228 protein-coding genes, 1 pseudogene and 5 riboswitches (1 of these 234 cut by a window edge) are annotated in these 230,686 nt (G+C 38.3%); of the genes and pseudogenes, 168 read left to right on the top strand and 61 right to left on the bottom strand.

Annotated features, from left to right (window positions below; translation table 11 throughout):
* On the top strand, positions 1-419 hold the 3' portion of the coding sequence (locus ACNHOZ_RS13115) for a TerC family protein (protein WP_028412106.1). 247 nt of this gene lie to the left of the window's left edge; the window shows 419 of its 666 coding nt (coding positions 248-666); its start codon lies off the left edge, out of view; its stop codon occupies positions 417-419.
* Positions 420-550: 131 nt separating this feature from the next.
* Positions 551-688: a hypothetical protein gene (locus tag ACNHOZ_RS13120; protein WP_243495444.1), complete on the top strand. Its 138-nt coding sequence runs from the start codon at positions 551-553 to the stop codon at positions 686-688.
* A 74-nt stretch (positions 689-762) separates the two neighbouring features.
* Here the strand turns inward: ACNHOZ_RS13120 and ACNHOZ_RS13125 are convergent, their stop codons facing one another.
* Positions 763-2,031, bottom strand: coding sequence for a dicarboxylate/amino acid:cation symporter (locus ACNHOZ_RS13125; protein ID WP_447697163.1), 1,269 nt, complete (start codon positions 2,029-2,031; stop codon positions 763-765).
* A gap of 144 nt (positions 2,032-2,175) precedes the next feature.
* A complete protein-coding gene (locus ACNHOZ_RS13130; protein ID WP_033578117.1) occupies positions 2,176-3,234 on the bottom strand; it encodes a DctP family TRAP transporter solute-binding subunit in 1,059 nt (352 codons plus the stop codon).
* A gap of 108 nt (positions 3,235-3,342) precedes the next feature.
* Here ACNHOZ_RS13130 and ACNHOZ_RS13135 point away from each other — a divergent pair, with 108 nt between their 5' ends.
* From ACNHOZ_RS13135 to gdh (ACNHOZ_RS13150), 4 genes are all read left to right on the top strand, one after another.
* Complete coding sequence (locus tag ACNHOZ_RS13135; protein ID WP_048020072.1) at positions 3,343-4,911, top strand: ATP-binding protein; 1,569 nt, start codon at positions 3,343-3,345, stop codon at positions 4,909-4,911.
* A gap of 12 nt (positions 4,912-4,923) precedes the next feature.
* Positions 4,924-5,610, top strand: a complete 687-nt coding sequence (locus tag ACNHOZ_RS13140; protein WP_048020073.1) for a response regulator — start codon at positions 4,924-4,926, stop codon at positions 5,608-5,610.
* A 219-nt stretch (positions 5,611-5,829) separates the two neighbouring features.
* Positions 5,830-6,690, top strand: coding sequence for a RhaT/GlcU family sugar-proton symporter (locus tag ACNHOZ_RS13145; RefSeq protein ID WP_028407570.1), 861 nt, complete (start codon positions 5,830-5,832; stop codon positions 6,688-6,690).
* Positions 6,691-6,707: 17 nt separating this feature from the next.
* Positions 6,708-7,493, top strand: a complete 786-nt coding sequence (gene gdh / locus ACNHOZ_RS13150; protein WP_048020074.1) for a glucose 1-dehydrogenase — start codon at positions 6,708-6,710, stop codon at positions 7,491-7,493.
* Positions 7,494-7,525: 32 nt separating this feature from the next.
* Here gdh (ACNHOZ_RS13150) and ACNHOZ_RS13155 read toward each other — a convergent pair whose 3' ends face one another.
* The 6 genes from ACNHOZ_RS13155 to ACNHOZ_RS13180 all read right to left on the bottom strand — a co-directional run bounded on the left by ACNHOZ_RS13155 (position 7,526) and on the right by ACNHOZ_RS13180 (position 10,625).
* Positions 7,526-8,104, bottom strand: a complete 579-nt coding sequence (locus tag ACNHOZ_RS13155; protein ID WP_048020075.1) for a ferric reductase-like transmembrane domain-containing protein — start codon at positions 8,102-8,104, stop codon at positions 7,526-7,528.
* Positions 8,079-9,002 carry an FAD:protein FMN transferase gene (locus tag ACNHOZ_RS13160; protein ID WP_048020076.1) on the bottom strand — a complete coding sequence of 308 codons (924 nt, stop codon included), beginning with the start codon at positions 9,000-9,002 and terminating at the stop codon, positions 8,079-8,081. Before ACNHOZ_RS13160 ends, ACNHOZ_RS13155 begins: the two co-directional genes overlap by 26 nt.
* A 12-nt stretch (positions 9,003-9,014) precedes the next feature.
* Positions 9,015-9,401, bottom strand: a complete 387-nt coding sequence (locus ACNHOZ_RS13165) for a hypothetical protein (protein ID WP_048020077.1) — start codon at positions 9,399-9,401, stop codon at positions 9,015-9,017.
* A 214-nt stretch (positions 9,402-9,615) separates the two neighbouring features.
* The gene (locus ACNHOZ_RS13170; protein ID WP_033578130.1) at positions 9,616-10,086 is read right to left on the bottom strand and encodes a hypothetical protein; all 471 of its coding nucleotides are present in this window, start codon (positions 10,084-10,086) and stop codon (positions 9,616-9,618) included.
* On the bottom strand, positions 10,076-10,294 hold the full coding sequence (locus ACNHOZ_RS13175; RefSeq protein ID WP_048020078.1) for a helix-turn-helix transcriptional regulator: 219 nt from the start codon (positions 10,292-10,294) through the stop codon (positions 10,076-10,078). The genes ACNHOZ_RS13170 and ACNHOZ_RS13175 overlap by 11 nt, the downstream gene beginning before the upstream one ends.
* A 148-nt stretch (positions 10,295-10,442) precedes the next feature.
* Positions 10,443-10,625 carry a YolD-like family protein gene (locus ACNHOZ_RS13180; protein WP_013081871.1) on the bottom strand — a complete coding sequence of 61 codons (183 nt, stop codon included), beginning with the start codon at positions 10,623-10,625 and terminating at the stop codon, positions 10,443-10,445.
* A gap of 393 nt (positions 10,626-11,018) precedes the next feature.
* Here ACNHOZ_RS13180 and ACNHOZ_RS13185 point away from each other — a divergent pair, with 393 nt between their 5' ends.
* Positions 11,019-12,947: an LTA synthase family protein gene (locus ACNHOZ_RS13185; RefSeq protein ID WP_033578131.1), complete on the top strand. Its 1,929-nt coding sequence runs from the start codon at positions 11,019-11,021 to the stop codon at positions 12,945-12,947.
* Positions 12,948-13,023: 76 nt separating this feature from the next.
* Here the strand turns inward: ACNHOZ_RS13185 and ACNHOZ_RS13190 are convergent, their stop codons facing one another.
* Positions 13,024-13,224: a YolD-like family protein gene (locus tag ACNHOZ_RS13190; protein ID WP_074893948.1), complete on the bottom strand. Its 201-nt coding sequence runs from the start codon at positions 13,222-13,224 to the stop codon at positions 13,024-13,026.
* A 229-nt stretch (positions 13,225-13,453) separates the two neighbouring features.
* Entirely contained in the window at positions 13,454-13,924 is a 471-nt protein-coding gene (locus tag ACNHOZ_RS13195; protein WP_028412118.1) for a GNAT family N-acetyltransferase, read from the bottom strand.
* A gap of 111 nt (positions 13,925-14,035) precedes the next feature.
* Here ACNHOZ_RS13195 and pdxR point away from each other — a divergent pair, with 111 nt between their 5' ends.
* The 10 genes from pdxR (at position 14,036) to ACNHOZ_RS13245 (ending at position 24,238) form a co-directional block, all read left to right on the top strand.
* A complete protein-coding gene (gene pdxR, locus ACNHOZ_RS13200) occupies positions 14,036-15,433 on the top strand; it encodes a MocR-like pyridoxine biosynthesis transcription factor PdxR (RefSeq protein ID WP_048020079.1) in 1,398 nt (465 codons plus the stop codon).
* Positions 15,434-15,567: 134 nt separating this feature from the next.
* Positions 15,568-16,503: a homocysteine S-methyltransferase gene (gene mmuM, locus ACNHOZ_RS13205; RefSeq protein ID WP_033578133.1), complete on the top strand. Its 936-nt coding sequence runs from the start codon at positions 15,568-15,570 to the stop codon at positions 16,501-16,503.
* 338 nt (positions 16,504-16,841) lie between these two features.
* Entirely contained in the window at positions 16,842-17,474 is a 633-nt protein-coding gene (locus ACNHOZ_RS13210) for a fumarylacetoacetate hydrolase family protein (RefSeq protein ID WP_080968631.1), read from the top strand.
* A gap of 142 nt (positions 17,475-17,616) precedes the next feature.
* A complete protein-coding gene (locus tag ACNHOZ_RS13215) occupies positions 17,617-17,751 on the top strand; it encodes a hypothetical protein (RefSeq protein WP_255899338.1) in 135 nt (44 codons plus the stop codon).
* Between the two features lie 217 nt (positions 17,752-17,968).
* Positions 17,969-18,379 carry a CBO0543 family protein gene (locus ACNHOZ_RS13220; RefSeq protein ID WP_155404467.1) on the top strand — a complete coding sequence of 137 codons (411 nt, stop codon included), beginning with the start codon at positions 17,969-17,971 and terminating at the stop codon, positions 18,377-18,379.
* A gap of 228 nt (positions 18,380-18,607) precedes the next feature.
* Positions 18,608-19,171: an ImmA/IrrE family metallo-endopeptidase gene (locus ACNHOZ_RS13225; protein ID WP_028412123.1), complete on the top strand. Its 564-nt coding sequence runs from the start codon at positions 18,608-18,610 to the stop codon at positions 19,169-19,171.
* A gap of 327 nt (positions 19,172-19,498) precedes the next feature.
* Positions 19,499-20,803: a CitMHS family transporter gene (locus ACNHOZ_RS13230; protein ID WP_028412124.1), complete on the top strand. Its 1,305-nt coding sequence runs from the start codon at positions 19,499-19,501 to the stop codon at positions 20,801-20,803.
* Between the two features lie 153 nt (positions 20,804-20,956).
* Positions 20,957-22,546 (top strand): ATP-binding protein, encoded by a 1,590-nt coding sequence (locus ACNHOZ_RS13235; RefSeq protein ID WP_028412125.1) that lies wholly within the window; start codon positions 20,957-20,959, stop codon positions 22,544-22,546.
* A gap of 27 nt (positions 22,547-22,573) precedes the next feature.
* Positions 22,574-23,245: a response regulator gene (locus tag ACNHOZ_RS13240; protein WP_047751596.1), complete on the top strand. Its 672-nt coding sequence runs from the start codon at positions 22,574-22,576 to the stop codon at positions 23,243-23,245.
* A 24-nt stretch (positions 23,246-23,269) separates the two neighbouring features.
* The gene (locus ACNHOZ_RS13245) at positions 23,270-24,238 is read left to right on the top strand and encodes a tripartite tricarboxylate transporter substrate binding protein (RefSeq protein ID WP_028412127.1); all 969 of its coding nucleotides are present in this window, start codon (positions 23,270-23,272) and stop codon (positions 24,236-24,238) included.
* An 80-nt stretch (positions 24,239-24,318) separates the two neighbouring features.
* Here ACNHOZ_RS13245 and ACNHOZ_RS13250 read toward each other — a convergent pair whose 3' ends face one another.
* Both ACNHOZ_RS13250 and ACNHOZ_RS13255 read right to left on the bottom strand, forming a co-directional pair.
* Positions 24,319-24,456, bottom strand: coding sequence for a hypothetical protein (locus ACNHOZ_RS13250; protein WP_255906671.1), 138 nt, complete (start codon positions 24,454-24,456; stop codon positions 24,319-24,321).
* 129 nt (positions 24,457-24,585) lie between these two features.
* Positions 24,586-25,458, bottom strand: coding sequence for a LysR family transcriptional regulator (locus tag ACNHOZ_RS13255; RefSeq protein WP_028412128.1), 873 nt, complete (start codon positions 25,456-25,458; stop codon positions 24,586-24,588).
* Positions 25,459-25,598: 140 nt separating this feature from the next.
* On the opposite strand from ACNHOZ_RS13255, the gene ACNHOZ_RS13260 reads away from it, so the two are divergent.
* Positions 25,599-26,717 carry an AbrB family transcriptional regulator gene (locus tag ACNHOZ_RS13260; protein ID WP_028412129.1) on the top strand — a complete coding sequence of 373 codons (1,119 nt, stop codon included), beginning with the start codon at positions 25,599-25,601 and terminating at the stop codon, positions 26,715-26,717.
* 65 nt (positions 26,718-26,782) lie between these two features.
* A complete protein-coding gene (locus ACNHOZ_RS13265) occupies positions 26,783-27,556 on the top strand; it encodes a class I SAM-dependent methyltransferase (RefSeq protein ID WP_048020081.1) in 774 nt (257 codons plus the stop codon).
* A 38-nt stretch (positions 27,557-27,594) separates the two neighbouring features.
* Here ACNHOZ_RS13265 and ACNHOZ_RS13270 read toward each other — a convergent pair whose 3' ends face one another.
* Genes ACNHOZ_RS13270 through ACNHOZ_RS13280 form a run of 3 tightly spaced genes read right to left on the bottom strand, consistent with a single transcriptional unit; the run spans position 27,595 to position 30,537 of the window.
* Positions 27,595-28,440 carry an ABC transporter permease gene (locus ACNHOZ_RS13270; RefSeq protein ID WP_013081885.1) on the bottom strand — a complete coding sequence of 282 codons (846 nt, stop codon included), beginning with the start codon at positions 28,438-28,440 and terminating at the stop codon, positions 27,595-27,597.
* The gene (locus ACNHOZ_RS13275; protein ID WP_013081886.1) at positions 28,433-29,638 is read right to left on the bottom strand and encodes a quaternary amine ABC transporter ATP-binding protein; all 1,206 of its coding nucleotides are present in this window, start codon (positions 29,636-29,638) and stop codon (positions 28,433-28,435) included. Before ACNHOZ_RS13275 ends, ACNHOZ_RS13270 begins: the two co-directional genes overlap by 8 nt.
* A gap of 35 nt (positions 29,639-29,673) precedes the next feature.
* Entirely contained in the window at positions 29,674-30,537 is an 864-nt protein-coding gene (locus ACNHOZ_RS13280; RefSeq protein WP_028412131.1) for a glycine betaine ABC transporter substrate-binding protein, read from the bottom strand.
* Between the two features lie 595 nt (positions 30,538-31,132).
* Between ACNHOZ_RS13280 and ACNHOZ_RS13285 the strand changes: the two genes are divergently transcribed.
* The 13 genes from ACNHOZ_RS13285 to ACNHOZ_RS13345 all read left to right on the top strand — a co-directional run bounded on the left by ACNHOZ_RS13285 (position 31,133) and on the right by ACNHOZ_RS13345 (position 46,975).
* The gene (locus tag ACNHOZ_RS13285) at positions 31,133-31,720 is read left to right on the top strand and encodes a TetR family transcriptional regulator (protein WP_028412132.1); all 588 of its coding nucleotides are present in this window, start codon (positions 31,133-31,135) and stop codon (positions 31,718-31,720) included.
* 135 nt (positions 31,721-31,855) lie between these two features.
* Positions 31,856-33,343, top strand: a complete 1,488-nt coding sequence (locus tag ACNHOZ_RS13290) for an aldehyde dehydrogenase family protein (RefSeq protein ID WP_255899352.1) — start codon at positions 31,856-31,858, stop codon at positions 33,341-33,343.
* Positions 33,344-33,368: 25 nt separating this feature from the next.
* Entirely contained in the window at positions 33,369-34,745 is a 1,377-nt protein-coding gene (locus tag ACNHOZ_RS13295; protein ID WP_447697164.1) for a putrescine aminotransferase, read from the top strand.
* A gap of 122 nt (positions 34,746-34,867) precedes the next feature.
* Entirely contained in the window at positions 34,868-35,824 is a 957-nt protein-coding gene (gene speB / locus ACNHOZ_RS13300) for an agmatinase (RefSeq protein WP_168760375.1), read from the top strand.
* Positions 35,825-36,125: 301 nt separating this feature from the next.
* Positions 36,126-37,505, top strand: coding sequence for an APC family permease (locus ACNHOZ_RS13305; protein WP_168760376.1), 1,380 nt, complete (start codon positions 36,126-36,128; stop codon positions 37,503-37,505).
* Positions 37,506-37,618: 113 nt separating this feature from the next.
* Positions 37,619-38,278: an HAD family hydrolase gene (locus ACNHOZ_RS13310; protein ID WP_063248268.1), complete on the top strand. Its 660-nt coding sequence runs from the start codon at positions 37,619-37,621 to the stop codon at positions 38,276-38,278.
* A 306-nt stretch (positions 38,279-38,584) separates the two neighbouring features.
* Positions 38,585-39,970, top strand: a complete 1,386-nt coding sequence (locus tag ACNHOZ_RS13315; RefSeq protein WP_034269593.1) for an LLM class flavin-dependent oxidoreductase — start codon at positions 38,585-38,587, stop codon at positions 39,968-39,970.
* The gene (locus tag ACNHOZ_RS13320; RefSeq protein WP_447697165.1) at positions 39,967-41,148 is read left to right on the top strand and encodes an acyl-CoA dehydrogenase family protein; all 1,182 of its coding nucleotides are present in this window, start codon (positions 39,967-39,969) and stop codon (positions 41,146-41,148) included. Before ACNHOZ_RS13315 ends, ACNHOZ_RS13320 begins: the two co-directional genes overlap by 4 nt.
* A 106-nt stretch (positions 41,149-41,254) precedes the next feature.
* Positions 41,255-42,388 carry an FMNH2-dependent alkanesulfonate monooxygenase gene (gene ssuD, locus ACNHOZ_RS13325; protein ID WP_033578143.1) on the top strand — a complete coding sequence of 378 codons (1,134 nt, stop codon included), beginning with the start codon at positions 41,255-41,257 and terminating at the stop codon, positions 42,386-42,388.
* Between the two features lie 15 nt (positions 42,389-42,403).
* The gene (locus ACNHOZ_RS13330; RefSeq protein WP_447697166.1) at positions 42,404-43,591 is read left to right on the top strand and encodes an acyl-CoA dehydrogenase family protein; all 1,188 of its coding nucleotides are present in this window, start codon (positions 42,404-42,406) and stop codon (positions 43,589-43,591) included.
* A gap of 302 nt (positions 43,592-43,893) precedes the next feature.
* Positions 43,894-44,838 (top strand): ABC transporter substrate-binding protein, encoded by a 945-nt coding sequence (locus ACNHOZ_RS13335; protein WP_028412138.1) that lies wholly within the window; start codon positions 43,894-43,896, stop codon positions 44,836-44,838.
* Positions 44,839-44,917: 79 nt separating this feature from the next.
* Positions 44,918-45,952 carry a FecCD family ABC transporter permease gene (locus ACNHOZ_RS13340; protein ID WP_033578146.1) on the top strand — a complete coding sequence of 345 codons (1,035 nt, stop codon included), beginning with the start codon at positions 44,918-44,920 and terminating at the stop codon, positions 45,950-45,952.
* Positions 45,953-45,958: 6 nt separating this feature from the next.
* Positions 45,959-46,975: a FecCD family ABC transporter permease gene (locus tag ACNHOZ_RS13345; protein ID WP_221833170.1), complete on the top strand. Its 1,017-nt coding sequence runs from the start codon at positions 45,959-45,961 to the stop codon at positions 46,973-46,975.
* Positions 46,976-47,001: 26 nt separating this feature from the next.
* Here ACNHOZ_RS13345 and ACNHOZ_RS13350 read toward each other — a convergent pair whose 3' ends face one another.
* A complete protein-coding gene (locus tag ACNHOZ_RS13350) occupies positions 47,002-48,003 on the bottom strand; it encodes a DUF3231 family protein (RefSeq protein ID WP_033578148.1) in 1,002 nt (333 codons plus the stop codon).
* Positions 48,004-48,250: 247 nt separating this feature from the next.
* On the opposite strand from ACNHOZ_RS13350, the gene nei reads away from it, so the two are divergent.
* The 13 genes and pseudogenes from nei (at position 48,251) to ACNHOZ_RS13415 (ending at position 60,722) form a co-directional block, all read left to right on the top strand.
* Positions 48,251-49,069 (top strand): endonuclease VIII, encoded by an 819-nt coding sequence (gene nei / locus ACNHOZ_RS13355; protein ID WP_028412142.1) that lies wholly within the window; start codon positions 48,251-48,253, stop codon positions 49,067-49,069.
* Positions 49,070-49,173: 104 nt separating this feature from the next.
* The gene (locus tag ACNHOZ_RS13360) at positions 49,174-49,551 is read left to right on the top strand and encodes an FAS1-like dehydratase domain-containing protein (RefSeq protein ID WP_048020092.1); all 378 of its coding nucleotides are present in this window, start codon (positions 49,174-49,176) and stop codon (positions 49,549-49,551) included.
* A gap of 215 nt (positions 49,552-49,766) precedes the next feature.
* Positions 49,767-51,146 carry a DUF6612 family protein gene (locus ACNHOZ_RS13365; RefSeq protein WP_048020093.1) on the top strand — a complete coding sequence of 460 codons (1,380 nt, stop codon included), beginning with the start codon at positions 49,767-49,769 and terminating at the stop codon, positions 51,144-51,146.
* A 156-nt stretch (positions 51,147-51,302) separates the two neighbouring features.
* A pseudogene (gene murQ / locus ACNHOZ_RS13370) lies at positions 51,303-52,207 on the top strand (N-acetylmuramic acid 6-phosphate etherase).
* Positions 52,179-53,033, top strand: a complete 855-nt coding sequence (locus ACNHOZ_RS13375) for a MurR/RpiR family transcriptional regulator (protein ID WP_255899368.1) — start codon at positions 52,179-52,181, stop codon at positions 53,031-53,033. Before murQ (ACNHOZ_RS13370) ends, ACNHOZ_RS13375 begins: the two are co-directional and overlap by 29 nt.
* A gap of 90 nt (positions 53,034-53,123) precedes the next feature.
* Positions 53,124-54,485, top strand: a complete 1,362-nt coding sequence (locus ACNHOZ_RS13380; RefSeq protein WP_255899371.1) for a PTS transporter subunit EIIC — start codon at positions 53,124-53,126, stop codon at positions 54,483-54,485.
* Positions 54,482-55,492 carry a MupG family TIM beta-alpha barrel fold protein gene (locus ACNHOZ_RS13385; RefSeq protein ID WP_255899374.1) on the top strand — a complete coding sequence of 337 codons (1,011 nt, stop codon included), beginning with the start codon at positions 54,482-54,484 and terminating at the stop codon, positions 55,490-55,492. Before ACNHOZ_RS13380 ends, ACNHOZ_RS13385 begins: the two co-directional genes overlap by 4 nt.
* Before the next feature lie 222 nt (positions 55,493-55,714).
* A riboswitch (TPP riboswitch) is annotated at positions 55,715-55,817 on the top strand.
* A 114-nt stretch (positions 55,818-55,931) separates the two neighbouring features.
* Positions 55,932-57,209: an acetylornithine deacetylase gene (locus tag ACNHOZ_RS13390; RefSeq protein WP_028412152.1), complete on the top strand. Its 1,278-nt coding sequence runs from the start codon at positions 55,932-55,934 to the stop codon at positions 57,207-57,209.
* Positions 57,210-57,214: 5 nt separating this feature from the next.
* Positions 57,215-57,886: a thiaminase II gene (gene tenA / locus ACNHOZ_RS13395; protein ID WP_447697167.1), complete on the top strand. Its 672-nt coding sequence runs from the start codon at positions 57,215-57,217 to the stop codon at positions 57,884-57,886.
* On the top strand, positions 57,879-58,643 hold the full coding sequence (locus tag ACNHOZ_RS13400; protein ID WP_028412154.1) for an ABC transporter ATP-binding protein: 765 nt from the start codon (positions 57,879-57,881) through the stop codon (positions 58,641-58,643). The genes tenA and ACNHOZ_RS13400 overlap by 8 nt, the downstream gene beginning before the upstream one ends.
* Positions 58,640-59,383, top strand: coding sequence for an ABC transporter permease (locus ACNHOZ_RS13405; protein ID WP_255899378.1), 744 nt, complete (start codon positions 58,640-58,642; stop codon positions 59,381-59,383). The genes ACNHOZ_RS13400 and ACNHOZ_RS13405 overlap by 4 nt, the downstream gene beginning before the upstream one ends.
* Entirely contained in the window at positions 59,380-60,390 is a 1,011-nt protein-coding gene (locus ACNHOZ_RS13410) for an ABC transporter substrate-binding protein (RefSeq protein WP_028412156.1), read from the top strand. The genes ACNHOZ_RS13405 and ACNHOZ_RS13410 overlap by 4 nt, the downstream gene beginning before the upstream one ends.
* An 86-nt stretch (positions 60,391-60,476) precedes the next feature.
* Positions 60,477-60,722: a ferredoxin gene (locus tag ACNHOZ_RS13415; RefSeq protein ID WP_255899383.1), complete on the top strand. Its 246-nt coding sequence runs from the start codon at positions 60,477-60,479 to the stop codon at positions 60,720-60,722.
* Between the two features lie 113 nt (positions 60,723-60,835).
* On the opposite strand, the gene hxlB is transcribed toward ACNHOZ_RS13415, so the two are convergent.
* The 3 genes from hxlB to ACNHOZ_RS13430 form a co-directional block, all read right to left on the bottom strand.
* On the bottom strand, positions 60,836-61,393 hold the full coding sequence (gene hxlB / locus ACNHOZ_RS13420; protein ID WP_048020097.1) for a 6-phospho-3-hexuloisomerase: 558 nt from the start codon (positions 61,391-61,393) through the stop codon (positions 60,836-60,838).
* Positions 61,394-61,403: 10 nt separating this feature from the next.
* The gene (gene hxlA, locus ACNHOZ_RS13425; protein ID WP_013055599.1) at positions 61,404-62,033 is read right to left on the bottom strand and encodes a 3-hexulose-6-phosphate synthase; all 630 of its coding nucleotides are present in this window, start codon (positions 62,031-62,033) and stop codon (positions 61,404-61,406) included.
* A gap of 268 nt (positions 62,034-62,301) precedes the next feature.
* Positions 62,302-62,667, bottom strand: a complete 366-nt coding sequence (locus ACNHOZ_RS13430) for a winged helix-turn-helix transcriptional regulator (protein ID WP_028412158.1) — start codon at positions 62,665-62,667, stop codon at positions 62,302-62,304.
* A 261-nt stretch (positions 62,668-62,928) separates the two neighbouring features.
* Between ACNHOZ_RS13430 and ACNHOZ_RS13435 the strand changes: the two genes are divergently transcribed.
* Both ACNHOZ_RS13435 and ACNHOZ_RS13440 read left to right on the top strand, forming a co-directional pair.
* On the top strand, positions 62,929-63,513 hold the full coding sequence (locus ACNHOZ_RS13435) for a hypothetical protein (protein ID WP_033578155.1): 585 nt from the start codon (positions 62,929-62,931) through the stop codon (positions 63,511-63,513).
* Between the two features lie 16 nt (positions 63,514-63,529).
* Positions 63,530-63,853: a DUF3243 domain-containing protein gene (locus ACNHOZ_RS13440; RefSeq protein WP_013081917.1), complete on the top strand. Its 324-nt coding sequence runs from the start codon at positions 63,530-63,532 to the stop codon at positions 63,851-63,853.
* Positions 63,854-63,896: 43 nt separating this feature from the next.
* On the opposite strand, the gene ACNHOZ_RS13445 is transcribed toward ACNHOZ_RS13440, so the two are convergent.
* The 3 genes from ACNHOZ_RS13445 to ACNHOZ_RS13455 are packed head-to-tail and all read right to left on the bottom strand — an operon-like array spanning position 63,897 to position 66,292.
* Positions 63,897-64,082 (bottom strand): FeoB-associated Cys-rich membrane protein, encoded by a 186-nt coding sequence (locus ACNHOZ_RS13445; protein WP_013081918.1) that lies wholly within the window; start codon positions 64,080-64,082, stop codon positions 63,897-63,899.
* Between the two features lie 15 nt (positions 64,083-64,097).
* Positions 64,098-66,068, bottom strand: a complete 1,971-nt coding sequence (feoB, locus tag ACNHOZ_RS13450; protein ID WP_168760383.1) for a ferrous iron transport protein B — start codon at positions 66,066-66,068, stop codon at positions 64,098-64,100.
* Positions 66,065-66,292: a FeoA family protein gene (locus ACNHOZ_RS13455; protein WP_025749730.1), complete on the bottom strand. Its 228-nt coding sequence runs from the start codon at positions 66,290-66,292 to the stop codon at positions 66,065-66,067. The genes feoB and ACNHOZ_RS13455 overlap by 4 nt, the downstream gene beginning before the upstream one ends.
* A gap of 178 nt (positions 66,293-66,470) precedes the next feature.
* On the opposite strand from ACNHOZ_RS13455, the gene ACNHOZ_RS13460 reads away from it, so the two are divergent.
* The 3 genes from ACNHOZ_RS13460 (at position 66,471) to ACNHOZ_RS13470 (ending at position 70,514) form a co-directional block, all read left to right on the top strand.
* Positions 66,471-66,956 carry a GNAT family N-acetyltransferase gene (locus ACNHOZ_RS13460; protein ID WP_013081920.1) on the top strand — a complete coding sequence of 162 codons (486 nt, stop codon included), beginning with the start codon at positions 66,471-66,473 and terminating at the stop codon, positions 66,954-66,956.
* A 191-nt stretch (positions 66,957-67,147) separates the two neighbouring features.
* Positions 67,148-69,565, top strand: a complete 2,418-nt coding sequence (locus ACNHOZ_RS13465) for a YhgE/Pip domain-containing protein (RefSeq protein WP_255899392.1) — start codon at positions 67,148-67,150, stop codon at positions 69,563-69,565.
* Between the two features lie 97 nt (positions 69,566-69,662).
* Positions 69,663-70,514: a class I SAM-dependent methyltransferase gene (locus tag ACNHOZ_RS13470; RefSeq protein WP_048020099.1), complete on the top strand. Its 852-nt coding sequence runs from the start codon at positions 69,663-69,665 to the stop codon at positions 70,512-70,514.
* A gap of 58 nt (positions 70,515-70,572) precedes the next feature.
* On the opposite strand, the gene rpoN is transcribed toward ACNHOZ_RS13470, so the two are convergent.
* Both rpoN and ACNHOZ_RS13480 read right to left on the bottom strand, forming a co-directional pair.
* Complete coding sequence (rpoN, locus tag ACNHOZ_RS13475; protein ID WP_063248262.1) at positions 70,573-71,907, bottom strand: RNA polymerase factor sigma-54; 1,335 nt, start codon at positions 71,905-71,907, stop codon at positions 70,573-70,575.
* Between the two features lie 213 nt (positions 71,908-72,120).
* Positions 72,121-72,468, bottom strand: coding sequence for a winged helix-turn-helix transcriptional regulator (locus ACNHOZ_RS13480; protein WP_014461394.1), 348 nt, complete (start codon positions 72,466-72,468; stop codon positions 72,121-72,123).
* Positions 72,469-72,631: 163 nt separating this feature from the next.
* On the opposite strand from ACNHOZ_RS13480, the gene ACNHOZ_RS13485 reads away from it, so the two are divergent.
* Positions 72,632-73,615 carry a zinc-binding dehydrogenase gene (locus tag ACNHOZ_RS13485; RefSeq protein WP_108674402.1) on the top strand — a complete coding sequence of 328 codons (984 nt, stop codon included), beginning with the start codon at positions 72,632-72,634 and terminating at the stop codon, positions 73,613-73,615.
* A 119-nt stretch (positions 73,616-73,734) separates the two neighbouring features.
* On the opposite strand, the gene ACNHOZ_RS13490 is transcribed toward ACNHOZ_RS13485, so the two are convergent.
* Both ACNHOZ_RS13490 and ACNHOZ_RS13495 read right to left on the bottom strand, forming a co-directional pair.
* Positions 73,735-75,519 (bottom strand): ABC transporter ATP-binding protein, encoded by a 1,785-nt coding sequence (locus ACNHOZ_RS13490; RefSeq protein ID WP_255906605.1) that lies wholly within the window; start codon positions 75,517-75,519, stop codon positions 73,735-73,737.
* 16 nt (positions 75,520-75,535) lie between these two features.
* Positions 75,536-77,278, bottom strand: a complete 1,743-nt coding sequence (locus tag ACNHOZ_RS13495) for an ABC transporter ATP-binding protein (RefSeq protein WP_028412167.1) — start codon at positions 77,276-77,278, stop codon at positions 75,536-75,538.
* Between the two features lie 126 nt (positions 77,279-77,404).
* On the opposite strand from ACNHOZ_RS13495, the gene ACNHOZ_RS13500 reads away from it, so the two are divergent.
* On the top strand, positions 77,405-77,890 hold the full coding sequence (locus tag ACNHOZ_RS13500; RefSeq protein WP_255899398.1) for a DUF6985 domain-containing protein: 486 nt from the start codon (positions 77,405-77,407) through the stop codon (positions 77,888-77,890).
* 40 nt (positions 77,891-77,930) lie between these two features.
* Here the strand turns inward: ACNHOZ_RS13500 and ACNHOZ_RS13505 are convergent, their stop codons facing one another.
* The gene (locus ACNHOZ_RS13505; protein WP_028412169.1) at positions 77,931-79,481 is read right to left on the bottom strand and encodes a solute symporter family protein; all 1,551 of its coding nucleotides are present in this window, start codon (positions 79,479-79,481) and stop codon (positions 77,931-77,933) included.
* Between the two features lie 16 nt (positions 79,482-79,497).
* Positions 79,498-79,833: a DUF485 domain-containing protein gene (locus ACNHOZ_RS13510; protein ID WP_033579473.1), complete on the bottom strand. Its 336-nt coding sequence runs from the start codon at positions 79,831-79,833 to the stop codon at positions 79,498-79,500.
* A gap of 497 nt (positions 79,834-80,330) precedes the next feature.
* Between ACNHOZ_RS13510 and ACNHOZ_RS13515 the strand changes: the two genes are divergently transcribed.
* The 4 genes from ACNHOZ_RS13515 to ACNHOZ_RS13530 all read left to right on the top strand — a co-directional run bounded on the left by ACNHOZ_RS13515 (position 80,331) and on the right by ACNHOZ_RS13530 (position 83,354).
* The gene (locus ACNHOZ_RS13515) at positions 80,331-80,639 is read left to right on the top strand and encodes a hypothetical protein (protein ID WP_034269656.1); all 309 of its coding nucleotides are present in this window, start codon (positions 80,331-80,333) and stop codon (positions 80,637-80,639) included.
* A 217-nt stretch (positions 80,640-80,856) separates the two neighbouring features.
* A complete protein-coding gene (locus tag ACNHOZ_RS13520) occupies positions 80,857-81,612 on the top strand; it encodes an IclR family transcriptional regulator (protein ID WP_028412172.1) in 756 nt (251 codons plus the stop codon).
* A gap of 31 nt (positions 81,613-81,643) precedes the next feature.
* Positions 81,644-82,471, top strand: a complete 828-nt coding sequence (locus ACNHOZ_RS13525) for an aldo/keto reductase (protein ID WP_028412173.1) — start codon at positions 81,644-81,646, stop codon at positions 82,469-82,471.
* Positions 82,472-82,592: 121 nt separating this feature from the next.
* Positions 82,593-83,354, top strand: coding sequence for an SDR family oxidoreductase (locus ACNHOZ_RS13530; protein ID WP_255899403.1), 762 nt, complete (start codon positions 82,593-82,595; stop codon positions 83,352-83,354).
* A gap of 93 nt (positions 83,355-83,447) precedes the next feature.
* Here the strand turns inward: ACNHOZ_RS13530 and ACNHOZ_RS13535 are convergent, their stop codons facing one another.
* Positions 83,448-83,903 carry a MarR family winged helix-turn-helix transcriptional regulator gene (locus ACNHOZ_RS13535; RefSeq protein ID WP_025749716.1) on the bottom strand — a complete coding sequence of 152 codons (456 nt, stop codon included), beginning with the start codon at positions 83,901-83,903 and terminating at the stop codon, positions 83,448-83,450.
* 352 nt (positions 83,904-84,255) lie between these two features.
* Here ACNHOZ_RS13535 and ACNHOZ_RS13540 point away from each other — a divergent pair, with 352 nt between their 5' ends.
* From ACNHOZ_RS13540 to ACNHOZ_RS13625, 18 genes are all read left to right on the top strand, one after another.
* A complete protein-coding gene (locus tag ACNHOZ_RS13540) occupies positions 84,256-84,894 on the top strand; it encodes an HlyD family efflux transporter periplasmic adaptor subunit (protein ID WP_028412179.1) in 639 nt (212 codons plus the stop codon).
* 42 nt (positions 84,895-84,936) lie between these two features.
* Entirely contained in the window at positions 84,937-86,562 is a 1,626-nt protein-coding gene (locus ACNHOZ_RS13545; protein ID WP_048020104.1) for a DHA2 family efflux MFS transporter permease subunit, read from the top strand.
* An 18-nt stretch (positions 86,563-86,580) separates the two neighbouring features.
* Positions 86,581-87,111 carry an NAD(P)H-dependent oxidoreductase gene (locus tag ACNHOZ_RS13550; RefSeq protein WP_014461382.1) on the top strand — a complete coding sequence of 177 codons (531 nt, stop codon included), beginning with the start codon at positions 86,581-86,583 and terminating at the stop codon, positions 87,109-87,111.
* Between the two features lie 8 nt (positions 87,112-87,119).
* Positions 87,120-87,542, top strand: coding sequence for a hypothetical protein (locus ACNHOZ_RS13555; RefSeq protein WP_034269671.1), 423 nt, complete (start codon positions 87,120-87,122; stop codon positions 87,540-87,542).
* Positions 87,543-87,704: 162 nt separating this feature from the next.
* Positions 87,705-88,130, top strand: coding sequence for a MarR family winged helix-turn-helix transcriptional regulator (locus tag ACNHOZ_RS13560; RefSeq protein WP_028412182.1), 426 nt, complete (start codon positions 87,705-87,707; stop codon positions 88,128-88,130).
* Between the two features lie 118 nt (positions 88,131-88,248).
* Positions 88,249-89,238: a LacI family DNA-binding transcriptional regulator gene (locus ACNHOZ_RS13565; RefSeq protein WP_028412183.1), complete on the top strand. Its 990-nt coding sequence runs from the start codon at positions 88,249-88,251 to the stop codon at positions 89,236-89,238.
* Positions 89,231-90,109, top strand: a complete 879-nt coding sequence (rbsK, locus tag ACNHOZ_RS13570; protein WP_028412184.1) for a ribokinase — start codon at positions 89,231-89,233, stop codon at positions 90,107-90,109. The genes ACNHOZ_RS13565 and rbsK overlap by 8 nt, the downstream gene beginning before the upstream one ends.
* On the top strand, positions 90,110-90,499 hold the full coding sequence (gene rbsD / locus ACNHOZ_RS13575; RefSeq protein ID WP_048020105.1) for a D-ribose pyranase: 390 nt from the start codon (positions 90,110-90,112) through the stop codon (positions 90,497-90,499).
* Positions 90,500-90,513: 14 nt separating this feature from the next.
* Positions 90,514-91,995 (top strand): sugar ABC transporter ATP-binding protein, encoded by a 1,482-nt coding sequence (locus tag ACNHOZ_RS13580; protein ID WP_028412185.1) that lies wholly within the window; start codon positions 90,514-90,516, stop codon positions 91,993-91,995.
* A gap of 1 nt (position 91,996) precedes the next feature.
* A complete protein-coding gene (gene rbsC / locus ACNHOZ_RS13585) occupies positions 91,997-92,956 on the top strand; it encodes a ribose ABC transporter permease RbsC (RefSeq protein ID WP_033578167.1) in 960 nt (319 codons plus the stop codon).
* 11 nt (positions 92,957-92,967) lie between these two features.
* On the top strand, positions 92,968-93,888 hold the full coding sequence (gene rbsB, locus ACNHOZ_RS13590; RefSeq protein WP_014461376.1) for a ribose ABC transporter substrate-binding protein RbsB: 921 nt from the start codon (positions 92,968-92,970) through the stop codon (positions 93,886-93,888).
* A 439-nt stretch (positions 93,889-94,327) separates the two neighbouring features.
* Complete coding sequence (locus tag ACNHOZ_RS13595; protein ID WP_034269680.1) at positions 94,328-95,596, top strand: 3D domain-containing protein; 1,269 nt, start codon at positions 94,328-94,330, stop codon at positions 95,594-95,596.
* A gap of 176 nt (positions 95,597-95,772) precedes the next feature.
* Positions 95,773-96,384, top strand: a complete 612-nt coding sequence (locus ACNHOZ_RS13600; RefSeq protein WP_048020106.1) for a flavin reductase family protein — start codon at positions 95,773-95,775, stop codon at positions 96,382-96,384.
* A gap of 351 nt (positions 96,385-96,735) precedes the next feature.
* A complete protein-coding gene (locus ACNHOZ_RS13605) occupies positions 96,736-98,013 on the top strand; it encodes an ABC transporter substrate-binding protein (RefSeq protein WP_028412189.1) in 1,278 nt (425 codons plus the stop codon).
* A gap of 72 nt (positions 98,014-98,085) precedes the next feature.
* Complete coding sequence (locus ACNHOZ_RS13610) at positions 98,086-98,940, top strand: carbohydrate ABC transporter permease (protein WP_014461372.1); 855 nt, start codon at positions 98,086-98,088, stop codon at positions 98,938-98,940.
* Positions 98,941-99,008: 68 nt separating this feature from the next.
* Complete coding sequence (locus ACNHOZ_RS13615) at positions 99,009-99,815, top strand: carbohydrate ABC transporter permease (protein WP_013055640.1); 807 nt, start codon at positions 99,009-99,011, stop codon at positions 99,813-99,815.
* A 143-nt stretch (positions 99,816-99,958) separates the two neighbouring features.
* Positions 99,959-100,093, top strand: coding sequence for a hypothetical protein (locus tag ACNHOZ_RS13620; protein WP_255219835.1), 135 nt, complete (start codon positions 99,959-99,961; stop codon positions 100,091-100,093).
* Between the two features lie 93 nt (positions 100,094-100,186).
* The gene (locus ACNHOZ_RS13625; RefSeq protein ID WP_048020107.1) at positions 100,187-100,921 is read left to right on the top strand and encodes a sugar phosphate isomerase/epimerase family protein; all 735 of its coding nucleotides are present in this window, start codon (positions 100,187-100,189) and stop codon (positions 100,919-100,921) included.
* 31 nt (positions 100,922-100,952) lie between these two features.
* Here ACNHOZ_RS13625 and ACNHOZ_RS13630 read toward each other — a convergent pair whose 3' ends face one another.
* Positions 100,953-101,468 carry an N-acetyltransferase gene (locus ACNHOZ_RS13630; RefSeq protein ID WP_013055642.1) on the bottom strand — a complete coding sequence of 172 codons (516 nt, stop codon included), beginning with the start codon at positions 101,466-101,468 and terminating at the stop codon, positions 100,953-100,955.
* A gap of 486 nt (positions 101,469-101,954) precedes the next feature.
* On the opposite strand from ACNHOZ_RS13630, the gene ACNHOZ_RS13635 reads away from it, so the two are divergent.
* The 10 genes from ACNHOZ_RS13635 (at position 101,955) to ACNHOZ_RS13680 (ending at position 116,445) form a co-directional block, all read left to right on the top strand.
* The gene (locus ACNHOZ_RS13635; protein WP_048020108.1) at positions 101,955-103,562 is read left to right on the top strand and encodes a GGDEF domain-containing response regulator; all 1,608 of its coding nucleotides are present in this window, start codon (positions 101,955-101,957) and stop codon (positions 103,560-103,562) included.
* Positions 103,563-104,612, top strand: coding sequence for a HEAT repeat domain-containing protein (locus tag ACNHOZ_RS13640; protein WP_048020109.1), 1,050 nt, complete (start codon positions 103,563-103,565; stop codon positions 104,610-104,612). It abuts the gene before it with no gap.
* Entirely contained in the window at positions 104,602-106,011 is a 1,410-nt protein-coding gene (locus tag ACNHOZ_RS13645) for a glycosyltransferase family 2 protein (RefSeq protein WP_154989512.1), read from the top strand. Before ACNHOZ_RS13640 ends, ACNHOZ_RS13645 begins: the two co-directional genes overlap by 11 nt.
* On the top strand, positions 106,008-109,256 hold the full coding sequence (locus ACNHOZ_RS13650; RefSeq protein ID WP_048020110.1) for a hypothetical protein: 3,249 nt from the start codon (positions 106,008-106,010) through the stop codon (positions 109,254-109,256). Before ACNHOZ_RS13645 ends, ACNHOZ_RS13650 begins: the two co-directional genes overlap by 4 nt.
* Positions 109,257-109,258: 2 nt before the next feature.
* A complete protein-coding gene (locus ACNHOZ_RS13655; protein WP_028412195.1) occupies positions 109,259-109,627 on the top strand; it encodes a response regulator transcription factor in 369 nt (122 codons plus the stop codon).
* A complete protein-coding gene (locus tag ACNHOZ_RS13660; RefSeq protein ID WP_255899427.1) occupies positions 109,617-112,493 on the top strand; it encodes an ATP-binding protein in 2,877 nt (958 codons plus the stop codon). The genes ACNHOZ_RS13655 and ACNHOZ_RS13660 overlap by 11 nt, the downstream gene beginning before the upstream one ends.
* A 454-nt stretch (positions 112,494-112,947) precedes the next feature.
* Entirely contained in the window at positions 112,948-113,322 is a 375-nt protein-coding gene (locus tag ACNHOZ_RS13665) for a DnaJ family domain-containing protein (RefSeq protein ID WP_014461362.1), read from the top strand.
* Between the two features lie 36 nt (positions 113,323-113,358).
* Complete coding sequence (locus tag ACNHOZ_RS13670; protein ID WP_033578176.1) at positions 113,359-114,165, top strand: alpha/beta fold hydrolase; 807 nt, start codon at positions 113,359-113,361, stop codon at positions 114,163-114,165.
* Between the two features lie 12 nt (positions 114,166-114,177).
* Entirely contained in the window at positions 114,178-114,765 is a 588-nt protein-coding gene (locus tag ACNHOZ_RS13675) for a histidine phosphatase family protein (RefSeq protein WP_034269720.1), read from the top strand.
* Between the two features lie 360 nt (positions 114,766-115,125).
* Entirely contained in the window at positions 115,126-116,445 is a 1,320-nt protein-coding gene (locus ACNHOZ_RS13680) for an aspartate aminotransferase family protein (RefSeq protein ID WP_034269726.1), read from the top strand.
* A 169-nt stretch (positions 116,446-116,614) separates the two neighbouring features.
* Positions 116,615-116,714, top strand: a riboswitch (SAM riboswitch).
* Positions 116,715-116,957: 243 nt separating this feature from the next.
* Here ACNHOZ_RS13680 and ACNHOZ_RS13685 read toward each other — a convergent pair.
* Positions 116,958-117,587 carry a hypothetical protein gene (locus tag ACNHOZ_RS13685; protein WP_048020112.1) on the bottom strand — a complete coding sequence of 210 codons (630 nt, stop codon included), beginning with the start codon at positions 117,585-117,587 and terminating at the stop codon, positions 116,958-116,960.
* A 53-nt stretch (positions 117,588-117,640) separates the two neighbouring features.
* Entirely contained in the window at positions 117,641-118,210 is a 570-nt protein-coding gene (locus tag ACNHOZ_RS13690) for a YkoF family thiamine/hydroxymethylpyrimidine-binding protein (RefSeq protein WP_028412201.1), read from the bottom strand.
* Positions 118,211-118,732: 522 nt separating this feature from the next.
* Between ACNHOZ_RS13690 and ACNHOZ_RS13695 the strand changes: the two genes are divergently transcribed.
* From ACNHOZ_RS13695 to ACNHOZ_RS13705, 3 genes are all read left to right on the top strand, one after another.
* The gene (locus tag ACNHOZ_RS13695) at positions 118,733-120,076 is read left to right on the top strand and encodes a 5'-deoxyadenosine deaminase (RefSeq protein ID WP_048020113.1); all 1,344 of its coding nucleotides are present in this window, start codon (positions 118,733-118,735) and stop codon (positions 120,074-120,076) included.
* 491 nt (positions 120,077-120,567) lie between these two features.
* Positions 120,568-121,893, top strand: coding sequence for an NCS2 family permease (locus ACNHOZ_RS13700; RefSeq protein WP_016763224.1), 1,326 nt, complete (start codon positions 120,568-120,570; stop codon positions 121,891-121,893).
* 149 nt (positions 121,894-122,042) lie between these two features.
* A complete protein-coding gene (locus ACNHOZ_RS13705) occupies positions 122,043-123,074 on the top strand; it encodes a LacI family DNA-binding transcriptional regulator (protein ID WP_028412203.1) in 1,032 nt (343 codons plus the stop codon).
* A gap of 24 nt (positions 123,075-123,098) precedes the next feature.
* Here the strand turns inward: ACNHOZ_RS13705 and ACNHOZ_RS13710 are convergent, their stop codons facing one another.
* Positions 123,099-123,656 (bottom strand): shikimate kinase, encoded by a 558-nt coding sequence (locus tag ACNHOZ_RS13710; RefSeq protein WP_028412204.1) that lies wholly within the window; start codon positions 123,654-123,656, stop codon positions 123,099-123,101.
* A gap of 533 nt (positions 123,657-124,189) precedes the next feature.
* Between ACNHOZ_RS13710 and ACNHOZ_RS13715 the strand changes: the two genes are divergently transcribed.
* The 3 genes from ACNHOZ_RS13715 (at position 124,190) to aroD (ending at position 128,281) form a co-directional block, all read left to right on the top strand.
* Entirely contained in the window at positions 124,190-125,620 is a 1,431-nt protein-coding gene (locus ACNHOZ_RS13715; protein WP_048020114.1) for an aldehyde dehydrogenase family protein, read from the top strand.
* 51 nt (positions 125,621-125,671) lie between these two features.
* Positions 125,672-127,429 (top strand): thiamine pyrophosphate-binding protein, encoded by a 1,758-nt coding sequence (locus ACNHOZ_RS13720; protein WP_048020115.1) that lies wholly within the window; start codon positions 125,672-125,674, stop codon positions 127,427-127,429.
* A 66-nt stretch (positions 127,430-127,495) separates the two neighbouring features.
* A complete protein-coding gene (aroD, locus tag ACNHOZ_RS13725) occupies positions 127,496-128,281 on the top strand; it encodes a type I 3-dehydroquinate dehydratase (RefSeq protein ID WP_048020116.1) in 786 nt (261 codons plus the stop codon).
* A 38-nt stretch (positions 128,282-128,319) separates the two neighbouring features.
* Here the strand turns inward: aroD and ACNHOZ_RS13730 are convergent, their stop codons facing one another.
* Positions 128,320-128,496 carry a YvzF family protein gene (locus ACNHOZ_RS13730; protein WP_080968634.1) on the bottom strand — a complete coding sequence of 59 codons (177 nt, stop codon included), beginning with the start codon at positions 128,494-128,496 and terminating at the stop codon, positions 128,320-128,322.
* Positions 128,497-128,695: 199 nt separating this feature from the next.
* On the opposite strand from ACNHOZ_RS13730, the gene treP reads away from it, so the two are divergent.
* The 7 genes from treP (at position 128,696) to ACNHOZ_RS13765 (ending at position 136,694) form a co-directional block, all read left to right on the top strand.
* Positions 128,696-130,159: a PTS system trehalose-specific EIIBC component gene (treP, locus tag ACNHOZ_RS13735; RefSeq protein ID WP_034269744.1), complete on the top strand. Its 1,464-nt coding sequence runs from the start codon at positions 128,696-128,698 to the stop codon at positions 130,157-130,159.
* 15 nt (positions 130,160-130,174) lie between these two features.
* Positions 130,175-131,860, top strand: coding sequence for an alpha,alpha-phosphotrehalase (gene treC, locus ACNHOZ_RS13740; RefSeq protein WP_255899457.1), 1,686 nt, complete (start codon positions 130,175-130,177; stop codon positions 131,858-131,860).
* A gap of 87 nt (positions 131,861-131,947) precedes the next feature.
* Complete coding sequence (treR, locus tag ACNHOZ_RS13745; protein WP_028412210.1) at positions 131,948-132,664, top strand: trehalose operon repressor; 717 nt, start codon at positions 131,948-131,950, stop codon at positions 132,662-132,664.
* Positions 132,665-133,019: 355 nt separating this feature from the next.
* Complete coding sequence (pxpB, locus tag ACNHOZ_RS13750) at positions 133,020-133,742, top strand: 5-oxoprolinase subunit PxpB (protein WP_255899459.1); 723 nt, start codon at positions 133,020-133,022, stop codon at positions 133,740-133,742.
* Positions 133,732-134,730 carry a 5-oxoprolinase subunit C family protein gene (locus tag ACNHOZ_RS13755; RefSeq protein ID WP_048020119.1) on the top strand — a complete coding sequence of 333 codons (999 nt, stop codon included), beginning with the start codon at positions 133,732-133,734 and terminating at the stop codon, positions 134,728-134,730. The genes pxpB and ACNHOZ_RS13755 overlap by 11 nt, the downstream gene beginning before the upstream one ends.
* Before the next feature lie 11 nt (positions 134,731-134,741).
* The gene (locus ACNHOZ_RS13760; RefSeq protein WP_447697168.1) at positions 134,742-135,497 is read left to right on the top strand and encodes a LamB/YcsF family protein; all 756 of its coding nucleotides are present in this window, start codon (positions 134,742-134,744) and stop codon (positions 135,495-135,497) included.
* Between the two features lie 9 nt (positions 135,498-135,506).
* On the top strand, positions 135,507-136,694 hold the full coding sequence (locus ACNHOZ_RS13765) for an NRAMP family divalent metal transporter (protein ID WP_255899461.1): 1,188 nt from the start codon (positions 135,507-135,509) through the stop codon (positions 136,692-136,694).
* 42 nt (positions 136,695-136,736) lie between these two features.
* On the opposite strand, the gene trhA is transcribed toward ACNHOZ_RS13765, so the two are convergent.
* Entirely contained in the window at positions 136,737-137,387 is a 651-nt protein-coding gene (trhA, locus tag ACNHOZ_RS13770; protein ID WP_013055671.1) for a PAQR family membrane homeostasis protein TrhA, read from the bottom strand.
* Between the two features lie 382 nt (positions 137,388-137,769).
* Here trhA and ACNHOZ_RS13775 point away from each other — a divergent pair, with 382 nt between their 5' ends.
* The 4 genes from ACNHOZ_RS13775 to ACNHOZ_RS13790 all read left to right on the top strand — a co-directional run bounded on the left by ACNHOZ_RS13775 (position 137,770) and on the right by ACNHOZ_RS13790 (position 141,248).
* Complete coding sequence (locus ACNHOZ_RS13775) at positions 137,770-138,408, top strand: DUF1643 domain-containing protein (RefSeq protein ID WP_217916040.1); 639 nt, start codon at positions 137,770-137,772, stop codon at positions 138,406-138,408.
* A 100-nt stretch (positions 138,409-138,508) separates the two neighbouring features.
* Positions 138,509-138,928 (top strand): hypothetical protein, encoded by a 420-nt coding sequence (locus tag ACNHOZ_RS13780; protein ID WP_016763238.1) that lies wholly within the window; start codon positions 138,509-138,511, stop codon positions 138,926-138,928.
* 463 nt (positions 138,929-139,391) lie between these two features.
* Positions 139,392-140,045, top strand: a complete 654-nt coding sequence (bluB, locus tag ACNHOZ_RS13785; RefSeq protein WP_013055676.1) for a 5,6-dimethylbenzimidazole synthase — start codon at positions 139,392-139,394, stop codon at positions 140,043-140,045.
* Between the two features lie 168 nt (positions 140,046-140,213).
* Positions 140,214-141,248, top strand: a complete 1,035-nt coding sequence (locus ACNHOZ_RS13790; RefSeq protein WP_028412216.1) for an AI-2E family transporter — start codon at positions 140,214-140,216, stop codon at positions 141,246-141,248.
* A 43-nt stretch (positions 141,249-141,291) separates the two neighbouring features.
* Here ACNHOZ_RS13790 and ACNHOZ_RS13795 read toward each other — a convergent pair whose 3' ends face one another.
* Positions 141,292-142,167 (bottom strand): LysR family transcriptional regulator, encoded by an 876-nt coding sequence (locus ACNHOZ_RS13795; RefSeq protein WP_447697169.1) that lies wholly within the window; start codon positions 142,165-142,167, stop codon positions 141,292-141,294.
* A 161-nt stretch (positions 142,168-142,328) separates the two neighbouring features.
* On the opposite strand from ACNHOZ_RS13795, the gene ACNHOZ_RS13800 reads away from it, so the two are divergent.
* Together ACNHOZ_RS13800 and ACNHOZ_RS13805 are read left to right on the top strand one after the other, a co-directional pair.
* A complete protein-coding gene (locus ACNHOZ_RS13800; protein ID WP_034269761.1) occupies positions 142,329-143,309 on the top strand; it encodes a zinc-binding dehydrogenase in 981 nt (326 codons plus the stop codon).
* Between the two features lie 235 nt (positions 143,310-143,544).
* Positions 143,545-144,111 (top strand): DedA family protein, encoded by a 567-nt coding sequence (locus ACNHOZ_RS13805; RefSeq protein ID WP_447697170.1) that lies wholly within the window; start codon positions 143,545-143,547, stop codon positions 144,109-144,111.
* Positions 144,112-144,228: 117 nt separating this feature from the next.
* On the opposite strand, the gene atzF is transcribed toward ACNHOZ_RS13805, so the two are convergent.
* The 5 genes from atzF to ACNHOZ_RS13830 all read right to left on the bottom strand — a co-directional run bounded on the left by atzF (position 144,229) and on the right by ACNHOZ_RS13830 (position 152,657).
* Complete coding sequence (gene atzF / locus ACNHOZ_RS13810; protein ID WP_255899469.1) at positions 144,229-145,977, bottom strand: allophanate hydrolase; 1,749 nt, start codon at positions 145,975-145,977, stop codon at positions 144,229-144,231.
* Between the two features lie 14 nt (positions 145,978-145,991).
* Positions 145,992-149,603 (bottom strand): urea carboxylase, encoded by a 3,612-nt coding sequence (gene uca / locus ACNHOZ_RS13815; RefSeq protein ID WP_447697171.1) that lies wholly within the window; start codon positions 149,601-149,603, stop codon positions 145,992-145,994.
* Positions 149,604-149,619: 16 nt separating this feature from the next.
* Positions 149,620-150,273: an urea amidolyase associated protein UAAP2 gene (locus tag ACNHOZ_RS13820; RefSeq protein WP_047751562.1), complete on the bottom strand. Its 654-nt coding sequence runs from the start codon at positions 150,271-150,273 to the stop codon at positions 149,620-149,622.
* Positions 150,274-150,293: 20 nt separating this feature from the next.
* Positions 150,294-151,031 (bottom strand): urea amidolyase associated protein UAAP1, encoded by a 738-nt coding sequence (locus ACNHOZ_RS13825; RefSeq protein WP_255899473.1) that lies wholly within the window; start codon positions 151,029-151,031, stop codon positions 150,294-150,296.
* Between the two features lie 47 nt (positions 151,032-151,078).
* Positions 151,079-151,183, bottom strand: a riboswitch (guanidine-I (ykkC/yxkD leader).
* A gap of 124 nt (positions 151,184-151,307) precedes the next feature.
* On the bottom strand, positions 151,308-152,657 hold the full coding sequence (locus ACNHOZ_RS13830; RefSeq protein ID WP_255899475.1) for an APC family permease: 1,350 nt from the start codon (positions 152,655-152,657) through the stop codon (positions 151,308-151,310).
* A gap of 63 nt (positions 152,658-152,720) precedes the next feature.
* Positions 152,721-152,822: riboswitch (guanidine-I (ykkC/yxkD leader) on the bottom strand.
* A 211-nt stretch (positions 152,823-153,033) separates the two neighbouring features.
* Positions 153,034-153,135: riboswitch (purine riboswitch) on the top strand.
* A gap of 508 nt (positions 153,136-153,643) precedes the next feature.
* Between ACNHOZ_RS13830 and ACNHOZ_RS13835 the strand changes: the two genes are divergently transcribed.
* Positions 153,644-154,969, top strand: a complete 1,326-nt coding sequence (locus tag ACNHOZ_RS13835; RefSeq protein WP_255899478.1) for an amidohydrolase family protein — start codon at positions 153,644-153,646, stop codon at positions 154,967-154,969.
* A 47-nt stretch (positions 154,970-155,016) separates the two neighbouring features.
* Here ACNHOZ_RS13835 and ACNHOZ_RS13840 read toward each other — a convergent pair whose 3' ends face one another.
* The gene (locus tag ACNHOZ_RS13840) at positions 155,017-155,214 is read right to left on the bottom strand and encodes a cold-shock protein (protein WP_013055689.1); all 198 of its coding nucleotides are present in this window, start codon (positions 155,212-155,214) and stop codon (positions 155,017-155,019) included.
* 423 nt (positions 155,215-155,637) lie between these two features.
* Here ACNHOZ_RS13840 and ACNHOZ_RS13845 point away from each other — a divergent pair, with 423 nt between their 5' ends.
* The 4 genes from ACNHOZ_RS13845 (at position 155,638) to ACNHOZ_RS13860 (ending at position 159,111) form a co-directional block, all read left to right on the top strand.
* Positions 155,638-156,270, top strand: a complete 633-nt coding sequence (locus ACNHOZ_RS13845; RefSeq protein WP_447697172.1) for an NAD(P)-dependent oxidoreductase — start codon at positions 155,638-155,640, stop codon at positions 156,268-156,270.
* 174 nt (positions 156,271-156,444) lie between these two features.
* On the top strand, positions 156,445-157,431 hold the full coding sequence (locus ACNHOZ_RS13850; RefSeq protein WP_047751559.1) for a Gfo/Idh/MocA family protein: 987 nt from the start codon (positions 156,445-156,447) through the stop codon (positions 157,429-157,431).
* Between the two features lie 574 nt (positions 157,432-158,005).
* Positions 158,006-158,548: a peroxiredoxin gene (locus ACNHOZ_RS13855; protein ID WP_014461319.1), complete on the top strand. Its 543-nt coding sequence runs from the start codon at positions 158,006-158,008 to the stop codon at positions 158,546-158,548.
* Between the two features lie 119 nt (positions 158,549-158,667).
* Entirely contained in the window at positions 158,668-159,111 is a 444-nt protein-coding gene (locus ACNHOZ_RS13860; RefSeq protein WP_013055693.1) for a TlpA family protein disulfide reductase, read from the top strand.
* A 72-nt stretch (positions 159,112-159,183) separates the two neighbouring features.
* Here ACNHOZ_RS13860 and ACNHOZ_RS13865 read toward each other — a convergent pair whose 3' ends face one another.
* Positions 159,184-159,357, bottom strand: a complete 174-nt coding sequence (locus ACNHOZ_RS13865) for a hypothetical protein (RefSeq protein ID WP_176521450.1) — start codon at positions 159,355-159,357, stop codon at positions 159,184-159,186.
* A 227-nt stretch (positions 159,358-159,584) separates the two neighbouring features.
* On the opposite strand from ACNHOZ_RS13865, the gene ACNHOZ_RS13870 reads away from it, so the two are divergent.
* From ACNHOZ_RS13870 to ACNHOZ_RS13885, 4 genes are all read left to right on the top strand, one after another.
* The gene (locus tag ACNHOZ_RS13870) at positions 159,585-160,196 is read left to right on the top strand and encodes a sigma-70 family RNA polymerase sigma factor (RefSeq protein ID WP_033578199.1); all 612 of its coding nucleotides are present in this window, start codon (positions 159,585-159,587) and stop codon (positions 160,194-160,196) included.
* Positions 160,189-160,335, top strand: a complete 147-nt coding sequence (locus ACNHOZ_RS13875) for a YvrJ family protein (RefSeq protein ID WP_013055696.1) — start codon at positions 160,189-160,191, stop codon at positions 160,333-160,335. Before ACNHOZ_RS13870 ends, ACNHOZ_RS13875 begins: the two co-directional genes overlap by 8 nt.
* 4 nt (positions 160,336-160,339) lie before the next feature.
* Positions 160,340-160,567 (top strand): helix-turn-helix domain-containing protein, encoded by a 228-nt coding sequence (locus ACNHOZ_RS13880; RefSeq protein WP_013055697.1) that lies wholly within the window; start codon positions 160,340-160,342, stop codon positions 160,565-160,567.
* Positions 160,568-160,943: 376 nt separating this feature from the next.
* Positions 160,944-162,476, top strand: coding sequence for a diguanylate cyclase domain-containing protein (locus tag ACNHOZ_RS13885; protein WP_255899487.1), 1,533 nt, complete (start codon positions 160,944-160,946; stop codon positions 162,474-162,476).
* A 28-nt stretch (positions 162,477-162,504) separates the two neighbouring features.
* On the opposite strand, the gene ACNHOZ_RS13890 is transcribed toward ACNHOZ_RS13885, so the two are convergent.
* The 5 genes from ACNHOZ_RS13890 to ACNHOZ_RS13910 all read right to left on the bottom strand — a co-directional run bounded on the left by ACNHOZ_RS13890 (position 162,505) and on the right by ACNHOZ_RS13910 (position 164,779).
* Positions 162,505-162,678, bottom strand: coding sequence for a twin-arginine translocase TatA/TatE family subunit (locus ACNHOZ_RS13890; protein WP_013055701.1), 174 nt, complete (start codon positions 162,676-162,678; stop codon positions 162,505-162,507).
* A gap of 73 nt (positions 162,679-162,751) precedes the next feature.
* Complete coding sequence (locus tag ACNHOZ_RS13895; RefSeq protein ID WP_033578200.1) at positions 162,752-163,066, bottom strand: DMT family transporter; 315 nt, start codon at positions 163,064-163,066, stop codon at positions 162,752-162,754.
* Between the two features lies 1 nt (position 163,067).
* Positions 163,068-163,409, bottom strand: coding sequence for a quaternary ammonium compound efflux SMR transporter SugE (gene sugE / locus ACNHOZ_RS13900; RefSeq protein ID WP_028412237.1), 342 nt, complete (start codon positions 163,407-163,409; stop codon positions 163,068-163,070).
* A 42-nt stretch (positions 163,410-163,451) separates the two neighbouring features.
* Positions 163,452-164,042, bottom strand: a complete 591-nt coding sequence (locus ACNHOZ_RS13905) for a TetR/AcrR family transcriptional regulator (protein ID WP_014461312.1) — start codon at positions 164,040-164,042, stop codon at positions 163,452-163,454.
* Between the two features lie 83 nt (positions 164,043-164,125).
* On the bottom strand, positions 164,126-164,779 hold the full coding sequence (locus tag ACNHOZ_RS13910) for a hypothetical protein (protein WP_028407688.1): 654 nt from the start codon (positions 164,777-164,779) through the stop codon (positions 164,126-164,128).
* 908 nt (positions 164,780-165,687) lie between these two features.
* Between ACNHOZ_RS13910 and pgsB the strand changes: the two genes are divergently transcribed.
* The 6 genes from pgsB to ACNHOZ_RS13940 all read left to right on the top strand — a co-directional run bounded on the left by pgsB (position 165,688) and on the right by ACNHOZ_RS13940 (position 172,074).
* Complete coding sequence (gene pgsB / locus ACNHOZ_RS13915) at positions 165,688-166,869, top strand: poly-gamma-glutamate synthase PgsB (protein WP_014461310.1); 1,182 nt, start codon at positions 165,688-165,690, stop codon at positions 166,867-166,869.
* Between the two features lie 16 nt (positions 166,870-166,885).
* Entirely contained in the window at positions 166,886-167,335 is a 450-nt protein-coding gene (gene pgsC / locus ACNHOZ_RS13920) for a poly-gamma-glutamate biosynthesis protein PgsC (RefSeq protein ID WP_013055707.1), read from the top strand.
* Positions 167,336-167,375: 40 nt separating this feature from the next.
* On the top strand, positions 167,376-168,572 hold the full coding sequence (locus tag ACNHOZ_RS13925) for a CapA family protein (RefSeq protein ID WP_028412240.1): 1,197 nt from the start codon (positions 167,376-167,378) through the stop codon (positions 168,570-168,572).
* Positions 168,573-168,601: 29 nt separating this feature from the next.
* Complete coding sequence (locus ACNHOZ_RS13930; protein ID WP_028412241.1) at positions 168,602-170,164, top strand: gamma-glutamyltransferase family protein; 1,563 nt, start codon at positions 168,602-168,604, stop codon at positions 170,162-170,164.
* 20 nt (positions 170,165-170,184) lie between these two features.
* Positions 170,185-170,388, top strand: coding sequence for a CapE family protein (locus ACNHOZ_RS13935; protein ID WP_014461308.1), 204 nt, complete (start codon positions 170,185-170,187; stop codon positions 170,386-170,388).
* Positions 170,389-170,511: 123 nt separating this feature from the next.
* A complete protein-coding gene (locus tag ACNHOZ_RS13940) occupies positions 170,512-172,074 on the top strand; it encodes a gamma-glutamyltransferase family protein (RefSeq protein WP_034269815.1) in 1,563 nt (520 codons plus the stop codon).
* 26 nt (positions 172,075-172,100) lie between these two features.
* Here ACNHOZ_RS13940 and ACNHOZ_RS13945 read toward each other — a convergent pair whose 3' ends face one another.
* Complete coding sequence (locus tag ACNHOZ_RS13945) at positions 172,101-172,550, bottom strand: staygreen family protein (protein ID WP_028412243.1); 450 nt, start codon at positions 172,548-172,550, stop codon at positions 172,101-172,103.
* Between the two features lie 148 nt (positions 172,551-172,698).
* Between ACNHOZ_RS13945 and ACNHOZ_RS13950 the strand changes: the two genes are divergently transcribed.
* From ACNHOZ_RS13950 to ACNHOZ_RS13960, 3 genes are all read left to right on the top strand, one after another.
* Complete coding sequence (locus tag ACNHOZ_RS13950) at positions 172,699-172,866, top strand: hypothetical protein (RefSeq protein WP_014461305.1); 168 nt, start codon at positions 172,699-172,701, stop codon at positions 172,864-172,866.
* Between the two features lie 222 nt (positions 172,867-173,088).
* Complete coding sequence (locus ACNHOZ_RS13955; RefSeq protein ID WP_028412244.1) at positions 173,089-173,562, top strand: hypothetical protein; 474 nt, start codon at positions 173,089-173,091, stop codon at positions 173,560-173,562.
* 129 nt (positions 173,563-173,691) lie between these two features.
* Positions 173,692-174,351 (top strand): haloacid dehalogenase type II, encoded by a 660-nt coding sequence (locus tag ACNHOZ_RS13960; protein ID WP_028412245.1) that lies wholly within the window; start codon positions 173,692-173,694, stop codon positions 174,349-174,351.
* A gap of 30 nt (positions 174,352-174,381) precedes the next feature.
* Here ACNHOZ_RS13960 and ACNHOZ_RS13965 read toward each other — a convergent pair whose 3' ends face one another.
* The 3 genes from ACNHOZ_RS13965 to ACNHOZ_RS13975 all read right to left on the bottom strand — a co-directional run bounded on the left by ACNHOZ_RS13965 (position 174,382) and on the right by ACNHOZ_RS13975 (position 176,836).
* Positions 174,382-174,564 carry a CsbD family protein gene (locus ACNHOZ_RS13965; RefSeq protein WP_014461302.1) on the bottom strand — a complete coding sequence of 61 codons (183 nt, stop codon included), beginning with the start codon at positions 174,562-174,564 and terminating at the stop codon, positions 174,382-174,384.
* A gap of 140 nt (positions 174,565-174,704) precedes the next feature.
* Positions 174,705-175,196, bottom strand: coding sequence for an NUDIX hydrolase (locus tag ACNHOZ_RS13970; protein ID WP_028412246.1), 492 nt, complete (start codon positions 175,194-175,196; stop codon positions 174,705-174,707).
* Between the two features lie 89 nt (positions 175,197-175,285).
* The gene (locus ACNHOZ_RS13975; RefSeq protein WP_255899500.1) at positions 175,286-176,836 is read right to left on the bottom strand and encodes a glycoside hydrolase family 10 protein; all 1,551 of its coding nucleotides are present in this window, start codon (positions 176,834-176,836) and stop codon (positions 175,286-175,288) included.
* A 216-nt stretch (positions 176,837-177,052) separates the two neighbouring features.
* Here ACNHOZ_RS13975 and ACNHOZ_RS13980 point away from each other — a divergent pair, with 216 nt between their 5' ends.
* The 13 genes from ACNHOZ_RS13980 to rpiA all read left to right on the top strand — a co-directional run bounded on the left by ACNHOZ_RS13980 (position 177,053) and on the right by rpiA (position 188,025).
* Positions 177,053-177,907, top strand: coding sequence for a MurR/RpiR family transcriptional regulator (locus ACNHOZ_RS13980; RefSeq protein WP_033578206.1), 855 nt, complete (start codon positions 177,053-177,055; stop codon positions 177,905-177,907).
* Positions 177,908-177,921: 14 nt separating this feature from the next.
* Positions 177,922-178,227, top strand: a complete 306-nt coding sequence (locus tag ACNHOZ_RS13985; protein ID WP_028412249.1) for a PTS sugar transporter subunit IIB — start codon at positions 177,922-177,924, stop codon at positions 178,225-178,227.
* 80 nt (positions 178,228-178,307) lie between these two features.
* Positions 178,308-179,609 (top strand): PTS sugar transporter subunit IIC, encoded by a 1,302-nt coding sequence (locus ACNHOZ_RS13990; protein ID WP_033578207.1) that lies wholly within the window; start codon positions 178,308-178,310, stop codon positions 179,607-179,609.
* Between the two features lie 54 nt (positions 179,610-179,663).
* Positions 179,664-179,930 carry a hypothetical protein gene (locus ACNHOZ_RS13995; RefSeq protein ID WP_255899505.1) on the top strand — a complete coding sequence of 89 codons (267 nt, stop codon included), beginning with the start codon at positions 179,664-179,666 and terminating at the stop codon, positions 179,928-179,930.
* 16 nt (positions 179,931-179,946) lie between these two features.
* A complete protein-coding gene (locus ACNHOZ_RS14000) occupies positions 179,947-181,263 on the top strand; it encodes a 6-phospho-beta-glucosidase (protein ID WP_255899508.1) in 1,317 nt (438 codons plus the stop codon).
* Between the two features lies 1 nt (position 181,264).
* Positions 181,265-182,410 (top strand): anhydro-N-acetylmuramic acid kinase AnmK, encoded by a 1,146-nt coding sequence (anmK, locus tag ACNHOZ_RS14005; protein ID WP_255899511.1) that lies wholly within the window; start codon positions 181,265-181,267, stop codon positions 182,408-182,410.
* A 17-nt stretch (positions 182,411-182,427) separates the two neighbouring features.
* Positions 182,428-182,763, top strand: a complete 336-nt coding sequence (locus ACNHOZ_RS14010; RefSeq protein WP_013055725.1) for a PTS lactose/cellobiose transporter subunit IIA — start codon at positions 182,428-182,430, stop codon at positions 182,761-182,763.
* Positions 182,760-183,848, top strand: coding sequence for a DUF871 domain-containing protein (locus ACNHOZ_RS14015; protein ID WP_098626058.1), 1,089 nt, complete (start codon positions 182,760-182,762; stop codon positions 183,846-183,848). Before ACNHOZ_RS14010 ends, ACNHOZ_RS14015 begins: the two co-directional genes overlap by 4 nt.
* 4 nt (positions 183,849-183,852) lie before the next feature.
* The gene (locus tag ACNHOZ_RS14020; RefSeq protein ID WP_255899518.1) at positions 183,853-184,746 is read left to right on the top strand and encodes a BadF/BadG/BcrA/BcrD ATPase family protein; all 894 of its coding nucleotides are present in this window, start codon (positions 183,853-183,855) and stop codon (positions 184,744-184,746) included.
* Positions 184,747-184,781: 35 nt separating this feature from the next.
* Positions 184,782-185,696, top strand: a complete 915-nt coding sequence (gene murQ, locus ACNHOZ_RS14025) for an N-acetylmuramic acid 6-phosphate etherase (protein WP_098626060.1) — start codon at positions 184,782-184,784, stop codon at positions 185,694-185,696.
* Between the two features lie 96 nt (positions 185,697-185,792).
* On the top strand, positions 185,793-186,551 hold the full coding sequence (locus ACNHOZ_RS14030) for a carbon-nitrogen hydrolase family protein (RefSeq protein WP_255899523.1): 759 nt from the start codon (positions 185,793-185,795) through the stop codon (positions 186,549-186,551).
* A gap of 132 nt (positions 186,552-186,683) precedes the next feature.
* Positions 186,684-187,274: a hypothetical protein gene (locus ACNHOZ_RS14035; protein WP_048020142.1), complete on the top strand. Its 591-nt coding sequence runs from the start codon at positions 186,684-186,686 to the stop codon at positions 187,272-187,274.
* 82 nt (positions 187,275-187,356) lie between these two features.
* Positions 187,357-188,025, top strand: a complete 669-nt coding sequence (gene rpiA, locus ACNHOZ_RS14040; RefSeq protein WP_028412258.1) for a ribose-5-phosphate isomerase RpiA — start codon at positions 187,357-187,359, stop codon at positions 188,023-188,025.
* A 32-nt stretch (positions 188,026-188,057) separates the two neighbouring features.
* Here rpiA and ACNHOZ_RS14045 read toward each other — a convergent pair whose 3' ends face one another.
* Positions 188,058-188,651, bottom strand: a complete 594-nt coding sequence (locus tag ACNHOZ_RS14045) for a YdbC family protein (RefSeq protein ID WP_013055735.1) — start codon at positions 188,649-188,651, stop codon at positions 188,058-188,060.
* A gap of 136 nt (positions 188,652-188,787) precedes the next feature.
* On the opposite strand from ACNHOZ_RS14045, the gene ACNHOZ_RS14050 reads away from it, so the two are divergent.
* On the top strand, positions 188,788-190,719 hold the full coding sequence (locus tag ACNHOZ_RS14050) for a hypothetical protein (RefSeq protein ID WP_255899528.1): 1,932 nt from the start codon (positions 188,788-188,790) through the stop codon (positions 190,717-190,719).
* 59 nt (positions 190,720-190,778) lie between these two features.
* Here ACNHOZ_RS14050 and ACNHOZ_RS14055 read toward each other — a convergent pair whose 3' ends face one another.
* Together ACNHOZ_RS14055 and ACNHOZ_RS14060 are read right to left on the bottom strand one after the other, a co-directional pair.
* The gene (locus ACNHOZ_RS14055; protein WP_014461286.1) at positions 190,779-191,834 is read right to left on the bottom strand and encodes a L,D-transpeptidase family protein; all 1,056 of its coding nucleotides are present in this window, start codon (positions 191,832-191,834) and stop codon (positions 190,779-190,781) included.
* Positions 191,835-192,403: 569 nt separating this feature from the next.
* Entirely contained in the window at positions 192,404-193,078 is a 675-nt protein-coding gene (locus tag ACNHOZ_RS14060; protein WP_048020144.1) for a class I SAM-dependent methyltransferase, read from the bottom strand.
* Between the two features lie 131 nt (positions 193,079-193,209).
* Here ACNHOZ_RS14060 and ACNHOZ_RS14065 point away from each other — a divergent pair, with 131 nt between their 5' ends.
* Both ACNHOZ_RS14065 and ACNHOZ_RS14070 read left to right on the top strand, forming a co-directional pair.
* Positions 193,210-194,079 carry a LysR family transcriptional regulator gene (locus ACNHOZ_RS14065; RefSeq protein ID WP_098113753.1) on the top strand — a complete coding sequence of 290 codons (870 nt, stop codon included), beginning with the start codon at positions 193,210-193,212 and terminating at the stop codon, positions 194,077-194,079.
* A 32-nt stretch (positions 194,080-194,111) separates the two neighbouring features.
* Positions 194,112-194,465: a DUF4181 domain-containing protein gene (locus ACNHOZ_RS14070; RefSeq protein WP_063248229.1), complete on the top strand. Its 354-nt coding sequence runs from the start codon at positions 194,112-194,114 to the stop codon at positions 194,463-194,465.
* A 37-nt stretch (positions 194,466-194,502) separates the two neighbouring features.
* On the opposite strand, the gene ACNHOZ_RS14075 is transcribed toward ACNHOZ_RS14070, so the two are convergent.
* The 3 genes from ACNHOZ_RS14075 to ACNHOZ_RS14085 form a co-directional block, all read right to left on the bottom strand.
* Complete coding sequence (locus tag ACNHOZ_RS14075) at positions 194,503-195,435, bottom strand: aldo/keto reductase (protein WP_014461281.1); 933 nt, start codon at positions 195,433-195,435, stop codon at positions 194,503-194,505.
* Positions 195,436-195,619: 184 nt separating this feature from the next.
* A complete protein-coding gene (locus ACNHOZ_RS14080) occupies positions 195,620-196,333 on the bottom strand; it encodes a suppressor of fused domain protein (protein WP_255899540.1) in 714 nt (237 codons plus the stop codon).
* A gap of 148 nt (positions 196,334-196,481) precedes the next feature.
* Positions 196,482-197,192, bottom strand: coding sequence for a M50 family metallopeptidase (locus tag ACNHOZ_RS14085; protein ID WP_221833123.1), 711 nt, complete (start codon positions 197,190-197,192; stop codon positions 196,482-196,484).
* A 203-nt stretch (positions 197,193-197,395) separates the two neighbouring features.
* Here ACNHOZ_RS14085 and ACNHOZ_RS14090 point away from each other — a divergent pair, with 203 nt between their 5' ends.
* Both ACNHOZ_RS14090 and ACNHOZ_RS14095 read left to right on the top strand, forming a co-directional pair.
* The gene (locus tag ACNHOZ_RS14090) at positions 197,396-198,595 is read left to right on the top strand and encodes an amidase (protein ID WP_221833114.1); all 1,200 of its coding nucleotides are present in this window, start codon (positions 197,396-197,398) and stop codon (positions 198,593-198,595) included.
* On the top strand, positions 198,592-199,476 hold the full coding sequence (locus ACNHOZ_RS14095; RefSeq protein WP_221833112.1) for a fumarylacetoacetate hydrolase family protein: 885 nt from the start codon (positions 198,592-198,594) through the stop codon (positions 199,474-199,476). Before ACNHOZ_RS14090 ends, ACNHOZ_RS14095 begins: the two co-directional genes overlap by 4 nt.
* A gap of 38 nt (positions 199,477-199,514) precedes the next feature.
* Here ACNHOZ_RS14095 and ACNHOZ_RS14100 read toward each other — a convergent pair whose 3' ends face one another.
* Entirely contained in the window at positions 199,515-200,531 is a 1,017-nt protein-coding gene (locus tag ACNHOZ_RS14100; protein WP_255899544.1) for an acyltransferase family protein, read from the bottom strand.
* A gap of 239 nt (positions 200,532-200,770) precedes the next feature.
* Here ACNHOZ_RS14100 and galE point away from each other — a divergent pair, with 239 nt between their 5' ends.
* From galE to ACNHOZ_RS14165, 13 genes are all read left to right on the top strand, one after another.
* Positions 200,771-201,751: a UDP-glucose 4-epimerase GalE gene (gene galE / locus ACNHOZ_RS14105; protein WP_033578225.1), complete on the top strand. Its 981-nt coding sequence runs from the start codon at positions 200,771-200,773 to the stop codon at positions 201,749-201,751.
* Positions 201,752-201,981: 230 nt separating this feature from the next.
* Positions 201,982-202,164 (top strand): DUF3973 domain-containing protein, encoded by a 183-nt coding sequence (locus ACNHOZ_RS14110; protein WP_013055747.1) that lies wholly within the window; start codon positions 201,982-201,984, stop codon positions 202,162-202,164.
* Positions 202,165-202,369: 205 nt separating this feature from the next.
* A complete protein-coding gene (locus ACNHOZ_RS14115; RefSeq protein ID WP_255899548.1) occupies positions 202,370-202,759 on the top strand; it encodes a PepSY domain-containing protein in 390 nt (129 codons plus the stop codon).
* Between the two features lie 258 nt (positions 202,760-203,017).
* Positions 203,018-203,704 carry a hypothetical protein gene (locus ACNHOZ_RS14120; RefSeq protein ID WP_048020149.1) on the top strand — a complete coding sequence of 229 codons (687 nt, stop codon included), beginning with the start codon at positions 203,018-203,020 and terminating at the stop codon, positions 203,702-203,704.
* Positions 203,697-205,310 (top strand): DUF6792 domain-containing protein, encoded by a 1,614-nt coding sequence (locus tag ACNHOZ_RS14125; RefSeq protein ID WP_098248559.1) that lies wholly within the window; start codon positions 203,697-203,699, stop codon positions 205,308-205,310. The genes ACNHOZ_RS14120 and ACNHOZ_RS14125 overlap by 8 nt, the downstream gene beginning before the upstream one ends.
* Positions 205,311-205,667: a hypothetical protein gene (locus ACNHOZ_RS14130; RefSeq protein ID WP_155726339.1), complete on the top strand. Its 357-nt coding sequence runs from the start codon at positions 205,311-205,313 to the stop codon at positions 205,665-205,667.
* 304 nt (positions 205,668-205,971) lie between these two features.
* Positions 205,972-206,472: a hypothetical protein gene (locus ACNHOZ_RS14135; protein WP_308012840.1), complete on the top strand. Its 501-nt coding sequence runs from the start codon at positions 205,972-205,974 to the stop codon at positions 206,470-206,472.
* The gene (locus tag ACNHOZ_RS14140; protein WP_028412277.1) at positions 206,469-207,155 is read left to right on the top strand and encodes a hypothetical protein; all 687 of its coding nucleotides are present in this window, start codon (positions 206,469-206,471) and stop codon (positions 207,153-207,155) included. The genes ACNHOZ_RS14135 and ACNHOZ_RS14140 overlap by 4 nt, the downstream gene beginning before the upstream one ends.
* 91 nt (positions 207,156-207,246) lie before the next feature.
* Positions 207,247-207,924 carry a hypothetical protein gene (locus ACNHOZ_RS14145; RefSeq protein WP_255899559.1) on the top strand — a complete coding sequence of 226 codons (678 nt, stop codon included), beginning with the start codon at positions 207,247-207,249 and terminating at the stop codon, positions 207,922-207,924.
* Positions 207,925-208,034: 110 nt separating this feature from the next.
* Positions 208,035-208,712 (top strand): hypothetical protein, encoded by a 678-nt coding sequence (locus tag ACNHOZ_RS14150; RefSeq protein WP_063248222.1) that lies wholly within the window; start codon positions 208,035-208,037, stop codon positions 208,710-208,712.
* A gap of 236 nt (positions 208,713-208,948) precedes the next feature.
* Positions 208,949-209,083, top strand: coding sequence for a hypothetical protein (locus tag ACNHOZ_RS14155; RefSeq protein ID WP_447697249.1), 135 nt, complete (start codon positions 208,949-208,951; stop codon positions 209,081-209,083).
* A 241-nt stretch (positions 209,084-209,324) separates the two neighbouring features.
* Positions 209,325-210,098, top strand: a complete 774-nt coding sequence (locus tag ACNHOZ_RS14160; protein ID WP_255899564.1) for an EAL domain-containing protein — start codon at positions 209,325-209,327, stop codon at positions 210,096-210,098.
* A gap of 224 nt (positions 210,099-210,322) precedes the next feature.
* A complete protein-coding gene (locus tag ACNHOZ_RS14165; RefSeq protein ID WP_063248220.1) occupies positions 210,323-212,296 on the top strand; it encodes a sensor domain-containing diguanylate cyclase in 1,974 nt (657 codons plus the stop codon).
* A gap of 23 nt (positions 212,297-212,319) precedes the next feature.
* Here the strand turns inward: ACNHOZ_RS14165 and ACNHOZ_RS14170 are convergent, their stop codons facing one another.
* A complete protein-coding gene (locus ACNHOZ_RS14170) occupies positions 212,320-212,634 on the bottom strand; it encodes a winged helix-turn-helix transcriptional regulator (protein WP_013055757.1) in 315 nt (104 codons plus the stop codon).
* A 289-nt stretch (positions 212,635-212,923) separates the two neighbouring features.
* On the opposite strand from ACNHOZ_RS14170, the gene ACNHOZ_RS14175 reads away from it, so the two are divergent.
* Positions 212,924-213,775 carry a GRP family sugar transporter gene (locus tag ACNHOZ_RS14175; RefSeq protein WP_028412283.1) on the top strand — a complete coding sequence of 284 codons (852 nt, stop codon included), beginning with the start codon at positions 212,924-212,926 and terminating at the stop codon, positions 213,773-213,775.
* A gap of 62 nt (positions 213,776-213,837) precedes the next feature.
* A complete protein-coding gene (gdh, locus tag ACNHOZ_RS14180) occupies positions 213,838-214,623 on the top strand; it encodes a glucose 1-dehydrogenase (protein WP_014461262.1) in 786 nt (261 codons plus the stop codon).
* A gap of 195 nt (positions 214,624-214,818) precedes the next feature.
* On the opposite strand, the gene ACNHOZ_RS14185 is transcribed toward gdh (ACNHOZ_RS14180), so the two are convergent.
* The gene (locus ACNHOZ_RS14185; RefSeq protein ID WP_013055760.1) at positions 214,819-215,781 is read right to left on the bottom strand and encodes a bile acid:sodium symporter family protein; all 963 of its coding nucleotides are present in this window, start codon (positions 215,779-215,781) and stop codon (positions 214,819-214,821) included.
* Between the two features lie 201 nt (positions 215,782-215,982).
* On the opposite strand from ACNHOZ_RS14185, the gene ACNHOZ_RS14190 reads away from it, so the two are divergent.
* The 14 genes from ACNHOZ_RS14190 to ACNHOZ_RS14255 all read left to right on the top strand — a co-directional run bounded on the left by ACNHOZ_RS14190 (position 215,983) and on the right by ACNHOZ_RS14255 (position 230,307).
* On the top strand, positions 215,983-216,183 hold the full coding sequence (locus tag ACNHOZ_RS14190) for a DUF3311 domain-containing protein (RefSeq protein WP_034269918.1): 201 nt from the start codon (positions 215,983-215,985) through the stop codon (positions 216,181-216,183).
* Complete coding sequence (locus ACNHOZ_RS14195) at positions 216,180-217,643, top strand: sodium:solute symporter family protein (RefSeq protein ID WP_447697173.1); 1,464 nt, start codon at positions 216,180-216,182, stop codon at positions 217,641-217,643. Before ACNHOZ_RS14190 ends, ACNHOZ_RS14195 begins: the two co-directional genes overlap by 4 nt.
* Positions 217,644-217,728: 85 nt before the next feature.
* Positions 217,729-217,908: a hypothetical protein gene (locus ACNHOZ_RS14200; protein ID WP_243495527.1), complete on the top strand. Its 180-nt coding sequence runs from the start codon at positions 217,729-217,731 to the stop codon at positions 217,906-217,908.
* A gap of 594 nt (positions 217,909-218,502) precedes the next feature.
* The gene (locus tag ACNHOZ_RS14205; RefSeq protein ID WP_033578240.1) at positions 218,503-219,810 is read left to right on the top strand and encodes a sensor histidine kinase; all 1,308 of its coding nucleotides are present in this window, start codon (positions 218,503-218,505) and stop codon (positions 219,808-219,810) included.
* 1 nt (position 219,811) lies between these two features.
* Positions 219,812-220,735, top strand: a complete 924-nt coding sequence (locus ACNHOZ_RS14210) for a response regulator (protein ID WP_275211538.1) — start codon at positions 219,812-219,814, stop codon at positions 220,733-220,735.
* A 217-nt stretch (positions 220,736-220,952) separates the two neighbouring features.
* Positions 220,953-222,224 (top strand): cation:dicarboxylate symporter family transporter, encoded by a 1,272-nt coding sequence (locus ACNHOZ_RS14215; protein WP_028407730.1) that lies wholly within the window; start codon positions 220,953-220,955, stop codon positions 222,222-222,224.
* 133 nt (positions 222,225-222,357) lie between these two features.
* Positions 222,358-222,537 carry a YfhD family protein gene (locus ACNHOZ_RS14220; RefSeq protein ID WP_013055768.1) on the top strand — a complete coding sequence of 60 codons (180 nt, stop codon included), beginning with the start codon at positions 222,358-222,360 and terminating at the stop codon, positions 222,535-222,537.
* Positions 222,538-222,588: 51 nt separating this feature from the next.
* Positions 222,589-222,756 (top strand): hypothetical protein, encoded by a 168-nt coding sequence (locus ACNHOZ_RS14225; protein WP_275211536.1) that lies wholly within the window; start codon positions 222,589-222,591, stop codon positions 222,754-222,756.
* A 280-nt stretch (positions 222,757-223,036) separates the two neighbouring features.
* Positions 223,037-223,501 (top strand): C40 family peptidase, encoded by a 465-nt coding sequence (locus ACNHOZ_RS14230; RefSeq protein WP_013055770.1) that lies wholly within the window; start codon positions 223,037-223,039, stop codon positions 223,499-223,501.
* A gap of 195 nt (positions 223,502-223,696) precedes the next feature.
* Complete coding sequence (locus ACNHOZ_RS14235; protein ID WP_275211535.1) at positions 223,697-224,572, top strand: N-acetylmuramoyl-L-alanine amidase family protein; 876 nt, start codon at positions 223,697-223,699, stop codon at positions 224,570-224,572.
* Between the two features lie 217 nt (positions 224,573-224,789).
* Complete coding sequence (locus tag ACNHOZ_RS14240) at positions 224,790-228,602, top strand: Ig-like domain-containing protein (protein WP_275211533.1); 3,813 nt, start codon at positions 224,790-224,792, stop codon at positions 228,600-228,602.
* A 184-nt stretch (positions 228,603-228,786) separates the two neighbouring features.
* Positions 228,787-229,629, top strand: coding sequence for an aldo/keto reductase (locus ACNHOZ_RS14245; RefSeq protein WP_165635552.1), 843 nt, complete (start codon positions 228,787-228,789; stop codon positions 229,627-229,629).
* A 257-nt stretch (positions 229,630-229,886) separates the two neighbouring features.
* Complete coding sequence (locus ACNHOZ_RS14250) at positions 229,887-230,054, top strand: Fur-regulated basic protein FbpA (protein ID WP_080754385.1); 168 nt, start codon at positions 229,887-229,889, stop codon at positions 230,052-230,054.
* A 49-nt stretch (positions 230,055-230,103) separates the two neighbouring features.
* Complete coding sequence (locus ACNHOZ_RS14255; protein ID WP_016766443.1) at positions 230,104-230,307, top strand: IDEAL domain-containing protein; 204 nt, start codon at positions 230,104-230,106, stop codon at positions 230,305-230,307.
* Positions 230,308-230,686: the final 379 nt, after the last annotated feature.

Genomic DNA, 230,686 nt, shown 5'->3' on the forward strand with positions numbered 1-230,686 from the left:
TTAGTCTTTTAAAAGGGGAAGATGACGGAGATATTAAAGCGAATTCAACTCTAGCAGGTGCTATTAAAACAATTATTATAGCGGATCTTGTTATGAGTTTAGATAACGTAGTAGCGGTTGCGGGTGCGGCCAACGGCAGTATTCTACTCATTATCCTTGGTCTTGTTATCAGCATTCCGTTAATCATTTGGGGAAGTCAGCTTTTAATGAAAATCATGGAAAAATTCCCGATTATCATCATTGCCGGAGCAGCGCTTCTTGGCTATACTGCTGGTGAAATGATCTTTAAAGACAAAGCGGTAGGACATGTATTAGAAGGGTTAAATCCGCATTTGCATACAATTGTTCCTATTTTGTTAGCTATTTTAGTTGTTGTTGTTGGGAAACTTAGCGGACGTTCTAAAAAAGAAACGCATTAATCCTAAAAAAGAGGCTGGGACAAAAATATTTAAGATGAAATGAAAAACGAACCACTAATCAATTTTGATTGGTGGTTCGTTTTTTTTGTTGTGGTGAACGTAGGCTTCATTTGTTTAGATCCTTCTAGCAGTTGATTGGAGGACAAGTCGAAGACTCCTGCGGGAAAAGCGGAACAGATGAGACCCCGCAGGAGCGTACGCGACGAGGAAGCTCATCGGCCGCCCGCGGAAAGCGAAGTCTTGTACGGAAATCAACTGCGGTGTCATAAGCGGTTCAGCTCATGTATCCCATTTATTCGTCTTTAGATTGGATTCATTTGGCTATGTCTCAACTTCTTTTTTATTATTTAGCTAATGGAGGTGCGGAATTAACGTCTTGTATCGTCTCTACAGGAGGATGAAATTCATTTTCCATTTTCGATACAACTACAGTTGCTACACCATTTCCAATTAAGTTTGTAATGGCACGAGCTTCCGACATGAAGCGGTCTACCCCGATTAACAGCGCGATTCCTTCAACTGGAATCATTGGGAATGCAGCAAGCGTAGCTGCTAGTGTAATAAATCCAGAGCCAGTGACTCCGGCCGCTCCTTTAGACGTTAGCATTAAAATACCAAGTAGCGTAATCTCTTGCATTAACGACAGGTCGACTCCATACGCTTGAGCGATAAAGATAGCAGCCATGGATAAGTAGATTGCTGTTCCATCTAGGTTAAATGAGTAACCAGTTGGAATGACAAGTCCTACTACAGATTTTGAACATCCGTACTTCTCCATTTTGTCCATCATTTTTGGCAGTGCAGATTCCGAAGAAGATGTACCTAATACAAGAAGAATTTCTTCTTTAATAAAAGCAATGAATTTAAAAATATTAAATCCATAAATCTTAGCAATGGTTCCAAGTACAAATACAATAAATAAGAACATAGTAATGTAAACAGATCCCATTAAGAAACCGAGTTTTTGAAGAGAGCCTATTCCAAAGTTACCGATCGTATAAGCCATCGCTCCGAACGCCGCAATAGGTGAAAGTTTCATAATCATATTAACAATGCCAAAGAAAATATCTGTACAGCGTTCAAAGAATGTAATGACAGGAGCCGCTTTTTCGCCGAGTGTAGCTGTAGCCATCCCAAATAGTACGGCAAAGAATAAGATTGGCAATAATTCACCATTTGCCATTGCGCCAAATACGCTGTCTGGAATAATTCCCATGATAAACTCCATAAAGCCATGCTCCGCTTCAGCTGCTTGCTGCGTATATTGAGTAACATCAGCTCCGCTTGTGCCATTGATATTAAAGCCAGCCCCAGGTTTGATAAAGTTTACAACAATAATTCCAATTGCTAAGGCAAAAGTAGTGACAATCTCAAAGTATAAAAGAGCTTTACCTCCAATTCGTCCCACTTTCTTTAAATCTCCCATGCTTCCGATACCGATGACCACTGTTAAGAAAATAATTGGGGCAATCACCATCTTAATTAGTTTAATGAAGATATCAGCCAATACTTTTAATTTAGCTCCAAATTCAGGAAACATGAAGCCAATTGCAATACCAAGAAGGATACCAATGACAACTTGAACAGTTAGGTTTTTAAAACTTAATTTCATATGTAATGCTCCTTTCGAGAATTTTTTGTTAACGCTTACATTATTCTTATCCTTATATTAACTGATAATTTTAACTATTTATATTTCTGGTGATAATGTTCTTTTTGGTCATTTTGGTCAAAAAAAGTGATGAACATATAGTCATCACTTTTTGCTTTCGATATTTTTTATTTGCTGAATGATATCAAGCGTTTGTTTTGTTGCATTGGCTTCAAACGATTGATAAAGAGAGTTAAACTGCTTTTTCCATTCGGCTTTCTGTGTATCATTTAAGTAATAAACGCGCATGCCAGATTTATTTTTTATTTGCTGCAGCTGTTCATCGTTCATCATTTTTGATTGAGTCCAAATCCAGTTAGTTGTCTCTACCATTGCATCACTTAATAGCTGTTTTACATCTTCAGGGAGGCTGTCCCAATATTTTTGATCCATTAAAACAGCATAGCCCAAGTATCCATGGTTGCTGATGGTCATATATTTTTGCAGCTCGTACAAACGTTTTGAATAAATATTAGAAATCGTATTTTCCTGTCCATCAAATTCCTGTCGTTCAAGGGATTGATATACTTTATTAAACGAGACAGCCTGAGGCTTAGCGCCAAGAAGTTCGAATTGTTTTTTGATTACTTCACTTGGCATAATGCGAAATGTTTGACCTTGAAAATCTGCTGGATGGAGCAAAGGTTTTGTATTGCTGGTCATTTGTTTAAAGCCGTTGCTCCATAAAGCAAGCCCTTTAATGTTTTTCTCTTGCAGCGTACTCAACAAATCCTGTCCGATTTTCCCGGTAAACACTTGTTTTGCCTCGCTGTAATCATCGAAAATGAAGGGGAGATCAAAAAGTTGCCACGTAGGGGAAAGGTCGGTTAGCTTTGAAATAGAAGGCGCAATCATTTGTACATCGTTTCGGCGCAGAGCGGCAAGTTCTTCGTCGTCTGAATACAACACACCGTTTGAATATACTTCAATTTTAACTTTACCATCCGATTTTTGATTAACGATTTCAGCGAATTTTTGAGCGGCTAAGCCTTTTGGAGTGTTCTCAGCTACAACGTGGCTAAAATTAATCACAATTTGCTTATTTAATCCTTTTTGCTCATCGTCATGATACACATTATCCTGATTTATAACCGTATACTGCAAAAAAACATAGATCATCAAGAAAACGCTAACAATGATACTTGCCCCTATAAACATCTTCAAAATGTCCAACCCCGCGATTCAATAATTTTTCTCTACAAATATTCTAACACGCAATTTCTCAACGTGGTAAAATTAAAATAAACTTCAATCAGCAGTAGGTGTTCCGCTATGATGCGCTTATCGATGCAAACGAAAATGACGGGGTTAATCTTTTTTATCGTGGTCTTTTCGTTGTTTTTAGCAAGTATTGTCGTGATTAATAATTTTGTGCAGTCAAAAGAAAATGATTTAGAGCAAAGGGCTTTGATCACTTCGAGAACAGTTGCTGAAATGCCTGAAATTCGAGAAAAAATTGAAAAAGATAGCAAGAACATTAATCAAATTGTAGAGCCGATTCGCATTATTCACGGTGCTTATTATGTAGTGGTGATGAATATGAATCACGAACGTTTGTCTCATCCTTTGCAAAGCATGATTGGGAAAATTTCTAAAGGAGAGGACGAGGGCCAGGCGTTTGCAGAACATACTTATACTGATAAAGCAAAAGGAGAAGGCGGGATGGTCATTCGTTCTTTTGTTCCCGTTGTAAACGATCAGCATGAACAAGTAGGAGTCGTTGTCTCAGGCTACCTTCTTCCGAAATTTACAGAGGTTATTTTAAGTTTGAAAAAAGAAATTTTTCTCATCTCAGGTCTCGCTCTTTTTTTTGGAGGATGGGGAGCGTGGGCTCTTGCATCTCGTATTAAAAAAGAGATGTTTGAGCTTGAGCCTCATGAAATTGCTCGTTTGTTTGTAGAACGAACGGAGACTTTTAATGCCATGCATGAAGGAGTCATTGCCATTGATAAAGAGGAGAACATCACTATTTTTAATCATAAAGCGAAAATTATGATGGATGTACCCGATGAGGTAATTGGGAAAAAGATCTATGATGTGATTCCAGATACAAGACTGCCAGAAATTCTGCAGCTTAATCAGCCTGTTTATAATCGAGAGCTTCAAGTTCGCAATTTAAATATTTTAAGCAATCGTGTGCCGATTAAGGTTAATAATCACACAGTCGGTGCGGTCGCTATTTTTCAAGACAGAACAGAAGTTAAAAAATTAGCTGAAGAGTTAACAGGGGTTAAATCATTTGTAAGCGCTCTTAGAGTTCAAAACCATGAATACATGAATAAACTTCATACCATTGCAGGGCTTATCCAACTTGGAAATAAAGACAAGGCTCTTCAGTATGTTTTTCAAGTGTCTGAACAGCAAGAAGAGCTCACCCAATTTCTTCATAAGCATATTAAAGATGAAAGTATATCGGGATTGCTGTTGAGCAAAGTCAGCCGTGCCAAAGAACTTGGAATTGAGTTAGCTATCGATCGCCACAGCGAGCTTCACTCATTTCCTCCTTACTTAGATCATCATGATTTTGTGATTATTATTGGTAACTTAATTGAGAACGCTTTTGATTCGTATCAACATATGGAGCGTCGTGAACGGAAGATCTATATAAGTATGGAGCAAAATGACGGCATTCTTTCTATACTAGTTGAAGATAACGGGTGTGGCATGAATGAGGATCAAGTAGAGAGAATCTTTGATGAAGGTTTTTCAACCAAAGCAAAGGAAACTAGAGGAATTGGTTTGCATTTAGTAAAACAAATTGTTGAAAAAGGAAACGGTCAGATCGAAGTAGAGTCAGAATTAGATGTTGGAACGACTTTTATCATTACATTCTTTTTATAGGGGGAGTGGGAAATGAATAAAAAAGAATGGACGGTGCTTCTCATAGAAGACGATCCTATGGTACAAGAAGTGAACCGCCAATTTATTGAACAAGTTGAAGGATTCATCGTTATCGCTGCAGCTTCGAATGGTTTAGAGGGGGTACAGCTTATTAAACAGCATCAGCCTGATTTAACGATTATTGATATGTATATGCCTAGTCAAGATGGCTTAACTACCTTACAGCAAATTCGAGCAAATGGCTATAAAACAGACGTGATAGCAGTTACGGCTGCAAGTGATATTGAAACCGTACGGAAAGTTCTTCAATACGGCGCGGTAGATTATATTATGAAACCGTTCAAGTTTGAACGAATGAAGCAAGCGCTTGAGCAGTATCGTTCGTTTCAAGTTAAAATAAGTCAAAAAGAACATATTACTCAGTCTGAATTAGATTCTATGCTGTTTCAGCAATTTGAAGAAAAAGCCGATTTGCTTCCAAAAGGGCTAAATGCGGTTACGCTAAGGAGGATACAACAATATCTTTGCGAACAAAATCATCCGATTTCTGCTGAAGAAGTTGCGGACGGCGTAGGAATTGCGCGTGTTACAGCAAGAAGGTATTTAGAGTTTTTAGAACAGGAAAACGAGCTGAAATTATCAGTTGAATACGGCAGAGTAGGGAGACCTATTAATCGCTATATGTTAAAAATAAATTAAATGATACAAAACAGCTTTTATTTGGAAAAGCTGTTTTTTTGCGTTAGAAAGTATATCTTTTTCTCTCCTAGAACAAATTAAGGTATACAGTTTTCGATATCCAAAGAATATTTCGTGCGGTCATTAATTCATAAAATGTCCCTGAAAAAGGATTAATGGCGGAAAAATTGGGGAATATGCACTTTGACATTTAATTTTAGCACAGGAAGGTTTTGAAACATGGACATATTTTTAGCCGTCTTACCAGCCATATTTTGGGGAAGCATTGTGCTTTTCAATGTGAAACTAGGCGGAGGACCTTATAGTCAAACGCTTGGAACCACATTGGGAGCTTTGATTTTCTCAATCGGTATTTATATTTTTGTACACCCTACGCTTACACCTTTAATCTTTGGGGTTGGAGTTGTATCCGGGTTATTTTGGGCAGTTGGACAAAGTAATCAGCTGAAAAGTATTGATTTAATTGGAGTTTCTAAAACGATGCCTATTTCAACGGGGCTTCAGTTAGTTTCCACTTCATTATTTGGAGTAATTGTGTTTCACGAGTGGTCTACAAAAACTTCAATCATTCTTGGTGTGCTCGCTCTTATCTTTATTATTGTAGGGATTGTTTTAGCATCACTTCAAAGCAAAGAAGAGAAAGAGGCTGAAGAAGGAAAAGGAAACTTCAAAAAAGGAATTGTTATTTTATTAATTTCAACCGTTGGTTATTTAGTTTATGTTGTAGTAGCCCGTCTATTTAATGTAGACGGATGGTCCGCTTTATTACCTCAAGCGATTGGTATGGTTATTGGAGGAGTATTGCTGACGTTTAAGCATAAGCCATTTAATAAATATGCAATTCGCAACATTATCCCAGGTCTTATTTGGGCCGCTGGTAATATGTTTTTATTCATCTCACAACCTAAAGTAGGCGTAGCGACAAGCTTTTCGCTTTCCCAAATGGGAATCGTCATTTCAACATTAGGCGGGATCATTATTTTAGGTGAGAAGAAAACGAAGCGTCAGCTAGTTGGGATTATTATTGGAATTATACTGATCATCATAGCAGGAGTCATGTTAGGGCTCGCCAAAAGCTAACTAGGAGGGTATTAACAATGTATAAAGATTTAGAAGGAAAAGTAGTGGTCATAACAGGTTCATCTACAGGTTTGGGAAAATCAATGGCGATTCGTTTTGCGACAGAAAAAGCTAAAGTAGTTGTGAATTATCGTTCTAAGGAAGAAGAAGCTAACAGCGTTTTAGAAGAAATTAAAAAAGTCGGTGGAGAGGCAATTGCCGTTAAAGGTGACGTAACAGTTGAGTCTGATGTAATCAATTTAGTTCAATCTGCAATTAAAGAATTTGGAAAGTTAGACGTTATGATTAATAACGCAGGACTAGAAAATCCGGTTTCATCTCATGAAATGTCTTTAAGCGATTGGAATAAAGTAATTGATACGAACTTAACGGGAGCTTTCTTAGGTAGCCGTGAAGCGATTAAATATTTTGTTGAAAATGATATTAAGGGAACAGTTATTAACATGTCGAGTGTTCACGAGAAAATTCCTTGGCCATTATTTGTTCATTACGCGGCAAGTAAAGGCGGTATGAAGCTTATGACTGAAACACTGGCATTAGAATACGCTCCAAAAGGTATTCGTGTAAATAACATTGGACCGGGAGCGATTAATACACCGATTAACGCTGAGAAATTTGCTGATCCTGAGCAGCGTGCAGATGTAGAAAGCATGATTCCAATGGGATACATCGGAGAGCCGGAAGAAATTGCAGCAGTTGCTGCATGGCTAGCTTCTTCAGAGGCGAGTTATGTAACAGGAATTACGCTCTTTGCTGACGGCGGTATGACACAGTACCCATCATTCCAAGCAGGACGCGGATAAGAAAAAACGCGCTCTATGATAGAGTGCGTTTTTTAGTTTTCCTGAGCTTTTTTTTGGTTCTTAGGAGCTGACTGGTGTTGAATGCGTAAGAAAAGCAAGATTAAAACGATAACGCCAGTGATGCTGTACATCCCAAGAATAAGGGGCTGCTGTGTATCTGTTCCGGAAGTAATGCCGTGATACAGTGCTAGCAAATAGCCTGGAAAAGCAAGAAAATGAATGGCTTTCCAGGCTTTTCTCCCAAGTTGTTTTATAAAGTCGGATGTAATAATTAGTACCAATAAAATGTAGAGTGAAATAGTACCAAGACCTGTGCTAATCGGTTTGTAATCGGAAGTGAACGGAATTAAAATGTCAGGAAGTGAAAAATGAACAGATTGATCAAATGATAAAACAAGTCCGTGAATCATGCCAAACAATAACCCAAACCACCCTGATGATTGATGGACCAGCAAAAGCTGTTTTTTTCGTTTTGGTTTAAAAAACGAAAAGCTGTGAGAAATGCCAGCGGCAACCGATACAAACATTAGTAAATAAGAAGTTAAGCCGGCTGCCCGAATGGTGTTCCATACGGGAAAATGAGCACTAAATTGCGCGAGGAGAGTAGCCATAATGGTATACCTGACCTTTCACATGTTTTTCGATTAGTACGTTGCCTTCTTTTGTAACCGCAATTACTTCTAAAGAAGGGTGATGCATTTTAGCTAACCTTAATCCAGCGTCCCAGCCGAGAATAAGTATGCACTTTGCATAGACTTCAGAAATGTTTAAGTCTTCTGAAACGACCGTTACTTGCAGAAGCTCTGATGAACTAGGCTTGCTGATTCTGCCGTCAATAATATGATGGTGAGTGTGTCCGTTCACTTTCCACGAACGCTTGCCTACACTGCTTGTGGCAATACCGCTGTTGCTTTTTACTTTAATGGTCGTGAGATTTTTTGATGCATCAAATGGATGAGAGAGAGAAATGGACCAGTGCTTGCTAGCGGGCCCCCACGTTACAATATCTCCGCCTCCATCGATTGCTCCAAGTGAAGTTCCTTTTTTCTTTAATTGATTCGCCATTTGCTGAATGCTCCAACCTTTTGCGATTCCTCCTAAATCCAGACCGATATTAGAAGCCAGCTGAATACTTCTCATTCCTTTATGAATCATAATAGGGTTAACAGCATCAAAAGCTGCTACTTCTTGAGGTAGCTGACTGTTAGGCAGTTGTTCAAAGCTTTGGTCATATCCTAGAGTTTGAATAGAATGATACAGGAATGGGTTGAAAATTCCGTTTGTCTCATTGTAATAGTAATAGGCTGCTTTTACAGCTTCATACAGCATTTTTGACGGTAGAAATAATCTTCCGTTCAGCGAATTAAGCTGTGAAAGCTCGCTTGTTGGAAGAAAGCGGCTTAGGGTTTCTTCTACAAGATAACACCAGCTCTCTACTTTTTGGCTGACAGGTGTTTCAAGCTGATATACATTAAATGTGGTATTCATCGCTTTAAATGAGTAGCTCATTTCATCACATCCTTAAGAAGGTCTTGTTTGCATAGAAGAATCATTATTGTTGCCCCAATTATCCTGACCACTTGTGGAATCATCATTTGACCACTGATCTTGCTGATTACTCGAATCATCGTCTGACCATTGATCACTTTGTTTGCTAGAACTGTCATTTGACCATTGATCTTGCCCGTTAGTTCCATTGTCCGTATTGGAGTCAGATCCTGAATCTGGAAATAGATCCGTCTCATCTTCCGTTTGAGTTTGCGATGAATTATTGGCGGATGTATCGTTATTTAGTGCTGTAGATGTTGAATTTGTTTGATCATATTTTTGAGAAAGCCCTACAAATGTTGTAAATGCAGCAACGCTCGATAAACCAACCATCCATTTTGTCCATTTATTAGCTGCCATTGATATGCTCCTTTTATCTTTCCTATTTTGCAACTGAACACTGAAGAAAAACTGAAGTGGAAGGTAACATACATCGTTCAATTGTTATAGTTCAATATAGACAGAAAAAATGAAAAAATAGTGAAATAGATGTAGGTCGGATTATTTTTGTGGGGGAATTCAGTGAATTATTAGATTAAAAAAAGGGTTGTTCTTTTTAGAACAACCTTTTTAATCACCGATAAATCTTACTAATCGATACGTAATAAACCGTTAACTGTACAAGAGAAAGAAGCAAAAGAACGGCAATGGGATAGAAGCTAAAAGAATTAGGTAACAGCGGATAAAAAGCGATTAAGATAGCGCCTATAGGAATAGAAAATAGGAGAAAAACAAAGGCTTTTTTACAAGCTTCTGCTGTTATCATCTTTTCACGTTCATCTTCCTCTGCAAATTCAAAAGGAAATAATAAAGGCGAAACGTTCTTCGTCTTTTTACGCGCTCGGTAGTAAAAAAAGGACACGATTAAAAGCACAATTAAAGAAGCGAAAGAGCCTATAGACATGGTAATTTCCCACGGGGGTTCAGGGTGGTTCATAACTTCACTAAATTGAATATTTAGGCTTAAAAAATCATATAAAAACCAACCTACGCATAGCAGAGACACTACATTCAACAAATAAGATTTAATAACATTACTCAACATTTTTCTCCTCCTTTTGAAGTGTAAAAACATCTTCCATTTTTAATTGAAAGACATCACAAATTGTTAAACCAAGTAGTAGGGAAGGAACGTAATTTCCCTTTTCAATAGCTGCAATGGTTTGGCGAGTGGCTCCAACTTTTTCAGCTAAATCTCCTTGCGTATATCCATGTTTAGCTCTAAGCTCTTTTACGTGATTAATAAGAATCAATATGATCACCCGCTGCCTTTTTAATAAATTTGTTAAGTTGATTTAACATTATGTAAAGTTAATTTAACATCAATTGGATGATTTTTCAATATATAATGGATAAAAAATACAAAAAAGATCCTAGAAGAATTCTTCAGGATCTTTTTTGTTAATAAATTTCTTTAATGCCGGACAAACGAATGGAAAAAATGTTTTGTTTTTCATCTCGTAGGGAGAGGGTTTGGTCGGTTAGGTTTAAATTTTGGATTTTTCCTTTGAAGGTTTGAAGCAGGCCATTTTCGTAATAATTCACGGTTACATGTTTGTTTTTCTTTAACGCTTTTAAAATCATTTATTCATCTCCTTTCATGTGTGCATCTGTTATGAAAAGAAAGCTGTGGCTTAAGCATAAGAATTTGGAGAATGCTCAAGGCAGAATTATTATTATACAGCAAGATGAGAATAGTTTGTAGATAAATTGTGAAAAAATGCACAAGTTTGCAGTGCGGGTGTTGCAACAGAATACAGTATATGAGGAGAGGAGGGGTTTTATGATAAAAAAGGTGATTTTAGTTTATTTATTTGTGGGTATTAGGTAAACTAGTAGATGAATTTAAAGAATCTATCTATAGTTGTGAAGGCTAGGATTTCATTTAATTTTCATTTTCTATGAGTATAATGATAAAGGTTTTCTATATGTTCTTTGTGAATCTACTCATAAACTAATCGAGAAAGGAAAATCAAAATGAAGCGAATCGTTTCTAAGCCGCTGCACTATTTCATATTAGCCGCTGTTTTAATGTGGATAAAGTCGTATGTGGCTTATAAAACTGAATTTAACTTAGGCGTAAGCGGCGTAATGCAGCAAATGCTGCTGTTTATAAACCCTGTAAGTTCAGTGCTGATTTTTTTAGGAATCGGCTTATTTTTTAAAGGAAAGAAAGCAGGAGCTTGGATTCTTGCAGGCAGTTTCATTATGACGCTGCTGTTGTACAGCAACATTCTCTATTATCGTTTTTTTAACGATTTTGTAACTCTTCCCACACTGTTGCAGACAAGTAATGCAGGAAGTATGGGCGGAAGCATTATGGATTTATTAAAAGCACATGATGTTTTTTATTTTGTTGATTTTATTATTTATCTTTTCTTCTTTTTTAGTAAAAAAATTGACTGGCATAATGAAAAAGTATCGGTTAAGAATGCTGTAACCATTCTTTCTTTAGGATTCATGGTTTTTTCTGTCAACTTAACATTAGCAGAAATTGATCGCCCGCAGCTTCTATCTCGAACTTTTGACCGCAATTATCTAGTAAAGTATTTAGGCGCCTATAATTATACGATGTATGACGGTGTTCAGACTGCTCAAAACTCTAAACAGCGAGCTTTTGCAAGCAGCAATGACTTAACGAACGTCGTTAATTTTAAAAACAGTCACTATGCGGAGCCTAATTCCGTTTACTTCGGAAAAGCTAAAGGGAAAAATATTATTAAAATTCATTTGGAATCATTTCAGTCTTTTTTAATTGATTACAAATTAAATGGCCAGGAAGTGACACCGTTCTTAAATTCGTTGGCCCATGGAAATGACTTTACGTATTTTGATAACTTCTTTCATCAAACAGGACAAGGAAAAACATCAGATGCTGAGCTGATGATGGACAACTCTCTATACGGCCTTCCTCAAGGTTCTGCCTTTGTACTAAAAGGGAGCAATACGTATCAGGCAGCACCAGCTATTTTAGATCAAAAAGCTGGCTATACGAGCGCTGTACTGCACGGAGACTATAAGACGTTTTGGAACCGTAACGAAATTTACAAGCAGTTCGGTGTGGATAAGTTTTTTGATGCAAGTTATTACAATATGACGGGTGAAAATAAAATTAATTATGGCTTAAAAGACAAACCGTTCTTTAAAGAATCTGTTCCAATGCTGCAGTCTTTACCACAGCCGTTTTATGCGCATTTAATTACGTTAACAAACCATTTTCCATTTTTACTTGGAAACAATGAGGCAAGCATACAGCCAGCTAACACGGGCGATGCGACAGTTGACCGCTATTTCCAAACGGCTCGTTATTTAGACGAATCATTGCAATCTTTCTTCCAAGAACTGAAAGCTTCTGGGCTTTATGATAATTCTGTGATTATGATTTATGGAGATCACTACGGTATTTCTGAAAATCATAATGCGGCAATGGAAAAAGTAATGGGAAAAGAAATTACACCTTATGAAAATGCTCAGCTGCAGCGTGTACCTCTATTCATTCACGTTCCTGGAGTAAAAGGCGGAGTTAATCATACGTACGGTGGAGAAATTGATGTTGTGCCAACTCTTCTTCATTTAGTAGGGATTGACAGCAAAGAGTTTATCCAATTTGGTACAGATTTATTTTCTAAAGGTCATGATGATGTAGTAGCGTTCCGCAATGGCAACTATGTATCTCCGAAATATACACTAGTGGATGGAACGTATTATGATTCTAAGACAGGTCAAGCGCTTAAAGAAAATAATCAAATGAAAGCTTATAAACAGAAGGTAGCGAAAGAACTGGAGTTATCTGATCAAGTGCTTTATGGAGACTTACTTCGTTTCCACAAGCTAAAGGATTTCCAAACAGTCGACCCTTCGAAATATATGTACGGGAAAGAAGAAACAGAAACATCAGCTAAATAAAGCTAAAATCAAAAGAACATGATGACTTCTGCAAAGCAGAATGAGCATCATGTTCTTTTTTACTGTAAACTATTCATCAATAAATTTCTTTAATTCCCGATAAGCGAATAGAGAAAGTATTTTGCTGTTCATCTTTTAATGAAAGCGTTTGGTCTGTTAAATCTAGGCGCTGTACTTTTCCTTTAAACGTTTGAAGCAAACCGTTTTTATAATAGTTAATTGTAACGGCCCCGTTTTTTCTTAATGCTTTTAAAATCATTTTCAAAACTCCTTCCATATTTAAAATGTGTATGATTAACGAGCTGTAACATTCATTTTCATTTGCATATTTTTATTATACACAAAAATAGAAAGCGTTTTCACTGAAAGTTTGAACACTTTGTGAAAACTTTAACAGAGAATGTGACAAATAAATACAGAAACTGATTTATTTGTCGTATTCATCATAAAACACATTTATGAAAGGAGTGTTAAGAACGTGTTAAAACTTTATGGATGGAAAAATATTATAAGATGTCGTTTGAAATGTCGTAGTGAATCCATTCACCGTTCGTTACATTTCCTCCCATTTTTCTGTAAAGCGTTTGAGCTCTTGTATTATCGTAAGCCGTTTCCCAAGACATGGCTGCATACTGATGTTCTTTTGTATACTGGTGACTAATCGAAAATAACTTTTCCCCAATTTTTTGACCTCTTGCTTTTTCAGTAACGTACAAGTCATTTAAAATTGCTACAGGCTTTACACGCGTGGTGCTAAATGTAAAATAAAGCGTTGAAAAACCTACTGCCTCGTCATTTTGAGTCGCGATAAACTGAACGCCAGTATCGGGACGTTGAAACAAGTGATCAATTAAATTTCTCAGCTGTTTTTTGGCAGGCTGAGGGCGCTTGTAAAAATCAACAATGTATTCGTTCATTAATGAAATAAGTGCTTCCATGTCAGCAGCATTAGCTTGACGAATTGTAATAGTAGTCATTAAATCTTCTCCTTTTTAATTAGATGATCTACACTTATAGTAAAAGAAATGTATCCCCTCTAAAAGAGCCAGATTTGAAAAATAAAACAGGGACAGATGAAAGGAGCTAGCGTGAAGTTCACACCTTTATTAAACCGAAGGAATGATATGCCTTTATATCACCAGCTATATGAATATATAAAAAAAGAAATTGTATCCGGCAGGGTGAAAGTAAATGACAAACTGCCTTCTATCCGTTCTCTTGCTGATTACTTAAACGTAAGTCGAAATACTGTAGATATGGCCTATCAGCAGCTTTTAGCTGAAGGATATGTAGAAAGCAAGCCCAAAAGTGGACTGTACGTAACGAATACACAGTTTGATTTACTGCAAACAGATAAAAAGCCGACTGTATTTTTACACCCTCAGAGAGAAACAAAGTCGTGTACCTATGATTTTCGATATGGAAAAGTTGATAGCCGTTTGTTTCCCTTGAATGAGTGGAAAAAACGATACAATGAAAGTCTTCAAACTTATAAAGAAGCGCTGTTCACGTACCAAGAAACTCAAGGAGAAGAATCACTGCGAGAAGAAATTGCGACGTACCTTTATCAGTCAAGAGGAGTGGTTTGTTCGAAACATCAAATTATTATCGGAACGGGTACTCAGCAATCACTCAGTTTGCTAGCGCAGATGTTAAAGCCAAGCATCAGAGATATTGCCTTTGAAAATCCTTGCTATGACGGGGCTGGCTTTGTATTTAAGCAGCATGGATTCTCCTTAAAACCTGTGTCGCTTAATAACAGAGGCATAAACATCCAAGAGCTTTATGATAGCCAAGCACGCGCTGTTTATGTCACACCATCTCATCAGTTTCCATACGGAATGATCATGCCTGTTTCAAGAAGAATAGAGCTTCTTACATGGGCGAATGACTGCAATGGATTTGTTATTGAAGATGATTATGACGGAGAATTTCGTTATAAAGGAAGTCCCATTCCTTCATTGCAAAGCTTGGATACTAAAGGGCGCGTCATTTATACAGGGACATTTTCAAAATCTTTTATGCCTTCTTTAAGAATCAGCTACCTTGTATTACCGGAAGTGCTTCTAAAGGAATATCATGAACGTTTCTCTTTATACGAGCAAGCTGTTCCAGCCCTTCATCAGTGGACGCTCGGACTGATGATGAAAAACGGAGAGTGGAGTAAGCATTTAAGAAGAGTGAGAACTGCTTATCAAATCAAACACAGTACTCTTTTAGCAGCTTTACAGAAGGAGTTTAACGAAAACATCACGGTGTCAGGTGAATATGCAGGTTTGCATATACTTGTCCGCGTGCACAACGATATGAACGAACAGCAGTTAATTAACGCAGCTCGAAAGCAAGATGTCTCTGTCTACGGTACTTCTCGTTATTGGCTTACCGAATCACCTCAACAAAAGACTCATCTATTATTAGGTTTTGGAAGTTTGGAGAGAGAAGAAATAGAAGAAGGAATAAGGCGGTTGAAAAATGCTTGGTTATAAGCCTCTCCTCATTTCTTTGGTTTCTTGACAAAAGTTGCCTAGTCCTTTAGACTTTTTTGCATATATTTTAAATTATCTGAAAGGAGGATAGGGTAATCGAAGCTAACTGCTAGTGGACAACCCTAGATCAAACAATGAATCCTATCCAACAAATTTTACATACATTTCCTGTGATTGTACTAGATGGTGCAATGGCAACTGAACTGGAGAGATATGGCTGTGATTTGAACGACAGCTTATGGTCTGCAAAAGTGCTTATGGAGCAGCCGGAATTGATTAAGAGAGTGCATCAAGATTACTTTGCAGCAGGAGCTGACTGTGCAATTACTGCAAGCTATCAAAGCACGTTTGAAGGTTTTGCAAAACGTGGTTTAAGTGAAGCAGAGGCGCGCGAGTTAATTCAAGCATCTGTAAAAATTGCGGCTGAAGCAAGAGATGAATTTTGGCAGCAAGAAGAGAATTGTCTTAATCGCCCAAAACCAATTGTCGCCGCTTCGGTAGGTCCTTACGGAGCATTTTTAGCAAACGGGTCGGAATATACTGGACAGTATGACGTAACAGAAGAAGAGTTAATGGAATTTCATCGTCCTCGTATGAAAGCATTAATTGAAGCAGGAGCAGATGTGTTAGCTTGTGAAACCATTCCTAATCTAATGGAAGCAAGAGCCATTGCGAGGCTGCTAGAAGAATTTGAAGGAGCGTACGCATGGATTACGTTCAGCGCAAAAGATGACCTGCACATTAGCAGCGGAACATTAATCTCGGAGTGTGCACGCTATCTGGATTCCTATAAGCAAGTAGCAGCTATTGGAGTTAACTGTACGCCGCCTCAATATATTTCTTCACTTATTAAAGAAATTAAATCTCAAACGGATAAGCCAGTCATTGTGTATCCAAATTCAGGAGAGCATTATGATGCTGAATCTAAAACATGGAACGGGACATCTGCAGGCGAAACGTATGGCTGCAGCGCTCACAGCTGGTATGAAGCAGGTGCTCAGTTAATCGGAGGGTGCTGTCGCACAACTCCAGATGATATCAAAGGCATTACAAAATGGGCTAGAAAATAACGGATTGAAAAAAAGAGAATGTGAGAAAAGCTGTTTCGCTAACCTTAAACACGAACGATCTATCAAAAATAGATAGTTCGTGTTTTTTTATGGTCATGGTGAACGTAGGTTTCGTGTGCGCAGTTCCTTCTAGCTGTTGGCTGGAGGGCAAGGCGAAGACTCTCGCGGAAAGCGGAGCCTTGCACGGAAATCCACAGAGGTGTCATAAGCAGTCCAGCTCATTTATTCCCTTTTTCCATCTTTAGATTGAATTCATTTTGTTATGTCTCAATTTCTTTTTTCTTGTAAAATAAAAGAATACAAGTTGAAAAATCTTTATTTGAACGAAAGAAGGGATGATGAAAATGAAAGATATTAAAAATATTTATTGTGTGGGCCGAAACTACGCACTGCATGCAAAAGAATTACATAATGATATTCCAACATCACCTTTTTTATTTTCCAAACCTACTCACGCTCTTGTTGAAGCAGCTGGACAATCAATCACTCTTCCTCGCGACCAAGGAGAGGTGCACTTTGAAACCGAACTGATTCTTCATATTGGACAATCTTACAAAGAAGGCATAACAGTGGATGAACTTGTTGACGAGATGACGATTGGATTAGATTTGACGCTTCGGGATGTGCAGAGCGAATTAAAACAAAAAAAGCACCCTTGGCTGCTTGCAAAAGGATTCAAACATTCAGCGGTCGTGGGAAACTTTATTCCGTTTGAAGGAGTAGAAGCATCTAAGCAGAAAGACTTTTCGTTAGTGAAAAACAATGAACGCGTTCAGCTGGGAAATATCAAAGATTTGATTTTTGACTTACAAACGATTATTGATTTTACAGGAAAACATTTTGGTCTTGATAAAGGAGATCTTATTTTTACAGGTACACCTGAAGGAGTAGGTCCGCTTTCACATCAGGATCATCTTTCACTTAAATGGGGACAGCAAGAGCTTGGTTCTTGCATCGTTTCCCTTCGTTAACAAAAAGAGCTTGAAACAAAGGTAGTTTAGTTGAAGGAAGATCCGAACGGTGAATCGAGATTCTTGATAGAGAATCCAACTCGTTCGGATTTTTTATTGTGATGGCGAATGTAGGGTTCACGTATTTCGTTGTTTCTAGAGGTTGATTGGAGGGCGAGACGAAGACTCCTGCGGGAAAAGCGGAACAGGTAAGACCCCGCAGGAGCGGAAGCGACGAGGAGGCTCACCGGCCGCCCGCGGAAAGCGAAGTCTTGCACGGAAATCAACACAGGTGTAACAGGCGGTTCGCCTTATTTATCTCATTTGTTCGTATTTAGATTGGCTTGACTTCGTTATGTCTCCATCTCTTTTTTTATGAAGTCTTAATTTTTTAGCCTTCAGAATGAATTTAATATCCAATGGGAAAGCTGTTTCTATCTCCTTTAGAAAACGAGGTCCTCAGCATGGTGCTCTTAATCTTTACAACGGTGATTTCTATTTTGAGTGTACTAGTCATGCCAAAACGTATCAGCTGGATAGAAATGTACACAACTTCTTTGTTTGTTATGTTTTTAGGATCGGTAGCAGATATATATCTTGATGTTAAATATAATCTTTATGGCTTTTTTAAAACAGGAGTAGATTTTGAATATCTTTTAGTCTTTATTTTTATTTATCCTGCGACGAATAGTGTATTTTTAAATTTTTATCCTAGGAGCAAGAGTTTGGCTAAAAAAGCTTTATACATTACAGTGTGGGTAATTCTTACAACACTGTTTGAATACATTTCTGCCCAAACAGAAGTGTTTTATTATAACGAATGGAAGACGCTATACTCGTTTTTTTGCTATCCTTTTCTTTATATAGCAATGGCTTTAAATTTAAAAATGATACGCAGGCTCCAGGTTATCGATAAGCAAAAATAGAAATAAAAAAAAGTAATGATAAATCATAAAAAAATGATATTTTATTAATGGCTACATATGTAATATAGTAAAAATAGAAAATAAACGAGGCAGCATATAAGCAGGGTTAAAAAACATCAAAACGGGAATCTTGACATTAACTTCATGTTTTTAACCATGTATTGTGAATGAATATACTTAATGCTAAATAATATGTTGTAGAAGGAATTTAGTAAAGGAGGCAAGAAGATGTTTAAGCGTAGTGAAAAAATCCAAATTCATGGCGTAACGTTTCATGGAGTCATGAGTGCGAAGCAAAAAGCGGCCCTGCACGAAATTGCTAATGTAACAGACGAAAAAGACTGGGATGGGCTAAAAGGTGTGTACTGCTTAGGCAGTGTAAAGGTGCAAGGAAAAGATGTGTTAGGTGTGTACTATGGCCAATTTAATGATAACCTTCCAAAGGAGAAGCGCAAACTTCAGTTTGAAATTGACTATATTAAATATACAGTAACGGAATGTCCCATTGTCTTTATCGATACAACAAAAAACAAAAAGCCTCATCAATTTGCTTTTATCATTCTGCATGAATTAGGCCATCATGTGGATCGTATGACAAATGGAACGCTTTTAAAAGAAGGAAATAGAACGCAAGAAATGTTTGCTAATACGTATGCCTTAGAAAAATATTCAAAAATAGAAAAGTTCCAAACAAAGAAGTTAAAAAAGATTCCATTTTTAGAGGAATCTCTTACTCAGTGGAATAAAACTCCTCATCCTGGAGCGTATTCTCTTAGAGTTCAAATTGAATAATTCACGAGAATAGTTCCTCTCTCTCCGTTTTTTATTTTCCTACCTTTTTCCTCTTCCTGTCTTTTATCCTCCCAATGAACAAAAAGGATTTAATTACCCATAAAGTTTTAAAAGTTTTTATAGTACGAATTATTTACACTATACCCTCCTGTAAATTATGATTATTTTAAGAAAAAACAGAAAATTTTAAAGTTTTAAGGTACAACTTAATAGTGAACAAGCGATGTTGTAATCGTATAGACGAACTGGCATACATATGCGAGTCATACATACAAACGAATCGCTTCCACTGTTATGAAAGCGGATTCAAAAATAGGAGGGGTAATAATGTTAGCTATTCTTGGGTTTTTGATGGTTTGTACATTTATGTTTCTGATTATGACAAAACGATTAACGCCGCTTATTGCTTTAATGGTTATTCCAGTATTGTTTGCAATCATAGGGGGATTCACAAGCGGTATTGGAGAAATGGCTTTAAATGGTGTAAAAGAATTAGCACCTACAGGCGTTATGTTAATGTTTGCTATTTTATATTTTGGGATTATGATTGATGCTGGTTTGTTTGATCCAGTTGTAGGAAGAATTTTGAAAATCGTAAAAGGTGATCCACTAAAAATCACAATTGGTACAGCTATTTTAGTTCTTATTATCTCATTAGACGGAGACGGAACAACAACATATATGATTACGCTTTCAGCGATGCTTCCGCTTTATAAAAAGCTAAACATGAAGCCAATGATTTTAGCCTGTATCGCCATTATGGGTAGTGGAGTTATGAACTTAACACCTTGGGGTGGACCTACTGCTCGTGTGATGAGTGCATTGAAGTTAGATGCTTCACAGGTGTTTACACCACTGATTCCAGCCATGATTGGCGGAGCTGTTTGGTTGTTATTCACGGCTTACTATTTCGGGAAAAAAGAGCGCCAGCGCTTAGGTGTTATTGATATTCAAGACGTTACAAATGCTCAAGTAGCTTTTGCAGAAGCAGCAGCCGCTGAAGGAATCGAGTACAAGCGTCCGAAGCTTTTATGGGTAAACTTTGCTTTAACAGCTCTATTATTAGTAGGACTTATCACAGCAGTTATGCCGCTTCAAATTCTATTTATGATTGGATTTGCAATCGCTATCATGATTAACTATCCAAATTTAGAAGTTCAAAAAGAGCGTATTACTGCACATGCTGGTAATGTACTTGCTGTTGTGTCTCTTGTATTCGCAGCAGGCGTATTCACGGGTATTTTATCAGGTACCAAAATGGTAGATGCAATGGGTAATAGCTTAGTAGGATTAATTCCAGATGCGTTAGGGCCTTACATGTCTGTGATTACTGCCATCACAAGTATGCCATTTACATTCTTTATGTCAAATGATGCTTACTACTATGGGATTTTACCAATTATTGCTCAAGCAGCTTCAGCATACGGTATTGATGCTGCAGAAATTGGCCGTGCTTCATTGATTGGTCAACCTGTTCACTTACTAAGTCCTTTAGTTGCTTCTACGTATCTATTGGTCGGTATGGCAAAAGTCGAGCTTGGTGAATTTCAGCGCTTTACTTTAAAGTGGACGATTGGAACAGCTATGGTGATGCTTTTAGTAGCTATTATTACAGGAGTTATTACGCTGTAAAGATCAGGAAACTAAAAACTTATCAATTCCGCTTTTGGGATTGATAAGTTTTTTTGTCTAAAAAGCTTGTGGAATAAGGAGCGGATATACAAAAAATTTTGATAAAATAAAAGAAGAATAGAACTATAAGGTAAAGGCTAAAGGTGCGATGAAATGAAAAAATGGTTTCAAGTATCGCTGCAAACAAAAATCGTAGGTTTATCCGCAGCATTAATCATAACTGTTATTGTTCTTTTAGCGAGTATTTTCTCTTACATGCAGTTTGTAGAATCTAAAAGGCAAGCCGAGCAGCTGGCTCTTCAAGCAGCCAAATCAATATCATTTATGCCGGAAGTCAAAGCTGCTTTTCAAAAAAAACAGCCGAGTCGATATATTCAGCCGCTTGCCGAGCAAGTGAGGGAGCAAATCGGAGCAGCAAGTATTGTGGTTCAAAACCGTGAGCAAATCATCTATTCTCATTCTAATCAAAAATGGATAGGAAAGAAAAACAAAGAGGCGGTTAACGATAGAGCACTATTATTCGGCGGATATTATACGCTGGACGGAGAGGGAACCACAGGTCCTGCTATTATGGGAAAAGCGCCTATTGTCATCAGTCACGGAAAGTATACGGAAGTCGTGGGAGTGGTGACGGTTGAGTTTTTAAAATCTCATGTTCATGCTCAGCTCATTACGCGTATTCAGCAAATTATCCTATTTTCACTAGCTGTTTTATTGCTTGGTATGATCGGGGGTATTTTTTTAGCTAAAAGTATTAAAAAAGATACTCTTGGTCTTGAACCCCATGAAATCGCTTCTTTGTACCGTGAACGAAATGCAATTTTACTTTCGATAAAAGAAGGAATTATTGCTATTGATCATCAAGGCTTTATTACGATGATGAATACATCAGCTAAAAATATGCTTGGGTTACAGACGGAATATTTACATCATCATATCATTGAAGTATTTCCTTATACGAATATGATTGAAGTGCTAGATACGGGAATAGCCCGAAGCGACCAAGAAATTTTTTTGAATGAAAAAACGTTTATCTTAAACTTAACACCCATTATTGAACATCAGCGAATTGTAGGAGTGGTCGCTAGTTTTCGTGATAAGACAGAATTAAAAAGCTTAATCAATACGATTTCAGAAGTACGAAAGTATTCAGAGGATTTACGAGCTCAAACGCATGAGTTTACGAATAAGCTGTATGTTTTGTCGGGTTTGCTGCAGTTAGGGCAGTACAAAGATGCATTGGAGTTTATTCAAAAAGAATCAGCCGTACACCAAACGCAAAATCGTATTCTATTTGATCAGATATTAGATTCCAAAGTTCAAGCAATATTGCTTGGGAAGATTGGAAAAGCATCTGAAAAGAAAATTCATTTTTCGGTTGATTCGGAGAGTACACTCGATACGCTCCCAGAACATATTGAAATTTCTCATCTCATTATCATTATTGGGAACTTAATTGATAATGCATTTGAAGCCGTGAGTCAGCGGTCTAAAAAAGAAGTGTCGTTTTTTATTACCGATATTGGTCATGATTTAATTATTGAAGTGATGGATAACGGACCCGGTATATCAGAAGAAGTACTAAATCAAATTTTCACAAAAGGGTTTTCAACCAAAGGTACAGACAGAGGGTACGGACTGGCAAATATAAAGAAAATGGTAGATGAACTTGGAGGATCTATTGAAGTGTATAATCAGCCAGAAGGAGGAGCCATTTTTTCAGTTTACCTTCCAAAAAACTGAATCATGAGAAGTAAGGGGAGAGTCGAAATGTTACGAGTCGCAATTGCAGAAGACGATTTTCGAATTGCTCAAGTTCAAGAGCGATTTTTATTAGAAGTAGATGGTGTAGAAGTCGTAGGCAAAGCGTTGAATGCAAAAGAGACGCTTGAAATGCTAAAGGAGAAGAAAGTTGATTTACTTCTTTTAGACATCTATATGCCAGATGAAATGGGAACAGATTTACTCCCAAAAATCAGAGCCCAGTTTCCACAAGTTGACGTTATCGTGGTAACGGCTGCAACAGAAAAAAACATTGTAGAAATCTGTTTGAGAAACGGCGTCGTTAATTATTTGATTAAGCCGGTTATGATGGAATCCTTCATTAATGCTATTAAACAGTATCAAGAGAAAAAGGAACTGTTTAGTACGCATGAAGAAGTTGATCAATCATTTATTGATGCGTACTTTGGACATGTCAGAACAAAGCCAAAAGCGGATAAATCTCTTCCTTCAGGTATTGATGGTATCACATTACAAAAGTCAAAAGACATTTTGAAAAGCATCAAAGGAATTACGATCGAAGAGATGGGGCAACACATGGGAGTATCTAGAACGACAGCTAGACGATATTTAGAGTATCTAGTATCAGCCGGTGAATGTCACGTTGAATATGATTATGGGATTATTGGAAGACCGGAGCGCAAGTACTATTTAGCGTAGCATTAGCCTTGAAGGATGGTATATATGATCAAAAAGCTCATGATAGTGTTTATAAGTGCATTGCTTGTTAGCTGTTCTACTCCCTCTAAAAAAGACCGCATTAGTATGGAAAAAATTGAAATTGTGGCAGCCGGTGCAAAAGGCGGAGGAGCAGATGCAACAGTAAGAGCCATTCAACAAGTGCTAACGGAAAAGAAGATTGTGAAGGTACCCGTTTCTGTTAGTAATAAAATAGGTGGGCAAGGTGAAGAAGGATGGAAATATATTAAACAGAGAAAAGAAGGAAATATTGTTTCCGGGAATTCCAGTTTGCTGATTACAAATAATTTGCTAGGGCAAAGTCAATTAACCTATAAAGACTTTACTCCGCTCGCTATTTTAACATCCGAATGGGAGGTCATCGTAGTTCCTGTTAACTCTCCTATATACAATTTAAAACAGCTCATACGCACGTTAAATCAAAGTGAATCCAGTATGAAAGTGGGAATATCACCTCGATTAGGAAACGACGATCATTTATCGTTCATGCAGCTAAATAAAAAAGCAGGCGTAGACTCTTCCAAGCTTGAGTTCTTCGTTTATAACAGCAGTCATAAAGTAATTGATGCGCTCGTTCATCATCAGCTAGATGTAGCACCCATGTCATTATCAGAAGTAAAAAAGCAGTATGAACAAGGGCAGGTAAGGATACTCGCCGTTTCTTCTCCTAAAAGGCTAGAAGAGCTAAAAGAGATACCGACGTGGAAAGAAGCGGGAATTGACGTAACGTTTAGCCATTGGAGAGGTCTAATGGGACCGCCTAATATGACCAAAGAACAGGTAGCATATTGGAATAAGGCCGTGTATGAAATGGTTCATACAAAAGAATGGGAACAGCTTCTTAAAGATAATGATTTAACCTCTTTTTATAAAAATAGCAGCGGTGCTAAAGTCTTTCTTGAGCAGCAAAGCAAGCTGTATTCTGACTTAATGGGCGGAGCAAATGATGAATAGATATGATAAAGAAAAGGTTGAGATATAACGAAATGAATCTAATCTAAAGACGAACAAATGGGATATATGAGCGGAACTGCTTAAGACACCGCAGTTGATTTCCGTACAAGACTTCGCTTTCCGCGGGCGGCCGGTAAGCCTCCTCGTCGCCTACGCTCCTGTGGGGTCTCACCTGTTCCGCTTTTCCCGCAGGAGTCTTCGTCTTGTCCTCCAATCAACTGCTAGAAGAAACGAAACAAATGAAACCTTTGTTCACCACAATAAAAAAACGAACCACGAATCAAACATTCTGATCAATGGTTCGTTTTTCGTGTCGGCTAAACTATTTTTGTCTCAACCTTTTTCTGTCAGTGTACATCTTTTAAATCCAAGTTTTGAATGAACTCAATAAAAGCTTTTACAATGTTAATTTTTAAGGAGTCCTCATGATAAAACATCCATGTGCTGCGCGTTAAAGGTACTTGATCTTTAGTTTTTAACGTGTATCTGTAAATCTCTGCAGCGTCGTCAAGCAGCATACTCGGCAAAATCGCATAGCCCAGTCCGTTTACAACCATCTTTTTACATGTTTCTGCTTTATCTACTTCAATGCTGACAAGGGGAGGCTGAGAGTAATTTTCAGCCCACCAGTTATCAACGGATGTTTTTAAAAAACGATCTTGATGATAATCAATTCGAGGTAGATTGGGAAGATTGTTTATGTCGACAGGCTGTGCAGACGCAATGCAAATTGTTTCTTTAAAAAGCAGCTCTTTTTGATCTTGCCAGTTATAATCACCTTTTACAAACGCAATATGAACATCGTGCTTATAAAGCAGATGAGCCATGTCGCTGCTCCATCCGGTTGTGACTTTGAATTCAACATCAGGAAATCGCTCTTTAAATAAACGCAATAGCCCAGGGAGCTTGTAGTCAGTGAAAAAGTTAGACACGCCTAGACGTAAAGTTCCGGTTAATTGATCATCCATGTTTAACACATTTTCTTTTATTTTTTGAACCGTAAGCAGCATTTCTTCTGCGCACTTCACTAAATATTCTCCCTGCGGTGTAAACTGAACTCCGCGGCGCCCTCTATTTACAATCTGAACATGAAATTCCTTCTCCATCTGCTGCAGTCTATGCGTAAGCGCAGGCTGAGATATAAATAGCTCCTTGGCTGCTTTTGTAATATTTTTCTCACGGTACAATACTTGTAGAATAAGCCAATCTCGATCGTCCATACTATCCCTCCAGGAATAAAAAAAATGAATGGTTTATAATAAAATTTCGATATTTTAATTATTTCTAAAATTATACTATAGTTAAGAAGAGAAATGTTCGGTGTAAGAAAGAAAAGCCTTGTAGAAGGAAGGAAGTAGGTATGAACGCAAGAGTTGTTTTTTTACAATCTATATTTTTTATTCTATTAACAAGCGTGGGAGGATTTCTTTTATCGTTAACAGGCTTATCCATTGGCTGGATGCTCGGGACTCTCATTTTAGCTGCTATTCTAGCTTTTCGAAAGCCGCGTTTTTTATCTCAAACAAGCAAAAAAGGCATTCCAAAATATTGGCTGTACGCTGGACAGTGCATTTTAGGGATTGAATTAGGTCAAAAGATTAACTTATCTGTGGTGACTACGTTTCAATCTCACTGGTCCACCATTACGATTATGCTTTTGCTGTCCGTTGTTTTTTCTCTTTTATCCGGTTATTTGCTATGGAAGTTCAGTTCCACAGACTTATTAACAAGCTTTTTCGGTACGACTCCGGGTGGAATGAGCGCCATGCCAGGCATGGCTGAAGAAGTAGGAGCCAATACGGCAGTTGTAAGCATCATTCAAACGATGCGCGTGTTTTTAGTTGTGCTTGCTGTTCCTTTATTTGTAGTCTATTGGGGAAGTAATACAGGACGGCATGCAGTGTCCGTTACCCCGAGTGTTTTTGAGTGGGGATCACTGTTGTGGACAGGCGTTTTAATTGTTACAGCAGTAGTCGGCTATTATATAGGGAAAAAACTAAAATTTCCTGCTCCTTGGTTAGTAGGAGGAATGCTTACTGTTGCAATTGTTCAAACAGCTGCTTCATCGTACGTGGGGTATAATCTTCAAGCATACTGGCCTCATTCTGTGATGATTTTATCGCAAATTTTTATTGCTTCAAGCATTGGTTCTCGCTTTCATAAGGAAATGTTCATTGGAGTAAAAAAAATTATGGTTGTGGCGCTTATTAATACAATTGGTTTAATCGCCGCCATGTTTGTATGTGCACTATTCGTTTCCAAAATAACTGGAATTGAGCTTATCACGTCTATTTTAGCGTTTGCTCCTGGAGGCATTGCAGAAATGGCGACTACATCCATTGTACTGCAGGCTGATTCGACGTTAGTAGTAGCGGTCCAAGTGCTTCGTATTTTAACAATTTGGCTGCTTCTGCCTCCGCTGTTTCGCATGTTTCATCAGTGGGGAGAAAGAAAAAGAATACATTCACACGTTTCATAATAAATATGTGAATGCACTAGGTAGAGTAAGAGAGAGTTTTAAAGAGGGAAATGGGGGGAGAATAGATGAGTAATAAAGAAATGGTGGTCAGTCAGTTCGGGGGGAATGCCGGAAAGTATGTCAAAAGTAAAGGTCATGCAAAAGGCAAAGATTTAGCGGTTTTAGCGGAAATTGCTGAAGAAAATAGAGGAGGAAAGCTGCTTGATGTAGCGACAGGAGGAGGACACGTGGCAAATAAGCTAGCACCTGTCTTTCAAGAAGTAACGGCTTTTGACTTAACTCCTCAAATGTTGCAAAGTGCTGAAGGCTTCATTAAAGAAAATGGTCATGAAAATGTATCGTTTGTTCAAGGAGATGCTGAGGATATGCCATTTCAAGATGACAAGTTTGATACGGTAGCGTGCAGAATTGCACCGCACCATTTTCCTAATATTAAACAGTTCATCAAAGAGGTATACCGAGTGTTAAAGCCAGGAGGACAGTTCTTGCTCATTGATAATGTAGCACCGGAAGTGAATGCTTATGACGAGTTTTATAATCGAGTTGAAAAGACAAGAGATCCAAGCCATTATCGTGCTTATAAAAAAACAGAGTGGCTTTCTATGCTTGAAATGCAAGGATTCCGTACAGAAGTGCTGACAACTTTTCCAAAGCGCTTTTTATTTGATGACTGGTGTGCGATGATGAATGTTCCCCAAGAGACAAAGCGTGAGCTTACTCAATATATGCTGAATGTACCAAGCGGATTTAAAAAGTTTTTCGAAATCAAAACGAATCAACAGGGAATTGAATCGTTTCAAGGAGAAGCAATCTTTGTAGCGTGCTACAAACATAAATAAAAAGAAGCCAACTCCGGTGAGTTGGCTTCTTTTTTTACTTATGCTCGTTGGTTTGAACGATTTCCAAAATATTGGGTAATACGGTCTAAAATAATTGCTAAAATAACGATTGAAATTCCAGCTTCAAAGCCCGTGCCGACTTCAAGTCGAGAAACTGCACGATATACTTCTGCACCAAGTCCCGGAGCACCTACAAGAGAGGCAATAACGACCATTGAAAGAGATAGCATGATGCTTTGGTTAATTCCTGCCATAATTGTTTTTGTAGCTAATGGAAGCTGTACTTTAAATAATTTTTGTTTTGTTGTTGAACCGTAGGCATTTGCTGCTTCTACTAAGTCAGCGGGTACTTCACGAATACCTAGGTTCGTTAAGCGAATCGTTGGAGGCATTGCAAAGATAACAGATGAGATAACACCTGGCACCACACCAATTCCAAAGAAGAAAAGTGCTGGAATCAAATACACAAATGCCGGCATCGTTTGCATAAAGTCTAAGATTGGCGTAATAATCCGAGCTGTCTTTTCGCTTTGAGATGCCCAAATGCCTAGCGGGATTCCTACTATAATTGAAATTAATACGCTTGTTAAAACGAGGGCTAGTGTGTCCATTGTTTCTTGCCAGTAGCCAAGATTAAGAATAAATAATAGACCAATCATCGATAAAATAGTAAATGACCATTTTTTACTTGAAAACCAAGCAATGATTCCGACAATTAAGATTAAAATTAATGCTGGTGGAAAGGTTAGCACTAGTACAATAAAACTTACAATACCATCGACAATAGCTGAAATAACATCAAAAAACCCTTTGATATTATCATTTAAAAACGTGACAAAATGGTCAATCCAATTGCCAACGGGAATTTTAGGAATACTATTCATTTACGTTCACCTCATTACTATCAGTACCGGCAAGTGCTTCAATCACTCGCTCTTTTTTAATGATGCCGCGCAGACGATGGTTTTCATCTACAACCGGTAGCGGGAAACGGCTGATAACCATTTTGTCGTACAAGTTTTCTAGTAGCGTATCTGTCGTAACAGTCGGAATATCCGTATCTAATACGTCTGCTGTCAGTTTATCTTGTTTAATGGCGCGGCTGATATCATCTGCCGTTACAACTCCTAGAAGAGTTTTTTTCTTGTCTACGACGTAGATGCTTGAGTAACCAGCTTCTTGCATAATTTTAAGAGCCACGCGCGGACCACGGTCTACGGTAATGGATTCGGCACGATTCATCACGCTTTCAGCTGTGTATACTTTAGCTACATTAACGTCTTCGACAAAGCGCTCTACATAATCATTGGCAGGGTTTGTCATAATTTCTTCAGGTGTTCCTACTTGAACAACACTGCCGTCTTTCATTAAAACGATGCGATCTCCGATTCGAAGAGCTTCATCAAGATCATGGGTAATAAAAATGATTGTTCGCTCCATTTTTTCTTGAAGCTCCAGCAAAAAATCTTGCATGTCTTTACGAATAAGCGGATCTAGTGCACTGAATGCCTCATCCATTAATAAAATGTCAGGGTCATTGGCAAGTGCTCGAGCTAGTCCGACGCGCTGCTGCATACCGCCGCTCAGTTCACCGGGATATTGATTTTCGTATCCTTTTAAACCTACTAATTCAAGCGCTTCTTTTGCTTTCTTTTCGCGTTCGGCTTTTGGTGTACCTTGAACTTCTAATCCGTATTCTGTGTTATCAAGAACCGTACGGTGAGGGAATAAAGCAAAGTTTTGGAAAACCATGCTCATTTTTTTTCGGCGCATGTCGCGAAGTTCCTCTTTGTTCATTTTTACTACATCGTCACCGTCTAAAATAAGAGATCCAGATGTTGGTTCAACAAGGCGGTTAAACATGCGAACTAAAGTGGATTTACCGCTTCCAGACAGGCCCATAATGACGAAGATTTCACCGGATTTGATTTCGAAGTTTGCTTGATTAACTCCAATTGTCATTCCTGTTTCTTCTAGAATTTCTTTTTTTGTTTTTCCTTTTTGAAGTAAATCAATCGCTTTTGACGGATTCTTACCAAACACTTTGGTTATATTTTGTACTTTTAATTTTACGTGTTCCATATGTCCACCTCAATTGTTGTTTTCTTTTACGTTCATTACTTTTTCGTCCAACTATCGATTAACTTTTTATGTTTTTTTACCCATTTCTGTGCTGCTTCTTCAGGGTTTGAAGATTTTTCAACTTGTGACAGAAGAGGACTGATTAATTTATCGTTCATCTGTGCATTATTCATCCATTTTATGACTTGAGGATTTGTCTTTTTAAATTCCTTGCTTGTCATTGTGTAAATGTTGTCAGGGTCTCCAAACGAGTTTTTAGGATCTTCTAAATATTTGATGTCAAAGTCTGCAAAAGCCCAGTGAGGATTCCACATAGTAACAACAATTGGTTTTTTTGCCTCATAGGCTTTGCGCAGTTCACTGAGCATAGCGGCCTCAGACGATTTTACAAGCGTATAGCTTTTAAGGTTATAATCTTTTAACGCTTGTTCGGCTAATCCGTTAATGCTGGAGCCTGGGTCAATTCCAATAACTTTGTTATCGACATCAGAAGCAACCTTAGCAAGGTCTTCTGTTGTGTTCACGTCTTTCATATAGGCGGGAACCGCAAATCCTAAGCGCGCATTTTTAAGCCAAGGGTCTTCAATGTTTACTTGATCTTTATACTTTTTGTAAAAAGGCGCATCTGTTGTAGGAAGCCATGGTGCAAACGAAATGTCAATGTCGTTATTAGCTGTTCCTACCCAAACACCGGCTTTCTCTAAGAAAACAGTTCTAACCTTATAACCTCGATCTTCTAAAATCTGTTTCCATACGTACGTGTAGGCAATGTTTTCAGTATAGTTATTCATGCCGATGGTAATGGTTTTTTTATCTTTAAAGGCGCCATTACCGTTGCCGCAAGCTGAAGTAATAACTAGAAGAAAACAAATCATGCTGATTAAAAATAGTTTCTTCATGCAATGTAACTCCTTTATAAAGTTTTAAATCAATATGACTGATATGTAGAACGGATGCTAAACACAACGAAGTGTATACCCGGTTTTTTTAGGTGGTAAACATAAAAAATATAAAATGTGAAATAGAGTGGGTGATTTTTCGGCGTTATAAAGTTATTTTTAGCTAAAAATGTACATCGTAGTTAAGAGAAAATATGGGAAATAAATGGATAAAATAAGTGACTGTAGAATCAGTCTTACATGTTATCACTCTTTTTTTTACTCCGTCAACTTCAAGTCAAGAGTAATTCGGCAATTGAGCCGTATAAACCGATACGAAAAAATATCTTTTTAATAAAGTTATTTTTCAGGAAGAATAGGTGATTAAAGAGCTTTGCATCAGCTTTTACCTTGAATTGTAAAAGGAAGAAAGATAACAGTGAGACATATAAGAAACGTGAGAGGAAATTGATAAAATAAAAAAATATTTTTGAAGCCAGCATACGGATAAATTTTTGATTGAATTTAAAGATTCAGAAAATTTTATCTTGCATAATTTCAACTCCTTATAGTAAAATGAATGAAAGTCATTCATTTTATAGGTGGAGGGAAAAAGTTGGTTACAAGCACAAGTGAAAAATACGATAAGATTTTACAGGCAGCGATTGAAGTCATATCTGAAAAAGGACTTGATAAAACATCAATTTCAGACATTGTAAAGCGTGCAGGCGTAGCACAAGGGACTTTTTATCTTTATTTCAGATCTAAAAATGCTCTTGTTCCGGCTATTGCAGAAAACTTACTTTCTTTGTCACTTGAAAAAATCAAAGAACGAGCTAAAACAGCAACGGATTTTTTAAGTACATTAGAGGTAATGATTGACGAAACGTATAAAACAACAGATGAATATAGGGATGTTCTTGTTTTATGCTATTCAGGGCTCGCTTTTGACTATTCATTAGAAACATGGGAAGCTATTTATTTACCTTATTACAACTGGTTTGAAGAGGTATTAAATCAGGCTGTTAGAAAGGAAGAAGTCATCAAGCAGCTTAACGTTAAATGGACAGCTAAGACGATGATTAATTTGATTGAAAATGCTGCTGAACTTTTTTATATCGGGCGAGAGCAAGATGTCACACTTGAGCAATCAAAGGAAGAACTTTTTCAATTCTTAAAGCGTTCTCTTGTGCCATCCGTGTAATATTAGCACTGCTGATATTACATCTACTAAAATGACTGACATTCATTCAAAATATACAATTAATTATCAGAATTATAAGTTTTTTAAGGTTTAAAATGACTGACAATCAGTCGTTATTTGATAAGGAGGTATTTTATGGATCGTACAGCCGTTAAAACTTTAACCTTGAATATGTACATAAACGGAGAGTGGAGAAAAGCAGAGAAGCAGCGCTCTACTGTTAATCCAGCGACAGGTGAAGTGATTGGATATGCTGCAGAAGGCAGCGCAGAAGATATGAAAGCAGCAATTGAAGCAGCACGAGAAGCCTTTGACAACGGAATTTGGTCTGAGACTTCTGCATCTGACAGAGCAGCCATCTTATTCAAGATTGCCGATAAGCTTGAGGAAGCGAAAGAAGAACTAGCAGCATTAGAAACAATGGATAACGGAAAGCCCTATCGTGAAGCTGAGGCTGATGTGGAAGATGCAGCTGCTTGTTTTAGGTATTACGCTGGGTTAATTACAAAGCCAGACGGTCAAACGTACAGCGTTCCTGCACCTATGCAAGCCATGGTTATAAAAGAACCAATCGGCGTGTGCGGATTGATTGTACCTTGGAATTATCCGCTATTAATGAGCGTGTGGAAAATTGCACCTGCTTTAGCTGCAGGAAATACGATTGTATTTAAACCTTCTGAAGTGACACCAGTTACTCCTACAAAACTTTTTGAGATCTTAGAAAGCGTAGGATTGCCAAAAGGAGTGGCAAACCTTGTTACGGGAGCAGGAGATACTGTGGGAAATACGCTTATTCAAGATAAGCGTGTTGATAAGATTTCTTTTACAGGCGGAACGGTAACTGGAAAACACATTATGCGTCAAGCAGCAGAAAATGTAACGAAGGTATCTTTAGAACTTGGAGGAAAGTCACCGAACATTGTATTTGCTGACGCTGATTTTGAAACAGCTGTAGATTATGCCTTGTTTGGAATTTTTGCAGGGAGCGGCCAAATTTGCGCTGCAGGTTCTCGTATTTTAGTAGAAGAAAGCATTGCTGAGCGATTTATCGAACGTTTTGCAGAACGTGCTCAAAAAATTAAAGTAGGAAATGGAATGGACCAAGAGATTGAAATGGGTCCTCTTGTAAGTGAAGAACATATGAAAAAAGTATTAAAGTACATCGAAATTGGAAAGCAAGAAGGCGCCCGCCTTGTATGTGGAGGCAATCGAATCACCAGCAGTGGATTGGAAAAAGGATTCTTTGTAGAACCTACGGTTTTTAGTAGCGTTACGTCAAATATGAAAATTGTGCAAGATGAAATCTTTGGGCCCGTGGTTGTTATTCAAACGTTTAAAGATGAAAAAGAAGCTATTAAGCTTGCAAATGATACGGAATATGGTTTGGCAGGCAGCGTGTTTACAACTGACGGTGCAAAAGCTCTTCGGGTGATTAAAAAGCTGCGTGCGGGCATCACTTGGGTAAACACGTATCATTTTACGTTTAACGAAGCACCTTGGGGCGGATATAAGCAGAGCGGAATTGGCCGAGGACTGGGCACGTTTGGATTGGAAGAATTTCAAGAAGTAAAACAAATTAATATTAATTTACAAGTAGAGCCAATCGGCTGGTTTAAAAATTAAAAAGTAGAGAAGGAGCGATATTAAAATGAATACAGTGACGAAAAATCAAGAGGTAAACAAAGCATATGGTGAAGTAAACGAATACATCAAAAAAGTACTGGGACTTATTGAAAAAAGCGAAGTGTCAGCTGAAGAAGCACAGTGGATTACGAAAGAAACAGTAGACGGATTTCGCGAGCATGTCAACCCAGGCTTTTTAGAATATCGTAAAACAGTAACGGTGGATACGCAGTTTGCAGCTGTTGAATGGTCAGATGAAGGTTCTTGTTTTACGGATGTAAACGGTAAAAAATACATTGATTGTTTGGGCGGGTTTGGAATTTATAACGTGGGACACCGTCATCCTAAAGTAGTCAAAGCTGTTCAAGATCAGCTTCAGCGTCAAGCCCTTCATAGCCAAGACTTATTAGATCCACTTCGTGCGATGCTTGCTAAAATTTTAGCAGATATTACACCGGGGGATTTGAAGTATTCCTTTTTCACAAACAGCGGAACAGAAAGTGTAGAAGCCGCTTTAAAACTAGCGAAAATGTATAGTGATCGAACAACGTTTATTTCCACAACACGTTCTTTTCATGGAAAAAGTCTAGGTTCTTTATCAGGTACGGCAAAAGGAATGTTCCGTAAACCATTTCTGCCGTTAATTCCAGGTTTCCGTCATGTACCGTTTGGTGATATTGACATGATGCGCAAAACATTTGAAACGTGCGCGCTTGTAGGGGAAGATGTGGCAGCTGTTTTATTAGAACCAATTCAAGGAGAAGGGGGCATTATTCTTCCTCCTGAAAATTATTTAAAAGAAGTGCGTGCACTATGTGATGAGTACGACGCTATCTTAATTTTTGATGAAGTTCAAACAGGCATGGGACGTACCGGTGAAATGTTTGCATCAGAATTATACGATGTTGTACCCGATATTTTATGTCTTGCTAAAGCGTTTGGAGGAGGAGTTATGCCTGCTGGCGCGGTTGTAGCAAAAGAAAAAGTGTTTTCAAGCTTCTTTGATAATCCGTTTATGCACACAACAACGTTTGGAGGCAACCCGCTTGCCTGCACAGCGGCTATTGCAACTATTAACGTGTTGATTGAAGAACAGCTGCCAAACCGTGCAAAAGAGCTAGGAGAATATTTCCTTGCTGGTTTAAAGAAAGCTGCTGAAAACCATGGAGATAAAGTACTTGAAATCAGAGGGCAAGGCTTAATGATTGGAATTGAGTTCCACCAAGATGAAATTGGCTACGCGCTTTCTAAGGGAATGTTTGATGAAGGAATTCTAGTAGCTGGGACGCTTGTAAACTCTAAAACAATTCGTATTGAGCCACCGTTGACTATTGCAGCTGAAGAAGTAGATCAAGTCATTTCTACATTTGAAAAAGTATTAAATGAGCTGAACCACCAATAAATGTAACAAGGAGCAATGAATATGAGTCGTCAAACGTTTCTTATTCCTGTATTGCTTTCAATGATTTTAGTAGTGGAAATGCCTAGCGACTAACTGAAATCATTGAAACGGAGGAGTAAATTATGAAATATCCATTGTCCCCAGATGTCAAACCAGAGTTTTGTACAACGGGCTCATTTATGAGGCTGCCAGCGGAAAGAGAAAATGCAAAAGTAGGGCTAGTAGGAATGCCGTTTGATACGGCAGCATCTTTCAGAGTAGGTGCACGCTTTGCACCTCAAGCCATTCGTCAAGCTTCCATGACGCTGTTTCCTTATCACCCGGTACACGACGTATACCCATTTGATGATACAAATGCCATTGATATTGGTGATGTGCCGGTTATTCCGCACAATATTCACAGAAGCTATGAATTGATGGAAGAAGCGGTAGGAGCTCTTATGGATAGAGGAATCGTTCCAATTGGAATCGGAGGAGATCATTCTGTTACTTTAGCAAGCCTTCGTGCTTCTGCTAAAAGATATGGCCCAGTGGCTATGATTCATTTTGATTCTCATACAGATACGTGGGATACGTATTATGATGAAAAATATTGGCACGGATCTCCTTTTATACGCGCATATGAAGAAGGGCTAGTAGATCCGAAGAAAGTTTTTCAAATTGGTATTCGCGGAACATTAAATCATCCGGGAGATGTTCAAGAAAGCAAAGATCTCGGTTACCATGTAGTAACGGCAAGAGAGCTTGAACATCAAGGGTTTTCATTGATTTTGGAGCAAATGAAGACAGCGATTGGAGATACCCCGTGCTTTTTAACATTTGATATTGATTTTGTTGACCCTTCGTGTGCACCGGGAACGGGAACGCTTGAAGTAGGCGGATTCAGCAGCAGAGAAACGCTGCAAATGATCCGTTCTCTGACGGGATTTAACTATGTTGGATTCGACTTGGTAGAAGTGCTGCCCGCTTATGATCCAACGCAGATAACCTCTTTGCTTGCAGCTACGATCATTCATGATTTTGCTAGTTTAGTTGCAGTGAAAACGAAAAGAGAGTCATTGGATACGATGATTAAATAACAGTTTGTAAGCAGAAATCCCTCTTATTCAGAGGGTATTTCTGCGTGGATATAGCAGGAGATTAGGAATATATAGCTATTTAAAATAAAGCGCTTTCATAATATGATAAAAGAAAAAGATAGTTTGTTAGCAACCCTTACCAACTTAAAGAAATAAATCATATATTTGCTTATAGTAAATGTAACAACTCTTTATATAAAAATGAATGAAAGTCATTCATTTTTATATAAAGAAATTAAATCATATGCATTTATGGGTTAAATTGTCAGAATGTTCTTAATAAAGTGAAGGGGGAAGATAAATGAAACATGAAACACTAACATTAAAAAGGTCGTTGAAATTATGGCAGATTGTATTAATGGGGATCGGATATATGACTCCGATGGTAGTGTTTGATACGTTTGGGATTGCGTCTGATATGACGAATGGACACGTTCCCACATCTTATATCATAGCCCTTGTCGGGATGCTTCTCACGGCAGTAAGCTACAAAAAGATGATTCAAGTGTTTCCAAATGCAGGCTCAGCCTATACATATACGCAAAAGACAATCAATCCACATTTAGGGTTCCTAGTTGGCTGGTCTGCACTAATGGATTATCTCTTTTTACCGATGGTTAACGCACTTATTTTTCAAATTTATTTATCATCTATTTTTCCTTCGGTACCATCGTGGATTTGGGTTGTCAGTTTCGTCATTATCGTTACGCTGCTAAATTTACGAAGCGTTAATTTTACCGCCAATTTCAATACGTTTCTTGTTGTATTTCAAATGACGATTTTAGTATTGTTTGTTGCTGTTTCAGTCAAAGCGTTGCTAGGCGGAATGGGGGAAGGAACCCTTTTTTCTATGAAGCCTTTTTTTAATCAGAACATGACGTCATCAGGGCTAATAGCGGGAGCGACACTTATGTGTTTTTCCTATTTAGGGTTTGATGCAGTGGCCATGTTATCAGAAGAAACGCCCAATCCTAAAAAAACGATTCCGCGAGCTATTTTTTTAGTTGCGTTAATTGGAGGAGTCATGTTTACCGTGACATCTTATTTTATCCAAGCGGTTTTTCCAACGTTAGAAGGATTCAAGCATCCAGACGCTGCAGCTCCTGAAATTGCTATGTATGTGAGCGGCACGCTGTTTCAAATTGTCTTTTTAGCTGGAGGAATTGCAGGAACATTATCATCAGGCATGTCATCGCATGCAAGCGTTTCACGTTTATTATACGTAATGGGACGGGATCGAATTTTACCTCAGTCATTTTTTGGTTATGTTCATCCTAAGCTGCGCACTCCCTCGCGAAATATTGTATTGGTCGGAGTTGTATCAGCAACTGCCATTTTCTTCAGTCTGGCAACGGCTACTTCATTTATTAATTTTGGAGCACTCATTGCGTTTTCTTTTGTTAATATTTCGGTTATCGCGCACTATGCTGTTCATCAAAAGCAGCACCGGTCGGCTAAGGGATTTTGGTCATACATTGTTATGCCACTATTAGGAGCAGCAGCGATTGGCGTTTTATGGCTCAACTTGGAGCGCAATTCATTTTTACTTGGGATTGGCTGGGCAATTGCTGGTTTAGTTTATTTGGTGTATGCAACGAAAGGTTTTAGAAGGCAGCTGTCTTCCATTGAGTTTAAGGAAACAGAAGAAATGTCACCTTTGATGAAAGTCGGAGAAAAGTAAGGATAGAAACTACCTGTTTAAGCCTATCTTATTAAGGAAGCCACATTTATGGATTACGTATTTTGAACGTGTTACTATGTAAGAACGATAAGATAGAAAAAGGTAGGTAAATTATGATTAAAGCAGTTGTGTTTGATTTTGATGGATTAATTATTGATACAGAATCAGTGTGGTACGAGGTGTACCGCGAAATGTTAGAAGACAGGGGAGTAGATCTACCGATTGCAACGTTTGCTTCTTATGTGGGAACGGATGCTACGGCACTTTACGATTATTTGCTTCAGCAGTTTAACAATGAGTTCACGAAAGAGGAACTGGCTCAAGAATCGTTAAGACGTCATCAAGAAAAAATGAAATCATTAGTAGCCCGAGAAGGTGTAGCAGAGTACTTGGCAGAAGCAAAAGAACTTGGATTAAAAATTGGTTTAGCAAGCAGCTCATATCGCGACTGGGTAACAGCATTTTTAAAAGAGCTAGATTTGCTGCACTATTTTGAAGTCATTCAAACGCGCGATGATGTAGAAAAAGTGAAGCCAGATCCGACTCTTTACCGAAATGCAATTGAAAAGCTAGGAGTAGAACCCTCTGAAGCTTTAGCATTTGAAGATTCTTCTAATGGAGCAAAAGCTGCCATGGCAGCAGGCTTGCGCTGTGTGATTGTACCAAATCCGTTAACTAAACATCTGTCATTCGAAAGATATCACTTACATATCGAATCGATGAAAGAGAAAAGTTTAAAAGAAGTGATTCAGTATCTTTGTATTGAAGACTAAAGCGAAAAGCGGCACATTTTCCAAAAGAAAATGTGCCGCTTTTTTTATTGTTTTACTGCTTCTTCAGTCAAATCAAAAGGATTATCTACAGGGTTATAGACGCCGTCGTAATGTTTTTTAGTTGTTAGAATAATAAGTCAATCACCTTTAAAGAAATCCTAATTCAGTATTAGTAATAGCTTCATTTATGTTTCGTTATAAGGGAAGAAGTTTCATTGACACTCTGGAAGAATATGTTTTAAGATTACTTCCAAACAGTCTTAATTCTTAGTTAATTTATGTATTTAATTAGTTTTGGAGGTTTTTATGGGGAAACATATTTATTTAAATGCGTTTGATATGAATTGTGTTGTACATCAGACACCTGGTTTATGGACGTACCCGAGTGATCAGGCGTCCGAATATAAAACGTTAGATTACTGGGTAGAGTTAGCTAAGCTATTGGAAAAAGGAAAGTTTGACGGTTTGTTTTTAGCTGATGTATTAGGCATTTATGACGTTTATAGGCAAAGTAACGAAGGAGCTCTTAAACAAGCTGCTCAGCTTCCGGTGAATGAACCAACTGCACTTATTTCCGCTATGGCGTATGCTACAAAGCATTTAGGGTTTGGGGTAACGGTATCTACTACTTATGAGAAGCCTTATGCGTTTGCGCGAAAATTTTCGACATTGGATCATTTAACAAATGGCCGTATTGCATGGAATATTGTGACTTCATACCTTGAAAGTGGATCAATCAATCTAGGATTAGAAGAACACTTTACGCATGAAACCCGCTATGATATTGCCGATGAATTTTTAGAAGTCTGCTATAAGTTGTGGGAAGGAAGTTGGGAGGAAGGAGCTGTTGTAAAAGATAAAGAAAAAGGAATTTTTACACTTCCAGACCGGGTTCATCCGATTAATCATAAAGGGAAGTGGTTTAGTGTTCCAGGCGTACATTTATCAGAACCTTCACCGCAGCGGACTCCAGTTTTATTCCAAGCAGGAGCTTCTGCACCAGGAAGAGAATTTGCTGCCAAACACGCTGAATGCATCTTTACAAGTTTTCCTACTAAAAAAGTAGCCGCAGATTACGTGAAAAAAATGCGCGCTCAAATTGCTGCAGAAGGCAGAGACCCACAGAGCGTATTAATTTTCAATTTATTTACACCAATTGTTGGACGAACTGAAAAAGAGGCGGAGGAAAAGCTTGCCCAGTTTGAGAGCTATGTCAATTTCGAAGGAGCAGCCACGCTGTTTAGCGGCTGGACGGGAATTGATGTTTCTGCCTATGAGCCAGAACAGCTCATTGAATTTATTGCAACGAATTCGGTTCGTTCTGCTTTAGAGAAATTTACAATAAGTGATCCCGATAGAAAGTGGACGATAGAAGAAGTAGTGAAATTTGTCAGTATCGGAGGGATGGGCCCAGTTACTGTGGGTAGTCCAGAACAAGTAGCTGATTTTATGGAAGAATGGATAAACGATACGGGCATGGATGGGTTTAATATGGCTTATGTGACCACACCGGGAACGTTTGCTGATTTTATTGATTTAGTGATTCCTGTTTTGCAGGAAAGAGATTTATTCAAAATGGATTACAGTGAAGGAACTTATAGAGAAAAGCTATTTAAAAAATCACATTTCTTGCCTGATGAACACTATGGCGCTCGATATCGAAAGACGAGCCAAAAGGAGAGTTTAACATGACCGCGACCACTGTAAAGGAAGAAATTTATCTTGATCAAGCAAAAAAGCTGTCCGTTTCTTTTGCAAAGGATGCAGCGCAAAGAGATAAAAAAGGCGGAACACCCAAGCAGCAAAAAGATGCTATTCGCCAAAGCGGGCTGTTAAATTTATTAATTCCTCAAAAATATGGCGGAGAAGGCGGGAAATGGTCAACAGCTTTGGCTATTGTTCGAGAGTTGGCCAAAGGCGATGCAGCATTAGGCCACTTATACGGCTATCACTCCTTGTTTGTCTCAGATATTCGAATCAAAGGTACAGAAGAACAGCAGGCTTATTTTTATCCTTTATCTGTTCAGCAGCAAGCTTTTTGGGGAAATGCCTCTAATCCTTTAGTAGAAAGTCTAAAAGGCGATAAGCAATCAAAAGGTTATCTATTAAATGGAACAAAAGCTTTTGGTTCTGGTTCACCTGATTCTCAGTACTTATGGCTATCGTTTAATGATAGAGAAACGGGGCAATATTTAAACGGAGTCGTGCCTACTGCGAGAACAGGCATTACCGTCAAGGATGACTGGAATGCGATGGGACAAAGACAGACGGGAAGTGGAAATGTAGATTTTAAAAATGTACGAATAGAAGAATATGAAGTGGTTCAAGATTTTGTTAAAAATCCTACTCCTTTTTCAACTATTGGAGCCTCGCTGTCGCAAATTATTTTAACGAATGTCTTTATAGGAAGCGCTTTTGGAGCAATTGAAGAAGCACAAAACTACACGGCTTCTAAAACACGGCCTTGGTTAACATCAGGGGTAGAAAAAGCCTCGGATGATCCAGGTATACTGCGAAAATACGGTGAACTTTGGATTCAAGCGAAAGCAGCCAGTGCACTTGCAGATGAAGCAGCTCTCATATTGGATGAAGCGTGGGAAAAAGGCAGAAAATTAACGGAAGAAGAACGTGGAAATCTAGCAGTTCACGTAGCGGCTGCCAATGTTTTCGCTGGTAATGCTGCACTGGATATCACAAGTATGATATTCGAAGTTATGGGAGCGCGTTCGGTTCATGCTGAATACGGATACGACCGATTCTGGCGTAATGTAAGAACTCATACTCTTCATAATCCAGCTGAATACAAGCTTCGAACGGTTGGGAACTGGGTGTTGAATCATCAGTACCCTACACCTAATCCGTATGCTTGATTTAAAAATAGTAAAAAATGAAGCTATCAGACAACTGAGGCTCCTTATTGCAGCTTATTTGTAATAACGGAGTTTTTTTTGTAGCTTTCAAAAGGGGCGAATAGAAGTGGAGTTATTTTGGTTTATTCCAACGTACGGAGATGGACGTTATTTAGGAAGCCATGAAGGAGCCAGGGCTGCAAGCTATTCTTATTGCAAACAAGTTGCACAAGCTGCGGATGAGCTAGGATATAGCGGGGTTTTGCTTCCGACGGGAAAGTCATGCGAGGATGCGTGGATTGCTGCATCTACTTTAGTGCCAGTCACTGAAAATCTGAAGTTTTTAGTGGCGGTACGCCCCGGTTTAATGTCCCCTACACAAGCCGCAAGAATGGCGGCAACATTTGACCGCTTTTCTAAAGGAAGGCTTCTTATTAATGTCGTAGCAGGAGGAGATCCTGTGGAGCTAGAAGGAGACGGGGTGTTTTTGAACCATCACGACCGCTATGAGCTGACAGATGAATTTTTAACGATATGGAGAAGGGTATTAAATGAATCCGATGTTCACTTCGACGGAGACTACTTGAGTGTTAAAGGTGGAGACGTGCTTTATCCGCCGATCCAAAAACCGTATCCTCCGCTTTATTTTGGAGGTTCTTCTCCTGTAGCGATGGACGTTGCCTCAAGGCATATAGACGTCTATTTAACTTGGGGAGAGCCACCTGCGCAAGTAAAAGAAAAAATTGAACGAATGAAAGAAAAAGCTAGGCAGACAGGAAGAGAAATTCGATTTGGCATCAGGCTTCATGTCATTGTTCGTGAAACTGAAGAACAAGCCTGGAAAGCGGCAGATGAACTGATTCAACATGTAGATGAAGAAGCCGTTAAATCAGCCCAAAAAGTATTTTCTCGAATGGATTCAGAAGGTCAAAAACGTATGAGCGCCTTGCATCAAGGCGACCGTTCAAATTTAGAGGTAAGCCCTAATCTATGGGCTGGTGTAGGGTTAGTTCGAGGAGGCGCAGGGACTGCTTTAGTAGGGGATGCTGATACGGTGGCACAGCGAATCAAAGAATATGCTGAGTTAGGTATCGAAACATTTATTTTATCTGGATATCCTCATTTAGAAGAAGCATATCGAACAGCAGAGCTTTTGTTTCCAAGACTTCCAGTTCAGCGTAAGCAAGATGAGAACGAGCGCACATTTATCAGTCCATTTGGTGAAGTGAAAGTGAATGATAAAGCACCCGCTAAAAGGTGAGAAAGGAGGGGGATCATGAACAACACACAAACGGTTGCAGCGTCTCAAGAGAAAATCTTTGAATTGGCTAATCAGTTGGCTAAAGAGTTTTTCAAAACAGCCGCAAAAAGAGATAGAGAAGGTGGAACGCCTCTATATGAGCGTAATCTACTTAGAAAAAGCGGTCTTTTAGCACTCCCCATTCCTAAAGAATACGGAGGTTATGGAGCCGGCTGGCCGATTGTTTTTAAAGTCGTGAATATCATTGCGAAAGCAGATAGTTCACTTGCACACTTGTTGGGGTATCATTATTTGACGGTTTGTTCGACGTTTCTGTTCGGAAGTACTCAGCAGTACAAAACTTTTTACGAAGAAACAGCAGCTCAGCAGCTTTTTTGGGGCAATGCCTTTAATCCTAGAGATTCAGGGTTGAAAGCAGTTCGAGAAAACGGACGATTAATGCTCAGCGGAAGCAAAAGTTTTTGTTCGGGGGCAACGGATTCCGATCGTTTGTTAGTATCGGCTCAAGAAGAAAACGGTGAGGTATTGCTATGTGTACTTCCTACTCATAGAGCAGGAATCGTTACTGAAGATAATTGGGACGGATTTGGGCAGCGTCAAACGGACAGCGGAAGTGTAAAGTTTGAAGGTGTTATCGTTTATGAAGAAGAAATATTGCATAAAGCAGATGGAGAGCAAAAGGTTTTTCCTACGGTACGAACACATTTAGCTCAGCTTATGCTCACTCACTTATTGTACGGTATTGCTCAAGGCGCTTTGGAAGAATCAAAAGCTTATCTGAAGGCTCATACAAAACCGTGGCTAAGTTCAGGTGTTGAAGCAGCGGAGCAAGATCCTTATATTATTCAGGAATACGGTAAAATGAGTTTAAACCTTCATGCTTGTTCAGCACTTATAGAAAAAGCTGTTACAGAATTTGATCGTGCATGGGCAAAAGAAGATGCGCTAACGGAACAGCAGCGTGGCGAGTGTGGAGTCGCCATTGCGATGGCTAAAACGTTTACTGCCAAAACGGCCTTACATATTACTTCCACTATATTTGATGGGATGGGTGCTAGGGCCACGTCTGATCAGTACAAATTTGATCGCTACTGGCGCAACTCACGAACAATTAGCTTACACGATCCTGTTGCTTACAAGCTTCGTGACATAGGTAAATGGTATCTTAGCAGTGAACTGCCGCCGATTACCCCATATTCATAGAAGTCTACTAAAAAAAGAGGTTGGGACAAAAGTATTTTAATTGTAGGAAAATCCGAACGATGAATCGTTCGGATTTTTTATGGTTAAGGTGAACGTAGGTTTCATATGTTGAGTTGCTTCTAGCTGTTGATTGGATGGGTTTCATTATGTAGCAATTTCTTTTTTAATAGAATGGGTATAACTTTTTTAATTAAAAAATAACGAATCAGCTTGTTTAAATAGATAAAACTGATATAATGATAACGATTATCAGTTTCAAGAGTCAATTATCTACATAAAGATACAAGCAGGAGGAATGACATTTGAATAAGAAAAAAATAGGACTGCTGGCTTTTATTACAATGCTGGCAATCGGAATGCTTATCGGCTGCAGCAGTACGAACAAGGAAAATTCAGCCGATGAAAAAAATGAAAAAACAAGAGTGGTTAAACATGAGCTTGGAGAGACAAAAGTAAAAGAAAATCCAAAGCGAGTAGTTGTATTAGAGTTAGGTTTTATTGATGCATTGTTAGATGCTGGTATTAAACCTGTAGGAGTAGCTGATGATGATAAAGCAGAACAGCTTATTGATAAAGATGTACTAAAAGAAATCAAAGGATACAAATCAGTTGGCACGCGAGCACAGCCTAGCTTGGAGTCGATTAAACTGTTGAAGCCAGATTTGATTATCGCTGATTCAGAACGTCATAAAAATGTATATAAAGAATTATCGAAAATTGCGCCAACAATTGAATTAAAAAATTTAAATGCTAATTACGATGATTTACTAAATACGGAGTTAAAAGTAGGAGAAGCGGTTGGCAAGAAGGCAAAAGTTGAAAAAGTTGTAGAAGAGCATAAGCAAAAAATGAAAGATTTAAAAGCAAAAGCGCCAAAAAATCCGGGCAATGTACTTGTTATCGCTGATGCAAATGGTAATATTAATGCTAGAACTTCAAATTTCTTTACAACGGGTGTTCTTGAGCAATTAGGCTTCAAAAATGCATTAACAGATCCTACAAAAGAGTACAGTGTAAAAATGACAATGGAACAGCTCGTAAAAGCAGATCCAGACAAACTCATTGTTATGCGAAATGAAAAAGGTCATACGCCTTTAGCAAAACAGCCATTATGGAAAGAGCTAAAAGCGGTTAAAAATAATCAAGTGTATGAAGTTGATGTATTTAAATGGTCTCTTCGCCGAAGTGTACAAGGTGCAAATGGTATTGCAGATGAAGCAGAAAAGTTATTATTTGAAGGCAAATAATAACGAAGAAAAGAACAATCCAGCGGGGTTGTTTTTTTCTTTTTATTGAACTTTCAAATGGAAGGAGGCGCAGTCTACTATGAAAGCTGTTCACGGTTTATCCAAAAGAAACAAATCTCCACTTCGCATAATAGCTATTTTTCTTGCTGTTATCATTCTTTTACTGATTTCTATGTTTTTATCTATTTCCATCGGTTCTATACATATTTCTTTTGGGACGATTAAGCAAGCTTTACTAGATTTTGACGGATCAAAAGAACAATCGATTATTCAAACTGTCCGCCTGCCTCGCTTATTGGTCACGGCATTTGTTGGTGCTAATTTGGCTGTCGCCGGAGCGTTGATGCAAGCATTAACTAGAAACCCATTAGCTTCTCCTGGTATTTTTGGTATTAATGCCGGGGCATCAGCGGCAATGGTATTTTTAACGGTTTTAGTGCCAGGTGTAAGCATGATTGGCGGGGTGTTTGGAGCATTTTTAGGAGGCGCCTTTGCTGCTGTTATTGTCTACGTCATGAGTTCGTTGATTAAAGGAGGAGACAGCGATGTAAAGCTTGCTTTAACGGGTGTCGCTATACAAGGTATGCTTATGTCTCTTACACAAACGCTGCTAATTTTTAATGAAAGCAAAACAGAAGGCGTTATGTTCTGGCTCACCGGCTCAGTTATTGGGCGGGACTGGGGACATGTTCACGTGTTGCTTCCTTTTAGCATTGTAGGTCTGCTTGTTGCGTTTGGTCTGGGAAGAGCGTCTTCTTTGCTATCTTTAGGAGATGATGTAGCTAGAGGACTCGGGCAGCGAGTCTTTGCCATTAGAGCGTTCACTGCAGTTGTTGTGATTGTATTAGCTGGTGTTTCAGTGGCGATTGCGGGTCCTATTGGATTTGTAGGGCTTGTTGTTCCTCATATGGTGCGCTATTTAATAGGTGTAGATTACCGAGTTGTTTTGCCAATGAGCGCGCTGCTTGGAGCTTCTTTACTGCTATTAGCAGACGTATTGTCGCGATTTATTACATACCCGTATGAGACCCCTGTAGGTGCAGTGACAGCACTTCTTGGAACACCGTACTTTATTTACTTAGCGAGACGCAAAAAAACAGAAAGGAAGGCATGAGTATATATGCAGACTGTCAATAAAACAAAAAAGCAGCCATCTCGATTCAAGTCTGTCGGCCTGTTTATCATTCTTTCTGTCTTAATTATAGCGCTGAGCGTGATAAGCCTTAGCTTAGGAGACATTAACATACCTCCTTTAGATATTATTACGTCTTTTATTGGCATTGGCGATCCTGACTTGACGTCTATTTTGGTAGAATTTCGCCTGCCTCGTATTTTGCTGGCTATTTTAACCGGGATCGGCCTAGCTGTGTCCGGAGTCGTCGTACAGTCTATTATGAGAAATCCGCTCGCTAGTCCAGATACATTAGGTCTTTCAAGCGGATCAGGGTTAGCTGCTGTTGCAGTCACTATTTTACTGCCTTTAGCAAGTCCGTCTGTTTTATCAGTCGCTGCGTTTGCAGGAGGCTCCTTTGTCTTCGTAATCGTCTATTTGCTTGCTTATAAAAAAGGAGTAGAACCTATTCGATTTGCGTTATTAGGTGTAGCGGTCAGCGCTTTTTGTTCATCCGGTATTCACTTGTTAATTTCAAAAGCAAATCCAAACGTAAACGCAGCACTCATTTGGCTGAGCGGCAGCTTATGGGGAAGAACATGGGATCAATTGATTAGTTTACTTCCGTGGGTCGTTATACTAGTACCGCTGATTTGGCTGTTAGCTGCTCGGTTAGATTTAATTCACTTAGGTGATGAAGTGGCTCGAGGGCTAGGGGCTAGAGTAGAGCTAATTCGTCTAGTATTACTAGCAAGCGCAGTGGCAATGACGGCTGCCGTTGTATCGGTTGTTGGTACCATTGGCTTTGTCGGGCTTATTATTCCTCATGTGGCCAAACGGTTAGTGGGACCGAGACATAAACAACTGATTCCTACAGCCGCTTTACTTGGAGCTTTGTTTGTACTAGCGGCAGATTTGATTGGGCGAGGAATTGCTCCTCCGATTGAAATTCCGGCCGGATTAATCATTGGCATTATCGGCGCTCCGTATTTTCTTTATTTACTGTGGAGAGAATCTAAAAAATAAGCTCGCGCTTTAGCGCGAGCTTATTTTTATTCCAAGTGAATTTTGGGAAATGGAATATGCGGAGGCTCTTCTAGCCATCCTTGTTCAATACTTATTCTTGATACTTCTTTGGCATATTCCAAAATTTCAGTCGTGAAGTTTGTATAGTTTAAAGCGAGATCTAAACGGGGGCTTGTTGACATCGCAAGCCCGTAGCCACGTACATTTTCAGTAATCATCGCAGCTAGGTGAAACATCATGAGTTTTTCTGAAAATGGGGGAACAGAAGACTTTTCTACTCCGTAATCCCACTTCATTGTGACCGGTATGTTTTCTACCATTAGCGGTTGTGACAGGGATTCAATATGCTGCTGCACAAGCTCTCTACCCTTTAATAAAAAAGCCTGAATGTCCTGAGAAGGAGCTGTTTGAGCAAACCCTAAAATTAAATCCTTTGCAATTAAGTTCGTCTGTATGCTTGACACGATATGAGAAATTTCAATGACGGTTAACGGCCGCTTTTCATCAAAATAGCTTCCTAAGAAGAGTTCTTTATCGTTCATATCAGACGCATCTGCAATAGGAATAGGAGGCAGTTCTATAAAAATTTGTTTTTCTAACAACAAATCTGTAATCGTTTGGTTAAGCTTTTCTGCTTTTAACAGCAAGCTGCGAAAAAAAGATCGTACATCATTTCTTGCGGCAACATCGACGCCTGTAGTTGCTGACAGCAGAAGGACATTTGAAATATGCTTTAAATAAAGCAAATAAAAAGAATCCGAAAATAATTTTGGAGCTTCAGCGTCAAGGTCTTCTTCTCCGAAACCAAGCGGGATTGGCATATTTTCTTTTAAAAAGATAGCAGTGAGCGCATCACTGTTTTTTGTTGTGATATGCAGTGTACCTTGAATCGCTTTTTGAATCTCTAAATCGTCTACATGACAAAGAAATTGTTTGAGCATACAAGAAATCGCTTTATCGTTCATATATTGCTTCCAAATAACAGCCATCTCAGCGGCTGATAGTGGAGAAAATGATTGATTATTCATAATAAACTCCTCATGCTAAGTAATTAACAAGTTTCTAAAAGGTTACCAACTAGTATAAGTCAAAGGAAGTAAGATAAACACTATAGAAAGTAAAAAAGGTATCAACATTTTACTATAAGAGTAAACGTCATGCATAATTTAAAGGTTCTTTTAGCAAAAGAAGGGCGCAGCCGCTTCTTTCTTGCAAAGCAGAAATAAAACCGAAATAATAAATGAAGAAAGTTAGGCAAGAAAGGAGTTTCATTATATGCCAGAAGGTCCAGAAATTAGACGAGCAGCCGACGAAGTGGAAAAAGCGATTATCGGTCTTCCTGTTCGCGAGATATGGTTTGCTTTTCCATCTTTGCAACATTATGAAGAAGTATTAACAGGAGCTCGTATTGAGAGAGTAGATACAAAAGGAAAAGCTATGCTTATTCGTTTTGACAACGGCTATACCATTTACTCACATAATCAGCTTTATGGAAAATGGTATGTTCGTTCATCTTACAATTATCCATCTACAAACAGACAGCTGCGCCTTGCAATTCATAATGAAAAAAAATCAGCGCTGCTTTATAGCGCTTCTGATATTGAAGTATTGCGTGATGAAGAAGTTCCAGCTCATCCTTTTGTATCAAGGGTTGGTCCTGATATCTTAAGTGAAGAAGTAACGGCAGGTGAGCTTTTAGACCGTTTTTATTCTAAACCATTTTATCGTAGAAAGTGGGCATCGCTGCTGCTAGACCAAAGCTTTATAGCTGGGATTGGCAATTACTTGCGCAGTGAAATCCTATTTGTAGCGGGAATTAACCCTGCAGCTCGTCCCATAGACTGCACGGAAGAACAGCTTAAAAAGGCAGCTGAAGCAACCATTTCTCTTGTAAAACAGTCCTATAAAACAGGTGGCATTACAAATGATGTAAAGCTTGCTGAATCGTTAAAAAAGAAAGGGCAAAAGCGCTCTGCATACCGCCACTGGGTTTTTAACCGTGAAGGAGAAGCTTGTCGAATTGACGGCACGCCTATTCTAAAAGTCCAAGCTGCTTCTAGAAGGCTTTATTACTGTCCTACTTGTCAGAAATAGCAGGATATATTTATTCTGCTATTTTTTTGATGTAAAAATGAATGAACATTCATTTTTGTGATATAGTTAAAAAGTAAAGTCATAACCTTAAGGGGAGGGATAAGATGGAATGTAAAGCAGGAGATACATTTACGTGGCAAAGAACGTTTCAAGAGGAAGAAATCATGCAGTTTGCGGAGATGACTGGAGACCGGGGCAAACATCATATAGAACGTGACGAAAAAGGGCGGCTAATGGTACATGGGCTTATGACTGCTAGTATTGGGACAAAGATAGGGGGAGACTTAAACTACATTGCAAGAGAAATGGTGAGTGAATTTCTTCGTCCAGTTTTTGCAGGAGATACAGTTACCTGTGAATGTATATTAACTGAAGTAGAAAAAGCAGATGGTTTTCAAAAATTGAAAATCAAATCAGTGTATCGAAATCAACAAGGTAAAGAAGTACTGATAGGGACAAGTAATGGAATTATAAGAGATTGAAATGAAAGCGCTAATAAAAAATAAGTTATGAAGGTTGTTAAAAAAGTCACGGATTCGTGACTTTTTTATTGTGCAATTTCCTTCTTTTGTTGGTTACCATTTAAATGTAAATATGGTAATTTAGTAAAGTTGAGTTTCACAAATGGTAAAAATGTGTATTTACTAAGTACATAGATTCTTATTTTTGGAAAAATATTTAAAAAGGAGTTTCTTAGATGAAAAAAATAATTAATACCGGCTTAGCACTATCATTCGCTCTATTGCTTTCGGCATGTGGGATGCCGTCTTCAGAGGAATTAACGGGTGACGTGAAAGAAGCACAAGAAAAGGTGAAAAATGTTCAAGTGAAAGTCAATGGGAAAGAAGAAGGATCGTCTGATTACAAAGTCAACGGAGTACAAGAGTTTGATTTTAAAAGTAAAGCAGGTTACATTAACACAAAAATGAACGGCGAAGAATTGAAGATGTATCATGACGGTGATGAAACGTTAGCTGTGGCTGGAGAAGAAAGCACAAAAGTACAGGGAGAAGAAAAAAAGTACGTTAAGGCTTTAATCAATAACGCTAGGGAGCTTCAACAAAATCCAATACGCTACTACCAAAAGTATGATAAAAATCTTCCAAATGAATTTGACGTCACCGAAAAAGGCAAAGAGTATGTATTAACATTTAACGGAGACAAAGACAAAAAGCAAAAAATTGTAGCAGGTGATGCTAAAGCTTATTATAAAATAACAAATCAAGGCAGCGATACTGCTGTAGACCTTGACCAAATTAAAGGAAAAGATTTTTCGCTTATTGTGACAATTGATAAAGAAACGAAGCAAATAAAGAAAGTAGTAAAAAATCAGTCGTATTCAGTTAAAGTAGACGGAAAAACAGAAAACTCAAAGTCTAAGCAAACGTATACGTATACATATAACCAATTAGACAATGTAACAAAACCAAAAGTGGAAGCAAAAGCCGCTGCTGCTTCTAATGGTAGCAGCACCGAAACGCCAAATAAAGAAAAGCAGGCTGCCTATGCCAAGGAAGCGGGACAATACGTGGATGCTTTAATTCAAGCCACTGTTTATCAAAATACAGATCAATTTGTTGCTAAACATCCGAATCAGCAAGATAAGAAACAGGTAAAAGAAAAAGGGGAGTTCCAAAAGAGTTCGTTTGTAGAGTTTTTTGAAACGAATTTTAAAGGGGCTTTATCATCATTGAGCTCAAATATAACCGATGAGCAGTTAAACGAAGTAAGCAGCGCTTTTCTAAAAGCTCTTTCATCTACAAAATATACCATTAAAGATGCAGCGTATAGTGCTGAAGATGGTGCGTACGTCGTACAAGTCGAAATTCAAGGATTTAACGATGCAAGTGTATTAGCGGAAGTCATGACACCACTTGCAGAAAAATATCAGGCGGGTGAGATGAGTAACGAGCAGTTAGTAAACGAACTTATTGACGGAGTAGCAAAACGCTATCGTGAGCCAGTTGAATTACTTCCGGCAAAAACAGTCCCTGTACACGTCGTAAGAAATGGTGAAAAAGATTACGAAGTTTTAATGCAAGATGAGTATCTGTTAACATTTGCTCAACAATCATAAATAGATATAAAAAAGGATTTCAGCTATATGCCTGAAATCTTTTTTTATGTTGTTTTAAAATATAATTTCAGAAAATAAAATAAATTATTGAAATTATATTTTAAAAGAATTATAATAACCATAACTTCACTACATGATGAAAAAGGGGCCGAAAAGATGAATGAACAGCTTACGTTATTAACAACAGAGTCTCAAAACGAGCAGACCATGAAGATAGATACGGCTAGTACAAAAGAAATTTTAAACGTAATGAATAAAGAAGATCAAAAAGTGGCGCTGGCTGTGCAAGAGGTACTTCCAGACGTAGAGGTAGCAGTTGAGTTTGTAAGCGAATCGTTTCAAAAGGAAGGGCGGCTTATTTATGTCGGAGCAGGAACAAGCGGACGGCTGGGAGTATTGGATGCTGTTGAATGCCCGCCTACTTTCAGTACCAATCCCAATCAGGTACAGGGACTGATGGCTGGAGGAGAAAAAGCATTTGTGAAAGCAGTTGAAGGTGCAGAAGATAAAGAAGAATTGGGAGCAGCAGATTTACAAAAAATACATTTAAATGAACGAGACACAGTCATTGGAATTGCTGCAAGCGGACGTACGCCTTATGTGATTGGTGCATTGAAATATGCAAAATCTGTAAAAGCTAAAACAGTAGCGCTGTCTTGCAATGGTAATTCACTTATTGGAAAAGAAGCAGATCATAGCATCGAGGTAGTAGTAGTCCAGAAGTGCTAACAGGTTCCACAAGGTTAAAAGCAGCAAGCACTCACAAAATGATTCTCAACATGATTTCCACCGCGGCTATGATTAAAATAGGAAAAGTCTATGAAAACTTAATGATAGGTATTATTTGTGAAATTACTGGTGTTTTTTATGGCCAGGCAAGTCAAACGCTCGAAGAAGCAAATAATGAGATAAAAACAGCAGTGGTTATGTTCAAAACAAACGAAAATTATGACACCGCGAAGATATTACTGAATAATGCGGACGGTTATGTAAGAAGAGAGATTAAATATTACGTATGTAAGGAGAGAAACGATGTCAACAGGCGGATTAACAATGATTAAAAATACGGTGGCTAAGCTTCCAGATTCGGAGCGGAAAATTGCTGAATATATTTTAAACAACCCGCATACTGTGGTAAACAGTACGGCTGGGGAACTAGGAAGACTAGCGAATGCGAGCAGTGCTGCTGTTATTCGTTTGTGTAAATCTATCGGGGTTAGCGGCTTTCAAGAATTAAAGGTTAGAGTAGCCGGTGATTTAGCTAAAGATACAGAACAAGGATACCGTGATATTGAAACAAATGAAACAATTCAATCTATTGTCAAAAAAACGGCAAGCAACAGCATTCAAAGTCTAAGTGATACGGCTGAGCTTGTGAATTATAAAGAAGTAGAGCGGGCTGTTTTGGCGCTGATTGGAGCAAAAAACATTCATTTTTTCGGAATTGGTGCTTCACATATTATTGCTATAGATGCGCAGCAAAAATTTCTTCGAATTAATAAAAATGCGACGGCTTTTGCGGATAGCCATTTAGCAGCTACACTCATCGCAAATGCAAGTAAAGACGATGTAGTTGTGGGTATTTCTTTTTCAGGAGAGACTCCTGAAGTAAGCAACGTCTTATCTTTAGCTAAAAATCGCGGAGTAAAGACGATTAGCTTAACTAAGTACGGACAGTCTACCGTTTCGTCTTTAGCAGATATTTGTTTGTATACGTCTTATTCTCAAGAAGCGCCGTTTCGAAGCGCAGCAACATCGTCTCGTTTAGCCCAGCTTTATGTGATTGATGTTTTATTTTTAAGTATTGCAGCGCAGCAGTACGACCAGACGGTTGAGTATATTGACAAAACAAGAGATGCCATTCAGTTTTTGAAAGATAAGAAATAAAAAAAGAGAACGATTACAAAAAAGGGGATTTTGTGGTCTGTTTCCTCAGTGGCGTATCCATCTAAGAGGAAAATACAAAGGGGGATTAACATGTCTTTAGATAATCATCAATTAGCAAAGGCTGTTTTGGAGATGCTTGGGGGAGCATCCAATATTGAAGCGTATACGCATTGCATGACGCGGCTGCGTGTGACTATAAAAGATGATTCAATTGTTAAAAAGGCAGATATACGAAAACTTGAAGGCGTGCTCGGATTAGTGGAAGAAGAAACGCTGCAAATCATTATTGGGCCGGGCAAAGTGAACAAAGTAACAGAAGAATTTGGAAAGTTAATTGATGAATCCGGCGGTATTAACTTAGAAGATCGTGCAGCACAGCGGAAATCGGAGCTGAAAGAAAAAAATGCAACTCCGTTTAAGCTGTTGCTTCGCCGAATTGCAAGTATTTTTATTCCGTTGATACCTGCTCTTGTAGCATCTGGACTTATTACCGGAGTGACAAAAGCAGCTGTGCAGGCGAAGTGGCTTCCGGCAGATTCACAGATTGCTATTCTTTTAACCGTTATCGGAAGCGGTTTATTTGCCTATATGGGTATTTTAGTAGGTATTAATGCAGCAAAAGAATTTGGTGGTTCGCCAGCTCTAGGAGGCTTAGCGGGCATTTTAGTCATTAATCCTGCCGTAGCTGATATTAAACTTTTTGGTGAAGCACTTTTGCCGGGGCGTGGGGGCTTAATAGGAGTGCTGCTTGCAGCAATCTTTATGGCCGTGTTAGAAAAACGAGTACGTAAATTTGTCCCACAGTCACTGGATATTATTATTACACCAACCGTTACGGTGTTAATTACAGGAATTATTACGTATGTGGTATTCATGCCAATCGGCGGCTTCATTTCAGATGGAATCACAAAAGGTCTTTTAGGAGTTTTAGAGGTTGGAGGAGTTGTAGCAGGCTTTGTTTTAGGGGCAACGTTTTTGCCGCTCGTTATTACAGGACTGCATCAAGGTCTTACTCCGGTTCATTTAGAGCTTATTAATTCGATTGGAGATGATCCGCTTCTTCCTATACTAGCAATGGGCGGAGCCGGTCAGGTTGGTGCAGCTTTTGCTATTTATATCAAAACAAAGAAAAAACGCTTAAAGCGAGCAATTGGAGGCGCACTTCCTTCAGGGCTGCTGGGAATTGGAGAGCCGCTTATTTTTGGAGTCACACTTCCTTTAGGGCGTCCATTTTTAACCGCTTGTCTTGGAGCTGGAATCGGCGGAGCGTTTCAGGCGCACTTCCATATTGCAACTGTAGCAGTGGGAGTATCGGGTTTGCCGCTTACGTTTTTAGTTCATGCGCATCAAATTCTTCTTTATTTACTTGGATTAGTTATTGCTTACGCAGCAGGTTTTATTTGTACCTATTTCTTTGGATTTAACGACGAAATGGCGAGGGAGTTTGAATGATTGGCATTTCATTTTATTTGAACGATAGAGATGCCAAACAAAGATTAGTAGAAGCGAGTGAATGCGGCGTTACACGCGCATTCACTTCACTTCACATTCCAGAGGAAAAAGGAGATTTGGCTGAACGGGCAAAAGAATTGCTTCATGTGGCTAGAGATTGTGGAATAAGCGTGTATGCAGATGTATCTAAGCATACACCGGTTCATTTAGGTATCGAAAGCCTTATGACTCTATCTTCACTTGGCGTATCAGGTATTAGACTAGACGATGGCTTTAGCGTAGAAGAAACGATTTTACTTGCGGATGAGTTTTATATTGCCCTTAATGCAAGTACAGTGTCAAAACTAGAAATAGAAGCGCTATTATCTGCAGGTCTTCATCATCATCAGCTGCTTGCTTGGCATAATTTTTATCCGCGGCCTGAAACAGGGCTTGAAGAAACGTTTTTTCAACAGCAGACAGATTTATTTAATGAACTTTGTATTCCAGTTTGTGCTTATATTCCTGGAGAAGGCGAAAAGAGAGGACCTATTTATCAAGGACTTCCTACTAGAGAAAAAGACCGTAATAAATGTCCTTTTACCTCTGCAGTAGATTTATACGGATGCGGAGTAACGGAGGTTTATATTGGAGATCCATACGCCAGTTCAAATTTATTAAAACGTTTAGTTCAATATCAAGAAAACCGCATTATTCCGCTACGCATTCGTTCACCTCATATACAGGGAACGTACAGCGTGCGTCCGGATGTATCAAGAGACGTTCTGCGATTGGTTGATACACGATCTGTAAAACCAGTGCTGCCATTTCATACAGTAGAACGCAGAATCGGAGCAATTACAATGGACAATGATGGCTACGGACGTTACAGAGGAGAGGTTCAAATAGCTAAAAGGAATTTGTCTGCAAATGCTAATGTGAATGTGATTGGGTATGTAATAGAAGAAGATCACGAGCTGCTTTCATTAGTGAGACCGGGGCAAAAGCTTGAGCTTATTACTGTCTGAAGGAAAAAACGGTGTATTTTTAAAGAAGCCAATAGCTAACTAGTAATGTCACAAAAACAAAGAGCACACACTGCATGAAAAAGGTGTGTGCTTTTTCTTTTACTACTAAAAAGGAAACTATTTTCATTACCATATCATGAACCTTTCTATTGAATAAAACGCTTTACTATGATAAAACTATTACAGGTAAACATATGATAATAGATTAATTTCATAGAGATACAACACCACTAGGGGTGCTTTCGAAGCTGAGAGAGACGATAAGTCTTAACCCTTATAACCTGAACTAGGTAATACTAGCGTAGGAAAGAGGTATTGTAATGGATGTTTTGTATGGGATTTCCTTACGAACTCGTTATAATAATTTTGTGTACATAAACAAAAACACTTCTTTCCTGCGAAAGAAGTGTTTTTTTATGCGTAAAGGAAGGTGTCATACATGAAAGAAACAATTGATTTGCTTGTCAAACAGGTAGAGGAGCGCAAAGGAGAGTTAATCCAGTTATTAACAACGCTTGTTTCGTATAAAACGCCAGCGCCTCCTGCACGAAATTCTCATGAAGCGCAGCTGTACGTAGCGGATTTTCTTAAAAACTGCGGTTTTTCCATTGATATGTGGGACTTATATTCTAACGACCCTATCGTAGTGGGAACGTTAAAAGGACAAAAATCGGCTGACTATCAAAGCTTGATTATTAACGGCCATATGGATGTTGCTGAGGTACAAGAAAATGAAAATTGGGAAACCAATCCGTTTGAAGCTGTTGTGAAAGACAATATGATAATTGGACGCGGAGTTGCTGATATGAAAGGCGGTTTGGCGGGAGCATTATTTGCAGTTCAGCTTTTAACAGAAGCAGGAATCGAGCTGCCAGGAGACTTGATTTTTGAATCCGTTGTAGGAGAAGAAGTAGGAGAGGCAGGTACGCTGCAATGCTGTCAGAAAGGGTATACAGCTGATTTTGCGCTTGTAGTCGATACAAGTGATTTACATATTCAAGGTCAAGGCGGAGTGATCACGGGATGGATTACGATAAAAAGCAGTAAAACCTATCATGACGGTACACGCCGAAGTATGATTCATGCTGGAGGAGGCCTGTTAGCCGCAAGCGCTATTGAAAAGATGGCAAAAGTGATCGGAGGGCTACAAGAATTGGAGCGTCACTGGGCTGTTACAAAGAGCTATCCAGGATTTTTGCCAGGGACAAATACGATTAATCCAGCAGTAATCGAAGGCGGAAGACATGCTGCTTTTATTGCAGATGAATGCAGGCTGTGGATCACCGTTCACTATTATCCTAATGAATCGTACGACCAAGTATCAAAAGAAGTGGAAGAATATATTATAGCTATTGCAAAAGCAGATCCATGGTTAAAAGATAATCTGCCAACCTTTGAATGGGGAGGCACATCAATGATTGAAGACAGAGGAGAAATCTTTCCGTCATTAGAAATTGATGAAAATCATGCAGGAGTGCAGCTGCTTGCAAATACTCATGAACAAATGGAAGGGAAAAAGCCTCCAATTGATGTGTCAACTAGCGTAACAGACGGGGGATGGCTAGCTGATGCGGGAATTCCCGCCGCTATTTACGGTCCGGGAAATTTAGCAAATGCACATGCTGTGAACGAACAATTAGATATTAATCAGCTTGTTCAATATACAAAAGTGATAGTGCAGTTCATTTATACGTGGCTGCATACGCATAAGGAGTGATCATCATGAAATTTAGTGAACGATTATACGAAAAGCTGCAGCCTATTTGGCGTCAAAATCATAATCATCCCTTCGTACAGGGGATGGGAGATGGAACGCTTGAAAAGGAGAAGTTTCGCTTCTACATGATTCAAGATTACCTTTACCTAATTGATTATGCCAAATTATTTGCGATTGGAGCCATGAAAGCTACCGATCTTCAAACGATGGGGAAATTTGCAGCCCTTTTAGACTCTACATTAAACGAAGAAATGAGTCTGCACCGTGAGTATGCCAAGAAATTTGAAATCAGCGAAAAAGAATTAGAAAAAGCGCAGCCATCTCCTACAACGCTTGCATACACGTACTATATGCTGCACGTTGGTCAAAGTGGAACATTAGCTGAATTAGTAGCCGCTCTTTTGCCTTGTATGTGGAGCTACTGGGAAATAGGAAAAGAACTTAGTGAAAAGCCTGGAGCTAACAATGAGTTTTACCGTGAGTGGATTGAAATGTACAGCTCAGAAGAATTTGGAGAACTGGCGACATGGTGTATCAATTTATTTGACTCACTTACTGAAGATAAATCAGAAGTGGAATTAGAAAAGCTTGAAGAAATTTTCTTGAATACGACGCGTTTTGAGTATATGTTCTGGGATATGGCTTATAACGAAGCGATGTGGCCAATTCATGAATAGGTCTGTGTTATCTTTTCAAAACGTCAGTTTTACGTACAAGAACGGTGATCAAGCGATTTTAAAATCATTAAACTTAGACGTGAAAGAAGGCGAGTTTGTCAGTATCGTTGGAGCGAGCGGCTCTGGGAAAAGTACGTTGTTTCGTCTTATTACAGGTCTTGAACAGCAGAGTGAAGGCGATATCGTGATTAACGGAAAGTCTTATGAAAAGCGACTAGGAAAAGTAGGCTATATGCCGCAGCAAGATTTGCTGCTTCCGTGGCGTACGATTCTAGACAATGCAGCACTGCCTCTTGAGCTTCACAATGTATCAAAAGCAAGTGCTCATAAGCAAGTGTCTCAGCTGCTTGAAGAGTTTGGCCTAAAAGGGTATGAAAACCGTTTTCCAAGTGATTTATCCGGAGGGATGAAGCAGCGCGTTTCTTTTCTTCGGACGGTATTAAGCGGTTCTAACGTGCTGCTTTTAGATGAGCCTTTTAGTGCACTTGATGCAATCACACGTTTATCGATGCAGGAATGGCTGCTTGACCAATGGCAAAAGCGTAAGCATAGCATCTTATTTATCACTCATGACGTCAATGAAGCGCTTTTTTTATCAGATCGCATTTTTATCTTTTCAGACAAGCCAGTAAGTTGTCTTGAAGAAATTCAAGTGCCGCTTAGCAGACCTCGAACGCAAAAAGATCTGAATCAACAGCGAGTGCTTGATGTGAAAGATTATTTAATTGAACAGCTAAGATCGAAGGTGAACACATGAAAAAGTACGGGGCTTCAGTGATTTTAGTAGTCATTTTGCTGACTGCTTGGGAAATTGGAGCACGCATTGTAAACTATCCGTTTATTTTACCAACGCCCAGCGGTATTTTAACGAAGCTTTGGGAGCTGCGAATGGATTTATTGTTTAAGCATTTACCAGCTACGTTATCTATTGTCGTAATTGGGCTTGTAATATCCGTTGTGCTAGGGGTTCTGCTGGCTGTGTGGATGAATTGGAGTCCGCTTATTGAGCGTGCTTTTTATCCGCTTATTATTGCGTCACAAATGATTCCGACCATTGCCATTGCTCCTGTATTTGTGCTGTGGTTTGGCTACTCCATTTGGAGCAAAGTGATTGTGACCGTATTAATTACGTTTTTTCCCATTACCGTTAGCACATTTGACGGGCTTCGTTCTACAAACAAAGAGTTAAAAGAACTCATGTTAACGATGGGAGCAACAAAAAAAGATATTTTCTTTAAGTTGAACATTCCTTCTGCACTGCCTCATTTTTATTCGGGACTCAAAGTAGCGGTTACCTTTAGTATAATAGGTGCTGCCATTGGGGAATGGTTGGGTGCGCAAGCAGGCTTAGGATATTTCAGTCGTCGCATGATGACACAGTTTGATGCAGCTGGTGTATTTGCACCAATTGTGATTTTATCCGCGCTCGGTATTTTATTTTTTATTATTGTAGTAGGTTTCGAAAAACGTTCATTAAAGTGGAGGAAAACAGAATGAAAAAATGGTTTGCGATTAGCTTAAGCCTGCTGCTTGTTTTGATGCTCGCTGCTTGCGGTCAGGACAAGGAAAATAAAGCTGGTGACAGTAAAAAATTAAAAGACGTTACAATTATGCTTGATTGGTATCCAAATGCAGTGCACAGCTTCATTTACGCTGCACAAGAAAAAGGATATTTCAAAAAAGAAGGGCTGAATGTAAAAGTACAATTTCCTGCTAATCCAACAGACTCGCTTAATTTAGCAGCTGCAGGGAAAGTCACGCTCGGCCTTTACTATCAGCCTGATGTAGCAATGGCACGAGCAAATGAAGATGTGCCGGTAAAGTCGGTAGGAGCGATTGTAAGATCTCCGCTAAACCGGGTTGTGGCATTGAAAGATAGCGGTATTAAGCGTCCTAAAGATTTAGAAGGAAAAGTAGTAGGATACAGCGGAACACCATTAAGTGAATCTGTTCTAAAGAAAATGGTGAAAAGCGATGGAGGAGATCCGAATAAAGTAAAACTAGTAGACGTAGGGTTTGAGTTAAATTCATCGCTGATTAGCAAAAAAGTAGATGCTGTAATAGGTGCGTATATTAACCACGAAGTACCATTGCTTCACAAAAAAGGATACAAAACGGTTGACATTGATCCGTCAGATTACGGCGTGCCATCTTATTACGAGCTAGTGGCCGTTACAGGGGATCAAACGTGGGCAAAAGATTCTGATACGATTAAAGCGTTTTGGCGTGCCGCGACAAAAGGGTATGAATACACGGAGAAACATCCAAAAGAATCACTTCAAATTTTGTTAGATAATCAAGATAAATCAAACTTTCCGCTCGAAAAAGATGTGGAAACAAAAAGTTTGAATATCTTACTTCCAAAAATGAAGTCTGAACAAGGATTCGGCAGTCAAACGAAAGAATCATGGCAATCAAATGTTGACTGGTTAAAAGAGTCAGGGTTAATTAAGAAAAAGCCAAATGTAGATGAGATGTTTGAGAATATTGGGGAATCCCAGTAAATAATTTAAGACGAATTTAAAAAAACCTCCTTATACTGAACGTAACTTTCTGAAAGAGAAAGTGAAAAGGTCAAGGAGGTTTTTTTATGGCTTTTACGATAGTAGATAAGGAAACATGTATTGCTTGCGGAGCATGTGGAGGGAGTGCGCCAGATCTTTATGATTATGATTCAGAAGGTCTTGCTTATGCCGTATTAGATAACAACGAAGGAACAAAAGAAGTTCCTGAACATCAGCAAGGTGAGATGATGGAAGCGTACGAAGGGTGTCCAACAGACTCGATTAAAGTTGCAGAGCAGCCGTTTTATGGAGATGCAGCAAAATTCGAATAGGGCTTTTGAAAAAATAAATAATGATAAAGTACATTTAGTTATCTGATAAGTGAATATTTGGTTATATAGAAAGTTCCAAAACAAAAAAGGTCTTGCCTAGGCAAGACCTTTTTCTACTCTAAATTTGCATGCTTTCCGTACATCGTATGAGTATCAAGTTCTTTCTTCTCCATGAAGCGAAGAATCAGCGCATCGTAAAAAAGAAGAAGCGTTTGTTCAAACAGTGACGCCATAGGCTGTACGGTTTGATAACTGCTTTGTTCTTGATCCTTCGGAGCGCCGGGCAGCTTCACGATGAAGTCAGCCAGCTTGCCAAGCGTGGAATCGGGGGAAATCGTGACTACTCCAACTTTCCCTCCAAGTTCTTTTGCTTTTTGAGCAATAGGAATCAAGCTCTTCGTTTCGCCAGAACCTGATCCGATGATTAATAAATCATCCTGCGTGAAAGTGGACGTCACGGTTTCTCCAATGACATAAGCATCAATGCCCATATGCATCATACGCATAGCAAACGACTTGCCCATAAGACCTGAACGGCCTGCTCCTGTGACAAACACTTTTTTAGATGAGATGATGCCATTTACAAGCTGTTCAGCTTCATCGTCAGCGATTAGAGCTGTTGTTTGTAAAAGCTCATTCATAACCGTTTTTAAATGTTCGCTCGTATGCATAGAAAGCTCCTTAATTTGTAATAAGCTCTTTCATTTGAGAAGCAACTGATTTTTTATCATCTTGGCTCGTGATGCCTCCGCCAACGATAACAAGATCAGGCTGTGCTTTTACTACTTCAGGTAAAGATTCTAATTTAATGCCGCCAGCAACGGCTGTTTTTGCATTTTTTACAACGCTTTTGATTGTTACTAAATCTTCAAAAGAGTTTTGACCAACTGCTTGAAGATCGTATCCTGTGTGTACGCAGATATAGTCAACGCCAAATTCGTCTAGCTCTTTTGCGCGTCCTTTAATATCTTTTACACCAATCATATCGACTAGAATTTTTTTACCTTGTTTTTTCGCTTCTTCAACTGCACCTTTAATTGACATATCTTCAGCCACACCTAAGATGGTAATGATGTCTGCTCCAGCTTGAGAAGCTTGCTGTACTTCATAACCAGCTGCATCCATAATTTTTAGGTCAGCTAATACTTTTAAATTAGGAAATGCTTCTTTAATTTCTTTAACGGCGCGAAGCCCTTCATTGATTACAACAGGTGTACCGATTTCCACGATATCAATATGTTCTTCAACTTCTTTTACTACCTCTTTTGCTTGAGAAATATTAACAAGATCTAATGCTAATTGTAATTCCATTCTACTCCACTCCTTACAGAAATCTATAGATACCTTTTGTGCCTTTTTACATAAAAAGCAGCTGGTGTAGTTATTGTACCCGCAGTTTGAGGTTCTTAAAAGTACGCACTTTTCCCACAAATAGTGTGGGGAATGATAGTATACAGAAGTATACTAATGGACATATCAGGCTTGTAACCGCTTAATTTTCATTAAAAATGCGGATGATATTGAGTAATATCATCCGCATAAAAAAATAAAAACTATGGAATAGAAGGATTCGTTTCCATCATTTAATTAACGTTTCTGCCTTTTGTTCTTGATTGACCAGCACTGTATCACGGTAATTTTTACCCCAATCGTACATGGCTGTTAAAATAGGCATTAAACTTTCTCCTTCTTTTGTAAGTGAGTATTCGACTTTAGGTGGTACGACAGGATAAACTTTACGGTTAACAATTAGATCTTCTTCCAGTTCCCGCAGCTGGTTAACCAGCATGCGCGGCGTAATATCAGGAATAAGCGATTTTAGTTCCCCGAACCGTTTTGTTCCTTCACGTCCTAAGTGCCATAGTATCAGCATCTTCCATTTTCCGCCGATAATAGCAAGCGTTAATTCTTTTTCACAGTTAAATTCCTTATTAAGCTGGCTCAATTGTTTCACCCCTATGACCAATAGTATAAAATTTCTTTTACAGTACTTCTTATTATACCGGTGCTGACAATCCTTTTACAAAAATCCGGCTTGTATCTTTCCATTAAAAAATTTAGCTTTTTTTACTATATAGTTATTCTTGACTAGTGAGATATAAAAGGTGGCCTTTAGTCATGTTTTTTATTTTTAACGAATTCAATTGTTTAAATATAAAAAAAGATGGGAAATCACTCAATAACGATGCTAAAGGAGGCAGTAAAAATGGAAAGAAACCGATCTGAATTACAAAACCCTGCTTTAAGCAACAGCGCAGGCATCAACAACGATGTAGGAATTAATAACAATCCACAGACAGCTAATAGCACTGCAGCTGTTAGCACCACGGGGAAAAGCTACAGCAGCAAGCTAGTAAAAGGTGTTGTTGTCGGGGCAGTTGTAGGTGGATGTATAACATTACTTGATAATAAAACTCGCTCATCTGTTAAAAGAAGAGCCGTTACATTAAAGGACTCTTCTGCAAACATGATTAATCAAGTAAAAGAGAACCCTCAAGAAACAAAAGAAAAAATGGTGCAGCAAATGAAAAATGCATCGAATCTTTTAAAAGATGCAATTAATGATGCCAAACATTTGTACGAGCGTGTAAATGAAGATTTCTTTAAGCAAGCAGAAGATGTGAAAAGCGTTACGCATGATGCAAAATCAACGGTAGAAGATGCTAAAAGTGATTTACAGCAAATTGGTGAAAAAGTGAAAGATGCAACTTCTGAAATAAGTAAGGAAAAGATGACGCCGGACGAAAAACCAGAATCTGAGCGTGAAAGAACATATCAGTCTATTCACTAAGAAGGAGATGTTAACTGTGAGTCAAATGAATGAAGGAACTACAAAAGACATGAATAAAATTGAAGAAACGGTAGATAATTTAGGGACGGAGAAAAAAGAAGCAATTTTGCAGAATTTTGATACGTTTACTGATTATTTAACTCAAAAAGTTCATGTCGGTAAAAAGCTCGGGTTAAATGAGGAACAATTAGCAGCTGCTACAAAAAAAGTGGCTAGCTATTTAGCCAAAAATGAGGAGCCTCGAAACCGAGAAGAAAAAGTCCTTCATGAGTTATGGAAAGTCAGCAGTGAAGAGGAAAAGGAAGTCCTTTCTCATCTCATTTTAAAACTAGTTGCGTAACATTAAAAAAGCATCCCGTCTATCAGGATGCTTTTTTAATGTATTAAGATGATTGATTTTGAGCCTCTTGAATCGTTTTATCCCAGTCAATACCGCAATCATCCGTTGCACAAGAAGATTGCTGTGCGCAGCTTGCACATTTTCCCTGAGTACTCTTGCGGAAGAATTTTGTCATATGATAAAGGGCATACCCAAAAATCAAAACCCCAATTAAAATGTTAATAATCAATGTTATTCACTCCTTTTAAGAAAAACCAAGTACTTTTCCAATAGTGTGTACAAGCAAAGCTACGAGATAAGCGACAACCAAAGGGTAGGCCACAGCAAATGCTGTCCATTTTAATGAGCCGGTTTCTCGTCGAATAACAGCGACGGTTGCTAGACACGGAACGTAAAGAAGAACAAACACCATAAACGTATAGGCTGTTAGCGGTGTAAAGAATGTCTTCATTGTGTCGCCAAGCTGTCCTTCTTGTACTTTATAAATGATGCTCATAGTTGAAACAACCACTTCTTTCGCTAGGAAGCCTGTAATCAGTGATGCTACAGCTTGCCATGTCGCAAAGCCTAAAGGGATAAATAGAGGAGCGATAGCACCTCCAATAATAGCCATAAAGCTATTTTCCATATCTACTCCAAAACCGCCAGGGCCAGCGTAAGATGATAGCCAGATAAATACAGAGCCAGCTAAAATAACCGTACCTGCTTTTCGGACGAAATTTCGGCCTTTTTCCCACGTGCTTCTCCAAAGAGTCTTGGCTTGAGGTACGCGGTAAGGAGGAAGTTCAACAATAAAAGTTGATTGTTCGTCTTTAAGAAGCGTTACTGATAAAATTTTCGTTACAACAAGTGCTAAAATAATGCCAAGCAAGTACATAGAAAACACCACAGCTGCTCCGTTTTGCACAAAAAACGCACCTACAAACAAAGCGTATACAGGAAGACGTGCTGAGCAGCTCATAAATGGATTGACTAAAATGGTCATAAGGCGCTCTTTTCGCTGTTCAATTGTACGCGCGGCCATAATCCCCGGTACGTTACATCCAAAGCTAATAATCATCGGAATAAATGCTTTTCCGTTCAAACCGAAAAATTCCATTATACGATCCATTACTACAGCAATTCGAGCCATGTATCCTGAATCTTCAAGCAGTGAAATGAAAAAGAACAGGACAAAAATTTGTGGTACAAATACTAGTACGCCGCCTACTCCTGCAATAATGCCATCCACAATTAAATCATGAATAAATGGAGCGGCACCAGCTGCATTTAAAAGAGAATCAGCGCCTTCACTAAGTGTTCCGCCAAAGAAGCCGTCCAGTTTATCAGAAAGCGGAACGCCAATCCACGTAAACGTAATATTAAAAATCAAATACATTAAGCCAAGAAAAATAGGGAGACCAAGCCACTTATGCGTCACAATTCGATCGATTCGATCCGTGAAGGTTAAAGGTGTTTCGCTGCCCTTTATGATACACTCGCTCGAAATGCGTTCAATAAATGCTGTACGCACGTCGAAGAAATGCTCGCTAAGCGGCTTGTTTATTTTTTGTGCAGCGGCTTTTCGAAGCTCAAGCAGCTCTGAGTAACTCGCTTTTTCTTTTAATGTTGATTCGATTACGCTATTTTCCGCTAAAAATTGAATGGCAATCCATCTGCTGACGTCCGCTTTTGTTTGAATCATATGAATTGCTTGTTCAGCGGTTTCCCCATAATTTAATTGAAATGAAGGGGCTTTTAAATCTTGCTTCAAAGTGGTGAGAAGCTCATTAATTCCTTTTCCATTACGGGCAACAATCGCTGAAACCGGAATATGTAATGATTTGCTAAGCTTCTCCAAATTAAAAGTCAGTCCGCGTTTTTCCGCTACATCAATCATATTTAAGCCGATTACTAATGGCTTTCCATATTCCAATGCTTGAATAGTGAGATGCATGCTTCTTTCAAACTGAGAAGCGTCTACAATATTCAGCATACTGTTAAATTCTCCGGTTAACAAAAAGTTAGTTACCACTGCTTCATCTGAAGAAAGAGGAGTAAAGTCATACACACCCGGCAAATCAACCAGCTGGCTGTTTTGCTTTTTAATAGATCCAACTTTCTTTTCAACGGTTACACCGCTCCAGTTTCCTACGTATTCATAGGAATCTGTTAATATATTGAATAAAGAAGTTTTTCCTGTGTTTGGATTTCCTAAAAGTGCAATTGTACTCATGCTGTCTCAACCTCAATTTTGGCCGCATCGCGTTTTCGGATGCTAATCATTTGACCTTGACATTCAATAATACAAGGTCCTCCTAAGATGGTTTTTTGCTTCATGCACAGTTCGCAGCCTTTTTTTACTCCAAAAGAAAGAAGGCGGCGTTCTAATGATCTATCTAAAAATTCAATGTTTTTAACTTTTACTTTGTCGCCAATACTCACGGTAGTTAAATTCATCATTCAGCACTCCTGTTAATGATAATCATTTTCAATTTGTATCTATCTCGATTATACATAAGGTTCTAAAATCAATCAATGCTTCTAGAGCGTTACAATTAAAAATATATATTTATAACTATATTTTTCAGGTGAAATTATGTACGATTTTAGCAGTAAATTGTCAGGAGGAATGTGAGTGGAGGTAATCATTCGCAAAATGAGAAAAGAAGATATTACGTCTGTTCAATACGTCGCAAAGATGAGTTGGTATGATACATATGAAGGAATTATTCCTAGAAGCGTTCAGAATCGGTTTCTTTCAGAAGCATACTCCAATAAAAGGCTGCTGTGGCGCTTGCGTAATTCGTTCATTTATGTAGCAACTATTGATGAGAAAATCGTAGGATACGCTAACTTTTTCCGACTACAAAACAGAGGGGAAATAGAACTAGGATCTATCTATATACTGCCTGCTTATCAAGGAAAAGGAATCGGTTCGCAATTGTTAGAAAAAGGAATGAAGCGCTCGAAGGAATTAAAAATCGTTTACATTAACGTAGAAAGGGAAAACGGAATAGGCCGTGCATTTTATCAATCAAAAGGTTTCCAGCTTGTGGACGAATTTGATGATGAATTTGACGGGCATTTACTAAGAACGATGCGAATGAAACTCATGATTTAAGCCTGATATTTAGTGTGAACGTTATCTTAAAAAGCTGATTTTAAACTTTCTGCTAAAATCAGCTTTTAATTACAGAATAACGATTGACCTTATTCTTGTGAATATGGTAACATTAATCAGAACTTCATGACCGAAAATGTTTTTCGGTCAAACAGTCAGGCGGAAGTAAGGATTATTGGAGGCTAAAAAACATGAATATGATTAAAGGAGAATGGAAAAAAATCTTTTCCAAACCAATGACTATTGTTGTGATTTGCGGATTGTTATTTGTTCCATTACTTTATAATGTCATCTTTTTATCTGCTTACTGGGATCCATATGGAAAAACAGATCAAATTCCAGTTGCAGTGGTAAATGAAGATAAAGGTGCTACATTAGATGGAAAGAAATTGAATGTCGGTCGTGATTTTGTTGATGATTTAAAGAAAAACGATAAATTTGACTGGAAATTTACGAACAAAGAAAAAGCGTTAGAAGGCTTAAAGAACGAAGACTACTATCTAGTTTTAGAAATTCCAAAGAATTTCTCTAAAAATGCAACAACATTAATGGATGAGAATCCTAAAAAAATGAAATTTATCTACCATACAAATGCCGGAAAGAACTATTCAGGCGCTCAAATTAGCTCAAATGCAGTAGCTAAAATCAATGATCAGATTAAAGAAGCAGTCACAAAGCAGTATGCTGAAACGGTATTTGACAGCTTTAAGCAAGTAGCGGACGGTCTTCAAAAAGCAAGTGACGGTGCAGGAGAGCTAGAAGATGGCTCGAAAACGCTGCGAGATAACATGAAGAAACTAGCAGACAGCACGGTTACGTTTGAAGACGGTACAGCTAAATTGGCAAATGGATTAGCAGATGCACGAAAAGGAGCAACTGATCTAAATGCCGGTGCAGCTAAGCTACTAAACGGTGCGGACACAATTAATGAAAACTTAGGCAGCCTAAACAGCGGTTTAGGGAAGCTAGAAAGTGGAAGCGGACAGCTTTATGCGGCTTCTAAAGAACTTGAAACAGGTGCAGGAAAGCTTAGCACTGGGTTGGGGAAACTACAAGACGGAACTGAAAAACTGCAAGGTGGGACCAAAAAACTCCAAGATGCTACAAAGCAACTTAATGAAGGGACAAAAACACTTCAAGGGAAACTACCGCAGTTCACAAGCGGCTTAAATCAAGTAGATGCTGAAGTGAGCAATGTTACGCAGCAAATTAATCAAGCGGAACAGGAAATCACTCAGATTAAACAGCAGGTAGACTCAAAAAAAGCGGAGTTTGAACAACAGCAGCAAGCTCTCATTGACAGCATTAACAGCAACGAATCTATTCCCGATGAGCAAAAACAAACGCTGATTGCAGGAATTAAAAAGCTGACGTCTCAGCAGTTTATGGATGAACAGCAGCAAAAAGCAGAGCAGCTAAAAGCAAAAGTAGATAAAGTGCAAGAGTTATCAGCAGCGCTTCAAAAGCTGTCTAAAGGCGGAGAAGATATTCAAAGCGCCATTAATAAAATTGCTGACGGTCAAAATCAGTTGTACAATGGTCAAACTCAGTTATACAACGCACAGACTCAGTTATACAATGGTCAAACTCAATTATATAACGGTGCTGTTAAACTAGCAGACGGTGAAAAGCAGTTCAACAGCAAATTTGCAGAGCTAAACAGCGGTATAGCTGACGCTCATACAGGAGCTGGAAAGCTTGCTGACGGGCAGCAGCAACTTGTGGATGGACTTAAGAAGTCTGAACAAGGAAGCGCAGCGCTAGCAAATGGTTTAACGCAGCTAGAAAACGGGGCAACCAAATTAGCAAATGGTTCTAAAGAGTTAACAAATGGTTCATCCAAACTATATGACGGTTCATCTAAATTATCAGATGGAACAAGCGAGCTTCATTCTTCTTTAGCAGATGGTGCAAAAGATGCAAAAGATGTTAAAGCGGATGATAAAACATACAGCATGTTTTCAAATCCAACGGATTTAAAATCAGATAAACAAAACAACGTAGATAAGTACGGTGTCGGATTAGCTCCATACATCTTATGTATTGGCTTGTTTGCGGGAACATTAATGTTTTCAGCGGTGTACCCAATGAAAGAGCCATCAATTCGACCGACATCAGGTATTTCGTGGTTCTTAAGTAAGTTTAGTGTCATCACTATTGTAGGTATGCTGCAAGCAGCGATTGCTGTTACAGCTCTTCTTTGGGGCTTGCATTTAAACGTAACAAGCATTTGGCACTTCTATATCTTTACGATGATTACAGGTGTAACGTTCTTTACACTGATCTTGTTCTTAACAACAGGGTTAGGAAAAGTAGGGCAGTATCTAGCCTTTATTATTCTGCTGCTTCAAATTGGCGGCAGTGCAGGTACATTCCCTAAAGCACTTGTGCCGGAATTCTTCCAGGCAATCAATCCATACTTGCCTATGACCTATGCAATTCGCGGTTTCCGTGAAATTATTTCAATTGGTGATGATTTCGGCTATGTATGGCATCAGGCTGGCGTACTTGGAATCTTTGCAACAATCTTCATCACTCTTTCATTGATAATGTTTTATATCAATGCCAGAAAAGAGAAGCATCACACAGAGGAAGAGGCAGCAGCCTAATTTAACTAATAGAAAAAGAGAGTTCCAGTTTAAAAAGGAACTCTCTTTTTCTTTATGTTAGTATAGGTTTACGTGTAAAAGAGGGGAATGTGAATGCATGCAGCTTACAAAATTTGCGGTGTATGAAAGTGATCGTGTGAAAAAGTGGCAGGAAGGGCTGAAAGAATGGGACGGTTCAATATCGGAACGGATGATAAATGACAAAGCTGAAGATGAATTTTGGCAGCAATATCTAGAAAAAATGTCTTTTGTTTCAGAAAACGATCCTGTAGTGAAACAGCTTCAGCAAGAACTTCTTGCTTTTTTGAATCCAAGTGACTCTGTCATGGAAATTGGCCCTGGCTGGGGAAATTATACGTTTTCAATTGCGGATTATGTAAAAGAACTTACGTGTATGGATTGTTCGCCAAGCATCATCGGCTACTTACAAAAACAATCAAATGCCCGCTCTAATCTAAAGTTCATAGAAGGTAAATGGGAGCATGAGCGTCTAACAGATAACTATGACGTGGTAGTAGGAATAAACTGTTTTTACCGTATGCATAACATTGTCGATGGTCTCTTAAATATGAATGATTCGGCTAATCGTTTGGCGGTTATTGGCATGTCAGCGGGTCCAGAAAAGCCTCATTACGTAGAGTTACATAGAAAACTTGGGTACGAGATTAAATGGCGTCGTAAGGAATATATTGACTTACTAAATATTTTATATGAACTGGGCATTTACGCAGATTGTAAGCTGGTTCCTATAACCAAAACGATAACCTATGAGACGTACGAAGATCTCATCAAGAAGAACTCGACCAAGGTACTTTCTAAAGATATTGACAAATTAGAAACTGAGAAGATTATTTTACAGCATGTAAAGAAAATAAATGACACATATGAATATACGTATCAATATCATATGGCTTTTATTTATTGGAAACCGATAAAAAGAACCCGTTGATTTTTATTCAACGGGTTCTTTTTAGTAGTGATAAAGCTGTAATTTAGAATAAATAATATTAAAATCGTCGCCGCTTAGAAGAACTTTCAATTCCAGCTTCTTCACGGTATTTAGCTACTGTTCTCCTTGAAATTTGAATTCCTTCGCTGGAAAGAAGAGACATAAGCTTTTGGTCTGAAAGAGGTTTTAATTTATTTTCTTCGGCAATTAATGTTTTAATTTTCTCTTTTATAAAGGCGGTAGAATTGCTTTGTTCGCCGTCGGTTCTCTCTAAAGAATTAGTGAAAAAGTATTTTAGCTCAAACAGTCCGCGCGGCGTTTGAATATACTTTCCGTTCGTCGCACGGCTTACCGTTGATTCATGACAGTCTACTTTTTGAGCAATATCTTTTAAGGTAAGCGGCTTTAGCCCCGAAATACCCATTTCAAAAAAATCTTGCTGATGTTCCACAATGGCTTTAGACACGTTGTAAATCGTCACATTACGCTGCTCAATACTATTAATTAGCCAAGTAGCTTCATGGATTTTTTCCTGTACGTATCGATCGGTTGTTACGCATGCAGAGCGATGAACCAGTTTTTGGTAGGTGCTGTTAATCTCGATGGGCGGAAGCAGCTCGCTATGAAGAATAACATGATAGCGGCCGTCTATTTTTTGTACCGTTACATCAGGCGAAATGTACTTCGTAAGCGGAACATAGAAATCTCCTGCTGGACGAGGATTCAATGTCCGCAAGCAGTCAACAATTTCTTGTACTTCGCGCATTGAAATAGAGTATTTTTTTGAAATGTTCCGATATTTTTTGTTAGCAATATCTTCAATATCGTGTTTCACCACATCGTATAAAAGAGGAGGCTTTGACTTTTTGGCCTTAATTTGAATAAGCAGTGAATCGACAAAGTTTTGAGCGCCCACTCCGATTGGATCAAAGCTTTGTAAAACGTGAATCATATCGTTGACTTCGTCAATTGAAACGTTAAGCAGTTCGGCTGCCAATTTTGGTTCAATTGCTAAAAAGCCGTTTTTATTTAAGTTTCCAATTAGAAATTGAACGATGTGTTTTTGCTGTGAGTGTAAATGATTTAGCATAGACAGCTGCTCTAATAAATGGCTCTCTAATGTCACAGTTTGATCGGATATATAATTAAACGGATTATACTCGTCATCGGTGTGACCTTTTGAATATGAACGCTGTTCTCGAGTATTAAATGAATTTTTTTGCTGAGAATCGCCAGCAGACAGTTTAATTACAGGATTTTCATTGACTTGCTCATGAAGATAATGAACTAAATCGGCCGTAGAATAATTTAAAATGTTGATAGACTGACGTAATTCAGGTGTCATGGCCAATTTTAATAGTTGTTTTTGAGATAAATCTAAACCTAATTGCATCATTGAATCACCTATCATTCTTGAGTTTTATTTCGACAATTCTGGCTGCATCGTTCGACATCATCATATATGAAAATGCGAAAGAATTCTATAGTGTTGTCAGATGTTCTTACACAAGGGCGACTCATAAGAAAGAGTAGGGAAATAGATAAAACAACCGAATAGCTCTTCCCAGCAGCTATTCGGTTATTTTAACAAAACTGCTAGGAGAACTTAGCTGCAATTTGGGGTGTTTCCCATTCTTCTATCTCCCCATGCGCACATCATATTTAAAATTTCTCGTAAGGTTTCGCCTTCTTCACTGAGTGAGTACTCTACTTTAGGAGGAACTTCATTGTATACTTTTCTATTAACTACACCGTCTTTTTCTAATTCTTTTAGCTGTTGAGACAGCATTTTTTTAGTAATAGCAGGCATAGCTCGCTGAAGTTCGCTAAAACGTTTTTCGCCTTCTTTTAAGAGGCATAAAATAACGACTTTCCATTTCCCGCCGATTACTTCAAGTGTTGCTTCAACAGGTACATTATAGTGGGGTGCTTTCACCGCTAATCCTCCATTCATAAACAGATATGAAATATGGATATAATAATTTAATATCCATAGACCTAGGTTACCGGGAAGGTACCTGGTTACATGAAAGTGCCGTCTTTTGTAAACAACATGTATTTATTATACTGAAAAAGAACTTTTAATTGAAGGAAGAAATGTAAAAGGGGAGATCTTGATAAAAGCTTTACTGCTAGAAGGCAAAGGGAAAGTAAGTGAGATGAAAGTCGGAAATATCCAAAAGCCGCATCCAGCTAAAGGTGAAATTTTAGTTAAAATTAAAGCTACTGCCTTGAACCCTGTAGATTATAAAACAGGAAACGGCGGTAATCCCAGTTGGACATACCCTCACGTATTAGGACTTGATTCAGCTGGCGTTGTCGAGGAAGTGGGAGAAGAAGTCACAACTGTCAAAATCGGAGACCGTGTTGTATATCATAGCGATTTATCAAAAAAAGGCGGGTTTGCACAGTACGGAGTGACAACAGCTCATACGGTTTCCCTTATTCCACAAGGAGTTTCATTTGAAGACGCTGCAGCTATTCCATGTGCGGGGTATACAGCATATCAAGCATTGTTTCACAAAATGAACGCTTCAAAAGGACAAACGATTTTAATTCACGCAGGTGCTGGAGGGGTTGGAGGGTTTGCCATTCAGCTTGCTAAAAATGCAGGTCTTACAGTGCTTACAACCGCATCTTCTGCCAATCATGAGTTTGTAAAAAGTTTAGGTGCTGACTATGCAATCGACTACCGTAAAGAAGATTTTGTGAAAAAAGTGCTGGAGCTTACCGATGGACTCGGTGTAGATTTAGTCTTGGATACAGTTGGGCGTGACAATGCAGACGAGTCGGTAAAGGCTCTTGCTTTTAATGGTCAAATTGCATTTATCGCAGGACCTCCTAATGTAAATGATGCGATTTCGTTTGCGCATCCACTATCGTTTCATCAAGTTGCATTAGGAAGCGTACATCAGTCTAATAACGTAAAAGAACAGCAAAAACTTGCGGAGATGGGAAATAAAATGCTTTTGCTTTTACAAGAAAATAAGCTGAATGCTCTTGTGGAAAAAGTCATTTCACTAGACGAAGTGCCGGCAGCTTTAGATGAACTGGCGACTCGTCGAGTAAAAGGGAAAATTGTAGCTGTGATAGATAAATGATAGAGCGAAAAAGAGCTTGAGACAAAAGTATTTTAGTTGAAGTAAAAAACGAACTATTGATCAATAGTTCGTTTTCTCGTCTTTAGATTGGATTGGGTTAAGTTATGTTCCAGCCTCTTTTAAATCGTAAACTGCTGCGTATAGAGCTTGTGGTAAAAACCTTGTTTCTCTAATAGCTCGTGATGATTTCCTTTTTCAATAATCTGTCCGTCTTTTAAGACAAGAATTTGATTTGCATTTTCAATCGTTTTGAGGCGGTGGGCAATTACAAAGCTTGTTTTTCCTTTTAATAGATTACTCATTCCTTTTTGAATATCAATTTCTGTTTTTGTATCAATATTGGAAGTAGCTTCGTCTAAAATTAAAATATCACAGTCAGAGAGCATGGCTCGGGCAATCGATAAGAGTTGCTTTTGACCTTCACTTAAATTTCCTCCACCGGCTGAAATCACGGTATCGTATTGCTGCGGCAGGTGCTTGATAAAAGAATGAGCATTTGCCATTTTTGCTGCGCTTTTCACTTCTTCATCGCTGGCATCTAATCGGCCGAATCGAATGTTATCCGCAATCGTACCGGAAAATAAATAGGTATCCTGAAGAACAATGCCAATTCGGTTTCGTAAATCATGGATGTTATAGTCACTGATGGAACGGCCGTCAATTTTAATGTCTCCGTTTGCGATGTCATAAAATCGTGTGAGCAAGTTAATGATTGTTGTTTTACCAGAACCTGTAGGACCGACCAAAGCAACCATTTCACCTTTTTTTGCTGTAAGTGTAACATTTTTTAAAATCATTTTTTCGTCAGTATAGCCAAATGATACGTTCTCAAAAGCAACGTCTCCTGCAAATTTTGTAACAGAAAGAGCGTTTGGCTTGTTTGTGACGTCCGGCTGCTCATCCATAATCGCAAACACGCGCTCTGCGCCGGCAATAGCCGAAAGAATAGTGTTTACTAAGTTTGCCATTTGACTGATTGGGCGAGAGAACTGACGTGAGTAGTTAACAAATGAAGCGATCATCCCAACTGTAACGCTACCTTGAACAGCCATAAATGCTCCTGCTCCAATCACTAGTGCTAAGCCTAAGTTGTTAATAAAGTTTGTGACAGGACCTAAAAAGCCTGAAAATGTTTCTGCTTTTGTTGCTGAACTTCTCAGCTGTTCATTTCGTTCATTAAAAACAGTTAAAAAATCTTTTTCCTTACTAAAAAGCGTAACAACTTCTCCTCCAGAGATTGCTTCTTCTACAAAGCCGTTTAGCTCACCTAAGTCTTTTTGGCGTTTGACAAAATTTTCACTGCTTCGTTTTAATATTTGTCGAACGATTATAACCATTAATGGAATAACAATCAGTGTGATAATGGCAAGAATCCAGTTGAGCGAGAACATCGCAATGGTAATACCGACTAGAGATAAAATAGAGGACATAGCCTGAATAACGCTTTGACTCAGAGCGTTATTCAGGTTATCAATATCATTCGTAACCCGGCTCATTAACTCTCCGTGAGCTCGCTTATCAAAAAAGCGAAGAGAGAGAGTTTGAAGCTTTGCAAATAAATCTTGGCGGAGCATTCCGATGGTCGTAAACGAAACGTTTACCATTAAATAGGTTTGCAGCCATGTTAACAAAGATGTCGTAATGTAAATTCCTGCAAGAGTGAGTGACATTCGTATCGTTCCGCTGATATCTTTGGGAATAATATGCTCGTCAATAATAACCCCAATTAAATAAGGGCCTAATAAATTAAGCAGGGAAGTCACAATAACTAAGATGATCGCAGCCACAAGCGGAGGCTTTCGTTTTCCCATATATGACCAGATTCTATATAGTGTTTTTTTCGCATTCTTTGGCTTCACTACAGGACCCTTCATCATGCCTCTAGGGCCGCGAATAGAGCTCATTTGATTTTTACCTTGATTATTCACTAGGCAACACCTCTTTTCCGCCTTGTGCTAGATAAATGTCGTAATAAAGAGAGTGGTGACGAAGCAATTCTTCATGAGTCCCTTGTTCAGCAATTTTGCCTTCATCCATGACGATAATATGATCAGCGTGAAGAAGAGACGAAATTTTAGACGCAATAATAATGACGGTCGCATCGGAAAACTCTTCTTTTAAATGTGTTAGTACCTGCGCTTCTGAGACAGCATCCAACGCGGAAGTTGCATCATCAATGACCAATATAGCAGGCTTTCTAACAAATGCACGCGCGATTGAAAGACGCTGCTTTTGCCCTCCTGATAAGTTGGTTGCTCCTCGCGTTAAAGGATACTCATATTTTTCTGGGAGTTTTTCAATAAACTCCGTTGCGCATGCAAAAGCTGCAGCATCTTCAATTTCTGAGGAAGAAGCATGATCGTTTCCCATTCGAATATTCATATCAATCGTTCCGGTAAACAGTGTAGCTTTTTGAGGAATAAACCCAATGGATGAGCGAAGCTCTTTTACGTCATAGTTTGTCAGATTTTTTCCATCTACAAAAATTTCGCCGCCATCAGGATCATATAAGCGCGAAATAAGTTTTGCAAGCGTCGATTTTCCGCTTCCAGTAGAGCCGATAATGCCAATAGTTTCCCCGTGTTTAGCAGTAAATGAAATATCTTTTAATACGTTTTCTCCATTTTTACTGTAGCTGTATGTAACGTTTTGAAACGATAGATCACCTTTAAGCCTGTTGATTTGAGCAGCAGAGTTTGCTGGAGGAATGTCTATTTTTGTTTTTAAAACAGAATCGATTCGTTCAGCTGAAGGGAATGCACGTGTAATTTGCATCAGCACCATGCTGCTTGACATAAGTCCGTTTAAAATAATCGTTAAGTAATTAATAAAAGCTAAAATCACACCTGCTTCAATTTTTCCTGCTTCAACTTGAAGTCCACCCAGCCATAGAGTAGCTACCATGCCGATATTTACTACAAATAAAATAACGGGCATTAAAAGCGAAATAAGCTGAACAGCACTCATATTAGCTTGCGTCAAGGAGCTGTTTGCTTCTTTAAACTGATTGATTTCATATGATTCTCTTACATACGCTTTTACTACGCGCATCCCTGATAAATTTTCTTGGACTTTTGTGTTTACACGATCAACGCTTCGCTGAACTTTTTTGAAAAGTTTTCCGGCTTTCGTGATCACAAACCAAATGCATAAAAATAAAATAGGGACGACCACGACGATAATAGGAAACAAAGAACGAGCGGTTAATAACACGATCACAATACTTCCTGCAAAAAGTAAAGGTCCTCTAACTAATACTTTTAGCGTCATATTCAATGCGTTTTGAACACTCGTTACATCATTTGTCATGACGGTGATTAAGTGACCAGTCCCTAGTTTATCTCTGTTGCTGTTTGAGAGGTTTTCAATCTTTTCAAAAAGCGATTTTCGAATATCGGTAGAAAAATTTACTGCTGCTTTTGTGCTAAGGATGGCGCAGACGATACCAGCAGCTAAGCCAATGATTGCTAACATAAGCATAAGGATACTTCGGGTGATAACATATGTTTGATTGTTGTTTGCAATACCATAATCAATGATATGCTGCATAATAGTAGGCTGAAGAAGGTCAGCTAACACTTCAATGACCATCAATAGCGGGGCAAACAGCGCGAGCCATTTGTAAGGTTTTAAGTAAGGGTATAAAGATTTAATTGTATTCACACATTGTGGCACTCCTTTCTGTAAAAAATATGGTAACATAGAATAAGTTTAGAAGTTTGTTTCAAGCACCATTTATTATACGCCAATGCAAGCAGAAATCCACTTTTTGAGAGGGTCAGGTATGCAATGAATCAAACATTACGAGTACATCATCCACTTTTTGGATCTTTGTTATATGACTCGGCCTGGGTTGGAGAAAAACAGGTCACTTTCTTTGGACAACAACAACATGTGTTGCTGACAATTGATGGAGATAAAGAGAAGCCATTTCAAAAACGGCAAGAAGAGGCTTTTCAAGCATTTTGGCTTCAAAGCGAATTATTGTTAAAGAGGACGGAAAAAGCTCTTTTTGATTATTATCAACAGGTGCGAGATGAATACAGAACTCAAGTTGAAAAAGACGTGGTAGACTTATTAGTTCCGAATGTAAAAAAGCGAAAAGACATCGGTTTTTTAGTTGAGTGTATTCAAATCTTTGTTCCTGAAGCACCTCATGATACAAGAGAAGTTGGTTTGTTTTTTGAATGTACGTGGGAAGAAGAGCATATGTTAGCTGTAAAGTTTAGAAATGAACAAATTGCCGCTATTGGCTTACAAGAAGAGTTATTCTAGTAAAAAGCCTTGAAGCAACCTGCTTCAAGGCTTTTTGGCATTAATGTTTGACAGGCTCTTCGATTCCCATACCTGTATTTGCTTTTACTAAAATCTCATCAAATTTCTTTTCGTCTGCTTTTTTAGACGAAAGAAGTGTTCCTATAAAAGCAGCTAAGAAGCCTAGAGGAATGGAGATAATACCAGGGTTTGTTAATGTGATGAGCGGCTCACCTACAAAGATAGCAGCTCCAGGCTCAGGTGCCCACACGTTTGGACTAATGGCAACTAAAAACAGTGAGCTGAATAGTCCAACCAGCATGCCAGTGACTGCTCCTGCTGTATTAAAACGTTTCCAAAAAATAGTAAGAAGAATAATTGGCAAGTTAGCGCTCGCTGCTACGGCAAATGCAAGTGCAACTAAAAATGCTACGTTCATGTTTTGAGCAAATAATGCAAGAATAATAGATAGAATGGATACCCCAATAGAAGCCCATCGTGCAGCCACTACCTGTTCTTTTTCAGTTGCAGCCCCTTTACGGAGAATATGACTATAAAAGTCGTGAGCGAATGCTGAAGCTGCTGAGAGCACCAGCCCAGCTACAACAGCTAAAATCGTAGCAAAAGCTACAGCTGAGACAAACGCAAAGAGAAAGTCTCCGCCAAGAACTTGAGCGAGCAGGGGAGCTGCCATGTTTCCTGCTGCATTTGCTTTGATAATATCATCGTACCCTACGAATGCAGCAGCACCGAACCCTAAAAAGATTGTCATAATGTAAAAAACGCCAATGATCCACGTTGCATAAATAACAGACTTTCGTGCGGTGATGGCATCTTTTACTGTAAAGAAACGAATAAGGATATGAGGAAGGCCTGCTGTACCAAGAACAAGAGCTAAATTCAACGAAATCATGTCCAGCGGATTTTTGAATTTATTTCCTGGATTTAAAAATCCGTCGCCAAGAGGAGTTGCGGTTTTCATCTCAGAAAACATTTTAGCAAAGCTAAAATCAAATTTTGAAAATACAATAATGGAAATAATGAACGTACCAATCATGAGAAGCAAGGCTTTGACAATCTGCACCCAGCTGGTCGCCGTCATGCCTCCAAATACAACGTAAACCGTCATCAAAACGCCGACAATCAAGACAGAATACACGTAATCTAGACCAAGTAATAAATGAATTAATGCTCCTGCTCCAACAAGCTGCGCAATCATATAAAAAATGGAAATGGTGATCGTGTTTAATGCGGCAACTCCCCGCACTTTCTTTTCGTTAAAACGAGCTGCTATCATATCTGCCATCGTGTACTTTCCTAAGTTGCGAAGTGGTTCAGCTACAATGTATAACACAACGAGATAGGCAACTAAAAAGCCGATGCTGTAAAAAAAACCGTCAAATCCAGAAAGCGCTACCATTCCGGCTATGCCTAAAAATGACGCAGCAGACATATAATCTCCGGCAATCGCCATGCCGTTTTGCCAGCCGGTTAAACTTCCATCTGCTGTATAAAAGTCACTGGTCGTTTTTGTACGCTTGGATGCCGCATACGTAATGATTAGCGTAAGACCTACAATAGCTAAAAAAAGTGAGAAAGCTAGTACGTTCATTCATTTAACCCCCTATTCAATTTGCAGCTTCTTTTTTTATCGTGTCAACAAGTTCATCAAATTTCGAGGCTCTTTTTGTGTATAAAATGCATAGGGCCCAAGTCATCACAAACTGTGCAAAAGCAAATACCCACGCCCAAGTCATAGAAGCAAAAGCTGGTTTGTTTAAGACGGTTGTGTAAGCCGTTAAAATAGGCAAGGTAAAATAAAAAGCAAGAAAAAACAGAGAGAGCGGTAAAATAAAATTGCGTTTTTGTTTCAAAAGCTTTTGAAATGAAGCAGACTGTACAATTTCTGTGTAATCAGGAGAGGAAGAAGCATTGTTTACCTTCTTTAAAGAATTTTCATTCATCGCCAAGCGGAATTCCCCCTTTGATAATAAATAGATGAAGCAAAAAGCTCCATATCACTTGAATTATATTATTTTCGGAATAAAAAGTAAATTCTGTCTTTTTGTGAGAATGGTAACTTTGGAAGTTTTTTAATATACTAAAGCTTCAAACTAAATGCATACTGCCATAATAAAAAACGGACAACATTCAATATAAAGGAGACATCGTTCACAATAGAAATATTGAAATTAACCCTTAGTTTCTCTTACATATAAGGCTTTTCTTTATTATTTAAACGTTATTTTTTTGTTGGATCTTTTGAAAAATAAAAGAAGATGATGATAAAATCATAAGCACACAATAATGTTAGATAGGAAACAGGTGAAGAAAGTACGCTATTATTTAGAGATGGTTATAAATAGACAAGATATTATGAAAGATTTCTATATGAATGATATTTTTTCTTTATAGTTAACAAACAATGTGACTACTTGTATAAAAGAGAAAAGGTGAAATAATGGCATTTGGAATCAAACGCCCGGAACTAAACGCATGGAAAGCAGCTGTTAAGCGAGGAGAGATCGCATTTTTAACTCATTACTGGCTCGATGAGCGTTTTCCACACGCAACTACCGTAACAAAAGTAGGTTGCAGTGACTTAAATAAGCTGATTAAGTGGGGAGAAAAGTATGGTATTCCCGCTAAGTATATTGATAATCGATCCGGCTATCCTCATTTCGATTTACTAGGCGAGCGTCAGAAAGAAATTATGAAAAAGGAAAATCAGCTGGAGCAGCTGAAGCGATTTGAAGAAGTTAACGAATGAAAAGCAAAGTTAATTTTAAAAAACTGTAAAAAAATTCTATTGTTACGGCTTTTTTTATGTTTAAATAGAAAAAACAGTGGAATAGATTAAGAAGAACAATTACGTTATGTATTCTCTCATATAGGGAAAATAACTTAGTTTAGTTTCCTTATTTGATACGATAAAGAGCTTTGTTTTATAATAAAATTGTTGTTCGGATAAAAGGAGGAAGAAGGGCATGTCCGAGGTTGGAACTTTAAAAAAAGGATTAGATATCTTCTCTTTGCTTTTAAACCGTCCGAATATGACTATTCCGGAAATGATGGAAGCGCTCGGTTTTAATAAGAGTACGATGTATCGTCTTGTGAGCACACTTGAACAAAACGGATTTATTGTAAGAAACCCGTCTAACCGCTATACGGTTTCACCACAACTGGTGCTGGCACTCGTACAAAATACGATGCATACGAACTATGAAATGAATTGGCTCTCTGTTCCTGCTATGCAGAAGCTGAGTGAAGAGACCAATGAGACCATTTACGCGGGAATTCTCCATCATAAACAGATGGTTACAACTCAGGTGGTGAACGGGCAATATAGCACTCGTACGCATTCCGAAGTAGGAAATAAAAAGCCGCTTCATGCAAATGCTATTGGAAAGTGTATTCTCGCTTATCAAGAGGACAGCGTGCAAAAATCTATTCTTCACGAACTTTCGCTTGAAGCTTATACAGATCGAACGATCACCGAGCTGGACGAGCTGGAAGCTGACTTAGCTTTAAGTAAGGAAAGAGGATATGCTGTCGATGATGAAGAACGGGAGCCTGGCGTTCGCTGTATTGCAGCCCCTATTTTCAGAAAAGGAAAAATAATGGCAGCTATTGCTTTATCAGGTCCATCCGTTCGTATTTCAGAAGAGAAAGACGAAGAACATGCTGCACTTGTTAAACAGTGCGCAGAACAAATTTCACAAGCAATTACTCTTTACGAATAATTCAACAGTAAAAAAGGGGATGAACAGCAACATGGAAAACTTACAGTCAACAACGACCTTAGCAAACGGCGTTAAAATGCCGTGGTTAGGTTTAGGTGTTTATAAAGTAGAAGATGGTCAAGAAGTTGTAGATTCAGTTAAATATGCAATCAAAGCTGGATACAAAAGCATTGATACGGCTAAAATTTATGAAAATGAAGAAGGCGTGGGACAAGCGATCAAAGAATCAGGTGTTTCTCGCGAAGAACTATTTGTTACATCAAAAGTGTGGAATGCAGATCAAGGATATGACACAACTCTTCAAGCGTTTGAAACAAGCTTAAACAAGCTAGGTCTTGAATATTTAGATTTATACTTAATTCACTGGCCGGTTGAAGGTAAGTATAAAGATACGTGGAAAGCACTTGAAAAGCTTTATAAAGACGGGAAGATCCGTGCAATCGGCGTATCGAATTTCCAAGTGCATCATCTAGAAGACTTAATTGCAGATGCAGAAGTTAAGCCGATGGTAAACCAAATCGAATTTCATCCACTTTTAACACAAACAGAAGTGCGTGAATACTGCAAAAAACAAGGAATCCAAGTGGAAGCATGGTCACCGCTTGCACAAGGTGAGCTGCTTGATAACGAAGTGTTAACTCAAATTGCTGAAAAGCACGGAAAATCAACTGCTCAAGTTATCTTACGTTGGGACTTACAAAACGAAGTAGTAACGATTCCTAAGTCAACAAAAGAACATCGTATTATCCAAAATGCAGACGTATTTGATTTTGAATTAAATGCAGAAGAAGTTGAAAAAATTAACGCATTAAATCAAAATCATCGCGTAGGTCCAGATCCAGATAACTTTGACTTTTAATGTTAAATTAAGACTAAAACGTCTTGTAAGATAAATAATAAACAAAGCGCTATTGTCATTCATGCAGTAGCGCTTTGTTTATTAATTAGGAAATGTGATGGTTGAACGAGGAGGAAAAGTAATGAAAATGTCAGGAAACACTATTTTAATTACGGGCGGAGCGTCTGGAATTGGATTGGCGCTTGCAGAACGTTTTTTAAAGGAAGGAAATGAAGTTATTATTTGTGGAAGAAGGGAATCAAAGCTGCAAGAAGCAAAAGAAAGATTCCCTTCGTTACATACAAAAGTGTGCGACGTATCAATAGAAGAAAGCAGAGTAGAGCTGGTAAAATGGGCGACTGAAAGGTTCCCAAAATTAAATGTTATTGTGAATAATGCAGGCATTCAGCAGCGCGTAAATCTTTTACACATGCACGAAGAGTGGCAGTATTACGAAAAAGAACTAATGAGTAATGTAAGTGCTCCTATTCATTTAACTTCGCTATTGATTCCTCATTTCGTTCAACAAGAACGTGCTGCGGTTATTAACGTAACGTCGGGGCTGTCTTTAACACCTGGAGCATGGGTGCCAATTTACAGCGCAACAAAAGCGGCGTTAAGGTCGTTTACGATTAGTTTAAGACATCAAGTAGAAGAAACAAATACCGAAGTGATAGAAATTCTTCCTCCAGCCGTGAACACGGATTTAGGAGGACCGGGACTTCATACATTTGGAGCACCGCTTGATGACTTTGCTGATTCAATATTTGAAGAACTGAAAAAAGGCAAAATCGAAATTGGCTATGGAGACAGCGCTAAAAGGCTTCATGCTTCTAAAGAAGAAATTGAGAAAGCTACAGCAAAGGCTTGGAGGGGGTTTTTAAAGAACAATCCTGAATTTTAAAGGCAGAAAGCAAAAAGGTTTCTAAAGCCTTCAATGGTAGCGGGTCATAAAAAGCGTGTGTCCATAAAATAAATGGACACACGCTTTTTATCATTAACGATCTACCGTTTGTCTAATTCGTTTTTCCATTTTCTCAAGCATGCGGAGGTACTCATCCTGTTCTTCTGGAGTTAGAGCAAAAAGCATGTCTTGCCAAAATAAATTTCGCTGCTCAATTACATAGTTCACTAATGTTTCGCCAGCTTCTGTTAAGGATATCCATACAATTCGGCGGTCTTTTTGGTCACGTACGCGCTTAATGAGTGCATCATCTTCTAATTGATTTAATAAAATGGTAGTAGCCCCGGAGGTTAGCTTTAGATTTGAAGAAATTTCGGCTACCATACGTTTAGAGCTGATTCCAATGAATTTTAGAATTAAAAATTTTGTAATGGTCAAATTATAGGGCTGCTCACTGATTTTATCTTCCAAGAGCTTTCGCTTGAGTTCAAATAATGAGGTTTTAACTTGGTCAAGTTTTTCTAGTTTATCTATTAACTGCTGATCCATCATAATCACCTTTTCTTTATCATTATAGGTGTTAAACAATTGCTGCTAGTTACCTATTGTGGTTTATGTATATAGGGAGTTTGTTCCAAAAAAAGGAGCTGTTTTTGTGTATAACCCTATGCTTATATATCTAACTTTAAAGTAAAGTAAAGTACTTGTAAAGAAACCAAAACTTTTAAGTTGTATTTCAGTTAAAGATGTAGTAAAGTATTCAGTCGGGAAAACTTTATGAAACATAAATGTTTAGTTTTAAAAATAAATTAAAATCAAAGTTATTTACAACTAAATATCTTTGTGATAAAGTTATCTAGCGTAATACTTAACTGAATGAAATATTAAGGAGGTAAAATAAATGTCAAGAGGGCGTTTAATTTTAATGAACTTTATCGGAATTATTGTAGTATTAGCTTTAATTATTGGTGGAGGATACTATTATATTCAGAAATCTAATTATGTATCCACAGACAATGCAAAAGTGTCGGGCGATCTTTATACAGTAGTAGCGCCAGCGGCAGGTAAAGTAGCAAGCTGGAATATTGAAGAAGGTAAAGATGTTTCAAAAGACGATGAGGTAGCTAAAATCCAATCAGAAGATGGAGAAAAAACAGTTACAGTACCAGAGGATGGTAAAATCATCAAAACACAGGTAAAAGAAAATCAAATGGTTCAAGCTGGTCAACAAATTGCTAGCGAAGTAGATATGAATAACTTATTCATCATTGCAAACATTAAAGAAGACAAATTAAAAGATATTGAAGCTGGCGATGACGTTGATGTAACAGTTGACGGAGATACTAAAACAACAATCGATGGAAAAGTAGAAGAAATCGGTTATGCAACAAACTCAATTTTCTCATTAATGCCAAGCTCTAATTCAGACGGCAACTATACGAAAGTATCACAAACAGTTCCTGTTAAAATCTCTATTTCTAACTACTCTGAAAACGTACTGCCAGGTATGAACGCAGAAGTTAAAATCTCTAAAAACTAAGAACGTACATGATTAAGAAGAGAAGAAAGGAGGAAGGAACTGATGTCAGCAAACACGATACAACCAGAGGAAAACTCAGTTAAAAAGCATATCCCGCTACTAGTCGTACTTATGCTTGGATTGTTCTTAGCAATTTTAAACCAAACGCTGCTAAATGTTGCGATTCCGCATCTGATTACAGAGTTTGGCGTTACGGCTAATACCGCACAGTGGTTGCTTACAGGATATATGCTTGTAAATGGTGCACTTATTCCATTATCAGCCTATTTAATTGAACGTTTTGGCGTTCGTCGCTTATTCTTATTTGCGATGGCCTGCTTTACAATTGGAGCGCTTGTCTGCGGAATCGCGCCGACTTTCTCAATTATGCTAATTGGACGTCTGGTTCAAGCAGTCGGGGGCGGAGTGCTAGCACCTCTAGTTATGACCATTATCGTATTTATTTTCCCTCCTCATATGCGCGGAAAAGGAATGGGTATCTTTGGTTTAGCCATGATGTTCGCTCCGGCAATTGGACCGACGCTTTCAGGATGGGTTATTCAAAACTATGACTGGCACATTTTATTTACGGGAATGGTGCCACTAGGTGCACTCGTACTTATTATTGCAGCTTTTAAATTAAAAGATATTAAACCGCCTCAAAATGTAAAAGTAGATCTAATTTCTGTGTTTACATCTCTTGCAGGTATGGCTTTACTTCTATACGGCTTCAGTGAAGCTGGAAACGATGGCTGGACGGATTCAGTTGTATTATCAACGATGATCGGCGGTATTGTCTTATTAATCATCTTTGTTGTACAGCAGCTTCGACTTAAAAGTCCATTACTTGATGTGAGAGTATTTAAATACAATATTTTCTCATTATCTAATATCATCAGTATTGCCATTACAATCAGCATGTATGCTGGTATGTTCTTATTACCGATTTATTTGCAAAACATCCGTGGCTATTCAGCGTTTGACTCAGGCTTATTAATCTTGCCTGGTGCACTTGTTATGCTAGTCATGTCACCGATTTCTGGTACGCTGTTTGATAAATTAGGACCGCGTCCACTAGGGATTGTCGGGATGTTGATTACGGTTGTGACAACATTTGAATTTACAAAATTAACGCTTGAAACACCGTTTAGTCATATTGTTATTATTTATATGATTCGTGCATTCGGTATGTCATTATTAATGATGCCGATTATGACAGCTGGTTTAAATCAGCTGCCGGCAAAATTAAGCAGCCACGGTACATCTATGTCGAACACGCTTCGTCAGGTGAGTGGTTCAATCGGTATCAGTTTAATGACTACAATCTTTACAAATCGCACAACATATCATGTGAATGAAATGAGCAGTTCAATGACTACATCTGATCCATTCTTTATGAATAACTTCCAGGTATTTGTGCAAAAGATTGCTCAAACGCTTCACCTTTCTCAAACAGAAGCGCAAAAACAAGCTTTAACAACATTAGCTGGAAAAGTTCAAGCGCAAGCAACTGTACAAGGAATTAACGACGCGTTTTACTGGACAGTTATCATTGCCATTATTGGATTGATTTTAAGTTTCTTCCTACGTGATGTTCGTAAAGATCCAGTGGTAGAAGTAGAAGAGACAGAAAAAGAAACAACAGACGATATTCGTATGTTACCGGCACCAAAAGATATGAACTCATAAGCAACGGAGGGATAAAGGATGAAAATTTGTATCGTATATGATAGTGAAGGCGGACATACAGAGGCATTAGCAAAAGCGATTGCTTCTGGCGCTGAGCTGTCTGGAGAAGCAACTGTATATGTAAAGCATGTCGAAGAAGCAGATGTACGTGAACTGCCTGAAATGGATGCTATTATTTGGGGCTGCCCAGGGCATTTTGGAACAATCAGTTCAGGGTTAAAAACGTGGATTGATAAATTAGGTTATTTATGGGCAGAAGGTAAATTAATTGATAAAGTAGGTGCGGTGTTCTGTACAACAGCTACAACGCACGGTGGCTTAGAAGCAACGCTTTTAAATTTAATTACACCAATGCTTCACCAAGGAATGGTTATCGCTGGCTTACCAGGTAACATTCCAGAAAATGCGCTGTACGGTACTTATTACGGTGTGGGAATTACTTGTCCAATCGAAGGTGACGAATTATTAACAGAGAACGACCAAGCGCTAGGTAAAGCGTTAGGAGAACGTGTTGTTCAAGTGACTAAACGAATGACACAAGGACAGTAGGTGACGGTATGTTAGGTATTTTACTGATCGTTGTAGCTGTGATTCTGGTTGTCCTAATTATTACAATGAATGCTAAAGCATCATCTTCTAAGCGCCAGCGTACAGTTCCACCTAAAAAAGAAGCGGCTGCTTCAAATGCTCCTAAAGAGCCAAAAGTAGAAGAGAAAAAAGTGGCAGAAAAAAAACCTGCAGCACCAAAAGAAACACTAAAAGAAGAGCCAAAAGAACCGCAGGCGAAGACGGAAACAAGAACATCTAGACATAAGAAAGAAAAAGATGTCATGAACGATGATATGTATCGTCAAGTGCTGCAAAAGTTTAGAGAAGGCGAAAAAGACGACACGGTTTTTACAAAAGAAGAACGTGACGTTATGAATGATGACGCTTTTCGTAAGGCTTTAAGATCGTTTAAGAAAAACGATAATGAATGAGTTTCTTCTATTATAATAGTACGGAATAAAACAGATAGAAAATAGGTTATAAGCATTCCGCGAAACCAGCCGCTCTCCCCAGGTTAGGTTTCGCTTGGAGTGCAGCAGGGGGCTGACATGTTAACATCGACTCCCTGATTATAAGAAAGGGGACGTCAAAACATGGAACAGCTCACATTTATTGAAGAGGTCCAGAGAATTTCGATATCCCTTAACAAAAAGGTAATGACAGAGATAAAAGAAAGGTTACTTTCACAAGGGATTACGCCTTTTCAATATCATATCTTATTAATTATCGGTAAATGCAGTCATATTGGAGTAACCAAGCTGGCAGAGGAGATGCGTGTAAAGCCTAGTGCGATCACTCCTGTTATTACTCGTTTAATAGACTTAGAGTTAGTTTCACGCTATCACTCTAAAGAGGATCGCCGTAAGGTAAACATTGAGTTAACTGCTAAAGGTGAACAAGTGATTGAAGAAGCAAATGAAATTGTGCAAAAGATGATTGCTCATTTCTTTTCTTGCTATGAGCCGAAAGATCAAGAGCAATTTTTGAAATTATTTAAGAAACTAGACGCTAATATCTAATGAAAGAAACATCACTTCTTAATGGAGTGATTTTTTTTTTGATAAAAAGATTGTCAACTTCACTTTTCCATGATATCATTTGTGTAAACGGTTACATATATGGAGGGAGGGAAATAAAGTGGTAACAATTCGTGATGTAGCAAAAGAAGCAGGCGTGTCCGTTGCGACCGTTTCGCGTGTTTTAAACAGTACAGGGTATGTAAAAGAAGACACGCGTGTGCGAGTAATGAATACAATTCAAAGATTAAACTACAGCCCTAACGAAGTAGCCCGTTCGCTTTATACACGTGAATCACGTTTGATTGGTCTATTGCTTCCAGACATCACAAACCCTTTTTTCCCTCAGCTCGCACGAGGAATAGAAGATGAAGTACATAGCCATGGATTTCGTTTAATTCTTGGCAATAGTGATGAGCAGTTAGAGAAAGAATTAACATATCTCCAAACGTTTACGCAAAATCATGTAGTAGGAATGATTACGGCAACAACAAGTTTAGCTCAGAAACTATATGAAGGTCTTACATTTCCCGTCGTGTTTTTAGATAGAAGTTCTGATCAGTATCCATCCGTTTATGCTGATGGTTTTGAAGGCGGGAAAATCGCTGCAGAAGAAATAATCAAAAGAGGAAGTAAAAGAATTACTCTTATCAAAGGTCCAGTAAATGTAAAGCCTGCTCAGGAACGTTTTCAAGGCTCTCTTTCTGTCTTGAGTCAGTCTGATGCAGACTTTTACGTATTAAATACAAATTCTCTAGCATTTGACGATGCGCAGAAATGGGCAAAGGAAATCTTTCAAAAGTACCCTGAAACAGACGGGATTATCGCAAGTAATGACATTGTAGCCACAGCTGTTTTACATGAGGCGTTTCGATTAGAGAAAAGCGTGCCTGATGATCTTCAAGTGATTGGTTTTGATGATATTCCGCAAAGCCGCTTTTCGTTTCCAGCCCTGTCTACAATTCGTCAGCCTGCTTATGAAATGGGCAAGCAAGCAGCAGGTCTGTTAATGAAATGCATTAAGAAAGAACCTTTAATTCAAAAGCAAGTACAACTACCCGTTACGTTTATTGAACGAAATACGACACGAAAGGTTGAGGAACATGGCTAAAGTAACTGTGATTGGAAGTTCATCAATGGATTTAGTAGTAACATCAAATATTCGTCCTGGAGCTGGAGAAACAGTGTTAGGAGAATCATTTAAAACCGTTCCGGGAGGAAAAGGAGCGAACCAAGCTGTTGCAGCAGCCCGGCTTGGAGCGGATGTGAGTATGATTGGATGTGTGGGCGAAGATCATTACGGAAAAGCAATCCTGGAGAATTTCAAATCAAACGGTGTATCTGTGGAAAATGTGAAACCGGTTACAGATTCAGATAGCGGAACAGCTCACATTATACTCGCTGAAGGAGACAACAGCATTGTAGTTGTTAAAGGAGCAAACGATTATATTACTCCAGACTACGTAGAAAAAGCCAAAGAAAAAATTAAAGAAGCTGATATCGTACTTATTCAGCAAGAAATTCCAGAAGAAACGGTTGAATATGTTGCTCAGCTTTGTCAGGAACTTAAAGTACCGCTTTTATTAAATCCAGCGCCTGCAAGACCATTAAAAGCAGAAGTGATTGAACAAGTTTCTTACATCACTCCAAATGAACATGAAGCAGCGCTTTTATTTGAAGGAAAAGAAAAAGAAGAAGTATTAAAACAGTATCCAAATAAATTGTTTATTACAGAAGGAAAACAAGGTGTACGCTATTTTAACGGCGAGAAAGAAGTATTGGTTCCTTCTTATCAAGTAGAAACGATTGATACAACAGGAGCAGGAGATACGTTTAACGCAGCGCTTGCTGTGGCACTTGCCGAAGGAATGGGTTTTGAAAAAGGAATTCAGTTTGCTAATCGCGCAGCTTCGCTATCCGTCACTAAATTTGGTGCACAAGGCGGTATGCCGACTCGCAAAGAAGTGGAGGAGAGTCTGTAAATGAAACGTCACGGAATGATTAACAGTCATATTACGAAAACACTAACAGATCTAGGTCATACAGACACTATTGTCATTGCAGATGCAGGGTTACCTGTTCCGCGTGACGTGCCTAAAATTGATTTATCTTTAAAGCTAGGAGTGCCTAGCTTTGAAGATGTAGTAGTAGCTGTGTTAGAAGATATGGCTACAGAAAAAATAGTGATTGCTTCTGAAATGAAAGAAAGAAACCAAAAGGCTTACGAGTTGATGGAAAAGCAAAACATCTTAGTAGAAGAAGTATCGCATGAACAATTGAAAATGTTGACAAGTAAAGCGAAAGTTGTGATTCGTACAGGAGAAGCAACTCCTTATGCAAACTGTATTTTACAAGCGGGAGTTATTTTTTAAAAGAGGTGAACAGCATGCATATTGCAATGAGAGGGATTCATAAAGCCTTTGGAGCAAACCGTGTACTAAGAGGCGTGGATTTTGAATTACATGAAGGTGAAGTTCACGCACTAATGGGGGAAAATGGAGCGGGGAAATCTACGCTGATGAATATTTTAACCGGACTTCATAAAAAAGATGAAGGACAAATTCTGATTGATGGCAAAGAGACGTATTTTCAAAACCCAAAAGAAGCAGAACAAAACGGAATTACCTTTATTCATCAAGAGCTGAACGTTTGGCCTGAAATGACGGTGCTTGAAAACTTATTTATCGGCAAAGAATTAAAAACACCTTTAGGTTTTTTAAAAACAAAAGAAATGAAAGCGTTAGCAAAGAAGCAGTTTGAAAAATTAGCTGTCACCATTCCTCTTGATCAAGAAGCAGGACTTTGTTCTGTCGGACAGCAGCAAATGATTGAGATAGCCAAAGCGCTGATGACGAATGCAAAAGTGATTATCATGGATGAGCCGACCGCAGCGCTTACTGAAAGAGAAATTCAAAAGTTATTTGACGTAATTAATGCGCTGCGAAAACAAGGTGTATCGATTGTCTATATTTCACATCGTATGGAAGAGATTTTCGCTATTTGTGATTCCATTACGGTCATGCGTGACGGACAGACGGTAGACAAAAAGCCGATTCCAGAAACCAGCTTCGATGATGTTGTTCGCAAAATGGTAGGAAGAGAGCTAACGGATCGATTTCCTGCTAGGACATCTCCTAAGGGAGACGTTGTATTTGAAGCAAAAGGCTTGGAGAGAAAAGGTGTATTTCAAGACGTTCATTTTTCAGTGCGATCAGGAGAAATTGTCGGCGTTGCGGGGCTAATGGGAGCTGGCAGAACCGAAATTATGCGCGCTATCTTCGGGCTTGATCCGTTAGAAAAAGGCGAAATTATCTTAAATGGCAAACGGGTCAGTATCACAAAGCCAGACCAAGCCATTAAATTAGGTCTCGGGTTCATTACAGAAGATCGTAAAACAGAAGGGCTCGTTCTGGATTTTTCTATTCGAGAAAATATTGCACTTCCAAGTCTATTCAGCTTTTCGCCAAAAGGCTTTATTGAACAAAAAAGCGAGCAGCAATTTGTAGATTTGCTTATTAAACGTTTAACGATCAAAACCGAGTCGTCTGAGACGAGTGCGGCTAATTTATCGGGAGGAAATCAGCAAAAAGTAGTTATTGCCAAGTGGATTGGCATTGGACCAAAAGTGCTAATTTTAGATGAACCAACTCGAGGAGTTGACGTCGGGGCGAAGCGTGAAATTTATCAGCTTATGAATGAACTGACAGACAGAGGCGTGGCTATTATCATGGTGTCTTCAGAGCTTCCGGAAGTACTCGGCATGAGTGATCGCATTTTGGTTGTGCATGAAGGAAAGATAACAGGTGAACTGACAAGTGAAGAAGCAACTCAAGAAAAAATTATGACATTTGCAACAGGAGGTCAGTAAAATGAAAGCAAACACAGCGATAAAAGAAAATCGCGTTGATAACGTGATGCAAAAGCTAGGTCCGTTACTAGGTTTATTTATTCTTATTGTCATTGTATCGATTTTAAATCCAAGCTTTTTAGAACCTTTAAATATTTTAAACTTGCTGCGTCAAGTAGCCATTAATGCCTTAATTGCATTCGGTATGACATTTGTTATTTTAACAGGGGGAATTGATTTATCCGTGGGCTCTATACTTGCTCTATCAAGTGCGTTAATGGCAGGTATGATTGTGTCAGGTGTAGATCCTATTTTAGCTATTTTAATAGGATGTGTGTTAGGAGCTGTAATGGGTATGGTTAACGGCTTACTTATTACAAAAGGAAAAATGGCGCCGTTTATTGCGACGCTAGCGACGATGACAATTTTTAGAGGATTAACGCTTGTTTATACAGATGGAAATCCGATTACGGGCTTAGGCGAAAACTATTACTTCCAGTTATTTGGCCGAGGCTATTTCCTAGGTATTCCTGTTCCAGCGATTACGATGGTATTAGCGTTTGCTGTCCTATGGGTGATTTTGCATAAAACACCGTTTGGCCGTAGAACATATGCAATCGGTGGAAATGAAAAAGCAGCATTTATTTCAGGAATCAAAGTTCCGAAAGTTAAGGTTATGATTTACTCACTAGCAGGATTATTGGCAGCGCTATCAGGAGCGATTTTGACTTCTCGCTTGAATTCTGCTCAGCCAACGGCAGGTACGTCTTACGAGTTAGATGCTATCGCCGCAGTAGTACTGGGTGGCACAAGCCTTTCTGGAGGACGTGGACGCATTGTTGGAACGTTAATTGGTGCGCTGATTATCGGAACATTAAACAACGGTTTGAACTTACTCGGCGTTTCGTCGTTTTACCAAATGGTCGTAAAAGGAATTGTTATTTTAATTGCGGTATTAATTGATCGCAAAAAGTCAGCTTAGGAGGGAAAAACATGAAGAAAATTTGGCTCGTGCTATTATCATTTTCATTATTACTGTTAGGGGCTTGTTCACTTCAGCCTCCTGAGTGGGCGAAACCATCTGAAAGTAAAAATTTAAAAGATATTAAAATTGGTTTATCTGTTTCTACATTAAACAATCCGTTCTTTGTTTCCCTAAAAGAAGGAGTACAAAAAGAAGCAAAAAAACTGGGCATGGAAGTAGTTGTAGTAGATGCTCAAAATGATTCAGCAAAACAAATTAACGATGTAGAAGATTTAATGCAGCAAGGTGTTAACATTCTGCTTATTAACCCAACGGATTCAGCCGCTATTTCAACAGCTGTACAATCGGCTAATAATGTAGGGATTCCAGTTATTACGCTAGATCGTTCAGCAGAAAAAGGAAAAGTGGAAACACTGGTAGCTTCAGATAATGTAAAAGGTGGTCAAATGGCTGCTGATTACATTGTAAAAAAAGTAGGTGAAAAAGCTCAGGTAGCAGAACTTGAAGGCGTGCCCGGAGCTTCAGCAACTCGTGAACGAGGAAAAGGGTTCCACAACGTTGCAGATCAAAAGCTAGATATTACGGCTAAACAGTCAGCTGATTTTGACCGTACAAAAGGCTTAAACGTTATGGAGAACGTTCTTCAAGGAAACCCTGGTATCAAAGCCGTATTTGCTCACAATGATGAAATGGCATTAGGAGCTATTCAAGCGATTAACAGCTCAGGAAAAGATGTATTAGTAGTAGGGTTTGATGGAAACGACGATGCAATTAAAGCAGTAAAAGAAGGAAAACTAGGAGCAACTGTAGCCCAGCAGCCTGTTTTAATTGGTAAACTTGCCGTAAAGTCTGCTAAAAATGTTCTTCAAGGCAAAAAAGTAGATAAGCAAATTCCAGTGCCTTTAAAACTAGTAACCTCTGAAAAATAATGGCTTTATACGTGTGAAGAAAAAAGACGCTCATTTGATTTATGGGCGTCTTTTTATATATATAAAGTGTAAAAAAGAAGTGAAAAAGTCACAACTTTATAAATAGTGTAGGAATTATGTAGGTGGAATTTATGTAATAAAAAGTAAAAAACACAGAAAAAAGGCGGTAAAACACATAATTTTCTGTGAAAAATTTGTAATATAGCTGTAATAATAAGCGTTTATTTTGATTTTTAAAGAGTAATTTTGCCCCCTTTGTGACAAAAATATATCTTTTTTAATAAACAGTAAACCTCTCTATCAAGGGATTTTGGTGGTAAATTCCCAGAAAGAGATTCTTGGTTATACAGATTATGGGAAACTTTTAACTGTATTGTAACATAAACAGCTAGTTTTTTATGGTATAACTATGTCTATGAGGAAAGGGGACTATTACTTTATGAAAATTTTTAAGCGTATGACTCTTGCAGCAGTCACAGGAATTTTCTTCATGACCGGCATTACAGAGACTCACGCCCAATCGAATGAAGAAGCGCTCCAGACTACTGAAAATAAAATTAAAGAAACAGAAAAGGCTGTTCAACAAAAAGAGAAAGAGAAACAGTCTATCAATTCAGATGTTCAAAACATACAGTCACAATTAAATTCATTACATACAGTAATCTCTAGCAACAAAAAAGAGTTAGCATCGACTGAAAAGCAGATTTCAGAAGCGAACAAAATGATTGAGAAAAAGAAAAAAGAGATCGTTTTGCTTCAGGAAAAAGTGTTAAGTCGTAAAGATATTATTGAAAATCGATTAGTTGCTTTACAGCAGGACGATAAAACAAGCGTTGTTATTGATACATTAATGAATGCTGATAACTTTGGAGATTTTGTTGCACGTATGGGTGCGGTCACAACTTTATTGTCAGCAGATAATGATATTTTAAAGCAGCATCAAAATGACTTAGATCAAATTGAAAAAGATAAAAAAGAAATTGATAAGCAAGAAAAAGTATTAGAAGCAGCAAAAAGTAGCCTAGCGGCTAAACAAGCTGAATTAGATAAAAACGTTGCGAAACAAACAGCAACGTTAACAACTATGCAAGAAAAATACAGTACGGTCGTAAATGAAATTGATGCAGCTTCTTCAGAAAAAGCAAATCTTCAGTCTGAACTAACAGGCATTCAAGATAAGATTGCAAAAGAAAAAGAAGCAGCTCAAAAGCAAGCTGAGCAAGTGGCAAAACAGCAGGCGGCTGAAAAGGCTGAGGCTGATGCAGAAGCAAAGCGTCAAGCTGAATTAGCAACAGCTAAAAAAGAAGTAAAAACAGAGCCGAAACAAGAAGTAAAAACAGCTGCGGCTACAGAGAAGAAAGCAGCCGTTTCTTCAGAAGCAAAAGAAACGAAAAAAGAAGAAAGCACACAAAAGCATTCTGGAAAAGAAATGTATGTAGAAGCAACAGCTTATACAGCTAATTGTGCAGGCTGCAGCGGCGTAACAGCCACTGGACAAAATGTAAGTTCAGGCACTCATAAAATTATTGCGGTAGATCCATCCGTTATTCCATTAGGTTCAAAAGTATATGTAGAAGGATACGGAGTGGCAACAGCAGGTGATACGGGCGGTGCGATTAAAGGATATCGAATTGACGTATTAGTACCTTCTGAGTCAGCTGCAAAAGCATTTGGACGTCGTACAGTGAAAGTAACGGTGCTAAACTAAAGAGAAGATCCGAACGATTTATCGTTCGGATTTTTTCATTTTGTTGGTTTTCAGATGAGATGGATGGAGCTATGTCTCAGCCTCTTCTTTGCATGTTTGGTGAGCAAGTTGCTAGCTAATCTATGCTCTTTTCGTTACCATACAATAAAGTAAATGGAAGAAAAGGAGTGGGTAAAATGAAGGTAGTTGATCCAGCGGTACAAAGTGCAAAAGATAATTATCATTTGCTAACAGGTGTTGTCATTCCCCGGCCAATTGCGTTTATTACAAGTCAAAATGATGACGGTGTAGTGAATGCCGCTCCGTTTAGTTTTTTTAATGTAGTTGCGGCAGAGCCTCCGCTGATTGCCGTTTCGATTTCGAGAAGTGAAGGTCAAATGACGAAAGATACGGCCAAAAATATTAGTGCATCTAAAGAATTTGTAGTTCATCTTGTAGACGAAAACTTAGTGGAACAGGTGAATCAAGCGGCATCTTCTTACCCTTCTTCCGTGAGTGAAGTCGAGGAAACAGGGTTAACACTAGCACCGAGCAAAAAAGTGCAGGTTCCCGGAATTCAAGAAGCCAGCATTCGAATGGAATGTAAGCTTCACCAAATTGTTCCATTAGGAACGGATGAGGCATACAGCTCAGATTTGTTTATCGGTGAAGTTGTGATGTTTCATATTAGTGAAAAAGTGATAGAAAACGATCGCGTTTCTGCAGAACGTGCGAAGCCAGTCAGCCGGCTTGCGGGTTCTAACTATAGTAAATTGGGGCAATTATTTTCCTTAGAACGTCCTAAATAAGCAAGAAAGTGTTACTTATGTAGCAAAAAAATAGTATACATTGGATTTTTTTAAATAAGCGATTGTGTTCTGTTTCAACAATAACAGTACATTCGCTTTTTTTTATGAACGAAAAAGTTAATAGAAACCATAATAACAAAATCAATTTACAAAAAGGCAAAAATGTAAGGTTTTTGCCTTTTATATTTACCATTGAGGAAAAGGGTATTCATTCATATAATTTAGATTAAGTAAATTGTATACGCTTTCAATATACAGAATTATTTTTCAATAATTCTCTGGAGAAAGAGTCATGAGCGTTTACAAAAAAACTTGCCACACTAGGAGACGAGATTATAGGAGGGGTATTCATTGAAACGTTGGTTTAGTTTAATCAGTTTTGCACTCATTTTAACCCTAGTACTTGCAGGATGCGGAGGAAAGTCCGCTAATGAAACAAGTGGTAGCGGTGGAAAAGAAGTTGTTGCATGGGCTTGGAATATTAACGTACCGGTATTAAAGAAAGCAGCAGCAGAATATCAAAAAGAGAATCCAGGATTTAAATTAAAAGTAGTGGATATGGGACGTGAAGACGTTTATTCAAAACTAACAACAGGATTGCAGGCTGGCGGAAAAGGTCTTCCTGATATTGTATTAGTAGAAGACGATCGTTTCCAAGGATATTTGGATGCATTTCCAAAGGCATTTTTAAACCTATCTAAAAAAGGATTCGATAAGCAAGAAGATAAATTTCCAGAGTTTAAGAAAGCTCTTTTATCAAAGGATGGGGACATGTACGGCTTCCCGTTTGATGCAGGTCCGACAGGCGTTTTCTACCGCACAGATTACTTTGAAAAAGCAGGCGTAGATCCAAACAGTATCAAAACATGGGATGATTACATTGCGGCTGGTAAGAAAATTAAAGAAAAAGTTGGCGTTGATTTACTAGGTTTAGATTTTAATAATGACGATGGCTTATTCCGAATGGCACTAACGCAGCAAGGTACGTTCTATTTTAATAACAAAGGTAAGCTCAATTTAACTTCTAAAGAAGCGAAAAAAGCGATGGAGTTAAATAAGAAGTTAAAAGAAGCAGGCATTGTTAAAAATACAGTGGGCTGGGATGCTTCAATCAGTGCTTTAGCAGAAGGTAAAGTAGCAAGTTCACCATCTGGTGCTTGGCTATCTGGTTCTATTACGCAGCAGGCTCCAGATTTAAAAGGAAAATGGGGAGTATTTTTATTACCTTCGTTTGAAGAAGGAGGCAACCGTGCTTCTAACTTAGGCGGAAGCAACTATGTGATTTCAGCAAATAGCCAAAAAGCAGATGAAGCGTACAAATTTATGGAATATTTCTCAACAACAGATAAAGTTCAAGAAGAAGCGATGAAGGGCGGATTATTCCCATCATTAAATACCGTATATTCTTCAAAATTATTCACTGCACAAGATGAGTACTTTAACAATCAGACGATTTGGAAAACATTCGCAGATGAAATGAAAGATATTAAGCCGGTTAATTTTACAGGCAATTACTCAGTTGCAAACAGTGAAGCAGTCAAAGCTGTGTCAGAGGTAACAAATGGTAAGGGCGTTACAGACTCGCTTGAAGCAGCTCAAAAACGCTTAGAAAACCGAATTCAAAAATAATCAAGAAGCATAGAAGGTGATTTCTAGAAAATTGCCTTCTATCTCTTCTTCTTGCGGTACTAGGAGGTCATCATGAAGACAAATAAATCATTGCCTTACTTATTTATTGCTCCAGCACTTTTGCTGTTCGCGCTGTTTACCATCTATCCTATTTTTTCATCGTTTATTCTAAGCTTTCAGAGTATGGAAGGCGGAAAATATGTATTTACCGGTTTATCAAACTATACACGTTTGCTCGGAGATGATATTTTCTGGAAAGCGCTTGGAAATACGGGGATTATTTTAATCGTTCAAGTACCCGTCATGATTTTATTAGCGCTTGTACTAGCTAACGCGTTAAACAGTCAGCTTTTAAGACTAAAAGGTTTTTTCCGAGTTTCATTTTTCTTGCCCGCAGTAACGTCGCTAGTTGCCTATTCTATTTTGTTTTCAATCATTCTTCAAGATGAAGGAATTATGAATACTATTTTAGGGTTTTTCGGTATCGATGCCATTCAGTGGCTGGGAGATCCTTTCTGGGCTAAAGTCTCAATCATCGTGGCGATGACTTGGAGATGGACAGGTTATAATATGGTTATTTTTCTAGCAGCTCTTCAAAGTTTATCTCATGAAGTTTACGAAGCAGCTGATTTAGACGGGGCAAATCGTATTCAAAAGTTTTTCCACGTAACGGTTCCACAATTAAAACCCGTTATCTTGTTTGCTACTATTTTATCAACAATTGGCACGCTTCAATTGTTTGACGAACCTTTTAACTTAACAAAAGGCGGCCCTGCTGATTCCACGATGACGCTAGGCTTATATATTTATCAAAATGGCTTTAAATATTTTGATTTTGGATATGCTTCAGCCATTGCGTACGTTGTTGTATTATTAGTCGGTATTTTAACGTTCTTCCAATTTAAATTTACGGGTGATAAATCATGAGTGTATTAGAGAGAGTAGAAGCAACCGCAGTAGCTACCGTGCCTAAGGTTAAAAAGAAAAGCAACATCATGCGTAAAATAGGATTATACAGCATGCTTGGGCTGTTCACGATTATCTCTATTTTTCCGTTTTACTGGATGATTATCGGCGCTACGAATGAATCGGGAAAAATGTTTACAAACCCTCCAACGCTGAAGCCTGGCGATCAATTTATGACAAATCTACAAAATTTAAATGCTTCAATTGATTTAGGGCGGGTCTTTTTTAACTCAGTATTTGTTTCAGTCGTGTATGTGATTGTAGCTTTAATGGTCTGTTCTACAGCTGCATATGCGCTATCTAAATTTGAATTCAAAGGCCGAAACGCAATTTTCACTACGCTTTTATTGTCCATGATGATTCCATATCAAGCAACGCTCATTCCGCTTTTTCAGCTGATGTCGAATTTTAATTTGCTTGATACGTATTTTGCTCTTATTGTTCCGCAGCTGTGCTTTCCGTTCGCTATCTTTTTATTACGTCAGAACTTTTTAGCTTTTCCAACGGAACTGATTGAAGCAGCACGTTTGGACGGTGCTGGAGAGATGAGAATCTTTTTAACCATTGTGCTTCCTTCTATGAAGCCTGCGATGGCTGCAGCAGCTATTTTCTTATTTATGACACAGTGGAATAACTTTATGTGGCCTTTAGTTGCGACTACATCAAACGAAATGGCTACATTGCCAGTTGCTCTTTCAAGCTTAATTGGATTATCGATTATTGATTACGGTCAAGTAATGATGGGGGTAACGATTGCAACCATTCCAATCATTGTCTTCTTCCTAGCACTTCAGCGTCATTTTATTTCAGGAATGCTTGGAAGTGCAGTAAAATAAAAAGCAGCAGATGTTGAGAAAAAAGTATGTTAGTTAAAGAAGGATCCGAAAGAATCTGATTGTTGATCGAGAATCAAATTCGTTCGGATTTTTTCCTTTCTAGGATGAACGTAGATTTAATTGTAGTTAATTGCTTCTAGGTGTTGATTGGAGGGCAAGACGAAGACTCCTGCGGGAAAAGCGGAACAGGTGAGACCCTGCAGGAGCGTAAGCGACGAGGAGGCTCACCGGCCGCCCGCGGAAAGCGAAGTCTTGCACGGAAATCAACAGCTGTGTAACAAGTAATTCATACTAGTTCAATTTGTTCGTCTTTAGATTGGGTTGATTTAGCCATAGTTCAATCACTTTCTTAATGAACAGGGGGAGAGAAGATGGGAGAGATACCTGTAGGAGTACAGCTTTATACGCTGCGTGAAGAAACGAAAAAAGACTTTAAAGGAACTCTTCAAAAAGTAGCTGCTTTAGGATATCAAGGGGTAGAGTTTGCAGGGTACGAAGGATATACAGCGCAAGAAGTAAGAGCATGGTTAACGGATTTACAGCTGAAGGCAGCTTCTAGTCACGTGCCGCTTGAACAATTAGAAGCGAATTTAGAGCAAGTGATTCACTTTGAGCAGCAAGTTGGAAATTCACATATTGTTTGTCCTTATTTAATGCCTGAACGACAAACGGAAAAAGGGTATTACGAACTTATTGATTCTTTAAATGATATTGATGCTTATTGTAAAAAAGAAGGCATGTCGTTTAGCTATCACCATCATGATTTTGAGCTGAAAAAATTGTCAACCGGAAAGTCTGCTCTCCAAACGATTCTAGAAGAAACTGGGGTAAATGTAGAGCTGGACATTTATTGGCTGACTAAAGCAGGCGAAGATCCAGTGGAGTGGATGAAGCACTATCGAAATCGTACGCCTTTTATCCATTTAAAAGATATGACAACAGACGGCGAGCAATTTTTTGCTCCTCTTGGTACCGGAGGGGTAAATGTAAAGGCTGTCATGAAAGAAGGCAATAAAGCAGGCGTAAAATGGTGGATGGTTGAACAAGATCAGTGCATAGAAAGTCCTCTTAGCAGTATTAAAAAAAGCTTGGCATATATCAAATAAAAAAAACGAACAGACGCTGTCTGTTCGTTTTTTATTGATAAGCTGGAGTCCATTCAATTTCTCCGCACTTATTCGTATAATCAATATTTACTTCAAAGTTATGTTTTTCATAAAAATGAATTAATCTTTCGAGATGATCCCAGTCGCGCTCAGCGATATCTCCTTTAATGACATGAACATTTTGATCAACCGCTACTTCTTTTAAATAATTCATACATACAGAGCCATATCCCTTATTAGCGGGACCTTTAATATCACCAATAAAAATCGTGTGATTATCTTCATATACGCCATCGATGGCAAAATCCCAAGCCCCTCTATAGGCTTTTGTGCATTCATTTAGCATAATTTTACATGCGTTTCCGTCATTTTGTGCCGATACAATAACTAACTGATTATCTTCGGGCTGATCGACACCGATAACTTCGTACTTTTTAGCAATTTCTTTTAAATTATCCTGCATGCGAAATAGCTGAAACTCTAAATCATCAAGTGTTTCTTTTAGTTCTTCTGCATTCTGGTTTTTTTCTGTAAGCTGAGTAAACATTTTATACTCCTTTCCGTCTGTTTTCGGTCTAAGTGCGCCTATGACAAAGAGGACACGGTGTATAAAGCGAAACTTTATTTAGCAAAGTATCTGCCTTAGTAAAAATATAAAAAGGAAAGAACCTGATTTGATTGATCGTTCATCAAAACGGCTGCTTTCCTTAACATTCACTTTTAAATTTTTTACAACGTGTATAAGGGTAACAAAGACTCATTAATTTTGTCAATAAGGTTGCAGGTCTATTTGTAAAGAAGATAAAAGGACATTTTACTTATCTGGAAAGAAAAATAATGAGTGAAAAAAGAATCATTTTAAAGTAAAATCATTGGAGGAAAAGTATGGTTAAAAAGGAATTGCTTTTCATTTTGAAAAAACATACTTAAAATAAAAGTAAGAAAATATTTCATTTACTTACAAAATATTATAGAAAAATGGATGGAGTAATATGGGGTAAGTGTTAACTATATCGAACAAAGGGTGTATAAGATGGATAAATATCAAATTGCATTATTAGCTAATGTGCGTAAGCAGCTGCAAGAGTGGACTGATCAAAATAAAGAAATACCTCATGAAGAGGTGTACCGCTTTTTGCATTCAATTTCTGGAACGTCTGCGACTATTGGACTGCATTATTTAGGAGATCGTTCCCGCGCGTTAATGGAAGCTGTTGAAAAAAAACAGAAAAAAATCTGGGATTACAGGGAGTTGAATACTTTTTTATTAGATATTATTAAAATTTGTTATCAAGATGAAATTCAATCCGCAGAAGATATAAATAAACCGATAGAAATAAGTGAACAAACAGCTAATATTTTACTTGTTGATGACGATCTTTCAATGCTGATGTATTTAAAAGAACAGTTTGAAAAACAGGGATGGTACGTATTAGCAACTGCATCTAAAGAAAAAGCCATTACGGCTTTTTACGAATTAAAGCCGGATTGTTTTGTTGTTGATGTACATATGAAAGACTGTACAGGCTTTGACATTCTTTCATTTTTACGCGATAAAACAAAGCAACTGTTCGTTCCGATTGTCATGATGAGCGTTGATAATCAAAGAGATACGCGTTTGAAGGCTTTTAAATTAGGGGCCGATGACTTCCTTGTTAAACCTCTCGATATGGAAGAAAGTCTACTTCGAATTGGTCATCATATTGAACGAAAGCAAATGTTTAACTCCTATTTAATGTTTGATGAATTAACAGGAGCCTATAACCGAACGTATTTAAAAGAAATCTACAGTCAGCAGCTATCCAGCTACGACCGCTTAAAAGATCCTTTTTGTTTAGCGATTTTAGATTTAGATTTCTTTAAAAGAATAAATGATCAGTATGGACATCTTATGGGAGACCGCGTGCTGCAAGCATTTGTAGAGTATATGAAGCATGAAATTCGTCCAACAGATCACATTTTTAGATATGGAGGCGAAGAATTTATTCTTTTACTGCCAAAAACCAATATAAAAGAGGCAGAAACAGTATTAAATAGACTGTTGGATTCCTTTGTGAAAAAAGTGTTCACACATCAAAGCAATTCGTTTTATTGCAGCTTTTCCGGCGGAGTTGTAGAAGTTCATAACAATGAATGGCCGTTAGAAAAAGCGCTTCATCAAGCTGATGAAGCATTATATATAGCGAAGGAATCAGGACGTCAAAAAATTGTAGCTTCTTCTCAAAGCAAGCTGGTTAAAAAGCGAACGCTTCGTATGGCTATTATTGATGATGATTCTATCATTCGAACGATGCTGAAAGAGCTTTTAAGTAAGATTGATGTAGGAGATCGTTATGAAGTGAAAATAGAAGTGTTTAAAGACGGCATCGAGTTTTTTGAGTCCCAATGGATTCACTCTAGCGATCACTACTTTGTTATTTTAGATGGAATGATGCCTAAGATGGATGGCTTGGAAGTGCTGCAAAAATTAAGGCAGCAGAAACGTCACGATCAGTACACGGTTATTATGCTTACATCACGAAACAGCGAACAAGATATTCAAAGAGCGTTAGAACTTGGGGCAGACGATTACATGACAAAGCCATTTAAGTTAATGGAGCTTGAAGCGCGCGTACGTCATTTAATGAAGAAGGTGAAATAAATGGCGATGTCAATTCAAGTGGTATATATCTTATTTAGCGGATTGCTATTGCTGTTGGTTTGTTTTCTAAGTTATTTACTTATTCAAAAAGCGCGTTTAAACGCTTTCCGGGCAAAAGTAGAATCCTATAAAGATAGTATAAAAGAATCTCTTTTTATTTATTTATACAGAAAAGATGAAGAACATCGGATAGAGCCTAAAAATAAAATAGAGCTGGCGGGTGTAGAGGAACTATTGAGCGGTTTTTCTGCAGCTGTGCAAGGTGATGACATTCGAAATAACATCACGCTCTATGCGGAGAAGGTTTTTACACCCAAATATAAAAAAGAGCTGCATCATTCTAGGTGGAGTGTCAGAATGAATGCCCTTTATGCTATTGAAGATTTTGGTCTTGCTACGCTAACAGACCGATTAGTAGAAATGTATGAGAAAAAAAATAGTACAGCGGCTGAAAAAAATCAAATTTTAAAGATTTTAGTTAAGCTAAACCGTCCTGAGTTTGTTATATACATGACGAATGCCTCTAAACCGCTGTCTGAATTTATGTACCGCTCTTTGTTTGGAAATATGAACAGTGAGCAGTTTCAGCAATTTATTAATAAATTTGAAGACCTGCAAGAAGAAATTCAGCTGCCACTTATCGATATGATCGGTATCAATCATAAGTTAGAGTATATCGATTTCTTAAAAATGCACATGAAAAGTTCATCAGAAGAACTGCGAATTCGTTCGTTGAAATCACTTAACGCTTTATCTTTTCCATTAAAAGTAGAGGAGCTCACGAAACATCTTCAATCAGATATGTGGCAAGAGAGAATGATGGCTACCAAACTAGTAGGCAAAACGAGAGATGAGAAGGGATTGTTACTTCTCGAGCAGTCGCTGAAAGATTCTCATTTTCTTGTGCGTTCGAATGCTGCTCAGTCAATGATGAAAATCCCAACGGGTACAGAATACTTAGTTCATGTATATGAAACGACTGATGACAAGTTTTCGAAAGATATGGCAGCAGAATGGCTTGAAAAGGGAGGAATTACGGTTGTGGAATAGTGTTTGGCATCTTTTTTTGTCCATTTGCGGATGGGCTGTATTTGCTTATATGATTTTTGTGCTTTGTTTTTATTTTATGATGTTTATCATCTCTGCTTTTCAACTGCGAAAGCAATATCAATTAAATGATGAAGAACCTTATGAAGATTTGCTTGCGGTTAGCTATACAACGCCGTTATCTATATTAGTTCCCGCTTATAACGAATCTGTCGGAATTATTGGAAGCGTGCGTTCGCTGCTTGGAATTGAATATCCGGAATATGAAGTAATTGTAGTAAATGATGGATCTTCAGATGATACGTTAGAAAAGCTCATCGAAGAGTTTTCTCTTGTGAAAATGAATCGAGTTGTGAGAAAGCAAGTGGAGACGAAAGAAGTAAAAGCTGTATATCGTTCTAAATTATACGATTATTTATATGTAGTCGATAAACAAAATGGAGGAAAGTCAGATGCATTAAATGCAGGAATTAATTTATCCAACTATCCTTATTTTTGTTCGATCGATGGTGATTCAGTGTTGGAAAGAGACGCTTTTTTAAAAGTTATGAAGCCAATTATTGATTCAGACGGAGAAGTAATTGCTTCAGGAGGAAGTATTCGAATTGCAAACGGATGTAAAATCGAAAACGGTGCGGTCGTATCGATTGGACTTGATACGCAGCCGCTTGTTGTGATGCAGATTATTGAATATTTACGTGCCTTTCTTATGGGGCGCATTGGTCTCAGTCGCCATAATTTATTACTTATTGTGTCAGGAGCATTTGGCGTATTTTCTAAACGCTGGGTGATTGAAGCTGGGGGTTATTCTCATACAGTCGGCGAAGACATGGAGCTTGTTGTTCGCCTCCACCGACTGATTAAACAGAAAAAAGCCAACAATCAAATTGTTTATATTCCAGATCCTGTATGCTGGACAGAGGCACCTGATGAAATCAAATATTTGCGAAGACAGCGAAACCGCTGGCACCGCGGTTTATTTGATAGTCTTTGGAAGCATAAAGAGATGCTGTTTAATCCGAAATACGGAAGTATCGGAATGATTTCTATGCCTTATTTTGTGTTTATTGAACTAATCGGGCCGGTCATGGAAATGTTAGGCTATTTGTTTATTGTTATTTCTCTAGTTGTAGGCGGGATTTATGTAGAATTTGCGTATTTGCTTTTTCTCTTAATGGTTGTATATGGTTCTCTTTATTCAATGGCGGCTGTTTTGCTAGAAGAGTGGAGCCTTCGCAAATATCCAAAAGTATCTGATATCGCTAAGCTGTTTGTCTTTTCCCTGACTGAATCCTTTTGGTATCGCCCTCTAACTGTTATATGGCGCTGTCATGGATTGTTGGACGTTATTCGCAATAAAAAAGGCTGGGGAGATATGCAGCGAAAAGGAGTTTCACAATGAAAAAATGGTTATTAATCGGCGGCATTATTTTGGTTATGGCAGTAACGGCTTCGCCATTTCTTATTTGGCAGCTAAAGAAACCAACTGATTTGAATATGCTTGTCATTGATAAAACAGTGCCAGATCAAACGTTTCGAGAGCATCAGGGCTTAATGTGGATGCTGAATCAAGCGAAAGTACGCAAAGACGGGAAGCCTTATGAAATCTCAAAAGATTATGCAGGGTTTTATCCGAATGGAGATAAAACATACAGCATTAAATCTCTGCCAAAAACAAACTCTGCAGATATGATTTATATCACGGACACGTATGGCGTATACAAAGAAGATTTAGGCGTAAAAGCTAAAAGAGGAGATCGTTCTCAGCTGGTGTATGGCGGCATGACTTCTGAAGACGTGAGCTACGTTAAGAAAGCACTGAATGGACGTACAAAAACGCTGATTGGAGAGTTTAATACATTTGGAAGTCCTACTTCTCTAGACGTTCGCAAAGAACTGTATGAATTGTACAATGTTACGTGGTCCGGCTGGATTGGTCGCTATTTTGATGAATTCGGCAGTGAAGAAGTTCCTGCTTGGGTGAAAAGTGCTTACAAAAAGCAGTACAACAAAGAGTGGAACCTTACGGGCAAAGGCTTACTGTTTGTTAATGAATCCAATAAGCTCGTTATTATAACAGAAAAAGAATTAAAAGAAAATCCAGTATGGTTTGAATATACAAAGCAAGGAAAAAAAACATTGAATTTACAGGATGAATCTGCTTATCAATATTGGTTTGACGTCATTACGCCCCAGCAAAAAAGTGATGTGCAGGCTCAGTTTGTCTTTCACTTGGATTCTGAAGGAAAAAACAAGCTAAAGGAAAATGGTATTCCTTTGTCCATACCAGCAGTCGTTCATCATAATAAAGAGCGATATGATACTTATTACTTTGCAGGAGATTTTGCAGATCAAGGAGAAGTACCTTCCATTTATCAAACCTCTTTTTACCCGGTGTGGAAGAAATGGACAGAGAAAATCGGAAAAGAAGATGAGTCTTCTTTTTACTGGACTGTTTATCTGTCTCTTATGAATAAGATTATAGATCAACAGCAACATGCATCGCAGCCTGCTTCTGTTACTTTTAATGAAAATATGGAAATCTATGAAGATACTGACCGTAAAGTAGCAGGGAAAGTAGGAAAAGATTATTTGCAAGTTTATCAAAACGGCAAGTGGAAAGATTTGCTGATTAAAGGAGTAAATATGGGCATTAGTAAGCCAGGCCATTTCCCTGGTGAGACCGCTATTTCAAAAGAAGAATATTTGCGCTGGTTTGAAGAAATTGGCAAGATGAATGCAAACTCAATCCGCGTATACACCATTCACCCTCCCGGCTTTTATGAAGCGCTTGCTGAGTATAACCAAAAAGCCAAAGAACCCATTTATCTTTTTCATGGAGTATGGGTGAATGAAGAAGTTTTCTATGATTCACAAGATGCTTTTGCAAAGGAAAACACAAAAGAATTTGAAGCTGAAATGAAAAGGATAGTAAACGTTATTCATGGAAATGCAACACTGCCAAAACGGACGGGACATGCAAGCGGAACGTATACAGCAGACGTGTCTCCTTATGTTTTAGGCTGGATTATAGGAGTTGAATGGGATCCCACGGTAGCCCTTTCGACAAATGAAAAACATAAAGGAATGAAAGATTTTAAAGGGAAGTACATCTATACGGAAAAAGGCAATCCCTTTGAAATTTGGCTTGCGCAGCTTATGGAAAAAACAATTTCCTATGAGCAGAATAAATATGATTGGCAGCGGCCTATGAGCTTTACGAACTGGGTGACGACGGATTTATTGACTCATCCATATGAGCCTTCTGAAGACGAAGATAAAGTGTCTGTTAATCCTAATTTAATTCACACAACTAAAAAATTTGAGCCGGGATTATTTGCTTCTTATCATATTTATCCTTACTATCCTGATTTCTTAAACTACGAACCTCGTTATCTCGCTTATCGCGATCATCGAGGAGAGAAAAATAACTACGCAGGTTATTTGCAAAATATGAAAGAAGTTCATCATATGCCCGTGCTTGTTGCTGAATTTGGCATTCCGGCTTCGCGAGGACTCACCCATAGAAACGTATACGGATGGGATCAAGGCTTTCATACGGAACAAGAACAAGGAAAGATTCTGTCACGCTTGTACGAAGATATTGTTGAAGAAAAAATGGCTGGCGGTATGGTCTTTACATGGCAAGATGAATGGTTTAAGCGAACGTGGAATACGATGGAGTACGACAATCCGAACCGCAGGCCATTTTGGACGAATTTGCAAACGGGAGAACAGCATTTTGGCCTGTTGAGTTTTGATCCAGGAACAAAGCTGAAAGTCAAAGTAGACGGCAAGTCAGATGATTGGAAAAAGCTGAACAGCAAGTCGGTATATAAGCCGTCTAAGAAGTTAAAAGCATTGAACATTACAAGTGATGAAGGTTATCTATATCTACACGTGAGTGCAAAAGAGCTGGAAGATCAAAAGCTTTATTTCTTGTTTAACACAATTAACAATCAGGGACAGTCAAAGATTCCTCAAATTCCTTCTTTAAAAACAAAAGGAATTGATTTTGTAGCAGAATTAAACGGGAAAGAAGACAGTCACTTGTGGATAGACAGCTATTACGATACGTATTATTTTTCGTATGCCCATCAGCTTCAAATGATTCCATCTGTAAAAGGAACCGATACAAAAGATAACGGCATGTTTAATCCAATCAGGCTCGCCCTTAACAAAGAGTTAGCGATTGGAGAGGGGAAAAACAAGAGAACCATTCCTTTTGACGCCTATGAAACTGGGAAGCTCCAAGAAGGAAACAGCGATCCTAACTCTTCTTCATTTGATTCGCTGGCAGATTTTAAAGTGAATGAATCAAATGGAATTGCTGAACTTCGCATTCCTTGGGCGCTTTTAAATGTAAAAGACCCGAGTCAAAAAGAAATAATGGGAGATATTTGGTCCAAAAAAGGATTAGAATCCAGCGAGAAAATGAAAGGAATTCAAGTGGGAGTCGTAGCTGTTAATAAGAAGAGCAATGACGTGGAAGATACGTTTCCGACTCAGAAAAAAAGAGAACTTTTATTAAAAGATTTTTACTTATACAAGTGGAAAAATTGGGAGTATCCAACTTTTCACGAACGAATAAAGCCGTCCTACTTCATATTGCAAAAAACGTATGGACGACTACAAGCGGAGGAATAACAATGGCAAAAATTTTATTAGCGGAAGATGAAGAAGTGCTTCGTATGTTAGTGGTAGATACGCTTGAAGATGAAGGACATGAAGTGACGGAAGCAGAAAACGGCGAAGAAGCGTTGGAGTTTATTAAAGAACGTGATTTTGACTTAATTATTTTGGATTATATGATGCCCGTGTTCACCGGGCTTGAAGTCATTCAGCAGCTAAAAGAAATGAAAGATAAGCGCCATACAAAAGTATTGATGCTTTCAGCTAAGAATCAAGCTGCTGATCAAAGCCGAGTGTTAGAAGCAGGGGCTGCGTATTTTATGTCTAAACCGTTTAGTCCCCTATTGCTAGCCGAACGTGTTGAGGAAATTTTAGATGAACAATAAACTAAAACGAAAAAGTATCTCAACCCAGTTCATCTTCTTAGCAAGTATCCTTTTACTTGCTTTTGCGGCGGGTTCAACTGTACTTGTTGTACGGCAAAAAGAAATTACAGCTGATTATGCCCAGTACAGGGCACAAGTACGGGAAAAGGCACAGCTGCTATCTACAATTGATAAATCAATGAACAGAGCTTTTTTGCAGGCTCGTGGGTTTATTGCATTTGATTCAGAGGATATGTATAACGAGGCTGCAAGTCAGCAAAAAAGTATCGAAGAAAATCTTGATCGACTTTCAGGTCTAGCGGCAGATAGACGTGAACGTACGTTTGTAAATGAAGCCACGGTGATGCTAAACACGTATTTTAATCAAACGCTTCCTTATTTTAAAGATATTTACGACAAAAAAGGCATTGAAGGAGTCCGCTCTAGTCCTGAGCGGAAGGCTGCTTCTAAATCAATAGAACAAATGCAAAAAGAACTTGATGACTACCAAAATGAATTAACTAAAGACTTAAATACACAGTACGATGACACGTCGAGTGACATGCAGAAAAGTCAAACGTTCTTTATTTTATTTTTAGCGTTTACAGTGGTCATTTTATTATTGCTTACACGGGTATTGCTAAATAAGTTTGTAAAGCCGCTGAGTCAGCTAGCATATACGGCAAGCGAAATTGCTGCGGGAAAAGAAATGCCTATGACATTTGATGAACATAGAAGAGATGAAATCGGTATGCTATCTCAGGCCTTTTACAAAATGGTATCGACTTTGCAAAATAACGAACAGGAGTTAACGGCTCAAAATGAAGAGCTGATTGCACAGCAAGATGAGTTGCACAGTCAGCAAGATGAACTTCAGCACGCATTGGAATTGACAAAGGAACGAGAAGGAGAGTTAGAATTGCGCAATTTATTTGTGCATGGACTAACAAATTCTCTTCACAAGCAAGAAGTTCTCACGAGTGCTGTCACAAACATGAGCCGGGTGATGAAAGCTGATCACGGTTTTATTATGCTAACCGATGAAAAGACACATGCTTCATTTGGTCTATCTTCATCAAGTATTAAACAGATGATGGAAAACCTTCATAATAATTACATTAATCATGTGCAAAAGACGAAAAAATGTATGGTAGTAAAAAGAGAGTGTATAGAACATGAGCGCCTGTATCACCGGCAAACGTTTTATTTGTATGATGTTATCGTACCGGTGCTGTCTTCACAGGGAGATATGCTAGCCTATATGTTTTACAGCCGCTACGCGGATGAATACACAGAACATGAATTACAGACATTTGAAATATTGGCCAAACAAATTACGATTGCTCTTGAAAAAATTTATATTTACGAAGAGTCTGAGCATGACAGACTGCTATCTCAAGATATTTTAAATTCGATTCAAGAAGGAATGCAGCTTGTAGATACAAGCGGTACGATTCTACAAGTGAATACGAAGACTAGCGAATTGTTTCAATATGAGCATCAAAGCGGGCTTCTTCAGCTTTCTCGTGATCAATGGCTAGATGCTCTCTCTCAAAAAGTCGAAAATATAGAGGAGCTAAGACAATACGTTAAAGCCATTTGTAAGGGAGAGCAAGTAGAAAAGTCTTTTGTTTATTATCTGCATACGGAAGGTAAGCGAAAAGTTATAAAGGTTTATAGCGAATACGTATATCGAAACCGTCAGATGTTTGGCGTATTGTTCGTTCATCGTGATATTACGAAAGAATTTGAAGTTGATCAGATGAAGTCGGAATTTGTAAGCACTGTGAGTCACGAGCTGCGCACACCTTTAGCAAGTGTATTAGGGTTCACTGAGCTTATGCTAAACAAAACATTGAAAGAAGAAAGACAGAAGAAGTATTTAACTACTATTTATCAGGAAGCACAGCGGTTAACTTCTTTAATCAACGATTTTTTGGATGTCCAAAGAATGGAAGCGGGGAAACAAACCTACGATAAAAAGTATCAAGACATTCTGCCACTTATTAAGCAGGTGATTGAGGTCCAGAACATACAAACAAGTAAGCATGAATTTGATATGATTTCCGATCAAGAGCATTTTACAGTAATGGGAGATAAAGATAAGCTTCTGCAATTGTTTAATAATGTAATTAGCAATGCAGTAAAATATTCGCCTGATGGAGGGAACGTTACAGTTAAAGTGTATCAAAAGGAACACGCTGTTTATATTGATATTCAAGATGAAGGAATTGGTATACCAAGTGAAGCGCTAGGACATTTGTTTACCAAATTCTACAGAGTAGATAACTCCGATATGCGCAAAATTGGCGGAACGGGTCTAGGGTTAGCAATTGTAAAAGAAATTGTAAAAGCTCATGGTGGAGACATTACTGTACAATCAGAATGGAAAAAAGGAACAACATTCACGGTTGTTCTCCCGCTTCTACATGAAGTTCAGTACGATGAAGAAATGATGATAAGTGCGAATGATAACCGTAAAAGCGTAGTGATTGTAGAAGATGATAAAAGTTTAGCGACGCTTTTACAGGTAGAGTTAAAAGAAAGCGGCTTTCACGTTCGGTATTTTAATAACGGAGAAGACGCATTAAACTCTATTCATCAGCAAAAGCCTGAAGTGGTTGTTCTAGATATCATGCTAGGAGAAAATAAGTTAGACGGCTGGGATGTTTTAAGGCATCTCAAAGAAAATACAGAGACAGAAAAAATTCCTATCTTAATCTCATCTGCTTTAGACGAAAGAAGCAAAGGATTAGAGCTTGGAGTGTGTGAGTTTCTGATTAAACCCTATCAGCCTAGTAAATTATCTAAAACGATTCTCCAGCTGCTTTTGAAAAAACAAGAGCATGAAGGAGAAATTATGATTCCATCAGATAAAGAAGAGTAGAAATTTGGTGAGGCTTCGTTATATGTACGGAGTCTCATTAAACGAAAAGAAAATTAGTAAAGTAATAAAAAAACATTGAAAACGCTATCAAAATGTGGTTTTATAGAAAGTAGGCATAACATGATGACCTTAGAATTACCTTTTTCCACCTCCTTACATGCGTAAGGAGGCTTTTTTGTATAAATATAGTAAGATAAGATAACAAAACCTCATGCAGAATCGTTTATTGAATTTCAGCTCGTTAACAAACTGCTCAAGAAAGTTTGATAGTGAAAGGAGTGAAGCTCTAGAAACGATTTCACAAAGGGAGGATAGTCTCTCCAAGAAGTGAAGGTAGTTCAATTTTTATAATCATAGTATAATAAAAAATACGGTTATAAAAGCTGTGTTTTTTATACATCTTTTATATAGAAGGTAAGATTGAATTTTATATTTTCTTAAAGGAGGTCTTTCCTTGGATATTGCGTATATAATTGCTGAAGAAAGAATTAGACAAGCAATAAAAGACGGTGACTTTGATAAGCTGCCTGGGGAAGGAAAACCATTAAAGTTAGAAGATTTATCACATATACCTGAAGAACTGCGCCAAGCGTATAGGATGTTAAAAAATGCAAATATGATAAGTGATGAACAAGAGCTAAAACGAGATATGGCTACAATAGAAGAATTGATTTCTATATGCACGGATGCTAATGAAGAACAAAGGCTAACAGAGATGCTTACGGAAAAGCGTTTGCGCTTTGAGCAGCTCGTTGACAAGAAAAAGATGACAAGTTCTGCAGCTTACAGGACGTATCAGAATAAAATTTACTCCAAATTTTTTTATTAATGAGTGTAATAGACGAGACGATCGGAGGGTGAGAACTTGCGGCTGTTAATTTTATTGATTAGTATCATATTATTTATTTCGCTTTGTTTTTATATTTTTGCCCCACAAATAAAACGAGGCGCCCAATCGAAAAATGTGCCGGTTTTATTTATTCATGGCTATTTAGGCAGTCAAAAAAGCTTAGGGAAAATGATTAAACGATTTGAACAAAACGGATGGGGAACTAAAGTAGCTTACTGCGTCGTTCAAAAAGATGGAGCTATTCAGTGGAAGCACATTATGAAAGCAAAAGAGGGAAAACTTCCGCTTATTCATATCGTCTTTAAAAAGCCAGATGCCAGTATTGCACAGCAGCAAAAATGGATTGAAGCTATTATGCAAGATGTACGTGATACATATAAAGCATCTTCTGTGGATTTAGTTGGACATAGTATGGGAGGAGTAACAGCAGCAGCAGTTAGTTTGGCTAACCCTCAATATATTCAAAAGTTAGTTACGTTAGGATCGCCGATTCAAGGATTAGATTATCAGGAATTAATGGAGATGTATCCTCATGCACGCAATCATATCGAATCTATGGGGGCTCGTGATTTAGCTTTTCACTCTATAGCGTTAAACAAGCTATACGAAAGTCGTCAAGATTTCTCAAAAGAGATCGACGTTTTTTCAGGAGCAGGAGATGTGGGAGATAAGACAGATGGAGTGGTAACAGTAGAAAGTGCATACGGACTGCAAGAGTTTACCGAACACATTCATCTCCAAACGTTTCATGAAGCACATTCGGATTTACATGAAAGCTCAGAGGTTGATAAAGCTGTTTATCAATTTTTAAAACGAGATTAAAGGGGGATTACGATGCTTTACTTAATTAGACACGGCCAAACAGATTGGAATAAAAACAAACTTATTCAAGGGCATGCTGATATTCCGCTCAACGAAACAGGAAAGCAACAAGCCAAACGCGTAGCGGAACGTTTTAAAGATATCCATATTGATGTAGTCTACACAAGCGATTTGCTTCGTGCGCAGGAGACGGCTAGGAAAATTGCCGCAGTCGCTAAAGTAGAGAAAGTCGAGGTTTGTGAGCAGCTGCGCGAGCGCTCTTTTGGAGAATTAGAATCAAAGAACGTAGAAGTTCTGCATGATCTTGTGCCAAACTATGCGACAAATTGGGGAGAAGAACCTTTATATAATATTGAAACACTCGAAGCCGCTCAAGAACGGATGGTTCGGCGTTTAACGGAAATTATGAAGGAGTCTATTGGAAAGAAAGTAGCAGTTGTTAGTCACGGGGCGGCAATTAATACATTCATTCATCATGTAACAAGCGGAGAACAAGGAACAGGGACTACTATTTTACAAAATACATCGATTACAACTTTTGCTTATGAAAGTGGAAAATGGCGTCTTGAAACAATCAATGATGCCAAACATCTTGAATAAATATACTTAAAGAGGCTGTGACAGTAGTATTTTAGTTGAGGGAGGATCCGAACGATTAATCGTTCGGATTTTTTTATGGTTATGGTGAACGCAGGTTTCATATATGTAAGTACTTCTGGCTGTTGATTGGAGGGAAAGGCGAAGACTCCTATGGGAAAAGCGGAAGGGATGAGACCCCGCATATTAATTTTATATATAAATATTTATACAATTGATTTTAATAAAAATGCATAGTAAAATAAGTTTTATTACTATTCTATTAAAGCGTTTAGTATAACTGGATTTCCTAATATTGTTTAATAAGTAGCTATATTTCGGAATAAGATTAATTGATTTGTATAATTTCAAGGAGGATGTAGTATGTCTAAAGATTGGAGTCACTTATTTGAAAGAATGCCTGAATTGTTAGCACCGACAATGGCTAAAGATCATCCGAATTTGCCCGTTGTGAAAGAAGAAGGATGCTATTATTATGGATTGGATGGTAAAGAATATCTCGATTTTACTTCCGGAATCGCTACGACAAATGTAGGACACAGACATCCGAAAGTAGTAAAAGCAATCAAAGACGGAGCAGATCAATTATTGCACGGTCCCTCAGGTGTCATTATGTACGAATCGATATTAAAGTTAGCCGATGAGTTAGGAAAAGTAACGCCGGGCAATTTAGACTGCTTTTTCTTTGGAAATAGTGGCACAGAAGCAATTGAAGGAGCCTTAAAATTAGCGAGACATGTTACAAAGCGTCCGTATGTTATTTCTTTTTTAGGGTGTTTTCATGGCCGCTCGATGGGAGCTTTAAGTGTTACAACATCGAAAAGCAAATATAGACAATTTCAGCAGCCTTCGGGACTGACGTATCAACTTCCATATGCCAATCCAAAAGAGTGCTCTGCGGAGCTAGACAGCGATGTATACTTTACTGAAAAGCTTGAAAAAGATTTTGAAATACTCTTTAAGCACCAAGTCACGCCTGAAGAAGTGGCTGCCGTTATTTTGGAACCAGTATTAGGCGAAGGCGGCTATATTATCCCTCCGAAAAGTTGGATGAAGAAGTTAAGAGAGATTTGTGATCGTCACGGAATATTACTTATTTTCGATGAAGTGCAAACAGGGTTTGGCCGTACCGGCGAATGGTTTGCTGGCCAAACGTTTGATGTTGTACCAGATATTATGGCTATAGCAAAAGGAATTGCTTCTGGAATTCCGCTGAGCGCAACGGTAGCTTCTCAAGAATTAATGAAGCAGTGGCCTCTTGGCACACATAGTACAACATTTGGTGGGAATCCTATCGGATGTTCAGCAGCTCTTGCAACTCTTGAAGTGATGAAAGAAGAACAGCTGCTGGATAACACGAAAAAAATGGGCGCTTATGCATTAGAAAAGCTGCATCTTTTAAAGGAAAAACATTCAGTTATTGGAGATATCCGTGGTTTAGGACTTATGATTGGAATTGAAATTGTTAATCCGCATACGGGAGAAGGAGATGGAGACGCTTTATTCGAGATTTTGGACTTAGCTTTAGAAAAAGGCGTGTTATTTTATTTTTGCGGAAATGCAAGTGAAGTTATTCGCATGGTACCTCCGCTTACTGTGACAAAAGAACAGATAGATGACGGCATTCGTATGCTAGATGAGGCTATTACTTCTTTTGAGAAAAAGTCAGCTGTAAAAGCGTAATAAAAAAATATAAAAAATTTATATATTTGTAACCTAGTTGTCATAGTAATGGTAGCGATATCATAGTTTTAGAGGGAAAACAATTTTCTGAAAAGTAGTTGACATCTGTTTGTGCAGCATGTAACATAATATTTATCTTATCAACAATTATCAACAAAATTCGACAAACTTCTTATCAAGAGAGGCGGAGGGATAGGCCCTGTGAAACCTCGGCAACGGACTTTATAGAACCGTGCCAACTCCCACAAGCAGTGCTTGAAAGATGAGAAGAGACCAGGCTTACTAACAATTGTGATCCCAACCTCTTCTTACAGGCACTTAGACACTGTAAGTGGAGGTTTTAATTTTATGACAAGAATATAACATTTAGATAAAAAACAGCAGGTGAAATTACCTGCTGTTTTTATATGCTGTAAAATGATAAATAACCTACCAGAATTCCTAGTAAAAGCATCCCGGCCGTAATACCAATAATCCACCACATCATTTTTTTCATTGTTTATTCCTCATTATCAATTGACTGTAGCTGTAGATCCGCCAGAAGCGCCGGAAGCCGTACCATAAGCGGTTTGTCTTTTGATTCCAGCATTTTTAGCTGCAACTTTCCACTGCCAGTCAATTCGCCCGTAGGCTCGATTATTTTGTGCCCAAGATTTTGAGCTCTTTTTTGAAATAGACACAAGGGGGTTTACGTTTTTTGTGACCACACCTCGTACACTTTTGACTGAAGTTACTGAGGAGCTTTTTGTGTAATAATCTACATACACCGTTAGTTTTGTTGTTGTAAATCCAGCCGCTTTATAAGAAGCCGTATAAGCTGCTGTTTTGAATAAAGGTGAAGCCGTTTTTGCTCCGTATGCTGCTGTACTTGCAGCTTCGACCGTGCCGCTGCTCTCTTCAATATCCATTTTGAACAGAGATGGATCCCTTAGTGATTGTACAACTTTTTGTTTTTGTTGACGCGACAGTTTTGAAAATTCATACAGTGAACTTTTATCACCTTGCCCTTTCAAGAACTGCGTGTAAGAAGCAACCGTTAAATGAGCAGGTTTTTCACTAGCCTGAACAGAGTTTGGTACGACTAATAGACATAATAATGCACCTATCAGGGAAAAAGCAAAAAACGTTCTTTTTGTAGCCATATTCATATAAATCCTTTCTAGTACTCTATCTTTATAAATAGATAAGAAGTAATTTATCGTTTTGAAGAAGGGCTGTGTGCTGACATATTAACTGTCATCACGACACGAGCTTGCTGTACAGATTTCATAAAGCATTCGTATAGAGAAGCGAATACTTTGTCCACATCTCCTTCTAAAGCTGTTGCAAAAGGCACGGTTTCGGCAAATACTCCCTGTTGTTTAACTGCGCCAATTCCGCTTTTGATGATGTCTACATAATGCGGCGTATCTAATGGATACAAAGAAAATTGAGTGGATACAGGGAACGAAGCACAAAGCTGTTGGTTTAAAGGCATGTTTTCTTTTGAGTTTATTTTTCTTTCTTCGAAATATTCTTCGTGACGCCCTGTTGAAAACGTGGCATTCAGCACAATATGCTTTTCTGATTTTCCAGCACTTTTATAAATGGCCTGTACAACTTCAAATACGTCTTTGGCAGTTCCTTCAATAAACGTACTAACACGGTCCGTTTTTCGCTGAACTTTAGACATATCCACTTCGTTTAGTGCGCTTAAAATAATATCGATGAAGTTATCGCTCATAACGGAAAGCGTAAAACGACAGCCAACATTTATTTTTTCCAAGTTAATCACCCCTAAAATATAGATTTGTAGTTTTTTAATCATACAAATCATAAAATAACTTTTCTGTTTTGTATAGAAACAGAAGATAGATTCTTTATTTTTAGTAAATATTACATAGAAGAAACGAGAATAAATTGCATAACATGAAAATTAAGGGTGTCAAGAAAAGTCACATAGTGAAAAAGAATAAAAAAACAATGTTAGAACTTCTGACAAAAAGCTGGTATATAGACTGAAAACACCATATTATAAATACAAGATCACATTATTCTCCTGCGATTTCGTATAACCTCTTGAAAAAGGGACTTGGGATTTTATCATAAATCCAACCTCCTAGCTGTATAATCAGCTAGGAATTTTTTTTACCCAAAGTCTCTATCGCCCATGAGGTTACCTGCACTTATTCAACTCAGAGCATGCACCATATATATTTAAGACCAGTGTAAGAAAGATTGCTTGAAGATGTTAGTGTTCGGTTTGAGCTAGAAATAGATAGATGTTACGAAAGAGGGGAAAGAAGGTATGACGCACACATTAATTAAAAATGCAGAGATTATTACGATGAATGAGAAGAATGATATTATTTACGGTGACCTTTATATTGTTGGAAATCGTATTGCAGCCATCGGGAAAAATCTGCATCCGGAAAAGGTAGATAAAGTCATTGACGCAGCAAATAAAACGATTGTGCCGGGCTTTATACATACTCATATTCATTTATGTCAAACGCTTTTTAGAGGGCAAGCAGATGATTTAGAGCTGCTAGACTGGCTAAAGAAGAAAATATGGCCGCTTGAAGCTTCGCATGATGAAGAATCTATCTATTATTCAGCACTGTTAGGGATCGGTGAACTCATTCAAAGCGGGACTACAACAATTGTCGATATGGAAACTGTTCATCATACAGACTCTGCTTTTCAAGCTATATCTAAGAGTGGAATCCGAGCTCTTGCAGGAAAAGTAATGATGGATAAAAGAGGCGACGATCTGCCAAAAGCTCTGCAGGAGACAACGGCTGACTCGATTAAAGAAAGCGTAGAGCTGCTTGAAAAATGGCATAATTCAAATAACGGTCGTATTCGATACGCATTCTCCCCAAGATTTGTGCTGTCGTGTACGGAAGATTTGCTGCGTGAAGTGAGCCATTTATCAGCTGCCTATAATGTTCATGTCCATACTCATGCTTCTGAGAATCAAGAAGAAATTCGCATTGTAGAAGCTGAAACGGGTATGAGAAATATCATGTACTTAGACCATTTAGGATTAGCCAATGAGCGCCTTATTTTAGCGCACTGTGTGTGGCTAAACGATCAAGAAAAGCAGATTATTAAGAATCAAGGAGTAAAAGTCAGTCATTGCCCAGGCTCAAACTTAAAACTTGCATCGGGAATCGCAGATGTGCCCAGTTTATTAGAGCAAGGTGTATTTTTAAGCCTTGGCGCTGATGGTGCTCCTTGTAATAATAATTTGGATATGTTCAACGAAATGAGGCTGGCCGCTACGATTCATAAACCCTCTTACGGACCAACAGCCATGAATGCAAAACACGTGCTCGAAATGGCTACAATCGGCGGAGCGAAAGCAGTTGGGCTTGAAAAAGAAATTGGAAGTTTAGAGGTTGGGAAAAAAGCGGATCTTGCCATTTTAAATTTAAATCAGCTTCATACTTTTCCATCTTACGGCGTAGACCCTATTTCCAGAGTTGTGTATTCAGCAACGCGAGGAGATGTAGAACTAACAATGGTTGACGGTGAAATTGTGATGGAGAATCGCGTGCTAAAAACAATTGACCAGGGAATTGTGCTGAAAGAGGCAAATCATTCGATAGATCGTCTTTTAAAAAGAATTCCACTTTTAATTTCGTAAGATGTAAAACGAAGAAGAGGCTGGGATAAAAGTATTTTAACAAAAGTAAAACTCGAATTATTAATCGGAGTTATTGATTAATAATTTGAGTTTTTTGTTGTCAAGGTGAACGTAGGTTTCATCTGTTTAGTTGCTTCTAGCTGTTGATTGAAGGACAAGGCGTAGATTCCTGCGATTATTCCATTTATTTGTCTTTAGAATGGATTTATTTAGTTATGTCTCAATCTCTTTTTTGTATAAATGAGTAAAAAGAGTACTCTTGCAACAGACTAAAAAGATAAGAGAAATAAATTTTCAAAATTCCAAACTAACGGAAGATAAAAATTTTTATAATGATAGCGTTTTCCACCTTTGCATATCTACAAATTAAGACTATAATAGGACAAAAGATTTTACTTTGAAACGTAAAATCCTCCTAAATCGTGTCCTTTTTAGGACATTTGAATAGGTAGGATTTTTTATTTTTTTTTAGAAGTAGGGAGGCGCGCGTGTTGGAGCGTAACGGAATATTAGAGCGCTTGTTTAAACTATCAGAGCGCAACACAACACCAAAACAAGAAATACTAGCAGGACTTACAACTTTTATGACGGTCAGTTATATGGTAATCGTCAATCCCATTATCATGTCTGACGCGGGTATCCCTCGAGAAGCGGCTCTTGCAGCTACCATTTATGCCATTGTATTTAGTACGTTACTGATGGCTCTATGGGCAAACTTCCCGATTGTAACCGGTCCAGGGATGGGTTTAAATGCGTTTTTTACGTATTCAGTAGTATTAGGACAAGGATTGTCATGGCAAACGGCACTTGGAGCAGTTTTTATATCCGGGGTCTTATTTTTTGTTTTAACGGTAACAGGAATACGCGGAAAGATTATTGATGCCATTCCGAACGTATTAAAGTCTTCAATAGCAGTTGGAATTGGTCTTTTTGTTGCGTTTATCGGTTTGAAAAACGCTGGATTAGTTGTGGCAAACGAGTCTACTTTTGTAGGGCTTGGAAATGTCATGGATAAAGGCCCGTTACTTGCTATTTTTGGGCTGATATTAGCAGCTGTACTGATGGCTAAAAATGTAAAAGGTGCTCTTATTATAAGTATTTTTGCTACGACAATATTAGCAATGATTGTAGGAGTACAAGCAGTTCCCCATTCTCTGAAAGACGTCTTTTCAGCTACGCCGCCAAGCGTTGGAGAAACATTCTTTCAAATGGATTTAAAGGGTGCAGTTGCCTACGGCATTTTTTCAGTTGTATTTTCTTTCACCATCGTAGAATTATTTGATACGCTAGCGACATTGATTGGACTATCTAAAAAAGCAAACTTAGTAGATAAAAACGGTAAAATTCCAGGTTTAAATCGCGCGCTTGCAGCAGATTCAATTGGTACAATGGCGAGTGCTATTTTTGGAAGCACTGCGCTAAATACGTATATTGAAAATGCAACAGGTATTGCAGAAGGAGGGCGTACCGGCTTAAAGGCATTAACGGTTGCCATCTTATTTATATTTACCTTGTTTTTTGCACCGCTTATTCAATTTATCCCAAGCGTTGCTACTGCTCCAGCACTCATTATTATTGGTTCGCTTATGCTAAGTGACATTCGAAACGTTAACTTCGACGATTTCACTGAAGTTGTTCCCGCTTTCTTAACAATTGTCATGATGCCGTTAACCTACAGCATTGCAGAAGGGTTAGCATTCGGCTTCATTTCATACACAGCGATTAAACTGTTTACAGGACGCCATCGCGAAATTCATTGGATGATGTATGTAATCACCATTGCCTTTTTTATCAATTTTTATATGAGTTCCCATTAGGGATGAAAAAAGACGTAGCATTAAGCTACGTCTTTTTTTGTTACTGAGTCCTTGTCAGAGAACATCGTGAAAGAATGAAGCTTTTCTTTTATTTTAGATAATTGTAAAATAATTATAAAAGGTGCGTTATAAAGGGTTGGTGGAATAAATTGAAACAAAGTAAACGCAAACGTGTAACCTTACAACAAGTGGCAGAACACGCGGGAGTATCTCGAGCTACTGCTTCGCTTATTGTGCGAAATAGTCCAAGTGTTTCTGAAAAAACAAGGGAAAAAGTTCTAGCTTCGATGAAAGAGTTAGGATACGTGTATGACCGAATTGCGGCAAATTTAAGATCTCAAACTTCATCAACAATCGGAGTTATTATTACGGATATATCTAATACGTTTTTTACAGAATTGTTAATTGGAGTACACGAGGAGCTCGAGAAAGACGGATATACGGTGTTTTTAGGTACGACGTTTGATTCGGATAATCGACAGGATCAGCTGCTTTCTACAATGCTGGAGCACCGGGTAGGAGGCATTATTTTATGTCCTGTTGCGGGTACATCGGAAGATACGATAAGAAAAATTCAGCATCTAGATGTTCCTTCAGTACTAGCAGTAAGGGAATTGCCTGAGGTGGAGTCAGATTATGTAGGGGTAGATTATAGCTTAGGCGTTCAAAAAGCGGTTCAACACTTACTTGAACAGGGACACAAAAGAATTGCATTTTTAGGAGGAACAACCGGTTCTACAACGTGGAAAGAAAGAATGGAAGGTTACCGTTCGGCACTAAAGAACGCAGGAATTTCTATTGATGAAGAGCTTGTTATTCCGAGCGGTCCGACAAGAAGCGGCGGTGTAGAAGCTGCACATCAAGTACTGAACATTTCTGAGCCTCCAACAGCAGTTTTTTGTTTTAGCGACTTAGTTGCATTTGGTGTTATGCAAGGTTTAAAAGAGAAAGGGATTGTTCCCGGAGAAGATATAGCGGTAGTAGGATTTGATAATGTCATGGAATCATCTGTATGTCACCCTACTCTAACAACCGTCTCTTCTTTTGCAAGACAAATAGGAAAAGATGCTGCACGGTGTCTTCATAACCAAATTGTTGATAAAAAAGAACATCATCATCGCATTATTTTAACACCTCAGTTAGTTGTTCGAGAATCGTCATCAAAAAAAAGAAGCAGTTAATGAACTGCTTCTTTTCCTTGTGAATTATTTAGACGGTTCGTAAATATCCCAAGCCATTTTCAAGGAATCAACGATATAATTTGCTACTTCTTCAATATCCAAATTGTCAGTTTCTACTTTGGAGTGGTGGTTGGAATAAATTGCTTGTCGCGTATAAAATAATTTTTCAATATCCTCTAGACTTCTTCCTTGTAAAACAGGGCGACTGTCAATAATGAGGCTGATGCGCTCTTTCCATGAATCCCATGAAAGGTCTAAAAAGAATACAATACAATTTGATAAGCATATTTTTTGAATTTCTTCTTGAAGAAATGCGCCTCCGCCAACGGATATAATTTTTAAACGCTGCTGAGATAACTGGCTAATTACTTCTTTTTCTTTATTTCGGAAAAACTCTTCACCAAACTCTTTAAAGATTTGTGAGGTAGGCATTTGAAACATTTTTTCGATTTCTTGGTCTATATCGACAAAATCTCTGTATAATTTCTTAGCGACTAGTTCGCCGATTGTTGTTTTACCTACGCCCATAAAGCCAATAAATACAATGCTTTTTTCTCTAAGAGACATCTCGCTGTAAGTCATTTTTCAAAGCCTCTTTCTGTTTTTAACAATAAAAAACTTATTATTTTGTATTTGAGTTATTAGAATTATAATACAAATTTTACTGTTTGTAAAAACAGTGAAAGGATATTATGTCCTAAGAAACAAGTATCAGCTTACATTTATAAAATTTCTGTTAGTCAACAGATGGGATTAGCTGTGAGTAAAACAAAAAAGCAATAGTTCAGCTCAATCATGATCATAAACCTTTATTATATTGATAACACTGCTATCTTTGATATTTCTAGAGTGTATGTTAGAAAAAAAGGGAAGTGAATGTGACGCTGCTTAAGAGACTATAATCAATATTAATAAATATTTTTAGAAAATTCTTTAATTTTCTATTGCTAGATTAAAATTTCTGTTGTAGGATTATGATAACGTTTACAAAACGAGTTATTACTTTAAATCAGTAGAATTTATAGAAAACTGCGTCAAATTTTAGATCGATCTAAAATAAAAATTAGATCGATCTAAAAAGGCAGTCAGGTCAATTGTTAAAAGGAGAGATCTCAATGAGCTTTAGACGAGCAAGGCCTTATGTAAATACAGAATGGCTTGAAGGTAATCGATTAGCAGTAAGTATTAAAAGTCCGTATTCGCAGGAAGTAATTGGTGAACAAATTATAGCAACGCCAGAAGATGTGGAACAAGCGCTATCAGCTGCCTATGAAGCCAAAAAAACAATTGCGAGTCTGTCTTCTTATGAAAGGGCCAAAATTTTAAAAGAAGCAGCATGGCTTTTGGAAAAGCAAAAAGAAAAATTTGCTTCTCTCATCTCAAATGAGTTAGGAAAACCGATGAAGAATACGTTGGACGAAGTATCTCGATCTGTAGAAACATTAGAGCAATCTGCGGAAGAAGCAAAAAGGCTTATCGGTGAGACGATACCAGGAGATGCTTCCGAACGAGGAGGAAAAGCGATAGCTTCCACATTTCGTGTACCAGTCGGAGTTGTTGCCGCTATTACTCCTTTTAATGCACCTTTGAATTTAGTATGCCACAAAATTGGACCAGCTTTTGCTGCTGGCAACAGTGTTATTTTAAAACCAGCTCCGCAAACAACTTTAGTTGCTTCAGAGTTTATAGCTCTATTATTAGAAGCTGGAATGCCTGAATGCGCTATTAACATGGTTTTAGGGGGAGTAGAAACAGGGCAGCAAATCGTAAAAGATGACCGTGTAAATATAATTTCTTTTACTGGTGGAACAGTGGCAAGCAGAAATATATGTGAACTGGCTGGAATGAAAAAAGTCCTTCTAGAGTTAGGAGGAAATGCTTCAACAATTGTTCATGAAGATGCTGATATTAAAAAAGCTGCTGAAATGTGTGGGAGAACAGGGTTTAGCAACTCCGGTCAAAGCTGTATTTCAGTTCAGCGTATTTATGTACATGACTCAGTTGTTTCTGAATTTACAGAGCTTCTGAAGAATGAGGTAACGTCTTTAAAAGTTGGTGATCCTCTGCTGCCGCAGACGGATGTTGGATGTTTAGTAGATGAAAAAGCAGCAAACCGAGTTTTGGCTTGGATTGAAGAAGCAGTCGATTTAGGTGCAAAACTGATATGCGGCGGCAAAAAGACAGGGGCTTCTATAGAACCTACTGTTCTATTAAATCCTCCTAAACAAAGCAAAGTAGTATGTCAAGAAGTGTTTGGACCTGTGGTGAGCATCATTCCTTATCAAAATATTGAAGAAGCTATTCGGGAAACAAATGATTCATCATTCGGTTTGCAAGCAGGGCTGTTTACAAATCAAATGGATTTAGCTTACCGTGTGGCTGAATCTCTAGAAGTAGGAGGAGTTGTGATTAATGGAACCTCTAATTTTCGACTCGACCATTGGCCGTACGGTGGAATAAAAGACAGCGGCGTTGGTAGAGAAGGACCTCGATTTGCGATTGAAGATATGACAGAAACAAAAATGATTGTCCTGCAGCTATCGTAGCTGAGTTTATTACCTGACAAAATATACAGTGAATTTAAAGGAGGATATACAATGGAAAAATTAATATCACATCAATTAGTAAATTATCTTGAGGAACGAGGCATCGAGCATATTTTTGGTTTGTGTGGTCATACAAACATAGCGGTATTAACAGCCTTAGAAGAAAGCAAAATTAAATTTATCAACGTTCGACATGAACAAATTGCAGCGCACGCAGCTGATGGCTATGCGCGTGTGACGAAAAAAGCAGCAGTAGTATTAAGTCACTTAGGTCCTGGATTAACAAATGCTGCTACAGGTGTAGCCAATGCAGCGTTAGATTCAATTCCAATGGTTGTCATCGCTGGTGATGTTCCTACTCATTATTATGGAAAGCATCCGCATCAAGAGGTAAATTTACATGCTGATGCTTCGCAATATGAAATTTATCGTCCATTCGTTAAGCGTGCATGGAGAGTTGACCGTCCAGATTTATTTCCGGAAATATTAGAGAAAGCATTTTTACTAGCGGAAAGTGGAAATCCTGGCCCCGTATTAGTATCTGTACCAATGGATATCTTTTCAAAAAAGATCGATGTTTCTTTATTTGATCGACTGCATCGTCAAACGAAATCTTTGCAAAAACCTTCTATCGATGATGAAACGGCAAAGAGTATTGTACAAAAATTAGTTAATGCCAAAAATCCAGTGTTATATGTAGGCGGAGGTATCCTATTAGCAGATGCAGCAAATGAATTAAAAGAGCTTGTGGATCACTTGAACATTCCGGTAGCCCACTCCTTAATGGGCAAAGGAGCACTTTCAGATGATCATGACTTGACTCTAGGGATGACTGGTTTTTGGGGTACGAAGTTTATTAATGAAAAGTGTCGGACTGCGGATTATATTTTAGCATTAGGAACACGATTTGCAGAAGCAGATTCTAGCTCCTGGGAGCCGGAATATACGTTTGATTTTTTACAAACAAAATTAATTCATATTGATATTGATCCTAGTGAGATAGGGCGTAATTATCCTGCCGAAATTGGTGTAGTGGCGGATTTAAAACAAGCCCTTAAAGTCTTGAATCGCGTGGCTAAACAGCTTATTCCGGAAGGAGTAAAAAACGAAGCATTAATAAAAGAGATTGCTTCTTATCGTGAAGAGTTTAAAGCTAGCAATGAAGAGTATATTCACGACAATTCATTTCCAATGCAGCCGCAGCGAATTTTAAATGAAGTTCGTGAAGTCCTGCCGAAAGATGCCTATATTACTACTGATGTAGGCTGGAATAAGAACGGGGTAGGACAACAGTTTCCAATCTATGAAGCTGGAAGTATATTAACTCCAGGAGGTTTTGCTACAATGGGATTTGGAGCGCCGGCAGCTTTAGGAGCAAAGGTAGCTCAGCCTGATAAAGTAGTTGTTTCTCTAGTAGGAGACGGGGGATTCGGCCAAAATCCAGCTGTGCTTGCTACGGCAGCTGAAGAGAATATTCCTGTGGTTTGGATCGTTATGAATAACTTTGCGTTTGGTACGATCGCTGGACTGCAAAAAGCACATTTTGGAACCACTCTAGGCACGGTATTTGAAAAAGATGGAGAGGTTTATTCTCCTGACTTTGCAAGTATCGCTAAAGCTTATGGAGTAGAAGGTATAAAAATTCAATCAGCCGAAGAGTTCAAACCTGCACTGCAAAGAGCTATTGCTTCTAATAAACCAGTTGTAATTGATGTAGCGATGTTAAACAATCCTGTACCAACATCAGGACATTGGAACATCATGGATATTTACTCACCGGATAAGAAAGTACACCATATATCTGTTTAACAAGTATGGAGCAAATGCTGAAATGAAAACGGAAACATTTAACTTTGATAAAAAGGAGCTGTTTCTATGTTAGAGAGTGTGGAAGGAACTCATTCTCCATCTATTTGTACGCCTCTAGTAGGCAAAAATCACAAAGAGCTTTTAACAGAGCTGGCGGACATTCTATTAAAAAAGCCGGATATAATTGAATGGCGCCTAGATTTTTATGAAGAAATTCAAGATATGAACAGCGTCCTTTCTGCAGCTAAAGATATATATGAAAATAGTGAGCGCACTCCTATTTTGCTTACTGTACGTTCTCAAAAAGAAGGAGGGCAGCCTATTTCTTTATCAGAAAAGGAAGTAGTAGCCATACTTGCAGAGGTATGTAAACACCCGTATGTAGCAATTATTGATTTTGAAGTATCAAATCAACCGGATCACATCCGCTATTTGCGTGAAGTGTCCAAGGAAAATAACAAGAAACTTGTGCTTTCTTATCATAATTTTTCTTTTACGCCTCCTAAAGCGGAAATTTTTAAAAGCTTATTTCTAGCTGAATTTTACGGAGCAGATGCAGCAAAAGCAGCTGTCATGCCTCAGAACAATCAAGATGTTTTAACTTTATTGGAAGCTACAAGAGAGGCTGAAAAAGAGCTTAGCATTCCTCTCATTACCATGTCGATGGGAGGGTTAGGAGCTATTAGCCGAATTGTCGGATGGATGTACGGCTCGTCTGTTACTTTCGCTGTAGGGAAAAGCAGCTCAGCTCCTGGGCAAGTTCCAATTGATGAATTACGAAAAATAATTCAGTTAACAAAAAAAGTTACGGATCCTGAGAGCAACCATTTCCATCAAATTGGTTCGATATAAAATAAAAAGAACAAGAGCATGCTATGCTCTTGTTCTTTTTATTTATCCTTTAAATGCATTGAAAGATAAACGCGAGTATCTTTTTTGTGCTCATATTTTGGATTAGCGCTTCGCGTATATTCTTTTGACTGATGTTCTATATGGTAGTTCTGTTCAAATTGTTTGATTGCTTCATTAATTTCTTCTTGTGTTCTCATTAATCTTACTTGCAGCATTGTAATGTCTCCTTCCATACACCTTGCTTTTTGACTATATCATGAAATGAAAAAGAAGTAATTTTATTTTTGTTGACGAACTTGTATATACAGGTTAGAATAAAAACATAAAACTTGTATATACAGGTTTGTGATGAGATTTATATGGGGGATAGGAGATATAGGAGTGAAATGAAAGCGGAAACAAGGGGGAAAAGACATGAATCGAGAATCTGTTGAACGCATTGTAGAAGCCGTTGGCGGAAAAGAAAATATCTCTGCTGCAACGCACTGTGTAACGCGCCTTCGACTTGTTTTAAAAGATGAAGGTAAAGTCAATCAACGTATGCTAGATGAGCACGAATTAGTAAAAGGATCTTTTTCTACAAACGGCCAGTTTCAAGTTGTCATTGGTCAAGGCACGGTGGATAAAGTATATAAAGAAATGGTGGCGCTTACAGGTATAGGCGAGCTATCAAAAGAAGAAGTGAAAAACGAAGCGGCTAAAAACTTAAATCCGCTGCAGCGCGCAATAAAAACATTAGCTGACATTTTTATTCCTATTTTACCGGCCATCGTAACCGCGGGTTTATTGATGGGAATCAATAATGTACTAACAGGAGCCGGAATTTTTTACGATGATAAATCAATCGTAGATGTTCATACACAGTGGAAAGACTTCGCAAGCATGATTAATTTAATTGCGAATACGGCTTTTGCCTTTTTGCCAGCTCTTATTGGGTGGTCAGCTGTTACGCGTTTTGGAGGAAGTCCTTTATTTGGAATTGTCCTTGGGCTCATGCTTGTACATCCTGACTTGCTAAATGCTTGGTCTTACGGAGAAGCATTAAAAAAAGGAAGTATCGATACGTGGAATTTATTTGGCCTGCATGTTGAGAAAGTAGGCTATCAAGGACAGGTTTTACCCGTATTAGTCGCTTCATTCGTCTTGGCAAAAATCGAATTATTCTTACGAAAACGCATACCGGATGGATTTCAACTTTTGATTGTAGCACCTGTAGCTCTTTTAGTAACAGGGTTTCTCGCTTTTATTGTAATTGGTCCAATTACATTTGCAATAGGAAATGTTATTACAGATGCAGTTGTATGGCTGTTTAAAACGGCTCCATTTATTGGAGGGCTTGTATATGGAGGTTTATACGCTCCTCTTGTTATTACGGGCATGCACCATACATTTTTAGCCGTAGATTTACAGCTGATTGGAAGCGTGGGAAGTACGTTTTTATGGCCAATGGTAGCATTATCGAATATTGCACAGGGCTCTGCGGCTTTCGCGATAATGGTTCTTTCAAAAGATGATGAGAAATTAAAAGGATTATCTTTAACGTCAGGGGTTTCAGCGTGGCTTGGCATTACGGAACCTGCAATGTTTGGTGTGAATTTGCGTTTTAGATTTGCTTTTATTTCTGCAGTGATTGGTTCAGCTATTGCCGGTGTTGTCATATCTGTAGCCGGAGTGAAAGCAGCGTCGGTAGGAATTGGGGGTATACCAGCTCCGTTATCAATTGTTCCACAGAGCTGGCCGCCTTTTATTATTGGAATGGTCATCGTAATCGTTGTGCCGTTTCTTTTAACGTTAACGCTCGGAAAGCTTCAGAAAAAATCAACCGTTACATCAACGGTCGCGGGTACAGACTCATTTCAACATAATTCTAAGAATTAAATGGTGGTGTTAAAGATGCAAGAACCTTGGTGGAAAAAATCGGTTGTTTATCAAATTTATCCAAAAAGTTTTTATGATACGACTGGAAACGGCGTGGGTGATATAGCTGGCATTATTGAAAAGCTAGATTATTTGAAAAAGCTCGGGGTAGATGTTCTGTGGCTAACGCCAATTTATAAATCACCGCAGCGGGATAATGGATATGATATAAGTGATTATTTTGTTATTCAAGAAGAATACGGAACAATGGAGGATTTTGATCTTTTAGTAACAGAAGCGCATAAGCGGGGTCTTAAAGTCATCATGGATATTGTCGTTAATCATACGTCAACTGAACATGAATGGTTTCAAGAAGCTAAAAAATCGAAAGATAACCCGTACAGAGATTTTTATATTTGGAAAGATCAAAAAGAAGATGGAAGTGCTCCGACGAATTGGGTTTCAAAATTTGGAGGATCCGCATGGGAGCATGATAACCTCACAGAACAATCGTATCTGCATTTGTTTGATGTTACGCAAGCGGATTTGAACTGGGAAAACGAGCGTGTGCGCCGCAGCGTGTATGATATGATGACGTTTTGGTTTGAAAAAGGAGTAGATGGATTTCGTCTGGACGTTATTAATTTAATTTCAAAAGATCAGCGTTTTTTAGATGATGACGGTTCCGTTGCACCAGGAGATGGCCGGAAATTCTACACCGACGGTCCTCGCGTGCACGAATATATGCGGGAAATGAATCAAGAAGTTTTTTCAAAATATGATAGTATGACCGTTGGGGAAATGTCATCGACAACCGTTGACCACTGTATTCAGTACTCTCATCCGGACCGACGCGAGCTTAGTATGACGTTTAATTTTCATCATTTGAAAGTCGATTACCCAAACGGAGAAAAGTGGGCCCTAGCAGATTTTGATTTTATTAAATTAAAAGAGATTTTATCAACTTGGCAAACCGAAATGAATAAAGGAGGGGGCTGGAATGCACTATTTTGGTGCAACCATGATCAGCCTCGCGTTGTTTCACGCTATGGAAACGATGAACTCTATCATAATAAATCTGCTAAAATGCTCGCTGCAACAATTCATCTGATGCAGGGAACACCTTATATTTATCAAGGGGAAGAAATAGGTATGACAAACCCGAAGTTTTCCTCTATTGATGAATATAGAGATGTGGAGTCATTAAATGTGTATGAAATAAAACGTGCACAAGGAATGGACGAAAATGAAATTTTGGAAATTTTAAAACATAAATCAAGAGATAATTCCCGTACACCGGTGCAATGGAACGATAAGCCGAATGCAGGTTTTACAAAAGGAAAGCCATGGATTCATCCGGCCGATAACTACCGTAAAATTAATGTGGAAAAAGCACTAGATGATAAAGATTCAATTTTTTACTTTTATCAAAAGCTTATTGCACTGCGCAAGCAGTACGAGATTATCACCTATGGAAACTATGAATTGATTCTTGGAGAAGACGAGCAGATTTTCGCTTATATCCGAAATGGAGCAGACGAAAAGCTGCTCGTGATAAACAATTTCTACGGCAGAGAAACAGCCTTTGAACTGCCAGAAAATCTAACTTTTGAAGGATATCATAGTGAAATATTGCTGTCTAACTACGAAGATTCACCAAAGGAATTCAAGCGAGTCTTACTTCGGCCGTATGAATCAATCGTGTATCATTTAAAAAAATAGAGAAAAAGTGAAAAGAACGATGGGTGACAATCTATCGTTCTTTTTATACAATTGGGTATATATAGAAAGTAAAATAGGTGATGGCAATTGAAAGAAAATAAATTTATCAGCATTTACGAACAGTTAGTCGATAAAATTAAACGCGGTGACTGGCGTCCTAATACAAAACTTCCTTCCGAAAATGAGCTTGTTGAACAGTATCAAACGTCTCGTGAAACGATACGGAAAGCGTTAAATTTACTCTCGCAAAATGGGTACATTCAAAAAATGAAAGGAAAAGGTTCTTTTGTATTAGACGTATCACGCTTTGATTTTCCAGTATCAGGACTTGTTAGCTTCAAAGAAGTCGCGGAAAAGCTAGGACATACGTCCACTACTATTGTAAAAGAGTTTGAATTAATCAAGGCTGATCAAGATTTGTGCACACAGCTTGGCGCAACGAAAAAAGATCTCATATGGAAAGTAGTTCGAGCACGTGAAATCGATGGAGAAAAAATTATTTTAGATAAAGATTTTTTTCATAAAAAATATGTTCCTCACCTCACAAAAGACATATGCAAAGGCTCTATTTATGAATACTTAGAAAAAGATCTTGGGCTGAAAATCAGCTTTGCTAAAAAAGAAATTTCCGTTGACGAGCTGACGGACGAAGATAAATGTTACTTAGATTTGAAAGACTATGAACATATTGTGGTAGTAAGAAACTATGTGTATCTAGAAGATGCAAGCCTTTTTCAGTATACGGAATCACGTCATCGTCTTGATAAGTTTCGTTTTGTGGATTTTGCTCGCAGAGGTATATAATGGTTCACTGCCCATGAGTTTTTCCTTTTTTTAGATGTTTACAAAAAACTGCTTTGGTATAAAAAACAAAGCAGTTTTCTTATGGGGAAAACTGAAAAAACGTGATCCTTTTGACGATAAAATTCTAAAAAGGTTGAATTTTTATTTAGAGTTTGTTTTAGTAGACCATAAGATTATTTTATATTTGTATAATGTTATTCATACGGTATACAGATTTATTGATCTTTTTTTTATTAGATATATAAGAAAATGTTATTTGAAAATGATAACTTCATTAGTAATTCTAATAAAACTGTCTAACTACAGCATTAAAGGGAGCTGCTCAAACAATACTAAGTAAAAAGGAGGAGACGGAATGAGTAACGATTATCGACTTTATCCTCTTGGTGACAGCGGCATTATCGTTTCATTTGGAGACGAAATTAATTTCGGTATACATAAACGTATTCAGCAATTTACTGAGGTGCTAGAGCAATCATTATGTAAGGGAATGATTGAATATGTGCCGGCTTTTACGACGGTTACAATCTATTATGATCCTTGGATAATGAGTGAAAAAGGAAGAAGAAATCCTTACACAGCAATATCTACATATATTGAAGAACTGCTTTTCCACCAGGAAGAAAAATCTGAAGCGGTCGCTAGACAAATTGATATTCCGGTGTGTTACGGAGGAAAGTACGGCCCGGACTTAGAGAGAGTAGCTGCTTTTCATTCATTAACGCCTGATGAAGTTATCTCCATTCATACAAACGGAGAATATTTGGTGTATATGATAGGCTTTGCTCCTGGTTTTCCTTACTTAGGAGGGATGAGTGAAAAAATTGCGACTCCAAGGAAAGAATCACCGAGAAACAGCATCCCAAAAGGGTCAGTTGGCATCGCAGGAATGCAAACCGGCGTGTACCCAATTGAAACACCTGGAGGATGGCAGTTAATCGGGCGTACTCCTCTTACACTATTTAACCCAGAAAAAGACTCGCCAAGCTTACTTCAAGCAGGTGATCGTATCCGATTTGTTTCCATTTCTGAAACGGAATATGAAGCACAAAAGGAGGTGGATGAAGATGAGTATTAAAGTGATGCGTCCTGGTTTATTAACAACGATTCAAGATATCGGCAGACATGGATATCAAAAGGACGGCATGATTGTCAGCGGGGCAATGGACAAAGTTGCTTTAAGGATTGCCAACTTATTAGTAGGAAATCAAGAAAATCAGCCGGTTATTGAAATTACGTTAATGGGACCAAAAATTGAATTTCAGCAAGATGCTTTAATTGCCCTGACAGGAGGGGATTTATCGCCAACTGTTAATGATGAAGCCGTAAAGATGTGGCGGCCTTTATATGTGAAAAAAGGGAGCGTGCTGCAGTTTGGTGTTCCGACTTTAGGTTGCCGTTCTTATTTATCGGTTTCCGGTGCCTTTAACGTTCCTGCAGTTATGGGAAGTACATCTACTTCGCTTCGCGCTCGGATAGGAGGGCTGCACGGTAAAGCATTACAGTCAGGAGACGAAGTATTAAGCCATCCTCCTACAGAAATAGGGGAAGCAATTATAAAGAAACTGGTGAAAAAGCAAACGGACCGCTCTTTTCAGCAGGCTTTTTGGACCATTCATCCTAAACTTCTTCCTTCATACGAGACGTCTATTATCCGCACAATGAAAGGTGCGGAATTTGATTGGTTTACGAAAGAAAGTCAACAACATTTCTTTAATCAAGAATTTGACGTTACGCCGCAATCTGATCGAATGGGCTATAGGCTAAAAGGAAAGAAATTAATCCTTCAGCAGGAAAAGGAGCTGCTTTCTAGCGCTGTGACGTTTGGTACAATTCAAGTACCAAAAGAAGGACAGCCCATTGTTTTATTAGCAGATCATCAAACGACAGGAGGATACCCTAGAATCGGGCAGGTAGCAACTGCCGATTTTTCGGCGCTGGCACAAGTTTCTCCAGGGCAAAAGGTTTCTTTTCAATTCGTTTCACTGGATGAAGCGCAGCATTTATATATGGAGCAGGAAAAGAAAATCAATCATATTAAAAGAGCACTTCGAATGAAAATATAAGGGGGAAGAAAATGGCTACCGTTGATTTGAACTGTGACTTAGGGGAGAGCTTTGGGAACTATAGATTAGGGAATGATAAAGAAATTTTACGCTATGTAACGTCAGCAAACATTGCTTGTGGCTTTCATGCCGGAGATCCTTCGGTTATGAGAGAAACAGTAAAGCTGGCTTTGAGTGAAAATGTGGCGATCGGCGCGCACCCCGGATTGCAAGATTTAGCTGGATTTGGACGTAGATATATGAAAATTACGCCTCGAGAAGCTTATGATTTGATGGTGTATCAAATGGGGGCTCTTTCAGCTTTTATACGTGCAGAAGGAGGAACCCTTCATCATGTGAAACCTCATGGCGCTTTATATAATATGGCTGCAGGGAATCGAGATATAGCTAAAGCTATTGCTGAAGCTGTTTATAATGTTAGTGAGGAAGCTATTCTATATGGTCTTGCTGGAAGTGAATCGATTAAAGCTGGAAACGAAATCGGCTTGCGTACGTCTCAGGAAGTATTTGCAGATCGAACCTATCAACAGAACGGCATGCTGACGCCGAGAAACGTTGAAAACGCCGTGATTCAAGATGAGAAAGCAGCTATTTCTCAAGTAATTAAAATGGTCAAAGAAAAGAAAGTATTCACTGTGCAAAATGAAGAGATTCCGATTCAGGCAGATACCGTCTGTATTCATGGAGACGGTGCACATGCTGTTGAATTTGCCAAAGCTATTTGTGACAAGCTAAAAGAAGAACAAATCATCATTCAACCACAATGAGGTGACATCATGAAAAAAGAACGCAACTGGAGCGTGCTCCTCGGAGCAGCATTTTTAATGGCTACTTCAGCAGTGGGTCCAGGTTTTTTAACTCAAACAACGGTCTTTACACAAGCTCTCGCCGCAAGTTTTGGTTTTGTCATTTTACTGTCGATTTTATTAGACATTGGCGTTCAGCTAAACGTATGGCGTATTATTGCCGTCTCAGAAAAAAGAGCACAGGATATTGCTAACAGTGTTTTCCCAGGTCTCGGTTTATTTATTGCTATTTTAATTGTAATCGGAGGCTTAGCATTTAATATTGGAAATGTAGGAGGAGCGGGTCTTGGCTTCAATGCGCTATTTGGTATTTCTCCTAAAGTTGGTGCAGTCATTACAGCCATTATTTCTATTGCCATCTTTTTAGTCAAAGAAGCCGGAAAATTAATGGATCGTTTTGCTCAATTAATGGGCGGAATATTAATTATTTTAATGGTGTATGTTGCGGTTTCTTCCGCTCCGCCAGTAGGAGAAGCGGTATCTAAAACATTTTGGCCGGATCACATTGACGTAATGGCGATTGTTACTCTTGTAGGAGGAACTGTAGGAGGATATATTACATTTGCAGGAGGTCACCGTTTATTAGATGCAGGAATCAAAGGAAAAGCCGCGATTCCGGAAGTAACAAGAGGAGCAGTATCCGGCATTACGATCGCTTCGATCATTCGGATTTTTCTATTTTTGGCGACATTAGGTGTGTTGAGTCAAGGGTTAAAACTGAATCCCGATAATCCACCAGCCTCTGTTTTTCAGTTAGCCGCAGGGGATATTGGCTATAAATTATTCGGTGTCGTCATGGCAGCAGCGGCTATCACTTCAGTTATTGGTTCGGCATATACATCGGTTTCCTTTATTAAATCCTTCAGCAAAAGGATTGAGAAATATGAAAACTGGATTAGCATTGCATTTATTACGATTTCAACCCTGGTTTTCTTAACGATTGGTCAGCCGGTCACGCTGCTCATTTTAGCTGGAGCATTAAATGGGTTAATCTTACCTATTACACTCGGTACAATGCTTATAGCGGCGTATAAAAAGAAGATAGTAGGGGATTACAAGCATCCGACTTGGCTTACCGTTTTTGGCGGTTTTGTGGTCGTTATTATGGCTGTGCTAGGAGTCTATACGCTTGTGACTCAAATGGCAAAACTGTGGTAAGAAATTCTATAACCAATTAAAAAAGGGCCTTCTGGCCCTTTTTTAATTGGTTATAGGCAATACATATAAAATGATTGCTAAAAAGTGAAGTACGGTTCCGCCAAGAACAAACATATGCCAAATCATATGGTGAAAACGAAATCCTCGCCATACGTAAAAAACGGCTCCGATTGTATACAACACGCCTCCAACTACAAGAAGGACAATTCCTTGATGGGCAATGTTTTGAGTTAACGAATCCCACGCAAACACAATCATCCATCCCATAAATACGTAAAGAATGGTGGAAATAAAAAGGAATTTCTTCACAAAAAAAGCTTTGAATACAATTCCTGCAAGAGCGATGCCCCATACAATTCCAAAAAGTGTCCAGCCGGTGGTTCCTTTTACTGCGATAAATAAAAATGGAGTGTACGTACCGGCAATAAACAAGTAAATAGAAGAGTGGTCAAATATCTCAAAAAGATCTTTTACCTTACCTTCCGGAAAGCTATGGACAAGCGTAGAGGAGACATAGAGAAGCAGCATGGTTACTCCGTAAATAGTAAAACTGATAACATGCCAAGGCGTTCCTTCTAACGAAGAAAGTACGATTAAAAGCGTTAATCCCACAATGCTGAGTACGGCTCCAACGCCGTGTGTAATCGCATTTGCAATTTCTTCTCCTCTTGTAAATGTGTGTGTAGTAGCCATTTACAAAATCCTTTCTTTACACAAATTTATCTTCTATTTTCTCAGAGGATCAGTTTTGAACATACCTGCTGAGAAAAAATCCGTAACGGTCAAAAACATGAGTGAAAAGTTCATTGGTTATTTCTTTATTATAGACCATTCTTTTGATTTTATCTATTCTGACTGGAGGTCCGAAAAGAGGAAAGATGTATATGTGAATGTTCACTAGCTGTAAAAAGCATGTATAGAAGAAAAAAATGCTTTTTGAAAAAATGGCAGAAAAGTTGTCATGAAGGCATGATTTTGAAATACATATAAAATAAAACTTTTAACAGTCAAGGTTACGATTACTGCTTAGCTCATTTGCAATAGATAAGTAACAAGATTGTAAGAAGGCAGGGGGATGGAAGCAGTGAAAAAAGAAGTTATTTTTGATGAAACAGGCACATACAAATATTCTCTATTATGCAAATGGAGTGAAGTAAACGAACGTAAACTTACGTTTATCTTGTCCTTTCCAGAAAATACGTATGAATACAGCGATGATACAGCTGTATCCAAATGCATAGAACTGGCGCAAAAGTGGGGATTTGGAGTTTTAGAAATCGTTTATTTATTCAGCTATCAAACCGATCATGTTTCGTTTTTACGCATGCTTTCAAAAGAAGAAGCTGTTGGAACAAGAACAGGTGAATATATTCAAAAGGCTGTGGAAGATGCTGAACTAGTTGTGGTAGCTTGGGGTGATCATGGAAGCATTTATAACCGGCAAGAGGAAGTAGAACGCTTTTTAAAACACAAGCCGGTATACTGTTTTGGAAAAACGAAGCAGCAATTTCCTCGCCATATTTTATCCGTCGTGCACCGTACAGAATTACAGAAATACGAAGTGCCGGCTAATCGTGAAGAGTCAGAAGAAGTTTCTTCGTTTATTGAAGACATAGATCAAAGTTTTGGTGGAGAGGATTATTCTCCAATTAAACAACTAACAGAAGAAGAACCGCTTATGTTTATTGAAGACATTGCCAGTATGTATCGATAAAGAGAAAAGCGAGGTTTATATTCCTCGCTTTTTCGTTAGTATAAAACACCAAGTTTTGTCATATGGTTGTATCAAGAAGCGTGTGTGAAGGGGGAACTTTATGAAGTTGAATGAAGTACTGCACCGCATCACAACTATTTACAATGAGTTAGAAGAAGAGTGCTTTCAATATATAGGGACTGTGATCAATGAAAATGCAGAGCTGGATATTTCTCGTCTAGAAGAATTAAGTACGCTGTTAAACTTCGTATATGAATGCTCGCAGGATGTATTAGTAGGTTCTATTTTAACAAAATTGGATTATGGACAACCCATTTATCAATTTGCTATGTTAAAGCCTATTTCCCTTGAAGGAAATGAAGATAAGTTAGATATTTTATATGAAGAAAAGGTAAAAGTAGAAAGAGCGATTCTAGATGTGTATACAGCTCAGCGAAAGAAGTTATTGACTCAAGCAGCCGAAGACTTAAAAGAACTGCACTACGAGCTGCAGACCTACGTGTATGCTTGCAACATATAAGTGAATCTGTTGAAATAGCAAGGCATATATACAAATAAAAAGGAACATGTTAGGATAAGTAAAAAGAACTCCTAATCAAAGAGTTCTTTTTATTGTGAAATATATGATTTTGAACTAGTCAAGCATAAAGACGGTGGTAATGGCAGTTACCCTTTTCTTTGTGCTTTTTTTATCCGATTGTGTTGATGATGCTGCTTACTGCGTTAAAAAAGTTCATAAGTACCTCGTTTAGCATGTAATATGCCTCCTCTCTTACTCAATATGTACAATCAAATTATCCAATTGTGTTAATGATGCTGCTTACCGCGTTAAATAAGTTCATTAAAACGTCGTTGAACATGTTTGCAACCTCCTTTATGATAGATTCATATAGTAATACGAGAAAACATAAAGTTTGGATCACATTTTTTTAATGTTTTTTTAGAAAAATAGTTAAAAAAAGAGTTTAATGGAGTTGAAAAAGATGAATTCGTTTACAAACGACGAAAAGCAAGCGGTATACAAAGCGATTTACGGCAGAAGAGATGTACGCACATTTTTGTCTGATGAGATTCCGAATGAAACGGTTTATAACATTCTACAGGCTGCTCACAGCGGACCTTCCGTCGGGTTTATGCAGCCTTGGAATTTTATATTAGTATCTGATACAGAAGTGAAAAATAAACTTGCCTGGGCAGCAGATAAAGAGAGAAGAGCACTGGCTATTCATTATGAAGGTGAAAAGAAAGAAGATTTTTTAGAGCTAAAGATTCAAGGATTAAAAGAAGCGCCGTTAACTATTTGCGTAACGTGTGATCCAACAAGAGGGGGCTCTCATGTTCTCGGAAGAAACTCAATTCCAGAAACTGATATGATGTCAACTGCGTGTGCGATTCAAAATATGTGGCTTGCTTCATATGCAGAAGGACTGGCAATGGGATGGGTAAGTTTTTATAAAAAAAATGATGTACGTGACATTTTACATATTCCTCCTCATATTGATCCTGTAGCGCTCATGTCAATTGGCTATACAGATAAATACCCTGAGAAACCAATCTTAGAACAAGCTAACTGGGAAAAAAGAAGGGATTTAGACAAGCTAATTTATCATAATGTATGGGAAAATGAAAAAGAATAGCGGAGAGAAAATAAAGACATACTAAAAAGCGCCGAAATATAGTAAAATTTGAATATTAAATGATACACTATATATAGCGAAAGCGGATATGAGCGTCTAGCGTATCCGTTTTATTTATATGTATACAAATGACTTGGGAAAAAGAGAGATAGGAGAATTGAAGGTTTCATGAATATTGCAAGAAGTTGGCTTCACAACAAACTTACTGTTCGCATCATTACGCTTATTATTATTACAGTTTTACTTGTCAGCATTAGAAGTATGCTTCAGCTGCTGTTATTTACGTTTATTTTTACCTTTTTAATTGGTCGTCTTCAACAAACGTTAAGAAGAAAGCTTCCGCTTAATTCAACGCTTATACTCATCGTCATCTATATCGCACTGATTGGTGCTCTCGGTATTGTAGGATATGTATATATCCCGGTTATTATGACGCAAGTTACTGAGCTTGTACAGAAGCTGATGTATTTTTACAAGCACCCCCCTGATAATACATTCGTCACCTATATTATCGATAATCTAAAGAGATTTAAATCACCAGAAAATATTCAGCAGAATATTGATTTAGTATACAGCTATTTATCTAATATTGGAAAAGTAAGTGCACAAGTTTTCTTAGCACTCTTGTTAAGCCTATTCTTTTTACTTGAAAAGTCGCGGATTCACCGATTATTTGTCCAACTGGAACAATCTAGGCTGGGCTGGTTTTTCAAAGAAGCTGGCTATTTGGGGAGAAAATTTGTTAATTCCTTCGGCAAGGTAATAGAAGTTCAGTTTATTATCGCTTTTGTGAACAGCATTTTATCCGTTATTGCCCTGTGGGTGTTAGGGTTTCCTAATTTGCTTGCGCTTGGCGTTATGGTCTTTCTACTAGGGCTAGTGCCGGTTCTTGGGGTATTTGTTTCACTCATTCCGCTTTGTACAATCGCTTACAGTTTAGGAGGCGGTGTAAAAGTACTATCTGTGTTAATTATGGTGGTAGTACTTCACGCACTTGAAAGCTATGTATTAAATCCAAAGCTTATGTCATCTAAAACAAACTTGCCAACATTCATTACGTTTATCATTTTAGTATTTGGTGAACATTTCTTGGGCGTATGGGGGCTGATTCTTGGTATTCCTATTTTTATTTTCTTTTTAGATCTCGTAGGAGTAGATTCAGCACAGCAGCTGTCAAAAAAAGAAGAGACTGGGACAAAATGATTTTAGACGAGGTGAAAAACGAACCATTAATCAAGATGTTTGATTAGTGGTTCGTTTCTTTTTTTAACGAGCGTATCGTTTTTTGAATGACTGGATGATCTCGATGCTTAAGTTTATAAGCAAGAAAGATCTGATTTTTTACCGCTAAATGTTCAAGTTCGATTTTCACCTTTTTTTCTTGGAGCGCTTCTTGAATCAAATAGCGGGGAAGCAGGCTGATTCCCATGTGATGCTGAATGGCTTTTAACACTGTTTGAAGATTTGGAATCACATGATGAGGCTGAATTTCAGGCCGTTTTTTAAAATGCTGTCGCCAAAAACGCCTGATAATAGGAAGTTCAAGGCCATAGCTAATCCACCGCTGATTGTATAAAAAATCCTCTATGTCTTCATTGGGTGTCATTTCAAAAGAAGGAGGGACGGTTAAGACAAACTCTTCTTCTTCAATGACCGTATATTCGACTCCTGGTATTTGCAATCTTTGGGTTGTAATCGCAATATCAATTTCGTCGCTTTGTATCTTTTCAAGTAAAACAGAAGCAATACCAAACTGGCTGTAGCAGCGGATACCTGCATCTTTTATTCTTTCTAAAGCTTGTTCGGTAAAATACTCTACGGGAGAACCAATTTTTACGACCGGCAGCGCGTTGGGAGATGAAGCGGTCATTTTTAATTCAATTGAAGCAGCTTCTAGACTTTCAATTAACGGGACAATACGCGTGTACAGTTCTTTACCTTTTTCTGTTGGAATCATCTTTCTTGGTGCACGGATAAATAAACCTTCGCCTATTTCAGCTTCTAAAGCAGCTAAGTGCTGACTCATGGCCGGCTGCGTTAAGATCCTCGCTCTGGCTGCTTCAGAAACGGATCGATATTTGTAAATGCTAATAAAGCTGCGATACCATTCAAAATCAATCATTTATTCTATCCTTTCTTATAAATTTATTTATGGATATCTATTTATTTTCTAATTTGTATTATAGACAAGCTCTCTTTAAAATAAAAATAGTAAGCAAATCATTTTTAGATAAAATAATAAAAGTAACGCTAAGCAAATGATTTAAAAAGGAGAGTTAGACTGTGAAAGCATTATTATTGCAAGATAAAAATAAATGGACAGAAATGAAAGTAGAAGAAGTGGAAAAACCTCTTCCAAATAAAGGAGAAGTAGTAGTTGAAGTTCACGCAGTGGGACTTAATCCAGTGGATTATAAGACGGCTACTAATGGAAACCCTCATTGGACATATCCTCACATTCTAGGTTTAGATGTAGCTGGGACAATTGATGAAGTTGGAGAAGGAGTAGTTGACTGGAAAAAAGGAGACCGCGTCGTCTATCACGGGGACTTTATGAAAAAGGGCGGATATGCTGAATATGCGGTTACAACTGCTCATTCAATTTCGCGCATTCCTGATGCCGTTACATTTGAAGAAGCTGCTGCATTGCCTACTGCAGGTTACACGGCGTATGAAGCACTATTTCGTAAACTTCCAATGAACCATATTCAAACCATCTTAATTCACGGAGGAGCTGGAGGCGTAGGGGGCTTTGGCGTGCAGCTTGCTAAAAACGCTGGAAAAACCGTTTTCTCAACAGCTTCAGCACATAATCATGAGTATGTGAAGTCGTTAGGCGCTGATTATGTAATTGATTATCGCGAGGAAAATGTCGTGGAAAAAGTATTGGAGCTGACAAATGGCCGCGGCGTAGATGCTGTGCTTGACACGGTGAGCGCAAAGAACGCAACGGATTCTTTAGATATGATTGCCTATAGAGGACATTTAGCACATATTGCTGGTGCACCTGACTATACAAAAGTAAAGCCTTTTACAAAAGTGATTTCTTATCATGAAGTAGCTTTAAATGCTGCACACCACATTGATGACATGATGGCGCAAGCGGATTTAGCAAAAATGGGCGATGAGCTTTTAGCATTAGTAGCAGAGAAGAAAGTAGCTCCGATGATTGAGCGCATCATCTCGTTAAAAGAAGTGCCAAGTGCATTAGAAGAGCTTTCAAAACGCCATGTGAAAGGGAAAATCATTGCTAAAATTAAATAATAGCAGGACAGAAAAGACTCTTTTATTACAACTAATAAAAGAGTTTTTTTCTGCTATTTTCTTTTTTTGCGTTACTTCACTTATGAACTGCATATGATAGAAGATAATCAAATATAGCAAACGGGTGCGTATAAGCTTTTTTTACTAGTAAAATTGCTTTGAAATCGTGAAATTTTGAATAGTTTGAGTTATGATGAAAGAACGTGAAATTTGTATGATTGAAAGGAGAAAAAAGGTGCAAGGGTTTATTGATTTTGTACAAAACTTAGGCATAGTGGGCATCTTTATTGCTACAGCAATCGAAGCTGCGGCAATTCCTTTTCCGTGTACGTTATTGATTTTGCTCATTGGCTCGGTGCTGCAGCTTTCAATATGGAAAATCCTTATTGTTTCAGCTGTCAATACCGTTATTTATATCGCATTCAACTATATTCCGTTCGTGATGGGATACAGGTTTGAATCTATTACCAAGCGCTGGTTTGGTGAAAAAAATATAAAGCGTGCTCAAAAATGGTTTCATAAATACGGAAAATGGAGTATTACGATTTCTCGTCCCATCAGTATCGCAAACTATATAACCTATTTGGCAGGCCTTAGCAAAATTAAATCTAAGGACTTTGTTTTATACAGCACCTTAGGCATTTTTCCGTGGTTTGTTTTTTTGCTCTATGTAGGAGGACTTGGAGATATTGAAAAAATCCAAAAATATTTGCATGATGTAGATCGTTTAATATTTGTTATTCTTATAATCGGAGTGATAGTTGGTGCAGGCTGGTGGATGAAAAAGAGAAAAAGTACATAAAAAAGACGGGACCAAATAAGTGATTCCTTAAAATAAGAGCGCTTTTATAGTAAGGTTTTTATAACTCAAAAGAGCCGCCTCTAAGTCGAAACCCTGACTTAGAGGCGGCTCTTTTATTCAACTATAAACAGCCCGCCAGCTTCTATAAGACGTAATATCCTCCGCATCTTCTGTCGCGTGAGCTTCACAAAGAAAACCCGCTACTTCACTGCCGTCTTCGAGAGTGATTTTGCCTAGTCCAAGAGGAGAAGGGATAGAATCGGCAAAAGAGCCGAACAGTGATAAAGGCATTTCCCAAAGTTCAACTTCAATTTTTTCTCCTTGTTGATGCGTTCGCAACAGCCCCGGTTTTGCTGGAGAAGTAGGCAGTTTAAAAAGCTGGTAATAAGGAGCGGTTTGGTCTTTTCGTACGAATGAAGCTCCATGTTCACGCATTTGAAATTCAAGTGGAAACCCGCGCATATGCAAACCGCAAACAGCTACTAAGGTTGTATCTTTTCTTGAATCAACCGTTCGTTCACCATTTAAAAACACTTCGCTAAGCCCGCAAATGAATTGTTCCCCGTCAAATGTAGAGAAAAATGAAATGCCAAACGGTAAATCAAGATCTGCATCTTGAGATGGAAGAGAGACAGCGCATAAGTCGAGCAAGTTACAATGGTTTGTAAAACGCCCCATGTCACTGTTTGTTTCAATTGGATTTTCTCTTACTTGTTCCCGCGTCCACGTTCCGCCTGCTGTCGGCATAACAAGAACAGCATTTTTAAGCTGATGATATGCTTGGTGTTTAAAGGATTGAAGCTTATGTGAAGCTTGAAATAAAGCAGCAGCATCATATTCTGGTTTAGCACCTGAACGAAGGACTTGCTCGGTTACAGGAAATGCTGTTTCTTCATGAGAAGTAATAAATTCTCCTAAGTCAGCCCAGCGCTCCGCTACGTATGGGCCGTCATACAATAAAGCAGCTGCTTCGCTTAAATACGAGCCGTCAATGTATTCAATGGGAATAGATAAATCTTCAATCTTTTTCACTGCTTGCTTCCAAGCTTCCTCGTACTGCTCAGCAAACGGTCCGTAAAATGAGAGCGGTTCTTTTACCATACAAATTTTTTCAGGGAGAGCCGAAGAAGCCCGAACAACAGAGCGTGACCATGGATCTTGATCGTCTACTCCTCTAATAATAGAATCTACAAGTACTACATCATTCCATTCATGAGCAAAAGCAGTGACGCAGTCTAAGCTTTTACACGCCGGAACTACACCTGCAGATGGCCACGCTCCGAGAGAAGGTTTATAGCCAATTAAACGGTTTAAACCGGCTGGAACGCGCCCTGAACCTGCTGTATCGGTACCTAAAGAAAAAGCAGCGTGCCCGCGAGCTACGGATACAGCTGACCCTGAGCTCGATCCGCCGCTAATGAGCTCGGACTTTAACGCATTGTGCGTTTCGCCGTAAGGGCTTCGTGTACCGACCAGCCCTGTAGCAAATTGGTCCAAGTTGGTCTTTCCAAGAGGAATAGCACCTGCATCAATAAGACGTTGAACAACCGTAGCATGTGCAGAAGGGATATACGTATATTCTTTACATCCGGCTGTCGTCGGTACATGGGCTACATCGATATTATCTTTAACGGCGAATGGAATTCCCCATAAAGGTAACGCTTCAGGGCTTAGGGCAGCTAAGCGATCGAGATAAGGTTTTAACTCACCGAGTGTAGGAGGGGTAATCCAAATATTCATGTCTTTATCAGCTTCTACACGCGTAAGAATTTGATGTACTACATCTTCCGGAGTTAATTCTTTTTTGATATACATTTCACGTAACCATTGAACCGAAAATGTTTTAGGCAAGCTCACTGTTTTCATTGTATCCACCGTCCTTAATGAGTAATTGGAGCAAAGGCTTTTATACCGGCAATCAGCTGTCCAGCTTGTACTTCATCGCCGGGTTTTACATGAATAGAACTGATATATCCATCCATAGGTGCTAGCTGTGGAAACTCCATTTTCATACTTTCTTCGATAATTAACGTATCGCCTTTTTCAACTTTTTGTCCTTCTTCAACAAGAACTTTCCATACGCTTCCCGGCATTGTACAGCGCGCGGCTTCCGTACCTTCGGGCAGTTCTTGTTCCGTAATTTCAGCCGTTTCATGTTCAGAGACGTACTCAGCTAAGCCGAGTGCTTTCCAATCTTCTCGCTCTGTTTGAAAAGCAGCCTGCTGGTTGTGACGAAAAGCAGCCGTGCTTTCTTCAATAGATGAAAGAAAATCTAAATATTCTCCAAGTTTAAACGTTGTCTCCGTAATATCTGCTTCAAATCTCCCGCGAAGAAAATCTTCGCGCAGTTTTAAAAGCTCATCTGCTTCTACTTGGTAAAATTGAATTTGATCAAAGAAACGAAGAAGCCACGGTTTTCCTGCTTCAAAACTTTCCGTTTGACGAAGTCGGTTCCACATTTGAATCGTGCGTCCCACAAATTGATAGCCCCCAGGACCTTCCATTCCGTATACGCACATATACGCACCGCCAATACCAACTGCATTTTCAGGTGTCCATGTACGAGCGGGATTATATTTCGTTGTCACTAAACGGTGACGAGGGTCTAGAGGCGTAGCAACAGGTGCGCCTAAATATACATCTCCAAGCCCCATTACAAGATAATTAGCGTCAAATACAACTCGTTTCACATCTTCAATGTGATCCAGACCGTTTACCCGGCGAATAAACTCTAGATTGCTTGGACACCAGGGGGCATCTGGGCGAACGTTTTGCTGATAGCGTTCAATAGCCAATTGAGTCGCAGGATCATCCCATGAAAGCGGAAGTTTTACAATACGAGAGGGAACTTCCATTTCTTCAAGTGGAGGAAGTGCGCGATCTATAGCTGAAATGTGCTGGCAAAGTTCAAGAATAGACATCTTTGTTGCATCAATATGAATTTGAAGAGAACGGATACCAGGCGTTAAATCTAGAACTGGTAAATCCTTATGCTTTTGAATAGCTTCCATTAAAGCATGCACTTGGAAGCGAAGCAGCAGATCAAGCTCCATTTCTCCGTACTCCACAAGTATATTCGCATCGCCTGAGCAGCGGACGGAAAAAGGGAATCGTCTATTTTCCGTTTCGTTGATCAGAAGCGGATAATCGCTTTTGAGCGGCTGTGCTACTAGATTTGTAAGCACAGGAAGTGATGTAGATGTTCCGATACGCTGTAAAAAGTCTTCCTGCGTACATTTGAGTTTTTCAGCTTGTTCAAGATCAATTAATTTAAACGAAATTTTATCTCCGGGGTGAAGCTGTCCTATTTTCCAAAACTCTGCTGAAGCAGTCGTAACAGGGCAAACAAAGCCCCCAAGGCTCGGGCCGTCTGGGCCAAGTAAAATAGGCATATCTCCAGTTAAGTCTAAGGTGCCGATGGCATAGGCATTATCATGAATATTTGATGGGTGCAAACCGGCTTCTCCTCCATCTTCACGCGTCCAAAAAGGAGCGGGACCTATTAACCTAACGCCTGTTCTAGAGCTGTTAAAATGAACTTCCCATTTTGTATCTGTTAGCTGCTGCAGGTACTCTGGCTGCAAAAACTCTTCTGTACAATGAGGGCCGGGAATCACTCCGATTGTCCATTCTTTAGACATGGTTGGCTGGTAGGAAAGAGCAAGTTCATTTTCAACGTGAGCGTAGTCAGAAACACGCAGTACATCTCCCGTGCGAAGTGCTCTTCCGCCGTGTCCTCCGAAACTTCCTAGTGTAAAAGTAGAAGAACTGCCTAGTATTTTAGGCATATCAAGTCCGCCGCCAATCAGTAAATACGTGCGCATTCCTTCGGTTGCTTCACCAAATGAAAGAATTTGTTCCGGCTTTGCTTGAATGGTTTTATACATGGGAATTTCAGCGCCGTCTAATGTAGCCTGCATGTTGGCACCGGTAATACAAAAAGATACATTGTCTCTAAATTTATAAGAGCCGCCTCGGAGAGTCATTTCAATTCCCGGGGCATCCGGTGAATTTCCGAGAAGTTTGTTTCCTATGCGAAAAGCAAAAGGATCCATTGGGCCGCACGGAGGAACTCCTACATTCCAGTGCCCGGTGCGTCCCGGGTAATCTTGAACAGTAGACTGAACGCCGCCGTCTAAAACTTCAATTGCTTGTTCGCTCGGAGTATATGAGTTAAGCATTTGAGTATACACATCGCCTGTTTTACACGCTTTTTCTTCTAACAGTCCCTGCAAGTATTGAAGATTAGTAGTAACGCCGTATAATCTTGTCTCTTTTAAAGCAGCGCTCAATTTTAGAAGAGCTTCTTCTCGTGTTTTTCCATGAACGATAATTTTAGCTAGCATAGGATCATAAAGTGATGTTACAGCAATGCCGTCTCGCACCCATGTTTCAACTCGAGCACTTTTAGAGAAAATGGCTTGGTCGATTTGCCCGCCGCTTGGACGAAAATCATTTAAGCAATCTTCGGCATAAATACGCGCTTGGATACTGTGACCTGAAGGAACAGGAAGCAAAGAAGGAAGGTTTACCAGCTCATCGCATGCTTCTTTAAGCATCCATTCTACTAAATCGATGTTTAACACTTCTTCTGTAACGCCGTGTTCTACTTGAAGACGAGTATTTACTTCTAAAAAATAAAACTTCTCCGCTTCGGCGTCATATAAAAATTCTACTGTTCCTGCACTTCGGTATCCGACTTCTTTAGCTAGTCGAGTAGCTGCTTGCAACATATTTTCCCGTATATATGAAGGGAAGTTTGGAGCTGGGCTTTCTTCAATTACTTTTTGATTTCTTCGCTGAATAGAGCAGTCGCGTTCCCCTAAAGCTACTACTTCTCCAAAAGAATTCCCGAAGATTTGAACTTCCACATGGCGAGCTTTTTGAATGTATTTCTCTAAAAAAACACCGCTGTTTTTAAAGTTTGTTTGTGCTAAATGGCAAACAGAGTCAAAAGCGGCTTGAAGCGCTTTTTCATCCTGGCAAACACGCATTCCAATTCCGCCGCCGCCAGCTGTACTTTTTAACATAACGGGATAGCCAATCTCTTCAGCAGCACGTACAGCTTCTGATACATCTGTAATAAGAGGTGTACCAGGAAGCAAAGGCACGTCCGCTTTTTGCGCAATTTCCCGAGCTGAATGTTTCAATCCGAATATTTCCATTTGCTGAGGTGTAGGACCAATAAATACAATTCCTTCAGCTCGACAGCGACGAGCAAATTCCGCGTTTTCGCTTAAAAAACCGTAGCCTGGATGAATAGCTTCCGCTCCTGTTTTCTTTGCGATATCTAGAATAAGGTCTTCGTTTAAATAACTTTCTTTGATCGGGCCGCTGCCAATTAAAATGGCTTCATCTGCTTCATCAACGTGCAGGCTGTCTTGATCAGCTTCTGTATAAACAGCCACAGATTTCACTCCGAAATGTCGTAATGTTCGCTCAATTCTAACGGCAATTGCTCCTCGGTTCGCAATTAATACTTTTGTAAACATAGATGAACACTCCTTTTTATAATGAATCCCAAATAACTAAGCGAATAGGGGTAGGGTTATAATCGTTGCACGGATTATTAAGCTGAGGGCAGTTACTGATCAATACAAGTGTAGGATTGATCGCTTCCATTTCTACATAGTATCCAGGTGCAGACACTCCGTCATTAAACGTTAATCCGCCGCTTGGCGTCACAGGTACATTCATAAAAAAGTTTACGTTTGGTGCTAAATCTCTTTTAGTGTAGCGGCTATCATATTTTGATAGCTGCAGCATAAATGTATCTCGGCAGTTATGCATCGGAAGCGTGTCATGTGCATAACGTACGGTGTTGCTTTGTGCGGAACAAGCTCCACCTAGGGTATCGTGGCGTCCGCACGTGTCAGCTACAATTTTGACTAGTTCTTTGCCAGATTGAGAAAGCAGCACTGTGCCGGTGGATAAATAAATATTTCCTTGATTAGCAATCGTCGATACTGCACTGTAATGATCTTCTGGATTTTCTGCATCAAAGAATAAAGTATCCGCTGCTTGATTTCCTTTTACATCTATTATTCTAAGCGTTTGTCCTGGTTTAAGTTCGTGCATCCAGCCGTCCCCAGCCAGTACCGTTTCATCATAAATTGCGTTCTCTATTTTTCTGCTACTTTCCACTCGGTTAAATACAGCCATTATAGAAGCCTCCTTCATTTTTAAATCGTTGATAATGTTTTATTTCCAAGCAATAGGTCATAAGACCATGTGTTTTCAAACGCTCGTTTATTTTCAGGTCTAAAATTTAAACAGTAGTCGTCTGAGCTTACAGGAGCTGCTTCATCTACGGTTATTTCAATCGGAACAGAAGGATACGTTTCGCTCGGGTCTAGGGGGTTAGGTGTATTAGACAGTAGAAAAAGCAAATCCATCTCTGTTCTAAGCGTAATAAAATCTCCTTTTTTACAATGAGAAGAAACAAAATTCATATTGCCTTCTTCGTCGCAGTATACTTTTGAAAATAAGTTAAGATTAGGGACTAAATCCCGTGTTGTTAAACCGTTGCGCAGAAGCTCCATTGAGAAGTTTTCTTCGCCATTCCTTCGCCATTCGTTTCGGGATTCTTGATAAGTAGATGCACCGTATTTTTGATGAGTTAAGCTGCGCGTAGTATAGCCTGAAATGGTATCATGCCAGCCGGTGGAGTCAGCAGTAATGCTTGCAAATGCTCTGCCGTTGTCACTCATCAGAACGTGTCCTTTTGTTAAATGAGCAGTATGCTGAGCTTTTAAGGTATCAGGCATGTTGTATCGTTCCGTTAAATCATAAGCGTTGTACAATAGTAGGGATGCGTTTGCACCGGATTCTTGTGCGGTAAACGTCACTGATTTTCCTCTCCCAATTCGTCCTGACCATTTTCCGCCCGCTGGGATGGTTTGCTTCCAGATATAACTCATAAAATAACCTCCTTAGAATAAAAAAAGGATAAAAGCTTGGGAGAGTAGTCTCCCAGGCTTTTATCCTTCCGTGTTATACAGCATAGCGCCATATCGCTCTCTCTCGGACCAGTCTTTAACGTATGTTAAACGGAACCCTAGACAGCTTTTTTGTTCTTAACATCTGTAAGAACCTTTATCCATTTGTGGCTTTCGATTAATCGTAGTATAGTATGTTTGAAAATAAGTTGACAAGCAGTTTGTTAGAATACCTGACACAAAAACTGATTTTTCAGTTTATTTTTCAGGGACCGTCACTTTTGAATGATCTCTCTTTACAAAAGGAGCCGATAGTCGAGATTTTACAAATAAATAGAGAAACCCAACCGTAAGCCAGGCGACACCAATCAAAAGAGTGTCTTTGTTTAACAGTGTGAGCAGCCATCCGATAAATGCCGCTCCTATCAAAGGGAAGATTAAATAAAGTATTGTTTCAGTAAACGACCGTTTCTTTAACTTAATATAAAAATGGGCAATGACTGATAGATTAACAAATGTAAAAGCGGTTAAGGCACCGAAACTGACAAAAGTAACGGCTGTGTTTAAATCAATAAACATTCCCAAAAACGAAAAAGCGGTAACAAGCAAGATATTCACCACGGGCGTTTTAAACGTTGGATGAATATATGAAAATACCTTCTGAGGCAGCACGGATTCACGGCCTAAAGCATATAAAAAGCGAGTTACGCTTGTGACTGAAGAAACTCCTTGAGTAAAGGTTGCGATAATTAAGACCGTAATAAATAGACTGCTTAAAAGATTTCCGCCCACTAATTTTACGAGGGTGTAGGCAGCATTATCAGGATTAGTAAATGTGAATCCCGGATAGGCAATCTGTGTAAAATACGAAATAGCGATGTACATAACAGCTGCAATACAAACAATAAGAAAAATGGCTTTTGGAATGGTCCTTTCCGGTTGAATCGTTTCTTCCGCCATTGTTGTAACGGCATCAAATCCTAAAAAGCAAAAGCAAATGAGCGCAGCTCCAGAAAAGATAGTCGTAAACGGTACATCTGAAGCCAAAAAAGGATGAAGTGAAAAAAGAGTAGAAGAACTAGCTTGACCTGTTGCAATATCTTTGATGATAAATAAACAAAACAAACTTATAAATAGAATCTGAACTACAACAGAGATGCCGCTTATACGAGCGACAGATTTAATACCAACAATATTGACTAAAGCTAAGATAATGTTCATGACAATGACCCATACGTATACAGGAATAGAAGGAAATTCTGTATGCATAAAAATACCAAATGTTAAAATAGCGATAATAGGGGAGAAAATATAGTCTAAAAGAAGTGCCCAGCCTACTAAAAAGCCAAGGCGAGGATGTATAGCTTTTTTCGTATACGTATAAGCAGATCCTGCTATTGGATATGCTTTTACCATTCGGCTATAGCTATATGCGGTAAAAAAGATAGCTAAAAAAGCAGTTAAATAAGCAAGGACCATTTGCCCTCCAGCCGCATCGTAGGCTACTCCGTAAACTGTAAAGAAAATCATCGGAGTCATCCAGGCAAGACCCAAAAATACAATTTGATATACCTTTAGCGATTCACTTAACGCTGGTTGGTTGTTCATATAAATCCCTTCTTTCTTCTATTTTATACTAGTAAAAAAGAAAAGCCTGGGAGAATGATGTCATTCTCCCAGGCTTTTATCCTTCCGTGTATACGGACCGTTCCGTACGCTCTCTCTCGGACCAGCCTTTAACATGTGTTAAACGGAACCCTAGATCGCTTTTTGTCTTCAACAGAGTGAAGACCTTTATAGATAATGTAAGTAGTTCGAAGTATAAGCAGGATTATAAGAAGATGCAACTACTGTGTTAGATAGTTTAACAAACTTTTTAAAAAAGTAAACTTTTGTAAAAGGCGAACTATATATAATTTTATTAAAAAGATTATTCGTTTATATTTGACTTATAGAGAGACCTATAGTATATTTGTAGACAAGAAAAAGCTAAATACGGTTCACTCATATATGTTTGAGAATATGGCTCAGACGTTTCTACCTTATCACCGTAAATGATAGGACTATGAGTAAAAAGTGAATCTAGGTTCCCATTTTTACGTTAGTAGAAAGTTTGGTCCAAGCGATTCACATATTCATTTTTGAAAAGAAGTGGATATGACACCGAAGGGATAAAAGCCCAGGCGGGTAGGTTTTTGCTCATTGTATTTGAGAGACCTGCCTTTGTTTGGGCTTTTTCTTATGTGTCTATTTACAGTGTGAGCGAGTGGTGGAAATTTTTTGCTTGTATCTGCATTGCTTTCTGGGGAGAATAGCGATGCAAAGCATGAAATCACTCACTGAAGCTTTATCTGTAAGCCCTCATTTAACCATGGGAAGTACATTCTATCTATTTTCTAGCATTTTTTCTTTGATGAGCAGCGTGGGGACGCTGCTCCTTTTTTTGTTCTTGCTTTTTTCTCTGTAAATAAAGGCCTTTAGAGAGAAGGTGATTCGCGAAATTTGGCGAATTAATGCTTTAAACAATAAATGATAAATAAGATAAAGCGGTCTATGAAAAATGAAGAAGTTGAAAAATTGAGGAGGGAATTATATTGCTTCACTTAATTAATGTTCGCTTGCCAATTATGCACGATCACGCTCTTTTTGAAGTGAAAATTTCAAATGGAATGTATACTTCTATCGTTTTACAAAACGGTTATCTTGAAGGTGACGAGTTTTTTCCGCTACACGCGGCCGTGTTAGGAAAAGAAACGTCACTTGATGCACAGGGGCGTGTACTATTACCAGGATTTGTAGATATGCATATGCATTTAGACAAAGCTCATTCGCTTCCTCAGGTATCCAATCTATCTGGAACTCTTCAAGAAGCCATTAAAAATTACAGCAGCAGCCTGCCGGCATTTCCAGAAGAAGAAATTAAGCAGCGAATGTTAAAAACTGCTTTGCAGGCATTAGCTAACGGTACGACTACGATTCGAACGCATATTGATTTTGACTGCAGCATGGAAGAAGATAGCTTATTTCGAAGTTTACAAGCGGCTGTCGAAGTGAGAGATGAATTAGGCCCGTATATGGATGTGCAGGTTGTTCCGCTATTCTCTAACTTAGACATTGATGATATGCATAAGATGACTAAAATTGAACGAGCATTCGACCTTGAAATTGATGCGATTGGAGGCTGTCCTCATTTAGCTGGAAATCCAGAAAAAGAGATTGATGCTCTGTTTTCGCTGGCTCAAGCCTATAATAAACCTCTTGACTTACATGTGGATGAAAGCGATGATCCATCTGTTGATACGATAATTAATATTGCTCATAGAACAATTGAATTGAATATGGAAGGAAAAGTGGTAGTGGGGCATCTTTGTTCGCTTGCAGGAATGACTGATGCAAAAGTGAAAGAAATCTTAAACCTTTTGAAACAGGCGAAAATTGGAGTTGTCACATTACCTGCTTCTAATTTATATTTACAGGGAAGAGAAGATAAAGGAATTGTAAGACGAGGCGTAACGCGTATTCGCGACATACAAAAAGCAGCGATTCCGATTGCTACTGCATCTGATAACGTGAACGACCCCTTTCATCCGTTTGGAAAAGCAGACTTGCTGCAAGTAGGGTTACTAACTGCCTATGCTGCACATATGGGAAGTCCAGATGATCAGCGGCAGTTGCTCCGAATGATTACAAGTATACCAGCCCGGCTGATTGGAAAAGAAAAGTATGGAGTGGAAGAAGGAAACGAAGCAAACTTTGTTCTGTTAAATGTCCAGTCTGTACAGGAAATATGGACTGAACTTCCTGAAACTCGCTTTGTTTTCAACAAGCACCGCTGGCTTAGCGTAAAAGAGACGCATCAGCGGCTCGCGGATACGAACTTGACTAATCTTTGGCAGGAAAATCAAATTTTAATTGGTTAAATAGACATAAAAAGAAGCTGTCACTAAAGTGACAGCTTCTTAATCAATTACTTTTGAACGTTAGCAGCTTGTGGTCCACGAGCTCCATCTTCGATTTCAAATGTAACTTCTTGACCTTCTTCAAGTGATTTGAAACCTTCGCCTTGGATAGCTGAGAAGTGTACGAATACGTCGTCTTGTCCTTCTACTTCGATGAATCCAAAACCTTTTTCTGCATTAAACCATTTTACTTTACCTTGTACCATTGTAGTACCTCCTGTGTGGAAAATCCACGAATATATTACTATCTCTGCTCAATTTCAATAAGAATCACTTTAAAGAAAGTCTTTCTATTTGTTAACACCGAACAAGAAATAATATACCTAGTATAACACTTTTTTATAAAAAAGAAACCTTTTTTCATAAAAAAGTACTCTGAGATAAAAATAAGTTGAAAATATGGGAATATTTTGAAATAGTAAATAAGCTATTGTTTTGTGGATTTTTTAGCGATCCCTAAAATCTTTTATCTCGTAAAAAAATGAATAGTGAGGTTGACAAATTGAATAACGTGTAACTATAATGGTTACAACGAGCTGAAAAGAAATAGCAGTGTTATAAAAGCTCAAATTTTTTTGTGTAATGTGTAACTATTGTGGTTACAACAAAAATAAAAGGAGAGAATAAAAATGAAAATTGGCGTTATTGGAGCAACAGGAAAAGCAGGTCAATTAATTATGGAAGAAGCAAAACAGAGAGGACATGAAGTAACAGCCATTGTTCGAAATGCTTCTAAACTAAAAAATCAAACAAACGTAATTGAAAAAGATATTTTTGTCATTACTTCAAAAGACATTGAACAGTTCGATGCTGTGGTAGACGCATTTAATGCACCTCCCGGAAGTGAACAGATGCACGTTGAGTCTATACAATCTCTTATTAAAGCATTTCAAGGTGTTCAAACGCGACTCGCAGTAGTGGGCGGAGCAGGAAGTTTATTTGTAGATGAAGAAAAAACAATGCCTTTAATGAGCACAGAAGGTTTTCCAGCAGCTTATTATCCAACGGCTTCAAATATGGGCAAAGGTTTAAAAGAACTAGAAAAATCAACTATAGATTGGACTTATTTAAGCCTAGCCGCTTTTTTTGACCCAGAAGGTGCTCGCACTGGAGCCTATCAATTAGGAAAAGACCACGTGATCACAAATAGTCAAAATGAAAGCTATATTAGCTATGCTGATTATGCGATTGCTTTAATAGATGAGTTAGAGAATAAAAACTATGTAAGTGAACGTTTTGCTGTAGTGGGTGAGAAAGCATAAGCTTACGTTTGAGTCATATAAAAAAACAGCTTACATTTGTTGTGAGCTGTTTTTTTTATATAGAACAAAATAGATATAAAGCAACGGAAAATGGTATAGATTTTTTATTATTTCTTCGTTTTTCTTTTTAAAAACGATACAATACAACATAGATGATAAAAAGGAGATGAAAAGATGATTCGTTTTGGTGTAATAGGAACAAACTGGATAACAGATCGACTGTTAGAATCAGCTCAGTATGTAGACGACTTTCAGCTTGCAGCTGTTTATTCTCGAACCATTGAAAAAGCAGAAGAATTTGCAGGTAAATATGATATTCCTCATATATTTACTGATTTAGAGGAAATGGCAGCAAGTGCTGAAATTGATGCCGTGTATATTGCTACTCCAAATGCTTATCATGCGGAACAAGCTATCTTATTTTTGAAAAATAACAAGCATGTACTGTGTGAAAAACCGCTCGCAGCCAATGCAGCAGAAGTAACTCGCATGATTCAAGCAGCCAAGAATCACAATGTGTTACTAATGGAAGCGATGAAATCAACCCTTCTTCCTAACTTCAACGTGATTCAAGAGAACTTACATAAAATTGGTCCAATTCGAAAATACGTGGCATCTTACTGTCAGTATTCTTCTCGTTACGATAAATACAAAGAAGGTATCGTGCTTAATGCCTTTAAGCCAGAGCTTGCCAACGGTTCACTGATGGATTTAGGTGTATATTGTCTGTATCCTCTGATTACGTTGTTTGGAGGGCCTCATAAAATAAAGGCAACGGCGTTTATGCTAGAATCTGGAGTAGATGGAGAAGGGTCAGTTGCTTTAGAGTACGAAGATCGCGACGCGGTCATCATGTATTCTAAGATTACAAATTCGCATTTACCAAGTGAAATTCAAGGAGAAAAAGGCAGTATGATTATTGACAAAATACATACTGCTGAAAAGGTAGAAATTCGATACAATGATGGACGGGTAGAAGAGTTAACGGTCGATCAGCCTTACCCTGCTATGTACTACGAAATAAATGAATTCGTAGAGCTGTTAAAGCAAGGAAAGATGGAATCGGACACAAATTCTTATGAAAATTCGTATCTAACAATGCATGTGATGGATAAAGTGCGAGAGCAAATCGGTCTTGTATATCCAAATGATAAGAAATAAATAAAAGAGGCTGGACAAAAGTAGTTTAGTTGAAGGAAGATCCGAACGAGTTTGATTCTTGATGGAGAATCAAACTCGTTCGGATTTTTTAATGGGTAGGGTAAAAGCAGGTTTTAAGTAACAAGTAGTGACCCTTATTAGATGATTTATACCATTTGTTCGTCTCTAAATTGGATTTAGATCGTTATGTCTCATTCTCTTTTATTGTAGTTATAAAGAGCATAATTGAGATTCGACATCTTGCTGCAGCATACTTTAAAAGCAAATATGTTGAAATACGGTAAATTTTTTAGTATCTTCTATCTTTATTCATCCCTGCATACATAGGATTAATCAAGGAAATGAATAAAAAAGAGTGGAAAATATTCGATAATTAATCCTAGATTAAAATGATTATAAAAAAGTATTGACTATAATAATAGCTCGTGTATAATAAAGAATGTAATCAATAGTTATTACTAGTTTATAATGATACTAATAATCGTTATCAAATAGTAAATAGTGCTGATTGCATTAAAAATAATACATACAAGCATAGGCTTGTTAAATACATTGTACAAGGAGAGGTTTTGACATGGCAGAACGTATGGTAGGAAAACAAGCACCACGCTTCGAAATGGAAGCTGTACTTGCAAATAAGGAATTTGGAAAAGTAAGTTTAGAAGAAAATATGAAAAACGGTAAATGGACAGTATTGTTCTTCTATCCAATGGACTTTACATTCGTATGTCCAACAGAAATTACAGCCCTATCAGATCACTACGAAGAGTTTGAGGATCTAGATGCTGAAGTGGTAGGTGTTTCTACAGATACAATTCATACTCACTTAGCTTGGATTAACACAGATCGTAAAGATAATGGGCTTGGAGATTTAAATTATCCATTAGCTGCAGATCCAACTCATGCAGTAGCACGTGATTACGGCGTATTAATTGAAGAAGAAGGCGTAGCGCTTCGCGGATTATTCATTATTAATCCAGAAGGTGAATTACAATATGCAGTTGTAAACCATAACAACATCGGCCGCAGTGTAGAAGAAACATTACGTGTACTTCAAGCACTTCAAACTGGCGGACTTTGCCCAGCTAACTGGAAACCAGGTCAAAAAACACTTTAATAAATAACGGTAGAGTAGAGGAGAACTTCCTCTACTGCTGCCATTAAAATAGAAAAGATAGTTTTCTAACTGTAAAATACAGAATATTCAGTTTAATTAATGTAGAGGAGGATTTTAACATGAAATTACGTGAACAAATGCCTGAATTAACTGGAGCAACATCTTGGATTAACGACGAAGTAACAAAGGAAGATTTAGTAGGTGATAAAGCAACGCTTATCCACTTTTGGTCAGTAAGCTGCCATTTATGTAAAGAAGCAATGCCTGAAGTTAATGATCTTCGTGATGAGTATGATGATCAATTGAATGTTGTAGCGGTTCATATGCCTCGTTCGGAAGATGACTTAGATATGGGTGTTATTGAGGCAATGGCAATGGGACACGATATTACTCAGCCAATTTATGTAGACAGTGAGCATAAGTTAACAGACGCTTTTGAAAATAAATATGTACCAGCATATTATGTATTTGATAAAGAAGGTCAGCTTCGTCATTTCCAAGCGGGTGGAAATGGAATGCCAATGCTTCGCAAACGTATCAACCGCGTTTTAGGAGAAGAATAATCTATACATGAAGAAGAAATAAAAAGGGCCGGGATAAAAATATTTTAGCCGAAGTGAAAAACGAAACACTGATCAACATGTTTGATTAGTGTTTCGTTTTTTTGTTATGCAGAACGTAGATTTCATCTGTTTCGTTCCTTCTAGCAGTTGATTGGAGGGCAAGCGACGAGGAGGCTCAGCGGCCGCCCGCGGAAAGCGAAGTCTTGCACGGAAATCAACTGCGGTGTAATAAGCAGTCCAGCTCATGTATCCTATTTGTTCGTCTTTAGATTGGATCCATTTCGTTATATCTCAATCTCTTTTTTTTATTTTTACTGAGTCGTTTTGATTATTAATGAGCATTTCATCATATTGACATAAAAAACCTAATATAGTTAAATTTATATAAGAACAAACGTTCGTTTTTGGTGTTGTTATTTTACTCTTTTCTCCCTTTTTAATAAGTATAAGAAAAAAAGGAGGAGATTTGCACAATGACTCAGCTCTATTCGCAGCAAGAAAAGCGGCACGACAAAGAATGTACCTTTCATACATTTCTTACAAACCACAGCGCAACTCTTCAGACTCATATAATGAATACATTTTTGACACCAGAACGCTATGAGCGATTACAAAAAGCGGTTGTTAAAAATGATACAAAAGAACAAAGACTTCTAAACAAAGAATTTCATCAGTTTTATAGTGAAGTTAGATTGCTTCATTATATTAACAAGCTTTGCAGACATTATTCCAGAGATGTTATGCGTGTAAAAGAAAAAGAGCGTTCATATATTCCTCTTCGCCTGCAGCAGCCGGCTGCGCTAGATGGAAATCGAACAGTTGAAGATATGCTAGGAGTACAGGACGGGGCTGTATGGGAGCATGAATTTTTAGGAAATCAACTTGAAAATCGTATTCTTCATCATGCATTTCGCCAATTAACGGCCAAGCAGCAGTGTATGCTGCACTTGATTATTGTTGAACGCTGGACTCATAAAGAAATCGCTGCTTATTTTTCTATTTCTCAGCAAGCGGTTTCTAACCATTACCAACGTGCGCTAGGCAAGTTGAAAAAAATTATGAAGGTGAGTGATAGATATGTTTGATCCTCAGTGGCTTCAACTTGTTGGAAACGTAGGGTTTCCCGCTGTCCTTTCTTTTTATTTATTACTGCGTGTAGAAAACAATATAAAGCGACTCGAAGAAAAAGTGGAAGAATTAACAACTGACTTAAGAAAGAAGTGAAGAAATGGAAACTCTATATGAGCTTGTAAATAAAGTGAAAGCTGGAGATGAAGAAGCGTCAAGGCGTTTATTAAAAAAGCTGGAACCAAAACTAAATAAAGCTGTCCAAAGTTTTTCGCTGCATGAGAGAGAAGACGTAAAGCAAGATTTAAAGATTAAAATTCTTTCCGCTGTTAAGACGTTTGATTTTTCCAAAACGCCAGGGCTTTGGGAATTTTTACGCCATAAATAAAAAAGAGCGCTCGTTGTATCGACGCTCTTTTTTTATTTTTGCTGCATTTCGACTACGTACCTTTCAGTGAAAAATACAAAAAATAGAAAATGGATAAATATTTTAAAAAAGGTAAAAGGTGATGTGTACACATAGAGTTTAGTAGTATACTAACAAGTAGAATTTCTTGTAGAAAAGGAAGATAAACACTCTTTATATAGTGAGGATGGTCGGCAACAAATAGAGTGTAGAACAGTTTTATTTAATGAAGGAAAAAAATGATAGTACTGTTCGATAAATCAAACAGTACTAGTTATAAAAAAGCAGCTGTAAACAATATGTAAGCTAAGAAGCCTATTGTTTTTGTTTTAGCTTTTGGAAAGAGGTGAAGAATAGAGTGAGTCAACTTCTCTTTAATATCACGTTAATTATTTCTTTCTTGTTTGCTGCGAGTATAGTTCGAGAGCAAATCATTTATAGAGTAGAAGGAATAAAACGGTATAAAATGTATCGCTTAATTTATTACGGATGTTCTTATGGACTATTAGGCAGCATTTTAATGATATATACAATTAAAATAGATTCTACTATTATTCTTGACCTTCGCTTTTTAGCGGTGACAATTGTTTGTCTTTATGCAGGAATGATACCGGCTATCATTGCAGCTTGTATTATAGGAGTAATGCGTTTGCTTTTATTTGGAATTACGGAAAGCGGAATAATAGGCGCTGCTACAATTATCGTAATGGCTTTACTGTCTGGGTGGACGGTTCGCTTACCTTATCGTCCATTTATTCGTTTTCAATTAATGAATTCTATTAGCTTGCTTTGCATATTTTTCTCATTGTCCTTTCTTTTTAAAGATATGAAGCACGCCGCTGCGACTATCGTCTATTTACTCCCTGCTTCCTTTATAGGCGGGTGTTTAGTGTATCTAGCAGGTAGATATATATATGTATCTCGCGTAACGACAAGTCAGCATAAAAAACTGTCTAAAATGTTTTCGATTATGGTTCAAAATGCAAAGACAGGTACCATGATTGAAACGCCGGAGCGCGAGGTAGCCGTTATTAATCAAACTTTTTGTGACATGTTTGATATACCCGGGCCTCCTAATCAATACGTTGGACTGGAAAGTAATCAGCTGTTTTTATCTCACGCTCCTATGTTGAAAGATCCCGCTAGATTTTTAAAAACGGTAGAAAGCACCGTCTATTCAAAAGAGTCAATAGTAGATGAAGAAATTACATTTATTAACGGTAAAATTTATGCGCGTGACTACATTCCAATCTATGAAGGTCATGTGTATATTGGCCACTATTGGGAATATCGAGATATTACGGAGAAAAAGAAGGCTGAGTGTGATCTTCGCAAAGCTAATAAAAAGCTTGAAATGCTGTCCATGAAAGATGGCTTAACGGGTCTGAACAACCGCCGATCTCTTGATAAACAGCTGGAAATCGAGTGGGAATACGCGCGGAAAGAAAAAGAGGCGCTTTCTTTTCTTCTATTTGATATTGATTATTTTAAAGCGTATAACGATACCTATGGCCATATTCAAGGAGACGAATGCTTAAAAGAAGTAGCGAAGATCGCTAAAAGCGTTGTCTTTGACGAATCGGTTTTTGTCGCAAGATACGGAGGAGAAGAGTTTGGTATATTGCTTCCTCGAGCTAATCAATATGAAGCGATCAGAATGGCAGAAGCTATTAGACAGCAAGTGGAGGACCGTGGAATTGTCCATCAAGCTTCTGAAGTGTTTAAGTGTGTCACAATCAGCGTTGGAATAATGACAGTCGTTCCATCCGAAAACATACGACCCATTTCAATTGTTCATCAAGCAGATCAGGCTTTATACGAAGCAAAGCGTACGGGTCGAAATCGAATTTCAGTATATTCTCACCACAAAGAAGCTGACTCAAACGTTTGAGTCAGCTTTTAAAAGAGATATAAGCCTCTTATTTAGGAGGGGCTTTTTCTTTTTCGTCTTCTTCCATAATTCCTTTTGTAGCGTTTTTAAACTCTTTTAACGTTTTTCCAGCAGCTTTTCCTAATTCCGGCAGTTTTTTAGGGCCAAAAAGCAATAGAGCGACAAATACAATTAAGGCAATTTCTCCAAACCCAAGGTTCATTGTCATCGTCTCCTATTTTTTGAAAGTGTTTACAAGTTTAGTATAGCACGAAAAGAGGGGAAGTAGTACACCCTTATCCAGTGATTTTAAGGCCAATTACACCTGCTACAATACAAAAAATAAATAGAATTCGACGCATATCTTTTGCTTCGCGAAAGAAAAGCATGCCGAGAAGTACACTTCCGGCAGCGCCTACTCCCGTCCATATACCGTAAGCTGTTCCAAGAGGTATTTCCTTTAACGCTAAGGAGAGAAGATAAAAACTTCCTGCACCAAAAAGGATAAATCCAATTGAAGGAAGCAATCGCTTAAATCCATCCGAAAGTTTTAAGAAAATCACAAATCCCACTTCGCAGAAACCGGCAGCTATTAATGCAATCCAGGCCATGTTAAGATTCCTCTCTTTCTGTTTCTTCAGTAGAAATTAACTTTAAACCGATAATTCCAAAAATCATTAATCCTAAAAATAAAATCTTTCCAATATTTACGCCTTCGTCTAAAACGGTCATACCGAGTATCGCTGTACCAGCAGCTCCTATACCAGTAAACACTGCATAAGCTGTTCCCACAGCAATTTTTTTTAAGGCATTTGAAAAGAAATAAAAGCTGATGACAATTGTGACGATCGTAATGATTGTTGGAGTTAATTCAGTAAATCCGTGTGAATATTTTAAGCCGATTGCCCATACAATCTCGAGCAAACCAGCGATAATAAGGTAAATCCAAGCCATTTTAATTCCTCCTTACATAATAATAAGCCCTTTTTACAGGGCCTATTTAGCGCGTATGCCTTCCCAAAATATTGTCCAAGCATCGTGGATTTTTTGATCATAATACTCTGGTTCATAGTAAAAGCGCTGAATGAACAGTCCGTCGGTTAAACAATAAAAGCTATTGATATACAAATCAATCGGACGTTCAATTATTTCGCCTTCAGCCATTCCCTGTGTAAAAATAGCATGCAGAATTTGATCAGACAATCGTTCGCTTCTTAAGAAAATAGCTTTTACTTCCGACTGCAAATGCTCAGGTGGAAACAAAATAAGACGACGGTACATCTGGCCAAAAGAATCTTTTTCAATCATCGTGCAGAAATCTACAACAAAGCAGTGAAGCTGTTCTTTAGCAGACTTTGTTTTATGCTGTTCGTATATAACAGATAACTTTGTTAAAAATAAATTCATTAAATCATGCACGGTTAGTAAAAATAAGTCGTCTTTGTTCTTAAAATGAGCGTACAGGGAAGGTTTTTTTATGCCTACTTTTGATGAGATATCAGCAAGCGATGTTTCTGTATAGCCTTTTTCTCCAAAGAGCTCCATTGCGGCAGCTCTAATTTTTTCTACAGTTGATAATTCACTCAAAAAAGCTCCTCCTCAATCTAACTAACGGTCGTTAGGTAAAAGATATCAAATATAAAAAAAAGAAGCAAGGGAATCGCTTCTTTTTAATGTATTTTTACTAAATGACGCTGAGTTAAAAATAAAGAAAAGATAAAAATAAGCTCAAACGTATTTGTTACGGCTGTGCTTGGTATAGGAATTGACACGGCACTTCCTACAATCATCACGGCTACTCCAATCATCATGCTGCTCCACCTGGTCTTGCGAAATAAAGAAATTCCAACGAAAAGCAAAATAATCGCCACAATAAGAACCATAAGAGGGGGACCGGACGATCCCACTAATGTATAGCGAACAATGCCATATTCACGTACAACTTCCATACGCTGACTAATCGTCTCGATTATTTCATAGCTAATTAAGGCAAACGTAGTCAGCAAAAAAAGAATGCCGGCAACAGGTTTTTTGGCCCATGTGATCGTCGAATATTTCGCTACGCCATACGCAAAGAGCACCAAAGTAGGGGTAAATAAAGCGTGAAACCAAAAGCGAAGCATGCTGAGTGAACGTAAAGTATCGCCTTCACCGATAAATGAACCAATCCCAATCATTACATTATCGTAAATTAGTCCAGCTATTACTAAAGGAAGAAAGAGCATGTAAAACGGCGAAGTGTTTTTTCGTACTACATATATGCTAAAGAAAAACAGGACAATGTAGCAAAAAGAAAATAGAAAATAAAGGATTGTATCAACCATTGTTTTCCTCCTTTTGATGATACTTCTTTTTTTTATGATAACATCATATGCCAAAAAAGTGAGAAATCATGCATTTTTCTAGGCAATCTTAACGGACAAAAGATGCCTTTATCGGTAGAAAGATTCAGAAAATATTGAAATAAAAATAGGAAAAGAGGCCATAGTCAAGAGATTTAGATTTACTGAATTGATTATTAAATAAAGGAAATCTATAAAATAACAACAAAAGCACTAGGTGCATATTGAGTCTAAATGCTTATAAAATTAGAAAAAAATATTTAATGTCCTTTCTATTTAAGTAAGTTAAATGTAAGCAGAAAATGATAAATAAATGTATTTTTTTTACTTTTATATCTATCTATCATCCTCACAAGTACGGTTGTTAGACAAATTCAATTGGTATATCCATAAAAAGGAATTAATGGGATAAACTATTTTTTATTCCACCTTTATATTACAAAACGTTTTCTAAAGTTAAGAAATTTTTAATTACGTAATATTTCCGTGTGTTAATTGTAAGAGTGATGTATAAAATATTCCTGTTGTTATGGTAAAAAAAGGTATCGATGGGATTTTTCTAGGTAAATAAACTTTAGACCTATTCTGTAAATTTTAAATAAAACGATGAGTTTTTAATTCTGTAAATAGACAATCGGAATTGTAAGAATATATAACATTTGAGCTATTGACCACTAATGAGCGCAGATGATAGTTTTAGAGCTGTTGAAATTGGTACTCGAGTCCATTTTTCAAAGCAGGTGTTTTAGCAGCATGCTAGCGCTGTTAATTGATTAGCTCCCATACATATATAAAGGGAGTGAAACTATGAAATCGTATATCTATCATTATGAATCAAAAGCATTCATAACGTATCCAACAGGAGAAGTTTGGAAGGAGAAGAATGAAACATGATCTTAATTATCCTATGCTGCCTATTTTTAGTAGGGTATGGCGTTTGGGAGTATCGCAGACATTTACGCAAGCTGCATTCAATTCCTGTACGAGTGAATGTTAATGGTATTCGCGGAAAATCCACCGTTACACGATTGATTACAGGTATTGTAAAAGAAGCAGGTTACAAAACAGTAGGGAAAACGACAGGAACACAAGCGCGTATGATCTACTGGCATACAAGTGAAGAAGAACCAATTATTCGTCGTAAAGAAGGTCCGAACATTGGAGAACAGCGACGAGTGGTAAATGAAGTTGCCGATATTGGCGCGGAAGCTCTTATTTGTGAATGTATGGCGGTACAGCCTGATTATCAAATCACATTCCAAAATCAGCTGATTCAAGCCAAGGTAGGCGTTATTGTAAACGTACTAGAAGATCACATGGATGTAATGGGTCCAACTCTAGATGAAGTTGCTCAAGCGTTCACTGCTACTATTCCTTATGATGGCCACCTTGTTACAATTGAAGGTCCATATTTGGAATACTATAAAAAAATAGCCGCAGAGCGCAACACAAAGGTTATTGTAGCTGACAATGATAAAGTATCTGAAGCGTATTTACGTGAATTTGATTATATGGTTTTCCCTGATAATGCTTCCATCGGTTTAGCAGTAGCAGAAGCACTTGGCATCGATGCTGAAACAGCGATGAGAGGAATGTTAAATGCCCAGCCTGACCCAGGAGCTATGAGAATTACAACATTTGGCGATGAAAAAAATCCAGCATTTTTAGTGAATGGATTTGCTGCCAACGACGCTTCTTCCACGCTTCGTATTTGGGAACGTGTAGATTCAATGAACTATAGTGAAAAGCTTCCTATTGTCATTATGAACTGCCGTCCGGACCGTGTAGATCGCACCGAGCAATTTGCTGAAGATGTAATGCCATACATTGAAGCGGATGTAATGATTGCAATTGGTCAGACGACCTCACCAATCGCTGCTGCACACCAAAGAGGCGAATTGCCAACAAAAGAATTCTGGGATATGGAAGGCGCTTCTACAGAAGAAATTTTAGAGCGCATGAAGCCTTATTTAAAAGATCGTATCGTATACGGTGTCGGAAATATCCACGGTTCAGCCGAGCCGCTTGTTGAAGCTATTATTGAAATGAAAAAGATGAGAAAAGCAGTTTAATCTAGGAGGCCATTTCATGTTCGGATCAGATTTATATATTGCCCTTGTGTTAGGGGTTACATTAAGCTTAATTTTTACAGAAAAAACGGGCGTATTGCCAGCCGGTCTTATCGTACCGGGGTATTTAGCTCTTGTATTTGATCAGCCAATTACCATTTTAATGATTTTCTTAATTAGTATTTTAACGTATGTTATCGTCGTGTACGGAATCTCAAAAGTAGTTATTTTATATGGACGTCGCAAATTTACAGCGATGTTAATTACGGGTATTGTGATTAAAGTTGCATTTGATTATTTCTTCCCGATCTTGCCGTTTGAAGTGTTTGAATTACGCGGAATTGGTATCATTGTACCGGGCTTAATTGCAAATACAATGCAAAAGCAAGGTCTTCCTTTAACAGTTGGAACAACGGTTTTATTAAGTGGTGTAACATTTGGAATTATGCAAGTTTATTATTTATTTTAATACACAAACAAACCGCAGCTGGTAAAGGAAGGTGAAAGCGTTGAAAGAGAAAAAATTAAACTTTCAAGAAAAAGTATTGATGTTTATAAAGAAAACAAAGCCTACAACGGGCAAGCAAGCTCTTATCTTAACGCCAATTTTAATCGTAATTTTAGCTCTTTCAGGATGGATGGAGCGTTCGGACGCTCTTGAAAACCCTGAGACGGCTAATCCAGAGGCCAATAATGATTTAACGATGACTATGGTCGGAGACATTATGATGGGTCGCCATGTAAGAGAAGTAACTGAACGCTACGGAGAAGATTTTGTATTCCGCAACGTGGAGCCGTTCTTTAAAAATTCGGATTACGTAAGCGGGAACTACGAAACGCCGATTTTAACAAACGACGTAGATTCATATAAAGCAATGGAAAAAGGTATTCATTTATATAGTAAGCCTGCTGATCTAGCGACCGTTAAAAATGCGGGTTTCGACGTATTAAACTTAGCGAACAACCATTCAATGGACTACAGTGCAAAAGGGTTAGAAGATACGATCTCTACTTTTGAAGCAAACAAATTAGATTTTGTTGGTGCTGGCCGTAACTCTGAAGAAGCAAAGCATATTTCATATAAAGATGCTGACGGCATCCGCATTGCAACCGTAGGGTTTACGGATGTACATTCAGACGGAATGTCCGCTGGAAAAAACAACCCAGGTATTTTAAAAGCAGATCCGGATCTTATTTTCAGCACGATCCAGCAAGCGAAAGCAAATGCTGATTTAGTTGTAGTAAATGCCCACTGGGGTGAAGAATACGATGCACAGCCAAGTCCTCGTCAAGAAGGACTAGCAAAAGCGATGGTAGACGCTGGTGCGGACATTATCATCGGTCACCATCCGCACGTTCTACAGTCATATGACGTATATAAAGGTTCGGTTATTTTCTATAGCCTAGGAAACTTTATCTTTGACCAAGGGTGGTCAAGTACGAAAAATACAGCGATGGTTCAGTATCATTTAAACAAGCAGGGCCAAGCTAAAATTGATGTTATTCCAATGGTTATTAAAGCAGGTACACCAACTCCAACAGATAACCCTTGGCGCATGAAGCGTATTTATAACGATTTAAACAAGTTTTCTTCAAACCCTGAACTGTTAGAAAAAGAACGAAACAAGTTTGAATTAAACTTAGATCATTCTCGCATTATAAAACATGCAGAGGAGCGCAAAAAGAAAGAAGCACAAGCTAACTAATAGCCCGTCATACACAGAGGAGGTAAAAGATGATAAATAAACGTAATACGATTATTGTTTCCATTGTCATCTTTTCACTCATAGTAGGTGTATGTGTTTATCAATTTATGTTTCCAAAACAAGAATATGCAGTAAGTACTTCAGATCCTCGCGCCACAAAAGTAGGTATGGAAATTCTTAAACAAGGCGGTACAGCAGTTGATGCAGCTATTGCCATTTCCTACACGCTTGGTGTTGTGGAACCGTACGGATCAGGACTTGGGGGAGGCGGCGGAATGCTGATTGATCCAGCAGATGCCTCTCCAACATTTATTGACTACCGAGAAATTGCACCTAAGAATGATAAAGAAGATGAGATTGGCGTACCAGGGTTCGTCGCTGGTATGGATTATATTCAGCACCACTACGGATCTCTGTCGATGAGCAAACTAATCGACCCGGCCATTAACTATGCCGAGAAGGGGTACAAAGTGGACAAAGATTTGCACGATAGGCTGGTTTCATACAAAGGTAATGTGAATGAAGATGAAATTCCTAGCTTTTACCCAGATAAAGACGCCATTAACACAGGTGAAATTGTCAAACAGCATGAATTAGCGAACACGCTGCAAAAGATTAAGGAAGAAGGGCCAAATGCTTTTTATAGAGGGAAAATTGCAGACGATATTACAGAAGAAACGAAAGTAAGTCACAAAGACTTGCGAAAGTATGCGCCTGTTGAGCGCAAACCTCTATCAACTAATTATAAAGGTCATCAAATTATTTCAGCACCTCCTCCTTTTGCTGGTGCTACGCTCATTCAAATGTTAAAAATGACGGATCAAGAAGATATTTGGAAGCTGAAGGAATCGCATCCTAGTCTTTATTATCATTTTCTTGGTCAAATTTCAAAAGTAGCTTATCAAGACCGCTTGAAGAAAATTGCCGATCCGGCTTTTATAAAAGAAACGCCAAATGATTGGATCGACGATCATTACGTGCATTTACTTCGTAATAAATTAAATAATACTGAAACAGATCACACCAAAGTAAGCGACGTCGAAGAACATGAAAGTACCACTCATTTTGTTGTGATGGACGGTGACGGAACCGTTGTATCGACAACGAATACGCTGAGTAATTTCTTCGGCAGCGGTGAATATGTAGATGGATTCTTTTTGAATAATACGCTCAATACGTTTGGACAAGGAATTAACAAGCGTGAACCTGGTAAGCGTCCAAGAACATTTACAGCCCCTACCATTATTCGTGAAGGTGATGAATGGGTAATGTCGATTGGCACACCGGGAGGAAATCGTATTCCGCAAGTGTTAACGCAAGTAATTGGGGATTATTTTGAGGACAAAGATTCCATTAAAAAGGCAGTAGAAAACAAGCGTGTGATTTTTGATTCTCATAAGTTTTATTCAGAAGCTAAGCTTAAACAGTCAACTAAAGATGGTTTAAAAACGTACGGCTATGACTTAAAAAACAATGATAACGCGATGTTTTACGGAGGCGTTCAAGCTCTTGTGAAAGACTTAAAGAAAAATAAAATTCAAGGTGACGCTGATCCGCGCCGCCACGGTTTATGGGAAAAAAGTACAGACTAATTTAATTGGAGGAATAGAAAATGATCGCAAAACGTATCGTAGGGATTGTAGGACCAATTGCTATTGTAGCAGGAGTAGTAGCAGGACTTGGAGCTTTAAAACATCCGGCTACTCTTTCAACAGATGAACAGCAAAAAATCGAAAATAACGTAAAAATGATTGAACAAACAAAATCTGCTGCTACAGATGCAGTAAATGATGCTGCAGCAGCTTCTGGGAAATAAAACATATATAGTAATAAAAAGGCATCGTCCGGGGCGATGTCTTTTTTGTGTGCAATTTAATTTATGGATAAAAATGAAAGCGCTTCACAAAATATACATATAAGTAAAAATGGAGGGGAATGTGTGAATAAAAAATTACTGTTATTTAATATTGTTGCTGTTTTGTTGTTAATCGGGGTTATAGCCGCTTTTTTTATGACTCAATCGAGTACAGATCTTAGTCCTAAAAAGCTGCTTAAAAAAAATAATGATCATTCTTATGGTGTGAGTTCATCGAATTCTCTGGCAGCAAATGTAGGGATGGACGTATTAAAAGAAGGCGGGAATGCAGTAGATGCGGCCATTGCTATTTCGTATGCCCTCAACGTAGTCGAACCTTTTGGATCCGGAATTGGCGGAGGTGGAGGTATGCTGATTGCCAAAAAAGATCAGCCTGCTACCTTTATCGATTACCGGGAAACCGCTCCAACTTCTATGAGCGGTAAAAACGGCGTGCCGGGATTTGTGGCTGGCATGGAATATATTCAGCAGAAGTATGGCACAAAATCAATGAGTGATTTAATTCAGCCGGCCGTTGAATACGCTGAAAAAGGGTTTGAAGTAGACTCTCTTTTATCTTCGCGATTGTATTATTCTAGAGGAAGGATGGATGTGGATGATCTATCTGCTTTTTATCCGAAGGGAGAAGCAATCGAAGAAGGAGAAACGCTGTCCCAGCCAGTGTTGGCTAAAACGTTAATTAAGATTCAGCGAGAAGGTGCATCTGCATTTTATAAAGGAGATTTGGCACAAGATCTTGCTGATGCAACGCCTATTTCTAAAAAAGACCTATCTTCCTATCAAGTGACAGAAACCAAGCCTGTCGTTTCTGCTTACAATGGAACGGAAGTGATTTCAGCGCCTCCGCCTTTTTCCGGGATTACACTGATTCAAATGTTAAAAATGGCAGAGAAAGAAAATCTTGAAACAATGCCTGACAAAGACTATTACGAAACGATGAACAGAATTAAAAAAGCAGCTTACTCCGACCGGTTAAAACAAATCGGCGATCCTGACTTTCATAATCAAAACTCAAGTGAGTTAGTTAGTGATGATTATATAACAAACCTGGTCAATCACCCGACAAGTTCTTCAGGTGAAGGGGATGAAGAACACGAAAGTACAACACATTTTGTAGTTATTGATTCAGAAGGAACCGTCGTATCAACAACCAATACGTTAAGTAACTTCTTTGGTACAGGCGAACAAGTTGACGGTTTTTTTCTTAATAACAATGCTGATACGTTTGGAAGCAAAGAACCGAATAATCGTGAGCCAGGAAAAAGAGCAAGAACCTTTACAGCTCCAACTATTATAAGAGAAAAAGGCGAGTGGGCGATGGGAATAGGTTCTCCTGGCGGAACGCGGATTCCTCAAATTTTAACTCAGGTACTTTCTAAAAATCTTGAAGGAAATGAACCGCTTCAAGAAGCTGTAAATGAACCGCGATTTATTTTTGACGATTCGACTATTTATATAGAGCCTGATTTAGATACAAAAAATATCCCTTCTGCGTTTCGGATAGAAACAAAGGAAAGCGACGTCTTTTATGGAGGTATCCAAGCGTTAACCATTAATTTTCAAGATAAACAAATGGAAGGGGCGGGAGACCCTAGAAGAAATGGAGTTTGGAAAACAGGAGATTAACGAAGTAAAGATCCCTTCTCATATGCTTAGGCATAGTGAGAAGGCGTTTGAAAATATCGAATGGAATGAAATTCTTTGTCACTGGAATGAAAATGTACGTAAATGGGGGAACGATCTAAAGCAGGGTGAGCGTTGAAAAACGTGGCATCACCGTAACGCAATGCTTTTAGTAAGTAAGGCATTTCTTGTTTGAAAATAGCATACCGTATGGCTTGAACAGACTTTTCCGTGTGTTCATTTCCAATAAATACGTATACATACAGCGTATCAACACCGTCTTTGTGGAGCCATTCGGCAAAAAGCTCATTTCGCTGCTCATTTAATTGATCAACAGCAAACTTTTCGTCGATCCAAAGAAATAAATCGTCTGTTTGTTCAGAATGGGTGAGCGTATAGCGGCGCCCAATAAAAGGAAAGGTGGGCGTGCTTCCTTGCCGGTATGTGACGCTAAATTGCTGAGGATTAAAAGCAGACAAAGGGCATCTTCCTTTCACGCTTTTAAGTAGTTTATGCATAAAAAAGAGAAATTTCACACATTCGTCAAGAATTTTAAGCTGCTTTTTTTACATGCATACTTATGAAAAAGTTGTTACACTGAAGAAAAGAAATAGTGGGTGATAGAAGATGGAGCCGCTGTATATTGTTTTAACGATTTTTTTAGCAGCCATGCTATCGTATGATATTGCTAAATTTGTTCGAGGAGACCGGCCAGATTGGAAAGAGGGTCTCGTGACGGGCCTTGTGTTCGTGGGCTTTTTAGCAGCCATGCAAATGGCTTTTCACATTGTATAGCGCAGAAAGAGGCTGGGACAAACGTAGTTTAGTTGAAGGAAGATCCGAACGATGAATTGTTCGGATCTTTTATGGTTAAGGTGAACGTAGATTTCATGTGCGTAGTTATGTCTCAATCTCTTTTTTGAGGATATGTCCGATAAGTTTAGTTCGGCAATACTAAAAAGCCCTGATATCGAATAAGCTGTTGTATACTGCATTTTTGATAAAGGGGCTTTTTACTTGTATCGAAAAAAAACACTGCTTTTGAAGCGAAGTTTAGGAGTAGCTGTGTTTCTTGCTTTGATTGCGCTGGGAATTTGGATGTTTCAATTTACATTCTTTTCTCCGAGTCATCAAGCCAAATCTGCTGTAAAAGAATTTTATACGCTAGAACAGGAAGGGAACTTTTCGGAATCATGGAACCTTTTTCATTCGTCCATGAAAAAGAAGTGGACAAAAGGTGCATACATACAAGATCGAGCACACGTATTTCTCAATCATTTCGGAGTAGACACTTTTACGTATTCCATTGAAGATGTTGAAAAAAGAAAGAGCTGGAAGATGGAAAATGATCGTAAAGCGTTTCCTGTTGTTTACGAAATGACCGTTATCCAAACGTATAAAGGGAAATATGGAAACTTTGATTTGGTGCAGAAAGTGTATGCTGTTCGTGAAAAAGGAGAATGGAAAGTCGTGTGGGATTATAAACAGTAGGAGAGCCTGCTGTTTTTTTATCTTCATAAGAAATGAGCATACTTCAGCTGGTAATATGCCTCTTTTTTAACAGAAAAAACGTTATGTTTTTTTACGAGTGGGTAAAATGAAAGAAGGAGGCGAACACAGATGAAATTTAAAACGATTTTATTTGATGCATATGGAACACTGTTTGATGTACATACCGTTATTGAAACGTGTGATAAGCTGTATCCGGAACGAGGAGAAAGTATTAGCCATTTATGGCGTTTGAAGCAAATTGAATATGCAATGCAATATCAGCTGATGGGACGATACGTTGACTTTTATACATTAACAAATCAATCCCTGAAATATGCAGCAGAAGCAAATGATATTGATTTAACGGAACATGAAGAAAAAATGCTGATGAGTGCTTACATGAAGCTGAATGTCTACGATGAGGTCAAAGAGGTGCTCGCCTATTTAAAAGAAAAAGGATATCGTCTGGCTATTTTTACGAATGGTCCTAAGCATATGATTGATCCGCTTGTTTCTTATCACAATATGAATCATTTATTTGAAGACGTTATTTCCATAGACGAAATCAAACAGTACAAGCCTACAATGGCAAGCTATCATTATGCAAAAAATAAAATGAATGCAAAAAGAGAAGAAGTATTGTTTCTGTCATCGAATACATGGGATATTGCCGGTGCTAAAAACTACGGGTTCGCAACGGCTTGGGTTAACCGAAAAGGAAATGTAGCTGAGCATAAAGAGTTGCAGCCAAACGTAATCATTAAAAGCTTAAATCAGCTTATTAAATAAAAAAAGAACGAGCATTAAGCTCGTCCTTTTTTATTTATTGCTAAATGTATCTTTTGTTTCGCCTACTGCTTTTTGAGCATTTCCTTTTGCTTTCTCAGCTTTTCCTTCACGCTGAAGATCGCGGTTATTCGTTGCATTTCCGACTTGATCTTTTACTTCACCTTTAGCTTTTGATACATTTCCTTTAACTTTATCTCCTAAACCTTTACTCATTTTAATCTTCCTTTCTATTAGTGATTAAGTAGTGTTACTTGTCTATTCCACCGTTAGAAAGAAATTAAACATATTTTCTGATTTTGGCCTAAACAGAAGCTAAGCCTGCGATATTTAGAAGTACTGTTTAGTCACTATCATCATTCGGAGGTTTTAAGTTCCCACTCATCATAAATCTGAGATTCATAAGGCCATGATAATAAGCTTAAAGATTCCACTGCTTTTAGAACAAGAGGAGAAGCATTATCGATGTTAAGATCTTGCGGTGCAATCCACAATGCTTCCAAAGAATCTTGTCCTTCAAACTGGACGGGGTTGGAAAGAAGCTCACCGCCGGCAATGTCTACGTAATAAAAAACAGCAATGTGATGTACATGAGTAAATTCTTTCCACTTACAGGGATACTGAAAATCCGTTGTACCTGCTTGAGAAATAATAGTAATTTCAAAGCCAGTTTCTTCACTAAATTCTCTTTTCATCGCATCTGTTAATGTTTCACCGTGTTCTAGCTGTCCGCCTGGCAAATCAAAGCGATGAATATACGGCCCTCTATTTTTTCGAATAACAAGCAGCTTGTCATCTCGCATACAAATTCCATATACGCCAAAGGCGCGATCATAGTTTGGTTCCATCTTTTTTCACTACTTTCTATAACAGAATGGCTTGGTAAAGCATCATTTGATTTCTTTATCCTACCATACATTTTGTTATAGAACCTTTTTTAATGAGGTGCTTTTACAGTAAGCGTACGGGAAACAGCACTTTCGTTATGCAAACGGTCAACAGAGGTTACAACATATGTGTATGTTTGATTTTTGAGTGCGCTTTGATCTACAAATAATTGTGTTTCTCCTGTTTTCCGAACGGTTGTCAGTAAGTTTTCTGCGTTGTTGATGTCACCTCGTTTATTGCCTTGGAAGCGATAAATGGCATAATAGGCGGAATCATTCTGTTGATGATCTCGAATTTCAAACGCCGCTTCTTTCGTATGAGGGCCCGCGTTTTTTAATTTTGGTGCTTTTGGAGCCGTATCATCAAGCCAAGGCATTGCCGGAATAAGAGCAGGATGTTTATAAATATTGTTTTGCAGCTTATCTTTTATTCCTAGCGGGTTTCGGTTCAAATCTTTCAGGCTAAAATGCATGCTCCCGTGTACTTCTGGAAATTGATGATTCAGAGCAATTTGCCTTGGATACTCATCGGGATCAGACCATGCTTCCACCGCGTTGTTATTAATTTTATAAGCAGCTTGTCCAATATAAAGGTGAACTGGCTTTCCGCGAACTTCATCTCTCCACCAGTTGAGCAGCGTATCGTAAGCAGCGGGTTCAAATCCAATATTCCAATAAATTTGCGGAGTGATGTAATCAATATATCCATTTTGAATCCACGTACGCGTATCAGCATACAAATCATCGTAGTTTGTTTGTCCAGCAGTCGTCTCAGAGCCAGTTGGATCATTAGCGATGTTTCTCCACACGCCGAACGGACTGATGCCAAACTTCACGTATGATTTTGTTTTTTTAATAGCCGTATTTAAATCTCGAACAAGCTGATTAACATTGTCTCGGCGCCAGTCTTCAATATTCGAAAACGTTTGAGCACCGTAGGTTTCATATGTTTTTTGATCCGGAAACATTTGACCTGCAATTTTGTAAGGATAAAAATAGTCATCCATATGAACAGCATCAATATCATAGTTTCTTACGACTTCGAGCACTTCTTCAATAATAAAGTTTTTTACTTCGGGAATACCTGGGTTGTAGTAGAGTTGTTTTCCATAGGAGACGACCCAATCAGGATGTTGTTTGGCAGGATGATTATCGGCAAGTTTGTTTAAATCAGTATGATTCATGGTAATGCGGTAAGGGTTAAACCATGCGTGGAATTCTAAGTTGCGCTTATGTGCTTCCTCCACCATAAAAGCTAGAGGATCGTAGCCGGGATCTTTACCTTGTGTACCCGTTAAATATTCTGACCACGGGCCATATTTCGACGGATAAAAGGAATCAGCGGTAGGTTTAATTTGAACGACCACAGCATTCATTCCCATCTTTTGTACTTCATCTAGCAAATAGGTAAACTCTTTTTTTTGCTGCTCAACCGGAAGACCAGGCTGAGAAGGCCAGTCAATATTGTATACGCTTGCAATCCAAGCCGCTCGAAGCTCCCGTTTTTGATACGTAGTAGGTACGTCTGCTTTAGCAGGTAATGTGCTCGAACAAAACAGCAGCAAAAACAAGATGCCTCCAATCCATTTTTTTATATGCATGTTCGTTCCTCCTTCTTTTTTTGGTTGAGATAAAATTTCTTTCATAATATAGCATGCGGTCGTTATATTCACAATAGGTTTTGATAAAATATTCTGAAAAATAAAATAAAGTTTTAAAAATATCAGAAAAATATTGAAATTAAACTTCAGAAAAAATATAATAATGGTAATTTAAAGAATATTTTAGAAATACGTTACTTAACGATGGAGGAATTCATGCGCCAATTTTCCGTACTTACTTTAATCGATGCACAAATGAATCATTACAGTCCTGCTGAAGGAAGAGTAGCTGATTACGTGTTAGAAAATCCTACGACCACGTTGAACTTAACGACCAAACAGCTAGCTAAGCAGTGTCAGTGCAGCGAAGCTACGATTATCCGCTTTTGTCAGCGTGTAGGGATTAATAGTTTTAAAGAATTAAAGATTGAATTAGCAAAAGATGCCCATAAGGTGAATAACGAGCAGCTGCCGAATCTTCCAGTTAATTTTGAAGATGAGACCGAAGCCGTGCTTGAAAAAGTCATGAGCAAAAGTATGAGCGCACTTATGAACACGAGTCGTTTAGTGAGCTCTTCTGCAATTGATGCAGCTGCGGAAGCTATTCATAGAGCGAAACGAGTGTTTTTATACGGAGCAGGGGGATCATCTGTAGTTGCGCTCGATGCGCAGTATAAACTGCTTCGAATTGATATTTCAGCGCTGTTTTCATTAGATAGTCATGTTCAAATGGTGATGGCTACGAATATGACAAAAGATGACGTGCTGTTTGTAGTATCGACTTCCGGTCAAACAAAAGAAGTGGTGGAGCTGATGCAAATAGCCAAAGATAAAGGGGCAGCGGTTATTTTGCTAACGCAGCACGGATCATCTCCAGCTTCTAGATTAGCTGATATTCTGCTGACTATTTCAGTAGAAGAGCAGCATATTCGAATTGGAACGATGAGCGCTCGTATTGCTCAGCTAGCCATTGTAGATGCGATGTTTATACGGTTATGTATTCAAAAAGGCAATCAAGTGTTTGAACGCATAATCGATACACATAATGTAATTCAAAAAATTAAGAGGTAGGGGGAAATGAGAAAATGAAGGTATTGTTTGTATGTTCTGGAGGAATGTCAAGTGCGATTGTGGTGAAAGCATTAAAAACAGAAGCACAAAAGCACGGAACGGATATGGAAGTGCTGGCAATTGGGACAAATGAAGTGGCAGAGGAAATTCAAAAGGGCTGGGACGTTGTAATGGTTGCACCGCAGATTCGTCACCGGTTTAACGCAGTGAAAGCGGAAGCGGATAAAGCTTCTGTTCCATGCGGGCCCATTCCGCCGCAGGCTTATACGCCGCTTGGAGGTCCGACGCTTTATAAAACGGTTCAACAGCTCGTTAGCTAAGGAAAGCAGGTTTCTTCCTGCTTTTTAAATAAATAAGGGGTTTATTACACAAGGGGAGAATATAGAGGGGGAAAGGGTATATGAGCAAATTTGTGTCGTTTTTAGAGAACAATTTATCGGGACCTATGGCCAGGTTATCAGAACAGCGGCATCTTCAAGCCATTCGTGATGGTGTTATTTCCGCTTTGCCATTTATCATTATCGGAAGTTTTTTCTTAATTTTAGCATTTCCGCCTGTGCCGCAAGATAGCACAATTGCGAAATGGGCAGCTGATAACAGCGCCAACATTTTAATACCGTATCGCGTAACGATGTTTATTATGTCTTTATATATAGCCTTTGGGATAGGGTATAACTTGTCCAAAAGCTATAATCTCGATCCGCTGTCAGGAGCACAAATTGCAGTTGCTGCACTACTTCTTACGGTGACTCCAAAGCTGATTGAAGAAGAAGGGTTTATGCTTCCAATGACCAACCTTGGAGGACATGGTTTATTTGTGACGATGATTGTATCGATTTTATCAGTCGAGATTCTCAGGTTTTGTAAAGCGAAAAATGTCACCATTAAAATGCCGGAGCAAGTGCCACCTTCGGTATCGAGGTCTTTTGAAGCGCTAATTCCAGTTGCGATTGTTGTTGTACTTATGACCATTATTACAATTGTTTTAGGTATCGATCTTCATCATTTAGTTGATAAACTAGTTGCTCCGCTTGTAGAGGCAGGAGATAGTTTAGCAGGAGTATTAATACCGGTTTTCTTAATTACGTTTTTCTGGTCATTTGGTATTCACGGCGTCTCAGTTGTTGGGACAGTGGCACGGCCTGTATGGGAAGTATATTTAGCGAAAAATGCTGAAGCGGTAGCAGACGGAGCTTCAACGCTCCCGTATATTGCACCCGAAACGTTCTTTCAATGGTTTGTTTGGATCGGAGGATCTGGAGCCACGCTAGGCCTTGCTTTAGCAATGCTGTTTTTCTCAAAATCTAAATATTCGAAAGCGCTTTCTAGAACATCTTTTATTCCAGCGGTTTTTAATATTAACGAACCAATTATTTTCGGTTTGCCAATTGTCTTAAATCCTATTTTAATTATTCCTTTTATTATCATCCCGATTATTACAACGATCATTTCATACGCAGCAACGGCGACAGGCCTTATTACTCCAACATACGTAATGGTTCCTTGGACGCTCCCGGCGCCGATTGGGGCATATCTATCGACCGGAGGAGACTGGCGGGCGGTTGTACTGGTCGTTGTCAATATTGCTATTTCTGTTGTGATTTATCTTCCGTTCTTTAAAATGTACGACCGAAAGATGGTTGAAATGGAAAGAAGCGATGAAGCAACGGTTACACCATCCGATAGCTCAGTTCAAATGTAAAGAAAGAGAAGCCAACTTGTTTGGCTTCTATCTCTTTAATAGGAGTGAAGATCAATGTTTGTTCGATTTCGATATAAAACCGTGTTTTTATTTCTGTTGACCATGGTTCTTTGTAACGTTATTTTTACACCTTTGCTGCAGTATGCTGGTTTGTCAGCGCAGCATAGTTTATTTGCCATTACAAGTCTGTCAGCAGCTTTGCTTACAACATTTATTTCTATTCGGCTTTCGACAGCAGCTTTATCTAAAACCGCTGTTTGTATACGCTTTATTTTGCTCGGGGCAGGGTGCACAGCCGTTACATATTTAGCCGTTTTTTAACAAGGAGGGTCAAAAAATGAAAGTAGTGACAATAGGGGGAGGATCAAGCTATACACCGGAATTGGTCGAAGGGTTTATTAAACGATATAATGAGCTTCCAATTCGAGAGCTATGGCTTGTAGATGTTGAAGAAGGAAAAGAGAAGCTTGAAATTGTAGGAGCACTTGCTAGAAGAATGGTCAAAAAAGCAGGTGTTGATATGGAAATTCATTTAACGCTTGATCGAAAAAAAGCGTTAATGAATGCTGATTTTGTAACGACACAGCTTAGAGTAGGCCAGCTTGATGCGCGTATTCAAGATGAACGCATCCCTCTTAAGTACGGAATGGTTGGTCAAGAGACAAACGGGGCGGGAGGATTATTTAAGGGCTTGCGAACAATCCCGGTTTTGTTGAAGATTGCCGAGGAAATACACGAAATTTGTCCAAACGCCTGGCTTATTAATTTTACAAACCCTGCCGGTATGGTAACGGAGGCGCTGCTTCGCTACGGAAAGCATTCTAAAGTAGTAGGAGTTTGTAACCTGCCTGTACATATGACAAACTCAATCGCCAGCTTGCTTCAAATCGAAAAAGAAGATGTGCACATTGAATTTGCAGGGTTAAATCACTTGGTATATGGGCTGCATGTGTATGCAAAAGGAAAGGAAGTAACGCAAGAAGTCATTCAACTTTTAAGTGATCCAAAGTCTCAAGTAACAATGAGAAACATAGCTCCTATTCCGTGGCAACCGGATTTTTTGGAAGCTCTTGGCGTGATTTTATGTCCTTATCACCGCTACTACTATAAAACAAAAGAAATAGTAGCAGAAGAGCTTCTGGCCTTTCAGTCAGGTACTACGCGCGCTGAAGTGGTCAAAGCATTAGAAGCCGAGCTTTTTGAACTCTACAAAAACCCAAATCTAGAAAGTAAGCCTCCGCAGCTGGAAAAACGAGGAGGCGCTTACTACAGCGATGCCGCATGTAATTTAATTTCATCCATTTATAACGATAAAGGTGATATTCAAACATTAAATGTAAGAAATAATGGCGCCATTTCTTCACTGCCAAACGAATCTGCGGTTGAAGTAAACTGTGTGGTAACAAAGCAAGGACCAGTACCACTCGCTGTCGGTGAACTTCCGGTAGAAGTGAATGGACTCGTACAGCAAATTAAATCGTTTGAACGAGTAGGAGCAGAAGCCGCGGTTACAGGATCTTACGAAAAAGCGCTGGTTGCCCTGACCATTAATCCGCTTGTTCCAAGTGACGAACTGGCTAAGTCAGTGTTAGACGAACTGCTTCAAGCTCATCGCAAGTATTTACCCGCTTTTTTTAAGGAAGTGAATGCGTAGTATGTATGCTGTTGGACTTATGTCAGGAACGTCACTGGACGGAATTGATGCAGCTCTTGTGGAGATTGAAGGAAGCGGCTATGGAAGTAAAGTTAAACTTCTTCAGTTCATTACCATGCCGTTTTCACCGCCGTTAAAAAAAGAAATTGAACAGGCGCTTTCTCTCGAACATTCAAATGTACAGCTGATCTGCAGCTTGAATTTTAAACTTGGCTACGCGTTTGCAGATGCAGTGAAAAGAGTGTGCCAAGAAGCCGGGTTTTCTCTTGAACAAGTAGATGTCATCGGATCGCATGGTCAAACCATTTACCATCAGCCGTATGCTTCAGGAAATACAGCGATGTCTACACTCCAAATTGGAGAGCCCGCTGTTATTGCCTATGAAACTAAAACGAAGGTAGTGGCAAACTTCAGAGTGATGGACATGGCAGCGGGCGGGCAAGGTGCTCCGTTAGTTCCTCACACCGAACGAATTTTGTACAGCCACGCTGACCGTACAAGGCTGCTTCAAAACATTGGAGGTATTGGGAATGTAACGTTGATTCCGCCAAAACACTCTCCTATACCCGTAGTAGCTTTTGATACGGGGCCGGGAAATATGATGATAGATGAAGCGTGTCAGCAGCTTTTTCATGTTTCATTTGATGAAAATGGACGTTTAGCAGCTGGAGGAACTATTATTTCAGAGCTTTTAGAAGACTGTATGAACCATGATTACATGAATCTTTCTCCTCCTAAATCGACGGGAAGAGAGCTGTTCGGTATACAGTACACAAGGAGACTGCTAGAGAAATATAGCAACCATAAAAAAGAAGATTTGCTAGCTACGATTACCATGTTCACGGCATCATCCATTGTACATCACTATGAAACATTTATTTTTCCCGCCTATTCTATTGACGAAGTGATTATTGGAGGAGGCGGAAGTTATAACAATACGCTGATGAATATGATTAAAGCCAAGCTAGGGAAGCGCTGCAGCGTGTATACACAAGAAGAAATAGGGATGTCTTCAGAAGCAAAAGAAGCCGTAGCTTTTGCGGTGCTCGCAAATGAAACACTTGCAGGTTATCCAAGCAATGTACCAAGTGCAACCGGTGCTTTGTCTCCTGTAATATTAGGAAACATTACGCCTGCACCACTATAAAAAAGGGGATGGAAGAAATGACAGAAGCAGCAAATATGGAAAATGAAATTTTTGAACTTATTGCATACGGAGGAAATGCTAGGTCACTGGCATATGAAGCGTTAGAAGCAGCTGAAGATTATGATTTTAATAAAGCTGACGAACTTTTAAAGCAGTCTCAAGAAGAGCTCAGTCATGCTCATAAAACGCAAACTGCGCTTATTCAACGTGAATTGAACGGAAAAACAATTGAAAAGTCGCTGCTTTTAATTCACGCACAAGATCATTTAATGACGGCTATTTCAGAGCAAAAATTAATTGAACATATGATTAAGCTTATTAAAAAATTTAAAAAAGAAGGCGAAAATCAATGAAAAAGCTAGGTATTGCGATTTATCCGGAACATTCGACTGTGGAAAAAGATAAAGCGTATATAGCACTTGCGCATCAATACGGATTTACCCGCATTTTTACGTGCTTGCTTTCTGTTGAAGGCGATCAGAAAAAAGTAATGGCAAATTTTAAAGAAATCATTGAGTTTGCCAATGAGCTAGAGATGGAAGTAGTAGTGGATATCGCTCCTCGCGTATTTGGAGCGCTTGGCATTTCTTATGATGATCTATCTTTTTTTCAAGAATTAGGGGCTTATGCTATTCGTCTTGATCTAGGCTATACGGGAAATGAAGAGTCCATTATGACCTTTAATCCATACGGCTTAAAAATTGAAATTAATATGAGTAATGCAACAAAGTATGTTGATAATATTTTAAGTTACCAGCCGAATCGAAAACAGCTATTGGGGTCGCACAACTTCTATCCTCATCGATATGCGGGATTGTCGTATGATCACTTTATGAAGTGTTCAGCGTTGTTTAAAGAACATAACCTTGAAACAGCAGCGTTTATTAATTCACCAAGCGCTACTTTTGGACCGTGGCCTGTTACTGAAGGGCTTTGTACGCTTGAAATGCATCGCACGCTTCCGATCGACGTGCAGGCTAAGCATCTTTTTAAAACGGGATTAATTGATTGTGCAATCATTGCGAATGCTTATGCATCGGAAGAAGAAATGAAGGCGCTGCGTGATGTTGTTCAGCAAGAGCGCTTTACCTTTAATGTGAACCTGTATGATACGATTACCGAGCTTGAGAAAAAAATTGTGCTAGAAGAGTTTCATTTTTACCGCGGAGACGTATCGGATTATTTAATTCGCTCTACGCAAAGCCGAGTAAAATATAAAAAAGAAGAATTCAAGCCTACGCATACTCCTTCCATTCGAAGAGGCGATATTTTAATAGAAAATGAACTCTACGGTCAGTACAAAGGAGAGCTGCAAATTGCGCTGTTAGACATGGAGAACTCAGGTAAAACAAACGTAGTAGGCCGCATTGCGGAAGAGGAAATTTTCTTATTAAATGAACTGCAGCCATGGGATAAATTTGCTTTTTGTGAGCGGTGATGAAATGGACTATATTATTGGTATTGACGGCGGGGGAACAAAAACAGAAGCCGTTGCGTACAGCTTAGACGGCCAACAGCTCGCTGCTTCAAAAAGCGGTTACGGCAATTTACTCATTAATTACAATACGGCTATTACTCATATTGATGAATGTATTATGGCGTGCAAAACTGAGCTTGCTGGTCATACATGCAAAGGCATTTCACTAGGACTTGCTGGAAGTAAAGCATTATCCAAAGAAGAAATAAAAAGATATTTTTATAATCGTTATCACGTAGAAGTAGGTTTATATGATGACGCCATGATTGCACATGAAGCACTACTGCATGGAAAAGAAGGGATTTTAACCATTGCAGGAACTGGAGCCGTCAGCATTGGTAAAAAAGATGGAGTGTATGAATACGGTGGAGGGTGGGGACACCTTCTTGGAGATGAAGGAAGCGGATATTGGATTGGTCTTCAAGCACTGATATTGCTGACGAAAGAGCATGATCAAAACCGTCCGTACGGCAGCCTTAGTCAGACAATCTTGCAACATGTAAAAGCAGATACCATACACGATATAAAAAAGCTTGTCTATTCATCTCCTAAATCAGAAGTTGCTTCACTCACTCCGGTTGTTGTACAGCAAGCAAGAAATCATAAACAAGAAGCAAGTGACATTCTTCAACGGGCTGGAAAGAACCTTGCAAACATGACGCTTCATTTGTATAAGAAACAGCGGTTTGAAGGGAGCTGCTTGCTGGCATGCAAAGGCAGCATTTTAACGGAAGTTCCAGAAGTGTTTAATGTTTATAAAAAAACATGTGAAAAAGAAATAAACTATATCCAGTGGGCAACACAGCGAGTATCATCTGCTAAAGGAGCTTATCAGCTGTTCATGAAAGAGTATCAATAGAGAAAAAATGATCGTGGAAAAGGCAGGGGATCACAGTGAACTTAAATCATATCTTAACAGAAAAACGCAATCCGCAAACGTTAAACATTGATGAATTATCAAGCCTGGAAATTGTAAAAAAAATTAATGAAGAAGATCACCAAGTGCCTCAGGCAATCAATAAGGTGCTGCCTGTTATTGCTCTGTTAGTAGATGAAATTGTCAGTGCTTTTAAACAAGGAGGACGTCTGATTTATATCGGAGCAGGTACAAGCGGGCGGCTAGGCGTGTTAGATGCATCTGAATGTGTACCAACATTCGGTACACCTGCCGAACAAGTAATTGGGATCATAGCCGGGGGAGACAAGGCGCTCCGGCATGCGTTAGAAGGAGCAGAAGATAATAAGAAACAAGCGATAGAAGATTTGAAAGCGATTAATTTATCAAATAAAGATATTCTTGTAGGGATAGCTGCAAGTGGAAGAACTCCTTATACACTCTCAGCGCTTGCGTATGCAAACAGCCTGGGGGCAGTAACGGGCTGCGTTGTAAATTCTCCTCAATCAGCTATGGAACAAGAAGCAAAATATGCAATAGTAGCAGAATCAGGGCCGGAAGTTGTAACAGGTTCTACAAGAATGAAAGCCGGAACTGCTCAAAAGCTTGTTCTTAATATGCTGACGACCGCTTCTATGATTCAAATCGGTAAAGTCTACAGCAATCTAATGGTAGACGTACAGCCGACTAATGATAAACTCGTACAGCGTGCTAAAAATATTATTGCAGAACTAACAGGCGTCTCATCAGAAGAGGCAGCGGAAAGTTTACAAACATACAAAACGCCAAAAGCCGCTATCCTTGCGCTTCTTACTTCTATAGAAGGTGATGAAGTGCACCGGCTGCTTGATAAACATGACGGACATTTAAAAAAAGCGATTGGAGAAGCAAAGGAACAGCAGATTAAAGATTAAGCCGCCAGCAAATTAAATTATTTACGTAAAGATAAAAAACTCATGTTACGCTAGTAGCATGAGTTTTTTATGATGTTGGAAGTGGAGGAGCAATGAATGAAAATTGGGTTAGCGCAAGTGAGATTTCCAAAGTCAGCCGCAGAGGGTGTAGCAACGGTAGAAAATTGTATGAAACAAGCAGCAGAAGAAGGATGTAACCTTGTATGTTTTCCAGAATCAATTGTGCCGGGACTTAGAGGAGTTGGTTTTGAAGTTGAGACATACAATCACGAAATTCAACAAAATGCGCTTTATAAAGTTAAGTTTCTTGCCAAACAGTTAAAGCTCAACGTAATTTTACCACTGGAATGGCGCGACGAACTTGGAATGCATTTAACTGCTTTTGTAATTGATGAAAATGGAAAAGAATTAGGGTATCAAACTAAAAATCAAATCGATCCAGCAGAAGATCAATTTGGTTATAAGCCTGGAAATGGCCGCCAGTTGTTTGAAATAAACGGCGTGAAATTCGGTATTGTTATTTGCCACGAGGGATGGCGCTATCCTGAAACTGTTCGATGGGCTGCTGTAAGAGGAGCAAGCATTGTGTTTCATCCACAGTTTACTGGTGAAGTACCAGATCCGAAGTTTTATGATTATGCAATGATTGCAAGAAGTACGGAGAATGGTATTTACTTTGCAAGCGTGAATTATGCCTTAGAGAGCCAAAAAAGCACGACTTCTCTTCTTTCTCCAACGGGTGAATGTTTGATAAAAGCGAAAGCTGAAAAACAGGAACTACTAACGTATACGATAGAGCCCGGCAAAGCTAACCGGCTGTTAGCTCAGCGTCTGTTATCAAATTTACTATTGTAAAAAAGTTTATTTTCTCTAGTTAAATTAGCATGTGCGCTTTGATAATCCTTTGGTTATTTCTCCTTATGACGATGTAAACATGAATATGGTATTATCGAAAGTTAAAGGGGTATTAAAAGGTGTGTGGAAACAATGGATCGAAAAAAAGCCGCATCAGTAGCTGGAGCATTGGTCATTGCCGTAGGAATTTGGCTGTTTCAAAGCGGGAAATTTAAAAGTGAAGCCCAGGCAGATAAGTTTACGAGTACGTTTTTGGTCGATCATGAACAAACAGACAATGGATTTGAATTATTTACTTCGGATACCAATCAATATAGCATGTGGTTTCCGCTTCAGTATGTTATTCATAAATCTTCTTATAAAAGCAGTGAAGATGAAAGTGAAGTATGGACAGCATCAACGAAGGAAAATGATTCATACAATGCTGGGAAAATAACGGCTTTATTTTCTAAGAAAAAAAGCAAAGCAGCTCAAAAAAAAATGGATGCGTTTCAGCCTGATTACATGTTAAAAGGTAAAAATGCAACGATTTATGTGAAAAAACAAACAAGAGATGGAAAGCATAGCATTTATCATGCTTATGTGAATGATGATTATTCAAGCAAGTATATTTACTATACGTTTGAACTCAGAAGCAGCGAACAGACAAACAGTACAAAACAGCAGTATTGGGTAGAAAAAATTCTTCTAAATACACAGTTTCAAAAAAACTCAGCTGAATAGTCAGCTGAGTTTTTTTGAAAGGATTCATAATGCTTTTGCTTTTTTATGTAAACGGGTACAATATGAGTAAGGAGGCCTTCGTATGATTGAAAAACAAGCAGTTGGTGAAAAAGCAGCACAATTTGTTGAAGATGGAATGATTGTAGGGCTAGGAACAGGTTCAACAGCTTATTATACAATTGTCAAACTAGGTGAACGAGTAAAAAATGGATTAAACATCAAAGCGGTTCCTACTTCTCAAAAAACAGAAGAACTGGCAAGGAAACTAGGTATTCCTATTGTTACCTTAGCGGATGTTGAATATATTGATATAGCAATTGACGGAGCGGATGAAGTGGATAGCGAACTTTCTTTAATTAAAGGAGGAGGCGGCGCGCTGCTTCGAGAAAAAATGATTGCGTACGCAGCGAAGCGGTTTATCGTGATTGCGGATTCTAAGAAAATAGTGAAGACGCTAGGAGCTTTTCCTCTTCCTGTTGAAGTTATACGTTTTGGCTGGGAAATGACGGCGAAGCATATTCGCAGTGCAGGTTGTGTACCGCAGCTTAGGCTTTTAGATGATCATACGCCGTTTATCACTGATAACGGAAATTATATTCTAGACTGCCATTTTTCAGAAATTGAAAATCCTGCTGTGCTGGAAAAACAGCTTACAATGATTCCAGGCGTAGTAGAAAGCGGTTTGTTTGTAGGAATGACGGAGGAAGTCATTACCGTACAAAATCAAGAGGTTCATATCATAAAAAAATAGAAGCTTTGGCGTCGGGCCTAGGCTTCTATTTTTTAATTGGAAAGAACGTTCCAATTTTTCTCTAATTGGTATATGTATTGAGACGCGTTCAGTACATTTGGATGAACGAAAGTATCAATTGTTTTTTGCGGACAAGCAGATCCGTATAATGAAAAAATGACAAGCTTGCTATGCTCGATTGGTGATACAACGTGAGATAAACAACGATAAGAAGGATTTATCAAGCTTTTTACCATCTCATGAATATCTTCTTTGTCGTAAAAATCGACTTCAATTTCCGTCTTTACTAAATAACGGCTTTCAATGGCGCTGCTTCTATAATAATTGTAGCGTGCTCCGATGAAGTAGGACGGATCTGATGTTGAAACGTCCAAATTCGTATATGTTTGATCCTGCTTGCTTTTATAAAAAATAGAATCATGAGTATGCTTCATGAATTCTTGATAAGTTGTTCCATCTTCCCACAGAGCTAGAATACAAGCATCTGTTTCATCTTCCACGTTCCAACCCCCTAATTGGCCAATGAAACCATTCACGTGTGCAAGAGCAGCCCAATGCTGTTGCGTATATGAAAAAGATGCTTTTTTATCAGTCGGTATGCTGCATTTCACAATTTTTGTCAACATTCTCCCATCACCTCAATTAATTACTTCGATAAATGCAGGAAAAATCCTTCTAAAAAGAGGAAAATGATAGACATATCCCCCCTTTAAAAGCCATACATTTCAAATAGGACAATGTTAGGGAAAGAAGGGGAAATGAATGAAAGTTTTTCGTGCAAAAGCCTGTCAGTCTCCTACGCGAAAAGGCTGGTCAATTATGTTTCAGCATCCGTTTAAAAAAGATGAAAGAGGAAGATCGCACCCGTTTGTTAAACGGTTTATGTATACAGAGCAACACGATGAAATTGACATGTTGGTTGAAGAGATGAATGAACTGCTGAGAGTGCAGGATTTTTGGACAAGTACTGCAAAAGGAAGAGCAAAAGCAAGGTATGATGAACGAGTAGTGAATGCTTTTTATAACGATATTGAAAAAAAGACAAGCGAACAAATTGACAGCGAGTATGAGTACGTTCATGTAATAGGAGAACAAGGAAGCGGCAAAACATCTTTAATCCGCCAGCTTCTTGGTATAAAAAAGGAGTGCGGCTTTCTAGGAATAGGCAGTAAAGGCGCTTATTCTGCTACGTATAAGGTGAAGGATTCTCAACACTATGAAGCTGCCGTCTCTTTTTTTACGCGAAGTGAAGTGCAAAGGAAAGTGGAGAATATCCTACTAAGAAGCGCTGAAGTGTATGCTGAAGGAGGCACGGATTATGACTTGGTCTTTGAGTTATTACACGGAGATTCCTCTTTTAATCTGCGCGCTCTTTTGGGAGATATTCCATACAAAGCCCGTTATTTTAATGATGATGTTCCTTTAAGAATGAGCGACGAAAATAGTTCATTCAAACAATTTGTAGATACAATTAAACGAGAAAGTGAAATAGTAAAAGACGCTGTTGATCAAGAAGGAAGAGATTTTGCAGAGGTATGGCATAAGCGGCTTGAATGTAGGAAGATCACTGAGCAAATGCTTCTGGCAATTGAATCTCGGTTGAGAGAATACAAGGAAGGAACGTGGGAAATAGGGGAAGACGACTGGCCAATATCCTGCCGTCTCACAGCAAAAGAGCTGTCTTTCTTTGATCCGCTAACAAATGAAGAAGAAGAAAATAACGGACGCCTTATTTATCCATTGTTTCGTAGAATTGAAGTTTCCGGCCCTTTTTCTTTTAAAAAAGGGGTAGCGATTTGCGAGCATCCATCTGTTGAATATACGGGCACCATCCACGATTCTTTTAAACAAGCAGCTTCTATTTTATACGTACATCATGGGCTTAAAGAATTAGATATTCAATTTCTTCAGCAGCTCATCGTACATGGGCACGGTGCTAAGGTAAACGTTTGTGTTACACACGGAGATTTGCTTACCTCTCCAAGCTGCCGTACGGGTTATGCTAAAAAACATGCCATGGCTAAAATGATAGATGGTGCGCTTAAAAGCGTTTCATCTCTTATGAGAAAGCAGCTTCACTACTATTTAACAGTAGGGAATACGTCTATTTTAGAATGTGTACACGAGGAATCCGAAGAGAGTCACTTTCTGTATAAAGACTTAAAGACAGCTTTAGTATCAGAAACGAGAAAAAAGCAGCAAGAGCTGCATCCTATTTATTTAAACTTGACTGTCTCGCAGGCTTTTTATGAAGCAATGGAGTCGCTGAACATTCCTTATATGGACAGAGAAACGTGTTTAAACATTTCCTTAGGAGAGAATGAAGGACCGGTACCAGCTATTGCGTCCGCCGTTATTTCATCTGTGTATGAGCATTTTTTAAGTCAGCCGTCTGGATGGTCAAGTACTTATCATTCGGTCACCGACCGACAGCAGGTTATTCAAGAGTTGGCAGGTGAGTTCGCAACCGTCGTTTATTCCTATTTCAACGAACAGCTGCTTGAAAATCCCCGTAATGACTGGCGCGCTCTTTATAAAGAAAAAGAAGACGATCAGCCGTATAAATATAGCAGGGTCATAGAAAGTGTGATTCCTGCCAAAAACGATATCTATCAGCAGCAAATTCTTATGAGAACGGTTTATCAATTGATTAAGTATGTGGTAGAAAAGAAAGACGGCGTAATGGTTCATTAAGGAGTCCGTGTAAAAAGAGGTTTATAAATAAAAAAAACAGAGCCTGATTTCAGGCTCTATTAGCGTTTGGAAATAGCAGTTAACGTATTAGGTCCGGCAACGCCGTCCACTGCTAGCTTATTGTCTTTTTGAAACTTACGCACAGCAGCTTCAGTATTGGCGCCGAAAATACCGTCCGTGCCTTTTGTATCATAGCCAAGCGCCGTTAATTTCTTTTGAAGAGCTTGAACATTGCTGCCTTTGCTGCCTTTTTTAAGCGTTTGTTTTGTGTTAATTGTTGTATCCGCTGGTGGGTTTGTTGGCTTTGGATTTGTCGGATTTGTTGGTGTCGGGTTGGTTCCAGGGTTTCCTAAAGCTTTATACGTTGATGGACCAACAATACCGTCAGCCGTTAAGCCGTGGTCTTTTTGGAACTTACGCACAGCTGAATCTGTATTGGCACCGAACACACCGTCCGTACCTTTTGTGTTATAGCCAAGTGAAGTTAGCTTCTGCTGAAGTTCTTTAACTGCATTTCCTTTACTGCCTTTCTTTAAAACAGTTCCTGTAGAAGGAGCTGGAGTAGAACCTGAGTTTCCAGAAACATTGTACCCGTTTGCTGCTGCAATGTCATTAAATGATTTAGAAGAAGTTGTAATCACAACCGGTGTACCGACGGTCACTTTACTAAATAACCATGCCACTTCTTCATCGTACATACGAACGCATCCGCTGCTTACATATTTGCCAATGGAAGCAGGATTATTATTTCCATGAATAGCATACGTCGTGCCGTATGTACCTCTCGCATTTAGACCCAGCCAGCGGTTGCCAAGAGGATTTCTAGGGTCTCCACCAGGAATGTTCCCTGAGTAATAAGGGCGATTGACAATTTTATTCACTACTTTGAAATGCCCTTCTGGTGTAAGAGACTGCGTGCGTCCTGTTGCGACTGAAAACGTTCGGACAAGTGAACCATTTTGGTAATAAGCCAGTTTATTTGTTGCTTTGTTAATGATAATTAAATGAGATGGTGTTGAAGCAGCTTCTGTTTTTGGAACGCCTACAAACAAGCAGGCTAGAGCTAGAATAGCCGCTATGAGTACGATTGTTGTTCTTGATATTCTATTTGCCATGTGCTGCGCCTCCTTAGGCTGCATTAATGAAAAACTTATGGTGCTTTGAGCAGTGCTATAAATTCTTCACTAATAAAATAAAAGACGAATAGCTGCATTTTCTATACCTGTATGTATGCGCTTAATAAGGAAATCATTAAGTAGAAAGACTTTACTAGCGGGAATTTATAATAATAAGAATAACTAAGTTTTTCTTGATGATTTGTACAACTTTAAGAATATAAGTTTACTAATCTAGCGGATTCACATTTACATAAGCAGCACATCCTTTCCAGTTCTTCATTTTCGTGTAAAGAAATGAAAGCGTTATATAGATTGTTTTGTAATCATATTGTAACATAGTTGTATTTTTTATACCATAAAAAGACATAAAATAGTATAAAAATACTTTATATGGGTTTTATGTACAAAAAATTCAAAAGTTCAGGAGAACGAAGCTATTATTAGATATACGAAACTGGAAAAGAAGTATGCGTAGTTTTATGGAAATAGATAAATATTCTTATTCGAATATAGGGAGGAACAGAGTAAAAAAACTACTTGCAAAGAGACAAGTAGTTTTTAAACCGTTATTTTTGAGCATACATTACAACAAAATTAAAAAATTTATAGATGCAATCCACCGTGCTAAACCCACTTGCTGTTAGCCAATTTAACTGGTCATGTAAAGTTGCCATTTTATCTAACTTCGTACGTTCATGAGCAGCCTTAATTTGCTCATGCGTTAATCCGCTTGCGGCAATTCTTTCACTCCAGTCTTTTTTATATAACTCTTCAATAATAGAAGAATGGCCTAATACTTGATCGGCATTAATAAATATTCCTCCTGTATGCAGTAAATGATAAATTTGACCATACAGCTTTTGCTTTTGTTCGTCTTCTAAATGATGAATAGCAAGTGAAGAAATCACAATGTCGAATGAGTGTTCAAATTCGTAGCTTGTTATATCTGATACAATAAATTCCATATTCTGTTCGTTTTTAAAGCGCTCCTTGGCTTTTTCAAGCATTTGATCTGACACGTCAATCAACGTGAAATGAGCATCTGGGTATTTTTCTTTGACAAAAGAAGAAAACAATCCTGTACCTGCTCCGATATCAAGTACGCGAAGCGGCTTATTTGAAAAGTGAAGAAGAGAAACGGGAATGGAATAAAAATCAAAAAAACAAGGAATAAGTTTGCGGCGCTGCTCATCATACTGAGAAGCATGAGCATTAAATTTTTCTTTAACGTTATTTTTCATTTTTACAGCTCCTTTATTTGGTAATATTGAGATACATATATCGTATAGAAGTTTGGTAGAAAAGAAAATAAACAAAAATAAGCAGTATTGATTCCAGTTTGTTATGAATAGAAAGAGATGGAGAGAAGAAAATGGAGATCAAATGGTTAAAAACATTCATCATAGCGGCTTCTTATGAAAATTTCAGGCAAGCGTCTGAAGATTTATTTTTAACACAGCCTGCTGTATCAAAGCATATTCAGCGACTGCAGCAAGAGTTAGGTGCTGAGCTTTTTGAAAAAAAAGGTAAATACATCACGCTGACTGAGGCAGGACGCTTTTTTTTGCCTCATGCTCAAAAAATGGTGAGGGCATATGAAGAAGGAGTAGGAAATTTTAAGTTATGGAAGCAAGGATATAACCGAAAACTGGCTATATCCGCTGCTCCTCAAATAGCAGCATCTGTTTTACCAAGCCTCATCAAACAATTTGTAGAGAGATATCCCCATATTGAAGTAACGGTTAATATCACAAATTCGTTTCAAGTGGGAAAAGACATCAGCGACAGAAGGTCAGATATTGGATTAACAAGGATGCTTCCGGGTCAGGCAGACGTTTTTTATGAGTTAATTCATAAAGAAAAAGCAGTCTTAGTTGCCCCGTTTTCTGCAGAGGCACGTACGGAACAGGAGCTGTTATCTTCCTACCGGCTGCTTACGAATAATCATCCTGTCTATTGGGAAGATTTACTCCTTCAAATCAAGGCTTGTTATCCTCACATTCAGCTGCTTCCTGTGACGCAAGTAGAAATTACAAAGCGCTTTATTGAAGAAGGTTTAGGCGTATCTTATTTGCCATTTTCTATGGTGAAAAAGGAAGTTGAAAATCAAACGTTAAGCGTCATTTCACAGCAAAAAATTATCCGGCCTTCTTCACATACGTATATCGTAACAAAAGGTGAAACGGAAGAAACAAAGCAGTTTAAGCACTTTGTAGCTGAGACCTTAACAGAAACGAGTTGAAATGATACCATAAAAAGGAAGGGGGGATGGCAATGTATATATTAATAATACTTGTAGCAGCAGCGGTCTTAGCAGACTTTATTTTAAGAAAAGTCCTTGATATCCCTCGCAGCAAATTTTGGGGAAAATATGAGTATGAAAGTCTAGCTTTAGGCCGATGGGATAAATATGTGACGATAGCTTTTGTTCTTTGTCTGTTACTTGATATGATCTTTATGTTTGTAGAGCCTTATATCGTATCTTTCCTATTTTTAGTCGTGAATATTTTGTTAAAAAGTATAGATGAATGGAAATACAAACAAGAAACGAAAGAGTACGTAACAAGCTTTGTACAGATGGGATTCTTCTTTACAGCTTTTGTTCTATTAGTCAGCGGAATTGTATAGAAAAAAGAGCTTTACCTATGGCAAAGCTCTTTTTGTATTATTTAAAAATATGATCAATGTCTTTAATTTCAGAAGAAGTGAGCTGAACATCTAATGTTTTTAAGTTATCAAGTACTTGATCAGCGCGTTTTGCCCCTGGAATTAACACATCAATTGAATCGCGCGTTAAGTACCAAGCCAGAACAAGGTGAGCTACTTCTACGCCTTTCGCGTTAGAGATTTGACGAAGACGCTCTACTTTTTCTAGATTTTGCTGAAATGCTTCCCCGATAAAATGAGGCATATCTTCGCGCAGGTCATTAAATTTTGTATTCTTATCATATTTCCCAGCAAGTAAGCCAGCAGCTAGCGGGAAGTATGGAATAAATGAAATGCGGTTTGCAGCCGTATAAGGTAAAATATCGCTTTCTGCTTCTCGCTGAATTAAGTTATATTGGCCTTGGACCACGTCTACATAACCATCTTTATTTGCTTCTTTTAACTGATCTAACGAGAAGTTTGATACGCCAATAGAACGGATCTTACCTTCATCTTTTAATTCTTTTAACGCACCAACCGCTTCGTCTTTAGGTGTGTTCTTATCTGGAAAGTGAATATAATATAAATCGATATAATCTGTTTGAAGGCGTTTTAAGCTATCTTCAACCGACTGTTTTAAAAATGCAGGAGAATTGTCTAGCAGTACTTCATCTCCAACAATTTTATGTGCTCCTTTTGTAGCGATCACCGCTTCTTCACGATTCCCGCGTTCTTTTAGCACTTCGCCAATTAATTCTTCAGAACGTTTAGGACCATAAATGAACGCTGTATCAAGTAGGTTTATGCCATTATCTAGCGCCTTATGAACAAGGTCTTTGCCTACTTCTTCGTTTAGGTTAGGATATAAGTTATGTCCTCCTACAGCGTTTGTTCCAAGTCCAATAGGATTAACATATAATTCGGATTTTCCAATCTGCACTTTTTCTGCCATGTCTAACGTCCATCTCCTTTTTTATATCTTCTTTTTTACTATAGCAAAATATACCACGAATCAAAAATAGTACGCTCATATGAAAAGCAGCTTTAAAAAAGTATGTGAACTTGAGTTACACGTAAATAAGGAGTATATTCTACGTGGCTCTATTTCAATAGCAGAAATAAAAAAAGAACCTCTTTTAAATAAGAGACTCTCTTTTAGTCATGGTAATATGATAGCTTTTTGACAGCTGAAATGTTTCAGCGAGCTGCCTGCGTCCTTGCGCTCCTTGTTCGCGCACATAATCTAATTCGTTTGGTGTAAGAAGCTTCATGCTAATCAGTTTAATAGATTCGTAAGGTAAAGAGAGGCTAGCTGAAACAGAAGGAGACTGAACTCCTAGCAATACACCAATATCTCCATTTTTATTTACAAAATGAGGCGGTACGTCCAAATCCGTAAATTCAATTGAAAGAACATCATGTTTCATGAATAGTTCTAGCATATTAGGGTGAGCGGCAGCATTTTGACTCATTTGATAAAGAAGGTCAAATGCCCAGTGATCCTGGATATCCGATAAAGGTCCGCGAAGAGATTCATCATCGCATTCGATATAGAATTCTAATCCCTTTCCTTGTCTTTGGCTCTTTTCTTCAGGTAGTTGAAACGGATCGGACAAGCCGTCGCTTGCTAAAATAACCGTCTCTGTTTTTTGAACACGAATAAAAGTTTGACGTCCAGACGGCCAAGCAGGCCCGCCAAAAAACATGGGATTTAACAAATGAGTTAATACGTCTCCGTCTACATGTCCAATTGTGTTCCAGTAGTCTTTTCTTTTTGAGACTGATTCCTCAAGAACACGCTCTACTTCTTTTTCCTGCTTCTTTTGCTTCCACTTTAAAAATAATGACAAGTATCCCACACCTCTTTACGACTTCATAGTACCCAATATATACCTCATTTAGGGAACTCGTAAACCATTATTTAGTGTATAAAAGTAAATTATTCCTTTAAATTATAAAATTCCCAAAGTTTTCTCGGGGGATTACAGAATGTTGTCTTTAATAAATCAGGTGAAAAATCAAATAAGCCACATACACGGCCTGTGCGAAAAATAAAAATCCCCAAAAGCGTGCTGAAAGATGGGTAAGCTGCTTTAAACTTGTAGCGTCACCCGCATCGTTTGGGTATTTGATGCTTAACATAAAAATAATAAAGGCGGAAAATAGAGATTCTACAAGTAACAGTGCACCAACAAACATCATGCTGTAGCGCATAAGCTGTGGATCTTGCAGATAATAGATGCCTCCGAGGATCAAACCGATAGAAAATAGCCATACAATTCCGTATCCGTTACGTACCCAAAGCAGTAAATTAATAACAACAACACTTCCTAACCCGTAAAAAAGCCAGTCGTAGTGGTTGTGAACGAGCAGGTAGAAAAACAAATAAGCCATTGCTGAGCTGAACGGGTAGCCGGCTAAGGCAATAATGACGCGCGGCAGCCATCCACGGGATCCCGCGTAGGTGGCAGTCACAGCTACACCTTCATTATTGGTGTAAAGCTCAATGCGATTGACGCCTTTTCCGACAATAAGCCCCATTAACGCGTGGCCATCTTCATGAAACATCGTATTTAAATTTGAAAAATAACGTCCAATATGCCTAAGCAGTGTATTAATGCTAGGAGCAAATGAACCTATAAATGGAATGCCTCTTGTTAGCACAAAAGCTAATAAAATAAATAAGAAAAGCGTAGTAGATTGTTCCATCGCGATAGTCCTTTTCGTAAAATGATATGTTTCTACTTTACTCGCAAACGTGCTAAAAGGGAAATGAAACGGCTAGTTTCTCTAGGAAAAGAGAAGTTGGGAGACTTACATAATATTAGTGTAAACAGACCTGACACATTCATTGACCAACTTATTCCAAATTTTATATTCTAAACAGATATAAGAAATGAGGAGATGGTTGAATGAAAGATACGTGGAACGCATTTGTAGACAGTGATCTTTACGTACCTCCAACGGGAACGGGGATGTTAAATAACTTGAGTTTTGCGTTAAAAGACGTATTTGATGTACAAGGACATATATCAAGTGCAGGAAATCCGGATTGGCTCGCCACGCATCAGCCTGCAAGCGAACATGCAGATGTAGTAGCTGCTCTTTTAAAAGAAGGAGCTGCACTGAAGGGAGTTACGCACACGGACGAGCTTATGTACGGACTAAATGGAGAAAACGCGCATTATGGAACACCGGTAAACCCAAAAGGCGCAGATCGAATTCCGGGAGGCTCTTCGAGCGGATCAGCGGTTGCTGTCGCAGCGGGAATAACTGATTTTGCGATTGGAACAGATACGGGAGGATCGGTTCGAATTCCGTCAAGCTACTGCGGTATTTTTGGGTATCGTCCTTCTCACGGACGCATTTCTACAAATGGTCTAATTCCACTTGCTCCAAGCTTTGATACAGTTGGTGTAATGGCTAGAGACGGCCACACTCTGCAAAAAATAGGAGCAGTTTTATTGAACTCAACGTCGCGTGCTAGCGGTTTTACAAGACTTTATGTAGCAACAGACGTTATGGAACTTGTGGATGAACAAAGCATGCAAGCTCTTGCACCACCTATTAAGCACGTAATGAAGTCTTTTTCTACTACAGAAGAAATAGTAATGGCCCCCCAGGGTTTTTCTACATATATGGAAACTTTTCGTTTGCTGCAAGGAAAAGAAATTTGGCAAACGCACGGAGAATGGATTCAAAAAGAAAACCCAACGTTTGGAGACGATATCGGAAGCCGCTTTCAATGGGCGAGCACTCTTACCTTATTAAATATGAATTATATAGAAGAAAAGCGTCGTGAACTTCGCTATTTTATGTACTCACAGCTTGGAGAAGACGGAATATTAGTGCTTCCTACAGCTCCAGGACCCGCGCCTGTAAAAGATGCAAAAGGACCGGAGTTAGAAAACAGAAGATTGCGAACACTTCAAATGACGTGTATTGCCGGACTAAGCGGACTTCCGCAAGTTACGATACCTGCAGGAGAACTAGACGGTTTGCCAATCGGCTTATCTTTTATTGCAGGATACAACCAAGATGAAAAATTATTAAATTGGGTAAAAGAAAACAGCGATCATATCATTCAAGCATCGGTAAGGAGCGTATCATGAAGTTAGTAAATATAATAGAGCAAGGGAAAGAACAAGCAGCTATTTTAGACAATGACAGCATTCTGCTTATAGAAGATATTAATGCTAAATATTTAACAAACTGGTCTACAACAATTTGGGATCTTATTCAATATAAAGAACTTCGCCACCTTGAAACATGGTACGCCCATAATAAATTTGGTATGAACAGCTCTTTTCCCGCACTGCACTTGCAGGGCAGAAAAACAGCTCCTATCATTAGTAATCCGTCAAAATTGTTAGGCATTGGATTTAATTATGCAGCTTCTGAAGAAAAACTAAAAGACTACGACCGTGCCATTGATCCAGTTAGTTTTTTAAAACCCGCAACCGCCATTATTGGACCAGATGACAGCATTCGTATTCCAAAGCAGTCCTACAAAACAACGGCTGAAGCGGAACTAGCGGTGGTAATCGGCGAAACGTGTAAGGATATAGAGCCAGATGAAGCCATGAACGTAATTGCTGGCTATACGTCAGCCATTGACGTAACCGCAGCTGATATTCATGCGGCGAATCATCGCTACTTAATGCGAGCAAAAAGCTTTGATACATTTTGCAGTATAGGCTCAGAGTTTATCACAAAAGAAAGCATATCAAACGTGAAATCACTTCAAGTGCGCACATTGCTAAACGGAGACATGCAGCATGAAAATACCGTGTCTAATATGATTTACGACATCGCATACTGTGTTTCATTTTTCTCAAAAGTCATGACGCTGCACCCGGGAGATATCATCTTAACCGGAACGCCGGGACCCGCTGTTATTGAAAACGGGGACTGTATTGAATGCCATATTGAAGGCATGCTTCCATTAAAAAATAAAGTGAAAGACATGAAGAAAGTGCCTCAGCAAATCTAGTAAATAACCCCTGTAAAGAACAGGGGTTACATGACTGTTTATTTCGAAACTGGAAGTGTTTGTCCACTGTCCTTTTTCGGAATAGGAAACGCACCTAAAAATAATGCGTTTGTAAGAAGAAATTGTTTCAACAATATATGACATATTAAAGGAATCAATGTTCCCATTACTATGTATAAAAAGACGGTAGATATGCCGGTGTATTTTTCTATTAAAATAGTAACCGGTACGTGCAAAAACATAATGGTAAACGAGGATTTCCCCACGTATTCAAAAGGCTTACTCCACTTTGTTAAGCTCATTTTTTTGCTTATATATACAAGAATGCTTGCCGCGCAAAGAGGAATAATCAAATCAAGCAGCCATGTATAAACGTTTGCTTTAATATCTAATGTATAAGAAAGAACGCTGAGCTTTTCTAAAACTACAATCAATAAAATGATTAAGCTGCTCAGAATTACGGTGCTTTTTCTCTCAACAAACGAAAAAGCTTGTCTGCTGTAGTATCCAATTGCGTAATAACAAATGGATAGCAAAACAGAATTGGCGCTCCATATAATGTTTTTTTGCTGAAGAAATGGAAAGCTGACATAAATATGAGCGATAAGATAGCATAGAGCTAAGAAAAGAACCATTGAGCTTTTTCTTTTAATCAGTAGAGCTGCATAGGCAAAAATAAGGTGAGTTAAGAATAAACAAGTGACAAACCAAAAAACACCGTAATAGTATCCGAGAGTTCTCCCGCCAATACATAAATGGTAGATGTTTAGTAACACTTCCCGAACGTTAAATGTTTGAACAAAAATAAGGGCTACTATTAACAGGCCAAATGAAAAATAAGGGATAAGTAAACGCATCCATTTTTTCAAAATCCATTCTCGTACTTCTTGTATTCTAGAACGTGGGTGAAACAGATAGCCGCTAATCATAAAAAAGAGAGGCATGTGAAACCAAAAGAAATAATGATGAAAAAAAGGGCTGCCAGAATGCCCTGCCACTACTGTAAGAATACATAATCCTTTTAGCGCATCTAGCCATGAATGGTGTTTGCTCATTAAGCTTTCATTCCTTTAATAAGTAAATTAGTTCCTGGTATATTATCTAATTCTCTGTGAAAAAGAGCAATAAAAATTTCCTTCCCTTTTCTTCATAATGAGTTCATATTGATTGTCTATACTAATAAAAAATATAACCGTATCGCTGCAGGATACTGAAAAATGAAATATTTACAAATGGAAAAGAAACGGGTACGATATCTGTAGCGACACTTAATAAAAAGGAGCTGACTGACAGTATGATTTTAGTCATCGGAGGAGCAGGCTATATCGGAAGCCACCTAGTAAAAGAATTAGTGAAAACAAATGAAGTTGTGGTACTTGATAATCTATCAACGGGTCATCGCTGGGCAATCGATGAGAAAGCGGTATTCGTAGAAGGAAATCTAGGTAATGAGAAAGATTTAGAAAGCGTATTCACAAATCATAAAATTGATGCTGTCATGCATTTTGCTGCTAATAGTTTAGTAGGGGAGTCAGTAACAGATCCTCTTAAATATTATCAAAACAACGTAGCTGCGACGTTAACCCTTTTACAAACGATGATGAAGCACAATGTGAAAAAGTTTATTTTTTCATCTACTGCTGCTACATATGGGATTCCTTCTGTAGATATCATTACAGAAGATACGGCAACAAACCCAATTAATCCGTACGGACGTTCAAAGTTAATGATTGAACAGATTTTAGCTGACTTTGCAAATGCTTACGATATGGAATATGTTGTGCTTCGTTACTTCAACGCAGCGGGTGCTTACGAAACAGCAGAAATTGGCGAGTGCCATGATCCTGAAACGCACTTAATTCCAATTATTCTTCAGCACCTGCTCGGTGAACGTGAAAACATCTCTGTATTCGGCTCAGACTACGATACTGCAGACGGAACGTGCATCCGTGACTACATTCACGTAACGGACCTAGCGAATGCTCACATTTCAGCGCTTCAGGCACTGTTAGACGGCACGAAGAAAACAGCAACGTACAACCTTGGAAACGGCCTTGGCTACTCTGTAAAAGAAGTGATCGAAACGTGCGAAAAAGTAACGGGTAAAAAAGCGAATGTCGTAATGGCAGACCGCCGCGCTGGAGATCCGGCACGCTTAGTCGCATCTTCTGATAAAATTCACGCAGAATTAGGCTGGAAAGCGCAAATTTCATTAGAAAAAATCATCGCATCAGCTTGGAAATGGCATCAAAACAGCGCAAAAGTAACAAATTAATAAAAAGTGCCTCTTTTTTCTTTAGAAGAGGCTTTTTTATTACGATTAAACTGATTTATGTTCTAAATAATCATTTTTAAAATCCAGTGTTTTAGCCCACGAACAAGCCTTCTTCTTTTCGGACATTTTCGCTAAACAAGCACGACTTTTATTCTTTTCCATATGCTATAGGTAAATATACCACTCACAACTATCTCCGTTTATAAAATAGTCCGCAAGGAGGTTATGATATGTATTACTGTGTAAGATGCTCCAAATTTCATGACGAACAGGAAAAAGAAAACATCTTTCAAAATGGTTTTTACATTGATCCCTATTTGCTTCAAAAAGTCCATCTAGGCATGTGCGTCCACAAATCCCCGTCAATCAAACAAATGAGAGCCGTAGAACGATTCGAAACGAAAAAAATGTAGAATTCACATTCACCAATAAGAAGCTAGATCTAACCAGGTCTAGTTTTTTCAGTGAATAACAGCTTTCTTCAGCTATCTTTCATGTAATATTAAGAGAAATTTAAGACAAGCCCGCTATACTAGTTAGTAGACGTATACATAGGATATGGTACGTTAAGAAATTGAAACAGCAGTCCGTTTTATAAACTAGAAAGGATGGCGTCAAATGATTTCTGAAAAACGATCTCTTTTGTTGAAAGAACAAGCAAAGCTTCTCGCATTAAAAGAATATAAAGGCATTGTCAAATCCATATCGCTGAGTAAAATACTCACTCTTCCTATTTATACAGTAGACATCCTTACGTTAAACGGAGAAGAGCACAAAGTAAAAATTAACGCCCAAACCGGGAGTATTTTGAAAGAAAAAACGATTCCTTTAACTAAAAGCCGTGCAAAAGCATATGCGTTAAGACAGCATAAAGGTATTATCGAATCGGTTGTTCTCACTAACAAGCAATACGAAATTGTGATTCTTGGACTTGATGGAAAAACCCACAGCGTAAAGATTGATGCTGAAATTGATGTGCTGGCGCAAGGAGAGCGAAGCGTTCAGTAAATGGCTTATATTATGTAATCAACCTCACTTTTTTTAAAGTGGGGTTTTCTTTATTGAGAGAAATTATTAATAAAGGTAACAATAATAAAACAAGAAACGATTATTTATTTAAAAGAAAGGGTAAGTGATAGTGAAAAATAACCACTTCCTAATTATGGTTCTTTGATTCGTTCTGCTTATGACTCTCCCATTATAAGTATGATAGTATCGAACATGTATAAAACATAGGTTATAACATAACTAAAAGGGTGTGCGACAATGAAAAAACGTACGAAGACCATTATTGCAGTCATTGCAGGAGCTGCTATTTTAATAGGAGGAATATGGATGATAAACGAAAGCCGATACCCAAACGTCCCTGCTTTTGATGATCACTTTACGCGTGAATTCTTAAACAAAGATAAAAAAGTGGATGACGGGTTTTATGAGTTTAAGTCGAAGACAGGGCAGTATACGATGTGGTTTCCGGAGGAGTATCAAATGTTGCATGATGCTTCAGAGTATTACTCTATAAATGGAAAATCATATGAAAATTGGTCTGCTTCATATAGGAATATCGATGAAAAAAATAAATCAATATACTATATTAAAGCTGAATTTTCAAAGAATGATAAGAAATCTGAACCTGTTTATGTGAAGGGATTATTTGAAGAGCAATTAAAGAACAACAATCCTAAAGAAATAGAAACTTCACATACTCGCATATATTATGACTATGCTTATGCATATTTCAAGGGAACTGAAAGGCATGTAGTACATAACAGTAAAATCCATTTACCTAATACTTATACTGCTTATGTAGCAGATAAAAACTCTAATAAGGTTATAGAATTTTCATACGATAGTATAGGTGAAGGTACAGAAACTAGCCAAGAAAAAAGGAAGTTATGGTTTTTGACAATATTAAAAAGTATTAATTTTAGCGAGGGTAAAAGTCGTGAGTGAAAAACCTTTATTAAGTAACGATATAAGAAATAAAATAACTCAGCTTGAGTACAGTGGATTATCAGGAAAAGAAAAAGAGATTACAAGGATTTATAAAGAGGCTACAGGTGAAAATCCACCTAATTTTAAAATATATAGCAGCGTTGAAATGGGAATAGGTAACAAATCTGGGTTTGATGGGGCAGCTATTCATTTCCATGATAAAAAACATAATATCAATGAGGTTTATTATGTTTTTAGAGGAACAGAACCTTCTAAAGATTTTGGAGATGTTGTATATGATGCTTTAGGGATTGGAGCAGGTAAAAGTACTCAACAAATCAATGATGCAAAAAAAATGTATCAGCAAGTTGAAACAAAGATTAAAAGTTCTGATGAAAAACTTAAAAGGTATGGTGATGGACACTCCTTAGGAGGACATTTAATAGTAACTTTGAGCTTAATAACAAAAAGTTTTAAAGATATAAGGGCATTGAATGATGCACCAGTTAATTTAAAACAATTAGAAGCTTTAGATAAAGAATTTGAATTGTATGTGTTTCACCAGACTGGGAAAAAAGATGGAATATCTTCAAAGAAATTAACAGAACTAGCCAACACCTACTACGAAAAACAAAAAGCTACCATCAGCCATACCTGGGTAAAAGGTGAACCTATGCATGCTCAATCTTTTCCAAACAGCTGGTATGCAGGTAACAAAGTGACGATGCTTGGAGATTTAGATACAGAAGAAATGATTAACATTGGGAAATATCCTTTTCAGAAAGAAGCAAAATGGAACCCAGTGTATATGATAGACCAATTCCGTTATAACCTTGGAGTAAAGACAACATTAGGCGGTTTAGGGTTTGTTAATGATCATGTGAAACAAGAAACGTTGCTTAACTTGCCAGAAACACGTGATCAATACCTTGAGAGTGTAAAAAGATATCCTTTTCTTCATTTTGGAGAGATTAAAGCAGGTATAGGAGTAGGAGCAGTAGTAATGGTAAATACATTTACTAGCCCTGGAGCAACATTTCAGCTTGTTAAAGGAATATCTCAAAGTAAACAAGCAAAACTCCACGGAATTAATTATGTTGTCAAATACACAGAAGCTAATGCTATGAAGACGTATTATCAGGTTTTTGATTCAGGATCTCAGGAAGAAATCTTACTAGATTATGAACAAATGAAGAAGTTTGTTTATTACTGTGCTAATGCCATTAAAGATAAAGAAGCAAACTTAAATGCACTAAAGCAGTATTTACATAGTGAAATTAACGAAGTCTTCGAAGCTAAGAAGAAAAAGTTAAAAATGAAGATATCCAGAGAAGAAGCTTCTCCCCAGTCATTTATGGAAAAGGCAGATAAAGACGGCGCTACTCTCGCTTGGTTTGGACAAAAGCGTGTGGCTGAAAAAGTGACGTTTGACAAAACGTTTGACCCGCTAGACGATAGTGTATTTACCCCTGTTGAAGAAATTATTTCTTCTATTCAAGAGGAAGTTACATACTATCAAAAGTTTCTTGAAGCGTTCTTCCAAAATTTCGAGAAGATGATGGAAGCTGACGAATCGGTAGCTTCAGATATTAAAAGCATGAAAGAAGTAGTAGGGGGGATTTAATTGTTTGATTTTACACACACAGGAACAACGAGCGGTAAATACATGTTTGAATTTGATGGTGACGACTTCAAAGACGAGCAGGCAAAAAGGATTAAAGAGTTAATCAAAAAGGATCAAGAAGTAAATGAAAAGCTTTGGCATGCTAAAAGCTATTTAGAAAACCAAACGGGTGAGTTTGCGGATGCGGTTAAAAGTAAATTAGAAGCAGCAGAGCGGGGATATACGCTACGAGCTCAGCAGTATGATACTGGAGCATTTCAGCATATTATGAGTTTTATGCATTCTATTAAAGATATGCATAAGAGAGAGTACGAAATTCGATATAAAGAATCAATGGATGAAAGTGAATTAACATAAGGGATACTGCTATTCCTCAGACAGTGGTCTGAGGGATTTTTATATGTTGAACAATTTACATTAAGTCCCGTTTATTTCAAAAGAGTAATAAAGGGAGTGTAGGACAATAAAAAAACGTACGAAGACCCTTCCCGCAATCATTACAGGAGTCGCTATTTTAATAGGAGGAATATGGCTGATAAACGAAAGCCGCTACCCAAATGTTCCAGCTTTTAAAGATCATTTCACTCGTGAGTTTTTGAATAAAGATAAAAAAGTAGACGATGGGTTTTATGAGTTTAAATCAAGGACAGGACAGTATACGATGTGGTTTCCAGAAGAATTTGTAATAGCGAATGACGATGGTCAAGGCTATTCAAAGAACGGACAAAATTATGAAGATTGGAGAGCCTTATCGACTAAAAAATACAAAGGGGAGAATCTAATTGGTCAACTGAACTTGAAATTTTTTGAGCGGAGTATCAAAGATGAAGCTGTGTTTGTAGAGTCTACTTTTAAAAGAAGATTTCACGCCAATAAACCAAAGGTAATAGAAACGAAAGATAAAAAAATCTACTATGATAATGCCTATACTTACTTCAAGGGTACGGAGGAGAAAGTAATTGAGGATAAAAGTAGTTACATACCCAATACATATGTTGCCTACGTAGTTGATGAACATTCAAATAAGACAATTGAAATATCTTATGACTCTATAGGTAATAACTTATCAAAAAATGAAGGTGACAAAACAAATAAGCAATTTTTAAAAATGTTAAAAAGTATTCATTTTAGACCAGAAAACAACGGAGATGTCAGAGGATGAAGAAACGTACGAAGACTATTATTGCAGTCCTTGCAGGAACGGTTATTTTAACAGGAGGAATATGGCTAATAAACGAAAGCCGCTATCCAAATGTCCCAGCTTTTGATGATCACTTCACCCGTAAGTTCTTGAACAAAGATAAAAAAGTAGATGATGGTTTTTATGAGTTTAAGTCCAAGACTGGCCAGTATACGATGTGGTTTCCTAAAGGCTATCAGCTTATAAAGGAGAACGGAGAAGATTACGTAATAAACGGTAATTCTTATGAAAGGTGGATAGCGAAAGAGGTGAATAACAAAGCTGGAAATGCTGGGGGAAGTTATATGGAAATGACATTTTCAAACGCAAGAAAGGCTGAAAATGAATCCTTTACTGTAGACAATATGTTTAAAGAACAGCTAAATGTTACTAAGCCTAATACGTTTGAAACTTCTAGTACAAGAATCTACTATGATTCAGCTTATACATATTTTAAAGGAACACAAGAAGTAATTATGCATCCTAATAAAGAACATGCTCCAAATACATATATAGCATATGTAGCGGATAAACATTCTAATAATGCAATTGAACTGTGGTTTGATAAAAGTGAAAAAAGCAGAAAGAATGATGAAGTAGAAGAGAAAAAATGGTTCCTAACAATATTAAAAAATATTAAGTTCCGTGAGGGAAATGAAGCTTAATAAAGCTCATGTTGAACGATAATTTAAGAAATAAATCAATTTAGCTTAAATACCAAAACCTATCTAGTAAAAATAAAGAGGATGTGCAGATATGAAAAAAAGGATGAAGACCATTATTGCAGTCCTTGCAGGAACGGTTATTTTAACAGCAGGAATATGGCTGATAAACGAAAGCCGCTATCCCAATGTCCCTGCTTTTAATGATCACTTCACGCGTAAGTTCTTGAACAAAGATAAAAAAGTGGATGATGGTCTTTATGAGTTTAAGTCAAAAACTGGGCAGTATGCGATGTGGTTTCCAGAGGAGTATCAAGTTTTACATAAATATCGCGAGGATTACACTAGAAATGGCGAATCATATGAAAATTGGTCAGCCTCTTATATTAAACCCTACGAAAATGAACAACAAACGTACGCTATCAAGGCTGAATTTTCCGAGAACGACACGAAATCAGAATTAATTTATGTAGAGAGTTTATTTAAAGAACAATTAGACAGTAAAAAAACTAAACAGTTAGAAACCTCTCATACAAGAATTTATTATGATTATGCCTATACATATTTTCGTGGTACTAACCAACATATAGTACATGACAGTAAAGAAAATCCGCCCAACCTTTATGTAGCATATGTAGCAGATAAAAGCTCTGATAAGGTAATCAAATTAATATATGATAGTGTAGGGGAAAATACAGAAACAAATAAAATGGATAGAAAGAAATGGTTTTTAAAAATGTTGCAAAGTATTAAATTTGTTAAGGGAAATTAATTATAAGCAAAAGCTTTTTTTAGCATAAGCGCAACAAATCAAAATGCTAAAGACTATTCAATATATAAGGATTAAAGTTTGTTCCAAACGATAAAGTAGAGGGGACGCCGATGAAAAAACGTTCGAAAGTTATCATGATAGTTATCACAGGAGCCGCTATTTTAATAGGAGCAATATGGCTGATAAACGAAAGCCGCTACCCCAACGTTCCAGCTTTTGATGATCACTTTACGCGCAAGTTCTTAAACAAAGATAAAAAAGCCGATGATGGGTTTTATGAGTTTAAGTCAAAGACCGGGCAGTATACGATGTGGTTTCCAGAAGAGTATCAAGTTTTACATAAAAAGAGAGAGGATTATGCTGTAAATAATGATTCCTACGAGAGCTGGTGGGCTGTCTACAATGAAGAAGTTGAAGGTAAAACACAAGCGAATTATATAAAAACTGAGTTTTTAACCAGTAATCCTGCAGATGAGAGTATTCACGTTGAGGCTTTATTTAAAAGAAGATTTGGATTAAGTGTTACTAATAAGATTGAAAATTCACAGACGAGGATTTACTATCAATCAGCTTATATTTATTTCAAAGGAACAGAAAAGCGTGTAATAGTAGATGAGAAGAAACATATTCCTAATACATACTTGGCATATGTAGCAGATAAGCATTCTAATAAAATAGTACAGATTTCCTTCGATAGCAGCGATAAATATAAAAGTGGTGATGAAGACAAAAGACAAGAATGGTTTTTAAAAATGCTGAAAAATATTCGTTTTAATGAGGGGAAATAGTAGAGAATTTATAGAGAAGAAGAGGTAACAAGTTAGATGAAGAAAGTTATAGGATTTGCTTAGCTGTAGGTGCAATATTTTTTGTAATGTCTTGAATGGGCTGTTATCCTTGGTTTTCCAACTAGCATCTATTTATCAACATGAGCAATTTGTCTATGATTACAAGCCAACGATAACAGGTTATTGCGCTAAGTATATAGTAAACGTAAATTTCACATATTAGGTGTTTCTAGCGGTTGATTGGAGGGCAAGACAAGGAGGCTCAGCGGCCGCCCGCGGAAAGCGAAGCCATGCACGGAAATCAAACGCGGTGTCCCAAGCAATCTATACTAGTCCCTTTATTTAATTTGCTCATCTTTAGATGGTGCTGAGCTGCTTATGTCTCAATCTCTTGTTTGAAACATCCTTTACAGCCTATCTATCAAAAGCATAAAAGTCTCTAAAACACTTCTTTGTTGCTATCGTAAGCCTCCAGCAATTCCAAAAATACTAAATCACTTAATGGAATCTCTTACTTTTAATGGACAATTATCTGTTTTTAGGATATATTTTTATAAGTTTAGGTTATGGAAGAAATAGTATATTGAAAACGAAAGGTGATTAAACGAAAGAATGGATGCTCATGTTTTAAAGGAACTGACGTATGAAGACTTTCAGTTTGTATATCAGCCTATTTATGCGCTGGATTCGTGGGAGACGCTGGGTTTTGAGGCTTTGCTGCGCACAGCTTTCGCAAAAGGGCAAATTGAAGAGTTGTTTTCACTGGCAAGACGCCATAATTATTTGTACAAGCTTGATACGATGGCAATTGAAGGGGCTATAAAGAACTTTCCGTTTGAGGTATTGAAATCTGAGAATTTATTTATCAACGTGTTTCCATCTACTCTTCTCCACCCGCATTTCCAACGGTTTTTAGCATATCTGTTGAACACCTATAAAAATGCGAAACATCGTATTGTATGGGAGTTAAATGAAACGCTTCATGAAAAAAAATTATGGGAATCGCCTGCTCTTTTTGCCCGAGTAATGAGTTTGAAAGAGGCCGGTTTCAAAATTGCGATTGATGATTTTGGAGCAGGGGCCGCAGCGATGAGGCAGGTAAGCATGTATGAGCCTCACTATATGAAATTGGACCGAAGCTATGCTGAAGGACTAGCCGACTGCAAGCAAAAGAAAGATCTGATTGATTTGCTTGTTAATTATTATCCGCATACGAATCTCATTTTAGAAGGCGTTGAACGAGATAAAGATTTAGCCGCAGCGATTTCGTTAAACCTACATGCTGCTCAAGGCTATTTACTGGGAATGCCGCAGTCAATCTCTTCCTACTTAACTTATAATAAGTACCGCAGTTTATTCAGACGAGAAAGGCTATTGAACTCTTAAACCATAAACTTCACGGAATAGATAATTTATCGTAATATGAGAACGGGTAATTAGACTTACATGCAACGCAGATATCTTGAATTTTTATAAAATTATGTGATTTTGTACGATTGTTAAAATATTTTAAGAGATAAAGAAGACGTGTTGGTTTGGGAGAATGAGTGAATGGCATATCAAAACAAGACGTTTAGTGAAATTCCAAAGGCAGATGGAGGATATTTAGTATGTATAGTGAAGGGGTATTCCAATTTTATTTTATGAATATGCCGCAGCCTGTTATTTTAATTCAGCAAGAAAAACATCAGCTGTATTATAAAGAATGTAACAAGGCAGCTCAGCAATTCTTTGACAAAATGGAAGACAAGATAATCAACAAAGAAAAAAATCTGCTTTTTTACACACTTTGTGAAAAAGCCATTGCCACGAAAGAACCGATTCAATATCAATACATACAGCTTTTTCAGCCCGACCGGCATGCATATGAAGTAACTTTTACTCCTCTTTTTAATCAAGCGACAAACCCTTCACATGTCCTTGTCATGGCTCAAGAAATTCATTATAAAAAAACACAGGAAGAGAGCACGCGCTTGCTCGATGCATTTCTAGAAAACACGGTAGACGCCATTCTAATTGCTGATTGTGATGAGAAGGTCTTAACAGTCAATGGAGCGTTTGAAAAGCTATTTCAGTGGAGAAAAGAAGAAGCTATAGGAAAAAGCCGTCAAGAGATGAACATCGTGTCAAAGAAAGAGGAACAAGAAAGCCTTAAATTAATAGCAGAATTGAAAAATGGCAAGACGCTGTCTCCTTATGAAACAGTCAGGTACACAAAGAGCGGCGAAAGGGTGTGTGTATCTGTTAGCTGTTCACCGATTTATGACTATCAAAATCAACTGGTCGCCTATTCAGTGATTTACCGAGATATCACAGCTATTAAAAGATTAGAATTAGAGCTCATAAAAAGCAAACAGTGGTACAAATCGCTATTTACAAACCACCACCACGCAGTTTGTATGCTGAATTTGGACGGCACAATTTTAAATATCAACAGCGCATTCTTAGAAACGTTGCAGCTTTCTGCAAGCGATGTGCTGCATAAAAATTACCGAGACATTGCTAAAAGACTGGGAGCCTGTAATTACAAACGCTGGAATGTATATGAAGAAATCAGCTATTGCACAGAGCTAACATTCCGAAGAAGCCAACATTCTATACAACATGTGTATATTACAACGATTCCTGTCAAAGTAAATAATCAAACGGTTGGCGCCTATGCAATCTTACACGATATTACGCCTCAAAAAGAAGCAGAAGAACAGTTGGCGTATACGCTGAAAGAACTTGAAAATATAAAATATGCGCTTGATGAATCAGCTAGCGTTATGATTATAAATGCAAGTGGGACTATTACCTATGCAAATGATATGTATGTACAGTATTCAGGTTATGAAAAAGAAGATTTAGTAGGGAAGTATTATCGAGATGCAGGGCTTAATCATGATCATCATGAGCTGCTTGAAACAATAAAAAGCGGAAAAGTATGGCGAGGACAGCTTGAAATGGGGACGAAGCATCATCAGTCATACTGGGTATCGAAAACAATTGTGCCGTTAAAAGATATAGACGGAAATGTTACTCATTATGTATCCATTCATAATGATATTACTGAACAAAAAGCGCTAGAAAATAAACTTCATTTTGAAGCCACTCACGATAGTTTAACAGGTCTTCCCAACCGGGCAATGTTATTAAAAGAGTTAAACAAAGTAATTGAAAAAGGGCAGCAAAAAAGCGATGAGTTTTTTGCGCTTTTGTTTCTTGACTGTGATAATTTTAAGCAGATTAACGATGAATATGGTCATCATATAGGCGACGAATTTCTAAAAGCATACACGAAGAGATTAAAGAGCTGTGTGAGGAAAGGCGATCGTATTTATCGTTTGGGCGGAGACGAGTTTATCATTATTTTAAACGTAACAAACCGACGAGAAATTGAACAAATTGCTAAGCGAATTCACGTATCTCTTCAGCAAAGCTGGAATGTACGGGGCTATTGTTTGCGCACCACAACTACCATCGGCGTCTCTATTTATCCAGAAGACGGGGAATCGACTGCTTCATTATTAAAAAATGCAGATGATGCGTTATATAAAGGAAAAAGAGAAGGGAAAAATAATTATATCCTCTATCAAACGTAAAAAAAGCCTCCAAAGAGGCTTTTTTACTTTATCCATGTTTTTGCCCACTTGCTGACGGGTCCTAAGATCATACCAAGCTCTGATCCTTTTTTAGTTAAGATATATTCAATACGAACCGGACGTTCAGGAATAACGTGCCGGATTACAATTCCTTCTTCTTCTAACTCTTTCATTCGTTCGGTTAACATTCGTTTACTTAAAGAGGGAATGCTGCTGTGAATTTCACTAAAGCGTTTAGGACCGCTCATCAGGACATAAATAATTAATCCATTCCATCTTTTTCCTATTATATCAAACGTTTTCCACACTTTTGGACATAACTCATCAAATTCATTCATTCATGCCACCTACTTTATTGTATATAGGATATTAAAAGTAACCCTTATAATGTTATTATATACTAGCATTTGGATAATGAAAAGGCTATCTTTTTTTATTTTCAAAACTTTCAGTAGCTTGGAAACGCTGTATTGTAAAGTTTTTAAAAAAAGTCACAGAATCGACATATTATTATTGACGTATCAAGAAAAAAGGTCTAAGATTGGTTACATAAAGTTACCTAGTTAAATAAAAGGTACTTTAAATTTACAATTACATCAAGAGTTTGAGAAAGAAGGTTAGTATCAAATGGATATCCTTTTGGCTATTCTTCCTGCGATTTTCTGGGGAAGTATTGTCCTGTTCAACGTTAAATTGGGCGGAGGTCCTTACAGTCAAACGCTTGGAACTACAATTGGTGCGCTGATCTTTTCAGCCGTTATTTATTTCGTAGTTCATCCAGTGTTGACGCCGCTTATTTTTATTGTCGGAATCGTTTCAGGATTATTTTGGGCAGTTGGGCAAAGTAATCAGTTGAAAACGATTGATTATATTGGTGTTTCAAAAACCATGCCAATTTCAACTGGTATGCAGCTTGTGACAACATCACTGTTTGGTGTTATCGTGTTTCACGAGTGGTCAACAACAACAACCGTTATTTTAGGCGTGTTAGCTCTTATTTTTATTGTTATTGGTATCGTGCTAACATCACTAGAAAGCGAAAAAAACCCAGAGCAATCTGGACAATTCAAAAAAGGGATTATTACCCTTATTGTTTCAACAATTGGATACTTAGTGTATGTAGTTGTCGCTCGTTTATTTAATGTAGACGGCTGGTCGGCACTATTCCCACAAGCAATTGGTATGTTAATTGGTGGACTTATACTTACTTATAAACACAAACCGTTTAATAAATATGCAATTCGCAACATTATTCCAGGCCTTATTTGGGCAGCTGGTAACATGTTCTTATTTATTTCTCAACCTAAAGTAGGGGTTGCAACAAGCTTCTCATTATCACAAATGGGAATCGTTATTTCAACGCTTGGCGGTATCTTCTTACTTGGAGAAAAGAAAACAAAGCGTCAGCTTATTTCAATTACGATTGGTATTGTGCTCATCATTTTAGGTGGCGTATTCCTCGGAATGGCTAAAAGTTAACGTTTACGTAAAAGTTAATGATAGTATGTATGAATGAATGAAAACACTAGGAGGATTTTATTATGTATACAGATTTAAAAGATAAAGTAGTTGTAATTACAGGTGGATCAACAGGTTTAGGTCGCGCAATGGCTGTTCGTTTCGGTCAAGAAGAAGCAAAAGTTGTTATTAACTATTACAACAATGAAGAAGAAGCTTTAGATGCGAAAAAAGAAGTAGAAGAAGCAGGCGGACAGGCAATCATCGTTCAAGGCGACGTAACAAAAGAAGAAGACGTTGTAAATCTTGTTCAAACAGCTATTAAAGAATTCGGTACATTAGACGTTATGATTAACAACGCTGGTGTTGAAAACCCAGTTCCTTCTCATGAGCTATCTTTAGACAACTGGAACAAAGTTATTGATACAAACTTAACAGGTGCATTCTTAGGAAGCCGTGAAGCAATTAAATATTTCGTTGAAAACGACATTAAAGGAAACGTTATTAACATGTCTAGTGTTCACGAAATGATTCCTTGGCCATTATTTGTTCACTACGCAGCAAGTAAAGGCGGTATGAAACTAATGACGGAAACATTGGCTCTTGAATATGCGCCAAAAGGTATCCGCGTAAATAACATTGGACCAGGTGCGATGAACACACCAATCAACGCTGAAAAATTCGCAGATCCTGTACAACGTGCAGACGTAGAAAGCATGATTCCAATGGGTTACATCGGTAAACCAGAAGAAGTAGCATCAGTTGCAGCATTCTTAGCATCATCACAAGCAAGCTATGTAACAGGTATTACATTATTTGCTGATGGTGGTATGACGAAATATCCTTCTTTCCAAGCAGGAAGAGGCTAATATAGTTTAGAATCGATGTAGAAAAAAGAGACATGGCAAAAAGCGCCATGTCTTTTTTTTTCTATACCTAAGAGAATTTCACCCCCCTTTCGGGGTTGGTGAAATTCTCCTAGGTAAAAGCTTTTAAGAACTTTTTAAAACCTTTTTAGAAAGGTTCAAGGGAGCTTTTTGTGCTTCCCTTATAAGTTTATTGTATTAGCCAGCCATTTTTTTGTTAGACGATGGCTGGTTTTTGTCTTTTAGTTTGCTGAAGATAAAGGCTAGCACTGAGCCTGAGATGTTGTGCCAGACGCTGAAGATGGCGCTTGGGACAGCGGCTAGCGGCGAAAAGTGAGTGGAAGCGATAGTGACACCGAGCCCTGAGTTTTGCATGCCAACTTCCATTGCGACCGCTTTTTGTTTGGCTAAATCCATTCCGCATAAGCGGGCAAAGAAGAAGCCGATTGTAAAACCAAGAATGTTGTGAAGCACGACTACGGCAAAAATGATACCACCCGTTTTAGCAAGCTGCGCTTGGCTTCCTGCCACAACGGCAGATACAATCAAAACAATTGCGACTACTGAAACAAGGGGAAGAGCTTTGGAACTCGCTTCTGCAGCTTTTCCAAAAAACTTTTTGATCGTAAATCCAAGAGCAAGCGGAATGATGACAACTTGTATAATGGAAATAATAAGAGACATGATATCAATATCGACCCACTTGCTTGCAAATAATAAAATAAGAAGCGGTGTAACAATCGGTGCTAAAATGGTTGAAACAGAAGCGATAGCAACTGCGAGCGCAACGTTTCCTCGAGCCAAAAAGACCATTACGTTTGATGATGTGCCGCTTGGACAGCAGCCTACTAAAATAACGCCCACTGCTATTTCTTTTGGTAAATCTAAGCCAATCGCCAAACCGAATGCGAGAAGCGGCATAATGATAAAATGTCCTACCACGCCTAGTGCTACTTCTTTCGGTCTTCGAAATACTTCGCTGAAATCAGACGCTGACAGCGTTAACCCCATTCCAAACATGACAATTCCTAAAAGCGGAACGATATACTTTCCAATCCATACAAAGTGCTCTGGGAATGAATAGGCAATAACGGAAATTAAAATAACCCAAAGCGTAAATGTTTTTCCTGCAAATGTACTGATTTTCTCTATTGTTTTCATCTGTACGATACCTCCTGCGAACTATAAGAAGAAATTATACTATTTATTCAGAAAAATGAAAACAGTATTTTTGTAAAATAGTACAGAATATTTTATCTTTTGGAGATTATTTCAGTTTAAATGCAAGCATTCCTTCATTGAATGGACAGAATATGTGGTAATATAAAGAAGTTAGTTTTAGAAAGTCGGAGGAGTTTAGTCATGAAATTTATCTATATTTTGTCTGTCCTTCCGTTCGTAGGCATATTAGGGTTTCTTCCCTTTGTTAATGAAGTCACTCCGTTTGTTCTCGGTATGCCGTTCAATATGTTTTGGATGGTGATATGGGTGGTGCTTACGTCCATTATTTTAGGGGTTATGTATAAGCTTGATCCCAGAAATCGGGAAGGGGAAGAAGAATGAATAGTGCACTTATTATTATTTTACTATTTTTAGTGGCAGCTATTTTTCTTGGCATACGATCAACTAAAGGCAAGGATATGAACTTGGAGCAGTGGACGGTAGGCGGACGCGGTTTCGGGGCGGTTTTAGTATTTGTGCTGATGGCCGGAGAAATCTATACAACGTTTTCGTTTCTAGGCGGAAGCGGATGGGCTTATGGAAAAGGAGCTCCTGCACTTTATGTCTTAATTTATATTAGCTTATCATATGTCTTATCATACTGGCTTCTTCCTGTTATTTGGAAGTATGCAAGAGATCATAAGCTCGTCTCGCAGCCTGATTTTTTTGTAAGCAAATATAAAAGCCCTTACCTTGGTGTGCTTGTAGCTGCTGTAGGAGTGATTGCGGTCATTCCTGTTATTGTTGTGCAGTTAAAAGGATTGGGAATTATTGTATCACAAGCATCATACGGCGCCATTTCAATGCCGGCAGCCATTTGGATGGGAGCTATCAGTTTAACGCTGTATGTGATGATATCCGGTATCCACGGTTCTGCATGGACGGCCGTTATTAAAGACATTATGATGCTTGCTGTGATTGGATTTTTAGGTATTTATTTACCTTTTCATTATTACGGAGGATACGGTCCAATGTTTGAAGCGGTGAATACAGCGAAGCCAGGATTTTTAAAGTTTCCTGAGCAAGGATTAAGCGTCTCGTGGTTTATTTCGACCGTTATTTTACTAGTACTTGGTTTTTATATGTGGCCGCAGGTGTTTAGCTCAAGCTATACAGCGAAAAATGCAAAGGTATTTCGTAAAAATGCAATCATTAGTCCTCTTTATACCTTAATGCTGCTCTTTGTGTTTTTTGTTGGGTTTGCAGCTATTTTAAAAGTTCCTGGTTTAAGCGGAGGAGACGTGGATCTTGCGCTATTACGGATCTCAATCCAAACGTTTGATCCTTGGTTTATTGGAATTATAGGAGGAGCGGGTTTGCTGACAGCGCTTGTGCCGGGATCGATGCTGTTAATGAGTGCGTCAACGCTGCTGGCTAAAAACATATACAAACCGTTTGCGCCTCAAGCAAGCGAAGCGCGTATTGCTCGTTTAGCGAAAAGCTTTGTACCAATTGTGGCTCTCATTTCCGTTTACTTTACGCTAAACGGGGGAACGACGCTATCAACAATTATTTTGATGGGCTATAGTCTAATGACACAGCTGTTTCCATCTCTGCTTTTCAGTTTGAAGAAAAATAACTTTGTAACGAAACAAGGAGCAGCATGGGGGATTGTTGCTGGAATTATTGTAGTGGCCTATATTACAATCAGCGGCTCTACGATTGGTACGTTATTTCCATCCCTGCCTCAGCAAATGAAGGATATCAACGTCGGATTTATTGCGCTGCTTATCAACTTTATCGTAATGTGGGGAGTCAGTATGCTCACAAAGCAAAACGAAGCTGGGACAAAAGTATATTAGACGAAGTGAAAAACGAACCATTGATCAACACATTTGATTAGTGGTTCGTTTTTTTGTTAGGGTCAACGGTAGACCCTTCTAGCAGTTGATTGGAGGGCAAGACGAAGACTCCTGCTTGAAAAGCGGAACAAGTGAGACCCCACAGGAGCGCAAGCGACGAGGAGGCTCAGCGGCCGCCCGCGGAAAGCGACGTCTTGCACGGAAATCAACTGCGGTGTCACAAGCGGTTCAGCTCATGTCTACCGTTTGTTCGTCTTTAAATTAGATTCATCTCATTATGTCTCAGCCTCGTTTTTTCTAATCAAACAGCAAAGAGCCAAAGGAATAGGATCATCCTTTGGCTCTTTACGTGGCTTTTAACCGATAATTTGTAAAATTTCCTACATCAACTAATTTACGCTAAAGCGGGAACTCGGTCGTTATAGTAAATAACTTCCGATAGGATCTTACACCCTTTAATCTCCTGAAATGTCTTTTTCGCCTCTACCTCTGATTCAAATTCAAACATAGTCGGACTTTGGTTTTTCGAGTAAACGGTAATGATCCACATTGTAAAATAAGCTCCCCCTGTAAAATAATAGTTTTCCTTTTTAGTGTAGCTATCAGGTGATGTAATAATAATTGAATAGTTGTGATACAGCCTCACATTTTAAAAGGTACTTCTACTATACAACAAAAATTACAAAATAAAACAAGAAAATCTAAAAAACTACAAAGAATAATGAAAGAGAATAAATAACCGTTTATATATGGGCTATATTTATAAATGGAAGTGAGAGTGTAAAAAATATAGGAAGAGCGATTGTCTTTTAGATTGCTAAACTATATACTTATGTTCAAAAAGTGCAGGACGTGAACGATGAAAGTTGATACGGTAGTAAAAAAAGATGTTTTACTCATTTTGGTGATGATAGTTGTTGTGCCGCTAGCAGGAGAGCTTAAATATTATCCTTTTCATGATACGTATAGAGTCAGCTTTGCTGTGCCCATTTTTTTCTTTTCACTGCTGCTTTTAAGAAAGGTATCTCCTGTAATACCAGGTATTTTAGTTGCGAGTGCTATAGTGGGCTTTCGAATGTACCTTGATTGGTATAATTACGAATCATTTGATTTTCTGCATTCTTTGCAGATTCGATGCTCAGCAGGGATTTATTATCTTGTTTATGCCATTGCTTTTTCTTGGTTTAAGATTAACGATTTTCATTCAAAGCCGTGGATTATTGGCATATGGAGCATCATCATCGAAACGGTTTCAGGCGGCATGGAACTGCTTTGTATGTATGTGATGGTTCACCATCATATTGTGTTTCCGGAGTTCATGCAAATTTTTATTGTAGGCGTCTTTCGAAGTTTCTTTGTTTTATGTCTGTTTAGCATGATCAAGCTTTACGAAGGGCAGCTGAGAGAACGGCAAATCTCTCAAAAAAATGATCAGCTGCTTGTTGTGCTTTCAAATTTGTATGAAGAATCCATTCATTTGAAAAAAACGCTGCAAGACGCTGAGAGAATTACGAAAAAGTCGTATGATTTATATGAAGAACTACACGAAGCAGATATCCACCAGCTTACTTCGCTGCACGAATTTAGCCAAAAAGCATTACAAATTGCAGGAGAAGTACATGATATTAAAAAAGACAATCAGCGGATATCAGCAGGACTGTCCAAGGTCATTACAAAAGAGGAATTTTCTGAGTATATGGAAATCGAAAGTCTGCTTCAAATCGTCATGCGCAGCAATGAAAAGTACGCGGCGATGTTAGCAAAAGATATTCATTTTTCATATTCGGTTCTAGGGGAGCATCCTCGCTATCACGTGTACTTGTTTTTATCATTAATTAATAACTTAGTAACGAATGCAGTCGAAGCAATTGAAAAAGAAGGCGCGATTATTATCGACGTATGCCGAGAGGAAGACCGCATTTTACTATATGTAAGAGACAGCGGTCCCGGTGTAAAAAAAAGGCATGAACGTCTCATTTTTAAAGCGGGATTTACATCCAAATACGCAAAGGACGGGACGCCTTCTACAGGTCTTGGGCTTGTCTACGTTAAGCAAATGACCGAGCAGCTGGGCGGGAGTATTCAATTTATTAATCTGTCTCCAAGCCCCGGTGTTCAATTTACTATAGATTTACCTATTTCTACGTTAATGGGGGATAAGGACTAATATGCGATTTTATATCATAGATGATGACGAAGTCTTTCGTTCAATGTTAGCCGAAATTATTGAAGATAATGATCTGGGGGAGGTTATAGGAGAAGGAGAAGACGGGATCGTGTTAAATGATCAAGTTTCTTTATTGCAGCAGATCGATATTTTATTTATTGATTTATTGATGCCGATTCAAGACGGAATCGAAACCGTGCGCAAAATAAAGGATAGTTTTAAAGGGAAAATCATTATGATGTCACAGGTAGAAACAAAAGATTTGATTGGAAAAGCCTACTCGCTTGGCATTGAATACTATATCACGAAGCCGCTTAATCGTATGGAAGTGCTCATGGTCATTCAAAAAGTAATTGAACGAATTCATGTTCAACAATCAATGGAAAAAATCCAAGAATCGTTAAATACCGTACTTAATATAGGAAACCAGCAAAAAACGCCTGCTTCTGGTAAAAAAGAAAGCGATCCGGCAGAAGCGTGCAGGTTTCTTTTAAGAGAACTTGGGATTTTAGGAGAAAGCGGAAGTAAAGATTTAATCGAAATCATCAATTACCTGCATCAAACGGAAAAAAGCACGATGTATGAACAGCATTTTCCTTCTCTCAAAGAGATTTTTGAGAAAATTACCGTGAGAAAGCTTGGTTCACCTTTTTCAGAAGACGTCCTGCAAAAAGAAATGAAAGCAGCCGAACAGCGAGTCAGAAGAGCCATTTATCAGTCTTTAAATCATTTGACTTCTCTTGGAATGGTGGATTTCTTTAATCCTAAATTTGAAAATTACGCTTCTAAGTTTTTCGATTTTTCAATGGTGCATCAGCGCATGAGAGATATAGAAAAAGGAACGGGCAAAAGCAGTACGCCAAGTCGTATAAATGTAAAGAAATTTATTCAAATGCTCTATTATGAAGTCAAACAAACGCTGTAGCAAAAAAACTACAGCGTTTTCATTTTGTAATTTTCTAAAAACTTTTTTGTTAGTTTCAGTAGGTTTGTGTTAGATTTTGTGATGCCTATGATAATGTAATCTTATGAATAAAAGAACTACTTAATAAACAGTTCTTAATGGAATTGTATCTGTTGAATACAGTAAGTGCAAATAAACAGCTTCGAGCTGTTAGAAAAAAGAAGGAAGGTGCAAAGATATGTTCAAAAAGCTTGGATTAGCAGGACAAATTCTAATTGGTTTGATTGCAGGTATTATTGTAGGGGCCATTTTTTACGGAAATCCTAAAGCAGTTGAAGTACTGCAGCCAATTGGAGACGTATTCATTCATTTAATTAAAATGATCGTGGTGCCGATTGTTATATCTAGTATCATTGTGGGCGTTGCGGGTGTTGGTGATATTAAGAAGCTTGGTAAATTAGGCGGAAAAACAATTCTTTACTTTGAAATCATTACAACGGTTGCCATTGTTGTAGGCTTATTGGCAGCTAACTTGCTTCACCCTGGTACTGGTGTGGACCGCAGCGGTCTTGAAAAATCAGATATCAGCAGCTACACATCAACGGCAGAAGCTACAGAGCAAAAAGGATTTGTAGAAACATTTGTTCACATCGTTCCAACGAATGTATTTGAATCAATTGCTGCAGGCGACATGCTGCCAATTATTTTCTTCTCGGTCCTATTTGGACTTGGAATTGCATCAATCGGTGAAAAAGGAAAGCCGGTTCTAAGATTTTTTGAAGGCACGGCAGAAGCGATGTTTTGGGTAACGAATTTAGTTATGAAGTTTGCACCGTTTGGCGTATTTGCATTAATCGGTGTAACCGTATCAAAATTTGGACTAGCGTCTCTGATTCCGCTTAGTAAGCTTGTAATTGTTGCTTACGGCACAATGATTTTCTTTGTATTAGTGGTACTAGGACTTGTAGCTAAATGGGCAGGCGTTAACATCTTCCATTTATTAAAAGTGCTAAAAGATGAATTGCTGCTAGCATTTTCAACTGCAAGTTCAGAAACAGTATTACCGCGTATTATTGCAAAAATGGAAAAGTTCGGATGTCCTAAAGCAATTACATCTTTTGTTATTCCGACGGGATATTCGTTTAACTTAGACGGATCTACTCTTTATCAAGCGCTTGCTGCGATCTTTATTGCGCAAATGTACGGTATTGATATGAGCATCACACAGCAAATTTCACTGATATTAATTTTAATGGTTACATCTAAAGGAATTGCAGGAGTTCCGGGCGTATCGTTTGTTGTACTGCTTGCAACGCTTGGATCTGTAGGACTTCCGGTAGAAGGGCTTGCTTTTATCGCTGGAATTGACCGTTTGTTAGATATGGGACGTACAGCGGTAAACGTAATTGGAAACTCACTTGGTGCAATCGTCATTTCAAAGTGGGAAGGTCAATTTAACGATAAAGACAAGGAAGCTTATATTAACGAAGTAACGAAAAAAGTATCGTAATTACAAACGTATTTTAGTTGAAGGAAGATCCGAACGAGTAATCGTTCGGATTTTTTCGTTTGAATTTGCTTTGAAAAGTTGGGAATAGTAACTAAAGATGAAAAACAAATGATTGATACAAGGAGGTCACAACATGGGAAGAGCAAATAATCACAAATCATCACATAACAACAAAGGGTCACTGCCTCAAACACCAAAAGAGTTAAAAATTGCTCCGGATCAAGCAAATGAAGAATTTTCACGCGAGTTAGCGCAGCATCATGATGCTAAAGCGAAACAGGACTTAATTTTGAAACAGCAAAAAGAAAAGTAAAAGAAAAAAAGCTGAGACATAATGAAATGAATCCAGTCTAAAGACGAATAAATGAGATACATGACCTGGACTGCTTGTGACACCGCAGTTGATTTCCGTGCAAGGCTTCGCTTTCCGCGGGCGGGCGCTGAGCCTTCTCGTCGCTTGCGCTCCTGCGGGGTCTCACCTGCTCCGCTTTTCCCGCAGGAGTCTTCGCCTTATCCTCCAATCAACTGCTAGAAGGAACGAAACAAATAATACTATGTTCACAATCACAAAAAAACGAACCACTAATCAGACATGCTGATTAGTGGTTCGTTTTTCCCTAAGTGAAAAATGCTTTTGTCCCATTCTCTTTTTGATAAACAACTAAAGATAAAAATTCCTAAGTAACCATTTTGTAACATTATTTAATCATAGCGTAATAGTTTTTGAGGCTTTTTTCATTATAATTAAACCGAACACATTGAAAAATAGATTCATAGAAACGTAACGTTCGGTTACATAATGGAGGAAAAAAATGAAAAAAGCCATCATTGGGTCTATAACGGCAGCTGCAGTTTTATTTAGCGGAGCCAGTCCGTTTATTGCACCTGCTCAAACAGTAGAAGCAGCGTCATATTCATACAAAGATACGGCTATTGCTACTGGTAAAAAATTAATAGGTGTTCCTTATAAATGGGGAGGCACAACAACAAAAGGTTTTGACTGCTCTGGATTTATTCAATACATTTTCAAAAAAGCTGGAAAAACACTTCCGCGCACAACGGAACAAATGTATCGAGTAGGGACAAGCGTTTCAAAAGCAAAGCTTCAAAAAGGAGATTTAGTTTTCTTTCAAACGTATAAAAAAGGTCCTTCACATGTAGGCGTGTACTTAGGGAACAATCAGTTTCTTCAAGCTTCTACGTCTAAAGGCGTGACAATTACATCTCTTAGCAACAGCTACTGGAAAGCACGTTATATTGGTGCAAAACGGATTTAACCATCCGTCATTTTTTTGGAAAACAACACTACATTATGTAGTGTTGTTTTTGTTTGCATATACATAACATATTGCCGATATTATTTTTAACGTTTTATACAAAAAAACCCATATTCTGTGAGATAATAGCGTTAATACATTTTGTACTTTAACATAAGGAATATCCCACTCTATTCGAAAGTTTGGTGAGCGAAGATGAAGCGCTTAGTATGGAGTTATGGAATAGGTATTGTTGCAATAGTAGCAGTACTCTCATTTTTCTTTATGATGAAAGGTCAAACAGAGAAAGCCGTCGTTAGCGGAGATGTACCAAAAGTTCATGCGCAGGGAGAAAGAGTGAAGCAGCCCATCTCACAGTTCCAAGCAGTACAGCCTCATGAAGCAGGTAATGAAGTGAAAAATGTAAAAAACAACATGCCTGAAAAAGCGGATCCTCCTCCATTTTTAGTCTACATTGACCCTGGTCATCAAGCTCAGGCTAATCTAGAGAAAGAGCCAATCGGGCCGGGAGCAGCAGAAACAAAAATAAAAGTTTCCGGAGGCACATCAGGTGTGGTGACCAAGAAGCCGGAATACAAGCTGACGTTGGAAGCCTCTATGATATTAAAACAGCTTCTCGAAGAAAAAGGCATAACCGTAAAGCTTACTCGCAGTTCTCACGATGTGAATATCAGCAACCGGGAACGAGCGGAGCTTGCGAATAATTCAAAAGCTGACTTACACGTACGTATCCATGCAGATGGTTCTGAAAATACTTCTGTAAAAGGATTTTCTGTGCTCACTCCTGCAGAAGATAATTCCTATACAAAGTCTATTTATCAAAGCAGTTTACAAGCATCTCAAGCTATTCTGACAGAGGTGGAAAAAGATCAGTTTGTCGAAGTGGACGGCATTCGCTATCGCAGTGATCTTTCAGGATTTAACTGGTCGACTGTACCCGTAACGCTAGTAGAGCTTGGGTATATGACGAATTCAGAAGAAGACCGGAACCTGTCTGATCAGGCTTACCTTACAAAGCTGATGAATCATGTTGCAGACGGTATCGTGGCATATGAAGGAATGACAAAATAAAAGGTGGAAAGACCTATAAAAGCGTGTGACTAAATCAATTGATTTATGTCACACGTTTTTTTTGTCGTTCATATGATATAAAAAAGCGTTTTTTCGACAAAAAAATGGACGAGCAGAAAAGAAAACTAGGTAAAATGCTTTAATTTTTATAGAACTGTGTCGATATAACGAGAGATATTAAAATGCGTTAGACAGTACATGAAAATGGGGGAACAAGATGAGAAAGTTAACGGCATTAGCTTTAGTACTAAGCGTACTGCTGTTTCAATTCACGCCGCTTGCTAGCGTGAAAGCTGAAACGGTAGAACCAGTTGTGTCTGTAAAATTAGTAAACTATTTAGGAAATCAGCATGCAATTACAATTAAGCCGTCTTATTTATACACTATTAAAAACTCGGATTTGGTCTTAAATGCAAATACAGAGTATACGGTAACCGCAACAGCTCAAGGTGTCACTTTAAAACAAGGAAGCACTGTCTTAGGTGAATTTACAAGCTTTGAAATTACACCGTCTCTTTATAAAAATCCCGTATCTATTAACGGCAGACAGTATTTAGGGGACGTGGCGTTTACAAATGAAAAGGGAACGTATGTCAGACCTGTTAATACGCTCCCGATTGAAGACTATTTAAAAGGCGTTGTGCCAAATGAAGTCTATACATCTTGGAATCTGCAAGCTTTAAAAACTCAGGCGGTAGCAGCAAGAACATACGCAATGAGCTATGCAGGAAAAGTAATCAATGACACGGTAAGCTATCAAGTATACGGTGGCTATACGTGGTATGACAGTACAAACCAAGCAGTAGATCAGACATTCGGACAAGTAGTTACCTACAATAATAAATTAATCAACGCCGTTTTCTCATCAAGCAACGGGGGAAGAACCGAATCAAACAGCAACGCTTGGGGAGGGACTCAGCTTTCTTATTTCCCGGTGAAAGAAGATCCATACGATAAGCAGACGCCGTGGACGTTAGCTATTCAAAAAACGCAAATTGATTTAACAGGAAAAGATTTAGCTAACTATAGCGCTTGGTGGAATACGGTTTCTGAAAAAGATAAAACCGTTACAGATAATTTGAAGTCATGGTTAGTAGCCAATAAGCATCCTGGTAAAACGATTAAAATTACGTCTATTCCAAAGGTGAGTTTTTATGCTCCTTCATCAGGAGGTCGTGTGACTAAAGGTGCAATTACAGTGGACTACCTCGTTAAAGGAGATGTAGACAGTTCGCAAAAACTAGTGGTTCATCATTTGGAATTAAAAGATTTAACATCGACGAAGCTAAAATCAATGTTAAACAGCCGTGCGATGCTTAGTCTGCTTGTAACGGAAACAAATGAAACAAGCACATCAACGACTTTTAATGGTAAAGGAAATGGACACGGTGTTGGAATGAGTCAATACGGTGCTCAAAAAATGGCAAGCCTAGGAAAAGACTATCGTGAAATTTTAGATTTTTATTATCCAACGACTACTCTTTTAAGTTTTTATACAACAAAATATCCGCGGAAAGAGCAGGAGCAAGAACCACCGAAAGATACGGTTGCACCTGATGCACCTTCAGTTAATGCGTTAGGAGATAACCAAACATCGCTTACGGGCGTGACAGAACCAAATGCTTCTGTTATTGCAAAAGTGGAAAATGAAGTAATTGGAACGGGTCTTGCTGACGAAGCTGGAAAATTTGCAATTACGATTGCCAAGCAGCCAGCAGATACAAAAGTGTCTGTAACGTCTAAAGATGCAGCTGAAAATGAAAGCACGGCTACAGTAGTGAGCGTAACGGATCAAACGCCGCCTTCTGTTCCAATTGTAAATGAAGTAAGTGACGAAGATACGACCGTAACAGGCGTAACAGAAGCAAACGCTGTCGTGACGGTAAAAGCAGGCGATGCAACATTCTCTGCAGTAGCGGATGGTAACGGTACATTTACTGTTTCAATTCCAGTACAAATAGGCGGAACAACAATAGCGGTAAGTGCAAAAGATAAAGCAGGAAACGAAAGCCAAGCCCCTTCTTTTGCGGTTAAATCTACGTTAAAAGCACCGCTTGCACCCAAAGTAAATGAAGTAAGTGATCAAGACACAATGATCAAAGGAACGGCTGAAGCAAATGCGACGGTCATCGTTAAAAACGGAAGTCTTCAGCTTGCAGCAAGCAACGCAGATGCCAAAGGAAATTACAGCATCTCGATTGCGAAACAAAAAGCAGGAAGCACGCTGTACGTGACGGTTCAAAATGCAGGTGGAACAAGTTCAGCCGCTGCGGTGACCGTACAGGATAAAACGGCACCAGCTGCGCCAAAAGTAAATGCAGTAAGTGATCAAGATACAAAAGTTACAGGTGCAGCAGAAGCAAATTCTACAGTTACGGTAAAAGTAGGAACTACAACTGTAGGAACGGCTAAAGCAGGTGCAAATGGAGCGTTTTCTGCTTCCATTTCTCATCAAAAAGCGAATACAAAGCTAAGCGTACAAGCAAAAGATGCAGCAGGAAATAGCAGCACTGTATCGACTGTAACTGTTACGGCAAAGCAAAAAGCTCCGGTAAAACCAACAGTTAATGAAGTGAGTGATCGAAGTACAGCCGTTACGGGTACCGCAGAAGCAAATGCGGCGGTTGTCATTAAAAACGGAAGTCTTCAGCTTGCAGCTGGTAAAGCAGATGCTAAAGGAAATTACAGCATCTCGATTGCGAAACAAAAAGCAGGGAGCACCCTGTCTGTGACGGCTGGAAACACAGCGGGCGTGAGTCCAGCTGTAACTGTAACTGTGCAGGATAAAACAGCACCCGTTACACCAAAAGTGAACGCTGTAAGCAATCAAGATACAGTCGTAACGGGAAGCACAGAAGCGGGCGCGGAAGTGCATGTGAAAATTGATAAAAAAGTAATTGGCAAAGGAAATGCGAAATCGGATGGAACGTTTAGCATCACCATTCCAAAGCAGCCTGCTGCTACAAAATTAGCTGTTATTGCAAAAGATGCAGCTAATAACTATAGCTCCAATGCGTTTGTAACGGTTAGTGCCGTACAGACAAAACCAGCGCTTCCAACCGTTAATACGCTTACTGAAAAAAGTACAGCGGTAACGGGAACAGGAGAAAAAAATGCGTCTATTTATATTAAAGTAGGCGGAAAAATTATTGCGAGTGGAAAAATTGATGGAAACGGCAAGTTCAGCGTGAAAATTCCTGCTCAAAAAGCAGGAACAGAAGTGACGGCCGTGCTGCAAAATAAAGTAGGATACAGTCCGTATAAAATTGTAAAAGTGCAAGATACAACGCCGCCGGCACCTCCGGTGGTTGATGCCGTTACGTCTTTGTCTACATTTATCTCGGGAAAAACAGAAGCAAATGCCGTGATTACGATTAAAAGCGGCACAAAGCTGATCGCATCGGGCAAAGCAGATACTAAAGGGCAGTTTAAAGTAACGATTCCAAAACAAACAGCAGGCGTAAAACTGGCTGTTACAGCAAAAGATGCAGCTAATAACTACAGCTCCAACACGTTTGTAACGGTTAGTGCCGTACAGACAAAACCAGCGCTTCCAACTGTTAATACGCTTACTGAAAAAAGTACAGCGGTAACGGGAACAGGAGAAAAAAATGCGTCTATTTATATTAAAGTAGGCGGAAAGATTATTGCGAGTGGAAAAATTGATGGAAACGGCAAGTTCAACGTGAAAATTCCTGCTCAAAAAGCAGGAACGGAAGTGACGGCAGTTCTGCAAAATAAAGTAGGATACAGTCCGTATAAAATTGTAAAAGTACAAGACACAACCCCGCCGGCACTTCCTGCAGTGAATGCCGTTACGTCTTTGTCCACGTTTCTCTCTGGAAAAACGGAAGCGAATGCTGTGATTACGATTAAAAGCGGTACAAAAGTAATCGGATCAGGCAAAGCAGATAGCAAAGGCCAGTTTAAAGTAACGATTCCAAAACAAAAAGCAGGCGTAAAACTGGCTGTTACAGCAAAAGATGCAGCTGGAAACACAAGTTCAGCAGTCAATATAAATGTTAAATAAAAACAAAAAAGAATTCTCTGCGGAGGATTCTTTTTTTTAGTGATTTTTAAGTGGGATAGAAGGTTACTAAAAGGTTACCTTAGAACTTTGAAGTGCCTAACTTACTTTAAAGTGGGTTCTATCTTTTTCTTTTTTTCTGTTTCATAATAACAAATGTAAAGAAATTAGCAGGGGGTTTTTTATAATGAGTAATCATTTGCAAGATACAGTAACACTTCATAACGGAGTCAAAATGCCTTGGTTTGGATTAGGTGTATTTAAAGTAGAAGAAGGGCCTGAATTAGTGAGCGCCGTGAAAACAGCTATCGTCAAAGGCTATCGCAGCATTGATACGGCAGCTATTTATGGAAATGAAGAAGGTGTAGGAGAAGGAATTCGCCAAGGTCTGAAAGAAGCAGGTCTTTCACGCGAAGACATTTTTGTTACATCAAAAGTTTGGAACGCAGATTTAGGCTATGAAGAGACGCTAGCTGCTTACGAAACAAGCTTACAAAAGCTTGGCTTAGAATATTTGGATCTATACTTAATTCACTGGCCGGTAGAAGGCAAGTATAAAGCAGCGTGGAAAGCATTAGAAACGCTGTATAAAGAAGAAAAAGTAAGAGCTGTAGGCGTAAGTAATTTTCAAATTCATCATTTAGAAGACTTAATGAAAGATGGAGAGGTTAAGCCTGTTATTAACCAAGTGGAATATCATCCTCGTTTGACGCAAAAAGAGCTGCATGCTTTTTGTCAAAAGCACGATATTCAGCTAGAAGCATGGTCTCCGCTTATGCAAGGAGAATTGTTAGATAACGATGTGTTAAAAGAAATTGCTGAAAAACACGGCAAATCAGTTGCTCAAATTATTCTGCGATGGGATCTGCAAAACGGAGTTGTAACGATTCCAAAATCCACAAAAGAACATCGTATTGTTGAAAATTCATCGCTATTCGATTTTGAATTGGATACTGAAGACGTAAGTAAAATTAATGAATTAAACCAAAATCACCGAGTAGGTCCAGATCCGGACAACTTTGATTTTTAATAGAAGAACTAAGAGGCTGGGAGAAACGTATTTTAGCCCAAGTGAAAAACGAACCATTGATCAACAAGTTTGATTAGTGGTTCGTTTTTTTTTTTATGGTGAATACAGCTTCATCTGTCCCGGCCTCTTTTTATGCATTATTACATAAATTTAACACTTTCTTCACAGTAAGCTAAAGGACGGGCCGTATCATAAAGAAAGGTCGTGAAAGATAGAGAAATCATTTCATTTTTAAGCGTAAAATAGGCGGTGTAACGATGACGAAACAAGCTTACTCTCACATACAATGTAAAAAAACATCAATGATTGATTTATTGCTGGATGCAGGAGTTTATAAAAAAGGAAACAAGCAGCTATACGAGCTTACGCTTCAAGAGCTAGAATCAGAATACGAAGCTGTTTCACAGCAGCGCATATCTCAATGAAATTTTGATACATTGCTAGAATTTGTTATAATAGAGGAAAGGATAGGAGTTGATTTATATCGAAAAGCACCCGACAGACTCGCAGCCCATCCGTATGGATATCCTCGATTCTATATTTGCTAAAATGGTATTAAATAAGGCTATCCGAGATTTTAGAAGAGATCAAATTTTACGTGAAGTCGATCAAACATTAGAAGAAAGAAACAAAGAGAAATTTTTTCAATTAATTGAAGAATTAAAATCAATTTCGTAAAGAGCGTTCGCGCGATAGAATTTGATTTTATCATTTTAGCATATAAAAACAGGTAAGAAGCGGCATGCTTAGTTACCTGTTTTTTGTCGTCTTATTGCAAAACAAGGCCTTACATAAGAAGTGCACCTTGCTAGTAAACAGACAAAAAGAGCAAGTCTAATGTACTCACTCTTTTCAGAAAGGTATGGGTGTTACTGAGAAAATGAATGTCACTCTCTAAATGTTGCGTGTGGGGTTTAGAAAGTTCTATGCAACTGCATATTTTCTACTTCATTCGCTCTATGTATTGTTAAAGTAACAATATAACCATATCTTATCACATGAAGGAAATTCGATTCAATATATTTATTGATTTTCTTTTTAAATTGTTCTAAATAAT

It is taken from the genome of Priestia sp. D51 (assembly GCF_053345675.1).

What these genes read in the sequence shown, in the direction of transcription:
- ACNHOZ_RS13125 (WP_447697163.1), bottom strand. Translation starts at nt 2,031, where the DNA reads ATGAAATTAAGTTTTAAAAACCTAACTGTTCAAGTTGTCATTGGTATC.
- ACNHOZ_RS13135 (WP_048020072.1), top strand. Translation starts at nt 3,343, where the DNA reads ATGATGCGCTTATCGATGCAAACGAAAATGACGGGGTTAATCTTTTTT.
- ACNHOZ_RS13140 (WP_048020073.1), top strand. Translation starts at nt 4,924, where the DNA reads ATGAATAAAAAAGAATGGACGGTGCTTCTCATAGAAGACGATCCTATG.
- ACNHOZ_RS13145 (WP_028407570.1), top strand. Translation starts at nt 5,830, where the DNA reads ATGGACATATTTTTAGCCGTCTTACCAGCCATATTTTGGGGAAGCATT.
- gdh (WP_048020074.1), top strand. Translation starts at nt 6,708, where the DNA reads ATGTATAAAGATTTAGAAGGAAAAGTAGTGGTCATAACAGGTTCATCT.
- ACNHOZ_RS13155 (WP_048020075.1), bottom strand. Translation starts at nt 8,104, where the DNA reads ATGGCTACTCTCCTCGCGCAATTTAGTGCTCATTTTCCCGTATGGAAC.
- ACNHOZ_RS13160 (WP_048020076.1), bottom strand. Translation starts at nt 9,002, where the DNA reads ATGAGCTACTCATTTAAAGCGATGAATACCACATTTAATGTATATCAG.
- ACNHOZ_RS13165 (WP_048020077.1), bottom strand. Translation starts at nt 9,401, where the DNA reads ATGGCAGCTAATAAATGGACAAAATGGATGGTTGGTTTATCGAGCGTT.
- ACNHOZ_RS13170 (WP_033578130.1), bottom strand. Translation starts at nt 10,086, where the DNA reads ATGTTGAGTAATGTTATTAAATCTTATTTGTTGAATGTAGTGTCTCTG.
- ACNHOZ_RS13180 (WP_013081871.1), bottom strand. Translation starts at nt 10,625, where the DNA reads ATGATTTTAAAAGCGTTAAAGAAAAACAAACATGTAACCGTGAATTAT.
- ACNHOZ_RS13185 (WP_033578131.1), top strand. Translation starts at nt 11,019, where the DNA reads ATGAAGCGAATCGTTTCTAAGCCGCTGCACTATTTCATATTAGCCGCT.
- ACNHOZ_RS13190 (WP_074893948.1), bottom strand. Translation starts at nt 13,224, where the DNA reads ATGGAAGGAGTTTTGAAAATGATTTTAAAAGCATTAAGAAAAAACGGG.
- ACNHOZ_RS13195 (WP_028412118.1), bottom strand. Translation starts at nt 13,924, where the DNA reads ATGACTACTATTACAATTCGTCAAGCTAATGCTGCTGACATGGAAGCA.
- mmuM (WP_033578133.1), top strand. Translation starts at nt 15,568, where the DNA reads ATGAATCCTATCCAACAAATTTTACATACATTTCCTGTGATTGTACTA.
- ACNHOZ_RS13210 (WP_080968631.1), top strand. Translation starts at nt 16,842, where the DNA reads ATGAAAATGAAAGATATTAAAAATATTTATTGTGTGGGCCGAAACTAC.
- ACNHOZ_RS13220 (WP_155404467.1), top strand. Translation starts at nt 17,969, where the DNA reads ATGCCAAAACGTATCAGCTGGATAGAAATGTACACAACTTCTTTGTTT.
- ACNHOZ_RS13225 (WP_028412123.1), top strand. Translation starts at nt 18,608, where the DNA reads ATGTTTAAGCGTAGTGAAAAAATCCAAATTCATGGCGTAACGTTTCAT.
- ACNHOZ_RS13230 (WP_028412124.1), top strand. Translation starts at nt 19,499, where the DNA reads ATGTTAGCTATTCTTGGGTTTTTGATGGTTTGTACATTTATGTTTCTG.
- ACNHOZ_RS13235 (WP_028412125.1), top strand. Translation starts at nt 20,957, where the DNA reads ATGAAAAAATGGTTTCAAGTATCGCTGCAAACAAAAATCGTAGGTTTA.
- ACNHOZ_RS13240 (WP_047751596.1), top strand. Translation starts at nt 22,574, where the DNA reads ATGTTACGAGTCGCAATTGCAGAAGACGATTTTCGAATTGCTCAAGTT.
- ACNHOZ_RS13245 (WP_028412127.1), top strand. Translation starts at nt 23,270, where the DNA reads ATGATCAAAAAGCTCATGATAGTGTTTATAAGTGCATTGCTTGTTAGC.
- ACNHOZ_RS13255 (WP_028412128.1), bottom strand. Translation starts at nt 25,458, where the DNA reads ATGGACGATCGAGATTGGCTTATTCTACAAGTATTGTACCGTGAGAAA.
- ACNHOZ_RS13260 (WP_028412129.1), top strand. Translation starts at nt 25,599, where the DNA reads ATGAACGCAAGAGTTGTTTTTTTACAATCTATATTTTTTATTCTATTA.
- ACNHOZ_RS13265 (WP_048020081.1), top strand. Translation starts at nt 26,783, where the DNA reads ATGAGTAATAAAGAAATGGTGGTCAGTCAGTTCGGGGGGAATGCCGGA.
- ACNHOZ_RS13270 (WP_013081885.1), bottom strand. Translation starts at nt 28,440, where the DNA reads ATGAATAGTATTCCTAAAATTCCCGTTGGCAATTGGATTGACCATTTT.
- ACNHOZ_RS13275 (WP_013081886.1), bottom strand. Translation starts at nt 29,638, where the DNA reads ATGGAACACGTAAAATTAAAAGTACAAAATATAACCAAAGTGTTTGGT.
- ACNHOZ_RS13280 (WP_028412131.1), bottom strand. Translation starts at nt 30,537, where the DNA reads ATGAAGAAACTATTTTTAATCAGCATGATTTGTTTTCTTCTAGTTATT.
- ACNHOZ_RS13290 (WP_255899352.1), top strand. Translation starts at nt 31,856, where the DNA reads ATGGATCGTACAGCCGTTAAAACTTTAACCTTGAATATGTACATAAAC.
- ACNHOZ_RS13295 (WP_447697164.1), top strand. Translation starts at nt 33,369, where the DNA reads ATGAATACAGTGACGAAAAATCAAGAGGTAAACAAAGCATATGGTGAA.
- speB (WP_168760375.1), top strand. Translation starts at nt 34,868, where the DNA reads ATGAAATATCCATTGTCCCCAGATGTCAAACCAGAGTTTTGTACAACG.
- ACNHOZ_RS13305 (WP_168760376.1), top strand. Translation starts at nt 36,126, where the DNA reads ATGAAACATGAAACACTAACATTAAAAAGGTCGTTGAAATTATGGCAG.
- ACNHOZ_RS13310 (WP_063248268.1), top strand. Translation starts at nt 37,619, where the DNA reads ATGATTAAAGCAGTTGTGTTTGATTTTGATGGATTAATTATTGATACA.
- ACNHOZ_RS13315 (WP_034269593.1), top strand. Translation starts at nt 38,585, where the DNA reads ATGGGGAAACATATTTATTTAAATGCGTTTGATATGAATTGTGTTGTA.
- ACNHOZ_RS13320 (WP_447697165.1), top strand. Translation starts at nt 39,967, where the DNA reads ATGACCGCGACCACTGTAAAGGAAGAAATTTATCTTGATCAAGCAAAA.
- ACNHOZ_RS13330 (WP_447697166.1), top strand. Translation starts at nt 42,404, where the DNA reads ATGAACAACACACAAACGGTTGCAGCGTCTCAAGAGAAAATCTTTGAA.
- ACNHOZ_RS13340 (WP_033578146.1), top strand. Translation starts at nt 44,918, where the DNA reads ATGAAAGCTGTTCACGGTTTATCCAAAAGAAACAAATCTCCACTTCGC.
- ACNHOZ_RS13345 (WP_221833170.1), top strand. Translation starts at nt 45,959, where the DNA reads ATGCAGACTGTCAATAAAACAAAAAAGCAGCCATCTCGATTCAAGTCT.
- ACNHOZ_RS13350 (WP_033578148.1), bottom strand. Translation starts at nt 48,003, where the DNA reads ATGAATAATCAATCATTTTCTCCACTATCAGCCGCTGAGATGGCTGTT.
- nei (WP_028412142.1), top strand. Translation starts at nt 48,251, where the DNA reads ATGCCAGAAGGTCCAGAAATTAGACGAGCAGCCGACGAAGTGGAAAAA.
- ACNHOZ_RS13360 (WP_048020092.1), top strand. Translation starts at nt 49,174, where the DNA reads ATGGAATGTAAAGCAGGAGATACATTTACGTGGCAAAGAACGTTTCAA.
- ACNHOZ_RS13365 (WP_048020093.1), top strand. Translation starts at nt 49,767, where the DNA reads ATGAAAAAAATAATTAATACCGGCTTAGCACTATCATTCGCTCTATTG.
- ACNHOZ_RS13375 (WP_255899368.1), top strand. Translation starts at nt 52,179, where the DNA reads ATGTCAACAGGCGGATTAACAATGATTAAAAATACGGTGGCTAAGCTT.
- ACNHOZ_RS13380 (WP_255899371.1), top strand. Translation starts at nt 53,124, where the DNA reads ATGTCTTTAGATAATCATCAATTAGCAAAGGCTGTTTTGGAGATGCTT.
- ACNHOZ_RS13385 (WP_255899374.1), top strand. Translation starts at nt 54,482, where the DNA reads ATGATTGGCATTTCATTTTATTTGAACGATAGAGATGCCAAACAAAGA.
- ACNHOZ_RS13390 (WP_028412152.1), top strand. Translation starts at nt 55,932, where the DNA reads ATGAAAGAAACAATTGATTTGCTTGTCAAACAGGTAGAGGAGCGCAAA.
- tenA (WP_447697167.1), top strand. Translation starts at nt 57,215, where the DNA reads ATGAAATTTAGTGAACGATTATACGAAAAGCTGCAGCCTATTTGGCGT.
- ACNHOZ_RS13400 (WP_028412154.1), top strand. Translation starts at nt 57,879, where the DNA reads ATGAATAGGTCTGTGTTATCTTTTCAAAACGTCAGTTTTACGTACAAG.
- ACNHOZ_RS13405 (WP_255899378.1), top strand. Translation starts at nt 58,640, where the DNA reads ATGAAAAAGTACGGGGCTTCAGTGATTTTAGTAGTCATTTTGCTGACT.
- ACNHOZ_RS13410 (WP_028412156.1), top strand. Translation starts at nt 59,380, where the DNA reads ATGAAAAAATGGTTTGCGATTAGCTTAAGCCTGCTGCTTGTTTTGATG.
- ACNHOZ_RS13415 (WP_255899383.1), top strand. Translation starts at nt 60,477, where the DNA reads ATGGCTTTTACGATAGTAGATAAGGAAACATGTATTGCTTGCGGAGCA.
- hxlB (WP_048020097.1), bottom strand. Translation starts at nt 61,393, where the DNA reads ATGCATACGAGCGAACATTTAAAAACGGTTATGAATGAGCTTTTACAA.
- hxlA (WP_013055599.1), bottom strand. Translation starts at nt 62,033, where the DNA reads ATGGAATTACAATTAGCATTAGATCTTGTTAATATTTCTCAAGCAAAA.
- ACNHOZ_RS13435 (WP_033578155.1), top strand. Translation starts at nt 62,929, where the DNA reads ATGGAAAGAAACCGATCTGAATTACAAAACCCTGCTTTAAGCAACAGC.
- feoB (WP_168760383.1), bottom strand. Translation starts at nt 66,068, where the DNA reads ATGAGTACAATTGCACTTTTAGGAAATCCAAACACAGGAAAAACTTCT.
- ACNHOZ_RS13455 (WP_025749730.1), bottom strand. Translation starts at nt 66,292, where the DNA reads ATGAATTTAACTACCGTGAGTATTGGCGACAAAGTAAAAGTTAAAAAC.
- ACNHOZ_RS13465 (WP_255899392.1), top strand. Translation starts at nt 67,148, where the DNA reads ATGAATATGATTAAAGGAGAATGGAAAAAAATCTTTTCCAAACCAATG.
- ACNHOZ_RS13470 (WP_048020099.1), top strand. Translation starts at nt 69,663, where the DNA reads ATGCAGCTTACAAAATTTGCGGTGTATGAAAGTGATCGTGTGAAAAAG.
- rpoN (WP_063248262.1), bottom strand. Translation starts at nt 71,907, where the DNA reads ATGCAATTAGGTTTAGATTTATCTCAAAAACAACTATTAAAATTGGCC.
- ACNHOZ_RS13480 (WP_014461394.1), bottom strand. Translation starts at nt 72,468, where the DNA reads ATGAATGGAGGATTAGCGGTGAAAGCACCCCACTATAATGTACCTGTT.
- ACNHOZ_RS13490 (WP_255906605.1), bottom strand. Translation starts at nt 75,519, where the DNA reads ATGAGCTCTATTCGCGGCCCTAGAGGCATGATGAAGGGTCCTGTAGTG.
- ACNHOZ_RS13500 (WP_255899398.1), top strand. Translation starts at nt 77,405, where the DNA reads ATGAATCAAACATTACGAGTACATCATCCACTTTTTGGATCTTTGTTA.
- ACNHOZ_RS13505 (WP_028412169.1), bottom strand. Translation starts at nt 79,481, where the DNA reads ATGAACGTACTAGCTTTCTCACTTTTTTTAGCTATTGTAGGTCTTACG.
- ACNHOZ_RS13510 (WP_033579473.1), bottom strand. Translation starts at nt 79,833, where the DNA reads ATGAATGAAAATTCTTTAAAGAAGGTAAACAATGCTTCTTCCTCTCCT.
- ACNHOZ_RS13515 (WP_034269656.1), top strand. Translation starts at nt 80,331, where the DNA reads ATGGCATTTGGAATCAAACGCCCGGAACTAAACGCATGGAAAGCAGCT.
- ACNHOZ_RS13520 (WP_028412172.1), top strand. Translation starts at nt 80,857, where the DNA reads ATGTCCGAGGTTGGAACTTTAAAAAAAGGATTAGATATCTTCTCTTTG.
- ACNHOZ_RS13525 (WP_028412173.1), top strand. Translation starts at nt 81,644, where the DNA reads ATGGAAAACTTACAGTCAACAACGACCTTAGCAAACGGCGTTAAAATG.
- ACNHOZ_RS13530 (WP_255899403.1), top strand. Translation starts at nt 82,593, where the DNA reads ATGAAAATGTCAGGAAACACTATTTTAATTACGGGCGGAGCGTCTGGA.
- ACNHOZ_RS13535 (WP_025749716.1), bottom strand. Translation starts at nt 83,903, where the DNA reads ATGGATCAGCAGTTAATAGATAAACTAGAAAAACTTGACCAAGTTAAA.
- ACNHOZ_RS13540 (WP_028412179.1), top strand. Translation starts at nt 84,256, where the DNA reads ATGTCAAGAGGGCGTTTAATTTTAATGAACTTTATCGGAATTATTGTA.
- ACNHOZ_RS13545 (WP_048020104.1), top strand. Translation starts at nt 84,937, where the DNA reads ATGTCAGCAAACACGATACAACCAGAGGAAAACTCAGTTAAAAAGCAT.
- ACNHOZ_RS13550 (WP_014461382.1), top strand. Translation starts at nt 86,581, where the DNA reads ATGAAAATTTGTATCGTATATGATAGTGAAGGCGGACATACAGAGGCA.
- ACNHOZ_RS13555 (WP_034269671.1), top strand. Translation starts at nt 87,120, where the DNA reads ATGTTAGGTATTTTACTGATCGTTGTAGCTGTGATTCTGGTTGTCCTA.
- ACNHOZ_RS13560 (WP_028412182.1), top strand. Translation starts at nt 87,705, where the DNA reads ATGGAACAGCTCACATTTATTGAAGAGGTCCAGAGAATTTCGATATCC.
- rbsK (WP_028412184.1), top strand. Translation starts at nt 89,231, where the DNA reads ATGGCTAAAGTAACTGTGATTGGAAGTTCATCAATGGATTTAGTAGTA.
- rbsD (WP_048020105.1), top strand. Translation starts at nt 90,110, where the DNA reads ATGAAACGTCACGGAATGATTAACAGTCATATTACGAAAACACTAACA.
- ACNHOZ_RS13580 (WP_028412185.1), top strand. Translation starts at nt 90,514, where the DNA reads ATGCATATTGCAATGAGAGGGATTCATAAAGCCTTTGGAGCAAACCGT.
- rbsC (WP_033578167.1), top strand. Translation starts at nt 91,997, where the DNA reads ATGAAAGCAAACACAGCGATAAAAGAAAATCGCGTTGATAACGTGATG.
- rbsB (WP_014461376.1), top strand. Translation starts at nt 92,968, where the DNA reads ATGAAGAAAATTTGGCTCGTGCTATTATCATTTTCATTATTACTGTTA.
- ACNHOZ_RS13595 (WP_034269680.1), top strand. Translation starts at nt 94,328, where the DNA reads ATGAAAATTTTTAAGCGTATGACTCTTGCAGCAGTCACAGGAATTTTC.
- ACNHOZ_RS13600 (WP_048020106.1), top strand. Translation starts at nt 95,773, where the DNA reads ATGAAGGTAGTTGATCCAGCGGTACAAAGTGCAAAAGATAATTATCAT.
- ACNHOZ_RS13610 (WP_014461372.1), top strand. Translation starts at nt 98,086, where the DNA reads ATGAAGACAAATAAATCATTGCCTTACTTATTTATTGCTCCAGCACTT.
- ACNHOZ_RS13615 (WP_013055640.1), top strand. Translation starts at nt 99,009, where the DNA reads ATGCGTAAAATAGGATTATACAGCATGCTTGGGCTGTTCACGATTATC.
- ACNHOZ_RS13625 (WP_048020107.1), top strand. Translation starts at nt 100,187, where the DNA reads ATGGGAGAGATACCTGTAGGAGTACAGCTTTATACGCTGCGTGAAGAA.
- ACNHOZ_RS13630 (WP_013055642.1), bottom strand. Translation starts at nt 101,468, where the DNA reads ATGTTTACTCAGCTTACAGAAAAAAACCAGAATGCAGAAGAACTAAAA.
- ACNHOZ_RS13635 (WP_048020108.1), top strand. Translation starts at nt 101,955, where the DNA reads ATGGATAAATATCAAATTGCATTATTAGCTAATGTGCGTAAGCAGCTG.
- ACNHOZ_RS13640 (WP_048020109.1), top strand. Translation starts at nt 103,563, where the DNA reads ATGGCGATGTCAATTCAAGTGGTATATATCTTATTTAGCGGATTGCTA.
- ACNHOZ_RS13650 (WP_048020110.1), top strand. Translation starts at nt 106,008, where the DNA reads ATGAAAAAATGGTTATTAATCGGCGGCATTATTTTGGTTATGGCAGTA.
- ACNHOZ_RS13655 (WP_028412195.1), top strand. Translation starts at nt 109,259, where the DNA reads ATGGCAAAAATTTTATTAGCGGAAGATGAAGAAGTGCTTCGTATGTTA.
- ACNHOZ_RS13660 (WP_255899427.1), top strand. Translation starts at nt 109,617, where the DNA reads ATGAACAATAAACTAAAACGAAAAAGTATCTCAACCCAGTTCATCTTC.
- ACNHOZ_RS13675 (WP_034269720.1), top strand. Translation starts at nt 114,178, where the DNA reads ATGCTTTACTTAATTAGACACGGCCAAACAGATTGGAATAAAAACAAA.
- ACNHOZ_RS13680 (WP_034269726.1), top strand. Translation starts at nt 115,126, where the DNA reads ATGTCTAAAGATTGGAGTCACTTATTTGAAAGAATGCCTGAATTGTTA.
- ACNHOZ_RS13685 (WP_048020112.1), bottom strand. Translation starts at nt 117,587, where the DNA reads ATGGCTACAAAAAGAACGTTTTTTGCTTTTTCCCTGATAGGTGCATTA.
- ACNHOZ_RS13695 (WP_048020113.1), top strand. Translation starts at nt 118,733, where the DNA reads ATGACGCACACATTAATTAAAAATGCAGAGATTATTACGATGAATGAG.
- ACNHOZ_RS13710 (WP_028412204.1), bottom strand. Translation starts at nt 123,656, where the DNA reads ATGACTTACAGCGAGATGTCTCTTAGAGAAAAAAGCATTGTATTTATT.
- ACNHOZ_RS13715 (WP_048020114.1), top strand. Translation starts at nt 124,190, where the DNA reads ATGAGCTTTAGACGAGCAAGGCCTTATGTAAATACAGAATGGCTTGAA.
- ACNHOZ_RS13720 (WP_048020115.1), top strand. Translation starts at nt 125,672, where the DNA reads ATGGAAAAATTAATATCACATCAATTAGTAAATTATCTTGAGGAACGA.
- aroD (WP_048020116.1), top strand. Translation starts at nt 127,496, where the DNA reads ATGTTAGAGAGTGTGGAAGGAACTCATTCTCCATCTATTTGTACGCCT.
- ACNHOZ_RS13730 (WP_080968634.1), bottom strand. Translation starts at nt 128,496, where the DNA reads ATGCTGCAAGTAAGATTAATGAGAACACAAGAAGAAATTAATGAAGCA.
- treP (WP_034269744.1), top strand. Translation starts at nt 128,696, where the DNA reads ATGAATCGAGAATCTGTTGAACGCATTGTAGAAGCCGTTGGCGGAAAA.
- treC (WP_255899457.1), top strand. Translation starts at nt 130,175, where the DNA reads ATGCAAGAACCTTGGTGGAAAAAATCGGTTGTTTATCAAATTTATCCA.
- pxpB (WP_255899459.1), top strand. Translation starts at nt 133,020, where the DNA reads ATGAGTAACGATTATCGACTTTATCCTCTTGGTGACAGCGGCATTATC.
- ACNHOZ_RS13755 (WP_048020119.1), top strand. Translation starts at nt 133,732, where the DNA reads ATGAGTATTAAAGTGATGCGTCCTGGTTTATTAACAACGATTCAAGAT.
- ACNHOZ_RS13760 (WP_447697168.1), top strand. Translation starts at nt 134,742, where the DNA reads ATGGCTACCGTTGATTTGAACTGTGACTTAGGGGAGAGCTTTGGGAAC.
- ACNHOZ_RS13765 (WP_255899461.1), top strand. Translation starts at nt 135,507, where the DNA reads ATGAAAAAAGAACGCAACTGGAGCGTGCTCCTCGGAGCAGCATTTTTA.
- trhA (WP_013055671.1), bottom strand. Translation starts at nt 137,387, where the DNA reads ATGGCTACTACACACACATTTACAAGAGGAGAAGAAATTGCAAATGCG.
- ACNHOZ_RS13775 (WP_217916040.1), top strand. Translation starts at nt 137,770, where the DNA reads ATGGAAGCAGTGAAAAAAGAAGTTATTTTTGATGAAACAGGCACATAC.
- ACNHOZ_RS13780 (WP_016763238.1), top strand. Translation starts at nt 138,509, where the DNA reads ATGAAGTTGAATGAAGTACTGCACCGCATCACAACTATTTACAATGAG.
- bluB (WP_013055676.1), top strand. Translation starts at nt 139,392, where the DNA reads ATGAATTCGTTTACAAACGACGAAAAGCAAGCGGTATACAAAGCGATT.
- ACNHOZ_RS13790 (WP_028412216.1), top strand. Translation starts at nt 140,214, where the DNA reads ATGAATATTGCAAGAAGTTGGCTTCACAACAAACTTACTGTTCGCATC.
- ACNHOZ_RS13795 (WP_447697169.1), bottom strand. Translation starts at nt 142,167, where the DNA reads ATGATTGATTTTGAATGGTATCGCAGCTTTATTAGCATTTACAAATAT.
- atzF (WP_255899469.1), bottom strand. Translation starts at nt 145,977, where the DNA reads ATGAAAACAGTGAGCTTGCCTAAAACATTTTCGGTTCAATGGTTACGT.
- uca (WP_447697171.1), bottom strand. Translation starts at nt 149,603, where the DNA reads ATGTTTACAAAAGTATTAATTGCGAACCGAGGAGCAATTGCCGTTAGA.
- ACNHOZ_RS13820 (WP_047751562.1), bottom strand. Translation starts at nt 150,273, where the DNA reads ATGGCTGTATTTAACCGAGTGGAAAGTAGCAGAAAAATAGAGAACGCA.
- ACNHOZ_RS13825 (WP_255899473.1), bottom strand. Translation starts at nt 151,031, where the DNA reads ATGAGTTATATCTGGAAGCAAACCATCCCAGCGGGCGGAAAATGGTCA.
- ACNHOZ_RS13830 (WP_255899475.1), bottom strand. Translation starts at nt 152,657, where the DNA reads ATGAACAACCAACCAGCGTTAAGTGAATCGCTAAAGGTATATCAAATT.
- ACNHOZ_RS13840 (WP_013055689.1), bottom strand. Translation starts at nt 155,214, where the DNA reads ATGGTACAAGGTAAAGTAAAATGGTTTAATGCAGAAAAAGGTTTTGGA.
- ACNHOZ_RS13845 (WP_447697172.1), top strand. Translation starts at nt 155,638, where the DNA reads ATGAAAATTGGCGTTATTGGAGCAACAGGAAAAGCAGGTCAATTAATT.
- ACNHOZ_RS13850 (WP_047751559.1), top strand. Translation starts at nt 156,445, where the DNA reads ATGATTCGTTTTGGTGTAATAGGAACAAACTGGATAACAGATCGACTG.
- ACNHOZ_RS13855 (WP_014461319.1), top strand. Translation starts at nt 158,006, where the DNA reads ATGGCAGAACGTATGGTAGGAAAACAAGCACCACGCTTCGAAATGGAA.
- ACNHOZ_RS13860 (WP_013055693.1), top strand. Translation starts at nt 158,668, where the DNA reads ATGAAATTACGTGAACAAATGCCTGAATTAACTGGAGCAACATCTTGG.
- ACNHOZ_RS13865 (WP_176521450.1), bottom strand. Translation starts at nt 159,357, where the DNA reads ATGAGCTGGACTGCTTATTACACCGCAGTTGATTTCCGTGCAAGACTT.
- ACNHOZ_RS13870 (WP_033578199.1), top strand. Translation starts at nt 159,585, where the DNA reads ATGACTCAGCTCTATTCGCAGCAAGAAAAGCGGCACGACAAAGAATGT.
- ACNHOZ_RS13875 (WP_013055696.1), top strand. Translation starts at nt 160,189, where the DNA reads ATGTTTGATCCTCAGTGGCTTCAACTTGTTGGAAACGTAGGGTTTCCC.
- ACNHOZ_RS13880 (WP_013055697.1), top strand. Translation starts at nt 160,340, where the DNA reads ATGGAAACTCTATATGAGCTTGTAAATAAAGTGAAAGCTGGAGATGAA.
- ACNHOZ_RS13890 (WP_013055701.1), bottom strand. Translation starts at nt 162,678, where the DNA reads ATGAACCTTGGGTTTGGAGAAATTGCCTTAATTGTATTTGTCGCTCTA.
- ACNHOZ_RS13895 (WP_033578200.1), bottom strand. Translation starts at nt 163,066, where the DNA reads ATGGCCTGGATTGCATTAATAGCTGCCGGTTTCTGCGAAGTGGGATTT.
- sugE (WP_028412237.1), bottom strand. Translation starts at nt 163,409, where the DNA reads ATGGCTTGGATTTACCTTATTATCGCTGGTTTGCTCGAGATTGTATGG.
- ACNHOZ_RS13910 (WP_028407688.1), bottom strand. Translation starts at nt 164,779, where the DNA reads ATGGTTGATACAATCCTTTATTTTCTATTTTCTTTTTGCTACATTGTC.
- pgsB (WP_014461310.1), top strand. Translation starts at nt 165,688, where the DNA reads ATGATCTTAATTATCCTATGCTGCCTATTTTTAGTAGGGTATGGCGTT.
- pgsC (WP_013055707.1), top strand. Translation starts at nt 166,886, where the DNA reads ATGTTCGGATCAGATTTATATATTGCCCTTGTGTTAGGGGTTACATTA.
- ACNHOZ_RS13930 (WP_028412241.1), top strand. Translation starts at nt 168,602, where the DNA reads ATGATAAATAAACGTAATACGATTATTGTTTCCATTGTCATCTTTTCA.
- ACNHOZ_RS13935 (WP_014461308.1), top strand. Translation starts at nt 170,185, where the DNA reads ATGATCGCAAAACGTATCGTAGGGATTGTAGGACCAATTGCTATTGTA.
- ACNHOZ_RS13950 (WP_014461305.1), top strand. Translation starts at nt 172,699, where the DNA reads ATGGAGCCGCTGTATATTGTTTTAACGATTTTTTTAGCAGCCATGCTA.
- ACNHOZ_RS13960 (WP_028412245.1), top strand. Translation starts at nt 173,692, where the DNA reads ATGAAATTTAAAACGATTTTATTTGATGCATATGGAACACTGTTTGAT.
- ACNHOZ_RS13965 (WP_014461302.1), bottom strand. Translation starts at nt 174,564, where the DNA reads ATGAGTAAAGGTTTAGGAGATAAAGTTAAAGGAAATGTATCAAAAGCT.
- ACNHOZ_RS13970 (WP_028412246.1), bottom strand. Translation starts at nt 175,196, where the DNA reads ATGGAACCAAACTATGATCGCGCCTTTGGCGTATATGGAATTTGTATG.
- ACNHOZ_RS13975 (WP_255899500.1), bottom strand. Translation starts at nt 176,836, where the DNA reads ATGCATATAAAAAAATGGATTGGAGGCATCTTGTTTTTGCTGCTGTTT.
- ACNHOZ_RS13980 (WP_033578206.1), top strand. Translation starts at nt 177,053, where the DNA reads ATGCGCCAATTTTCCGTACTTACTTTAATCGATGCACAAATGAATCAT.
- ACNHOZ_RS13985 (WP_028412249.1), top strand. Translation starts at nt 177,922, where the DNA reads ATGAAGGTATTGTTTGTATGTTCTGGAGGAATGTCAAGTGCGATTGTG.
- ACNHOZ_RS13990 (WP_033578207.1), top strand. Translation starts at nt 178,308, where the DNA reads ATGAGCAAATTTGTGTCGTTTTTAGAGAACAATTTATCGGGACCTATG.
- ACNHOZ_RS13995 (WP_255899505.1), top strand. Translation starts at nt 179,664, where the DNA reads ATGTTTGTTCGATTTCGATATAAAACCGTGTTTTTATTTCTGTTGACC.
- ACNHOZ_RS14000 (WP_255899508.1), top strand. Translation starts at nt 179,947, where the DNA reads ATGAAAGTAGTGACAATAGGGGGAGGATCAAGCTATACACCGGAATTG.
- anmK (WP_255899511.1), top strand. Translation starts at nt 181,265, where the DNA reads ATGTATGCTGTTGGACTTATGTCAGGAACGTCACTGGACGGAATTGAT.
- ACNHOZ_RS14010 (WP_013055725.1), top strand. Translation starts at nt 182,428, where the DNA reads ATGACAGAAGCAGCAAATATGGAAAATGAAATTTTTGAACTTATTGCA.
- ACNHOZ_RS14015 (WP_098626058.1), top strand. Translation starts at nt 182,760, where the DNA reads ATGAAAAAGCTAGGTATTGCGATTTATCCGGAACATTCGACTGTGGAA.
- ACNHOZ_RS14020 (WP_255899518.1), top strand. Translation starts at nt 183,853, where the DNA reads ATGGACTATATTATTGGTATTGACGGCGGGGGAACAAAAACAGAAGCC.
- ACNHOZ_RS14030 (WP_255899523.1), top strand. Translation starts at nt 185,793, where the DNA reads ATGAAAATTGGGTTAGCGCAAGTGAGATTTCCAAAGTCAGCCGCAGAG.
- ACNHOZ_RS14035 (WP_048020142.1), top strand. Translation starts at nt 186,684, where the DNA reads ATGGATCGAAAAAAAGCCGCATCAGTAGCTGGAGCATTGGTCATTGCC.
- rpiA (WP_028412258.1), top strand. Translation starts at nt 187,357, where the DNA reads ATGATTGAAAAACAAGCAGTTGGTGAAAAAGCAGCACAATTTGTTGAA.
- ACNHOZ_RS14045 (WP_013055735.1), bottom strand. Translation starts at nt 188,651, where the DNA reads ATGTTGACAAAAATTGTGAAATGCAGCATACCGACTGATAAAAAAGCA.
- ACNHOZ_RS14050 (WP_255899528.1), top strand. Translation starts at nt 188,788, where the DNA reads ATGAAAGTTTTTCGTGCAAAAGCCTGTCAGTCTCCTACGCGAAAAGGC.
- ACNHOZ_RS14055 (WP_014461286.1), bottom strand. Translation starts at nt 191,834, where the DNA reads ATGGCAAATAGAATATCAAGAACAACAATCGTACTCATAGCGGCTATT.
- ACNHOZ_RS14060 (WP_048020144.1), bottom strand. Translation starts at nt 193,078, where the DNA reads ATGAAAAATAACGTTAAAGAAAAATTTAATGCTCATGCTTCTCAGTAT.
- ACNHOZ_RS14065 (WP_098113753.1), top strand. Translation starts at nt 193,210, where the DNA reads ATGGAGATCAAATGGTTAAAAACATTCATCATAGCGGCTTCTTATGAA.
- ACNHOZ_RS14070 (WP_063248229.1), top strand. Translation starts at nt 194,112, where the DNA reads ATGTATATATTAATAATACTTGTAGCAGCAGCGGTCTTAGCAGACTTT.
- ACNHOZ_RS14075 (WP_014461281.1), bottom strand. Translation starts at nt 195,435, where the DNA reads ATGGCAGAAAAAGTGCAGATTGGAAAATCCGAATTATATGTTAATCCT.
- ACNHOZ_RS14085 (WP_221833123.1), bottom strand. Translation starts at nt 197,192, where the DNA reads ATGGAACAATCTACTACGCTTTTCTTATTTATTTTATTAGCTTTTGTG.
- ACNHOZ_RS14090 (WP_221833114.1), top strand. Translation starts at nt 197,396, where the DNA reads ATGAAAGATACGTGGAACGCATTTGTAGACAGTGATCTTTACGTACCT.
- ACNHOZ_RS14095 (WP_221833112.1), top strand. Translation starts at nt 198,592, where the DNA reads ATGAAGTTAGTAAATATAATAGAGCAAGGGAAAGAACAAGCAGCTATT.
- ACNHOZ_RS14100 (WP_255899544.1), bottom strand. Translation starts at nt 200,531, where the DNA reads ATGAGCAAACACCATTCATGGCTAGATGCGCTAAAAGGATTATGTATT.
- galE (WP_033578225.1), top strand. Translation starts at nt 200,771, where the DNA reads ATGATTTTAGTCATCGGAGGAGCAGGCTATATCGGAAGCCACCTAGTA.
- ACNHOZ_RS14110 (WP_013055747.1), top strand. Translation starts at nt 201,982, where the DNA reads ATGTATTACTGTGTAAGATGCTCCAAATTTCATGACGAACAGGAAAAA.
- ACNHOZ_RS14115 (WP_255899548.1), top strand. Translation starts at nt 202,370, where the DNA reads ATGATTTCTGAAAAACGATCTCTTTTGTTGAAAGAACAAGCAAAGCTT.
- ACNHOZ_RS14120 (WP_048020149.1), top strand. Translation starts at nt 203,018, where the DNA reads ATGAAAAAACGTACGAAGACCATTATTGCAGTCATTGCAGGAGCTGCT.
- ACNHOZ_RS14135 (WP_308012840.1), top strand. Translation starts at nt 205,972, where the DNA reads ATGTGGTTTCCAGAAGAATTTGTAATAGCGAATGACGATGGTCAAGGC.
- ACNHOZ_RS14140 (WP_028412277.1), top strand. Translation starts at nt 206,469, where the DNA reads ATGAAGAAACGTACGAAGACTATTATTGCAGTCCTTGCAGGAACGGTT.
- ACNHOZ_RS14145 (WP_255899559.1), top strand. Translation starts at nt 207,247, where the DNA reads ATGAAAAAAAGGATGAAGACCATTATTGCAGTCCTTGCAGGAACGGTT.
- ACNHOZ_RS14150 (WP_063248222.1), top strand. Translation starts at nt 208,035, where the DNA reads ATGAAAAAACGTTCGAAAGTTATCATGATAGTTATCACAGGAGCCGCT.
- ACNHOZ_RS14160 (WP_255899564.1), top strand. Translation starts at nt 209,325, where the DNA reads ATGGATGCTCATGTTTTAAAGGAACTGACGTATGAAGACTTTCAGTTT.
- ACNHOZ_RS14165 (WP_063248220.1), top strand. Translation starts at nt 210,323, where the DNA reads ATGTATAGTGAAGGGGTATTCCAATTTTATTTTATGAATATGCCGCAG.
- ACNHOZ_RS14170 (WP_013055757.1), bottom strand. Translation starts at nt 212,634, where the DNA reads ATGAATGAATTTGATGAGTTATGTCCAAAAGTGTGGAAAACGTTTGAT.
- ACNHOZ_RS14175 (WP_028412283.1), top strand. Translation starts at nt 212,924, where the DNA reads ATGGATATCCTTTTGGCTATTCTTCCTGCGATTTTCTGGGGAAGTATT.
- gdh (WP_014461262.1), top strand. Translation starts at nt 213,838, where the DNA reads ATGTATACAGATTTAAAAGATAAAGTAGTTGTAATTACAGGTGGATCA.
- ACNHOZ_RS14185 (WP_013055760.1), bottom strand. Translation starts at nt 215,781, where the DNA reads ATGAAAACAATAGAGAAAATCAGTACATTTGCAGGAAAAACATTTACG.
- ACNHOZ_RS14190 (WP_034269918.1), top strand. Translation starts at nt 215,983, where the DNA reads ATGAAATTTATCTATATTTTGTCTGTCCTTCCGTTCGTAGGCATATTA.
- ACNHOZ_RS14195 (WP_447697173.1), top strand. Translation starts at nt 216,180, where the DNA reads ATGAATAGTGCACTTATTATTATTTTACTATTTTTAGTGGCAGCTATT.
- ACNHOZ_RS14205 (WP_033578240.1), top strand. Translation starts at nt 218,503, where the DNA reads ATGAAAGTTGATACGGTAGTAAAAAAAGATGTTTTACTCATTTTGGTG.
- ACNHOZ_RS14210 (WP_275211538.1), top strand. Translation starts at nt 219,812, where the DNA reads ATGCGATTTTATATCATAGATGATGACGAAGTCTTTCGTTCAATGTTA.
- ACNHOZ_RS14215 (WP_028407730.1), top strand. Translation starts at nt 220,953, where the DNA reads ATGTTCAAAAAGCTTGGATTAGCAGGACAAATTCTAATTGGTTTGATT.
- ACNHOZ_RS14220 (WP_013055768.1), top strand. Translation starts at nt 222,358, where the DNA reads ATGGGAAGAGCAAATAATCACAAATCATCACATAACAACAAAGGGTCA.
- ACNHOZ_RS14225 (WP_275211536.1), top strand. Translation starts at nt 222,589, where the DNA reads ATGAGATACATGACCTGGACTGCTTGTGACACCGCAGTTGATTTCCGT.
- ACNHOZ_RS14230 (WP_013055770.1), top strand. Translation starts at nt 223,037, where the DNA reads ATGAAAAAAGCCATCATTGGGTCTATAACGGCAGCTGCAGTTTTATTT.
- ACNHOZ_RS14235 (WP_275211535.1), top strand. Translation starts at nt 223,697, where the DNA reads ATGAAGCGCTTAGTATGGAGTTATGGAATAGGTATTGTTGCAATAGTA.
- ACNHOZ_RS14240 (WP_275211533.1), top strand. Translation starts at nt 224,790, where the DNA reads ATGAGAAAGTTAACGGCATTAGCTTTAGTACTAAGCGTACTGCTGTTT.
- ACNHOZ_RS14245 (WP_165635552.1), top strand. Translation starts at nt 228,787, where the DNA reads ATGAGTAATCATTTGCAAGATACAGTAACACTTCATAACGGAGTCAAA.
- ACNHOZ_RS14250 (WP_080754385.1), top strand. Translation starts at nt 229,887, where the DNA reads ATGACGAAACAAGCTTACTCTCACATACAATGTAAAAAAACATCAATG.